General features: G+C 72.6%; 197 protein-coding genes, 5 tRNA genes, 1 pseudogene and 2 riboswitches (2 of these 205 cut by a window edge). Of the genes and pseudogenes, 94 read left to right on the top strand and 109 right to left on the bottom strand.

Going from position 1 to position 226,622, the window contains the following annotated elements; genetic code table 11:
* Positions 1 to 412, bottom strand: partial view of a DUF4188 domain-containing protein gene (locus ACQY0Z_RS22075; RefSeq protein ID WP_439812703.1) — the 5' portion only. Its footprint begins 149 nt before the window's first position; 412 of the gene's 561 nt are visible here — the first part of the coding sequence; it begins with the start codon at positions 410 to 412; its stop codon lies beyond the left edge, outside the window.
* Positions 413 to 499: 87 nt separating this feature from the next.
* On the opposite strand from ACQY0Z_RS22075, the gene ACQY0Z_RS22070 reads away from it, so the two are divergent.
* Positions 500 to 1,144 (top strand): MerR family transcriptional regulator, encoded by a 645-nt coding sequence (locus tag ACQY0Z_RS22070; protein WP_254586436.1) that lies wholly within the window; start codon positions 500 to 502, stop codon positions 1,142 to 1,144.
* A gap of 47 nt (positions 1,145 to 1,191) precedes the next feature.
* Here the strand turns inward: ACQY0Z_RS22070 and ACQY0Z_RS22065 are convergent.
* The 9 genes from ACQY0Z_RS22065 to ACQY0Z_RS22025 form a co-directional block, all read right to left on the bottom strand.
* Positions 1,192 to 1,264 (bottom strand) — tRNA-Glu (locus ACQY0Z_RS22065).
* A gap of 27 nt (positions 1,265 to 1,291) precedes the next feature.
* A tRNA-Gln gene (locus tag ACQY0Z_RS22060) sits at positions 1,292 to 1,363 on the bottom strand.
* Between the two features lie 21 nt (positions 1,364 to 1,384).
* Positions 1,385 to 1,457 (bottom strand) — tRNA-Glu (locus tag ACQY0Z_RS22055).
* Between the two features lie 62 nt (positions 1,458 to 1,519).
* Positions 1,520 to 1,592, bottom strand: a tRNA-Glu gene (locus tag ACQY0Z_RS22050).
* 39 nt (positions 1,593 to 1,631) lie between these two features.
* Positions 1,632 to 1,703 (bottom strand) — tRNA-Gln (locus tag ACQY0Z_RS22045).
* Between the two features lie 91 nt (positions 1,704 to 1,794).
* Positions 1,795 to 2,526: an HAD family hydrolase gene (locus ACQY0Z_RS22040; RefSeq protein WP_254586435.1), complete on the bottom strand. Its 732-nt coding sequence runs from the start codon at positions 2,524 to 2,526 to the stop codon at positions 1,795 to 1,797.
* 97 nt (positions 2,527 to 2,623) lie between these two features.
* Positions 2,624 to 4,108, bottom strand: coding sequence for a glutamate--tRNA ligase (gene gltX / locus ACQY0Z_RS22035; RefSeq protein ID WP_189903361.1), 1,485 nt, complete (start codon positions 4,106 to 4,108; stop codon positions 2,624 to 2,626).
* Positions 4,101 to 4,877, bottom strand: coding sequence for a fumarylacetoacetate hydrolase family protein (locus ACQY0Z_RS22030; protein WP_189903359.1), 777 nt, complete (start codon positions 4,875 to 4,877; stop codon positions 4,101 to 4,103). The genes gltX and ACQY0Z_RS22030 overlap by 8 nt, the downstream gene beginning before the upstream one ends.
* A 173-nt stretch (positions 4,878 to 5,050) precedes the next feature.
* Positions 5,051 to 5,239 (bottom strand): hypothetical protein, encoded by a 189-nt coding sequence (locus ACQY0Z_RS22025; RefSeq protein ID WP_254586446.1) that lies wholly within the window; start codon positions 5,237 to 5,239, stop codon positions 5,051 to 5,053.
* A 606-nt stretch (positions 5,240 to 5,845) separates the two neighbouring features.
* On the opposite strand from ACQY0Z_RS22025, the gene ACQY0Z_RS22020 reads away from it, so the two are divergent.
* From ACQY0Z_RS22020 to ACQY0Z_RS21985, 8 genes are all read left to right on the top strand, one after another.
* Positions 5,846 to 9,493 (top strand): sensor histidine kinase, encoded by a 3,648-nt coding sequence (locus tag ACQY0Z_RS22020; protein ID WP_381728655.1) that lies wholly within the window; start codon positions 5,846 to 5,848, stop codon positions 9,491 to 9,493.
* A gap of 9 nt (positions 9,494 to 9,502) precedes the next feature.
* Positions 9,503 to 9,916 (top strand): roadblock/LC7 domain-containing protein, encoded by a 414-nt coding sequence (locus tag ACQY0Z_RS22015; protein ID WP_030216565.1) that lies wholly within the window; start codon positions 9,503 to 9,505, stop codon positions 9,914 to 9,916.
* A 111-nt stretch (positions 9,917 to 10,027) separates the two neighbouring features.
* On the top strand, positions 10,028 to 10,423 hold the full coding sequence (locus ACQY0Z_RS22010) for a DUF742 domain-containing protein (RefSeq protein WP_189903355.1): 396 nt from the start codon (positions 10,028 to 10,030) through the stop codon (positions 10,421 to 10,423).
* The gene (locus tag ACQY0Z_RS22005; RefSeq protein WP_026243584.1) at positions 10,404 to 10,994 is read left to right on the top strand and encodes a GTP-binding protein; all 591 of its coding nucleotides are present in this window, start codon (positions 10,404 to 10,406) and stop codon (positions 10,992 to 10,994) included. Before ACQY0Z_RS22010 ends, ACQY0Z_RS22005 begins: the two co-directional genes overlap by 20 nt.
* A 376-nt stretch (positions 10,995 to 11,370) precedes the next feature.
* A complete protein-coding gene (locus ACQY0Z_RS22000; protein WP_439812702.1) occupies positions 11,371 to 14,676 on the top strand; it encodes a sensor histidine kinase in 3,306 nt (1,101 codons plus the stop codon).
* Positions 14,677 to 14,686: 10 nt separating this feature from the next.
* Complete coding sequence (locus ACQY0Z_RS21995) at positions 14,687 to 15,100, top strand: roadblock/LC7 domain-containing protein (protein ID WP_004983065.1); 414 nt, start codon at positions 14,687 to 14,689, stop codon at positions 15,098 to 15,100.
* A 94-nt stretch (positions 15,101 to 15,194) separates the two neighbouring features.
* Complete coding sequence (locus ACQY0Z_RS21990; protein ID WP_189903351.1) at positions 15,195 to 15,767, top strand: DUF742 domain-containing protein; 573 nt, start codon at positions 15,195 to 15,197, stop codon at positions 15,765 to 15,767.
* Entirely contained in the window at positions 15,748 to 16,329 is a 582-nt protein-coding gene (locus tag ACQY0Z_RS21985; RefSeq protein WP_254586432.1) for a GTP-binding protein, read from the top strand. The genes ACQY0Z_RS21990 and ACQY0Z_RS21985 overlap by 20 nt, the downstream gene beginning before the upstream one ends.
* 502 nt (positions 16,330 to 16,831) lie before the next feature.
* Here ACQY0Z_RS21985 and ACQY0Z_RS21980 read toward each other — a convergent pair.
* From ACQY0Z_RS21980 to ACQY0Z_RS21970, 3 genes are all read right to left on the bottom strand, one after another.
* The gene (locus ACQY0Z_RS21980) at positions 16,832 to 17,023 is read right to left on the bottom strand and encodes an acyl-CoA carboxylase subunit epsilon (protein ID WP_254588789.1); all 192 of its coding nucleotides are present in this window, start codon (positions 17,021 to 17,023) and stop codon (positions 16,832 to 16,834) included.
* Between the two features lie 15 nt (positions 17,024 to 17,038).
* Complete coding sequence (locus ACQY0Z_RS21975; RefSeq protein ID WP_439812701.1) at positions 17,039 to 18,622, bottom strand: acyl-CoA carboxylase subunit beta; 1,584 nt, start codon at positions 18,620 to 18,622, stop codon at positions 17,039 to 17,041.
* Between the two features lie 362 nt (positions 18,623 to 18,984).
* A complete protein-coding gene (locus tag ACQY0Z_RS21970) occupies positions 18,985 to 19,824 on the bottom strand; it encodes an SDR family NAD(P)-dependent oxidoreductase (protein WP_189904578.1) in 840 nt (279 codons plus the stop codon).
* A 289-nt stretch (positions 19,825 to 20,113) separates the two neighbouring features.
* On the opposite strand from ACQY0Z_RS21970, the gene hpnR reads away from it, so the two are divergent.
* Both hpnR and ACQY0Z_RS21960 read left to right on the top strand, forming a co-directional pair.
* Positions 20,114 to 21,613, top strand: a complete 1,500-nt coding sequence (gene hpnR, locus ACQY0Z_RS21965) for a hopanoid C-3 methylase HpnR (protein WP_189904576.1) — start codon at positions 20,114 to 20,116, stop codon at positions 21,611 to 21,613.
* Positions 21,614 to 21,818: 205 nt separating this feature from the next.
* The gene (locus tag ACQY0Z_RS21960) at positions 21,819 to 22,421 is read left to right on the top strand and encodes a YceI family protein (RefSeq protein ID WP_189904574.1); all 603 of its coding nucleotides are present in this window, start codon (positions 21,819 to 21,821) and stop codon (positions 22,419 to 22,421) included.
* 81 nt (positions 22,422 to 22,502) lie between these two features.
* On the opposite strand, the gene ACQY0Z_RS21955 is transcribed toward ACQY0Z_RS21960, so the two are convergent.
* The 6 genes from ACQY0Z_RS21955 to ureA form a co-directional block, all read right to left on the bottom strand.
* Positions 22,503 to 23,855, bottom strand: a complete 1,353-nt coding sequence (locus ACQY0Z_RS21955; protein WP_254585908.1) for a hypothetical protein — start codon at positions 23,853 to 23,855, stop codon at positions 22,503 to 22,505.
* 87 nt (positions 23,856 to 23,942) lie between these two features.
* On the bottom strand, positions 23,943 to 25,544 hold the full coding sequence (gene cimA / locus ACQY0Z_RS21950; protein WP_189904571.1) for a citramalate synthase: 1,602 nt from the start codon (positions 25,542 to 25,544) through the stop codon (positions 23,943 to 23,945).
* A 341-nt stretch (positions 25,545 to 25,885) separates the two neighbouring features.
* Positions 25,886 to 26,488, bottom strand: a complete 603-nt coding sequence (locus ACQY0Z_RS21945) for a TetR/AcrR family transcriptional regulator (RefSeq protein ID WP_439812700.1) — start codon at positions 26,486 to 26,488, stop codon at positions 25,886 to 25,888.
* Positions 26,489 to 26,547: 59 nt separating this feature from the next.
* Positions 26,548 to 27,597, bottom strand: coding sequence for an agmatine deiminase family protein (locus tag ACQY0Z_RS21940; protein WP_439812699.1), 1,050 nt, complete (start codon positions 27,595 to 27,597; stop codon positions 26,548 to 26,550).
* Positions 27,598 to 27,605: 8 nt separating this feature from the next.
* The gene (locus tag ACQY0Z_RS21935) at positions 27,606 to 29,318 is read right to left on the bottom strand and encodes an urease subunit alpha (protein ID WP_439812698.1); all 1,713 of its coding nucleotides are present in this window, start codon (positions 29,316 to 29,318) and stop codon (positions 27,606 to 27,608) included.
* The gene (ureA, locus tag ACQY0Z_RS21930; RefSeq protein ID WP_347226695.1) at positions 29,315 to 30,037 is read right to left on the bottom strand and encodes an urease subunit gamma; all 723 of its coding nucleotides are present in this window, start codon (positions 30,035 to 30,037) and stop codon (positions 29,315 to 29,317) included. Before ureA ends, ACQY0Z_RS21935 begins: the two co-directional genes overlap by 4 nt.
* Positions 30,038 to 30,190: 153 nt before the next feature.
* Here ureA and ACQY0Z_RS21925 point away from each other — a divergent pair, with 153 nt between their 5' ends.
* Entirely contained in the window at positions 30,191 to 31,624 is a 1,434-nt protein-coding gene (locus ACQY0Z_RS21925) for a cytosine permease (RefSeq protein ID WP_189904560.1), read from the top strand.
* A 54-nt stretch (positions 31,625 to 31,678) separates the two neighbouring features.
* On the opposite strand, the gene ACQY0Z_RS21920 is transcribed toward ACQY0Z_RS21925, so the two are convergent.
* From ACQY0Z_RS21920 to ACQY0Z_RS21910, 3 genes are all read right to left on the bottom strand, one after another.
* The gene (locus ACQY0Z_RS21920; protein WP_189904558.1) at positions 31,679 to 32,767 is read right to left on the bottom strand and encodes a branched-chain amino acid aminotransferase; all 1,089 of its coding nucleotides are present in this window, start codon (positions 32,765 to 32,767) and stop codon (positions 31,679 to 31,681) included.
* Positions 32,768 to 33,019: 252 nt separating this feature from the next.
* Entirely contained in the window at positions 33,020 to 34,063 is a 1,044-nt protein-coding gene (locus ACQY0Z_RS21915; protein ID WP_189904557.1) for a 3-isopropylmalate dehydrogenase, read from the bottom strand.
* A gap of 89 nt (positions 34,064 to 34,152) precedes the next feature.
* Positions 34,153 to 34,284 (bottom strand): hypothetical protein, encoded by a 132-nt coding sequence (locus tag ACQY0Z_RS21910; RefSeq protein WP_093768038.1) that lies wholly within the window; start codon positions 34,282 to 34,284, stop codon positions 34,153 to 34,155.
* Between the two features lie 337 nt (positions 34,285 to 34,621).
* On the opposite strand from ACQY0Z_RS21910, the gene ACQY0Z_RS21905 reads away from it, so the two are divergent.
* On the top strand, positions 34,622 to 34,828 hold the full coding sequence (locus ACQY0Z_RS21905) for a DUF5988 family protein (RefSeq protein ID WP_019524405.1): 207 nt from the start codon (positions 34,622 to 34,624) through the stop codon (positions 34,826 to 34,828).
* A 69-nt stretch (positions 34,829 to 34,897) separates the two neighbouring features.
* Here ACQY0Z_RS21905 and pruA read toward each other — a convergent pair whose 3' ends face one another.
* On the bottom strand, positions 34,898 to 36,529 hold the full coding sequence (gene pruA, locus ACQY0Z_RS21900; protein WP_347226694.1) for an L-glutamate gamma-semialdehyde dehydrogenase: 1,632 nt from the start codon (positions 36,527 to 36,529) through the stop codon (positions 34,898 to 34,900).
* A gap of 35 nt (positions 36,530 to 36,564) precedes the next feature.
* Positions 36,565 to 37,491 (bottom strand): proline dehydrogenase family protein, encoded by a 927-nt coding sequence (locus tag ACQY0Z_RS21895; RefSeq protein WP_189904552.1) that lies wholly within the window; start codon positions 37,489 to 37,491, stop codon positions 36,565 to 36,567.
* Between the two features lie 138 nt (positions 37,492 to 37,629).
* On the opposite strand from ACQY0Z_RS21895, the gene ACQY0Z_RS21890 reads away from it, so the two are divergent.
* Entirely contained in the window at positions 37,630 to 38,868 is a 1,239-nt protein-coding gene (locus tag ACQY0Z_RS21890; protein WP_347226699.1) for a helix-turn-helix domain-containing protein, read from the top strand.
* Here ACQY0Z_RS21890 and ACQY0Z_RS21885 read toward each other — a convergent pair.
* Entirely contained in the window at positions 38,849 to 39,460 is a 612-nt protein-coding gene (locus tag ACQY0Z_RS21885) for a TetR/AcrR family transcriptional regulator (RefSeq protein WP_189904548.1), read from the bottom strand. The two genes, ACQY0Z_RS21890 and ACQY0Z_RS21885, sit on opposite strands and share 20 nt — an antisense overlap.
* Positions 39,461 to 39,544: 84 nt before the next feature.
* Here ACQY0Z_RS21885 and ACQY0Z_RS21880 point away from each other — a divergent pair, with 84 nt between their 5' ends.
* Positions 39,545 to 41,089 carry an MFS transporter gene (locus tag ACQY0Z_RS21880; protein ID WP_439812697.1) on the top strand — a complete coding sequence of 515 codons (1,545 nt, stop codon included), beginning with the start codon at positions 39,545 to 39,547 and terminating at the stop codon, positions 41,087 to 41,089.
* A 59-nt stretch (positions 41,090 to 41,148) separates the two neighbouring features.
* Here the strand turns inward: ACQY0Z_RS21880 and serA are convergent, their stop codons facing one another.
* From serA to ACQY0Z_RS21850, 6 genes are all read right to left on the bottom strand, one after another.
* Positions 41,149 to 42,738, bottom strand: a complete 1,590-nt coding sequence (gene serA / locus ACQY0Z_RS21875) for a phosphoglycerate dehydrogenase (protein WP_019524399.1) — start codon at positions 42,736 to 42,738, stop codon at positions 41,149 to 41,151.
* A 267-nt stretch (positions 42,739 to 43,005) separates the two neighbouring features.
* On the bottom strand, positions 43,006 to 44,004 hold the full coding sequence (ilvC, locus tag ACQY0Z_RS21870) for a ketol-acid reductoisomerase (protein WP_189904543.1): 999 nt from the start codon (positions 44,002 to 44,004) through the stop codon (positions 43,006 to 43,008).
* A 117-nt stretch (positions 44,005 to 44,121) separates the two neighbouring features.
* Positions 44,122 to 44,646 carry an acetolactate synthase small subunit gene (ilvN, locus tag ACQY0Z_RS21865; RefSeq protein WP_019524397.1) on the bottom strand — a complete coding sequence of 175 codons (525 nt, stop codon included), beginning with the start codon at positions 44,644 to 44,646 and terminating at the stop codon, positions 44,122 to 44,124.
* Positions 44,647 to 44,667: 21 nt separating this feature from the next.
* Positions 44,668 to 46,518: an acetolactate synthase large subunit gene (locus ACQY0Z_RS21860; protein ID WP_347226693.1), complete on the bottom strand. Its 1,851-nt coding sequence runs from the start codon at positions 46,516 to 46,518 to the stop codon at positions 44,668 to 44,670.
* Between the two features lie 231 nt (positions 46,519 to 46,749).
* Positions 46,750 to 49,728, bottom strand: coding sequence for a putative bifunctional diguanylate cyclase/phosphodiesterase (locus ACQY0Z_RS21855; RefSeq protein ID WP_439812696.1), 2,979 nt, complete (start codon positions 49,726 to 49,728; stop codon positions 46,750 to 46,752).
* Positions 49,729 to 50,130: 402 nt separating this feature from the next.
* A complete protein-coding gene (locus tag ACQY0Z_RS21850) occupies positions 50,131 to 51,081 on the bottom strand; it encodes an NAD(P)-dependent oxidoreductase (protein WP_106959509.1) in 951 nt (316 codons plus the stop codon).
* A gap of 74 nt (positions 51,082 to 51,155) precedes the next feature.
* On the opposite strand from ACQY0Z_RS21850, the gene ACQY0Z_RS21845 reads away from it, so the two are divergent.
* Positions 51,156 to 52,154, top strand: a complete 999-nt coding sequence (locus ACQY0Z_RS21845; RefSeq protein ID WP_439812695.1) for an aldo/keto reductase — start codon at positions 51,156 to 51,158, stop codon at positions 52,152 to 52,154.
* 122 nt (positions 52,155 to 52,276) lie between these two features.
* The gene (locus tag ACQY0Z_RS21840; RefSeq protein WP_381731040.1) at positions 52,277 to 53,419 is read left to right on the top strand and encodes a PQQ-dependent sugar dehydrogenase; all 1,143 of its coding nucleotides are present in this window, start codon (positions 52,277 to 52,279) and stop codon (positions 53,417 to 53,419) included.
* Here the strand turns inward: ACQY0Z_RS21840 and ACQY0Z_RS21835 are convergent.
* The 7 genes from ACQY0Z_RS21835 to ACQY0Z_RS21805 form a co-directional block, all read right to left on the bottom strand.
* Entirely contained in the window at positions 53,412 to 53,687 is a 276-nt protein-coding gene (locus ACQY0Z_RS21835) for a DUF6191 domain-containing protein (protein WP_439812694.1), read from the bottom strand. The genes ACQY0Z_RS21840 and ACQY0Z_RS21835 overlap by 8 nt on opposite strands.
* A gap of 43 nt (positions 53,688 to 53,730) precedes the next feature.
* Positions 53,731 to 56,832 (bottom strand): helix-turn-helix transcriptional regulator, encoded by a 3,102-nt coding sequence (locus tag ACQY0Z_RS21830; protein ID WP_189904586.1) that lies wholly within the window; start codon positions 56,830 to 56,832, stop codon positions 53,731 to 53,733.
* Positions 56,833 to 56,981: 149 nt separating this feature from the next.
* Positions 56,982 to 57,161 (bottom strand): hypothetical protein, encoded by a 180-nt coding sequence (locus ACQY0Z_RS21825; protein ID WP_189904533.1) that lies wholly within the window; start codon positions 57,159 to 57,161, stop codon positions 56,982 to 56,984.
* Between the two features lie 170 nt (positions 57,162 to 57,331).
* Positions 57,332 to 57,919 carry a hypothetical protein gene (locus ACQY0Z_RS21820; RefSeq protein ID WP_439812693.1) on the bottom strand — a complete coding sequence of 196 codons (588 nt, stop codon included), beginning with the start codon at positions 57,917 to 57,919 and terminating at the stop codon, positions 57,332 to 57,334.
* Positions 57,920 to 57,966: 47 nt separating this feature from the next.
* Positions 57,967 to 58,536 (bottom strand): GNAT family N-acetyltransferase, encoded by a 570-nt coding sequence (locus ACQY0Z_RS21815; RefSeq protein ID WP_189904529.1) that lies wholly within the window; start codon positions 58,534 to 58,536, stop codon positions 57,967 to 57,969.
* Complete coding sequence (locus ACQY0Z_RS21810; RefSeq protein WP_439812692.1) at positions 58,514 to 60,763, bottom strand: MMPL family transporter; 2,250 nt, start codon at positions 60,761 to 60,763, stop codon at positions 58,514 to 58,516. Before ACQY0Z_RS21810 ends, ACQY0Z_RS21815 begins: the two co-directional genes overlap by 23 nt.
* A 192-nt stretch (positions 60,764 to 60,955) precedes the next feature.
* Positions 60,956 to 61,345 carry a hypothetical protein gene (locus tag ACQY0Z_RS21805; protein ID WP_254585894.1) on the bottom strand — a complete coding sequence of 130 codons (390 nt, stop codon included), beginning with the start codon at positions 61,343 to 61,345 and terminating at the stop codon, positions 60,956 to 60,958.
* A 187-nt stretch (positions 61,346 to 61,532) separates the two neighbouring features.
* Between ACQY0Z_RS21805 and ACQY0Z_RS21800 the strand changes: the two genes are divergently transcribed.
* A complete protein-coding gene (locus tag ACQY0Z_RS21800; RefSeq protein WP_189904523.1) occupies positions 61,533 to 62,336 on the top strand; it encodes an SAM-dependent methyltransferase in 804 nt (267 codons plus the stop codon).
* 67 nt (positions 62,337 to 62,403) lie between these two features.
* On the opposite strand, the gene gatB is transcribed toward ACQY0Z_RS21800, so the two are convergent.
* The 9 genes from gatB to ACQY0Z_RS21755 all read right to left on the bottom strand — a co-directional run bounded on the left by gatB (position 62,404) and on the right by ACQY0Z_RS21755 (position 73,268).
* On the bottom strand, positions 62,404 to 63,915 hold the full coding sequence (gene gatB / locus ACQY0Z_RS21795) for an Asp-tRNA(Asn)/Glu-tRNA(Gln) amidotransferase subunit GatB (protein ID WP_189904521.1): 1,512 nt from the start codon (positions 63,913 to 63,915) through the stop codon (positions 62,404 to 62,406).
* 16 nt (positions 63,916 to 63,931) lie between these two features.
* Positions 63,932 to 64,171, bottom strand: coding sequence for a hypothetical protein (locus tag ACQY0Z_RS21790; RefSeq protein WP_189904519.1), 240 nt, complete (start codon positions 64,169 to 64,171; stop codon positions 63,932 to 63,934).
* Positions 64,168 to 65,664, bottom strand: a complete 1,497-nt coding sequence (gatA, locus tag ACQY0Z_RS21785) for an Asp-tRNA(Asn)/Glu-tRNA(Gln) amidotransferase subunit GatA (RefSeq protein ID WP_254585893.1) — start codon at positions 65,662 to 65,664, stop codon at positions 64,168 to 64,170. The genes ACQY0Z_RS21790 and gatA overlap by 4 nt, the downstream gene beginning before the upstream one ends.
* A gap of 6 nt (positions 65,665 to 65,670) precedes the next feature.
* On the bottom strand, positions 65,671 to 65,967 hold the full coding sequence (gatC, locus tag ACQY0Z_RS21780; protein WP_006130840.1) for an Asp-tRNA(Asn)/Glu-tRNA(Gln) amidotransferase subunit GatC: 297 nt from the start codon (positions 65,965 to 65,967) through the stop codon (positions 65,671 to 65,673).
* A gap of 158 nt (positions 65,968 to 66,125) precedes the next feature.
* Positions 66,126 to 68,378: a putative bifunctional diguanylate cyclase/phosphodiesterase gene (locus ACQY0Z_RS21775; RefSeq protein WP_189904515.1), complete on the bottom strand. Its 2,253-nt coding sequence runs from the start codon at positions 68,376 to 68,378 to the stop codon at positions 66,126 to 66,128.
* Between the two features lie 260 nt (positions 68,379 to 68,638).
* Positions 68,639 to 70,834: an NAD-dependent DNA ligase LigA gene (gene ligA / locus ACQY0Z_RS21770; RefSeq protein WP_439812691.1), complete on the bottom strand. Its 2,196-nt coding sequence runs from the start codon at positions 70,832 to 70,834 to the stop codon at positions 68,639 to 68,641.
* 14 nt (positions 70,835 to 70,848) lie between these two features.
* Positions 70,849 to 71,850 (bottom strand): methionine synthase, encoded by a 1,002-nt coding sequence (locus ACQY0Z_RS21765; protein ID WP_439812690.1) that lies wholly within the window; start codon positions 71,848 to 71,850, stop codon positions 70,849 to 70,851.
* Between the two features lie 161 nt (positions 71,851 to 72,011).
* Positions 72,012 to 72,701 (bottom strand): SDR family oxidoreductase, encoded by a 690-nt coding sequence (locus ACQY0Z_RS21760; protein ID WP_439812689.1) that lies wholly within the window; start codon positions 72,699 to 72,701, stop codon positions 72,012 to 72,014.
* Positions 72,702 to 72,728: 27 nt separating this feature from the next.
* On the bottom strand, positions 72,729 to 73,268 hold the full coding sequence (locus ACQY0Z_RS21755; protein ID WP_189904508.1) for a TIGR00730 family Rossman fold protein: 540 nt from the start codon (positions 73,266 to 73,268) through the stop codon (positions 72,729 to 72,731).
* A 77-nt stretch (positions 73,269 to 73,345) separates the two neighbouring features.
* Between ACQY0Z_RS21755 and ACQY0Z_RS21750 the strand changes: the two genes are divergently transcribed.
* Both ACQY0Z_RS21750 and ACQY0Z_RS21745 read left to right on the top strand, forming a co-directional pair.
* Positions 73,346 to 73,669 (top strand): DUF427 domain-containing protein, encoded by a 324-nt coding sequence (locus ACQY0Z_RS21750; protein ID WP_189904506.1) that lies wholly within the window; start codon positions 73,346 to 73,348, stop codon positions 73,667 to 73,669.
* Positions 73,670 to 73,750: 81 nt separating this feature from the next.
* On the top strand, positions 73,751 to 74,530 hold the full coding sequence (locus tag ACQY0Z_RS21745) for an alpha/beta fold hydrolase (protein WP_381731033.1): 780 nt from the start codon (positions 73,751 to 73,753) through the stop codon (positions 74,528 to 74,530).
* A 46-nt stretch (positions 74,531 to 74,576) separates the two neighbouring features.
* Here the strand turns inward: ACQY0Z_RS21745 and mnmA are convergent, their stop codons facing one another.
* On the bottom strand, positions 74,577 to 75,707 hold the full coding sequence (gene mnmA / locus ACQY0Z_RS21740) for a tRNA 2-thiouridine(34) synthase MnmA (protein ID WP_347226449.1): 1,131 nt from the start codon (positions 75,705 to 75,707) through the stop codon (positions 74,577 to 74,579).
* A gap of 60 nt (positions 75,708 to 75,767) precedes the next feature.
* On the opposite strand from mnmA, the gene ACQY0Z_RS21735 reads away from it, so the two are divergent.
* Entirely contained in the window at positions 75,768 to 76,490 is a 723-nt protein-coding gene (locus tag ACQY0Z_RS21735) for an N-acetylmuramoyl-L-alanine amidase (protein ID WP_189904500.1), read from the top strand.
* Between the two features lie 22 nt (positions 76,491 to 76,512).
* Here ACQY0Z_RS21735 and ACQY0Z_RS21730 read toward each other — a convergent pair whose 3' ends face one another.
* From ACQY0Z_RS21730 to ACQY0Z_RS21720, 3 genes are all read right to left on the bottom strand, one after another.
* Positions 76,513 to 77,682: a cysteine desulfurase family protein gene (locus ACQY0Z_RS21730; RefSeq protein ID WP_189904498.1), complete on the bottom strand. Its 1,170-nt coding sequence runs from the start codon at positions 77,680 to 77,682 to the stop codon at positions 76,513 to 76,515.
* 93 nt (positions 77,683 to 77,775) lie between these two features.
* Positions 77,776 to 78,042 (bottom strand): DUF4190 domain-containing protein, encoded by a 267-nt coding sequence (locus ACQY0Z_RS21725; protein ID WP_189904496.1) that lies wholly within the window; start codon positions 78,040 to 78,042, stop codon positions 77,776 to 77,778.
* A gap of 58 nt (positions 78,043 to 78,100) precedes the next feature.
* Positions 78,101 to 78,268, bottom strand: a complete 168-nt coding sequence (locus ACQY0Z_RS21720) for a hypothetical protein (protein ID WP_189904494.1) — start codon at positions 78,266 to 78,268, stop codon at positions 78,101 to 78,103.
* Between the two features lie 110 nt (positions 78,269 to 78,378).
* Here ACQY0Z_RS21720 and ACQY0Z_RS21715 point away from each other — a divergent pair, with 110 nt between their 5' ends.
* Complete coding sequence (locus tag ACQY0Z_RS21715; protein ID WP_189904492.1) at positions 78,379 to 79,029, top strand: TetR family transcriptional regulator; 651 nt, start codon at positions 78,379 to 78,381, stop codon at positions 79,027 to 79,029.
* A 73-nt stretch (positions 79,030 to 79,102) separates the two neighbouring features.
* Here the strand turns inward: ACQY0Z_RS21715 and ACQY0Z_RS21710 are convergent, their stop codons facing one another.
* The 10 genes from ACQY0Z_RS21710 to ACQY0Z_RS21665 form a co-directional block, all read right to left on the bottom strand.
* Entirely contained in the window at positions 79,103 to 79,963 is an 861-nt protein-coding gene (locus tag ACQY0Z_RS21710; RefSeq protein ID WP_381727937.1) for a thioesterase family protein, read from the bottom strand.
* A gap of 42 nt (positions 79,964 to 80,005) precedes the next feature.
* Complete coding sequence (locus ACQY0Z_RS21705; protein ID WP_189904488.1) at positions 80,006 to 80,665, bottom strand: TRIC cation channel family protein; 660 nt, start codon at positions 80,663 to 80,665, stop codon at positions 80,006 to 80,008.
* Positions 80,666 to 80,734: 69 nt separating this feature from the next.
* Positions 80,735 to 82,120: an oligopeptide/dipeptide ABC transporter ATP-binding protein gene (locus ACQY0Z_RS21700; protein ID WP_439812688.1), complete on the bottom strand. Its 1,386-nt coding sequence runs from the start codon at positions 82,118 to 82,120 to the stop codon at positions 80,735 to 80,737.
* Positions 82,117 to 83,118, bottom strand: coding sequence for an ABC transporter ATP-binding protein (locus ACQY0Z_RS21695; protein WP_189904484.1), 1,002 nt, complete (start codon positions 83,116 to 83,118; stop codon positions 82,117 to 82,119). The genes ACQY0Z_RS21700 and ACQY0Z_RS21695 overlap by 4 nt, the downstream gene beginning before the upstream one ends.
* Positions 83,119 to 83,124: 6 nt before the next feature.
* Entirely contained in the window at positions 83,125 to 84,084 is a 960-nt protein-coding gene (locus tag ACQY0Z_RS21690) for an ABC transporter permease (RefSeq protein ID WP_189904482.1), read from the bottom strand.
* Between the two features lies 1 nt (position 84,085).
* Complete coding sequence (locus tag ACQY0Z_RS21685; RefSeq protein WP_189904480.1) at positions 84,086 to 85,090, bottom strand: ABC transporter permease; 1,005 nt, start codon at positions 85,088 to 85,090, stop codon at positions 84,086 to 84,088.
* A gap of 107 nt (positions 85,091 to 85,197) precedes the next feature.
* Entirely contained in the window at positions 85,198 to 86,868 is a 1,671-nt protein-coding gene (locus ACQY0Z_RS21680) for an ABC transporter substrate-binding protein (RefSeq protein ID WP_189904478.1), read from the bottom strand.
* 434 nt (positions 86,869 to 87,302) lie between these two features.
* On the bottom strand, positions 87,303 to 88,085 hold the full coding sequence (locus tag ACQY0Z_RS21675) for an enhanced serine sensitivity protein SseB C-terminal domain-containing protein (RefSeq protein WP_347226448.1): 783 nt from the start codon (positions 88,083 to 88,085) through the stop codon (positions 87,303 to 87,305).
* A 96-nt stretch (positions 88,086 to 88,181) separates the two neighbouring features.
* Positions 88,182 to 88,958 (bottom strand): enhanced serine sensitivity protein SseB, encoded by a 777-nt coding sequence (locus tag ACQY0Z_RS21670; protein WP_439812687.1) that lies wholly within the window; start codon positions 88,956 to 88,958, stop codon positions 88,182 to 88,184.
* Between the two features lie 430 nt (positions 88,959 to 89,388).
* On the bottom strand, positions 89,389 to 90,057 hold the full coding sequence (locus ACQY0Z_RS21665; protein ID WP_347226446.1) for an AAA family ATPase: 669 nt from the start codon (positions 90,055 to 90,057) through the stop codon (positions 89,389 to 89,391).
* 222 nt (positions 90,058 to 90,279) lie between these two features.
* Positions 90,280 to 90,379: riboswitch (glycine riboswitch) on the top strand.
* A riboswitch (glycine riboswitch) is annotated at positions 90,380 to 90,503 on the top strand.
* 34 nt (positions 90,504 to 90,537) lie between these two features.
* Between ACQY0Z_RS21665 and gcvT the strand changes: the two genes are divergently transcribed.
* The 5 genes from gcvT to ACQY0Z_RS21640 all read left to right on the top strand — a co-directional run bounded on the left by gcvT (position 90,538) and on the right by ACQY0Z_RS21640 (position 95,639).
* On the top strand, positions 90,538 to 91,656 hold the full coding sequence (gene gcvT, locus ACQY0Z_RS21660) for a glycine cleavage system aminomethyltransferase GcvT (protein ID WP_189904472.1): 1,119 nt from the start codon (positions 90,538 to 90,540) through the stop codon (positions 91,654 to 91,656).
* Positions 91,657 to 91,779: 123 nt separating this feature from the next.
* Positions 91,780 to 92,157 carry a glycine cleavage system protein GcvH gene (gcvH, locus tag ACQY0Z_RS21655; RefSeq protein WP_254586515.1) on the top strand — a complete coding sequence of 126 codons (378 nt, stop codon included), beginning with the start codon at positions 91,780 to 91,782 and terminating at the stop codon, positions 92,155 to 92,157.
* A 14-nt stretch (positions 92,158 to 92,171) separates the two neighbouring features.
* The gene (gene glyA, locus ACQY0Z_RS21650) at positions 92,172 to 93,431 is read left to right on the top strand and encodes a serine hydroxymethyltransferase (RefSeq protein ID WP_189904467.1); all 1,260 of its coding nucleotides are present in this window, start codon (positions 92,172 to 92,174) and stop codon (positions 93,429 to 93,431) included.
* Between the two features lie 166 nt (positions 93,432 to 93,597).
* Entirely contained in the window at positions 93,598 to 94,965 is a 1,368-nt protein-coding gene (locus tag ACQY0Z_RS21645; protein ID WP_189904465.1) for an L-serine ammonia-lyase, read from the top strand.
* A 116-nt stretch (positions 94,966 to 95,081) separates the two neighbouring features.
* Positions 95,082 to 95,639, top strand: coding sequence for a glycoside hydrolase family 25 protein (locus tag ACQY0Z_RS21640; RefSeq protein WP_439812686.1), 558 nt, complete (start codon positions 95,082 to 95,084; stop codon positions 95,637 to 95,639).
* Positions 95,640 to 95,655: 16 nt separating this feature from the next.
* Here ACQY0Z_RS21640 and ACQY0Z_RS21635 read toward each other — a convergent pair whose 3' ends face one another.
* The 7 genes from ACQY0Z_RS21635 to ACQY0Z_RS21605 form a co-directional block, all read right to left on the bottom strand.
* Positions 95,656 to 96,408 carry an NADPH-dependent F420 reductase gene (locus ACQY0Z_RS21635; RefSeq protein WP_275980952.1) on the bottom strand — a complete coding sequence of 251 codons (753 nt, stop codon included), beginning with the start codon at positions 96,406 to 96,408 and terminating at the stop codon, positions 95,656 to 95,658.
* A gap of 87 nt (positions 96,409 to 96,495) precedes the next feature.
* Positions 96,496 to 96,708 carry an EF-hand domain-containing protein gene (locus ACQY0Z_RS21630; protein WP_189904459.1) on the bottom strand — a complete coding sequence of 71 codons (213 nt, stop codon included), beginning with the start codon at positions 96,706 to 96,708 and terminating at the stop codon, positions 96,496 to 96,498.
* Between the two features lie 43 nt (positions 96,709 to 96,751).
* Positions 96,752 to 97,666 (bottom strand): MerR family transcriptional regulator, encoded by a 915-nt coding sequence (locus ACQY0Z_RS21625; protein WP_439812685.1) that lies wholly within the window; start codon positions 97,664 to 97,666, stop codon positions 96,752 to 96,754.
* Between the two features lie 49 nt (positions 97,667 to 97,715).
* Complete coding sequence (locus tag ACQY0Z_RS21620; protein WP_189904456.1) at positions 97,716 to 98,324, bottom strand: ATP-binding protein; 609 nt, start codon at positions 98,322 to 98,324, stop codon at positions 97,716 to 97,718.
* Between the two features lie 179 nt (positions 98,325 to 98,503).
* On the bottom strand, positions 98,504 to 99,271 hold the full coding sequence (locus tag ACQY0Z_RS21615; protein WP_439812684.1) for an enoyl-CoA hydratase/isomerase family protein: 768 nt from the start codon (positions 99,269 to 99,271) through the stop codon (positions 98,504 to 98,506).
* 114 nt (positions 99,272 to 99,385) lie between these two features.
* Positions 99,386 to 100,627: a L,D-transpeptidase gene (locus tag ACQY0Z_RS21610; RefSeq protein ID WP_254586520.1), complete on the bottom strand. Its 1,242-nt coding sequence runs from the start codon at positions 100,625 to 100,627 to the stop codon at positions 99,386 to 99,388.
* Between the two features lie 152 nt (positions 100,628 to 100,779).
* On the bottom strand, positions 100,780 to 102,006 hold the full coding sequence (locus ACQY0Z_RS21605) for an Ig-like domain-containing protein (protein WP_189904451.1): 1,227 nt from the start codon (positions 102,004 to 102,006) through the stop codon (positions 100,780 to 100,782).
* A 186-nt stretch (positions 102,007 to 102,192) separates the two neighbouring features.
* On the opposite strand from ACQY0Z_RS21605, the gene glgX reads away from it, so the two are divergent.
* Entirely contained in the window at positions 102,193 to 104,445 is a 2,253-nt protein-coding gene (glgX, locus tag ACQY0Z_RS21600) for a glycogen debranching protein GlgX (RefSeq protein WP_254586521.1), read from the top strand.
* Between the two features lie 24 nt (positions 104,446 to 104,469).
* Here the strand turns inward: glgX and ACQY0Z_RS21595 are convergent, their stop codons facing one another.
* From ACQY0Z_RS21595 to ACQY0Z_RS21580, 4 genes are read right to left on the bottom strand one after another with little or no spacing between them, the layout of a single operon-like run.
* Positions 104,470 to 105,159 carry a response regulator gene (locus ACQY0Z_RS21595; protein ID WP_439811641.1) on the bottom strand — a complete coding sequence of 230 codons (690 nt, stop codon included), beginning with the start codon at positions 105,157 to 105,159 and terminating at the stop codon, positions 104,470 to 104,472.
* The gene (locus ACQY0Z_RS21590) at positions 105,149 to 106,405 is read right to left on the bottom strand and encodes a sensor histidine kinase (RefSeq protein WP_439811642.1); all 1,257 of its coding nucleotides are present in this window, start codon (positions 106,403 to 106,405) and stop codon (positions 105,149 to 105,151) included. The genes ACQY0Z_RS21595 and ACQY0Z_RS21590 overlap by 11 nt, the downstream gene beginning before the upstream one ends.
* 26 nt (positions 106,406 to 106,431) lie before the next feature.
* Positions 106,432 to 107,181 carry an ABC transporter permease gene (locus tag ACQY0Z_RS21585; protein WP_439811643.1) on the bottom strand — a complete coding sequence of 250 codons (750 nt, stop codon included), beginning with the start codon at positions 107,179 to 107,181 and terminating at the stop codon, positions 106,432 to 106,434.
* Positions 107,178 to 108,080: an ATP-binding cassette domain-containing protein gene (locus ACQY0Z_RS21580; RefSeq protein WP_439811644.1), complete on the bottom strand. Its 903-nt coding sequence runs from the start codon at positions 108,078 to 108,080 to the stop codon at positions 107,178 to 107,180. Before ACQY0Z_RS21580 ends, ACQY0Z_RS21585 begins: the two co-directional genes overlap by 4 nt.
* 220 nt (positions 108,081 to 108,300) lie before the next feature.
* Here ACQY0Z_RS21580 and ACQY0Z_RS21575 point away from each other — a divergent pair, with 220 nt between their 5' ends.
* The 8 genes from ACQY0Z_RS21575 to ACQY0Z_RS21540 all read left to right on the top strand — a co-directional run bounded on the left by ACQY0Z_RS21575 (position 108,301) and on the right by ACQY0Z_RS21540 (position 121,369).
* Positions 108,301 to 110,088 (top strand): ABC transporter ATP-binding protein, encoded by a 1,788-nt coding sequence (locus ACQY0Z_RS21575; protein WP_439811645.1) that lies wholly within the window; start codon positions 108,301 to 108,303, stop codon positions 110,086 to 110,088.
* The gene (locus ACQY0Z_RS21570) at positions 110,085 to 111,941 is read left to right on the top strand and encodes an ABC transporter ATP-binding protein (RefSeq protein ID WP_189904439.1); all 1,857 of its coding nucleotides are present in this window, start codon (positions 110,085 to 110,087) and stop codon (positions 111,939 to 111,941) included. The genes ACQY0Z_RS21575 and ACQY0Z_RS21570 overlap by 4 nt, the downstream gene beginning before the upstream one ends.
* Positions 111,942 to 112,007: 66 nt before the next feature.
* Positions 112,008 to 112,892, top strand: coding sequence for a fructosamine kinase family protein (locus ACQY0Z_RS21565; protein ID WP_189904437.1), 885 nt, complete (start codon positions 112,008 to 112,010; stop codon positions 112,890 to 112,892).
* Positions 112,893 to 112,944: 52 nt separating this feature from the next.
* The gene (locus tag ACQY0Z_RS21560) at positions 112,945 to 114,711 is read left to right on the top strand and encodes an ABC transporter ATP-binding protein (protein ID WP_254586525.1); all 1,767 of its coding nucleotides are present in this window, start codon (positions 112,945 to 112,947) and stop codon (positions 114,709 to 114,711) included.
* The gene (locus ACQY0Z_RS21555; RefSeq protein ID WP_381731428.1) at positions 114,708 to 116,474 is read left to right on the top strand and encodes an ABC transporter ATP-binding protein; all 1,767 of its coding nucleotides are present in this window, start codon (positions 114,708 to 114,710) and stop codon (positions 116,472 to 116,474) included. Before ACQY0Z_RS21560 ends, ACQY0Z_RS21555 begins: the two co-directional genes overlap by 4 nt.
* 298 nt (positions 116,475 to 116,772) lie before the next feature.
* Complete coding sequence (locus tag ACQY0Z_RS21550; protein WP_254586526.1) at positions 116,773 to 118,818, top strand: M4 family metallopeptidase; 2,046 nt, start codon at positions 116,773 to 116,775, stop codon at positions 118,816 to 118,818.
* A gap of 285 nt (positions 118,819 to 119,103) precedes the next feature.
* Positions 119,104 to 120,756: a M4 family metallopeptidase gene (locus tag ACQY0Z_RS21545; RefSeq protein ID WP_254586527.1), complete on the top strand. Its 1,653-nt coding sequence runs from the start codon at positions 119,104 to 119,106 to the stop codon at positions 120,754 to 120,756.
* Positions 120,757 to 120,847: 91 nt separating this feature from the next.
* Positions 120,848 to 121,369: a DUF1990 domain-containing protein gene (locus ACQY0Z_RS21540; protein WP_189904427.1), complete on the top strand. Its 522-nt coding sequence runs from the start codon at positions 120,848 to 120,850 to the stop codon at positions 121,367 to 121,369.
* A gap of 446 nt (positions 121,370 to 121,815) precedes the next feature.
* On the opposite strand, the gene ACQY0Z_RS21535 is transcribed toward ACQY0Z_RS21540, so the two are convergent.
* Positions 121,816 to 124,434 (bottom strand): glycosyltransferase family 1 protein, encoded by a 2,619-nt coding sequence (locus ACQY0Z_RS21535; protein WP_254586528.1) that lies wholly within the window; start codon positions 124,432 to 124,434, stop codon positions 121,816 to 121,818.
* Between the two features lie 760 nt (positions 124,435 to 125,194).
* Between ACQY0Z_RS21535 and ACQY0Z_RS21530 the strand changes: the two genes are divergently transcribed.
* The 7 genes from ACQY0Z_RS21530 to ACQY0Z_RS21500 all read left to right on the top strand — a co-directional run bounded on the left by ACQY0Z_RS21530 (position 125,195) and on the right by ACQY0Z_RS21500 (position 136,073).
* A complete protein-coding gene (locus ACQY0Z_RS21530; protein WP_439811646.1) occupies positions 125,195 to 127,381 on the top strand; it encodes an alpha-1,4-glucan--maltose-1-phosphate maltosyltransferase in 2,187 nt (728 codons plus the stop codon).
* The gene (gene treS / locus ACQY0Z_RS21525; RefSeq protein WP_439812683.1) at positions 127,378 to 129,096 is read left to right on the top strand and encodes a maltose alpha-D-glucosyltransferase; all 1,719 of its coding nucleotides are present in this window, start codon (positions 127,378 to 127,380) and stop codon (positions 129,094 to 129,096) included. The genes ACQY0Z_RS21530 and treS overlap by 4 nt, the downstream gene beginning before the upstream one ends.
* A 28-nt stretch (positions 129,097 to 129,124) precedes the next feature.
* Positions 129,125 to 130,483 carry a maltokinase N-terminal cap-like domain-containing protein gene (locus ACQY0Z_RS21520; protein ID WP_439812682.1) on the top strand — a complete coding sequence of 453 codons (1,359 nt, stop codon included), beginning with the start codon at positions 129,125 to 129,127 and terminating at the stop codon, positions 130,481 to 130,483.
* A 4-nt stretch (positions 130,484 to 130,487) separates the two neighbouring features.
* Positions 130,488 to 132,713, top strand: coding sequence for a 1,4-alpha-glucan branching enzyme (gene glgB, locus ACQY0Z_RS21515; protein ID WP_381726712.1), 2,226 nt, complete (start codon positions 130,488 to 130,490; stop codon positions 132,711 to 132,713).
* A 130-nt stretch (positions 132,714 to 132,843) separates the two neighbouring features.
* On the top strand, positions 132,844 to 133,932 hold the full coding sequence (locus ACQY0Z_RS21510; protein ID WP_189901865.1) for a glutamate--cysteine ligase 2: 1,089 nt from the start codon (positions 132,844 to 132,846) through the stop codon (positions 133,930 to 133,932).
* Between the two features lie 301 nt (positions 133,933 to 134,233).
* Positions 134,234 to 135,691 (top strand): aldehyde dehydrogenase family protein, encoded by a 1,458-nt coding sequence (locus ACQY0Z_RS21505; RefSeq protein ID WP_439812681.1) that lies wholly within the window; start codon positions 134,234 to 134,236, stop codon positions 135,689 to 135,691.
* 85 nt (positions 135,692 to 135,776) lie between these two features.
* Positions 135,777 to 136,073, top strand: a complete 297-nt coding sequence (locus ACQY0Z_RS21500) for a hypothetical protein (RefSeq protein ID WP_198427675.1) — start codon at positions 135,777 to 135,779, stop codon at positions 136,071 to 136,073.
* Between the two features lie 126 nt (positions 136,074 to 136,199).
* Here the strand turns inward: ACQY0Z_RS21500 and ACQY0Z_RS21495 are convergent, their stop codons facing one another.
* Entirely contained in the window at positions 136,200 to 136,916 is a 717-nt protein-coding gene (locus tag ACQY0Z_RS21495; protein ID WP_189901868.1) for an SDR family oxidoreductase, read from the bottom strand.
* A 76-nt stretch (positions 136,917 to 136,992) separates the two neighbouring features.
* On the opposite strand from ACQY0Z_RS21495, the gene ACQY0Z_RS21490 reads away from it, so the two are divergent.
* Both ACQY0Z_RS21490 and ACQY0Z_RS21485 read left to right on the top strand, forming a co-directional pair.
* Entirely contained in the window at positions 136,993 to 137,808 is an 816-nt protein-coding gene (locus ACQY0Z_RS21490; RefSeq protein ID WP_439812680.1) for a helix-turn-helix transcriptional regulator, read from the top strand.
* A 168-nt stretch (positions 137,809 to 137,976) separates the two neighbouring features.
* Positions 137,977 to 140,742, top strand: coding sequence for a helix-turn-helix transcriptional regulator (locus tag ACQY0Z_RS21485; protein WP_189901870.1), 2,766 nt, complete (start codon positions 137,977 to 137,979; stop codon positions 140,740 to 140,742).
* 119 nt (positions 140,743 to 140,861) lie between these two features.
* Here ACQY0Z_RS21485 and ACQY0Z_RS21480 read toward each other — a convergent pair whose 3' ends face one another.
* Complete coding sequence (locus tag ACQY0Z_RS21480) at positions 140,862 to 141,098, bottom strand: DUF6480 family protein (protein WP_019527404.1); 237 nt, start codon at positions 141,096 to 141,098, stop codon at positions 140,862 to 140,864.
* 128 nt (positions 141,099 to 141,226) lie between these two features.
* Between ACQY0Z_RS21480 and ACQY0Z_RS21475 the strand changes: the two genes are divergently transcribed.
* Positions 141,227 to 143,125 (top strand): AMP-dependent synthetase/ligase, encoded by a 1,899-nt coding sequence (locus ACQY0Z_RS21475; protein ID WP_439812679.1) that lies wholly within the window; start codon positions 141,227 to 141,229, stop codon positions 143,123 to 143,125.
* A gap of 146 nt (positions 143,126 to 143,271) precedes the next feature.
* Positions 143,272 to 143,706 carry an ATP-binding protein gene (locus ACQY0Z_RS21470; protein ID WP_019527402.1) on the top strand — a complete coding sequence of 145 codons (435 nt, stop codon included), beginning with the start codon at positions 143,272 to 143,274 and terminating at the stop codon, positions 143,704 to 143,706.
* 29 nt (positions 143,707 to 143,735) lie between these two features.
* On the opposite strand, the gene ACQY0Z_RS21465 is transcribed toward ACQY0Z_RS21470, so the two are convergent.
* A complete protein-coding gene (locus ACQY0Z_RS21465) occupies positions 143,736 to 144,107 on the bottom strand; it encodes a PRC-barrel domain containing protein (protein WP_189901874.1) in 372 nt (123 codons plus the stop codon).
* A gap of 366 nt (positions 144,108 to 144,473) precedes the next feature.
* On the opposite strand from ACQY0Z_RS21465, the gene ACQY0Z_RS21460 reads away from it, so the two are divergent.
* The 10 genes from ACQY0Z_RS21460 to ACQY0Z_RS21415 all read left to right on the top strand — a co-directional run bounded on the left by ACQY0Z_RS21460 (position 144,474) and on the right by ACQY0Z_RS21415 (position 159,798).
* The gene (locus tag ACQY0Z_RS21460; RefSeq protein WP_347226336.1) at positions 144,474 to 148,478 is read left to right on the top strand and encodes a HAMP domain-containing protein; all 4,005 of its coding nucleotides are present in this window, start codon (positions 144,474 to 144,476) and stop codon (positions 148,476 to 148,478) included.
* 38 nt (positions 148,479 to 148,516) lie between these two features.
* Entirely contained in the window at positions 148,517 to 150,895 is a 2,379-nt protein-coding gene (locus ACQY0Z_RS21455) for a SpoIIE family protein phosphatase (RefSeq protein ID WP_254585573.1), read from the top strand.
* Between the two features lie 102 nt (positions 150,896 to 150,997).
* The gene (locus tag ACQY0Z_RS21450; RefSeq protein WP_026244112.1) at positions 150,998 to 151,390 is read left to right on the top strand and encodes an STAS domain-containing protein; all 393 of its coding nucleotides are present in this window, start codon (positions 150,998 to 151,000) and stop codon (positions 151,388 to 151,390) included.
* A 73-nt stretch (positions 151,391 to 151,463) separates the two neighbouring features.
* A complete protein-coding gene (locus ACQY0Z_RS21445) occupies positions 151,464 to 152,363 on the top strand; it encodes an STAS domain-containing protein (RefSeq protein ID WP_189901880.1) in 900 nt (299 codons plus the stop codon).
* A complete protein-coding gene (locus ACQY0Z_RS21440) occupies positions 152,360 to 152,773 on the top strand; it encodes an STAS domain-containing protein (RefSeq protein ID WP_189901882.1) in 414 nt (137 codons plus the stop codon). Before ACQY0Z_RS21445 ends, ACQY0Z_RS21440 begins: the two co-directional genes overlap by 4 nt.
* Positions 152,773 to 153,216 (top strand): anti-sigma regulatory factor, encoded by a 444-nt coding sequence (locus tag ACQY0Z_RS21435; RefSeq protein ID WP_381726707.1) that lies wholly within the window; start codon positions 152,773 to 152,775, stop codon positions 153,214 to 153,216. Before ACQY0Z_RS21440 ends, ACQY0Z_RS21435 begins: the two co-directional genes overlap by 1 nt.
* The gene (locus ACQY0Z_RS21430) at positions 153,216 to 154,283 is read left to right on the top strand and encodes a SpoIIE family protein phosphatase (protein WP_439812678.1); all 1,068 of its coding nucleotides are present in this window, start codon (positions 153,216 to 153,218) and stop codon (positions 154,281 to 154,283) included. The genes ACQY0Z_RS21435 and ACQY0Z_RS21430 overlap by 1 nt, the downstream gene beginning before the upstream one ends.
* Positions 154,280 to 156,001, top strand: a complete 1,722-nt coding sequence (locus ACQY0Z_RS21425; protein WP_189901888.1) for a PP2C family protein-serine/threonine phosphatase — start codon at positions 154,280 to 154,282, stop codon at positions 155,999 to 156,001. The genes ACQY0Z_RS21430 and ACQY0Z_RS21425 overlap by 4 nt, the downstream gene beginning before the upstream one ends.
* 130 nt (positions 156,002 to 156,131) lie before the next feature.
* Entirely contained in the window at positions 156,132 to 157,505 is a 1,374-nt protein-coding gene (locus ACQY0Z_RS21420; RefSeq protein WP_189902153.1) for an FAD-dependent oxidoreductase, read from the top strand.
* 61 nt (positions 157,506 to 157,566) lie between these two features.
* Positions 157,567 to 159,798 (top strand): FUSC family protein, encoded by a 2,232-nt coding sequence (locus ACQY0Z_RS21415; RefSeq protein WP_189901890.1) that lies wholly within the window; start codon positions 157,567 to 157,569, stop codon positions 159,796 to 159,798.
* Positions 159,799 to 160,420: 622 nt separating this feature from the next.
* Here ACQY0Z_RS21415 and ACQY0Z_RS21410 read toward each other — a convergent pair.
* The 4 genes from ACQY0Z_RS21410 to ACQY0Z_RS21395 form a co-directional block, all read right to left on the bottom strand.
* A complete protein-coding gene (locus ACQY0Z_RS21410; RefSeq protein ID WP_189901891.1) occupies positions 160,421 to 160,852 on the bottom strand; it encodes a hypothetical protein in 432 nt (143 codons plus the stop codon).
* Between the two features lie 28 nt (positions 160,853 to 160,880).
* On the bottom strand, positions 160,881 to 161,105 hold the full coding sequence (locus tag ACQY0Z_RS21405) for a DUF5133 domain-containing protein (protein WP_189901893.1): 225 nt from the start codon (positions 161,103 to 161,105) through the stop codon (positions 160,881 to 160,883).
* A 47-nt stretch (positions 161,106 to 161,152) separates the two neighbouring features.
* On the bottom strand, positions 161,153 to 162,007 hold the full coding sequence (locus tag ACQY0Z_RS21400) for a SigB/SigF/SigG family RNA polymerase sigma factor (protein ID WP_189901895.1): 855 nt from the start codon (positions 162,005 to 162,007) through the stop codon (positions 161,153 to 161,155).
* 224 nt (positions 162,008 to 162,231) lie between these two features.
* Positions 162,232 to 162,675 (bottom strand): ATP-binding protein, encoded by a 444-nt coding sequence (locus tag ACQY0Z_RS21395; protein ID WP_189901897.1) that lies wholly within the window; start codon positions 162,673 to 162,675, stop codon positions 162,232 to 162,234.
* A gap of 146 nt (positions 162,676 to 162,821) precedes the next feature.
* Between ACQY0Z_RS21395 and ACQY0Z_RS21390 the strand changes: the two genes are divergently transcribed.
* The 3 genes from ACQY0Z_RS21390 to ACQY0Z_RS21380 all read left to right on the top strand — a co-directional run bounded on the left by ACQY0Z_RS21390 (position 162,822) and on the right by ACQY0Z_RS21380 (position 165,367).
* Positions 162,822 to 163,052: a hypothetical protein gene (locus ACQY0Z_RS21390; protein WP_189901899.1), complete on the top strand. Its 231-nt coding sequence runs from the start codon at positions 162,822 to 162,824 to the stop codon at positions 163,050 to 163,052.
* Positions 163,053 to 163,111: 59 nt separating this feature from the next.
* Positions 163,112 to 164,578, top strand: coding sequence for an aminotransferase class I/II-fold pyridoxal phosphate-dependent enzyme (locus tag ACQY0Z_RS21385; RefSeq protein WP_254585555.1), 1,467 nt, complete (start codon positions 163,112 to 163,114; stop codon positions 164,576 to 164,578).
* 333 nt (positions 164,579 to 164,911) lie between these two features.
* Positions 164,912 to 165,367: a cyclic nucleotide-binding domain-containing protein gene (locus tag ACQY0Z_RS21380; RefSeq protein ID WP_189901903.1), complete on the top strand. Its 456-nt coding sequence runs from the start codon at positions 164,912 to 164,914 to the stop codon at positions 165,365 to 165,367.
* Positions 165,368 to 165,440: 73 nt separating this feature from the next.
* Here the strand turns inward: ACQY0Z_RS21380 and ACQY0Z_RS21375 are convergent, their stop codons facing one another.
* Positions 165,441 to 166,739 carry an MFS transporter gene (locus ACQY0Z_RS21375; RefSeq protein ID WP_189901905.1) on the bottom strand — a complete coding sequence of 433 codons (1,299 nt, stop codon included), beginning with the start codon at positions 166,737 to 166,739 and terminating at the stop codon, positions 165,441 to 165,443.
* 71 nt (positions 166,740 to 166,810) lie between these two features.
* Positions 166,811 to 167,434, bottom strand: coding sequence for a LysE/ArgO family amino acid transporter (locus ACQY0Z_RS21370; protein WP_439812677.1), 624 nt, complete (start codon positions 167,432 to 167,434; stop codon positions 166,811 to 166,813).
* Positions 167,435 to 167,504: 70 nt separating this feature from the next.
* Between ACQY0Z_RS21370 and ACQY0Z_RS21365 the strand changes: the two genes are divergently transcribed.
* A complete protein-coding gene (locus tag ACQY0Z_RS21365; protein WP_189902155.1) occupies positions 167,505 to 168,401 on the top strand; it encodes a LysR family transcriptional regulator ArgP in 897 nt (298 codons plus the stop codon).
* On the opposite strand, the gene ACQY0Z_RS21360 is transcribed toward ACQY0Z_RS21365, so the two are convergent.
* Positions 168,367 to 169,104, bottom strand: a complete 738-nt coding sequence (locus ACQY0Z_RS21360; RefSeq protein WP_439812676.1) for a TetR/AcrR family transcriptional regulator — start codon at positions 169,102 to 169,104, stop codon at positions 168,367 to 168,369. The two genes, ACQY0Z_RS21365 and ACQY0Z_RS21360, sit on opposite strands and share 35 nt — an antisense overlap.
* Positions 169,105 to 169,249: 145 nt before the next feature.
* On the opposite strand from ACQY0Z_RS21360, the gene ACQY0Z_RS21355 reads away from it, so the two are divergent.
* A complete protein-coding gene (locus ACQY0Z_RS21355) occupies positions 169,250 to 170,470 on the top strand; it encodes a saccharopine dehydrogenase family protein (protein WP_254585558.1) in 1,221 nt (406 codons plus the stop codon).
* A 107-nt stretch (positions 170,471 to 170,577) separates the two neighbouring features.
* Positions 170,578 to 170,835 (top strand): WhiB family transcriptional regulator, encoded by a 258-nt coding sequence (locus tag ACQY0Z_RS21350; RefSeq protein ID WP_189901913.1) that lies wholly within the window; start codon positions 170,578 to 170,580, stop codon positions 170,833 to 170,835.
* A 77-nt stretch (positions 170,836 to 170,912) separates the two neighbouring features.
* Here ACQY0Z_RS21350 and ACQY0Z_RS21345 read toward each other — a convergent pair whose 3' ends face one another.
* Positions 170,913 to 171,362, bottom strand: coding sequence for a DUF6098 family protein (locus tag ACQY0Z_RS21345; RefSeq protein WP_439812675.1), 450 nt, complete (start codon positions 171,360 to 171,362; stop codon positions 170,913 to 170,915).
* Between the two features lie 137 nt (positions 171,363 to 171,499).
* Between ACQY0Z_RS21345 and ACQY0Z_RS21340 the strand changes: the two genes are divergently transcribed.
* The gene (locus ACQY0Z_RS21340; RefSeq protein ID WP_439812674.1) at positions 171,500 to 171,850 is read left to right on the top strand and encodes a DUF488 domain-containing protein; all 351 of its coding nucleotides are present in this window, start codon (positions 171,500 to 171,502) and stop codon (positions 171,848 to 171,850) included.
* A 10-nt stretch (positions 171,851 to 171,860) separates the two neighbouring features.
* Here the strand turns inward: ACQY0Z_RS21340 and ACQY0Z_RS21335 are convergent, their stop codons facing one another.
* Together ACQY0Z_RS21335 and ACQY0Z_RS21330 are read right to left on the bottom strand one after the other, a co-directional pair.
* Positions 171,861 to 173,534 carry an FAD-binding dehydrogenase gene (locus ACQY0Z_RS21335; RefSeq protein WP_347226332.1) on the bottom strand — a complete coding sequence of 558 codons (1,674 nt, stop codon included), beginning with the start codon at positions 173,532 to 173,534 and terminating at the stop codon, positions 171,861 to 171,863.
* A gap of 46 nt (positions 173,535 to 173,580) precedes the next feature.
* The gene (locus tag ACQY0Z_RS21330; RefSeq protein WP_254585561.1) at positions 173,581 to 174,186 is read right to left on the bottom strand and encodes a TetR/AcrR family transcriptional regulator; all 606 of its coding nucleotides are present in this window, start codon (positions 174,184 to 174,186) and stop codon (positions 173,581 to 173,583) included.
* Positions 174,187 to 174,323: 137 nt separating this feature from the next.
* Between ACQY0Z_RS21330 and ACQY0Z_RS21325 the strand changes: the two genes are divergently transcribed.
* The 4 genes from ACQY0Z_RS21325 to ACQY0Z_RS21310 all read left to right on the top strand — a co-directional run bounded on the left by ACQY0Z_RS21325 (position 174,324) and on the right by ACQY0Z_RS21310 (position 178,377).
* Positions 174,324 to 174,962: an alpha-ketoglutarate-dependent dioxygenase AlkB gene (locus ACQY0Z_RS21325; protein ID WP_189901921.1), complete on the top strand. Its 639-nt coding sequence runs from the start codon at positions 174,324 to 174,326 to the stop codon at positions 174,960 to 174,962.
* A gap of 91 nt (positions 174,963 to 175,053) precedes the next feature.
* Entirely contained in the window at positions 175,054 to 176,271 is a 1,218-nt protein-coding gene (locus tag ACQY0Z_RS21320; RefSeq protein ID WP_189901924.1) for an acyltransferase family protein, read from the top strand.
* A 53-nt stretch (positions 176,272 to 176,324) separates the two neighbouring features.
* Positions 176,325 to 177,080, top strand: a complete 756-nt coding sequence (locus tag ACQY0Z_RS21315) for an MBL fold metallo-hydrolase (RefSeq protein ID WP_254585563.1) — start codon at positions 176,325 to 176,327, stop codon at positions 177,078 to 177,080.
* A gap of 64 nt (positions 177,081 to 177,144) precedes the next feature.
* The gene (locus ACQY0Z_RS21310; protein WP_019526760.1) at positions 177,145 to 178,377 is read left to right on the top strand and encodes a DUF4032 domain-containing protein; all 1,233 of its coding nucleotides are present in this window, start codon (positions 177,145 to 177,147) and stop codon (positions 178,375 to 178,377) included.
* Between the two features lie 16 nt (positions 178,378 to 178,393).
* Here ACQY0Z_RS21310 and ACQY0Z_RS21305 read toward each other — a convergent pair whose 3' ends face one another.
* The gene (locus tag ACQY0Z_RS21305) at positions 178,394 to 179,266 is read right to left on the bottom strand and encodes a universal stress protein (RefSeq protein ID WP_189901928.1); all 873 of its coding nucleotides are present in this window, start codon (positions 179,264 to 179,266) and stop codon (positions 178,394 to 178,396) included.
* Positions 179,267 to 179,509: 243 nt separating this feature from the next.
* Here ACQY0Z_RS21305 and ACQY0Z_RS21300 point away from each other — a divergent pair, with 243 nt between their 5' ends.
* The 7 genes from ACQY0Z_RS21300 (at position 179,510) to ACQY0Z_RS21270 (ending at position 187,956) form a co-directional block, all read left to right on the top strand.
* The gene (locus ACQY0Z_RS21300; protein ID WP_439812673.1) at positions 179,510 to 181,186 is read left to right on the top strand and encodes an FAD-dependent oxidoreductase; all 1,677 of its coding nucleotides are present in this window, start codon (positions 179,510 to 179,512) and stop codon (positions 181,184 to 181,186) included.
* A gap of 11 nt (positions 181,187 to 181,197) precedes the next feature.
* A complete protein-coding gene (locus ACQY0Z_RS21295) occupies positions 181,198 to 182,643 on the top strand; it encodes an ATP-binding protein (RefSeq protein ID WP_189902159.1) in 1,446 nt (481 codons plus the stop codon).
* On the top strand, positions 182,640 to 182,993 hold the full coding sequence (locus ACQY0Z_RS21290) for a UBP-type zinc finger domain-containing protein (protein ID WP_439812672.1): 354 nt from the start codon (positions 182,640 to 182,642) through the stop codon (positions 182,991 to 182,993). The genes ACQY0Z_RS21295 and ACQY0Z_RS21290 overlap by 4 nt, the downstream gene beginning before the upstream one ends.
* A gap of 96 nt (positions 182,994 to 183,089) precedes the next feature.
* Positions 183,090 to 184,469 carry a CAP domain-containing protein gene (locus ACQY0Z_RS21285; RefSeq protein ID WP_439813373.1) on the top strand — a complete coding sequence of 460 codons (1,380 nt, stop codon included), beginning with the start codon at positions 183,090 to 183,092 and terminating at the stop codon, positions 184,467 to 184,469.
* A gap of 38 nt (positions 184,470 to 184,507) precedes the next feature.
* Positions 184,508 to 185,185 carry an AIM24 family protein gene (locus ACQY0Z_RS21280; protein ID WP_189901934.1) on the top strand — a complete coding sequence of 226 codons (678 nt, stop codon included), beginning with the start codon at positions 184,508 to 184,510 and terminating at the stop codon, positions 185,183 to 185,185.
* Between the two features lie 79 nt (positions 185,186 to 185,264).
* Entirely contained in the window at positions 185,265 to 186,224 is a 960-nt protein-coding gene (locus tag ACQY0Z_RS21275; RefSeq protein ID WP_439812671.1) for a threonine/serine dehydratase, read from the top strand.
* A gap of 118 nt (positions 186,225 to 186,342) precedes the next feature.
* Positions 186,343 to 187,956 (top strand): serine/threonine protein kinase, encoded by a 1,614-nt coding sequence (locus ACQY0Z_RS21270; protein ID WP_254585566.1) that lies wholly within the window; start codon positions 186,343 to 186,345, stop codon positions 187,954 to 187,956.
* On the opposite strand, the gene ACQY0Z_RS21265 is transcribed toward ACQY0Z_RS21270, so the two are convergent.
* A complete protein-coding gene (locus ACQY0Z_RS21265) occupies positions 187,957 to 189,393 on the bottom strand; it encodes a serine hydrolase domain-containing protein (RefSeq protein WP_189901940.1) in 1,437 nt (478 codons plus the stop codon).
* 72 nt (positions 189,394 to 189,465) lie between these two features.
* On the opposite strand from ACQY0Z_RS21265, the gene ACQY0Z_RS21260 reads away from it, so the two are divergent.
* Positions 189,466 to 190,437, top strand: a complete 972-nt coding sequence (locus ACQY0Z_RS21260) for an LLM class F420-dependent oxidoreductase (RefSeq protein WP_189901942.1) — start codon at positions 189,466 to 189,468, stop codon at positions 190,435 to 190,437.
* A 103-nt stretch (positions 190,438 to 190,540) separates the two neighbouring features.
* On the top strand, positions 190,541 to 190,966 hold the full coding sequence (locus ACQY0Z_RS21255; RefSeq protein ID WP_189901944.1) for an SsgA family sporulation/cell division regulator: 426 nt from the start codon (positions 190,541 to 190,543) through the stop codon (positions 190,964 to 190,966).
* Between the two features lie 13 nt (positions 190,967 to 190,979).
* Here ACQY0Z_RS21255 and ACQY0Z_RS21250 read toward each other — a convergent pair whose 3' ends face one another.
* A complete protein-coding gene (locus tag ACQY0Z_RS21250; protein ID WP_189901946.1) occupies positions 190,980 to 191,477 on the bottom strand; it encodes a DUF6328 family protein in 498 nt (165 codons plus the stop codon).
* A gap of 139 nt (positions 191,478 to 191,616) precedes the next feature.
* Between ACQY0Z_RS21250 and ACQY0Z_RS21245 the strand changes: the two genes are divergently transcribed.
* Positions 191,617 to 191,958: a hypothetical protein gene (locus ACQY0Z_RS21245; RefSeq protein ID WP_189901948.1), complete on the top strand. Its 342-nt coding sequence runs from the start codon at positions 191,617 to 191,619 to the stop codon at positions 191,956 to 191,958.
* Positions 191,959 to 191,968: 10 nt separating this feature from the next.
* Here the strand turns inward: ACQY0Z_RS21245 and ACQY0Z_RS21240 are convergent, their stop codons facing one another.
* The 4 genes from ACQY0Z_RS21240 to ACQY0Z_RS21225 form a co-directional block, all read right to left on the bottom strand.
* Positions 191,969 to 192,952 carry an aldo/keto reductase gene (locus ACQY0Z_RS21240; RefSeq protein WP_254585570.1) on the bottom strand — a complete coding sequence of 328 codons (984 nt, stop codon included), beginning with the start codon at positions 192,950 to 192,952 and terminating at the stop codon, positions 191,969 to 191,971.
* Positions 192,953 to 193,014: 62 nt separating this feature from the next.
* On the bottom strand, positions 193,015 to 193,722 hold the full coding sequence (locus tag ACQY0Z_RS21235) for an RNase H family protein (protein WP_189901952.1): 708 nt from the start codon (positions 193,720 to 193,722) through the stop codon (positions 193,015 to 193,017).
* A gap of 30 nt (positions 193,723 to 193,752) precedes the next feature.
* On the bottom strand, positions 193,753 to 194,547 hold the full coding sequence (locus ACQY0Z_RS21230) for a VOC family protein (protein WP_189901954.1): 795 nt from the start codon (positions 194,545 to 194,547) through the stop codon (positions 193,753 to 193,755).
* Between the two features lie 385 nt (positions 194,548 to 194,932).
* Positions 194,933 to 195,418: a VOC family protein gene (locus ACQY0Z_RS21225; protein WP_189901956.1), complete on the bottom strand. Its 486-nt coding sequence runs from the start codon at positions 195,416 to 195,418 to the stop codon at positions 194,933 to 194,935.
* A 212-nt stretch (positions 195,419 to 195,630) separates the two neighbouring features.
* On the opposite strand from ACQY0Z_RS21225, the gene ACQY0Z_RS21220 reads away from it, so the two are divergent.
* Together ACQY0Z_RS21220 and ACQY0Z_RS21215 are read left to right on the top strand one after the other, a co-directional pair.
* Positions 195,631 to 196,284, top strand: coding sequence for an ATP-dependent Clp protease proteolytic subunit (locus ACQY0Z_RS21220; RefSeq protein WP_189901958.1), 654 nt, complete (start codon positions 195,631 to 195,633; stop codon positions 196,282 to 196,284).
* On the top strand, positions 196,284 to 196,886 hold the full coding sequence (locus tag ACQY0Z_RS21215) for a ClpP family protease (protein ID WP_189901960.1): 603 nt from the start codon (positions 196,284 to 196,286) through the stop codon (positions 196,884 to 196,886). The genes ACQY0Z_RS21220 and ACQY0Z_RS21215 overlap by 1 nt, the downstream gene beginning before the upstream one ends.
* Before the next feature lie 31 nt (positions 196,887 to 196,917).
* Here ACQY0Z_RS21215 and ACQY0Z_RS21210 read toward each other — a convergent pair whose 3' ends face one another.
* Positions 196,918 to 197,361 (bottom strand): helix-turn-helix domain-containing protein, encoded by a 444-nt coding sequence (locus tag ACQY0Z_RS21210; RefSeq protein ID WP_189901962.1) that lies wholly within the window; start codon positions 197,359 to 197,361, stop codon positions 196,918 to 196,920.
* Between the two features lie 287 nt (positions 197,362 to 197,648).
* On the opposite strand from ACQY0Z_RS21210, the gene ACQY0Z_RS21205 reads away from it, so the two are divergent.
* Complete coding sequence (locus ACQY0Z_RS21205; RefSeq protein ID WP_189901964.1) at positions 197,649 to 198,536, top strand: SigB/SigF/SigG family RNA polymerase sigma factor; 888 nt, start codon at positions 197,649 to 197,651, stop codon at positions 198,534 to 198,536.
* A gap of 72 nt (positions 198,537 to 198,608) precedes the next feature.
* Here ACQY0Z_RS21205 and ACQY0Z_RS21200 read toward each other — a convergent pair whose 3' ends face one another.
* Complete coding sequence (locus tag ACQY0Z_RS21200; RefSeq protein WP_189901966.1) at positions 198,609 to 199,064, bottom strand: ATP-binding protein; 456 nt, start codon at positions 199,062 to 199,064, stop codon at positions 198,609 to 198,611.
* Between the two features lie 507 nt (positions 199,065 to 199,571).
* Between ACQY0Z_RS21200 and ACQY0Z_RS21195 the strand changes: the two genes are divergently transcribed.
* Positions 199,572 to 200,831, top strand: coding sequence for a streptophobe family protein (locus ACQY0Z_RS21195; protein WP_439812670.1), 1,260 nt, complete (start codon positions 199,572 to 199,574; stop codon positions 200,829 to 200,831).
* Positions 200,832 to 200,863: 32 nt separating this feature from the next.
* Here the strand turns inward: ACQY0Z_RS21195 and ACQY0Z_RS21190 are convergent, their stop codons facing one another.
* Positions 200,864 to 201,274 (bottom strand): hypothetical protein, encoded by a 411-nt coding sequence (locus ACQY0Z_RS21190; RefSeq protein WP_189901970.1) that lies wholly within the window; start codon positions 201,272 to 201,274, stop codon positions 200,864 to 200,866.
* Between the two features lie 298 nt (positions 201,275 to 201,572).
* A complete protein-coding gene (mgrA, locus tag ACQY0Z_RS21185; protein ID WP_275981075.1) occupies positions 201,573 to 202,565 on the bottom strand; it encodes an L-glyceraldehyde 3-phosphate reductase in 993 nt (330 codons plus the stop codon).
* Positions 202,566 to 202,704: 139 nt separating this feature from the next.
* On the opposite strand from mgrA, the gene ACQY0Z_RS21180 reads away from it, so the two are divergent.
* Together ACQY0Z_RS21180 and ACQY0Z_RS21175 are read left to right on the top strand one after the other, a co-directional pair.
* On the top strand, positions 202,705 to 203,601 hold the full coding sequence (locus tag ACQY0Z_RS21180; protein ID WP_189901974.1) for a LysR substrate-binding domain-containing protein: 897 nt from the start codon (positions 202,705 to 202,707) through the stop codon (positions 203,599 to 203,601).
* A gap of 14 nt (positions 203,602 to 203,615) precedes the next feature.
* Complete coding sequence (locus tag ACQY0Z_RS21175) at positions 203,616 to 204,131, top strand: mycothiol transferase (RefSeq protein ID WP_189901976.1); 516 nt, start codon at positions 203,616 to 203,618, stop codon at positions 204,129 to 204,131.
* On the opposite strand, the gene ACQY0Z_RS21170 is transcribed toward ACQY0Z_RS21175, so the two are convergent.
* From ACQY0Z_RS21170 to ACQY0Z_RS21155, 4 genes are all read right to left on the bottom strand, one after another.
* On the bottom strand, positions 204,113 to 205,297 hold the full coding sequence (locus ACQY0Z_RS21170) for an adenosine deaminase (RefSeq protein WP_439812669.1): 1,185 nt from the start codon (positions 205,295 to 205,297) through the stop codon (positions 204,113 to 204,115). The genes ACQY0Z_RS21175 and ACQY0Z_RS21170 overlap by 19 nt on opposite strands.
* Before the next feature lie 38 nt (positions 205,298 to 205,335).
* Positions 205,336 to 205,728: a VOC family protein gene (locus tag ACQY0Z_RS21165; protein ID WP_347226324.1), complete on the bottom strand. Its 393-nt coding sequence runs from the start codon at positions 205,726 to 205,728 to the stop codon at positions 205,336 to 205,338.
* Positions 205,729 to 205,829: 101 nt separating this feature from the next.
* On the bottom strand, positions 205,830 to 207,209 hold the full coding sequence (locus ACQY0Z_RS21160; protein ID WP_189901981.1) for a PI-PLC domain-containing protein: 1,380 nt from the start codon (positions 207,207 to 207,209) through the stop codon (positions 205,830 to 205,832).
* A gap of 96 nt (positions 207,210 to 207,305) precedes the next feature.
* The gene (locus ACQY0Z_RS21155) at positions 207,306 to 208,211 is read right to left on the bottom strand and encodes a glycoside hydrolase family 19 protein (protein ID WP_189901983.1); all 906 of its coding nucleotides are present in this window, start codon (positions 208,209 to 208,211) and stop codon (positions 207,306 to 207,308) included.
* A gap of 342 nt (positions 208,212 to 208,553) precedes the next feature.
* On the opposite strand from ACQY0Z_RS21155, the gene ACQY0Z_RS21150 reads away from it, so the two are divergent.
* On the top strand, positions 208,554 to 208,997 hold the full coding sequence (locus ACQY0Z_RS21150; protein WP_189901985.1) for an SPW repeat protein: 444 nt from the start codon (positions 208,554 to 208,556) through the stop codon (positions 208,995 to 208,997).
* Between the two features lie 121 nt (positions 208,998 to 209,118).
* Positions 209,119 to 209,376 (top strand): annotated as a pseudogene (locus ACQY0Z_RS21145) (GlsB/YeaQ/YmgE family stress response membrane protein); the annotation flags it as partial.
* Between the two features lie 33 nt (positions 209,377 to 209,409).
* Here the strand turns inward: ACQY0Z_RS21145 and ACQY0Z_RS21140 are convergent.
* On the bottom strand, positions 209,410 to 210,207 hold the full coding sequence (locus tag ACQY0Z_RS21140; RefSeq protein ID WP_439812668.1) for a GNAT family N-acetyltransferase: 798 nt from the start codon (positions 210,205 to 210,207) through the stop codon (positions 209,410 to 209,412).
* An 86-nt stretch (positions 210,208 to 210,293) separates the two neighbouring features.
* Here ACQY0Z_RS21140 and ACQY0Z_RS21135 point away from each other — a divergent pair, with 86 nt between their 5' ends.
* The gene (locus ACQY0Z_RS21135; protein ID WP_254586793.1) at positions 210,294 to 210,779 is read left to right on the top strand and encodes a nucleoside deaminase; all 486 of its coding nucleotides are present in this window, start codon (positions 210,294 to 210,296) and stop codon (positions 210,777 to 210,779) included.
* Between the two features lie 76 nt (positions 210,780 to 210,855).
* Here ACQY0Z_RS21135 and ACQY0Z_RS21130 read toward each other — a convergent pair whose 3' ends face one another.
* Positions 210,856 to 211,479 carry a chaplin gene (locus tag ACQY0Z_RS21130; protein WP_439812667.1) on the bottom strand — a complete coding sequence of 208 codons (624 nt, stop codon included), beginning with the start codon at positions 211,477 to 211,479 and terminating at the stop codon, positions 210,856 to 210,858.
* A gap of 300 nt (positions 211,480 to 211,779) precedes the next feature.
* On the opposite strand from ACQY0Z_RS21130, the gene ACQY0Z_RS21125 reads away from it, so the two are divergent.
* Positions 211,780 to 213,390: an alpha/beta hydrolase gene (locus ACQY0Z_RS21125; RefSeq protein ID WP_381730583.1), complete on the top strand. Its 1,611-nt coding sequence runs from the start codon at positions 211,780 to 211,782 to the stop codon at positions 213,388 to 213,390.
* Positions 213,391 to 213,405: 15 nt separating this feature from the next.
* Here ACQY0Z_RS21125 and ACQY0Z_RS21120 read toward each other — a convergent pair whose 3' ends face one another.
* Positions 213,406 to 213,804 carry a hypothetical protein gene (locus ACQY0Z_RS21120; protein ID WP_439812666.1) on the bottom strand — a complete coding sequence of 133 codons (399 nt, stop codon included), beginning with the start codon at positions 213,802 to 213,804 and terminating at the stop codon, positions 213,406 to 213,408.
* Between the two features lie 111 nt (positions 213,805 to 213,915).
* Here ACQY0Z_RS21120 and ACQY0Z_RS21115 point away from each other — a divergent pair, with 111 nt between their 5' ends.
* The gene (locus ACQY0Z_RS21115; RefSeq protein WP_189901996.1) at positions 213,916 to 215,010 is read left to right on the top strand and encodes a baeRF3 domain-containing protein; all 1,095 of its coding nucleotides are present in this window, start codon (positions 213,916 to 213,918) and stop codon (positions 215,008 to 215,010) included.
* Between the two features lie 318 nt (positions 215,011 to 215,328).
* A complete protein-coding gene (locus tag ACQY0Z_RS21110; RefSeq protein ID WP_254586790.1) occupies positions 215,329 to 216,753 on the top strand; it encodes a PP2C family protein-serine/threonine phosphatase in 1,425 nt (474 codons plus the stop codon).
* A 60-nt stretch (positions 216,754 to 216,813) separates the two neighbouring features.
* On the opposite strand, the gene ACQY0Z_RS21105 is transcribed toward ACQY0Z_RS21110, so the two are convergent.
* Positions 216,814 to 218,304, bottom strand: a complete 1,491-nt coding sequence (locus ACQY0Z_RS21105; RefSeq protein WP_381730581.1) for a DNA-binding protein NsdB — start codon at positions 218,302 to 218,304, stop codon at positions 216,814 to 216,816.
* Between the two features lie 235 nt (positions 218,305 to 218,539).
* Here ACQY0Z_RS21105 and ACQY0Z_RS21100 point away from each other — a divergent pair, with 235 nt between their 5' ends.
* Positions 218,540 to 219,676, top strand: a complete 1,137-nt coding sequence (locus ACQY0Z_RS21100; RefSeq protein ID WP_254586788.1) for an aminoglycoside phosphotransferase family protein — start codon at positions 218,540 to 218,542, stop codon at positions 219,674 to 219,676.
* Between the two features lie 309 nt (positions 219,677 to 219,985).
* Entirely contained in the window at positions 219,986 to 221,950 is a 1,965-nt protein-coding gene (locus ACQY0Z_RS21095; protein ID WP_254586787.1) for an N-acetylmuramoyl-L-alanine amidase, read from the top strand.
* Positions 221,951 to 222,028: 78 nt separating this feature from the next.
* Here the strand turns inward: ACQY0Z_RS21095 and ACQY0Z_RS21090 are convergent, their stop codons facing one another.
* From ACQY0Z_RS21090 to ACQY0Z_RS21080, 3 genes are all read right to left on the bottom strand, one after another.
* A complete protein-coding gene (locus ACQY0Z_RS21090; RefSeq protein ID WP_189902007.1) occupies positions 222,029 to 222,526 on the bottom strand; it encodes a hypothetical protein in 498 nt (165 codons plus the stop codon).
* 92 nt (positions 222,527 to 222,618) lie between these two features.
* Entirely contained in the window at positions 222,619 to 223,521 is a 903-nt protein-coding gene (locus tag ACQY0Z_RS21085; RefSeq protein WP_254586797.1) for a universal stress protein, read from the bottom strand.
* Positions 223,522 to 223,640: 119 nt separating this feature from the next.
* Positions 223,641 to 223,883, bottom strand: coding sequence for a DUF397 domain-containing protein (locus ACQY0Z_RS21080; protein WP_028960304.1), 243 nt, complete (start codon positions 223,881 to 223,883; stop codon positions 223,641 to 223,643).
* Between the two features lie 302 nt (positions 223,884 to 224,185).
* Between ACQY0Z_RS21080 and paaK the strand changes: the two genes are divergently transcribed.
* On the top strand, positions 224,186 to 225,487 hold the full coding sequence (gene paaK, locus ACQY0Z_RS21075) for a phenylacetate--CoA ligase PaaK (protein WP_347225762.1): 1,302 nt from the start codon (positions 224,186 to 224,188) through the stop codon (positions 225,485 to 225,487).
* A gap of 19 nt (positions 225,488 to 225,506) precedes the next feature.
* Here paaK and ACQY0Z_RS21070 read toward each other — a convergent pair whose 3' ends face one another.
* Positions 225,507 to 226,088, bottom strand: a complete 582-nt coding sequence (locus ACQY0Z_RS21070; protein WP_254586785.1) for a TetR/AcrR family transcriptional regulator — start codon at positions 226,086 to 226,088, stop codon at positions 225,507 to 225,509.
* A 193-nt stretch (positions 226,089 to 226,281) separates the two neighbouring features.
* Between ACQY0Z_RS21070 and ACQY0Z_RS21065 the strand changes: the two genes are divergently transcribed.
* Positions 226,282 to 226,622: the start of a serine hydrolase gene (locus ACQY0Z_RS21065; protein ID WP_439812665.1), read on the top strand. 1,438 nt of this gene lie beyond the right edge of the window; the window shows 341 of its 1,779 coding nt (coding positions 1-341); the start codon lies at positions 226,282 to 226,284; its stop codon lies off the right edge, out of view.

Below are 226,622 nucleotides of genomic sequence, written 5' to 3'. Positions count from 1 at the left end.
CCGGCATGTCGGCGTAGATCGCCTCGTAGTTGCCCTGCGGCACCACGTACGCCTCGTGCCAGAGCCCGACATGGCCCCGCACCCTGCCGGCGCGCTCCTTGCCGTTGACGAACGTCCACGCGCGGTGATGGACCGTGCCCGGGGCGTGCGCGTAGGCGTAGAGCTTCTCCTTGGACTCCCAGTACTGGACGACGTAGTAGGTCCGCGGGGAGGCCATGAGCAGGACGTGGCTGAGCAGTCCGCTCCCGGGGCGCCTGCCGAGCTCGCGCAGCATGCGCGGCATGGAGGCCAGTACGGGCAGCCAGTGGTGCACCGCCCAGAAGTGGTTGATACGCATCCCGATCAGCAGGACGACGACGTCGCCCTCCGCCGCCGCGGTGGTGCGCTCGGCGACCCCGAACCTGCGCCGCATGTCTCACTCCCGGATCCATAGGGTGGCCTGGACGGGTTCCCGGAGGAACTCTTGGATAGTCTCGCTATCCCATGAAAGGCGCAAGAGGTGCGGCTGGCTGAACTGAGCGAACGCAGCGGTGTGTCCACCGCGACGATCAAGTACTACCTGCGCGAAGGGCTGCTGCCGCCCGGCCGCCGCGTCAACGCGACGACGGCCGACTACGACGAGGAGCACTTGCGCCGGCTGCGGCTGGTGCGCGCGCTGATCCAGGTCGGCGGCATCCCGGTGGCCAGGGCCCGTGAGGTGCTGAGCCACATCGACGACGACTCCCTGGGCCGCACGATCCGCCTGGGCGCGGCGCTGTGGGCGCTGCCACAGGACCCGGAGCCGGACGAGGGGGACCCGGACGTGGTGGCGGCCCGCGCGGAGGTGGACCGGCTACTGGAGACGCTGGGCTGGGAGACCTCGCGGGAGCTGGCCACCCTCTCCCCCGTGCACCGCTCGCTGGTGGTGGCGGTCGCCACACTGCGGCGGCTCGGTTACCCGTGGGACGCGGAGCTGATGGCGCCGTACGCGCGGCTGATGCACCAGGTGGCGTCCCGGCAGCTCGACTTCATGGAGACGTACGACTCGCTGAAGGAGCAGGTGGAGGTGGCCGTGGCGTCCGCGGTGCTGTTCGAGCCGGTGCTGCGTGCGCTGCACCGGCTGGCGCAGGAGGAGGAGTCGGCCCGCCGGTACGGCATCGAGTGACGGACAGCACGAAAGCCCCCCACCGAGGTGGAGGGCTTTCGCCGGTGTACCCCCGACCGGATTCGAACCGGCGCTACCGCCTTGAGAGGGCGGCGTGCTAGGCCGCTACACAACGGGGGCGTGGATCACGCGTTTCCGCAGATCCTGCTGGTCTACCTGGACTCGAACCAAGACTAACTGAACCAGAATCAGTCGTGCTGCCAATTACACCATAGACCAATGATGGTTTAGACCAGTCAGTACCCCCGACCGGATTCGAACCGGCGCTACCGCCTTGAGAGGGCGGCGTGCTAGGCCGCTACACAACGGGGGCCCTAGCGATCCTGCATCGGGGACAGGGGGAGCTACCCTGGCTGTCCTCGCGGGAAGGATCTGTACCCCCGACCGGATTCGAACCGGCGCTACTGCCTTGAGAGGGCAGCGTGCTAGGCCGCTACACAACGGGGGCTTGCGGATGTGATCCGCGGGTGCAGATGAGCTCTGCGAGCTGGCCTACCTGGACTCGAACCAAGACTAACTGAACCAGAATCAGTCGTGCTGCCAATTACACCATAGGCCACTGGAACGCAAGCCCCGGAGGGGATCTCGTTCAAGTTCTACGCTTCGGGGCTCCGGCCTTCCGGCCCGCTCCCCGCGGCGCAGGAAGAACATTACCTGAAGGACGACGACGCTCCAAAACGAGTATCGCCGCGCAGCAGGGACGGCAGTTCGGCGAGGGACGCGATGCGGCGCGGACCGGCCGGGGGCTCCAGGGTGGCGTGGGCGTCGCAGCGGTCGATCCACACCGAGAGCAGCCCGGCCTCGGCGGCGCCCCGGCCGTCGATCTCCGGATGGTCCCCGACGTAGGCCACCTGTTCCGGGGGCAGCGCGAGAGCGTCGCAGGCGGCCAGGAAGGCGCCGGGCTCCGGCTTGGAGACGCCCAGCTCGGCGGCGCACAGGATCGCCTCGAAGCGGTCGTGCACGCCCAGCACCCGCAGCTTGCGGTCCTGCACATGCAGGCTGGAGTTGGAGAGCACGGCGTGCCGGTGGCTGCCGGCGAGGGCGTCCAGCACGGGCAGCACGTCCGGGAACAGGCTCCAGGCGGACTCGTAGTGGACCAGGTAGCGGTCGAACCAGTCGTCCGCCTCGGCGTCGGTCAGCTCACGCCCGAGGAACACCCGGGTGCGGTCGCGGCGCTGGGTCTCGAAGTCGACCTCGCCGGCGGCGAACCGCGCCCACTGCCGGTCGGTGATCTCCCGCCAGCGCGCCAGCGCCTCCTCGACGGAGCCGTACCCCGCGAGCAGCCCCTCGGTGACGAGATGGGCGCGCATGCCCTCACGGTCGGCGGAGGTGTAGTCGAACAGCGTGTCGTCGACGTCCCAGACCACGGCGCGGATGTCCATGCCACCGACGGTACCGGGACGGGCCGGAGGACACGGGGGAACGCGAAGGGGCGGCCCCGGAGATCTCCGGGGCCGCCCCTGAACAGCGGGTGCGAGGTCAGCCGGCGAGCCGCGCCAGGGCCGCGTCGATGCGGGCCAGGGACTTCTCCTTGCCCAGCACCTCGAGGGACTCGAAGAGCGGCAGGCCGACGGTGCGGCCGGTGACGGCGACGCGGACCGGCGCCTGGGCCTTGCCGAGCTTGAGGCCATGGGCCTCGCCGGCGGCCAGGACGGCCTCCTTCAGCGACTCTGCGGAGGTCCAGTCGGCGGCCTCCAGGTTCTCCCGGGCGGTGCGCAGCAGGGCGTCGGAGCCCTCCTTCATCGCCTTGTTCCAGGACGCCTCGTCGAAGACCGGCTCCGGCAGGAACAGGAAGTCGACGTTGTCGGTGATCTCCGACAGCACCTTCACCCGGGTCTGCGCGTGCGGCGCGATGGCCTGCCACTTGGCCTCGTCGAAGGCCTCCGGGGCCCAGGGGGCGTGGGGGGCCTGGAGCCAGGGGCGGCAGCGCTCGGCGAAGTCCTTCACGTCCAGCATGCGGATGTGGTCGGCGTTGATCGCCTCGCACTTCTTGAGGTCGAAGCGCGCCGGGTTGGGGTTGACGTCGGAGACGTCGAAGGCGGCGACCATCTCGTCGATCGTGAAGACGTCCTGGTCCGCGGAGAGCGACCAGCCGAGCAGCGAGAGGTAGTTGAGCAGGCCCTCGGGCAGGAAGCCGCGCTCGCGGTAGAGGTTGAGCGAGGACTGCGGGTCGCGCTTGGAGAGCTTCTTGTTGCCCTCGCCCATCACGTACGGCAGGTGGCCGAAGGCGGGGATCTCCTTGGCGACGCCCAGCTCGATCAGCGCCTTGTACAGCGCGATCTGGCGCGGGGTGGAGGAGAGCAGGTCCTCGCCGCGCAGGACGTGGGTGATCTCCATCAGGGCGTCGTCGACCGGGTTGACCAGCGTGTACAGCGGGGCGCCGTTGGCGCGCACGATGCCGTAGTCCGGCACGTTCTCCGGCTGGTAGGTGATCTCGCCGCGGACCAGGTCGGTGAAGGTGATCGCCTCGTCGGGCATCCGGAAGCGGACGATCGGCTCGCGGCCCTGCGCCTGGTACTGCTCGACCTGCGCGGCGGTGAGCTCGCGGCAGTGTCCGTCGTAGCCGGACGGCTTGCCGGCGGCGCGGGCGGCCTCGCGGCGGCTGTCCAGCTCCTCCTGGGAGCAGTAGCAGTGGTAGGCGTACCCGCCGTCGAGCAGCTTCCGTGCCACGTCGCGGTAGATGTCCATGCGCTGCGACTGGCGGTACGGCGCGTGCGGGCCGCCGACCTCGGGGCCCTCGTCCCAGTCGAAGCCCAGCCAGCGCATGGAGTCCAGCAGCTGGTTGTAGGACTCCTCGGAGTCGCGGGCCGCGTCGGTGTCCTCGATGCGGAAGACCAGGGTGCCGCCGTGGTGCTTGGCGAACGCCCAGTTGAACAGGGCGGTGCGGACCAGGCCCACGTGGGGGTTACCGGTGGGCGACGGGCAGAAACGGACGCGTACGGAGGAGCCGGATGCGCTAGCCACGCTTGACAACCTTGTTGGTGAGAGTGCCGATGCCTTCGATGGTGACGGCGACCTCGTCGCCGACGTGGAGGGGGCCGACCCCAGCCGGGGTGCCCGTGAGGATGACGTCGCCCGGGAGCAGCGTCATGGCCTCGGAGATGTTGACGATCAGGTCCTCGATCGAGTGGATCATCTCGCTGGTGCGGCCGAGCTGGCGCTGGCCGCCGTTGACGGTGAGCTGGATCGTCAGGTCGTGCGGGTCGAGGTCGGTCTCCACCCAGGGGCCGAGCGGGCAGGAGGTGTCGAAGCCCTTGGCCCGGGCCCACTGCTTCTCGCGCTTCTGGACGTCGCGCGCGGTGACGTCGTTGGCGCAGGTGTAGCCGAAGATCACGTCCTTGACGCGTTCGCGCGGGACCTCGCGGCAGAGCCGGCCGATGACCACGGCGAGCTCGGCCTCGTGGTGCACGTCCTGCGAGAAGGAGGGGTACTGGATCTCGTCGCCGGGGCCGACGACCGAGGTGGCGGGCTTGAAGAAGGCGAAGGGGGCGTCGGGCACCTCGTTGCCCATCTCCTTCGCGTGGTCCGCGTAGTTGCGCCCGAAGGCCACCACCTTGTTGGGGAGCACCGGGGGCAGCAGCCTGACCTTGCTCACCGGGACCTTGGTGCCGGAGAGTTCGAAGTCCGCGAACGGGATGCCCTTGATGATGTCCAGGACGAGCTCGTCCTGCTTCTCGCCCTCGACCGCGCCGAAGGCGACGTTCCCGTCGATGGAGAATCTGGCGATGCGCACGGGATGCTGGTCCCCTTGACTGAAGCGGCTGGAGTCTGACGCTCCAGGCTAACGCGCAGGGGTGCCGGCCCGGCGCACCGACGAGGGGCGCCCCACCTCGGCGGGTGGGGCGCCCCTTGTGGGCGCGCGGCGCGCGTTGAGCGTTTCGCGGCGGCCGCGCGTATGGACCGCTGTCAGTTCGCGGCGCCGGCCGTGACCGGGATGTCCATGAGGACGGTGCGCTTGGGGTTGGCTGTCTGGGCCGGGAGTTCGACGGGGTGCTCCTGCTGGACCGGCTTCTGCAGATCGCCGGCACCGTCGAGGTGCGCGAGCGTGGTGCGCCGCGGGTTGGCGATCTTGTGGAACATCGTCGTCGTCTTCACTGTTTACTTGACCCTGTCCTGTGCACGGGCGCCCGGAGGTCCGGGAAGAACCTCGGACGGGCGCGGGTTGTCAGTTCTGCCATCCCTGTAAAGCGTCAGGCTAAACATTCAATTCCCGGCCTCCCGGGGCCGGGTACGGTGATCTCGGTGTGAGTTTGCTCACGATACGTGTGACATTCCGGGCATCCGGGGCGCGCGCCACGGTTACCGGAATCGGACATTGACTCCCTGAAGCGACCATTCCGCTCCTGATCATGCCGACTGGGACACCGTCCCGCCCCCGCCGGTCAAGGCCGGTATGCCCGGAATGGGCGAGATCCCGCTCTACGGCTGGTGACCCGGCGGACACACGGTGTCACGTATGTCACGGGTAAGCACGCGGGCCTTGTTGGAGATCCTGCACTGTGCTGGAATCTCACGGACCGCCGCAGGGATCGAGCCGGCGCACAGGGGGCGCGACCACGCGCCGAGTGGCGGTGAAGATGGGGGAACCGGCGCCGGACAATCACGACCACCACGGGGGCGTATTCAGGGCGCCCCTATGACGCCGACACCGTGCCTCGCCGTTCACGCGGAGGGGCGCCTGGTTCAGAGGTTGCGACGCTAGTGCAGGGACGTTTCAAGAGGGATGGCAGCGCTTCGGCGGAGCCGGAGCCGCAGGGCGGGACTGGCCCCAAGGCCGTCAGCTCCTCGCCCCAGCACGCCCAGAGCCAGGGCCCGACCCAGCCCGGTGGCAACGGCGGCGAACGCCCCGGCGCGCCGTCCGCACCCCCGGCCACCCCGTCGGCCGCCCCCGCCGGCCCGACCGGCCCGGGTTCGCGAATAGCCCTGCGCAACTGGCGGATCTCGACCCGTCTGGTGTCGCTGCTCGCGCTGCCGGTGGTCGCGGCCACCTCGCTCGGCGCGCTGCGTATCCAGCAGTCGATGGACGACATCCAGCAGCTCGACAACATGAAGCTGCTGACGGACATGACCAAGCAGGCCACCGAGCTGGCGCACGCGCTCCAGGAGGAGCGCGACCAGTCGGCCGGTCCGCTCGCCCACGGCGGCAAGGGCACGGACTTCTCGGTCAAGGGCTACCGCGAGAAGACCGACCGCGCGATGTCGAACTTCCTCGACAGCTCCGAGGAGATCGACGCGGCGAGCAAGGACGGCAACCTCAAGGGCGTCCGCGACAACCTCGTCCAACTGGCCGGCGACCTGAGCGAGCTCGCCAAGATCCGCAACACGGCGTTCCAGCAGGAGAACAACTCCACGCAGACCGTCGAGGGCTACCACCGCCTGATCGAGAACCTGATCGACCTCTCGCAGGACATGGCGGAGGCGACCAGCAACCCCGACATGATCCAGCGCACGCGTGCCCTGTCGTCGTTCTCCTCCGCCAAGGAGTACGCGTCGGTCCAGCGCGCCGTGCTCGCCGCGGCGCTCCCCGCGAGCAACACCACCAAGGGCGACATCGCCGAGAACGACCGGCTCTACGCGCAGTCCGCGCTGGAGAGCCAGAAGTCCGAGCTGCGCGCCTTCCGGAGCATCTACGGCGAGGAGTCCGCCGCCGAGCTGCTGCTGCCCATCGAAGAGGGCAACCCCACGATCAAGGCGACCGACGAGTACGCGGGCCGCGCGGTGGCCTCGGAGTTCGGTCTGCAGTCGGTGGGCGCGCGTTCCTACCGTGACTGGCTGGACGACAGCTCCACCAAGATCCAGCAGATGAAGAACATCGAGCTCAGACTGCTCGAGGAGATGGAACAGAAGGCCCGGGAGCTGCGGAACGCCACCGAGCGCGACGCGATCATCTCCGGTGCGCTGATCCTCCTCGTGCTCGGTGTGTCGCTGGTCGGCGCCTTCGTCGTGGCCCGGTCCATGATCCGGTCGCTGCGCCGCCTGGAGGAGACCGCGACCAAGGTCGCCCAGGAACGCCTGCCCGACCTGGTCAAGCAGCTCTCCGAGTCGGACCCGCAGGACGTCGACACCACCGTCGAGTCGGTCGGTGTGCACTCCCGGGACGAGATCGGCCGTGTGGCCGCGGCGTTCGACGACGTGCACCGCGAGGCGGTCCGCCTCGCCGCCGAGCAGGCCCTCCTGCGGGGCAACGTCAACGCGATGTTCACCAACCTCTCGCGCCGCTCCCAGGGTCTGATCCAGCGCCAGCTGTCGCTGATCTCCGAGCTCGAGTCCCGCGAGGCCGACCCGGACCAGCTGTCCTCGCTGTTCAAGCTGGACCACCTCGCGACCCGCATGCGCCGTAACGGTGAGAACCTCCTCGTCCTCGCGGGTGAGGAGCCCGGCCGCCGGTGGACCCGTCCGGTCCCGCTCGTCGACGTGCTCCGCGCCGCCGCGTCCGAGGTGGAGCAGTACGAGCGCATCGAACTGGCCGCCGTGCCGTCCACCGAGGTGGCCGGCCGCGTCGTCAACGACCTCGTGCACCTCCTCGCCGAGCTGCTCGAGAACGCGACCTCGTTCTCCTCCCCCCAGACCAAGGTCAAGGTCACCGGTCACGCGCTGCCCGACGGCCGTGTGCTGATCGAGATCCACGACACCGGTATCGGTCTGTCCCCCGAGGACCTCGCGGCGATCAACGAGCGGCTCGCCTCGCCACCCACCGTGGACGTCTCCGTCTCCCGCCGCATGGGTCTGTTCGTGGTCGGCCGTCTGTCGCAGCGCCACGGCATCCGCATCCAGCTCCGCCCGTCCGACTCCGGCGGTACGACCGCGCTGGTCATGCTGCCCGTCGACGTCGCCCAGGGCGGCAAGAAGCCGCAGGGCAAGCCCGGTCAGCCGGGTGGCGCGAGCGGTCCCGCCGCCGCGCAGGCCGCCGCGGGCGCCGCCGCCGCGCGGCGTTCCGCCGGGGCCGGCCCGTCCGGCGGCGGTTCGCTCGGCGCCGGCGCCACCGGCGGGCGTCTCGGGGCCGGTCAGGGCCCGCGGGCCGCGCTGCCCGGGCGGGACGGCTCGGGCCGTCCCGGCGGCCGGGGTCCGCAGGGCGGTCCCCCGGCGGGCAATCAGACCTCTTCGCTCTTCGACCAGGGCGCTCCCTCCGCTCCCCCGCAGGGCCGTCCCGCTCCGGCGGGCGCCGGCGCCGGCTTCGCGCAGCAGGGCCCGGGCGCCCCGCAGGCCGCGCCCGGGAACCAGGGCCAGGTGCCGCCGCAGCGGGGCAACGCCCCCGAGCGCGGCCGCCGTCCCCAGCTCCCGCCGCGTGGCAACGACCGTCCGGAGCTGCCGGGCGGCGACCAGCAGCGCACGCCGAGCTGGGGCGACGAGACCGCCCGCCCGCCGGCGCCCCGCCCCTCGGTGGACGCCCCGCGCGGCCACGACGAGCCGGACGTCTCCCGCACGGCCGCGATGCCGCGCTTCGACGACCGTCAGGGCCCCGGGGCGACAGCGGAGATCCCCCGGTTCGACGAGCAGCAGCACGCTCCCGGCCAGGACACCGGCCAGTACGGCCGCCCCGGCGCCAACGGGGCTCAGAACTCGGGCCAGTTCGTCCGCGGTGACATCTTCGGCGCCCCGCAGGGCGGCCGCCACGGCGCGCAGAACCCGGCCTCCACGGGCCAGTTCCCCGCCCCGCAGGGCTACGGCAACGGAAACGGCACGGGCCAGTACCCGGCCCAGGGCCAGAACAACGGCTCGACCGGCCAGTACGCGCTGCCCGCCCGTCCGGGCTCCGACCCGTCGGGCACGGGCCAGTTCGAGCGTCCGCAGGTGAACGGCGGGGCTCCCGTCCCGCCGCGTCCGCAGGCCCCGCAGCAGCCGCAGCGCCAGCCGTCCGACCAGTGGGCGCTGCCCCCGGCCACCGGCCCGGGCGACGGCCGCACCCCGCTGTACGACACGCTGGAGACCAACTGGTTCCGCGGCGGCCAGGGCGGTGGGCAGGAGCAGGGCAACGGCTCCGCGCCGGCCGCCCCGCAGCAGCCCCAGCAGCAGTCCCCTCAGCCGCAGAGCCCCACGGGTTCGCAGCGGTCCAATGCCGCCTGGCGCAGCTCGCCCAACGACGAGCTCGTCAAGCAGGCCGAACGCGTCCGCAAGCCGGCCGCGGGCGGCGTCACCACCTCCGGCCTGCCGCGCCGGGTGCCCAAGGCGAACCTCGTCCCGGGCACGGCTCAGCAGCAGAACCACCAGAGCGGTCCTCAGGTCTCGCGCGCCCCCGATGACGTGCGCGGCCGGCTGACCAATCTCCGTCGGGGTATCGCACAGGGTCGTCAGGCCGGGTCCGCACAGACCGGCAGCTTCCCGCGGCCCACTCACCAGCAGGAGCGTTAGTTGAGCCCGATGAGCCAGGCGGCACAGAACCTCAACTGGTTGATCACCAACTTCGTGGACAACACCCCTGGGGTGTCCCACACCGTCGTCGTGTCCGCCGACGGTCTCCTCCTGGCGCTCTCCGAGGGCTTTCCGCGTGACCGCGCGGACCAGCTCGCGGCCGTCGCCTCGGGGCTGACCTCCCTGACGGCCGGCGCCTCTCGGATCTTCGAAGGCGGCAGCGTCGCTCAGACGGTCGTGGAAATGGAGCGGGGGTTCCTCTTCCTCATGTCCGTCTCCGACGGCTCGTCCCTCGCGGTGCTCGCGCACCCCGAGTGCGACATCGGCCTCGTCGGCTACGAGATGGCGCTCCTGGTCGACCGCGCGGGGGCGGTCCTCACCCCGGACCTGCGCGCCGAACTACAGGGAAGTCTGCTCCACTGAACGGCCCCGGCACCACCCGTCTCACCAAATCACCGTCCGGCCGCCACAATTCCCCCCACCGGCCCCAGAAAACAGCTTGACTGACCACTTGCTGTCCCGCCCGGAGGATTCATGACCCCGCCCACCGCCTCTCATGATCCGTACGCGGAGCCGTACGAGGACGAGGGCGACCAGCCGCTGGTGCGTCCGTACGCGATGACCGGCGGCCGGACCAGGCCGCGTTATCAGCTGGCCATCGAGGCACTGATCAGTACGACGGCCGACCCGGCAGTGCTCATGGGGCTCCTTCCCGAGCACCAGCGCATCTGCCACCTGTGCCGAGAGGTGAAGTCGGTAGCCGAGGTCTCGGCACTGCTCAACATGCCGCTGGGGGTCGCCCGGATCCTGGTGGCGGACCTGGCGGAGGCGGGACTCGTCGCCGTGCACCAGCCGGGCGGCGACGAGGCGACAGGCGCCCCGGACGTGACACTGCTCGAAAGGGTGCTCAGTGGACTTCGCAAGCTCTAGCGGCGGGACGGTCTCCGAGAGAAGTGCGACCACCTCGGCGAAGATCGTGGTGGCGGGTGGCTTCGGCGTGGGCAAGACCACGTTCGTCGGCGCCGTCTCGGAGATCAACCCGCTGCGCACGGAGGCCGTCATGACGTCCGCCTCGGCGGGCATCGACGACCTCACCCACACCGGGGACAAGACCACCACCACGGTGGCCATGGACTTCGGCCGCATCACGCTGGACCAGGACCTGATCCTGTACCTGTTCGGCACCCCCGGGCAGGACCGCTTCTGGTTCATGTGGGACGACCTGGTCCGCGGCGCCATCGGCGCCGTCGTCCTGGTCGACACCCGCCGTCTCGCCGACTGCTTCCCCGCCGTCGACTACTTCGAGAACAGCGGACTGCCCTTCGTCATCGCCCTCAACGGCTTCGACGGACAGCAGCCGTACTCCCCGGAGGAAGTGCGCGAGGCCCTGCAGATCGGGCCCGACGCCCCCATCATCACCACGGACGCCCGCCACCGCGCGGACGCCAAGAGTGCGCTGATCACTCTGGTCGAGCACGCCCTCATGGCGCGACTCCGGTAGAGGCAACTCGAAAGCGGCATACTGCGGTTGTCGTAGATGTACCGGCGCCGGCTGTGTCCTTTGACACGGCCGGCCCCGGTGTTCATAACGTTTCGGCAGAGGAATCGGGTGAGGCCGACACGCGACGCGGTCGCGCGGTATCGCTGTGCGCACGAAGACCTCGCCATTTGGCGCTCCTCGCTCTTTATGACCGTTTTATCTGGGGCTTACATCACTCGGGACCCCCCGCTTTCCATGTTTGGAAGAGCGCTGGTCGGCATGCTGGAATGCCTGAACTGCCCATGGGTCAAAGACGTACTCAGTAGTCGATGGCATGCCGGGCTCTGAGACACTGCGGCACGACGAAGGTGCCGACCGCCGAGAGGTTGTTGGTCGAGTGAGGCGAAGCAAGAACAGTCCCGAGCCGTCGGCCCGGGGCAACTTCACGCCGCCGCCGCGCACAGCGGCGCCCGCCCCCGTGCCCGGTCCCGAGCCGAAGGCCGCGCCCGCACAGAGCGGAGGACGTATGTCCCCGCGGAACTGGCGCGTGGCCACGAGGCTCAACGCGATCCTGCTCATACCCGTGCTGGTCGGCCTCGTCATGGGCGGCTTCCAGGTGAAGAGCTCGATCGACACGTGGACCGAGGCGCAGGACGCCGAGAACACCGCCCGCCTGGTGCGGGCCTCCCTCACGTACGCCAACGCTCTCTACAACGAGCGTGACGTCAGCGCCGTGCCGCTGCTGAGCGGCAAGGGCGAGGACGACCCTGACGTCTCCAAGGCGCGTGAGGCGACCGACAAGGCCGCCGACGCCTTCGACGAGGCCGCGCAGGACGCGCCGGACAAGCCGGGTCTGCAGCGCCGCCTCCAGCTCGTCCGCGAGGCCGAGCCGAAGCTCTCCGCGCTGCGCGCCGCCGCGTACACCTCCAAGCTCAAGGGCGTGGAGACGGAGGAGGGCTACGTCGCCGTCGCCCACCCCCTGATGGAGATCGCCAACGAGCTCGGTCTCGGCACCGGCAACGTCACAAGCTACGGCCGTACGGTCTACGCGATCTCGCTGACCAAGGCCGCCCTGTCACTCCAGCGCTCCATCGGCATGCACCTGCTGGTGAAGCCGGGCCCGACCGACAGCCAGCTCGCCAGCCAGCGCGTGGCCTTCCTGTCGTACGCCTACCTCGAGGGCATCGCCCTCGACGAGTACAAGGGCGGCGGCACCGAGGCGGACAACACCAAGCTGGAAGAGGTCGCCGCGCGCATCCAGGCCGAGGGCGCCGCCATGGCGAAGGCCGCCGCGCAGAACGACCCGGACTACGTCCCGCCGCCGGCCAAGCCGGAGACGATGATCTCCGAGCTGGGCCGCCTGTCCACCACGGACGAGTCCGCCCGCAAGGACCTCGCCGCCAAGGGCATCACGCCCGAGAACTGGTGGGCGATGAACACCCTCAAGTTCGACGGCTACCGCGAGATCGAGTCCGACCTCGCCGACACCGCCGTGAACGAGGCCTCTCAGATCGCCTCCGACGCCCAGCGGGACGCCTTCATCACCGGCGCCGCGGTCGTCCTCGCGCTGCTCGCCGCGTTCATCCTGGCCGGCATGGTGGCCCGCCAGATGAGCCAGTCGATGCGCCAGCTGCGCAACGCCGCCTTCGGCATCGCCGAGCAGCGTCTGCCGATGCTGGTCGACCAGCTCTCCCGGACCGACCCGGGCCGGGTGGACACCAAGGTCGCGCCCATCCCGATCAACTCCACGGATGAGATCGGCGAGGTCGCCCGAGCCTTCGACCAGGTCCACCGCGAGGCCGTCCGGCTCGCCGCCGAGCAGGCCCTGCTGCGGGGCAACATCAACGCGATCTTCACCAACCTGTCGCGCCGCAACCAGTCGCTGATCGAGGGCCAGCTGACCCTGATCACCGACCTGGAGAACAACGAGGCCGACCCGGACCAGCTGGAGAACCTCTTCAAGCTGGACCACCTCGCGACCCGTATGCGCCGCAACGGCGAGAACCTCCTGGTCCTCGCCGGCGAGGAGCCGGGCCGCCGCTGGGACCAGCCGGTCCCGCTGGTCGACGTGCTGCGCGCCGCCTCCTCCGAGGTGGAGCAGTACGAGCGCATCGAGCTGTCCGGGGTGCCGGACGCCGAGATCCACGGCCGCGCGGTCACCGACCTCGTGCACCTGCTCGCCGAGCTGCTGGAGAACGCCACCACGTTCTCCTCGCCGCAGACGAAGGTGCGCGTCACCGCGACCCGTCTGCCCGACGGCCGCATCATGATCGAGATCCACGACAAGGGCATCGGCCTCACCGCCGAGGACTTCGCGGACATCAACCACAAGCTGGCCAACCCGCCGACCGTGGACGCCGCGATCTCGCAGCGCATGGGTCTGTTCGTGGTCGGCCGGCTGTCCGACCGGCACGGCATCCGCGTCCAGCTCCGCCCCTCGGGCGAGCAGGCCGGCACCACCTCGCTGGTCATGCTGCCGGACGCCATCACCCACGGCGGTGGCGGCGAGGCGGCCCCGGTCCAGGACGAGTTCACGGTCTCGCAGATCATCCCGGAGCAGAACTTCCAGGGTGAGAGCTTCGGCCAGCCGATGCGCACCGCCGCGGAGCTGGGCTTCGACGACAGCCGCTACTCGGACGTCCCCGACGACATCCGTGAGCTGGACCCGGTCGGCCGGTCCCTGTTGCGCGAGGAGCGGCGTGCGGCCCTGGAGGCCCAGTCGCAGCCGGAGCAGGGCGAGTTGACCGCCGGGAACGCCCAGGACGGCGGCGAGCAGGGCGGCTACCGCGACGAGTTCGCCGGTCAGCAGCAGGGCTACGACGACGGCCAGGGCGGCTACGGCAACGGCCAGGGCTACGACGCCCAGGGCTACGACAACGGCTACCAGGACCAGCAGCAGGGCGGCGGGTACGACCAGCAGGCGTACGACGACGGCCGGCAGGGCGGCTACGACGACCAGCAGCAGCAGTCGTACGGCGAGGGCTACTACGCGCCGAACGGCAACCTGCCGCAGAACGACGCCTTCCAGCAGAACGGCGGCTACCAGAACGGCTCCTACGCCGGTTCCGGCCGCAACGGCCAGGCCCCCGCGGGTGCCACGGGCTCGTTCCCGGGCTTCGGCGAGCGGCGCCAGGAGGACGACTGGCCGCAGCACGACGGCTACCGCAACGACTACCAGGACCAGTACCCTGCACAGGCCCCGGAGGGGGAATCCTCGCAGGCCGCTGACGCGCGGGAGCCGGACAGCGTAGGCTTCGACCGTCCGGGACCGGCTCCTTCGGAGGCTCACGCGCTGACCGATGCCGGGCTTCCGCGCCGCGGGTCCTCCGCGAACGGCGCGGGTGGCACGGGCGGCTCGGGACGCGGCAGCCAGGAGCAGCCGGCCAGCACTCCGGAGAGCAACGGCGACAGCGGCTGGCGCTCGGCGAACGACGAGCGCTGGCAGCAGGCCTCGGCTCTCCGGAAGCCCAAGGCGGGCGGAGTGACCTCCTCCGGCCTGCCGCGGAGGGTCCCGAAGGCCAACCTGGTCGAGGGAGCCGCCGAAACGACCCCCCAGGGGGGCCCACAGGTCTCCCGAGCCCCGGAGGACGTCCGGGGCAGGCTGAGCAACCTGCGGCGCGGTGTCCAACGAGGCCGTACCGCAGGCAGTGAAACGAACGGCCAGGGCTTCGGTCCTGACAGCACCTACAACCAGGAGCGTTAGTGTGAGCCCGATGAGCCAGGCGGCACAGAACCTGAACTGGTTGATCACCAACTTCGTGGACAACACCCCGGGGGTGTCCCACACGGTGGTGGTCTCCGCCGACGGACTCCTTCTGGCGATGTCCGAAGGCTTCCCCCGCGACCGCGCCGACCAGCTCGCGGCCGTCGCCTCCGGTCTGACCTCACTCACCGCCGGCGCCTCTCGGATCTTCGAGGGCGGCAGCGTGAATCAGACGGTTGTGGAGATGGAGCGGGGGTTCCTCTTCATCATGTCCATTTCCGACGGTTCGTCGCTCGCGGTTCTCGCACATCCCGAGGCGGACATCGGTCTCATTGGTTACGAGATGGCCCTTCTGGTCGACCGAGCGGGTACGGTCCTCACGCCGGACCTTCGAGCGGAGCTCCAGGGGAGCCTTCTCAACTGACAAGCGGACGGTGCGATATGGCGTCCCGGGGCCGTAAGGTTTCGGGACGCGGCTCCACAGAGATGGGTGCCAGGCACAGTCGGAGGAGGAGAAAGTGGCAACACCCCCAGACGGTTCATCGGCGGGCAACTGGTCGTACGGCCCTGCCCAGGGTCAGAACGACGGTTCCCAGAACCGGTACGGTTACCCCTCCACGCCGCAGCACGGCCAGCCGTACGCGCCCCAGGGCCCCGGCCCCTCGCCGTACGACCAGCCGCAGAGCCCGCGCATCCAGCCCGTGCAGCCGCAGCGCCGCGCACCCGAGGCGTCGCCCGCCGGGGCGTCGAACAACCCCCTGGTGCGCCCGTACGCGATGACGGGCGGCCGCACCAGGCCGCGGTACCAGCTCGCCATCGAGGCGCTGGTGCACACCACCGCGCAGCCGCACCAGATGCAGGGCCAGCTGCCCGAGCATCAGCGGATCTGCAACCTCTGCCGGGAAATCAAGTCGGTGGCCGAGGTCTCGGCCCTGCTGACCATCCCTCTCGGCGTGGCCAGGATCCTCGTCGCCGACTTGGCGGAGGCGGGACTGGTCGCCATCCATCAGCCCGGCGGCGACGAGAACGCCGGCGGCCAGCCAGACGTGACACTGCTCGAAAGGGTGCTCAGTGGACTTCGCAAGCTCTAGCGGCGGTCCTTCCCGCTCCACCACCTCGGCGAAGATCGTGGTGGCGGGTGGCTTCGGCGTGGGCAAGACCACGTTCGTCGGGGCCGTTTCGGAGATCAACCCGCTGCGCACGGAGGCCGTCATGACGTCTGCTTCGGCAGGCATCGACGACCTCACCCACACCGGGGACAAGACGACCACGACGGTCGCCATGGACTTCGGCCGTATCACCCTGGACCAGGACCTGATCCTGTACCTGTTCGGCACGCCCGGCCAGGACCGCTTCTGGTTCATGTGGGACGACCTGGTCCGCGGCGCGATCGGCGCGGTCGTGCTCGTCGACACGCGGCGGCTCGCGGACTGCTTCCCCGCGGTCGACTACTTCGAGAACAGCGGACTGCCCTTCGTCATCGCGCTGAACGGCTTCGACGGGCAGCAGCCGTACTCCCCGGAGGAAGTGCGCGAGGCGCTGCAGATCGGGCCCGACGCCCCCATCATCACGACGGACGCGCGGCATCGGGCGGACGCGAAGTCGACGCTCATCACGCTGGTGGAGCATGCGCTGATGGCGCGCCTGCGCTAGCCGCTTTCCACGTGAGAACAGCCCCCGTGCCTTTTGGCACGGGGGCTGTTTCCGTGGGTACGGCGGTGCGACGCCGGGTGCGGGTAGTCGCTGGCCGATCGCGCAGTTCCCCGCGCCCCTGCTGAACTGCGGGCAGTCGTGCCGCTCGGGGCGGCACGGGTGGGCGCAGGCGGCACCTCGTCAGCGCCGAGCGGCGCGACACCCCCGACGGCCACCGGGGTGCCGGGCAGTGTTCGTCGCCGAGTGCGGCCCGGCGGGGGCTGGTCGCGCAGTTCCCCGCGCCCCTGCTGAACTGCGGGCAGTCGTGCCGCTCGGGGCGGCACGGGTGGGCGCAGGCGGCACCTCGTCAGCGCCGAGCGGCGCGACACCCCCGACGGCCACCGGGGTGCCGGGCAGTGTTCGTCGCCGAGTGCGGCCCGGCGGGGGCTGGTCGCGCAGTTCCCCGCGCCCCTTGAGGGGGTTGCAGAAGGGCCCCTCCTGGAGAGGAGGGGCCCTTCTGGGGTCAGCGCCAGCTGTGGGGGGCTCGGAAGCCTGGTTCGCGTTCCAGGCGGCGCCAGCCGGCCCGGGGGCGGCCCCGGTGGGCCGGCGTTGCGGCGGGCGCGTTGGCGGCGCGGGCCATCAGGATCGCCGCGATCGCCGCGACCTCCTCCGGCTCGGCATGCCCCTTCTCCACACGGATGTCAGGTGTCGTCATCGTCGGTTCTCCCAGTTACTGGGGCGGGTTGCCGTGCTTGCGCGACGGCAGGTCGGCGTGCTTGGTCTGCAGCATCGCCAGCGAACGGATCAGCACCTCACGGGTGGCGGCCGGGTCGATCACGTCGTCGACCAGCCCCCGCTCGGCGGCGTAGTAGGGGTGCATCAGCTCGGACTTGTACTCCTTGACCATCCGCGCCCGCATCGCCTCGGGGTCCTCGGCCTCGGCGATCTGCCGGCGGAAGATCACGTTCGCCGCGCCCTCCGCGCCCATCACCGCGATCTCGTTCGTCGGCCACGCGTACGTCAGGTCGGCGCCGATGGACTGGCTGTCCATCACGATGTACGCACCGCCGTACGCCTTGCGCAGGATCAGCGAGATCCGCGGCACCGTGGCGTTGCAGTACGCGTACAGCAGCTTCGCGCCGTGACGGATGATGCCGCCGTGCTCCTGGTCCACACCCGGCAGGAAGCCGGGCACGTCCAGGAAGGTCAGGATCGGGATGTTGAACGCGTCGCACATCTGCACGAAACGGGCGGCCTTCTCGCTGGCCTCGATGTCCAGCACACCCGCCAGCGCCTGCGGCTGGTTGGCGACGATCCCCACGACCTGGCCGTCCATCCGCGCCAGCGCACAGATGATGTTCCGCGCCCACCGCTCGTGGACCTCGAGGAACTCGCCGTCGTCGACGATCTCCTCGATCACCTTCGCCATGTCGTACGGCCGGTTGCCGTCCGCCGGAACCAGGTCCAGCAGCACCTCGCTGCGCCGGTCCGCGGCGTCGGAGCAGTCCACCCGCGGCGGGTTCTCCCGGTTGTTCTGCGGCAGCAGGGACAGCAGGTAGCGCACCTCGGCGATGCAGGTCTCCTCGTCGTCGTACGCGAAGTGACACACACCGGACGTCTCGGCGTGCACGTCCGCGCCGCCCAGGCCGTTCTGGGTGATCTCCTCACCCGTGACCGCCTTGACCACGTCCGGACCCGTGATGAACATCTGCGAGGTCTCCCGCACCATGAACACGAAGTCCGTCAGCGCCGGACTGTAGGCCGCACCGCCCGCGCACGGGCCCAGCATCACCGAGATCTGCGGGATCACGCCCGACGCCTTGGTGTTGCGCTGGAAGATGCCCCCGTACCCCGCGAGCGCCGACACCCCCTCCTGGATCCGCGCGCCCGCACCGTCGTTCAGCGACACCAGCGGCGCCCCCGCCGCGATGGCCATGTCCATGATCTTGTGGATCTTCGTGGCATGCGCCTCGCCCAGCGCGCCGCCGAAGATACGGAAGTCGTGGGCGTAGACGAACACCGTCCGCCCCTCCACCGTCCCCCAGCCCGTGATCACACCGTCGGTGTACGGCTTCCTCTCCTCCAGACCGAAGCCGGTGGCCCGGTGCCGGCGCAACTGCTCGACCTCACGGAAGGAACCCGCGTCCAGCAGCAGTTCGATGCGCTCCCGCGCGGTCAGCTTGCCCTTGGCGTGCTGCGCCTGGGTCGCCTTCTCGCTCGGGCCGGCCAATGCCTGCGCACGGATCTCGTGCAGTTCGGCCACGCGTCCGCGCGCGTCGGTCGGCTCACCCGGCGCCTCATCCAAAACGGTCATGTAGTGACCTTACGAAGCCCGCCGGTGATTGCGAGCCGTCGACTCCTCACAGTCTCCGGGGTGTTTTCCTGGTAGCACTGAACAGAACCAGGGGGCTGCGCAGGCGTTCCGACTGCTCAGAGGCCCTGCGGCTTGTGGGGGTCGCACAAAGCTCAGCGGCTGAGAGCCGCCTCACACACGCGGGTCGCGCATGCCTCTGCCGGAGTGACGCGCGGCCGCGGCCGGGGTCCGGTGGCCGGAAATCTCAAGGGGCCCGGCGCCTCCCGTACGGGGTGAACCCAGCCAAGTTCCAGGGGTTCGCCCGTTCGGGTCGGGTCGCTCACGCAGAGCGTAGCGGTACGCCCTGAGAGCCCCGTACGCGCTCAGCCGAAGCGGTCCAGCAGCTTCCGGTAGAGCCCCGGAGTCAGGGCGCGCACGCGGGCCGGGAGCGTCAGCCATGACGGGATGTACGTGTCGTCCCGCGACTCGCTCACCGCGTCCCAGACCGCCGCCGCGACCCGGCCGGCCGACGTGGGGCGGGGGTGGGAGCGGTGGTAGGGACGGCCCCGGCGGGCGAAGAAGCCCGTCTCGACGGGGCCGGGCACGACAAGGGTGACGCCGACGCCGGTGTCGCGCAGTTCCTGCCGGAGCGCCTCGGCGAACACGGCGAGGCCCGCCTTGGCGGCGGAGTACACCGCCTCCTCGCGGACGCCCACCGCGCCCGCCACCGACCCGACGAGCACCACCCGGCCGCTCCCGGCCGCCACCATCGCGGGCAGCACCTCGCGCACCAGGTGGATCGTGGCGTTGAGGTCGAGGAAGAGCACCCGGTCGATGTCGGTGTGCGGCATGGCCAGGAAGGGGCCCGCCCAGCCGATGCCCGCCCCGGCGACCAGCAGGTCGATCCGTCCGGCCTCCCGCAGCGCGGCCTCGGCCAGCATCTTCGCCCCGTCGGGGGCGGCGAGGTCGGCGGGCAGCAGGACCGCGGAGGTGCCGGACGCGGTCTCCTCGAGACGCCGTCGGTCGCGGCCGCTGAGCAGCAGGTGCCAGCCGCCGGCGGCGAAGCGCCGGGCGGTGGCCGCGCCGATGCCCGAGGACGCGCCGGTGACGAGGGCGACGCGGCGGTCCGTGCGGGGCGGGGGCTGTTCGACCGCCGCGGCCGCGGCGGAGGCGGCGGGGTCCGCCGGGGGGTCGTAGGTGGAATCGGAGCCGGTGGTGGTCACGAGTACGGTCTCCCATGCGCTGTCGCTGCGGGCCTCGGCATCCAGGACACCCCCGGTCCGGGGGACCTCGCCAGCGCAGCGGCCCGTTCGCGGCAGCCCCGGCGGCGGCCCTCCGGGTGGACCGCACCGGTATTCGCGGGGTGGCGGAGGCCGGTGCGGCGCGCCGCGCAACCACTCCTGCGTGCCGCCGGGTGGGCCATGCGGGCGTATGGGCAGTACGCGACCGGGCGCGGCGGGTTACGAAAGGGACGTCCCGCCCTGTTCCCGGCACCGCGACGAGGTCCCCCTGATGCGCCTGCTGCTCGTCCACCCCAGCGCCCTGATGTATTCCGAGATCTTCCTCCGGCTCGAACCCCTGGGGCTGGAGCGGGTCGCCGGCGCCGCCCGCGAGGCGGGCCACGAGGTGAGGGTGGTCGACCTCCAGGTGCTGAGCGTGCGCACACTGCGCGACGAGGTGCGGTCGTTCCGCCCGGAGGCGCTCGGCATCTCGCTGAACTACCTGGCGAACATCCCGGAGGCGATCCGGCTGGCGGAGCGGGTGAAGGAGGAACTGCCGGACTGCTTCGTGTTCCTCGGCGGGCACAGCGTCTCGTTCGTCGCCGAGGAGGTCGTCGAGCAGGCGAAGGGCGCCGTCGACGCCGTGGTCCGGGGCGAGGGCGAGCCCGCCGTCGGCCCGCTGCTGGAGGCGGTGCGGGACGGCGGCGTGGAGGGGGTGCCGGGTGTCGTCACGGCGTCGGGGCGCGGCCCCGCCCCGCTGATGCTGCACAGCATCGACGAGCCCCTGCCGGCCCGGGACCTGATGCGCGGCCGGCGCCGGTACTTCATCGGCGAGCTGGACCCGTGCGCGTCGATCGAGTTCACCCGCGGCTGCCCCTGGGACTGTTCGTTCTGCTCCGCGTGGACGTTCTACGGCCGCAGCTACCGCAAGGCGTCCCCGGAGGCGGCGGCGGACGACCTGGCGGCGATCCGCGAGCCGAACGTGTTCATCGTGGACGACGTGGCCTTCATCCGGCCGGAGCACGGCAACGCCATCGCCGCGGAGGTGGAGCGGCGGCGCATCCGCAAGCAGTACTACCTGGAGACCCGCTCGGACGTGCTGCTGCGCCACCCCGAGGTGTTCGAGCGCTGGGCGCGGCTGGGGCTGCGGTACATGTTCCTCGGCATGGAGGCGATCGACGCGGAGGGGCTCGACCTGTACCGGAAGCGGGTCAGCCCCGACGAGAACCTGAAGGCGCTGGAGACGGCCCGGCGGATGGGCATCCGGGTCGCCATCAACCTGATCGTGGACCCGGCCTGGGACGAGGAGCGCTTCCGGGTGGTGCGGGAGTTCGCGATGGCGGTGCCGGAGATCGTGCACTTCACGGTGATGACGCCGTACCCGGGCACGGAGATCTGGCACACCGAGTCGCGCCGGCTCACCACCCGGGACTACCGGCTGTTCGACATCCAGCACGCGGTGGTGCCCACCACGCTGCCGCTGGACCGCTTCTACGAGGAGCTGGTGCGCACCCAGGCGGTCATCAACCGCAAGCACCTGGGGCTGCGCACGGCGTTCGGGGCGGCGCGGGTGCTGGCGAGGAACCTGGCGCACGGGCAGACGAACTTCGCCCGGATGCTGTGGAAGTTCAACCAGGTCTACAACCCGCGCCGGCAGCTCGCCGACCACGCGCGTCCGGTGCGGCACGAGCTGCCGCTCCCCCAGCGGCTCGACGTGGGCGACCGGCGCCAGCTGTACATCCACACCCGCGGCGCCACCCAGGGCGCCCCGGCCCGCCGGCTTCCGGACTAGGCCGGACCGCGCCTCGCCCGGGCGCCCACAGCCCGGCCGCTCAGGGCCCGACCGCTCGTTCCCACTCGTTCGAGCGAACGGATCGCGACACCTTCCCGGAAGATGTTGAAGATTGAAGGGAATGGGTCTACGGTGGGCCGTGTTGAGTTAGTTGAACATTCAACGGGATCATCCCGTCCTCATCCCCGTCCCCAGGAGGAACACCATGGGTCTCTTCGGCCGCAAGGACGACGACAAGACCGCCACCGACTCCGCGGTGAGCCCGGACCTGGCAGCGCTGACCGGCGACTACGAGCTGGACCCCGCGCACACCACGATCGGCTTCGTCGCCCGCCACGCGATGGTCACCAACGTCAAGGGCCACTTCAAGGAGTTCTCCGGTCAGCTGCACCTCGACGGCGCCGACCCGAGCAAGTCCACGGCCTCCATCGACGTGGTGATGAACAGCATCGACACGGGCAACGCCGACCGCGACAACCATCTGCGGAGCGCGGACTTCTTCAAGACCGACGAGTTCCCGACCATGACCTTCCGCTCCACCAAGGCGGAGGCCCTGGGCGGCGACCGGTACCGCATCACCGGTGATCTGACGATCCTCGGCACCACCCGCCCGATCACCATCGACCTGGAGTTCAACGGCGCCGCGAAGGACCCGTTCGGCAACGAGCGCGTCGGCTTCGAGGGCAAGGCCGAGATCTCACGCTCCGAGTGGGGTCTGACCTGGAACGCGGCCCTCGAGACGGGCGGCATGCTGGTGTCCGACAAGATCAAGCTGGTCTTCGACATCTCGGCGATCCGCAAGTCCTGACGCCGTCCCGCAACCCGAGCGCGCCCGCTCCTCCCGCTACGGGAGGGCGGGCGCTCGGCGTGTCCGGGGCGCGCGTCCGGGTCAGAAGCCTCCGCCGAAGTCCCCGCCGCCTCCGAAGCCGCCGCCCCCGCCGAAGTCGCCTCCGCCGAACCCGCCGCCGAAGTCACCGGAGTCGAAGTCCGCGCCGGAGACGTCACCGCCCTCGTGCCCGCCGAAGTCGCCGTACCCGGAGCCGTAGTCCGACGCGTAGCCGGGGCCGGACATCATGCTGCCGAGCAGGGTGCCGACCAGCAGGCCGGGCAGCAGCCCGCCGCCGAAGTAGCCGCCGGCCCAGGGGCCGTACGCCGGTCCCGCCTCCCAGTAGGGGCGGCGGCCGTACTCGGTGTCGACCTCGCGGACCGCGGGGTCGCGGCCCTCGGCCAGCCGGGCCTGGTCGGCCGCGCACACCGGCACCTCGCGCTCCGTCCCGCCGGGCGGGGTCCACCGGGCGTCGGCGACGGAGGGGCCGTGGCGCGGGTCGAAGAAGCACGGCGGGCGGCGCTCCGGCACCGGCCTGCCCTCTCGGCGGGCGGCCAGCGAGGCGAGCGCGAACCGGCCGTCCTCCAGGGCCTCGGTCACCGCCCGGACGTCCTCCGGTTTGCGGGCCGCCGCCATGGACGACTTGGCCCGCTCGTAGGCGTCGAGGGCCCGTTCGTAGTCCGCGCGCATCGCGTCGTCCGCGCCGGGCTCGCCCGGGTGGAAGTCGAGGCGGTCCAGTTCCTCGCCGAACGCGGTGATGTCCTCGTCGACCACGACGCGCAGCTTCTCCAGGGCGGCCGCCTGCTCCTCCTCGTGACGGCGCCTGCGGCGGCGGGTCACCGCGTACGCGCCGGCGCCGCCGGCCGCCACCAGCGCGCCGACCGTGATCAGCCCGCCGACGGGCACGTCGCCGGAGCCGTCGCTCCAGGAGTTCGGCGCGCCGCCGCCGATGCTGCGGATCGCGGTGTCGACGAAGTCGTTGAGCTGGGCCTTGGCGTCCCCGGCGGACTGCACGGACCCGACCAGGTTGGACACGCCCTGCCGGCTGAGCACGCTGCTGTCGGCGCGGGCGTCGAACCGGTCGCCGAGGCGGACGCCGTACAGGCCGGTGACGCCCGTCTCGGTGCGCAGGTCGCGGAAGAGGTTCTGGGTGGGGAAGTCGGCCGGGAGGACGGCGACGAAGATGGGTTTGTCGGCGTCCTCGATCTTGTCGGCGAGGGCCTCGGCGTCGGACTCCGAGAGGATGTCCCGGGCGTCGGGATCGACGTAGACGGGGTTCTCACGCAGGTTCTGGGCGACGGTGGAGACGTCCGTGGCCGCGTGCGCCCCCGGCGCGCCGGCCAGGAGGACCGCCAGCAGGGCGGCCACCGGCACGATCAGCAGATGTACGAGGGTGCGCAGCGGTGCGGCCTTCATACCTTCGAAGCTACCCGAATACGGCACGAAACGGGCATCCGGACCGGTGGACGATCCCGCCGCCCGCCGGTCCGGAGGCCCGGAAGCTCAGACGGGCTCCACCCCGGCGCGCAGCAGGCCGTAGGCATAGGCGTCCTCGAGGGCCTGCCAGGAGGCGGCGATGACGTTCTCCGCGACGCCGACGGTCGACCACTCCCCCGCGCCGTCGGAGGTGGAGATGAGCACCCGGGTCGTGGACTGGGTGCCGTGCTTGCCCTCCAGGATGCGGACCTTGTAGTCGACCAGCTCCAGCTTGGCGAGCTGCGGGTAGATCCTCTCCAGGGCGACGCGCAGGGCGCGGTCGAGGGCGTTGACGGGGCCGTTGCCCTCGGCGGTGGCGACGATGCGCTCGCCCTTGGCCCACAGCTTCACGGTGGCCTCGTTGGCGTGGGTGCCGTCGGGGCGGTCCTCGACGATCGCGCGCCAGGACTCGACCTCGAAGTAGGTCAGCGGCCGGCCCTCGACCTCGGTGCGCAGCAGCAGCTCGAAGGAGGCGTCGGCGGCCTCGTAGGTGTAGCCCTTGAGCTCGCGCTCCTTGACCCGCTCGACCACCCGGCCGACCAGTTCGCGGTCGCCCCCGAGGTCGATGCCGAGCTCCTTGCCCTTGAGCTCGATGGAGGCGCGGCCGGCCATGTCGGAGACCAGCATCCGCATGGTGTTGCCGACCTGCTCGGGGTCGATGTGCTGGTAGAGGTCCGGGTCGACCTTGATCGCGGAGGCGTGGAGTCCGGCCTTGTGCGCGAAGGCGGAGACGCCGACGTAGGGCTGGTGGGTGGAGGGGGTGAGGTTGACGACTTCGGCGATGGCGTGGGAGATGCGGGTCATCTCGCGCAGCCGGCCGTCGGGGAGGACCTTCTTGCCGTACTTCAGCTCCAGGGCCGCGACGACGGGGAACAGGTTGGCGTTGCCGACGCGCTCGCCGTAGCCGTTGGCGGTGCACTGGACGTGGGTGGCGCCCGCGTCGACGGCGGCGAGGGTGTTGGCGACCGCGCAGCCGGTGTCGTCCTGGGCGTGGATGCCGAGCCGGGCGCCGGTGTCGGCGAGGACGGTGGAGACCACGGCCTGGATCTGCGCGGGGAGCATGCCGCCGTTGGTGTCGCAGAGGATCACCACGTCGGCGCCGGCCTCGGAGGCCGTGCGGACGACGGACTTGGCGTAGGCGGGGTCGGCACGGTAGCCGTCGAAGAAGTGCTCGCAGTCGACGAAGACGCGGCGGCCCTGGGAGCGGAGGTAGGAGACGGTGTCGCGGACCATCTCCAGGTTCTCGTCGAGGGTGGTGCGCAGGGCGAGCTCGACGTGCCGGTCGTGGGACTTGGCGACCAGCGTGATCACCGGGGCGCCGGAGTCGAGGAGCGCCTTGACCTGGGGGTCCTGCTCGGCGGTGGTGCCGGCGCGGCGGGTCGCGCCGAAGGCGACCAGCTGGGCGTTGCGGAACTCGATCTCCTGCTGGGCGCGGGCGAAGAACTCGGTGTCGCGGGGGTTCGCGCCGGGCCAGCCGCCCTCGATGAAGCCCACGCCGAACTCGTCCAGGTGCCGTGCGATGGCCAGCTTGTCGGCGACCGTGAGGTTGATGCCCTCGCGCTGGGCGCCGTCGCGCAGGGTGGTGTCGAAGACGTGGAACGAGTCGTCGGGCTCGCTGGTTGCGGTCATGGTCTGAAGGCTCCTGTACTGGATCTCGGTCTACCGGAATGACCGGTTCCACCGTTCCCCCATGGTCCCTCGCGCCCGGTTCCCGGCTGCAGGTGGGCCGAGAAACAGAAAAACCCCTCGCGGGTGCGAGAGGTCTGCGCGCGGGTCGAGGACGACGGTGTCCGCCCGTACGGTGTCGTACGTGCGGTCACTGCGGACCGGCGCGCCTGCTGCCAATAATCGTGGCGAACGAGAGCACGGGGGGATTTTGGCACAACCCGCCCTCCCGCTCACCGTCCGTCTCAGGATGCGGGCGTTCGGCGCGGCGTGGTGAGACGCGAGGCGGTGCTTCCCGGCCGGGCTCAGGCGCCCGCGGCCAGCGTCTCGTCGAGGAACTCCCGTACGTGGCCGAGGACCTGGGTCCTGCCGGTGCCGCGCAGGCCGATCGCCACATGGATGGCGAGACCGTCGAGCAGGGCGCGCAGCCGGACGGCGTAACGGTCGGCGTCCACCGGGCGGAACTCGCCGCGGGAGACGCCCTCGGCGAGCAGCGCCACCAGGTCGCGGTGCCAGGCGCCCTCGATGGCGGCCTGCCGGTCGCGCGCCTCGGGCTCCGCGTTCTGTGAGCGGTTCCACACCTCCAGCCACAGCGTCCAGTGCGGGTCGCGGTGCCCGTCGGGCACGTACAGCTCCACGTAGCCGTCGAGGCGTTCGCGGGCGGTGCCGGGCCGCGCGAGCAGCCGTGCCCGCTCCGCGCCGAGCCGCCCCTCGCTCCACTCCAGGGTGCGCAGCAGCAGCTCGTCCTTGGACCCGAAGTAGTAGAGCAGGTGCCCGCTGCTCATCCCGACCTCCAGCCCGAGCGCCGCCATGGTGAGCTTCTCCAGCCCGCGCTCGGCGATCATCGCCATGGCGGCGGCGAGCACGTCCTCACGCGGGGGCGCGGGGGTACGACGGCGGCGGGTCACCGGGCGGCCTCCCGGGCGGACCGGGGCGTATGGGGGAGCAGTACGTTCACCCGTACGTTCTACCGGACCGCCGTGCGCGGCTGCTGCTGGGTGATGCAGTGGATGCCGCCCCCGGCCGTGAAGATCGGGCGGGCGTCGACCTGGGTGACCGTGCGGGTGGGGAAGAGGCGGCGGAAGAGGGCGGCGGCCTCCTTGTCGCGGGGGTCGTCGAAGGCGCAGAGGACCACGCCGCCGTTGCACAGGTAGTGGTTGATGTAGGAGTGGTCGGCCCAGTGGCCGTCGGCCTCCAGCCTGGTGGGGGCGGGGACCGGGACGACCTCCAGGGGGCGGCCGCGGGCGTCGGTCGCGGAGCGGAGGATGCCGATGACCTCCTCGGTCACCTCGTGGTCGGGGTGGGCCGGGTCGGGCTGGTGGTGGGCGACGACCACGCCGGGCCGGGCGAACGCGGCGACGATGTCGACATGGCCCAGGGTGCCGAAGCCGTACGGCGGATAGTCGGCGGTGAGGCCGCGAGGCAGCCAGACCGCCTTACGGGTGCCGAGGTGGGCGTGGATCTCCGCCTCGACCTCCTCCCGGGTCCGGCCGGGGTTGCGTTCGGGGCCGAGCTGGACGGTCTCGGTGAGCAGGACGGTCCCCTCGCCGTCGACGTGGATCCCGCCGCCCTCGTTGACGAGGTCCGTGCGGTACGTCCGCGCCCCGGCGAGGTCAGCCACGTGCGCGGCGATCTTCGCGTCGTGCTCCCAGCGGGCCCACTCCTGGGCGCCCCAGCCGTTGAACGTCCAGTCCACGGCGGCCAGCCGGCCCGCGGAGTCGGTGAGGAAGGTCGGTCCGATGTCCCGCATCCACGCGTCGTCCAGGTCCCGCTCGACGGTGTCGACGCCGGGCCCGAGCAGCTCGCGCGCGTGCGCCGACTGGCCCGGGCCGCACACCACGGTGACCGGCTCGAAGCGGCGCACGGCGCGGGCGACCTGGGCCCAGGCGGTGCGGGCGGCGGCGAGGGCTTCGGGGTCGGCGAAGGTGGGGTTGGGGCCGGGCCAGGCCATCCAGGTGCGCTCGTGCGGGGTCCACTCGGCGGGCATGCGGAAACCGTCGGCGGCGGGCGTGTTCATCCGGGTCCTCAGAGGAAGTAGAGGCGGTTCAGGGAGACCGAGTCGGCGGGCCGGGAGCGCAGCGGCTCCCCGTCGAGGGTGACCAGACCCGTGCGGGGGTCGACGTCGACGGCGCCGGTACGGGAGTTGTGCAGCAGGTCGGCGGGCCCGATGCCGCGGGTGCCGCGCACGGCGACGCGGCGGCGCCGGGTGGGCATCGTGTCGTGGCCCCGCTCGACGGCGGCGCGGGCCACGAAGGCGACCGACAGCTCGGCGGGTGTGGCGCCGTACGCCCCGAACTGCGGCCCGAGCACGAGGGGTTCGCAGGTGTCGGTGGCCGCGTTGGGGTCGCCGGTGACGCCGTACGCGGGGAAGCCGGCCTTGAGCACGAGCTGCGGCTTGGCGCCGAAGAACTCCGGGCGCCACAGCACGATGTCGGCGAGCTTGCCCACCTCGAGGGAGCCGACCTCGTGGGCGAGGCCGTGCGCGATCGCCGGGTTGACGGTGAGTTTGGCGATGTAGCGCAGCACCCGCTCGTTGTCGTCGTCGCCGTCCGCGCCCAGCTCCGCCTTCATCTTCCCGGCCATGGCGAACGTACGGCGGACGGTCTCCCCGGCGCGGCCCATGCCCTGCGCGTCGGAGGAGGTGATGCCGATGGCCCCGAGGTCGTGCAGGACGTCCTCGGCGCCCATGGTCCCGGCCCGGATCCGGTCGCGGGCCATGGCGGCGTCGCCCGGCAGGTCGGGCTTGAGGTCGTGGACGGAGACGATCATGCCGTGGTGCTCGGCGACCGCGTCCCGGCCGAAGGGAAGCGTGGGGTTGGTGGAGGAGCCGATGACGTTCGGCACGCCCGCCATCTTCAGCACGTCGGGGACATGGCCCCCGCCGCAGCCCTCGATGTGGAAGGCGTGGATGGTGCGGCCCTCCAGCACGCGCAGGGTGTCCTCCACCGACAGGCACTCGTTCAGGCCGTCGCTGTGCAGGGCCACCTGCACGTCGTGCTCCTCGGCGACCCTGAGCGCGGTGTCCAGGGCGCGGGTGTGGGCGCCCATGTCCTCGTGCACCTTGAAGCCGCACGCGCCGCCCTCGGCGAGCGCCTCGGTCAGCGGGGATTCGTGGGAGGACGAACCCCGGCCGAGGAAGCCGATGTTGACGGGCCAGGCGTCGAAGGCGGAGAACGCGTGGCGCAGCGCCCAGGGCGAGTTGACGCCGACGCCCCACACCGGGCCGAACTCCTGCCCGATGATCGTGGTCACCCCGGAGGCGAGGGACGCCTCCATCACGCGGGGCGACAGGAGATGGACGTGGGTGTCGACGGCGCCGGCGGTGGCGATGAGCCCTTCGCCGGAGACGATCGTGGTTCCGGTGCCGACGACGACGTCCACGCCGTCGAGGGTGTCGGGGTTGCCGGCGCGCCCAATCGCGCTGATCCGCCCTTCCCGGATGCCGACGGACACCTTGCGGATGCCGAGCACGGCGTCGATCACCACCACGTTGCTGATGACGACGTCACAGGTCTCGCGGACGGAAGCGGCCTTGAGGTGCAGTCCGTCGCGGGCGGTCTTGCCGAACCCGGCGAGGAACTCGTCGCCGTACCGCTGGGCGTCGGACTCCACGCGGATCACCAGGCCCGAGTCGCCGAGGCGGAGCCGGTCGCCGGCGCGGGGGCCGTGGGTGGCGGCGTAGGCGTGCGGGTCGAGGCCGTCGTACTCGCCGGTCCCGCGGCCGAGGGTGCGGCTCATCGCGTCGCTCCTTCCGGGGCGCCGGGGCGGTCGTCGTCAGACGTGCCGGTGCCGAGGTAGCCGCAGGCCGCCGCGCGGCGCAGCGCCTCGTCCTTGGCGCCCGGCGCGTCCAGCGGGCCGTCGACGAGTCCGGCGAAGCCGACGGCGACGCGGTCCCCGCAGATCGGCACGAGACCGACCCGCCGGGTCTCACCGGGTGCGAAGCGGACGGACGAGCCGGCGGGCACCGCGAGCCGCATGCCGTAGGCGTCCGCGCGGGGGAAGTCCAGGCGGGGGTTGGCCTCGAAGAAGTGGAAGTGGGAGGTGACCGAGACGGGCACGGTGGCCGTGTTGGTGACGGTCACCGTGGCGACCGGCGCGGGATCGCTGTGCGCGGGGCCGGGCAGCAGGGCGCCCGGGGCGTCGTCGCCCAGCCCGCCGCCGATCGGGTCGGTGACGACGGCCAGCCGGGAGCCGTCGTCGAAGACCGCCTCCACATGCACCTCGGTGACCACGTCCGCCACCCCGGGCAGCACGTCGTCCGGGCCGAGCACGGACCGGGCCCGCCCGACGGCCTCCGCCAGGCGCGCGCCGTCCCGGGCGGCCTCGCAGACGGTGTCGGCGATCAGGGCCGTCGCCTCGGGCACGTTCAGCCTGAGTCCCCGAGCGCGCCGGGCCCGGGCCAGCTCGGCCGCGCCGAAGAGCAGCAGCCGGTCGCGTTCCGTCGGGGTCAGTCTCACGCCGTGAACACCTCCTTGCCTTCCCTCACCCCACGATTAGAGCATCACTCTAAACCTGAGCATCGAGGAACGGAACCATTGACGTAGGCGACCGAAGAAGCCACATTGAACGTCACTCAAAACCATCGGTGCACCGTTGAAGGAGACCTGCCCATGCCGAGGGAACTGCGCGGAGTCGACACCATCCCCGAGGCGGAACGCACCAGCGGCCCGCGGGACCTCGTCTCGATCCTGCTGGGCTCCAACCTCTGCCTGGGCGTGATCGTCTTCGGCTGGCTGCCGCCGTCCTTCGGCCTGGACTGGTGGTCGTCGGTCACCTCGGTGGTGGCGGGCACCGTCGTCGGCACGCTGTTCACGGCGCCGCTGGCCCTGGTGTCGCTGCGCACCGCGACCAACCTGTCCACCTCGTCCGGCGCGCAGTTCGGCGTGCGGGGGCGGCTGGTGGGGTCGGTCGTGGGGCTGCTGCTGGCGCTCGGGTACACCGCGCTGACCGTGTGGATCGGCGGCGACGTGATGGTGGGCGTGCTGGGCCGGCTGTTCGGCCTCCCGGCCGACGGGACGGCGTACACCGTGGTCTACGCGCTGCTCGCGGCGGCGACGGTGGCGGGCGCGGTGTACGGCTACCGGGTGCTGCTCGCGATGTCCCGGGTGCTGGCGTTCGGCATGACGGCGCTGCTGGTGCTGGGCGTGTTCGCGTACGCGCCGCACTTCACCACCGAGGCGCTGCCGGAGACGGGCGGCTATCTGCTGGACGGGTACTGGCCCACCTGGCTGCTGGCCGCGGTGGCCGCCGGGCTGTCCGGGCCGATCGCCTTCATCACCCTGCTCGGCGACTACACCCGCTACATCTCCCCCGCCCGCTTCTCCTCCCGGCGCGTGCTGCGGGCGACCTGGCTGGGGCTGATGCTGGGCCTGCTGGTGCCGCAGCTGTTCGGCACGTTCACGGCGTACGCGGCCCGCGCCGCCCTCGACTACGCCGGGCCGCTGGTCGACGCCGCTCCCGGCTGGTACCTGATCCCGCTGCTGCTGGCCGCGTCCGCGGGGTCGGTGGGGAACGCGGGGCTGATGCTGTACTCGATGGGGCTGGACCTGGACGCGATCCTGCCGCGCGCGTCCCGCACGACGGCGACCTACGTCGTCGCGGTCGTCGCCACGGTCTGCGTCTTCGCCGGCCACCACCTCTCGACCGCGCAGGACGCGATGACGTCGTTCGTGCTGCTGCTCACGGCCGTGGGCACACCGTGGGCGGTGATCACCCTGATCGGCTCGGTCCGCTGCCGGGGCGTCTACGACGCGGACGCCCTCCAGGTCTTCAACCGCCGCGCGCGGGGCGGGGCGTACTGGTACACGGCCGGCTGGAACATCCCGGCGACGGCGTCCTGGGCCCTCGGCTCGGCCGTCGGCCTCCTGGCCGTCTCCCTCCCCACGTACGAGGGGCCGCTGGTCGCCCTGACGGGAGGGGTGGACGCGAGTTTCCTGCTGTCGGGCGCGGTGGGCGGAGCGGCCTACGTGCTGGCGACGGGCCGCACCGGGAAGGACAAGGCGGCCGTGACCCCCGTACGGGCGCCGGAGGAGGAGCGGGTCTAGCGGCGCCGCGTACGGACGAAGGGCCGGGGCCTGATGCCCCGGCCCCTTTCCGCGTCAGGCCAGCTTGTGCATCCAGCCGTGCTTGTCCTCCGCGGTGCCGCGCTGGATGTCGAGGAGGGCCTGGCGCAGGCGGAGGGTGACCTCTCCCGGCTCGCCGCCGCTCTGCTGCCACTCGCCGGTCGCGCGCTTCACCGTGCCGACGGGCGTGATCACGGCCGCGGTGCCGCAGGCGAAGACCTCGGTCAGCGTGCCGTTCTCCGAGTCGCGCTGCCACTGCTCGACCGAGACGCGCTCCTCGACCGCCTCGTAGCCGAGGTCGCGGGCGACGCCCAGCAGGGAGTCACGGGTGACGCCCTCCAGGATGGACCCGGTGAGGGCCGGCGTGACGATCTTGTCCCCGTACACGAAGTACAGGTTCATGCCGCCCAGCTCCTCGACCCACTTGTGCTCGACGGCGTCGAGGTAGCAGACCTGGTCGCAGCCCTTGGCGGCCGCCTCCGCCTGCGCGAGCAGGGAGGCCGCGTAGTTGCCGCCGGTCTTGGCGTCGCCCATGCCGCCGGGGACGGCGCGGACACGGTCCTCGGAGACCCAGATGGAGACCGGCTTCACGCCGCCCGGGAAGTAGGCGCCGGCCGGGGAGGCGATCACCAGGAACAGGTACTCGTTGGCGGGCTTCACGCCCAGCCCGACCTCGGTCGCGATCATGAAGGGGCGCAGGTAGAGGGACTCCTCGCCGCCGTGCGCGGGCACCCACGCCTGGTCCTGGGTGACCAGGGCGTCGCACGCCTCGAGGAACGTCTCGACCGGCAGCTCCGGCATGGCGAGACGGCGGGCGGACCGCTGGAACCGCTCGGCGTTCTTCTCGGGGCGGAACGTGGCGACGGACCCGTCGGGCTGCCGGTAGGCCTTGAGGCCCTCGAAGATCTCCTGCGCGTAGTGCAGCACCGTCGTCGCCGGGTCGAGGGAGATCGGCGCGTACGGGACGAGCTGGCCGTCGTGCCACCCGCGGCCCTCGGTCCACTTGATCGTCACCATGTGGTCGGTGAAGTGGCGGCCGAAGCCGGGGTTGGCCAGGATCGCTTCGCGTTCCGCGGCGGAGAGCGGGTGGGCCGAGGGCTTGAGCTCGATCGTGGGCGTCGTCATGAGTGGTTGTCCTTCACCGGTTGTAGTGACGGGCCGCGCACACGCCCGTACGGCCTGTGGCCAGTACTAGGACGTCCGAGCATTCCCTCAATCCGCGGCTCCGCGTTCGATTATCGCCCGGCGGAGGCAGCGGAAGAAACAGGGTGAATGCGGCCCGGTGGTCGTTGGCACATCACCCGGCGGGACACACGTCGAAGCCGCCGGGTGCGGATGCGACCCGGCGGCTTCGAGTGTGTCGAGGTGGGCGCCGGGTCAGCCGGCTACTCGTGCGGCGAGGGCGTCGCCGATGTCCGAGGTGCTGCGGGCGGGCAGGCCGCCGCGCTCCGCGAGGTCGGCGGAGACGGCGTCCTCGATGCGGGCGGCCTCGGCGTCGTGGCCGAGGTGGCGCAGCAGGAGGGCGACGGACAGGACGGTGGCGGTGGGGTCCGCCTTGCCCTGTCCGGCGATGTCCGGGGCCGAGCCGTGCACGGGCTCGAACATGGACGGGAACTCGCGGCTCGGGTTGATGTTGCCGGAGGCCGCGACGCCGATGCCGCCGGAGACGGCCGCGGCGAGGTCGGTGATGATGTCGCCGAAGAGGTTGTCGGTGACGATCACGTCGAACCGGCCGGGGTCGGTGACCAGGTAGATGGTCGCGGCGTCGACGTGGATGTAGTCGGTGGTGACGTCCGGGTACTCCGCGGCCACCTTGTTGAAGATGTTCGTCCACAGGTGGCCGGCGAAGGTCAGCACGTTGTTCTTGTGGACCAGCGTCAGCTTCTTGCGCGGGCGGGCCTGGGCGCGGGCGAAGGCGTCGCGGACCACGCGCTCGACGCCGAAGGCCGTGTTGACGGAGACCTCGGTGGCGACCTCGTGCTCGGTGCCCTTGCGGATGGTGCCGCCGTTGCCCGTGTAGGGGCCCTCGGTGCCCTCGCGGACGACCACGAAGTCGATCTCGGGCTGTCCGGCGAGCGGCGTGGCGACGCCCGGCAGGAGCTTCGACGGGCGCAGGTTGACGTGGTGGTCGAAGGCGAAGCGGAGCTTCAGCAGGAAGCCCCGCTCGAGGACGCCGGACGGGACGCCCGGGTCGCCGATGGCGCCGAGCAGGATCGCGTCGTGCTGCTTGAGCGCGTCGAGGTCGGCGTCGGTGAGGGTCTCACCCGTGGCGTGGTAGCGACGGGCGCCGAAGTCGTACTCCTTGGTCTCCAGCTTCACATCCTGCGGAAGGACGGCGGAGAGGACCTTCAGGCCTTCGGCCACGACCTCCTGGCCGATGCCGTCACCGGGGATCACTGCGAGATTGATGCTGCGAGACATGCGGGCACCCTACTCCTCGTCCCACGGGATGACATGGGGCGTCCGGCATACGGACGCCTCGGGCGTGTCAGGGGCCGGCCGGCGACGGCTCAGTGGCCGGTCGAACCGCCGTTGTCGCGGCGGTCGAGGGCGCGCTGCAGGGCGGCGGCGGCGTTCTTGCGGTCGCTCTCGGCACTGCGGACGGAGCGGCGGACGCGGCGGCGGGCGGTCGTCTCGGGCATGACGGATCGACTCCTTCGGAAAAGACGCGCGGACTCGACAAATGCGCGGAGGGTCACGAGACGCCGGAAGGGGCGGGGAGCCGTGGCCGCAGGGGTCGCCTGCACGGGGCCTGCTCACAACCGCCGTTCGCTGGATGGAGCGATGCGTTCGGCTCCTACAAAAGTAAGGGCGGCGGCCGCATCTGTCTGCACAATTACTTGGGCTTCCTACTATCTGAGACGGCGGCACCCCCATCACCCCGCTGACCTGTGCTTTCTTCGATGTGGGCTCGGCCACTCGGCTGATCCCGGCCCCCGGCGGGCGACTGCCCCGGGCGGGAGGGGAACGGTCACCGGCATGAACGACACGGCGAAGGTGTTCCTCGAAGGCGGGCCGGACGATCTGCCCGAGCGGATCGTCCCGGCCCCCGACCCGGGCCCCGATGTGAAGATCGAGCTGCGCAACGGCTACGAGCACTTCCGGCCGACCTCACGTCAGGCGGACACCCCTGAGGGGCGGCTTCCGGTGTACGAGTGGTGGGAGCGGACGGAGATGCCGGGCTGACCCAGGACAGCGCGAAGGGGCCGGGCGCGTGGTGCGCCCGGCCCCTCCCACGTCACCTCACACGGGACGTCAGCCCATGTGCGGGTACGTGTAGTCGGTCGGCGGGACCAGCGTCTCCTTGATGGCGCGGGTCAGCGTCCAGCGCATCAGGTTCTGCGGGGCGCCGGCCTTGTCGTTGGTGCCGGAGGCACGGCCGCCGCCGAACGGCTGCTGGCCGACCACGGCGCCGGTCGACTTGTCGTTGATGTAGAAGTTGCCGGCCGCGTAGCGCAGCTTCTCCATCGTGTACGCCGCCGCGGCGCGGTCGCCCGCGATGACCGAGCCGGTGAGGGCGTAGTCGGACACCGACTCCATCTGGGTCAGCATCTCGTCGTACTTGTCGTCCTCGTAGACGTGCACGGCGAGGATCGGGCCGAAGTACTCGGTGCGGAACACCTCGTTCTCCGGGTCGCTGCACTCGATCACGGTCGGGCGGACGAACCAGCCGACCGAGTCGTCGTAGCTGCCGCCGGCGACGATCGTGCAGGCCGGGTCCTCCTTGGCGCGGTCGATGGCGGCCTTGTTCTTGGCGAAGGACCGCTCGTCGATGACGGCGCCGATGAAGTTGGACAGGTCGGTGACGTCACCCATCTTGATGCCGTCCACCTCGGCCGCGAACTCCTCCTTGAAGCCGGAGTTCCAGATCGAGGCCGGGATGTACGCGCGCGAGGTGGCCGAGCACTTCTGGCCCTGGTACTCGAAGGCGCCGCGGGTCAGCGCGGTCTTCAGCACGGCGCGGTCGGCGCTCGGGTGGGCGACGACGAAGTCCTTGCCGCCGGTCTCGCCGACCAGACGCGGATACGAGCGGTACTTCTCGATGTTGGCGCCGACCGTCTTCCACAGGTACTGGAAGGTCTTGGTGGAGCCGGTGAAGTGGATGCCCGCGAGGTCGCGGTGCTCGAGGGCGACCTTGGAGACCTCGATGCCGTCGCCGGTGACGAGGTTGATGACGCCCTTGGGCAGCCCGGCCTCCTCCAGCAGCTGCATGAGCAGCACGGCGGCGTGGGTCTGGGTCGGGGACGGCTTCCACACCACGACGTTGCCCATCAGCGCGGGCGCCGTCGGCAGGTTGGCCGCGATGGCGCTGAAGTTGAAGGGCGTGATCGCGTAGACGAAGCCCTCGAGCGGCCGGTGGTCCAGGCGGTTCCACACGCCCGGGGAGTTGGCCGGGGGCTGCTCGGCGAGGATCTGCCGGGCGTAGTGGACGTTGAAGCGCCAGAAGTCGACCAGCTCGCAGGGGCTGTCGATCTCCGCCTGCTGGGCCGTCTTGGACTGGCCGAGCATGGTGGAGGCGGCGATGGTCTCGCGCCACGGTCCGGCCAGCAGCTCGGCGGCGCGCAGGATGATCGCCGCGCGGTCGTCGAAGGCCATCGCGCGCCAGGCGGGGGCGGCGGCGAGAGCCGCGTCGATGGCGTCCTGCGCGTCCTGCCGGGTGGCGTTGGCGTAGGTGCCGAGGCGGGCCTTGTGGTTGTGCGGCTGCACGACGTCGAAGCGCTCGCCGCCGCCCATCCGCTTGACGCCGCCGATGGTGCAGGGCAGCTCGACGGGGTTGTCGGCCAGCTCCTTGAGCTTGGCCTCGAGACGGGCCCGCTCGGGGCTGCCGGGGGCGTAGCCGTGCACCGGCTCGTTGACGGGGGTGGGGACCTGGGTCACAGCGTCCATGGGTTCCGTAACTCCTTATCTAGAGCGGTGTGGTGTCAGCCCTTGGTGATCATGCTGCGGGCGAAGAACCGGAGGTTGGCCGGCTTCTCCGCCAGGCGCCGCATGAAGTAGCCGTACCAGTCGGTGCCGTAGGCCGTGTAGACGCGCATGCGGTGTCCCTCCGCGGCGAGGCGGTGGTGCTCCTCGCTGCGGATGCCGTAGAGCATCTGGAACTCGTACTCGTCGAGCTTGCGTCCGGCGGTGCGGGCCAGTTCCTGGGCGATGGCGATCAGACGCGGGTCGTGGGACCCGATCATCGGGTAGCCCTCGCCCTCCATCAGCGTCCGCAGGATGCGCACGTACGCCTTGTCGATCTCGTGCTTCTGCTGGTAGGCGACCTCGGCGGGCTCCTTGTAGGCGCCCTTCACCAACCGTACGCGACTGCCCGCGGCGGCGAGGCGGCGCGCGTCCTCCTCGGTGCGGAAGAGGTAGGCCTGGATGACGCAGCCGGTCTGCGGGAAGTCCTTCCGCAGCTCCTCGTGGATGGCGAACATCGAGTCGAGGGTGGTGTGGTCCTCCGCGTCCAGGGTGACCGTGGTGCCGATCTCGGCGGCGGCCTCGACGACCGGGCGGACGTTCGCGAGGGCCAGCTCGTGGCCGCCGGGGAGCGCTTGGCCGAACATCGACAGCTTCACCGACATCTCGGCGCGCTCGCCGAGCTCCAGCGGCTTCAGCCGGTCGATCAGCTCCAGGTAGGCGTCGCGGGCCGCCTCGGCCTGCTCCGGGGTGGTGATGTCCTCGCCGACGACGTCCATCGTCAGTTCGAGGCCGTTGTCGGTGAGCTCCCGCACGATCGGCAGGATCTCGTCCACGGTCTCACCGGGGATGAAGCGGTCGACGACCTGCTTGGTCACCGGGGCCGCCGAGATCAGGCGTCGCATCCGGTCGCTGCGCGACGCGGCGAGAATCACGGGACCCAGCACGGGGCACCTCCACAAGCTGCGAGAGGCCGCCACCCGACGGTTCGGGGACGGCACGGAGAACCACCGTGAAACCTAAGGATGACCCTGATCCTGGGCCATCGACAGACGTCACGCATCCCTGGGCGAGATCTCAGACAGATGTATGAAGAGCGCCGGTTCTTGCGGCAGAATGCCCGGGTGACGTCGGAATACAGGGACGACTACCAGGAGCTGGTGGACGAGATCTCGGAGCTCCTCGGCGCTCCGGCGACCCTGGAGAACCGCGACTTCGAGCTGATCGCCTTCGGCGCGTACGACAGCGAGGGCGACCTCGACCCGTCGGCGCTGGACCCGGTGCGGGCCCGCTCGATCCTGACCCGGCGCTCCACACCCGCCGTCCGCGCCTGGTTCGAGGGGTTCGGCATCACCCGCGCGACCGGCCCGGTCCACATCCCGCGCACCCCGGAGGCGGGCGTGCACCGGGGGCGTGTCTGTCTTCCCGTACGCCATCGCGGGGTGGCCCTCGGCTATGTGTGGCTGCTGGAGGACGAGCCCGGGCCCACGGCGGAGCAGCTCGAGGCCGCCATGCGGGTGACGGTGCGGATCGGCGCGCTGCTCGCGGACGAGGCGCAGCACGGCGCGGACCTCACCCGGGAGCTGCGGGCGGTGCTCACGGCGGAGCGGGGCTGGCAGCGGGACATGGCGGTGGCCGAGCTGCGTACCGCGCTCGGCCCGCGCGCGGAGGGCCTGCACACGGTGGTCTGTGTCGCGCCCTGGCCGTCCGCCGACCCCGACGACGCGCCCTCGGTGCGCACGGTGCCGGGGGCGACCGCGCTGTGCACGCTGCCGTGGGGCGCGACGGCCGTGTCCCTCGCGCTGCTGCTGCGGCTGCGCTCCGCCGACGTGCTGACGCCGGCGACGACGGCGGCCGGGCGGCTGCTGGAGCGGGCCCGGGACGGCGGGGCGGCGGGCCGGTCCGGGCCTCCCCCGGCGGCAGCGGGGATCGCCGCGCCCCGCACGGGTCTGGCCGATCTGGGCACGGCCTGGGACGAGGCGTCGGCGTCGGCGCGTGCCGCGCTGGCCGAGCCGCGTCTCGGGCCGGTGGCCCGCTGGGCGTCGATCGGCCCGTACCGTCTGCTGACCGCGCTGTCCCCCGGCGCCGCCCACGACCCCGCCGTCAGCCCGCTGCTCTCCCCCGCGCACACGGAACTGGCCCGCACCGCCGAGGTGTACCTGGACTGCGCGGGCCAGGCCGGGCGCACGGCGGCGGAGCTGGGCGTGCACCGGCAGACGCTGTACTACCGGCTGTCGCGGATCGAGCGGCTCACCGGCCTGGACCTGGACGACGGCGAGGACCGCCTGCTGCTGCACATGGCGCTCAAGGCGCACCGCCTGTAGACGCGCCGTCCTCGGCGGCCGTGGCTGCCTCGACCACCTGGCGCAGGCCGGCGGTGAGCCGTTCGGCGTCGGGGGCGCTGCCCGGGTCGAAGGTCCACTGGGCGATCAGGCCGGTCATCAGGGTCACGTAGAACGCGCCGAGGGTGTCGGCGGTCGCGTCGGAGACGTCCTCCTCGCGGCCGCCCATCAGCAGCGGCACCAGTCCGCGGCCGGCCTCGCGCTGGGCCGCCGCGAGATGGGCGCGCACCTCCGGCAGCCGGTCGCCCATGGCGAGCACCTCCATGCTGAGCCGCCACACCGAGCCGGGGTCCTTCATGGTGGCGATGATGTTCGCCCACACCCGCTCGAACCGCTCCAGCGAGCCCGGCGCGGACTCGTCCACGGAGCCGTCGCCCTCGAAGGCGCCGCCCATGCCCTCGACGAGGGAGACGTAGGCCTGCGCGAGCAGCGCGTCCTTGGAGCCGTAGTGGTAGCCGATCGACGCGAGGTTGGTGCCCGACTCCTTGACGATGTCGCGCGCCGTGGTGCGGACGAACCCCTTGGCGAGCAGGCAGCGCTTGGCCCCTTCGAGCAGATCCTCACGGTGTCCCATGGCCGCAGCCTACCCGGCCCTCCATACGGCCGTCTTATACAAGTGTTCTAGACACCCGTATAAGACGTGCGTACAGTCGGCGTCATGACACCGAACCCGAACCGGGCCGGCCGCCGTGAGTGGACCGCGCTCGTCGTCCTGATGCTTCCGCTGCTGCTGGTCTCGATGGACGTCTCCGTCCTCTACTTCGCCGTCCCCGAGATCAGCGCAGACCTGGAGCCGACCGGCACCCAGCAGCTGTGGATCTTCGACATCTACGGCTTCGTGCTGGCCGGCCTGCTGATGACCATGGGCGCGCTCGGCGACCGCGTCGGCCGCCGCCGGCTGCTGCTGTGCGGCGCGGCCGCCTTCGGCGCGGCCTCCCTGCTCGCGGCCTATGCGCAGTCCGCCGAGACGCTGATCGCGGCCCGCGCCGTCCTCGGCATCGGCGGCGCGACCCTGATGCCGTCGACGATGGCGCTGGTCCGCACGATGTTCACCGACTCCGGGCAGCGCGCGAAGGCGATCGGGCTGTGGTCCGGCGTGATGACGGGCGGCATCGCGCTCGGCTCGGTGATGAGCGGGCTGCTCGTGGAGCACTTCTGGTGGGGCTCGGTCTTCCTGGTCAACCTGCCCGCGATGGCGCTGCTGCTGGTCCTCGGCCCGCTGCTGCTGCCGGAGTCGAGGGACCCCTCCCCCGGCCGCTTCGACTGGCCGAGCGTCCCGCTGTCCATGGCCGCCGTACTCCCCGTGGTCTACGGCCTGAAGGAACTGCCCTCCGAGGGCTGGAACGTCCGCTACGTCGTGTCGATCACCGTCGGTCTGCTGTTCGCCGCGCTGTTCGTGCACCGGCAGCGCACCGCGCGCTCCCCGATGATCCCGCCCGCCCTGTTCCGGGGGCACGGCTTCAGTCCCGCGCTCGCCCTCAACACCCTGTCGGCGCTGGGAATGATGGGCTCCGCGATCTTCACCACGCAGTATCTGCAGTCGGTGCTCGACAGGAGCGCGCTGGAGGCCGCGCTGTGGAGCCTGCTGCCGTCGGTGCTCATCGGCGTCGCCGCCCCGGTCGCGGCGACGCTCGTGCAGCGCGGGGCCGAGCGGGCGCACGTCGTCACCGCCGGGTTCGTCATCTCCGCCTGCGGCTACGGAGTGCTGGCCCTGGCCGGCACGGACTCCCTGTGGCTGGTGCTGGCGGCGTGCGGGGTGATGGCCGCGGGCATCGTCGTCGTGATGTCCCTGCTCACCGACCTGGCACTCAGTTCGGCGCCCATGGACCGGGCGGGCTCGGCGTCGTCCCTGCTGGAGACCGGCACCGAGTTCGGCGGCGCCCTGGGCATGGCCGCCCTCGGGTCGATCGGCGCGGCCGTCTACCGGCATGCGATGCCGGACACCGCGCCCCAGCCGGCGCGGGAGACCCTCGGCGGGGCACTCGCCGTCGCCGCCGAGCTGCCGGGGCGCGCGGGGGACGCCCTGGCCGCGGCGGCACGCGAGGCGTTCACCGAGGGAATGCGGGGCGCTGCGATCGCCGGGGCGCTGCTGCTCCTGGTCGCGGCGGGAATCGCGGTGGCCGGGCTGCGGAACGTCCGCGTACGTCCGGACACGGAAAACGCCGGACAGGCTGAGAATCTCAGCCCGTCCGGCGTCCGATGACGAGCCCGTTCAGCGCGAACGGGGATCCGGGGGCGCCTCCCCCGGAGTCTCGAACCGGATCAGACCAGGTTCACGGACCGCGCGGAGGTCGCGCCGATCTCCGCGGCCAGCTCACCCAGCACCGACGTGGACACCGTGTCGTCGACGGTCAGCACGGCGAGCGCCTCGCCGCCGACCGTCGCGCGGGCGACCTGCATGCCGGCGATGTTGATGCCGGCCTCGCCGAGGATGCGGCCGACGGTGCCGACGACACCCGGACGGTCCTCGTAGCGCAGGACGACCATGTGGTCGGCGAGGGCCAGGTCGACGTCGTATTCGCCGACCGCCACGATCTTCTGGACGTGCTTGGGGCCGGCCAGCGTGCCGGAGACCGAGATCTCCTCGCCGTCGGCCAGCGTGCCGCGCACGGTGACCACGTTGCGGTGGTCGGCCGACTCCGAGCTGGTGGTCAGCCGCACCTCGACGCCGCGCTCCTGCGCGAACAGCGGGGCGTTGACGTAGGAGACGGTCTCGTCGACGACGTCCTCGAAGACACCCTTGAGGGCGGACAGCTCCAGCACCTTCACGTCGTGCTGGGTGATCTCGCCGTACACCTCGACGTCGAGGCGGACCGCGACCTCGCCCGCGAGCGCGGTGAAGATACGGCCGAGGCGCTCGGCGAGCGGCAGGCCCGGCTTGACGTCCTCGGCGATGACGCCGCCCTGGACGTTCACCGCGTCGGGGACCAGCTCACCGGCGAGGGCGAGGCGCACCGAGCGGGCGACGGCGATGCCGGCCTTCTCCTGGGCCTCGTCCGTGGAGGCGCCGAGGTGCGGGGTGCAGACGACCTGGTCGAACTCGAAGAGCGGGGAGTCGGTGCACGGCTCCTTCGCGTACACGTCGAGGCCGGCGCCGGCGACGCGCCCCTCCTTGAGCGCCGAGTACAGCGCCTCCTCGTCGACGATGCCGCCGCGCGCGGCGTTGATCACGCGCACGGTCGGCTTGACCTTGCGCAGCGCCTCGTCGCCGATCAGGCCCAGCGTCTCGGGGGTCTTCGGCAGGTGGACGGTGATGAAGTCGGAGACCTCGAGCAGCTCGTCCAGCGACAGCACCTTGACGCCCATCTGCGCGGCCCGCGCGGGCTGCACATAGGGGTCGTAGGCGACGACCTTCATGCCGAAGGCGGACATGCGCTGCGCGACGAGGGCGCCGATCCGCCCCAGACCCACGACACCGAGGGTCTTCTCGGCGAGCTCGACGCCCGTGTACTTGCTCCGCTTCCACTCGCCGTTCTTCAGCGCGGCGTTGGCCTGCGGGATGTTGCGCGCGGTGGCGAGGATGAGACCGCAGGCCAGTTCGGCGGCGGTCACGATGTTCGAGGTGGGGGCGTTGACGACCATCACGCCGGCCTTGGTGGCGGCGGAGACGTCGACGTTGTCGAGGCCGACGCCGGCTCGTGCGACGACCTTCAGCTTGTTCGCGGCGGCGATCGCCTCGGCGTCGACCTTGGTGGCCGAGCGGATGAGGATCGCGTCCACGTCGGCGATGGCGGGGAGCAGTTCGGCTCGGTCCGCGCCGTTGCAGTGCCGGATCTCGAAGTCCGGGCCGAGTGCGTCGACGGTGGCGGGCGACAGCTCTTCAGCGATGAGTACGACGGGTTTCGAGCTCACGTGAGTCCTCACAAGTCCCAATGCGGACGGCCGTCCCGACGGCCGCAGGCGGTGAAGAAGTGCTAGCCGCGTGGAAGACGCACGACGCTGTGGGCCTGACGCGTATGTAGTGCAGCAGTGTAGTGGCGCCGAGGGCGTCGTCTTACGCCGCTTCGGAAGGATCACCCGTCCGTGGCGGACGGGATGGACAACGCCGTACCACCGACGTTACCCCGGGTTCTCCCGAAGGGCCGGGGCGTGACGCCCCGGCCCTCAGGACGGTTCGGCTCAGGCCTCCTCGTCGACCCAGCTCATCAGCTTGCGCAGCTGCTTGCCGGTGGTCTCCAGGAGGTGCTCGGAGTCCTGCTTCTTGTACTCCTCGTACTTCTTCAGGCCGCCGTGGTACTCGTCCATCCAGGTCTGGGCGAAGGTGCCGTCCTGGATCTCGGCGAGGACCTTCTTCATCTCGGCCTTGGTGGCGTCGGTGATGATCCGCGGGCCGGTGACGTAGTCGCCCCACTCGGCGGTCTCCGAGATCGACCAGCGCATCTTCTCCAGGCCGCCCTCGTACATGAGGTCCACGATGAGCTTCAGCTCGTGCAGGCACTCGAAGTAGGCGATCTCCGGCTGGTAGCCGGCCTCGGTCAGCGTCTCGAAGCCCGCCTTGACCAGCGCGGCGGTGCCGCCGCAGAGGACGGCCTGCTCACCGAACAGGTCGGTCTCGGTCTCCTCGGTGAAGGTGGTCTTGATGACACCGGCGCGGGTGCCGCCGATGCCCTTCGCGTACGACAGGGCCAGCGCGAAGGCGTTGCCCGTGGCGTCCTGCTCGACGGCCGCGATGCAGGGGACGCCGCGGCCCTCCTCGTACTGACGGCGCACCAGGTGGCCCGGGCCCTTGGGGGCGACCATGCAGACGTCCACGCCGGCCGGGGGCTTGATGAAGCCGAAGCGGATGTTGAAGCCGTGGCCGAAGAACAGCGCGTCGCCGTCCTTCAGGTTCGGGGCGATGGACTCCTCGTAGACCTGGCCCTGGATCGGGTCCGGGACGAGGATCATGATGACGTCGGCCTCGGCGGCGGCCTCGGACGGGGTCACCACGCGCAGGCCCTGCTCCTCGGCCTTGGCCTTGGACTTGGAGCCCTCGTGCAGACCGACGCGCACGTCGACGCCGGAGTCGCGCAGCGACAGGGCGTGGGCGTGGCCCTGGCTGCCGTACCCGATGACCGCGACCTTGCGGCCCTGGATGATGGACAGGTCGGCGTCGGCGTCGTAGAACAGCTCGGCCACTGGGTTCTCTCCTTGTGTGCAGGTGTTGCGTCCCACCGTATGACGGTGAGGGAGGGGGAAGGTTGGGGGTCTCGCGATACGGGCGGCCGGCCGTGTCCCGGCCGCCCGTCCGGTGTCTCAGGCCGACCGGTCCAAGGCGCGCAGCGACCGGTCCGTGATCGAACGGGCACCGCGTCCGATCGCGATGGTGCCGGACTGGACCAGCTCCTTGATGCCGAACGGCTCGAGCATCCGGAGCATGGCGGACAGCTTGTCGCTGCTCCCGGTGGCCTCGATGGTCACGGCCTCCGGGGAGACGTCGACGGTCTTGGCGCGGAACAGCTGGACGATCTCGACGATCTGGGAGCGCGTCTCGTTGTCGGCGCGCACCTTCACCAGAACGAGTTCGCGCTGGACGGCCTGCCCGGGTTCGAGCTCGACGATCTTCAGCACGTTGACGAGCTTGTTGAGCTGCTTGGTGACCTGCTCCAGCGGGAACTCGTCGACGCTCACCACGATGGTGATGCGGGAGATGTCGGGGTGCTCGGTGACGCCCACGGCGAGCGAGTCGATGTTGAAGCCGCGGCGGGAGAACAGGGCGGCGATCCGGGCCAGGATGCCGGGCGTGTTCTCCACCAGGACGGAGAGCGTGTGCTTGGACATGATCTCTTCGGTCTCTCTCGCTCAGTCGTCTTCGTTGTCGCCGAAGTCGGGGCGCACGTCCCGGGCGGCCATGATCTCGTCGTTGGAGGTTCCGGCGGCGACCATCGGCCAGACCATCGCGTCCTCGTGGACGATGAAGTCCACGACGACCGGGCGGTCGTTGACCGAGTTCGCCTCCTCGATGACCTTGTCGAGGTCCGCGGGGTCCTCGCAGCGGATCGCGTAGCAGCCCATGGCCTCCGACAGCTTCACGAAGTCGGGGACGCGGGTGCCCCTCGCCTCCGGGTTGACGTCGTCGGGACCGGAGTGCAGGACCGTGTTGGAGTACCGCTGGTTGTAGAACAGCGTCTGCCACTGGCGGACCATCCCGAGGGCGCCGTTGTTGATGACGGCGACCTTGATCGGGATGTTGTTCAGGGCGCAGGTGGTGAGCTCCTGGTTGGTCATCTGGAAGCAGCCGTCGCCGTCGATCGCCCAGACCGCGCGGTCGGGCGCGCCGGCCTTGGCGCCCATGGCGGCCGGGACCGCGTAGCCCATCGTCCCGGCGCCGCCGGAGTTCAGCCAGGTGGCGGGCTTGTCGTACTGGATGAAGTGCGCGGCCCACATCTGGTGCTGGCCGACGCCCGCCGCGAAGATCGTGCCCTCGGGGGCGAGCTGTCCGATGCGCTCGATGACCTGCTGCGGGGAGAGCGAGCCGTCCGTGGGCTGGTCGTAGCCCAGCGGGTAGGTGTCGCGCCAGCGATTCAGGTCCTTCCACCAGGCGCTGTAGTCGCCGCGGTGGCCCTCGGCGTGCTCCTTCTGGACGGCCTGGATGAGGTCGGCGAGGACCTCGCGGGCGTCACCGACGATCGGCACGTCGGCGGCGCGGTTCTTGCCGATCTCCGCCGGGTCGATGTCGGCGTGGACGATCTTGGCGTACGGGGCGAAGCTGTCCAGCTTGCCGGTGACGCGGTCGTCGAAGCGGGCTCCGAGGGCGACGATCAGGTCGGCCTTCTGCAGCGCGGTGACGGCGGAGACCGAACCGTGCATGCCCGGCATTCCCACGTGCAGCGGGTGGCTGTCGGGGAACGCGCCGAGCGCCATCAGGGTGGTGGTGACGGGCGCTCCGGTGAGCTCGGCGAGGACCTTCAGCTCGGCGGTGGCCCGGGCCTTGATGACCCCGCCGCCGACGTAGAGGACCGGTCGCTTCGCGGAGGTGATGAGCTTGGCGGCCTCGCGGATCTGCTTGGCGTGCGGCTTGGTGACGGGCCGGTAGCCGGGCAGGTCCATGACGGGCGGCCAGGTGAAGGTGGTCTTCGCCTGGAGGGCGTCCTTGGCGATGTCGACCAGCACCGGGCCGGGGCGGCCGGTGGAGGCGATGTGGAACGCCTGGGCGATGACCCGCGGGATGTCCTCGGCCTTGGTGACCAGGAAGTTGTGCTTGGTGATCGGCATGGTGATGCCGACGATGTCCGCCTCCTGGAAGGCGTCCGTGCCGATCGCCTTGGAGGCGACCTGGCCGGTGATCGCCACCAGCGGGACGGAGTCCATGTGGGCGTCGGCGATGGGCGTCACCAGGTTGGTGGCGCCGGGACCCGAGGTCGCCATGCAGACGCCCACCTTGCCGGTGGCCTGCGCGTAACCCGTGGCCGCGTGACCCGCGCCCTGCTCGTGCCGCACCAGGACGTGGCGCACTCGCGTGGAGTCCATCAGCGGGTCGTACGCCGGAAGGATCGCACCGCCGGGAATGCCGAATACGGTGTCGGCGCCGACCTCCTCGAGAGAGCGGATGAGGGACTGCGCGCCCGTGACGTGCTCGACGGGGGCGGACTGCTGTCCTCCGGAACGGGGCCGCGGCTGCGGGTGATGGGCCCCGGTGGCCTGCTCGGTCATCGGCATTCTCTTCTCGATGCTGAGGGTTTTTGCGAAGTTCGTGCGGGTTACGCGTGCTGCTCGGCAGGTGCCTGTGCAACAAAAAACCCCTCGTGCCGTAAGGCAAGCGAGGGGAGCGCGCCGGGTGGTGGGTCGCTGAGCTTTCGTCGCTCAGCGTCAGCCGACGCGCTTTCCAAGTACGAGAATTCGGGTGCGCATGGCACTGACCCTCCCCCCGGCGCACACTCACTGTCAAGTGGGTGGGACGGGAGTCTCATTATGTGAGCGGAGTGTCGTAGCGCTTTTGAGCACCGCCGTCACCCCCGTGGAGTACACGGGGGAACCGCCTCCGCCGGCCAGCACCGGCTCGGCCGGGGCGTGCGGCACCGGGTAGCGCACGGCGGCCAGCGCCCGGCGCAGCCGGTACTCGTCGAGCGGCCCCGAGAAGGCCAGTCCCTGCCCGTGGGTGCAGCCCATCGCGCGCAGCGCCTCGGCCTGCTCGGGCAGGTCCACGCCGTCGGCCACGGTCTGCAGTCCGAGGTCGGCGGCGATCCGCAGCAGCCCATGGGTGATCTTGTAGAGCCGCGCGGACTCCGCCACGCCGTCGACCAGGCTGCGGTCGAGCTTCAGCATGTCGACGGGCAGCCGTCGGAGTGCCGTGATCGCCGCGCGTCCGCTGCCGAAGCCGTCCAGGGAGATCCGTACGCCGAGCCGCTTGAGCACGGTGAGCCGCCGCTCCAGCTCGTCGAGGGACACCCGGGGGTCGGTGTCGGCCAGCTCCACGATCAGTGAGCCGGACGGCAGACCGTGCCGGGTGAGCAGCGCCTCGACCGAACCGAGGGGCAGCGAGCGGTCCAGCAGCCGGCGCGCGCTCAGCCGTACGGCGACGGGTACGGGCAGGCCCGTGGCGTGCCGTTCGGCGGCCTGCTCGACGGCCTCCTCCAGCACCCAGCGGCCCAGCTCGGCGGTCTTCTCGCTGTCCTCGGCGACGCGCAGGAACTCCGCGGGCGTGAACAGCACGCCCTGGGAGGAGCGCCAGCGCGCCTGGGCGCACACCGACGTGATCCGGCCGTCCGCCAGGCACACCACGGGCTGGTGCAGCAGGGCGAACTCGCCGTGGTGCAGCGCCGCGCGCAGCCGGGTGGCCAGCTCCGCCTTGCGGACGACGTCCTGCTGCATGTGCGGCTTGTACAGCTCGACGCGGCCCTTGCCGGCGGCCTTCGCCCGGTACATCGCGAGGTCGGCGTTGCGCAGCAGCTCGCCCGCGCCGATGCCCGGTTCGGCGAAGGCGACGCCGATGGAGGCGTTGACGCGGACATCGTTGCCGTCGATGAGGTAGGGCTGGGAGAGCGTGACTCTGAGCCGGTCGGCCAGTTCGAGGATGTGCCGCTCGCGCGCGTCCCGGTCGCGTACGCCGTCGCCGACGATGAGCGCCGCGAACTCGTCGCCGCCGAGCCGGGAGGCGGTGTCGCCCTTGCGGACGGCGTCCTGAAGTCTGCGGGCGGCCTGCACGAGCAGTTCGTCCCCGGCCTGGTGGCCGATGGTGTCGTTGACGCCCTTGAAGCCGTCGAGGTCGATGAAGAGCACCGCCGTGCCGCGCAGGGCGGCGCCCCGGTCCGAGGCGCGGCGGCCGGAGAGGGCCTGCTGCACGCGCCGGGTGAACAGGGCGCGGTTGGGCAGGTCGGTCAGCGGGTCGTGCTCCGCGTTGTGCTGGAGCTGGGCCTGGAGGCGGACGCGCTCGGTGACGTCACGGCTGTTGAAGATGAGGCCGCCGTGGTGCCGGTTGACGGTGGACTCCACGTTGAGCCAGCCCCCGTCGCCGGAGCGGAACCGGCACTCGATGCGCGTGGTGGGCTCCTCCACCGGGTCGGCGGCGAGGAACCGCCGTACCTCGTGCACCACGCAGCCGAGGTCCTCGGGGTGGATCAGGGAGGCCAGTTCGGTGCCGACGAGGTCCTCCGCCTGGCGGCCGTAGACCCCGGCGGCGGCCGGGGAGACGTAGCGCAGGACGCCGCTGGGGGCTGCGATCATGATGACGTCGCTGGAGCCCTGCACCAGGGAGCGGAAGTGGTTCTCCGCCTGGGCGAGTTCCTGGGTCAGGGTGATGTTGTCGAGGAGCATGATGCCCTGGCGCACGACGAGCGCGAGCGCCACGGTGCCCCCGGTGATCAGCACGACCCGGTCGACGCTGCGGCCGTTGAGGACGTTGTAGAGGATCCCCAGGGTGCACACGGCCGCCGCCAGGTACGGGGTGAGCGCGGCGAGGGAGCCGGCGATGGGCCGGGAGAGCTGGTACCGGCCGGGTGGTGGGGCGTGCTGGTGGTCGGGGGCGGTGCGCCGCCCGGGCAGGTGCTCGCGGACCACGCGGGTGGACGTCTCGCGCTCCGGTGCGCCGCGCCGGGGTGCGGTCCAGGGGGCGTAGGCCAGCAGCAGCGACCCGGCGAACCAGCCCGCGTCGAGCAGCTGCCCGGAGTGGTAGCCGGCGTGCAGCAGCGGGGAGGTGAACAGGGCGTCGCACATCACGGTGAGCGCGAGCGCCCCGATCGCGGTGTTCACCGCCGAGCGGTTGACCGAGGAGCGCCGGAAGTGCAGCGCGAGGACCATGCTGACGAGGGCGATGTCGAGCAGCGGGTACGCCAGGGACAGCGCGGTGTGCGCGACGCTCGGTCCCTCGGCCTTGGCGGCCTGGGCGAGGGCGAGGCTCCACGCCAGGGTGAGCAGCGAGCCGCCGATCAGCCAGGCGTCGAGGCCGAGGCACACCCAACCGGCCTTGGTCACGGGCCGTTTGGCGAGCACCAGCAGGCCGACGATGGCGGGCGGCGCGAAGCAGAGGAAGAACAGATCGGCGTAGCTGGGGCTCGGCACGTCCTGGCGCAGCACGACCTCGTACCAGCCCCAGACCAGGTTGCCCAGGGACGCCATGGCCGAGGAGAGACCGAACAGCATCCAGGCGGGCCGGTACCGGGTGCGGCGGCTGCGGGCGTAGACCACGCAGGACACGGCGGCGGCCGCGGCGGCGGCGCTCAGCCCGAAGTCCCCCATGACCAGGGCGAGTCGCTCCGACCCCCAGCCGAACGCGGCGCCGACGGCGTAGGCGCCGCAGACCAGGACGAGGACCAGCTGGGCCGCGGGGCCGGGGCGGCGGCCGGCGCCCGCCGCGGGCAGCAGGGTCCGCGGGGCGGACGCGGGACGCAGCGCACCGTCGAGGGTGGGGGTCGGCGGCGCGCTCACCGGTCCCTCCCGGTCCGCGCCGCCTCCGCGCTCCAAGGGCCCCGGTGGGCCTGGGACCGGGTCCGCCGGCTCGTCTGCCGGGGTGGGTGGTGAGGGCCGGCGCCGTCGGTCCGTCCGCCGCGCCGGATGTGCTGACCGTGTCTGTGCGTGTCCGCGTGCCGGTGTCGCCGCCGACGCATCCGCCGCGTCGGATCGGTGGTCGTCTGGCCGTGCATCGCCCGTCGCCCCCCTCACAGTCTCCGTGTCGCTCCCCCGCGCCGTTGGTCGGCAGCGCGCAGCCCCTGTCGGGACGATACACCAGTATCGTCACTCAGGGACATAGGTCCTCTACGCTCCGTGACGATCAACGGTTCGCCGAGTACCCACCGCTCCCGGGGAGTCGCGGACGGTACTCGAAGCGGACTACGCGTCTTCCGTTCCCGTCACCAGGATCACGTTCCCGAGCTCCTCGTGGTTCACGTATCGGCGCAACTGGTCGCGCAGCAGGCGCTTCGCGCGGGGGAGGAACGCGGACGTGGGTCCGCCGACGTGCGGGGTGATCAGGACGCCGGGCGCCCGCCACAACGGGTGGTCGGCGGGCAGGGGTTCGGGGTCGGTGACGTCGAGGGCCGCGGTGATGCGGCCGCTCTCCACCTCGGTGAGCAGGGCCTTGGTGTCGACCACCGGTCCGCGGGCGACGTTGACGAGCAGGGCGCCGTCCTTCATCCGGGCCAGGAAGGCGGCGTCCACGAGGTGCCGGGTGCCCTCGGTGAGCGGGGTGGACAGGACGACGACGTCCGCTTCCGGGAGCAGGGAGGGAAGTTCGGTGAGCGGATGCACCGGCCCGCGCTCCGTTGTGCGCGCGGAGCGCGCGACGCGCGCCACCCGCGCGAGCTCGAACGGGACGAGCCGGTCCTCGATGGCCGCGCCGATCGAGCCGTGGCCGACGATGAGCACGGTCCGGTCGGCGAGCGCCGGCCGGAAGCCACCCTGCCACTCGCCCCGGTCCTGGGCGCGCACGAAGTCGGGGATGCCGCGCAGGGAGGCGAGGATCAGGGTGAGCGTGAGCTCCGCCGTGCTGGCCTCGTGCACCCCGCGCGCGTTGCACAGCCGCACGCCCTGAGGGAGGTCCTTCAGGCCGGGCTGCACATGGTCGATGCCGGCCGACAGCGTCTGCACCACGCGTACGGACCGCATCCGGGGCAGCGGACGCAGGCACACCTCGGCGGGCTTCATGTACGGCACGACGTAGACGTCGCACTCCTCCGGGTCGGTGGGGTAGGTCTCACCGCCGTCCCAGAAGTGGTAGCGCGGCCCCTCGGGGAGTCCGTCGATCTCGTCCGGGGGGATGGGAAGCCACACGTCAGGAGTCATGCCACGGAGGCTAGTTCAGGCCGCCGGGACGGCAGAGGTTAGGTTGGGGGCCGGAGAGGGAGGGTCACGAGCAGGTGGAGCGCAGGACGATCGGCGCGGCGGCGCTCTCGGTGGGCGCGGTGGGTCTCGGATGCATGCCGATGAGCTGGGCCTACAGCACGTCCAGGCAGCGCGGCGAGGAGTCGCTGAGGGCGGTGCACCGGGCGCTGGACGCGGGCTCGTCCCTGCTCGACACCGCCGACATGTACGGCCCGTTCACCAACGAGCTGCTGCTCGGGCGGGTGTTGAAGGAGCGGCGGGCCGACGCCTTCGTGTCGACGAAGGTCGGACTGCTGGTGGGCGACCAGCACATCGTGGCCAACGGCCGCCCCGGTTACGTGAAGCGGGCCTGCGACGCGTCCCTGCGGCGGCTGCAGACCGATGTGATCGACCTCTACCAGCTGCACCGCGCCGACCCGGAGGTCCCGGTCGAGGAGACCTGGGGCGCGATGGCGGAGCTGGTGCGCGCGGGCAAGGTGCGGGCGCTGGGTCTGTGCGCGGTCGGGGCGCGCTCGTCGCGGCGGCCGGGGGCGCGACTGCACGACGCGACGATCCGGCAGCTGGAGCGGGTGCAGCAGGTGTTCCCGGTGAGCGCGGTGCAGGCGGAGCTGTCGGTGTGGTCGCCGGAGGCGCTGGAGACGCTGCTGCCCTGGTGCGAGGCGCGGGGCGTGGGCTTCCTGGCGGCGATGCCGCTGGGCAACGGCTTCCTGACCGGGACCCTGACGCCGGGCGAGGGGTTCGAGGCGGACGACCTGCGCGCCCGGCACCCGCGGTTCACGGCCGAGATGATGGCGGCGAACCAGCCGATCGTGGCGGGTCTGCGCCGGGTGGCGCGCCGGCACGGGGAGCACGTCACCCCGGCGCAGGTCGCCCTGGCCTGGGTGCTGAGCCGCGGCCGGCACGTGGTCCCGGTGCCGGGCGCCAAGCGGGAGCGCTGGGTGACGGAGAACGCGGCGGCGGCCGGGCTGCGGCTGACCGGTGAGGACCTCGCGGAGATCGCGGGCCTGCCGTCGGCCCAGGGGTCGTGGGACTGAGGTCCCGCCCCCGCGGTGCCGCGAGGTTCGGGGCCGGCGAAGCGGGAACCTGGGAGGCCCGAGCGGTGTATGACAGACAGAACCCGCCGCGTCGAAGGGACGAGATCGTGCAACGACGAGCCGTGCCGGCCGTGCTGGCCGCCGCCGCGCTCCTGCTGGCCGCCGGCTGCTCCTCCGACGACGGAGCGCCGCCGGAGAAGGACGCAGCCGCCTCCTCGGCCGCCGCGGCCCCCACCTCCCCGTCCGGGAAGGCGGAGGAGACCCCGCCCGCGAAGGGCTCGGTGTCGGTGGTCCGTACGGTGGCGACGGGGCTGGACAGTCCCTGGGGTCTGGCCCCGGTCGGGGACGGCGACCTCTTGGTGTCCTCGCGCGACGAGGCCACGATCACCCGGATCGACGGGGAGACGGGGAAGAAGACCGAGCTGGGCGAGGTGCCCGGGGTGGCGCCCGAGGGCGAGGGGGGCCTGCTGGGCATCGCCCTCTCCCCCGACTTCGCCTCGGATCACATGATCTACGCGTACTTCACCTCGGCCTCCGACAACCGCATCGTGCGGATGCTCTACAACGAGCGGAAGCCGGCGGGCGAGCAGCTCGGCGCGCCCGACACGGTGTTCCGGGGCATCCCCAAGGGCGTGATCCACAACGGCGGCCGGATCGCCTTCGGCCCGGACCGCATGCTCTACGCGGGCACGGGCGAGACCGGCGACACGGGGCTGGCCCAGGACAAGGAGTCCCTCGGCGGCAAGATCCTGCGGATGACCCCGGACGGCGAGCCGGCCCCGGGCAACCCGTTCCCCGACTCCCCCGTGTACTCGTACGGGCACCGCAATGTGCAGGGCCTGGCCTGGGACCGTGAACAGCGGCTGTTCGCGTCGGAGTTCGGGCAGCAGACCTGGGACGAGCTGAACGCCGTCGCGCCGGGCGACAACTACGGCTGGCCGGAGGCCGAGGGCCACGCGGACGAGGGCGGCTTCCACAACCCGGTCGCCCAGTGGAGCACGGACGACGCCTCGCCCAGCGGCATCGCGTACGCCGAGGGGTCCGTCTGGATGGCGGGGCTGCAGGGCGAGCGGTTGTGGCGCATACCCCTGAAGGGCACGGAGGCCTCCGCGAAGCCGCAGGCGTTCCTGGAGGGGGAGTACGGCCGGCTGCGCACGGTGGTCGCGGCGGGCGGCGACCGGCTGTGGCTGGTGACGAGCAACACGGACGGCCGGGGCGACCCGCAGCCGGAGGACGACCGGGTGCTGGAGCTGAGGGTCAGCTAGCGGGCGCCTCGGCGGAGGCGCCCGGGGTGTCGCCGGTGCCGTCGGTGGCGTCCGGGGTGCCGTCGGTGGCGTCCGGGGCGTCGTCTCCGTCCGCCTCCTCGTCCGCCGGGGCCGGGCGGCGGACGGTGACCTTCCCGGAGGCGAGGTCTATCGGCCCGCGTCCGGGGTCGGCGTCGCCGACGTCCTCACGGGTCAGCGCCAGTCGCTTCTGCTCGTCCTGGGTGTGCTTGCGCCCGGGGGAGAACAGTTCCTCGAAGGCGTTGAACATCGTTCCCCTTTCGCCGGACCCCGAGTACCGGACCGCTGGTGACCTACACCGATTGTCGCGCGGTGGCGAGATTTCCGGATCCGTCCGCGAATCCGTCCGGGAACAGGCCCAGGCGGTGGGCCACCGCCGCCGCCTCGCCGCGGCCGGAGACACCCAGCTTGGCGAGGATGTTCGACACATGGACGCTGGCCGTCTTCGGCGAGATGAACAGCTCCTCGGCGATCCGCCGGTTGGTGTGCCCGGCCGCCACCAGGCGCAGTACGTCCCGCTCCCTGCTGGTCAGGCCGAGTGCCTCGGCCGGGTCGGCGGGGGCCGGGGCCGGCTCCTCGCGCGGGGCGGGCGTCAGCGCCAGGCGTCCGCGCCGGGCCAGCAGCGCGGCGTCCCGGGCCAGCGGGGCCGCGCCCAGGTGGGAGGCGACGGCGGCGACCAGGCGCAGCAGCTCGGCGGCGCGGGCCCGCTCGTCCTCGCCCCCGCCGGCGGCCAGCAGGGCCTCGGCGAGCCGGAGGCGGACGCAGGCGAGGTCGTGGGGCCGGCCCAGAGGTTCCAGCGCGGCGACGGCCTCGGACCAGGCGGCCGGCTCGCTTCGGCCCTCGGCGCGCAGCAGTTCGGCGCGCAGCCACTGGTCATGGGCCTCCCACAGGGGCACGCCGGTGGCGAGGTTCCTCGCCGCCTGGCGGATCCGGTCGAGGACCTCGGGACGGCCCGGTTCGGTGGCGGGGTCGCCGTAGCGGTCGGCCTCGCCGGTGGTGGCCGCGAGCAGCAGGGGCCAGGCGTAGCGCTGGGTGCCGGGCGGGAAGCCCGCGTCGAGCGCGGCGAAGAGTTCGGCGCGCGCCTCCTCCGGGCGGCCCTCGGCGGCGGCGACGCGCAGGGCGACCCACTTCATCGGCAGGGCGTACTGGGGCATCGGGTCGTGGGTGCCGAAGTGGGCGCGGGCCTCGGCGAGGCAGCGGGCCGCCTCGGCGGTGTCGCCCCGCAGGTACGCGAGATGGGCCAGACGCACGGAGCCGCCGGCGCGCGGCTTGGCGCTCTGCTCGATCCGCTGGGCGCCCGCCGCGGCGCGGGCGGCGTCCTCCCAGCGCCCGACGGACAGCAGGGACTCGGCGAGGTTGCCCCACACCCAGGCCTCGGAGTCCAGCAGTCCGAGCCGCCGGGTGACCTCCACGCCCTCCTCCAGGAGCCGTACGGCGTCCTCGGAGCGGCCTATGCCCTCCAGCACGGAGGGCAGGTTGACGAAGGCCCGGGCCAGCACCATGTCGACGCCCAGTTCGGTCGCCCGCCGCTTGACCTCGTACATCTCGGCGAGCCCGGCCTCGATGTCGCCGGCGTCGACCATGAGGCCGCCGAGGGTGAGCCGGGCGTTGAGCTCGATGTCGTGCGCGCCGACCATGCGGGCGTACTCGACGGCGCGTTCCGCGTCGGCCATGGCGTCGGGGCCTGGTTCGTGCAGCATCGACCAGCCGGCGACGGCGGAGAGCACCTCGGCGTGCACCTCGGAGGGCGGCAGTCCGCGCACCAGTTCCTGGGCGGTGCCCAGTTCCTCCCAGCCGTCGCCGCGGGCGAGGGCCTGGGTGAGTCGGGAGCGCTGCACCCAGAACCAGGCGGCGCGCAGCGGGTCGGGGTCCTCGTCGAGGAGGCGCAGCGCCCGTCTGGTGAGCTTTAGGGAGCGTTCGCGTTCGCCGCAGAGACGGCCGGCGACGGCGGCCTCGGCGAGGAGGTCGAGATAGCGCAGCGGCCGGGTGGCGGTGTCGTCGTCGCAGGGGTCGCAGCCGGGCGGCGGGGGCGGGTAGGCCTCGGCCTGGTCGAGCGGCCGCAGTCCGGCGCGCACGGTGTCGGGGACCGCGTCCCACAGCTCCATCGCGCGTTCCAGCAGGCGGAGTTGCTCGGCGTAGGCGTGACGCCGGCGGGCGACGACGGAGGCGTCGAGGACGGCGGGCAGGGCCTTGGCGGCGTCGTGGGCGTGGTACCAGTAGCTGGCCAGCCGGGTGGGCCGCTCGTCGGCGGGAACCAGCGCGGGGTCGGCCTCCAGGGCCTCGGCGAAGCGGCGGTTGAGCCGGGAGCGTTCGCCGGGGAGCAGGTCGTCGCTGACGGCCTCGCGGACCAGGGAGTGCCGGAAGCGGTAGCCGTCACGGTCGGGGGCGGGCGTGAGGATGCCGGCGTTGACGGCGGCGCGCAGGGCCTCGATGAGGTCGTCCTCGCCGAGTCCGGCGACGGCGGCGAGCAGGCGGTCCTCGACGGTGGAGCCGCCCTCGGCGACGATCCGGACGACCCGCTGGGCGCTCTCCGGCAGGTTCTCCACCCTGACCAGGAGCAGGTCGCGCAGGGAGTCGGTGAGGCCGGTGCGGCAACCCTCGTCGGCGGCGACGGCGAGTTCCTCGACGAAGAAGGCGTTGCCGTCGGAGCGTTCGAAGATGTCGTCGACGCGATCGGGGTCGGGTTCGCGGGCCAGGATGCCGGCGATCTGCCGGTGCACCTCCGCACGGCTGAAGCGGCCCAGTTCGACGCGGTGGACGGTGCGCAGCCGGTCGAGTTCGGCGAGGAGGGGGCGCAGCGGGTGGCGGCGGTGGATGTCGTCGGAGCGGTAGGTGGCGAGGACGACGAGGCGGCCGGTGCGCAGGGTGCGGAAGAGATAGGCGAGCAGATGGCGGGTGGAGGCGTCGGCCCAGTGCAGGTCCTCCAGGACGAGGACGACGGTGTGCTCGGCGGCGACCCGTTCCAGCAGCCGGGCGGTGAGCTCGAAGAGGCGGGCCATGCCCTGTTCGTCGCGGCGGGCCTCGCGGGCGGCGGCGACGGCGAGTTCGGGCAGCAGCCGGGCCAGTTCCTCCTCCTGCCCGTCGGCGGCGGCCGCGAGCTGGTCGGGCAGTTCGCGGCGGAGCTGGCGCAGGGCGGTGGAGAAGGGGGCGAAGGGCAGGCCGTCGGCGCCGATCTCCACGCATCCGCCGAGGGCGACGACCCCGCCCCGGTCGCGGACGGCGGCGGCGAACTCCTCCACCAGGCGGGTCTTGCCCACCCCGGCCTCGCCGCCGACCAGCAGCGCCTGCGGTTCACCGGCGCCGGCCCGGGTGAACGCGTCGACCAGGGTGGCGAGTTCGCCGGTGCGGCCGACGAACACGGGACTCACGGACTTGGTCTCCACGCCCCCGAGCATCGCACGCGCCCACGGCGACGGCGCAGCGGTTTTCGTCTCACGGCGCATCGGCACGGCGCTCCCCTCCCTCTGACCCCTGGCGCCGGCGGTGTGCGCGGCGACGACGGGGCGGCGGCCGCTTCCCCGCGGCCGCCGCCCCTGGACGGTGCTCATGCGGTCCGGGCGAACCAGGACCGGCGCCGGGTATGGCTCTCGGGCTCGGCGCCGCGTGCGGCGGTTCCCCGACGGGCGGCGCGGCGGACCCGTACCGCCTCGCGGGCCCGGCGCTCCGCCTCGGCGCGGCGGACCAGCTCGTCGTGGCGGAGCCGGTGCAGCTCGAACTCGAACATCGTGGATTCCCCCTCGGATCCGGTGTCGGCATCGCGTTCTGCGATGCCTCCACCTTCGTCTCCAAGGCGGGCGGGCCGCATCGGGAGAGTTCCGTATCTTCGCGGGCGGTGACGCCTTAGAAGTCGAGCGCCTTACGGAGCCGGCACCTAAGAGGGTGCCTAGGACCTCCTCAGGAGGCCGCGGGCGGGCCCAGCAGCACACCCGTGTACTTGAGCACCGCGAGCAGCAGTCCGATCACCCCGAGGGTGACGCCGGCCCAGGCGACGGACTTGATCCACGGGGTCTGCACGGCGCGGCCGGGCGCTCCGAACGCGGGCCGGACCAGGACGACCACGCCGGTGATCAGCGCGACGAGGGCGAACAGACCGCCCCACAGGGCGGTGGTGTCCCACGCGTCGCCGTAGACCTCCTTGATCTGGGTGGCGACGCTCGCGTCGGCGGCGGTGCGCAGCTGGCCCACCAGGGTCTCGCGGGCGGCGGCCACGGTGCCGGGCCAGCCGCCGGTGAGGGAGACCAGGCCGAGCGCCGCGGAGACGACCGCCGCCGCGCCCTGTCCGGCCCCGGAGGATGCCGCGGCCGGCCCGGTTTCCTTCTCGGCGGCGGCTTCCCCATCAGCCGCGGGCGCTTCCTCGTGCCGGGCGACGGCCTCTTCCGGCCGCTCCTCCGTCCGCGCCGCCGTCTGCTCGTCGGGGTCCACGGCGGTCGCGGTCGTGGTCGCGGTTCCGGTTTCGGTCTCGTCCTCAGTCTTCTCAGCCATGTCCCGCACCGTACGGAGACCGTCTGAGATTCCGCTTAACGCCCGGATCAGCGGTCTTCGGGCTGGGTGGCGCGGGCGCGCCACTCGGGGGCGAGCAGGGACCAGACCTCCAGGTCGTGCCGTACGCCGTTGTGGAGGTTGGCCTCGCGGCGTACGCCGTCGCGGGTCATGCCGAGCCGGCGGGCGACGGCGACGCTGGCGGCGTTGCCTGACGCGGCGACCCATTCGACGCGGTGGATGCCGCGCTCCTCGACGGCCCAGTCGATCAGCACGCGCATGGCGCGGGTGACCAGCCCGTGCCCGGTGCCGGCGGGCTCCAGCCAGCAGCCCAGTTCGCAGGTGCCGGCCGCCGCGTCGAAGTTCAGGGTGAGGACCCCGCCGACCAGCGTGCCGTCGAGCCACAGCCCGTGCACCCAGGCCGTGTCGGCGGCGCGCAGGTCGGCGTACCGCTGGAGCGCCGCCCGCGCGCTGTCCAGGTCGGTGGCATTGGAGCCGAAGGGGACGAAGCGGTTGATGAACGCGCGGCCCCGGTCCAGGTGGGCGAGGAACTCCTCTGCGTGCCAGATCTCCAGGGGGCGCATCTCGGCGCCGTCGTCACCCAGTCGTATCGCGTACATCCCGCTGCCGCTCCTCCTCCGCGAGCACGTCCGCGACCTCGGCGTCCGTGACGGCGGCCAGCCTCTCATGGGCGGCACGGCACTCGGGCGGCTCGATGCTGATCCGGGGCAGGATCCGGTCCAGCCACTTCGGGAGCCACCAGTTGGCGCCGCCGAGGAGGTGCATCAGCGCGGGCACGAGCAGGGTGCGCAGCACGAAGGCGTCGAGGGCGACGGCCGCGGCGAGGGCGATGCCGAACATGGCGATCACTCGGTCGCCGCTGAGCACGAAGGCGAGGAAGACCGAGATCATGATGACGGCGGCGGAGTTGATCACGCGGCTGGTCTCGGCGAGGCCCACGCGCACGGCCCGCCGGTTGTCGCCGGTCTCCAGCCATTCCTCGTACATCCGGCTCACCAGGAAGACCTGGTAGTCCATGGACAGGCCGAAGAGCACCGACACCATGATCACGGGCAGGAAGGGTTCGATGGGGCCCGCGCTGCCGAGGCCGAGCAGGTCGCTCCCCCAGCCCCACTGGAAGATCATGACGACCACGCCGAACGCGCCGGCGACCGCGGCCACGTTCATCGCGGCGGCCTTCAGCGGGATGCCGATGGAGCGGAAGGCGAGGAGCAGCAGCAGACAGCCCAGGCCGATCACGACCCCGACGAACAGGGGCAGCTTCTCGACGATGACGGAGGCGAAGTCGTCGTAGCCGGCGGTCACGCCGCCGACGTGCACGTCGAGCGAGGTGCCCGACTCGGCGCGCGGCAGCACGTCCTCACGCAGCCGGTCCACCAGGTCGCTGGTCTGCTTCGACTGCGGGGACGACTCCGGTACGACGGTGAGGAAGGCGGTGTCGCCGCCCTGGTTGTAGGTCACCGGGGACACCGAGGCGACGTCCTCGGTGGTGCGCAGCGTGGAGCCCAGGTTGTCCAGGGCGAGCTTGTCCTGGGCGCCGTCGACCTCGGTGACGAGGGTGAGCGGGCCGTTCACGCCGGGCCCGAAGCCGTCGGCGATCAGGTCGTAGGCCTGGCGGGTGGTGGAGGTCTTCGGGTCGTTGCCCTGGTCGGAGGTGCCCAGGTGGAGCGAGAAGGTGGGCAGCGCGAGGACGGCCATCACGACGACGGCGACCGCGCCGAGCAGTTTGGGGTGGCGCTCCACGAACGCCGACCAGCGGGCGGCGAACCCGGTGGGCATCTCCGGTTCCGGCCCGTGCTCGGCGAGGCGGCGCCGCTCGCGGCGGCTGAGGGCGCGGGTGCCGATCAGCGACAGCAGGGCGGGCAGCAGGGTGACGGAGGCGGCGACGGTGAGCACCACGGTGAGCGAGGCGGCCACGGCGACGCCGTTGAGGAAGTTCAGGCGCAGGATCAGCATGCCCAGCAGGGCTATGCAGACGGTCGCGCCCGCGAACACGACCGCCCGGCCGGTGGTGGCGACGGCATTGGTCGCGGCCTCAGTGACGCTCAGGCCGCGTTTCAGTCCGCGCCGGTGCCGGGTGACGATGAACAGCGCGTAGTCGATGCCCACGCCCAGCCCGATCAGCAGGCCGAGCATCGGCGCGAAGTCCGCCACGGTCATCACATGGCCGAGCAGCACGATGCCCGCGTAGGCGGTGCCCACGCTCACCAGCGCGGTGGCGATGGGCAGCAGGGAGGCGGCGAGGGACCCGAAGGCGAGGAACAGCACGACGGCGGCGACGGCCACGCCGACGATCTCGGCGGTGTGCCCGCCGGACGACTCGCTCAGCTCGACGGCGCTGCCGCCCAGTTCGACGGCCAGCCCGTCGGTCTCGGCGGCCTTCGCCGTCTTGACCACGGCCTCGGCCTCACCGCTGGTGATGTCCTTGCCGGAGTGCTCGAAGGTCACGGTGGCGTACGCGGTACGGCCGTCGGCGCTGATGCGTCCGGCGCCGCCCTCGTCGCCGTACGGGCCGGTCACGGAAGCGACGCCGGGCAGGTCCTCGAGCCGGTCGAGGGTGCGGGTCATGGTCTGCTCGACGCCGCTGTCCCGGACGGTGCCGGAGGTCGTGTGCCAGACCACGCTGTCGCTGTCGCCCCCCAGCGAGGGGAAACCTTCCTTCAGCAGTTCGGTGGCGCGCCCCGATTCGGTGCCGGGCACCTTGTAGTCGTTCGAGTAGGCGGAGCCGGCGACGAAGGCGCCCGCCGCGATCCCGACCAGGGCGAGGAGCCACAGCAGAACGGTGACCAGACGGCGCTGAACGCACCAACGTGCTAGGGCTGCCACAGGCGTGCTCCCGGTATGGCTCGGGGTGGATCTTCGAGCGGACAACGGCGGCGAAAGGCCGGTCGGTCCGCAAAGAACGCATGAGCAATGCCCTGCCACTGTTACAGGCGAAAATGATCGTTTGTCGCCTTCGTGGACTAACTCACATTTCTTCTCCGCTGCCGGTCACAGGGGGTTCGCGGGCCGCTCGTCTCAGTCGAACTGGTCGCCCAGCGCCATGATCATGACCCCCGCGACGGCGGCCCACAGCGACCTGCGGGTGCGTCCGCGCGCGCCCAGCACCGACGCGAGAGCACAGACGGCCGCCCCGCAGGCGTAGGCGACGGGGACGAGGGCCGGGGCGGTGCCGGAGGCGCGGAGCAGCGCGGCGGCCGTTCCGGCGAGGGCGAGCACGGCGCCGGTGCCGACGGCGGCCCAGCGGGCACGGCGGGCCTGTTCGGCGAGGAGGTCTTCGTCCTCGGCTTCGGGGAGGTCCTCAGGAAGGCCTTCGGGGGCGTCCTCCACGGTCTCCGGGGCGTCCCCCTCCCGCTCCGGGGAGGTCTGAGTGTCCGGGGGCAGGTCGGAGTCAGGGCGTCCACTCATGGCGCCGGAGCGTAGCGCCTCACCTCAGGAAACCTGGATGCGGGTCCACCCCGACGGCTGTTAGCGTCCGTCGGTCCGACACTCCGCGGCAGTGCGCCGCCGGCCGAAGCAGGTGCTTTGATGCTTGTCCGTCCGACCTCCGACGCGACCCCTTCCCCCTTCACGGCCTCAAGGAGCCCGTTCACCGATGTCGGACATCACACCGAACACCCCGCACGACGACCTCGCTAGCCGGCTGACCCTGCCCCGCTACCCCCGCAGCGCCGCCTACGATCCGCAGTGGGCCGTCGACAACCAGATGGGCCCGCACGCGCTGTGGCTGCTGGAGTGGCTGGCCCCCGCCCTCGGCCTGGACACCCTGCGCCCCGGCGCCCGGGTGCTCGACCTGGGCTGCGGCCGCGCCATGACGTCGGTCTTCCTCGCCCGGGAGTACGACCTCCAGGTCACCGCCGCCGACCTGTGGATCGCACCGGACGAGAACGCCCGCCGGATCGCCGAGGCGGGCGTCGCCGACCGCGTCCAGCCCGTCCTGGCGGAGGCGCACGACCTGCCCTTCGGGGAGGGGACGTTCGACGCGATCGTCTCCGTGGACGCGTACCAGTACTTCGGCACCGACGACCTGTACCTGCCGACGCTGACCCGGCTGCTGAGGCCGGGCGGGCGGATCGGGGTCGTCGTCCCGTCCCTGGCCGAGGAGGTCGAGGGCAGCGAACCGCCGGAGCATCTGCGGCCCTTCTGGGAGCCCGCGTTCTGGTGCTTCCACAGCCCCGCCTGGTGGCGCCGCCACTGGACGCGCAGCGGGGCGGTGGACGTCCTGGCGGCCGACCGGCTGGAGGACGGCTGGCGGGAGTGGCTGCTGTGGAGCGAGGTCGTCGCCGAGCACCACACCGACGCGTTCCACCGGCGGATGGGCCGGGAGAACGCGCGGCTGGTGCGCGCCGACCAGGGCCGCACGCTGGGCTTCACCCGCGTGGTGGGCCGCCGCCGCTGACCCGGCCGGACACACGGGAAGGGGGCGCACCCGTCGGGTGCGCCCCCTTCCCTCGTGCCGTACGGGCTCAGCCCTCGACGCCGAGCTTCTGAAGGATCAGCTCCTTCACCCGGGCCGCGTCCGCCTGGCCGCGCGTGGCCTTCATGACCGCGCCGACCAGCGCGCCGGCCGCGGCGACCTTGCCGCCGCGGATCTTGTCCGCGACGGCCGGGTTGCCGGCGATCGCCTCGTCGACGGCGGCGGTGAGCGCGCCCTCGTCGGAGACGACCTTCAGACCGCGCTTCTCGACGACCTCGTCCGGGGTGCCCTCACCGGCGAGGACGCCCTCGATGACCTGGCGGGCCAGCTTGTCGTTCAGGTCGCCCTTGGCCACCAGCTCGGTGACGCGGGCCACCTGCGCCGGGGTGATCGCCAGCTCGTCCAGCGCCTTGCCGGACTCGTTGGCGCTGCGGGCCAGCTCGCCCATCCACCACTTGCGGGCGGAGGCCGCGTCGGCGCCGGCGTCGATCGTCGCGACGATCAGGTCCAGCGCACCGGCGTTGAGGATGGCCTGCATGTCGGTGGCGGAGATACCCCACTCCTCGCGGAGCCGGTTGCGGCGCACCAGCGGCAGCTCGGGCAGGCCCGCGCGCAGCTCCTCGACCCACTCGCGGGCCGGGGCGACCGGCACCAGGTCCGGCTCGGGGAAGTAGCGGTAGTCCTCGGCCTCCTCCTTCACACGGCCCGAGGTCGTGGACCCCGTGTCCTCGTGGAAGTGCCGGGTCTCCTGCACGATCGTGCCGCCGGACGACAGCACGGCCGCGTGGCGCTGGATCTCGAAGCGGGCGGCGCGCTCGACGGAGCGCAGCGAGTTGACGTTCTTCGTCTCGCTGCGGGTGCCGAACGTGTCGGCGCCCTTCGGCATCAGCGACAGGTTGACGTCGCAGCGCATCTGGCCCATCTCCATGCGGGCCTCGGACACGCCGAGCGCACGGATCAGCTCGCGCAGCTCACGGACGTACGCCTTCGCCACCTCGGGGGCGCGCTCGCCGGCGCCCACGATCGGCTTGGTGACGATCTCGATGAGCGGGATGCCGGCGCGGTTGTAGTCCAGCAGGGAGTGGGACGCGCCGTGGATACGGCCGGTGGCGCCGCCGACGTGCGTCGACTTGCCGGTGTCCTCCTCCATGTGGGCGCGCTCGATCTCCACGCGGAAGACCTCGCCGTCCTCCAGTTGCACGTCGAGGTAGCCGTCGAAGGCGATGGGCTCGTCGTACTGGGAGGTCTGGAAGTTCTTCGGCATGTCCGGATAGAAGTAGTTCTTCCGGGCGAAGCGGCACCACTCGGCGATCTCGCAGTTCAGCGCGAGGCCGATCTTGATCGCGGACTCGACGCCGGTCGCGTTGACGACCGGGAGCGCGCCGGGCAGGCCGAGGCAGACCGGGCAGGTCTGGGTGTTCGGGTCGGCGCCGAGCGCGGTCGAGCAGCCGCAGAACATCTTGGTCTTGGTGCCGAGTTCGACATGGACCTCAAGGCCCATGACGGGGTCGTACGACGCGAGTGCGTCCTCGTACGACACCAGGTCGGTCGTGGTGGTCACGGTGAAAACTTCCCTCTCAGCCCAGCAGGACGTCGTCGTCGCCCAGCCGCTTCAGCTCGCGGTAGAGGATGGCGAGGCCGGTGACGATCGCGGCGGCGGACACGGTGGCGTCGATCAGGACCAGGGTGTCCTTCTCCGCGCGCGCCTTCCTCAGCCGCTTGGCGACGCCGACCGCGCCGAACGCGGTGGCGGCCATGGACAGGTACGTACCGGACCGGGACTTCTTGAAGCCCTTGGCCTTGGTCAGTGCACTCACAGCGACGGAGCCTCCTCGAGCAGCGGGTGGCCCCACTTTTCCACGAAGGCGGCCTCGACGGCGGCACCCACCTTGTAGAGGCGGTCGTCCTTCATGACCGGGGCGATGATCTGCAGCCCGACCGGCAGGTTGTCCTCCGGCGCGAGGCCGCAGGGCAGCGACATGGCGGCGTTGCCCGCCAGGTTGGTCGGGATGGTGCACAGGTCCGCGAGGTACATCGCCATCGGGTCGTCGGCGCGCTCGCCGATCGGGAAGGCGGTGGTCGGGGTCGTCGGGGAGACGATCACGTCGACCTGCTCGAAGGCCTTGTCGAAGTCCCGCTTGATGAGCGTGCGGACCTTCTGGGCGCTGCCGTAGTACGCGTCGTAGTAGCCGGAGCTGAGCGCGTACGTGCCGAGCATGATGCGGCGCTTGACCTCGTCGCCGAAGCCGGCCTCGCGGGTCAGCGAGGTGACCTCCTCGGCGGAGTGCGTGCCGTCGTCGCCGACGCGCACGCCGTAGCGCAGGCCGTCGAAGCGGGCGAGGTTGGAGGAGCACTCGGAGGGCGCGATCAGGTAGTACGCGGAGAGCGCCAGGTCGAAGGACGGGCAGTCCAGCTCGACGATCTCGGCGCCCAGCTCCTTGAGGAGCTCGACCGACTCGTCGAAGCGCTGGACGACGCCGGCCTGGTAGCCCTCGCCGCGGAACTGCTTGACGACGCCGACGCGCATGCCCTGGACGCTGCCGTTGCGGGCGGCCTCCACCACCGGCGGGACCGGCTCGTCGATGGAGGTGGAGTCCATCGGGTCGTGCCCGGCGATCACCTCGTGCAGCAGGGCCGCGTCCAGGACCGTGCGGGCGCAGGGGCCGCCCTGGTCGAGGGAGGAGGAGAACGCCACCATGCCGTACCGGGACACCGCGCCGTACGTCGGCTTCACGCCGACCGTGCCGGTGACGGCGGCCGGCTGGCGGATGGAGCCGCCGGTGTCGGTGCCGATGGCGAGCGGCGCCATGTGCGCGGCGAGCGCGGCGGAGGAGCCGCCGCCGGAGCCGCCGGGGATGCGGGTGAGGTCCCACGGGTTGCCGGTCGGGCCGTAGGCGCTGTTCTCGGTGGAGGACCCCATGGCGAACTCGTCCATGTTGGTCTTGCCGAGGATGACCACGTCGGCGGCCTTGAGTCGCTTGGTGAGCGTCGCGTCGTACGGCGGGATCCAGCCCTCGAGGATCTTGGAGCCGACGGTGGTCGGGATGCCCTCGGTGGTGAAGATGTCCTTCAGCGCGAGAGGCACGCCGGCGAGCGGGCCGAGCTTCTCGCCGCGCTCGCGCTTGGCGTCGACGGCGCGGGCCTGCGCGAGGGCGCCCTCACGGTCGACGTGCAGGAAGGCGTGCACCTTCTCGTCGACGGCCTCGATCCGGGCCAGGTGGGCCTCGGTGACCTCGACCGCGGTGAGCTCGCCGGAGGCGATCTTCGCTGCGGTCTCGGCCGCGGTGAGCTTGATGATGTGATCGCTCATGGCGGTTTACTCCTCCCCCAGGATCTGCGGCACCTTGAAACGCTGCTGCTCCTGGGCCGGGGCGCCGGAGAGCGCCTGCTCGGGGGTGAGCGAGGGACGGACCTCGTCCGCGCGCATGACGTTCGTCAGCGGGAGCGGGTGGGAGGTCGGCGGTACGTCTTGGTCGGCGACCTCGCTGACGCGGGCGACCGCGCCGATGATGTCGTCGAGCTGGCCCGCGAAGTGGTCGAGCTCTTCGGGCTTCAGCTCCAGACGCGCCAGCCGGGCGAGGTGGGCGACCTCCTCGCGCGTGATGCCAGGCATGCAGCGATCCTCTGGGGTGAGTGTGTGTGGTTTGGGACCAATCCTATGGGGCGGGCGCCCCTGCCCGTGAAACCCGTCGCCCCGCAAGGGGCGCGGGGAACTGCGCGACCGGCCAGGCGGACCCGCACCCGAGGCACGGCGCGTGTCCCGTACGGAGGTCAGTCCTCCGCCGTACCCGTGGCCGCGGGCAACGCCGCGGCGGGCCGCTGCCACCCCCGGGACCCCCGCGCCAGCAGCCACGCCGTGGTTTCGTCCGGCGGCATCGCGGCGGCGACCAGCCACCCCTGCACCGCGTCGCACCGCAGGTCCCGCAGCCGCTCCCACGTCTCGTCGTCCTCGACGCCCTCGGCGACGACGAGCAGCCCCAGCGAGTGGGCCAGGTCGATCGTGCAGCGCACGATCTCCGCGTCCTCGGTGTCGACGGCCAGCCGGGCCACGAACGAGCGGTCGATCTTCAGCTCGCTCACCGGCAGCCGCCGCAGGTGCACCAGCGAGGAGTAGCCGGTGCCGAAGTCGTCGAGGGACATCTTCACGCCGTGCCCGGTGAGCGCGTTGAGGGTGTCGGCGGCCCGCGTGGGGTCCTCGAGCAGCACGTGCTCGGTGATCTCCAGCTGGAGCGCTCCCGCGGGCACCCCGTGCCGGGCCAGCCGGGCTGCGACGGAGCCGGCGAAGCCGGGGCTGTGGACGTCGCGCGGCGAGACGTTGACGGCGACGGGCACGAACAGGCCCTGGGAGCGCCACTCGGCGACCTGTCCGAGCGCGGTCTCCAGCACGTACTCGGTGAGCTGGGGCATCAGCCCCGACGACTCGGCTATGGCTATGAACTCGTCCGGGGGGACCCGCCCGCGCTCCGGGTGCACCCACCGCACCAGCGCCTCGAGGCCGGCGACCTGGCCGTCGAAGCGGACCTTCGGCTGGTAGTGCAGCTCCACCTCGTGCGCGTCGAGGGCGCGCCGCAGGTCGCCCAGCAGCCCGAGCCGGTCGGGGGTGTTGGAGTCCCGCTTGGACTCGTACGCCTCCACGCCCGTGCGGTCCCGCTTCGCCTGGTACATCGCCACGTCCGCGCGCCGCAGCAGCCCCTCGGCGTCGGAGGCGTGGTCCGGGAAGACGGCGACTCCCGCGCTCGCCTCCAGGACGAGGGTGAGCCCGTCGAGGTCGAGAGGGGAGCTGAGGGCCGCGACGAGTCCGCGGGCGGCGCGGGTCGCGGACGTGGTGGAGTCCGCCGCGGGCAGTAACACGGCGAACTCGTCGCCGCCCAGCCGCGCGGCCTCCGCCCCGCGCGGCAGGGCCGCTCTCAGCCGGTCGGCGATCTGCAGCAGCAGCCGGTCGCCGGCGAGATGGCCGAGGGTGTCGTTGACCGACCGGAAGCGGTCGAGGTCGATGAGCATGAGGGCGGCACGGGACCCGGCACGCTCGGCGTCGTCGAGCGCGGTCCAGATGCGCTCCTGGAGCCACTGCCGGTTGGGCAGTCCGGTCAGCGGGTCGCGCAGCTGCTCCTCGGCCCGCGCGCGGGCTATCCACAGGGTGGAGTCGAGGGCGATCAGCGGGATGGCGAACAGCGGCAGCAGCACGGGCTTGGCGTCGGCGACCACGCACACCAGCGGGGCGATGCCGAGCAGGGCGACCGCGACGAGCCCCTGGCGGACCAGGGCGGTGCGGGCGACGGTGGGCAGGCCCGAGCGCGGGGTGTGCAGGTACCACAGCAGGGTGCGGGTGACCGCGAGATAGGCGGCGGCGACGAGGACCACGCCGGGACCGGTGTAGAGGGTCCAGGTGTCGGGCGTGGACGGCGACTCGACGGACGGCACGGTGCCGAACGCGGCCAGGACGAGCGCTCCGGCGCCGATGCCGAGCAGGTCGACCGCGCCGTGCAGCACGCCCTGCCGCCAGCGGCCCCGGCGGGCTATGCCGACCAGCACGACGACGGTGAGGCTGACCATGCCGGCCGGGACCCAGCCGTAGAGCAGCAGCACGGCGAGGGTGAGGGCCGCGCCGGAGCCGGTGCCGCCCCACCAGCGGGAGCGCCCGAGCATCACGAGGTGGCCGACGATGATGCCGGTGAGCACGGCCAGCGACCAGCCGACCGTGCCGGACGGGAAGAGGGCGTGCCCGCCGGTGAAGGCGCGCAGGAAGCCGGCTCCGAGGACGAAGCCGGCCGCCGCGACGACCGCGGTGGGCAACGCGGGCCAGGACGGGTGCCGTTCGGTCTCCGTCGCGGGCTCCCCGATGCCGTGCCCGCCGGCCGGGCGTGCCGCGCCCGCGTCGCGTGCGTCCGCGGCGCACGACCCGGTGCGCCCCCGCGCGTCCGGTCGCTCCGCGGGCCGCCCGTCCTCACGGCCGCGCCGCCGGACGACCGCCAGGCGGCGCAGGCGCAGCCGTGAGCCCGGGGCGGCGCTCTCGGTCGGTTCCATTCCCGTCCCTCTCACAGCCGGCGGTGCCCACGCCACGCGGCCCGATGCCCGACATCCCTCGGCGGCTCCGCCGTGGAAAGCCCTTCCCCGGACCCGTCACGGGTACGGGGGTTGCCCCGACCGCAACTGGGCACGGCAGGCGCACATCTCAACAGTAGGCCGCGAAAGGCCTGTACGGGCACCGGTCGCCGACGGTTGCCCGAATGCGCCCCAGCCACCCGTATGCATCTGGTATGCGCCTATCGGGTGGGCTTCAACCGCTACTCCTCGGCCGAAAGGGCGGCTTCGGCCGCGGCGTCGGGTCCCCGCTCCAACAGCACCTGGAAACCGTCCTCGTTCAGAACCGGAACTTTCAACTGCACTGCTTTGTCATACTTCGACCCGGGGTTGTCGCCCACGACGACGAACGACGTCTTCTTGGAGACCGATCCGGTCACCTTGGCGCCCCGGTTCTGCAGGGCCTCTTTCGCGCCATCCCGGGTGAAGTTCTCCAGTGTCCCGGTCACCACGACCGTTAGTCCTTCGAGCGGACGCGGGCCCTCGTCCTCGCCCGAGCGCTCGTCCTCCATGCGGACTCCGGCCGCCTTCCACTTGCGGATGATCTCCCGGTGCCAGTCCACGGCGAACCATTCCTTGAGGGAGGCGGCGATGGTCGGGCCGACGCCCTCGGTGGCGGACAGCTCCTCCTCGGTGGCCTGCTCGATGCGGTCCATGGAGCGGAACTCGCGGGCCAGCGCCTCCGCCGCGACCGGTCCGACATGACGGATCGACAGGGCGGTGAGCACCCGGGCCAGCGGGCGGTCCTTGGCGGCCTCGATGTTCCTCAGCATCGCCAGGGCGTTCTTCTTCGGCTCGCCCTGCTGGTTGGCGAAGACGGTGACGACCTTCTCCTCGCCGGTCTTCGGGTCCCGCTTGGGCAGTCCGCTGTCCTGGTCGAGGACGTACGCCTTGATGGGGAGCAACTGCTCGACGGTGAGGTCGAACAGGTCGCCCTCGTCCTTCAGCGGCGGCTCCTCGGGCTCCAGCGGGCTGGTGAGGGCGGTGGCGGCGACGTACCCGAAGTGCTCGATGTCCAGCGCCTTGCGGCCGGCCAGGTAGAACAGCCGCTCGCGCAACTGGGCGGGGCAGGTGCGGGCGTTGGGGCAGCGCAGGTCGACGTCCCCCTCCTTCATCGGCCGGAGCGGCGTGCCGCACTCGGGGCACTCGGACGGCATCACGAACTCCCGCTCGCTGCCGTCCCGCAGGTCGGCCACCGGGCCGAGGATCTCCGGGATGACGTCGCCGGCCTTGCGCAGCACCACCGTGTCGCCGATCAGGACGCCCTTGGCCTTCACCACGTCCTGGTTGTGCAGCGTGGCGAACTCGACCTCCGAGCCGGCCACGGTCACCGGCTCGACCTGCGCGTACGGCGTGACACGGCCGGTGCGGCCGACGCCCACGCGGATGTTCACCAGCTTGGTGTTGACCTCCTCCGGCGCGTACTTGTACGCGATGGCCCAGCGCGGGGCGCGCGAGGTGGTGCCGAGGCGGCCCTGGAGGGGGATCTCGTCGAGCTTGACGACGACGCCGTCGATCTCGTGCTCCACGGAGTGGCGGTTCTCGCCGTAGTAGGCGATGAACTCCCGCACGCCCTCCAGGTCGTCGACCACCCGGTTGTGCGGGGAGGTCGGCAGGCCCCACTCCTTCAGCAGTTCGTAGGCCTGGGAGAGCCGGGTCAGGCCCTTGTAGCCCTCGAGCACGCCGATGCCGTGCACCACCATGTGCAGCGGGCGTGAGGCGGTGACCCGCGGGTCCTTCTGGCGCAGCGAACCGGCCGCCGCGTTGCGCGGGTTGGCGAACGGCTTCTCGCCGGCCTCCACCAGGCGGGCGTTGAGCTCCTGGAACTTCTCCATCGGGAAGTAGACCTCGCCGCGGACCTCCACGACGTCGGGCACCTTGTCGCCCTTGAGGCGGTCCGGGATCTCGGCGATGGTGCGGACGTTGGGCGTGATGTCCTCACCGGTGCGGCCGTCGCCGCGGGTCGCCGCGCGGACCAGCCGGCCGCGCTCGTAGGTGAGGTTGACCGCCAGGCCGTCGATCTTCAGCTCGCACAGGAAGTGGTAGGTCTGGTCGCCCAGTTCGCGGTGGATGCGGTCGGCCCAGGCGGCGAGGTCCTCGTCGTTGAACGTGTTGTCCAGGGACAGCATCCGGGAGCGGTGCTCGACGGAGGTGAACTCCGTCTCGTAGGACCCGGCGACCTTCTGGGTCGGCGACTCCGGCGTGCGCAGCTCCGGGTAGCGCTCCTCCAGCTGCTCCAGCTCACGCAGCAGGCGGTCGAACTCCGCGTCGCTGATGACGGGCGCGTCCTTCACGTAGTACCGGAAGCGGTGCTCCTCGATCTGCTCGGCGAGCGTGGCGTGCTTCTCCCGCGCTTCCGCGGGCACGCTCGTCGTCTCCGCTTGCTTGTCGCCGGCCACCGTGTGTCCTCCCGTTACTCAGGGTTGTCCGCGAGGGATCTCGCCGCCCGGACGCAGTGGGCGTACGCCGATCGCGCGTACCCCGGGGATGCCCCCGCGAGTCCGCACGCCGGGGTGATCGTGACCGCCTCCGGGAGAAGTCCCGGCCGCAGCCCCAGCCTGCGCCAGAGCGTCCTGACACCCATGACGCTACCGGCAGGGTCCGACAATGGGGCGTCCGTGCCCGGCACGACACCGGCGAAGAGCCGGGTGCCGTCCTCGACGGCTTCTCCGATCGCCTCGTCGTCACGCTCGGTGAGGAGGGAGAAATCGAACGAGATGCCCGCCACGCCCGCCCGGCGCAGCAGGGCGAACGGGACGTCCGGGGCGCACGAGTGGACCACGACCGGCCCGCCGTCGTGCACGCCGACCACGTCGCGCAGGGTGCCCTCGACGACCTGACGGTCGACGGCGCGGTGGGTGCGGTAGCCGCTGGCGGTCTTCACCTGACCGCGCAGGACGGCGGTGAGGGACGGTTCGTCGAGCTGGAGGACGAGCCGCGCGCCGGGGACGCGGCGGCGCACCTCGTCGAGGTGCAGGCGCAGGCCCTCGGCGAGGGAGGCGGCGAGGTCGCGGCAGGCGCCGGGGTCGGAGAGGGCGGCCTCCCCGTTCTTCAGCTCCAGGGACGCGGCGAGGGTCCAGGGGCCGACCGCCTGGACCTTGAGGAGCCCTTCGTAGCCCTGTGCGAACTCCTCCAGCGCGTCCAGGTCCTCGCGGAGCCAGGAGCGGGCGCGGCGGGTGTCCCGGCCCGGCCGGTCGCCGATCCGCCAGCCGCTGGGCTCCACGCGCGCGTAGAGCTCGACGAGGAGGCCCGCGGTGCGGCCGATCATGTCGGCGCCGGGGCCTCGGGCGGGGAGTTCGGGGAGGTGGGGGAAGTCCTCGAAGCTGCCTGTTGCCGCCTTGGCGGCTTCTCTGGCGTCTGTGCCGGGGAGGGAGCCGATGCCCGTGGCGGGGGCGAAGCGAAGGGTGTCGTTCACACGGGAAGCGTACGCAGTGCGGGGCGGGGGGTTTTCGCCCCCGCCGCCCCTTCCCGCCCCGTCCCCGGGGGGCTGCGCCCCCCCCGGACCCCCCTTCGGCCCTGGCGGGTCTCGTCCTCAAGCGCCGGACGGGCTGGAGGGTGCCGGTCGGGCTGTAAGAATCAGGCGCCCGGGCGGACCGTCAGGTCGTTCACTTCCGCGTCCCTCGGGAGGTCCAGGGACATGAGGATCGTCGTCGCCACCGATTCCGGGTCGATCCACTTCTGCGGGTCGTAGTCCTTGCCCTCCTGCTGGTGGACCTTCTCCTGCATGGGGCTCGCCGTGCGGCCGGGGTAGACCGAGGTGACGCGGACGCCGTTGGCGTGCTCCTCGTGGCGGAGGGAGTCGGCGAGGGCCTTCAGGCCGTGCTTGGAGGCCGCGTAGGCGGACCAGTCGGCGTGGGCGGCGAGGCCGGCGCCGGAGTTGACGAAGATCACGTGGCCTCGGCTCGCGCGGAGCTGGGGCAGGAAGTGGCGGGTCAGTTCGGCGGGGGCGACGAGGTTGACGTTGAGCTGGTGGCGCCAGCTCTTCGGGGTGAGGTCGCCGACGGGGCCGAGGTCGACGACGCCGGCGATGTGCAGCAGCGAGTCGACCCGGTCGGGCAGCGACTGGTGGGAGAACGCCCAGCTGAGCCGGTCGGGGTCGGCCAGGTCGCCGACCAGGGTGCGGGCACCGGGGAACTCGGCGGCCAGCTCCTTCGCGCGGCCGGCGTCGCGCGCGTGGAGCACGAGGTCGTCCCCGCGCGCGTGCAGGCGGCGCGCGACGGCCGCGCCGATGCCGGAGCCGGCTCCGGTGATCACATGTGTAGCCATGACCGCCATGCTCGCATCACCGCGCGGTCAGGCGACGCCCAGGCTCTCCTCAAGGTAGGCCAGCGCGCCCACCGGCTCCTCGGCGAAGAAGACCAGCTCGGCCAGCGGGCGGGGCAGGAAGCCCTCGTCCTCCATGCGGCGGAACTGCTCCTTCAGGCCGTCGTAGAAGCCCGCGGTGTTGAGCAGCACCACCGGCTTGTCGGTGTGGCCGTGCTTCTTCAGCTCCAGGATCTCGGTCGCCTCGTCGAGGGTGCCGGTGCCGCCGACCATGATCACGACGGCGTCGGCCTTCTCGAGGAGCAGCCTCTTGCGCTCGGCGAGGTCCTTGGCGATCACCATCTCGTCGACCCCGTCGCGGGCCGTCGCGGCGAGGAACTCCACCGAGACGCCCAGGAGCCGGCCGCCCGCCTCCTCCGCCCCGTCCGCGACGACCTTCATCAGGCCTACGTCCGAGCCGCCCCAGACCAGGGTGTGCCCGCCCTTGCCGAGCAGGCGCGCGAACTCCCGCGCGGGGCGTGTGTAGCGGTCGTCGAGGTCGGCGGCGGAGAGGAAGACACAGATGTTCACGGGCGTCAGCCTACGCCCGGGAAGAAGGCGGCTCCGAGGGACGCTGTAGGGGTGGACCGAACGACGAGGAGGACGCCGTGACCACAGGCCATCGGATCACCGTCGAGCCCGGCGGCCGGCGCGTGCGCGTGGTGCGCGACGGACGCGTGCTGGCGGAGAGCGACCGGGCGCTGGTGCTGCACGAGACGGGCTGCCCCGCGCGCTGGTACATCCCGCCGGAGGACGTGCGGCTCGATCTGCTGACGCCGTCGGCGACGCACACGTACTGCCCCTTCAAGGGGACCGCGTCCTACTGGTCGCTTCCGGACGCCCCCGACCTGGTGTGGTCGTACCCAAACCCGAAGCCGGCGGTGGCGCCGATCAAGGACCACCTGTGCTTCTACGACACGGAAGTGGACTGACCGGGGCGCACGGAGTGTGATCGGCGGACGCGCCGCCCGCCTCACCGACGATTTCCGCACCGTGCGGCAGTCTGGTGAGACATGGACCAGAACATCTCCTCGCGCGACGGCACCTCCCTCGCCTACGAGAGCGCCGGCCGCGGCGCCACGATCGTCCTCGTCAGCGGCGCGATGTCGACGGGCGCCACGGTGGCGCCGCTGGCCGCCCCGCTCTCCGAACGGTTCCGGGTGGTGGTCTACGACCGCCGGGGCCGCGGCGCGAGCGGTGACACACCGCCGTACACGGTGGAGCGGGAGGTGGAGGACCTCGCGGCGCTGATCGAGGCGACGGGCGGCGAGGCGGGGCTGTACGGGGTCTCCTCGGGCGGCGCGCTGGCCCTGCGGGCGGCGGCGAGCGGGCTGCCGGTGCGCCGGGTCGCGGTGTACGAGACGCCGTACGCGATGTCGGAGGAGCATCTGGCGGAGCGCGCCCGGTACACGGAACGTCTGACGGCGGCCCTGGAGGAGGGGCGGCGGGGCGACGCGGTGGAGCTCTTCCTCCAGCTCACCGGGCTGGACGACGGGGTGATCCGGAGCGCGCGGCAGTCGCCGATGTGGGCGGGCATGGAGGCGCTGGCGCCCAGTCTGGCGTACGACGACGCCGTGATGGGCGACGGGAGCGTGCCGCGGGAGATGCTGGCGAGGATCGAGGTGCCGGTGCTGTCCATCGCGGGCGACGCGAGCCCGGTCTGGATGCGTCAGGCGGCCAAGACGATCGCGGAGTCGGTCCCCCGGGGCACGTACCGCACCCTCGAGGGACAGACCCACATGGCCGAACCGGACGTCCTGGCACCGGTGCTGGCGGAGTTCTTCTCGCGGTGATCCCGCAGGTTCCGGGGATCCCGGGGACCGGCCTGGGCGGGGCCGGTCAGGCCACGTCCGCCGTCGCCCGCTCCGTGGAGGCGATGGTCGCCGAGCCCACCACGCGCGTGCCGTCGTAGAGGACGACCGCCTGGCCGGGGGCGACGCCGCGGACCGGCTCGGCGAAGCGCACGCGCAGCTCCTCGCCGACGAGTTCGGCGGTCACCGGCGTCTCGTCGCCGTGGGCGCGGAGCTGGGCCGTGTACGTGCCGGGACCGGTCGGGGCGGAGCCGCACCAGCGGGGGCGGATCGCGGTGAGGGCGCCGACGTCGAGGGAGGCGGCGGGGCCGACGGTGACGGTGTTGTCCACCGGGGAGATGTCGAGGACGTAGCGCGGCTTGCCGTCGGGGGCGGGGGTGCCGATGCGCAGGCCCTTGCGCTGGCCGATGGTGAAGCCGTACGCGCCCTCGTGCGTGCCGATCTTGGCGCCGGTCTCGTCGACGATGTCGCCCTCGGCCTTGCCGAGCCGCCTGGCGAGGAAGCCCTGGGTGTCGCCGTCGGCGATGAAGCAGATGTCGTGCGAGTCGGGCTTCTTGGCGACGGCGAGTCCGCGGCGCTCCGCCTCCGCGCGGATCTCCTCCTTGGTGGTGACCGTGTCGCCGAGCGGGAACATGGCGTGGGCGAGCTGGCGGTCGTCGAGCACGCCGAGGACGTAGCTCTGGTCCTTGGCCATGTCGGAGGCGCGGTGCAGCTCGCGGGTGCCGTCCTCGCGGAGGATCACCTTCGCGTAGTGGCCGGTGCAGACGGCGTCGAAGCCGAGCGCGAGCGCCTTGTCGAGCAGCGCGGCGAACTTGATCTTCTCGTTGCAGCGCAGGCACGGGTTGGGGGTGCGGCCGGCCTCGTACTCGGAGACGAAGTCCTCGACGACGTCCTCGCGGAAGCGGTCGGCGAGGTCCCACACGTAGAACGGGATGCCGATGACGTCGGCGGCGCGGCGGGCGTCGCGGGAGTCCTCGATGGTGCAGCAGCCCCGCGCGCCCGTGCGGAAGGATTGAGGGTTCGCGGAGAGCGCGAGGTGGACGCCGGTCACGTCGTGACCCGCTTCGGCGGCGCGGGCGGCGGCGACGGCGGAGTCGACGCCTCCGGACATGGCGGCCAGGACGCGGAGGGGGCGGGTGCGCTGCGGGGTGTCAGTCATAGCCCCTCCAGGGTACGGGGGCGCGGGAACCACGGCCGCCGGATATGCGTTCACGATCACATGGGGGCCAAGGGAGCATCCGAGGACGGGGACCGGCGGATCGGGCGGCGCGCGCTGATCGTGGGCGGGCTGGCGGCAGCGGCGGGCACGGCGGCGCTGGCGCGCGACGAGCTGGCGCGGCTGTGGTGGCGGCTGCCCGGGATCGACAAGCCGCGCAAGCCGGGCGAGGTCGACTTCGCGGGCGCCCGCTGGGTGGCGGCCTCCGACGCCAACTGGCGGGGCGCGGACCGGCCGGACGACTTCCACGTCGACATGGTGGTCGTGCATGTCACGCAGGGCAGCCTGGACAGCGCGGTGAAGGCGTTCCAGAACCCGGGCCACAAGGCGGCGGCGCACTACATCGTCGGCAAGGACGGCCGGATCACGCAGATGATCCGCGAGCTGGACGTGGCCTACCACGCGGGCAACCGGGACTACAACGAGCGCAGCATCGGCATCGAGCACGAGGGCTTCGTGGACCGCCCGGAGGACTTCACGGACGAGATGTACGCGGCCTCGGCCCGCCTGACGGCCCGGATATGCGCCCGCTACGGCATACCGGTGGACCGGAAGCACATCATCGGCCACGTCGAGGTCCCGGGCACGGACCACACGGACCCGGGCCCCCACTGGGACTGGGACCGCTATCTGAAGCTGGTCCGCCGCGCGGGCACGGCCGTGACGGAGGAGAAACGATCGGCCGCCCCGGCGGGGGGTTCGGGGAGCCCCACGCCGGGTTCCTAGGCGCCCGGGACCCGCGCGCCTCTCAGCTCAGGCCCGCCGCCCGGGCTCGTTCCACCGCCGGGCCGATGGCCTTGGCGAGGGCCTCCACGTCGGCGTCCGTCGACGTGTGCCCGAGGGAGAAGCGGAGGGTGCCTCGGGCGAGGTCGGGGTCGGTGCCGGTGGCGAGGAGGACGTGGCTGGGCTGGGCGACGCCGGCGGTGCAGGCGGAGCCGGTGGAGCACTCGATGCCCTGGGCGTCGAGGAGGAGCAGCAGGGAGTCGCCCTCGCAGCCGGGGAACGTGAAGTGGGCGTTGGCCGGGAGGCGGCCGCCGGGGGCGGGGTCGCCGCCCAGGATGGCATCGGGGACGGCTTCGAGGACCGCGGCGACCAGGTCGTCGCGGAGGCGTCCGATCTCCAGGGCGAACCGCTCCCGCTCCTCGGCGGCGATCCGTCCGGCGACGGCGAAGGAGGCGATCGCCGGCACGTCCAGGGTGCCGGAGCGGACGTGCCGCTCCTGGCCACCGCCGTGCAGCACGGGCACCGGGGTGTGCTCGCGGCCCAGGACCAGGGCGCCGATGCCGTACGGGCCGCCGATCTTGTGCCCGGAGACGGTCATCGCGGCGAGCCCGGACGCGGCGAAGTCCACCGGGACCTGGCCGAAGGCCTGGACCGCGTCGGAGTGCAGGGGGATGCCGAACTCGGCGGCGACGGCGGCGAGTTCCGCGACCGGCAGGATCGTCCCGATCTCGTTGTTGGCCCACATCACGGTGGCGAGGGCGACGTCGTCGGGGTTGCGGGCTACGGCCTCGCGCAGGGTGTCGGGGTGGACCCGGCCGTGCGCGTCGACGGGGAGGTACTCGACGGTGGCGCCCTCGTGCGTGGCGAGCCAGTCGACGGCGTCGAGGACGGCGTGGTGTTCGACGGGGCTGGCGAGGACCCGGGTGCGGGCCGGGTCGGCGTCGCGTCGGGACCAGTACAGGCCCTTCACGGCGAGGTTGTCGGCCTCCGTGCCGCCGGAGGTGAAGACGATCTCGCTGGGGCGGGCGCCGAGGGCTTCGGCGAGGGTCTCGCGGGCCTCCTCGACGGTGCGCCGGGCGCGGCGGCCGGCCGCGTGCAGGGAGGAGGCGTTGCCGGTGACGCCCAGGTGCGCGGTGAGCGCCTCGACCGCCTCGGGCAGCATCGGGGTGGTCGCGGCGTGGTCGAGGTAAGCCATGGTGGGGCCGATTCTACGGGGTCCGGTGCATGACCCACGGATTCCGGTCGCCGGGAGGTGCCCCCCGTACGGCGGGTGCGGCGGTCCCGCCCGTCAGAAGCTCCAGGAGACCGTGCCGTCCGCCTGCATGAACGCGGCGAGGACGACGAGGTCGGCGATGCCGAGACCCAGGCCGAGGAGGGCGCGGCCGCGGCGGGCGGTGCCGCGCAGCAGGGCGACGGACGCCAGCACGATGGCGCTGGGGCCGAGGAAGACGTTGAGGACGAGCAGGCCGAGCAGGCCCAGGACGAACGACGCGACGGCCATGCCGTCGGTGTCGCGGATCCCGGTGCGGCGGCCGGCCGGTGCGGTGAGCTGCATGGTGATCGACTCCTGCGGTCGGAAGGCGGTCGGTGGGCGGTCGGTCGGGCCGTGCGGGTCAGTGCGCCGAGGTGCCGCGGTCGCGGCCGCGGAGCTCGCGCAGGGCGAAGACGCCCAGCCAGACGGCGATGACGGCGCCGGCGGCGACGGAGAAGGTGAGCGGCGCGTGCGCGACGGCGCCGAGGACGACGCCCATCAGCAGCAGCGCGGCGACGAGGAACAGCATGTGGATCCCCCAAGTTGGGTGAACGATTGTAGTAACACTTGTTCACTGACTTCCCAGTCTAGCGCCGCTCTCACTTTTCAATGTGGGAGAACAGTTGTTAACTGCATGGCATGAGTCACACGTCCGGCATCCGGCAGGCCCAGAAGCAGAAGACCCGGCAGGCGCTCCTCGACGCGGCGCTCGAACTGCTGGAGGGCCAGAGCCTGAGCAGTCTGGGCCTGCGTGAGGTCACGCGTGCCGTCGGGATCGCCCCGACCGCGTTCTACCGGCATTTCCGGTCGGTCGAGGACCTGGGCGTGGCGCTGGTCGAGGAGGCGCTGGGCAGCCTGCACCCGATGATCCGGACCACGGTGACCCCGGCGGGCGAGGGCGAGGAACGCATCGCGCGCGCCATCGAGCTGATCGCCCGTCATGTGGACGCGTACCCGGCCCATGTGAGGTTCATCGCCCGGGAGCGGCACGGCGGGGTGCGTCCGGTCCGTGAGGCGATACAGGAGCAGTTGGCCCGGTTCACGGCGGAGGTCGGGGAGGCGCTGGCCGGGGACGCGGAGTCGGCGGGCTGGAGCGAGGAGGACCTGCTGATGCTGGCCCAGCTCTACGTGGACCAGATGCTGATCACTGCCTCGCTCTTCCTGGAGGCGCCGGCGAGTTCGCCCGAGGAGCGGGAGCGGGTGTCGAAGGTGGCGGCGCGTCAGCTGCGGCTGATCCATGTGGGGCGGCAGCACTGGCTCGACGGGACGGACACGGCCGGAGGACGGTGACACGACGAAGGGGCGGTACGGGGTCGCAGGTGACCCCGTACCGCCCCTTCACCGGCAGTTCGGCGCCGGTGGTTCAGCTCAGCCGCACACGCGCCAGCTGGCGGGACTGCGCGACAAGACGGTCTGCGCTGTCCCAGACCTCGGCGTCCTCCTCGAGGAAGCCGCCCGCGAGGTTGCGGGTGGTGATCGACACGCGCAGCGGACCCGGCGCCGGGCGGCAGCGCACGTGGACGGTCAGCTCGACCGTGGGCACCCAGCCGGTGAGGCCCATCTCGAAGGCGGTCGGCGGCAGCGCGTCCACCGCGAGCAGCAGCGCGAGCGGGTCGGGGTCCCGGCCGTCGGCGAGACCGAACCAGGCGCGCATCTCACCCTTGCCGGACGGCTTTCCGAGGGCCCAGCCGAGGGTCGAGGGGTCGAGCTTCAGCATCAGCCGGCCGGCGATCTCGGAGCTTCCGTCGACCGGGGCGGGTCCGTCCTCGGGGCCGAAGCACTGGTCCATCGGCGGCAGCGCGGGCGGTACGGCCGTCGTGCGGACGTCGTCGGGGAGGGCGTCCAGGTCGCCGTAGGAGGCGAGGACGCGGATGCGCTCGACCTCGTCGCCCTGCTCGTCGAGCTGGAAGAGGGACGCCTGGCCGGTGGAGAGGGTGCGTCCGGCGCGGACGGTCTCGGTGCGGACGACCGCCGGGCCGGGCTGGGAGGCCGTCAGGTAGTGCGCGGTGACCGAGAACGGGTCGGAGTGCGGCAGCGCGTCCGCGAGCGCGCGGCCCAGAACGGCCAGCAGATATCCGCCGTTGACGGCGTTGATGATCGTCCAGCCGGCGGAGAGGTCGATGTCGTAGACACCGGGTTCCCGCGCGGTGAGCGCGGTGTCGCGGTCGAACTCACTGTCACCGATGACGGCCCTGGTGGCCTGGGCGGAGGCTGCTTCTGGCATGGATGAACAGTACAAGAAGATAATACTAAGCGGTAGCTTTGCTCACTCCCCCTCCGTGACCGTCGAACGGCGGTGCCAGGCGCGGGGCGCACGCCAGTGGTAGCGCATCGCCAGCAGCCGCAGCACGAAGGTGGTGACGGCGGCGGTGGTGCTGGTGACCGGGTTCAGCGCGTCGAAGCGCAGGCAGAGGGCGACCATGGCGGCGCCGACGATCGCGGGCACCGCGTACAGGTCGCGGTCCCAGCGCAGCAGCGACGGCACCTCGTTGGCGAGCACGTCCCGCAGCACACCGCCGCCGACCGCCGTGGCCAGGCCCAGGCAGGCGGACGCGGTGAGGCCGAGCCCGTAGTCGTACGCCTTGGTCGTGCCGACGACGCAGAAGAGGCCGAGGCCCGCCGCGTCGAAGACGTTGACCGCGGACTGGATGCGCTCGACGTGCGGGTGCAGGAAGAAGACGAGGACGGTGGCCAGCAGCGGGGTGACGAAGTACCCCAGATCCGTGAAGGCGGCGGGCGGGACGGCGCCGATGATCAGGTCGCGGAAGAGACCGCCGCCGAGGGCGGTGATCTCGGACAGCACGGCGATCCCGAACACGTCGAAGTTTTTCCGGACGGCCAGCAGACCGCCGGAGATGGCGAACACGAAGATGCCGATCAGATCGAGCGTGTGCAGGACGGACGGGCTGAACAGTTGCTGAAGCACTTGCACATTGTGGCGTAGAAAGATGCCCCCGCCTTGCAAAGTAAGGCGGGGGCATCTTTCGGGTGTCGATCAGACAGCCTTCTCGGGCTCCTCGGAAGCCTCGGGCGCGTCGGAGGCCTCGGCCTCGGCGGGCGCGTCGTCGGCCTCGGCGGGCTTCTCCGCCCGCGCCGGCTTCCCGGCCTCGACGGACTTCTCGCCCTCCGCGGCCTCGGCAGCCTTCTCGGCCTCGGCAGGCTTCTCGGCCCCCTCCGCCTTCGCAGGCTTCTCCGCCTTCTCCGCCTTCACAGGCTTCTCCGCCTGCGCGGACTTCTCGGCCTCGGCAGGCTTCTCCGTCTTCGCAGGCTTCTCCGCCTTCGAGATCTTCTCCGCCTGGGCGGGAATCTTCGCCGGGGTGTCGGTCTCCGGGTTGTCGTCGACGCCCTCGCGGGTCGCCGAGACCACCTCGCCCTTGGTCAACGTGAGCTTCCCGGACGCGATGTCCTCCGCGTAGTGGCACGCCACCCGGTGGCCGCCGCCGACGTCCCGCAGCTGGGGACGCTCGGTCGCGCAGCGCTCGGCCTGGGCCCACGGGCAGCGGGTGTGGAACCGGCAGCCGGTCGGCGGGTTGGCCGGCGAGGGCAGGTCACCGGTGAGCAGGATCCGCTCGCGCTTGTCCTCCACCTCCGGGTCCGGCACCGGCACGGCCGACATCAGGGCCTTGGTGTACGGGTGCTTCGGCTCGGCGTAGAGCGCGTCGCTCGGCGCCTCCTCGACCAGCGAGCCCAGGTACATCACACCGATCGTGTCGGAGATGTGCCGGACCACCGCGAGGTCGTGCGCGATCACCACGTAGGTCAGGCCGAGTTCCTCCTGCAGCTCCTCCAGCAGGTTGATGACCTGGGCCTGGACCGACACGTCGAGCGCGGAGACCGGCTCGTCGCAGATGATCACGTCCGGTTCGAGGACGAGGGCGCGGGCGATGCCGATGCGCTGCCGCTGGCCGCCGGAGAACTCGTGCGGGTAGCGGGCGAGCGCGTTGGAGGGCAGGCCGACCTTGTCGAGGATGGCCTTGATCTTCTCGCGCCGCTCCTCCTGGTCCTTGCCGATGCCGTGGGCGATCATGCCCTCGGACAGGATCGACTCGATGTTCTGCCGCGGGTTGAGCGAGCCCAGCGGGTCCTGGAAGACCATCTGGAGCCGGCGCCGGAAGCGGCGCATCTCCTCGCCGGGCAGCTTCGCCAGGTCGGTGCCGTCGAGGACGACGGAGCCCTCGGTGATGTCCACCAGCCGCAGCACGGACCGCCCGAGGGTGGTCTTGCCGCAGCCGGACTCGCCGACCAGACCGTAGGTCTCGCCGGCCTCCACCTTCAGGGAGACCCCGTCCACGGCGTACACGTGGCCGACCGTCCGGTCGAACAGGAGGCCCTTCTTGATGGGGAAGTGGACCTTGACGCCGTCCAGTTCGAGCAGGCTCATGCGGGGACCTCCTCGGCCTTCGCGTCGTCGAGTACGGGGTTGACGCACCGCACCTGGTGACCGGCCGCGCGGGGCTCGCCGAGCTCCGGGGTGCCGGTCAGGCAGCCCATCTCGTACCGGTCGCAGCGGGGCGCGAAGGCGCAGCCGTCGGCCCAGGCGATGCGGTCGTTGATCGAGCCGCGGATGGGGTTGAGCGGCTCGCCCCGTGGCGCGTCGAGCCGCGGGATGGAGCCCAGCAGTCCGTGCGCGTACGGGTGGGTGGGGTGGGCGAACAGCTCGCGGCGCCCGGCGGACTCCACGACCTTGCCCGCGTAGAGGACGTTGACCTGGTCGCAGAGGCCGGCGACCACGCCGAGGTCGTGGGTGATCATCAGCAGGGCGGTGCCCTCCTGGTCCACGAGCTCCTTGAGCAGCTCCAGGATCTGCGCCTGGATCGTCACGTCGAGCGCCGTGGTGGGCTCGTCGGCGATGAGCAGACGCGGGGCGCAGGCCACCGCCATGGCGATCAGAGCGCGCTGGCGCATGCCGCCGGACAGCTGGTGCGGGTACTCCTTGAGCCGCCGGGTGGGGTCGGGGATGCCGACCCGGTCCAGCAGGTGCGCGGCCTCCTTGCGGGCGGCCTCGCCCTTCATCCCGCGGTGGCGCTCCAGGATCTCGGTGACCTGCACGCCGATCGGGACGACCGGGTTCAGCGAGGACAGCGGGTCCTGGAAGATCATCGCCATCTCGCTGCCGCGCAGGTCGCGGCGGGCGGACGGGCTCATCGTGAACAGGTCCGTGCCGTCGAACTCGGCACGGCCGCCGATGGTGAGACCCTTCGCGGGCAGCAGGCCCATCAGGGCCAGGGAGGTGACGGACTTGCCGCAGCCGGACTCGCCGACCAGGCCCACGACCTGGCCCTGGTCGACCTCGAAGGAGATGCCGTCGACCGCCCGGGACTCCTTGCGGCCGCGGCCGCCGAAGGTGACGGTCAGTTCGTCGACAGTGAGCAGAGACATGGTGGTTCAGCCCCTCAGCTTCGGGTCGAGGGCTTCCCGCATGGCCTCGCCGAGGAGGGTGAAGCCGAGGGCGGTGATGATGATGCCGACGGCGGGGTAGACCGCCATCGCGGGGGCGTAGCTGAAGAAGCGCTGCGCCTGGGCGAGCATGACGCCCCACTCGGGGATCGCCGGGTCGGGGTTGCCGAGGCCCAGGTAGGACAGGGCGGCGGCCTCGATGATCGCGGTGGCCAGGGAGAGCGTGGCCTGCACGATCACCGGGCTCAGCGAGTTGGGCAGGATCTGCGAGAGCACGATGCGCCGCTTGCGCACGCCCAGGGACTGCGCCGCGAGGACGTAGTCCGCGTTGCCCTGCGCCAGCATCGAGCCGCGCAGCAGACGGGCGAACACCGGCACCTGGACCACACCCACCGCGATCATCACGGTGGTCAGCGACTGACCCATGACGGCGGCGATGGACACGGCCAGCAGCAGCGAGGGCAGCGCCAGCATCATGTCGATGAAACGCATGATGACGGAGTCGATACGCCGTCCGGTGTCGCCGCCGAGGGTGGCCGCGGCGCCGGAGACGATGCCGATCACGAAGCCGGCGACCAGGCCGATCAGCGTGGCGACGATACCGACGAGCAGGGTCTGCCGGGCGCCGACGAGCATCCGGGAGAACAGGTCGCGGCCGAGGTGGTCGAGGCCGAACCAGTTGCCGTCGCGGGCGCCGACGAACTTGCCCTGGTTGGGGAAGACCTCGCCGCGCCAGGTCTGCGCGCTCGGCGAGTACGGCGCCAGGAACGGGCCGACGACGGCGATGAGCACGAACAGGACGATGATGACGGCGCCGACGATCGCCATCTTGCTGGACTTCAGCCGGCGGAAGGCCTCCCGCCAGAGGCTGGCACCGGTGCTGGTCTCGCTGACGGCCGTCAGTTCCGCGAGACGCTGGATCTTCTCGGACTTGGTGGCGACAGCCATGTCAGTGCACCCGCACTCTCGGGTCGATGATGCTGTACGCCAGGTCCACCAGCAGGTTGATCAGGACGTACACCATCGCGATGAACATGATGAACCCGACGAGCACCGGGTAGTCACGGCCGTCGATCGACGTCTTGATGAAGTTGCCGATGCCGTTGAAGGAGAACACGGACTCGGTGAGGACGGCTCCGGAGAGCAGGGAGCCGGTGAGCAGACCGACCGACGTGATCACGGGCAGCAGGGCGTTGCGCAGCACGTGACGGCCGCGGACGACGCTGCGCTTGAGGCCCTTGGCCTGGGCGGTGCGCACGTAGTCCTCGTCCTGCACCTCGAGCACGCTGGCGCGGGTCATGCGCACGATGACCGCGAGCGGGATGGAGGCGAGGGTGACGGCAGGCAGGATCAGGTGGTGGATCGCGTTCCACGAGGCGTCGAACTCACCGGTGAGCACACCGTCAAGGACGGCGAAGCCGGTGACCTCGGTGGCGTTGATGCCGGTGTCGAGGCGTCCGTAGCTGGGGAAGAAGCCCAGCTTCACGGCGAGGACTTCCTTGAGGATCAGGCCCAGGAAGAAGACGGGGATGCAGATGCCCACGAGCGAGCCGGAGACGGCGCTGACGTCGAGCCAGCCGCCGCGCTTGCGGGCGGCGAGGTAACCGAGGGGGATGCCGATCGCCACGGCGATGAGCATGGCCAGCAGGGACAGCTCCACCGTCGCCGGGAACCGGAGGAAGAACTCGTCCGTGACGGGCTGACCGGTCTGGACGGAGGTTCCCAGGTCGCCTTCGAAGATGCGCTTGAGGAAGCGCCAGTACTGGACGTAAATGGGCTGGTCCAGCCCGAGCGCACGGTTGATGCGCGCCACTTCGGCCTCGGTGGCCCTCTCCCCCAGGATCGCTGAGGCGGGTCCACCGGGCAGCCGGTCGAGCCACAGGAAGAGCAGAACCGACAGGCCGAGCAGCGTGGGTATGAGCTGGAGCAGTCTTCGTACGACGAGACGCAGCACCCCGCTTGCCCCTTTCTTGCGTGTTGTCTTACATGAACGGACCCGCCCGGCCGCCGAGTTGCGACGGCCGGGCGGACCCCCCCGTTATCGATTTCCTGCCGGTGTGCCTACTTGAAGGAGGCCTCGGAGAAGACTTCCTGCGTCAGCGGCGAGACCTTCGGCGGGTTGACGTTCTTGCCGAAGGCGATGGCCGGCGGGGACGACGAGATCGGGACGCCGGGCAGGTAGTCCATGATGACCTCGTTGGCCTTCTCGTAGGCCGCGGTGCGCTCGTCGGCCTTGCCCATCTTCGAGCCGGCGTTCACCGCGTCGAAGACCTTCTTGTCCTTGAAGCCCCACTGCTTGTCGTACCCGGCGAACCAGGTGCCGATGAAGTTGTAGCCGTCGTTGAAGTCACCGGTCCAGCCGAGCATGTGCAGGGCGCAGGAGCCGGCCTCGGTGGCGTCCAGGTAGTCCGGGGCCCACTTCATGGCCTTCGGCTTGACCGTGATGCCGGACTTCTCGAGGTCGGCCTTCATCAGCTCGAACAGGTCCTGCGGGGCAGGCATGTACGGGCGGGTGACCTCGGTCGGGTAGCAGAACTCGATGGTCAGGTTCTGGGCGCCGGCCTTCTTCAGCAGCTGCTTGGCCTTGGCGGGGTCGTACGGGTACTTCGTGACGTTCTTGGAGTAGCCCGCGATCGTGTCCGGCATGAACTGGTCGGCCACCTTGCCGCCCTCGGGCAGCTGGGTCTTGACCAGGTTCTCCTTGTCGATCGACTGCGCGATCGCCTGGCGGACTTCCTTCTTCTTCAGGGCCGGGTTCGCCGACTGGCTCATGCCCACGTAGAAGAGGTTGAAGACGCCACGGGTCGGGACGACGTAGCCCTGGTCCTCGAGGGTCTTGACGTCGGCCGGGGCGACGAGGTCGTAGCCGTCGATGTCACCGGCCTGGAGCGCCTGGCGGCGGCCCTCCTCGGTGTCGATCGTGCGGAAGACCAGGTTCTTGATCTTGGCCTTCTCGCCCCAGTAGTCGTCGAAGCGCTCGAGGGTGACTTCCTTGTTGCCCTTGTTCCACTTGACGATCTTGTACGGGCCGGTGCCGGCGACCGTGCCGGCCTCCTGGCTGTACTTGGGGTACGTGATGGCGTCGCCCTTGGCGGTCGCCTCCTGCTTCTCGTACTCCTTGATCGCCTTCGGCGAGTGGATGGCGAGGGCGTTCAGCGAGAAGCCGCCGGGGAGGTTCGCGGAGGGCTGCTTGACCTCGATGACGGCGGTGTTCTCGTCCTTCGCGGTGCAGCTCTTGTAGTTCGCCTCGGGCGTCTCCGGGTCCTCGTTCTTCGCGAACCCGCCCATGATGGTCTGCCAGTAGTAGGAGACCGCGCTCGACTGGTAGGTGCCCTTCCAGTTGAACCAGTGGTCGTAGTTGGCGCAGACCGCGGCGGCGTTGAACGCCTCGCCGTCGTGGAACTTCACGCCCTTGCGGAGGTTGAAGGTCCAGACGGTGCCGGCGTCGTTGCTCGACCAGGTCTCGGCGAGGCCGCCGACCAGCTTGGTGCCGCCCGACTCGTGCTCGAGGAGGGCCTCGAACGCCTGGCGGGTCACGCGGAAGGTCTCACCGTCGCTCGCGAGGGCAGGGTCCAGGGATCCCGGGTCGCCCGCACCGGCGAACACGAAGGTGTCCTTCTTGCCGCCGCTCTCGTTGTCGCTGTCCCGCTCGCTGGCGCAGCCCGTGGCGATCAGGCCGACCGCGACCGCGGCCGTGATCGCCCGAGCGGCTCGGGTCTTGAATATGCGCATACTGGGGCCACTCCGGGTCCGCTATGTGGATGCATCTTGACCGGCCGAACACTACAGACGTTCGCAGTGAGTCAGGAACAGTCCGGATAGCGGTGATACCTACCTGAGATCTGAACAGTCGACATACGGGACTGTTCCGGCATCTTCGCGCGATGATTTAACACCCCGGACACGAATGACACCCCGGCAAGTGCCGTCCACGAGGCCCGGGATGGGCGTGAAGGCGCGGTGAAACCGCAGGTGACAGGGGGTCAGCGCGAGGTTGCTGATCGCAATCGACGGAATCTGACGGAATCCGAGCGGGGGACGGGTCGGGACAGGAGCCGCAGCGCCGCCCATTGTCCACATGCTGGACATGAGTGACGCTGCGTCACCATGCGTGAGGCCCCCGGCGGCGGGGCAGCCGCGCCGGGAGCCTCGGGAAGACGTACCGGTCAGAGGCGGTGCGCGGGCGGATAGCCGTAGCCCGCGGCGGGGGCCGGGGCGTGCGCCTCACGGTCGTAGAACGGACGCCCGTTGACGCGCAGCCACATCGCCACCGGGTCGTGCTCGTCGGACATGGCGACCGTGGAGACGGGCAGTCCGTCGGGCACGGCGGGCAGCGACTGCCGCATCATCTGCCGTACCGACTCCACGGCGGGCGGCGAGGTGTCGTACACGTCCAGGCCGATGGCGAGGTACGGCGCGCCCAGCGCGGGCTGCACCCAGGCGCGGCGCAGCGCGCGCACGGCCGGGGTGCGGTGGGCGTTCTGCGCGAGGAGGGCGTAGAACTGCGGGATCTCGATGGCCGGTTCGGACAGGCGCAGCGGACCGGCGGGCTGCTGGTCGAGTCCGCCGGCGATGCGGCGCAGGTCGAGCCAGGGGATGCCGACGCCGCCGCCGGGCGCGTGCGGGTTGAGCCAGAGGCCGTAGCGGTCCGGGTAGAGCGCGCGGGCCACCTCGAGCCCGTCGACCACCTCGTACGAACGGTTCCAGCCGCTGGCGGACAGCTCCTGGGCGGAGGTCACGCAGGGCGCGTAGCCGTGGCCGTCGACCTCCATGGTCCCGTACTGGGCGTCGGGCGAGCCGGCCTGGCCCTGCCAGAGCAGCATCCAGACCCTGCCGGACGAGGGGGTGGCGAGGGCGCGCAGCAAGGCCTCGTAGGCGTCGTAACGCCCGGGCGTCACCTGGCGCAGCATGTGCTCGACCTGTCCGGCCGCCGCGGTGCCAGCGCTCACTTGTATCGCCCCTCCGTACAACACCCTGCCGGCCAATGCCCCTAGCTTAAGCCGACGGTCTCCGGCGGTCTGCGGTCAGTGCGCGGAAGGTGCGCGTCAGGCGCGCTGGTAGAAGGGGCGGACCTTGGCGCGCAGCCAGTCGCCGACCGGGTCCTGGGCGACGTCGAGGACGACGAGGTTGACCGGCCAGCGGGCGGGGCTGCGGCCCAGCGCGCGGCCGAGGGCGTCCAGCGGCAGCGCGCGCGGGTCGCCCTCCCAGTGCAGCAGCTCCACGCCGACGAACAGCACGGGGTCGGCCGTCTCGATGGCGGCCAGGCAGCGGCGGGCCGTCGCCACCACCCCGATGGCGTCGAACTCCTGCGAGGCGGCGGCGAGGAAGTCCACCGGGTCGTCCTGCCAGTCCGGTTCGAACAGCCGGACGCGGCCGCCGCCCGCCGGGCCCTCCAGCGGGGAGCGTCCGGCGCGGCACAGCTCGGCCACCGCGGGCGGCGGCAGCGGGACGGCGACCGTGCCGCCCGGGTTGACCACGATGCCGGCCTGCGGGGGCAGTCCGCGGGCGAACTCCACGGCGGGCGCCATGGTGCAGCCCATGTGGGAGCCGACGACCTGGCGGAACTGCTCCTCGGAGCTGAAGACCGGCACGTAGGCCTGGCCGTCCAGTTCCATGGTGGGCAGGTCGAGGGGGCCGCTGTGCGGGCCGCCGCCCTTGGGCAGGGGTACCCAGAGGAAGCTGCGGCCGAGGACCTCGACGATGCGGGCTCCCGCCGAGGGGACGCCGAGGGAGGCGGAGAGCGCCTCCTCCAGTTCGTTGCCGGGCCACCCGCCGTGCGGGTGGAAGTGCGTCCGGTCCGGGATGTCCGCCGGGAAGTCCATCTGTCGCCCACCGTCTGCCTGATGCCACTGCTTGCCGGAAAGGCTAGCCGGTCAGCGGCGGCGGCGGCCCCGCGCGGGGCCGCCGCCGGCCGGTCATCCGGTTCCACCGCCCCGGCACAGGGCGCACGCCGACCCGACAACCGGTACGCCGCCCCGGCACAGGGCGTGCCGATCGGTCAACCGGTGAAGCCGACCCCGCACAGGGCGCACACCGACCCGACAACCGGTACGCCGCCCCGGCACAGGCGCGCGCCGACCCGACAACCGGTGTCGCCCATCCGGCACCGAACACACGCCGACCGGTCAACCGGTGAAGGCCGACCTGGCACAGGGCGTGCCGACCGGTCGACCGGTGAAGCCGACCCCGCACAGGGCGTGCACCGACCCGACAGCCGGTGAAGCCGGCCCGGCCAGGGCGTGCGCCGACCCGTCAACCGGTGAAGCCGATGCGGCGCAGCGTGTTCGCGGCGTCCCGGTCGACGAGTACCGCCGAGGCGCAGCCCTCCGGGACCCGGCCGGACTCCACCGCGTCCAGCAGCCGGGCGCACGCGGTGCGGTGGCGGCGGAAGGCGTAGCGCGAGACGCCCCGGCCCCGCTCCAACTGCCCGGCCAGGGCCTCCTCCGGCGGGACGTCGAGGAGCAGCAGGTGCAGCGCGGCCCCGCGGCGGCGGGCCTCGCGGGCCAGCCAGCGCCGTACCCAGGTCTGGGTGCCGCAGTCGTGCACGACGACCGGCCGGCCGGAGCGCAGCACACGGCGCAGTCCCGCGTAGTGGGCGAGCCGGACCAGCGGCCGGTAGACCGCGTACGGCAGCAGGCGGGGCATGCGGCTGTCCCAGCGGTCGCGGGCGTCCTGGGAGTCGACGCGGTCGTCGTGCACCGCGCGCCGCATCAGCGTGGACTTGCCGCTGCCGGGCAGGCCGGTGACGACGACGAGGTCGCGGGGGCCGAAGAGCAGGGCGCGCGGACTGCGTCCCGCGCGGGCGCGCAGGTCCTGGACGAGGGGGGCGGGCGCCGCGTCGCGGGCGCCGTCGGCCCGGTGCGCGTGCTGCCGCGGCAGCGCGACGCCTGTGGTGCCGGCGTACGCCGTGGGCCTGTTCACCGTGGTCGTCCTCCCCTGGGGCCGGATATGGAGGTCCGATCCCCGCCGCGTGTAAAGAGAAGGTAATGCCAGGTCGCTCTCGGTTGCGTACTCATTCCGACACAGGCCTGTCACAGCTCCCTGTGACCGAGCCTGCACGAGCCGTGCACCCCCGGCAAGGCCCCCCTGCCGGTGTCCCACGATGCGTGCAATGATGAGCGCGCCAACTGCATACCGGCCGTTTGAATCCGCGCGGGAGAGTCCCCGGCACCTGTGCCGCCGGGGCGCCGAAGGAGCAAGTCCCTCCCTTGAATCTCTCAGGCACCGTTACCGCGCGGGCGAGGCACATCTGAAAAGCGGGCCGCCGTCGCAGTGCTCCGGCGACCCCACCCAAGGTGCAAGTCCTGACCTCCGTGACACGGGTGGTCATGGCGAACCTCTCAGGTTCCGATGACAGATGGGGAGGAACGACCTCGCCGTCATGCCTTGGGAGACCGACCGATGAGCAGTACCGACCCCCGCCGCACCGCGCTCGATGCCCTGCATCGGTCGCTCGGCGCGACGATGACCGACTTCGCCGGCTGGGACATGCCCCTTCGCTACGGCTCCGAGCGCGACGAGCACAACGCCGTGCGCACGAAGGCCGGCCTCTTCGACCTCTCGCACATGGGTGAGATCACGGTCACCGGCCCGCAGGCCGCCGCCCTCCTCGACCACGCGCTGGTGGGCAACATCTCGGGCGTGAAGCCGGGCCGCGCCCGCTACACGATGATCTGCCGTGAGGACGGCGGCATCCTGGACGACCTGATCGTCTACCGCCTGGGCGAGACCGAGTACATGGTCGTGGCCAACGCCTCCAACGCCCAGGTGGTGCTGGACGCGCTGACCGAGCGGGCCGCGGGCTTCGACGCCGAGGTGCGCGACGACCGCGACGCCTACGCGCTGCTGGCCGTGCAGGGCCCCGAGTCCCCGGCGATCCTGAAGAGCCTGACCGACGCCGACCTGGACGGCCTGAAGTACTACGCCGGCCTGCCGGGCACCGTGGCCGGGGTCCCCGCGCTGATCGCCCGCACCGGCTACACCGGCGAGGACGGCTTCGAGCTGTTCGTGAAGCCGGAGCACGCCGTGGAGCTGTGGCAGGCGCTGACCAAGGCGGGCGAGGGCCACGGCCTGGTCCCGTGCGGTCTGTCCTGCCGGGACACGCTCCGCCTGGAGGCGGGCATGCCGCTGTACGGCAACGAGCTGAGCACCTCCCTCACGCCCTTCGACGCCGGTCTGGGCCGGGTGGTGAAGTTCGAGAAGGAGGGCGACTTCGTGGGCCGCGCCGCCCTCGCCGAGGCCGCCGGGCACGCCGAGAAGAACCCGCCGCGCGTCCTGGTCGGCCTGGTCGCCCACGGCCGCCGGGTGCCGCGCGCCGGGTACGCCGTGGTCGCCGGCGGCGAGAAGATCGGCGAGGTCACCTCCGGCGCCCCCTCCCCCACCCTGGGGAAGCCGATCGCCATGGCCTACGTCGACGCCGCCCACGCGGAGCCGGGCACCGAGGGCGTCGGTGTGGACATCCGCGGCAGCCACGAGCCGTACGACGTCGTGGCGCTGCCGTTCTACAAGCGGCAGAAGTGACACCGTCGTAGCCGGCCCCCGGGCGGCTTCCGCGCGTCCGCGGCACGGGGTTCCCACCCGTCCGGCCGCTTCGCGTGCCCTCCCCGTCATCAGCAGTTTCCCGCGTACAGGAGAATTCAGGCCATGAGCAACCCCCAGCAGCTGCGCTACAGCAAGGAGCACGAGTGGCTGTCGGCCGCCGAGGACGGCGTGTCGACGGTCGGCATCACGGAGCACGCGGCCAACGCGCTCGGCGACGTGGTCTTCGTCCAGCTCCCCGAGGTCGGTGACACGGTGACCGCGGGCGAGACCTGCGGCGAGCTGGAGTCCACCAAGTCCGTCAGCGACCTGTACTCCCCCGTCTCCGGCGAGGTCACCGAGGTCAACGAGGACGTGGTGAACGACCCGGCGCTGGTGAACTCGGCCCCCTTCGAGGGCGGCTGGCTGTTCAAGGTGCGGGTCACCGACGAGCCGGCCGACCTGCTGTCCGCCGCCGAGTACGACGCGTTCGTCGCGGGCTGAGGAGCCAGAGCCGTATGTCGCTTCTGAACACGCCGCTGCACGAGCTCGACCCGGCGGTGGCCGCCGCCGTCGACGCCGAGCTGCACCGGCAGCAGTCCACCCTCGAGATGATCGCCTCGGAGAACTTCGCCCCGGTCGCGGTCATGGAGGCCCAGGGCTCGGTCCTCACCAACAAGTACGCCGAGGGCTACCCCGGCCGCCGCTACTACGGCGGCTGCGAGCACGTCGACGTGATCGAGCAGATCGCCATCGACCGGGTGAAGGAGCTGTTCGGCGCCGAGCACGCCAACGTCCAGCCGCACTCGGGCGCCCAGGCCAACGCGGCCGCGATGTTCGCGCTGCTGAAGCCGGGCGACACGATCATGGGTCTGAACCTCGCGCACGGCGGGCACCTCACCCACGGCATGAAGATCAACTTCTCCGGCAAGCTCTACAACGTGGTCGCGTACCACGTGGGCGACGACGGCCAGGTCGACATGGCCGAGGTCGAGCGTCTCGCCAAGGAGAACAAGCCGAAGCTGATCGTCGCCGGCTGGTCGGCGTACCCGCGTCAGCTGGACTTCGCCGCGTTCCGCCGGATCGCGGACGAGGTCGGCGCGTACCTCATGGTCGACATGGCGCACTTCGCCGGTCTGGTCGCCGCGGGCCTGCACCCGAACCCGGTGCCGCACGCCCACGTCGTCACGACCACCACGCACAAGACCCTCGGCGGTCCGCGCGGCGGTGTGATCCTGTCCACGGCCGAGCTGGCCAAGAAGATCAACTCCGCCGTGTTCCCGGGCCAGCAGGGCGGTCCGCTGGAGCACGTGGTCGCCGCCAAGGCGGTCGCGTTCAAGGTCGCCGCGAGCGAGGACTTCAAGGAGCGGCAGCGCCGCACCCTGGAGGGCGCCCGCATCCTGGCCGAGCGTCTGGTGCGGGACGACGTGAAGGCCGTGGGCGTGGACGTGCTGTCCGGCGGCACGGACGTGCACCTCGTCCTGGTGGACCTGCGGAACTCGGAGCTGGACGGCCAGCAGGCCGAGGACCGGCTGCACGAGGTCGGGATCACCGTCAACCGGAACGCGATCCCGAACGACCCGCGCCCGCCGATGGTCACCTCGGGTCTGCGGATCGGCACGCCCGCCCTCGCCACCCGCGGCTTCACGGCCGAGGACTTCGCCGAGGTCGCGGACGTGATCGCGGAGGCGCTGAAGCCGTCGTACGACGCCGAGGCGCTCCGGGACCGGGTCACGGCGCTGGCCGCGAAGCACCCGTTGTACCCCGGTCTGCGGTAATTCCGTCCCCTTTTTTCACGGACGTACGGGGCATCGCGCACACTGGGTCGGTGGGCGCGGTGCCCCGCACCATGCGGCGCATGAACGATTCATCACCCCCTCCGGCCCACTGAACCGCCCTTCCCCGGTGGACAGCGTCGTCCGCCGAACCCTGAGGAGTCCTCCCGTGGCCATCTCGGTCTTCGACCTGTTCTCGATCGGTATCGGCCCGTCCAGCTCGCACACGGTCGGCCCCATGCGGGCGGCCCGGATGTTCGCCCGGCGGCTGCGCAACGAGGACCTCCTGGACTCCGTCGCCTCGGTGCGCGCGGAGCTGTACGGCTCGCTGGGCGCCACCGGGCACGGCCACGGCACGCCCAAGGCGGTGCTGCTGGGCCTGGAGGGCGACTCGCCGCGCACGGTGGACGTGGAGTCGGCCGACGAGCGCGTGGAGAAGATCAAGGACGGCGGGCGGCTGCGGCTGCTCGGCGAGCACGAGATCGGCTTCTCCTTCGACGACGACCTGGTGCTGCACCGCCGCAAGGCGCTCCCCTACCACGCCAACGGCATGACGCTGTGGGCGTACGACTCCTCCGGTACGGAGCTGCTGGCCAAGACGTACTACTCGGTGGGCGGCGGTTTCGTCGTCGACGAGGACGCGGTGGGCGCGGACCGGATCAAACTCGACGACACCGTGCTGAAGTACCCCTTCCGCACCGGTGACGAGCTGCTGCGGCTCACCAAGGAGACCGGGCTGTCGATCTCCGCGCTGATGCTGGAGAACGAGCGCGCCTGGCGGACCGAGGAGGAGATCCGCGAGGGCCTGCTGGAGATCTGGCGCGTGATGCGGGCCTGCGTGGAGCGGGGCATGTCCCGCGAGGGCATCCTGCCGGGCGGGCTGAAGGTCCGCCGCCGCGCCGCGACCACCGCCCGCAAGCTGCGCTCCGAGGGCGACCCGCTGGCGCTCGCGATGGAGTGGATCACCCTCTACGCGATGGCGGTGAACGAGGAGAACGCGGCCGGCGGCCGGGTCGTCACCGCCCCGACGAACGGCGCGGCCGGCATCATCCCGGCCGTCCTGCACTACTACATGAACTTCGTGCCGGGTGCCGACGAGGAGGGCGTGGTGCGCTTCCTGCTCGCGGCGGGCGCCATCGGCATGCTCTTCAAGGAAAACGCGTCCATCTCCGGCGCGGAGGTCGGCTGCCAGGGCGAGGTGGGGTCCGCCTGCTCGATGGCGGCGGGCGCGCTGGCGGAGGTGCTGGGCGGCAGCCCCGAGCAGGTGGAGAACGCCGCCGAGATCGGCATGGAGCACAACCTGGGCCTGACCTGCGACCCGGTCGGCGGCCTGGTGCAGATCCCGTGCATCGAGCGCAACGGCATGGCCGCCGTGAAGGCGGTGACGGCCGCGCGGATGGCGATGCGCGGCGACGGCTCGCACAAGGTGTCCCTGGACAAGGTCATCAAGACCATGAAGGAGACCGGCGCGGACATGTCGGTGAAGTACAAGGAGACCGCGCGGGGCGGTCTCGCGGTGAACATCATCGAGTGCTGAACCGGTCGCCGGCTCGGGTGCCGACACGGCCGCGCTGAACAGGGCTTTGCGTCAAGCAGGTTGAAACGGGGAACCATCAATTCCCGTCCCCCACCGCACCACACGGGAGAACCTGCATGCTGCGTGGCATCGACATCAGTTCCCACCAGTCCTCCTCGTACGACACGGACGGCCTTTCCTTCGTCTTCGTCAAAGCGACGGAAGGCCGTTCGTACGTGAATCCGAAATTGGCCGCCCAGACGAAGAGGGGGCGGGACGCCGGTCTGGTGGTCGGGTTCTACCACTTCCTCTGGCCGGGGAATCTCACCGAACAGGCCGAGCACTTCGTCTCCAAGGCCCCCGAGCGGCGGGGCGACATCCTCGCGGTGGACTGGGAGACGACCGGGGGCGGCTCGCACGCGAGCAATTCCGAGAAGGACCGCTTCATCCGCAAGGTGAAGGAACTCCGCCCCCACCACAAGGTGATCCTTTACTGCAACCGTCATTTCTGGTTGACCTACGACACCACCTCCTACCCGGGCGACGGCCTCTGGATCGCCGACTACGCGGCGGCCGCCGGGAAACCGCGTATTCAGGCGGACTGGCGTTTCCACCAGTACACCGACGACCCGCTGGACAAGAACGTGGCGGACTTCTCCAGCGAGTCGGCGCTCCGGGAGTGGGCGGGGGCCTGAGCGGCCCGGGCCTGTCCTAGCCGCGGAACTCCTCCGGGCGTTCCGGGGACGCCTCGGCGAGGGCACGGGTGACGGCTTCTACGCCGCCGCGCAGGCCGTAGACCGGGGTGCCGGGCTGCTGGCGCCAGGAGTCGTCGAGGCCGCCCGCGTCGACGGTGTCGAAGCCCAGTTCCTCGATCAGGGCGCGGACCTTGCGCTTGGCGGCCTCGTCGTCGCCGGCGACCGGGAGGGCCATGCGCCCGGGGTCGCCCGCGGGGCGGTGGCGGTCCAGGATGTCCTGGGCGTAGGTACCGTTGAACGCCTTGATCACGGGGTGCCCGATCTGGCGCTCGGTCCAGCGGCTCTCGGTGAGGCCCTCGTCCTCGATGCCGGCGATCCTGCCGTCGCGCTGCGGGTAGTAGTTGCCGGTGTCGATGACGGCCAGGCCCTCGGCGGCCTCGTCGAACAGCCCGGAGGGCAGGTCCGGCACGGCCTTGAGGGGTACGGCGACGACGGCGATCTCCGCGCCGCGCGCGGCCTCCTCGACCCTCACCGGGGTCGCGCCGGTCTCGTCGGCCAGTTCCTTCAGGGTGTGCGGCCCGCGGGAGTTGGCGACGGACACGTCGTGGCCGAGGGCCGTGAGCCGCCGCGTGAGGTTTCCGCCGATGTTGCCCGCGCCGATGATGCCGATCTTCATGTCTGCTCGCCTCGCCCTTTCCGGGGGTCGATGTCGCCGGGGTTTCCGGGGAAACCCCAATGATCGGCACAACCCCGGGGACGGGCGGACCATTCCGGGCGCTGTCGCCCGTACGGCCCCCCGCACGGCGTACGCGCGGATTCCCGGCGCCGGTACTCCGGCGCCGGGGAATGTCCGGTGCTACTTGTCCAGGTGGATCCAGAACTCGTCGAAGGACAGCAGCTTGTCGCCGTCCAGGTCGCGCGACGTGATGATGGCCTCGGCGACCGCCTCGGTGACGTTCCAGTCGCCGCCCTGGGCCAGCGCGGTCTTGAACTCGGCAGCGGTGATGAACCCGTCCCCGTTCGTGTCGATCCGCTCGAACTGCTTGCGTGCTTCCTCGATGTCCGCCACCGGTTCGCCCCTCTTTTTCGTGCTGGTACTGACGCGGGCAAGATTATCCGGCGGCGCGCGCCTCCAGTGCGGCGACCACCCACCCGAACTCCTCGGCGTGGGCGGACGGCCGCTCCCATCCGTTCACCACGGCGGACAGTTCGCGGTAGCGGTTGAGGCGCGGGTCGGCCACCGCCGCGAGGCGCTTCAGCACGGCGGCCGGGTCGGCGTCGCCGATCAGCTCGCGCAGCACGGCCTCGGCGCGGGGCGTGCCCGGCTCGACGCCGTCGCGCAGGGCCTCGCCGGCGCTGCGGATCAGGCGGCTCATGAACCACAGGGAGCTGCCGCTGGGCACCTCAGGGTCCCGGTCCGCGGCGTTGAACTCGATCATCCTGCGCATGACGGCCCGGAACCCCGGGTCCTGGATCAGTTCGACGAGTTCCACCCAGGCGTCCACCTGCTCGGGCGTGGGGTCGTCGGGCAGGTCGGCCGCGGCGAACCGGAGGCGCCGGCGGATGTCGGGGTCCGCGGTGTCGAGTCCCTGGAAGATCTCGGCGGTGAAGTCGTCGAGGATGCGGGCGCGTTCGGCGGCGGACAGTCGGGCCAGTCGGTTCATCAGGGTCGTCTCCTCGGCGGTCGAGCCTCGTCGGGCCACGGTCGACAGCACCGCGCGGGTCATCTTCAGCGACCGGATCCGCGCGTCCAGCGCCGCCACATGCGCGGCGGCGACCCGGGCGACCGTGGTCTCTCCTGTGACGACCCGGCGTACGTCGTCGAGGCCGAGGCCCAGTTCGCGCAGTGTGCGGATGAGCTCCAGGCGGGCGGCGGAGCCGGCGTCGTAGAGCCGGTAGCCGCCGGAGGACCGGGCCACGGGCGGCAGGGCGCCCTCGTCGGACCAGTAGCGGATGGTGCGCACGGACAGGCCGGTGGCGCGGGCGAGCGCCCCGATGGTGAGGAGCCCGGTGCCGTCGTGGGTCATGTCGGGGAGTGTGGGCCTTCCAGCGGGTGGAGACTCAAGCGCGCACGGGTCAGCGGTCCGCCACCCGCATCTCGAACCAGGTGGTCTTGCCGTGGGAGAGGAGGTCGACGCCCCAGCGGTCGGCGAGTTTGTCGACGAGGAACAGGCCGCGGCCGCTGATGTCCGTCTCCTGCACCGGCATCAGACAGGGCAGGGCGCGGGACGGGTCGCGGACCTCGACGCGGATCCAGCCCCGGCGGTGCCGCATGCGCAGTCCGAAGGCGCGGGCGCCGGTGTGGCGTACGGCGTTGCCGACGAGTTCCGAGACGAGCAGTACCGCGTCCTCGGTGAGCTTCGGGGTGAGGCCCCAGCGGCGCAGGATGACGATCTGGACCAGCCGGCGGGCCACGGCGGCGGACTCGGGGAGGGACGGGAGCGGAACTTCGCCCTCCGTGGGGTCGCCGTGCACCTCCAGCGCGTGCACGGCACGTTCGTCCTCGACCGTCGGCGACCAGCGTGACGCGATGGCGCGTCCGTCTCCCCGCGGCTGTTCCATGCCCTCCAGCCCCGCCATGACCCCATGATGGCGGGGCTCCGGCACGGCCGGGGCCGTTCCGAGGGAATACGCCCCCCGTGCGCCCCCGTCCACTCCTGGTCCTCCGGCATGTGCCACAGGCATGCCGATGCCTCCGAAAGCCTGCGCGACCTGCGAAAACGACTCATGCTCGGGCAATCGACGGGCCCCCTCCACGGAAACGGCTTAAGGGTGCGTTAAGGCTCCCATAATGCGTACCGCCGAGGGGGCCGGATCAGACATGACGTCAACTGCAAGCCCTTTGCGGGGATTTCAACTGCTCGTCACAGGAACTTCGCCTTGCCGGGGCCCTCCTCGACGAAGCTGCGCATGCCCCGCTCGCGGTCCTCGGTGGCGAACAGGCCGGCGAACCAGTTGCGCTCGACCGTGAGCCCGGTGTCGATGTCCGTCTCCAGGCCGGCGTCGACCGACTCCTTGGCCGCCCGCAGCGCGAGCGCGGGGCCCTGGGCGAGCTTCGCCGCCCAGGCGTGCGCCTGGGCGTAGACCTCGTCGGCGGGGACCACGCGGTCCACCAGGCCGAGGGCGAGTGCCTCGTCGGCCTTCACCTGGCGGCCGGTGAAGATGAGGTCCTTGGCCTTGGACGGGCCGACGAGCCGGGCGAGCCGCTGGGTGCCGCCCGCGCCCGGGATCAGGCCGAGCAGGATCTCCGGCTGGCCGAGCTTGGCGTTCTCCCCGGCGATCCGGTAGTCGGCGCACAGGGCGAGCTCGCAGCCCCCGCCGAGCGCGTAGCCGGTGACGGCGGCCACGACGGGCTTGGGAATGCGGGCGACGGCCGTGAAGGAGTCCTGGAGGGCGCGGGCGCGCAGGACCATCGCGGTGTGGTCCATGGCCTGCATCTCCTTGATGTCCGCGCCCGCCGCGAACACCTTCTCGCCGCCGTAGATCACCACGGCGCGCACGTCCTCGCGGCGCGTGGCCTCCTCGGCGAGCTCCTTCAGACGGTCCTGCGTGGCGACGTCCAGCGCGTTCATGGGCGGGCGGTCCAGGCGCAGCGTGCCGACGCCCTCGGCGACTTCGAGATGTACGGTCATGCCAGCAGGTTAACGGCCACTAACGGTCCGCGCTCCGGTGCCGTGGCTCACATCCCACAGGCGCCTACGGCCCCGGTGCGGACACCGGGGCCGTAGACGGGACGAACGGAGGCGCTACGCCTTCCACTTCTCCCAGGACATGTTCCAGCCGTTGAGGCCGTTGTCGGGCGCGATGACCGCGTCGTCGCTGTTCTTGACCTCGACGACGTCGCCGATCAGCGAGTTGTCGAAGAACCAGGCCGCCGGGGCCTTCTTGTCCCAGCCGCCCTTCACGTCGCGCAGGCCGACGCAGCCGTGGCTGGCGTTGCGGTTGCCGAAGGCGTCGCCGCCCCAGTAGTTGCCGTGGATGAAGGTGCCGGAGGTGGACAGGCGCATGGCGTGCGGGACGTCCTTGATGTCGTACTCGCCGCCGTAGCCGACCGTCTCGCCGTTCATCCGGGTGACCGTCAGCTTCTCGCTGATGACCATCTTGCCGTTCCAGGTCTCGTAGCCCGGGGCGCCGGTGGTGACCTTGATCTTCTTGATCACCTTGCCGTCGCGGATCACCTTCATGGTGTGCTTCTTGGCGTCGACCACGGAGATCTGACTGCGGCCGATGGTGAAGGAGACCTTCTTGGACTGCTCGCCGTAGACGCCGTCGCGGCCCTCGACGCCGTCGAGGTTCAGCTCGACGGTGACCTTGGTGCCGGCCTTCCAGTACGTCTGCGGGCGGAAGTCCAGGCGGTCGTTGCCGAACCAGTGGCCCTCGACCTCGACGGCCGGCACGGTGGTGATGCGGACGGCCTTCTCGACGTCGTCGGGCTTGGTGATGCCCCGGGTGAAGTTGAGGGAGAAGGGCATCCCGACGCCGACGGTGGAGCCGTCCTCGGGGGTGAAGTGCCCGATGAACGTCTCCTTGGGCGTCAGGGTGGTGAAGCGGGAGTCCTGCGTGGTGGTGCGGCCCTCGGCGTCCTTCGCGACGGCGTGCACCGTGTAGGTGGTGGAGGCGGCGAGGTGGGTGGACGGCGTCCAGCTGGCGCCGTCCTCGGATATCGCGCCCTCGACGGCCTTGCCCTTCTCGTTCTTGACGACGACCTCGGTGAGCTTGCCCTGGGCGGCGGTCACCTTCAGCTCACCGCTGGTCTCGACCGACTTGGCGCCGTTGCGCGGGGCGATCGCCACCCGGGCCTCCGACTGCGTGCTGCGCGCCGCCGTGGAGTCCTGGCCCTGGCCCTTGCCGTCGCCCGGGCCGGACCCCGGCTCCGATCCCCCGCCGCAGGCGGTGACCGCCAGCATCACCCCGAGTGCCAGCGCCGCCAGCTTCCTGCCGCCGCGCCGCGCGCCCACCGACGCCCCCGATATCGGCCCCACGTTCACTTGTTTCTCCCCTCGGCGGGTCTGGCCGGACCCGGCCCCCCAGCGCGCCTGTCGCGCACACGGCGAATGGTAACCACAGGCCAGGAGCCTGGGAGGCGGAGGTTTTGTCACCGTTCCGTTCCAAGTTCAACGGCCCGGCCGAGGGGGTGTCGTCAGCTCCGGTTCACCGCGCTGCCGGCCTTCCACTCCTTCCAGTTCATGTTCCAGCCGCCGAGCCCGTTGTCCGGTGCGACGGTGCGGTCCTCGCTGTTGACGACCTCGACGACGTCGCCGATCAGACTGCGGTCGAAGAACCAGCCCGCGGGGGTGTCCGGGCTGCCGCCCTTCACGTCGCGCAGGCCGACGCAGCCGTGGCTGACGTTCTCGCTGCCGAACACCTCGGGACCGGCCCAGTAGTTGCCGTGCAGGAAGGTGCCGGAGCTGGTCAGCCGGATGGCGTGCGGGACGTCGGGGATGTCGTACTCGCCGCCGAAGCCGACCGTGCGGCTGTTCATGCGGGTGACCTCGAGCATCTCGGTGATCACCATCTTGCCGTTGTACGTGGGGGTCTTCGCCGCGCCCGCCGTGACCGGCACGGTGGCGAGCAGCTCCCCGTCCCGCCGTACCCGCATGGTGTGGGCGGAGGCGTCGACCACGGACACCTGGCTGCGGCCGACGGTGAAGGTGAAGGTGCGGCGCTGGAGGCCGTAGACGCCGGACGCGCCCTCGACGTCGCGCAGGTTCAGGTCGACGGTGACCTCCGTGCCGGGCTTCCAGTACTCCTCGGGGCGGAAGTCCAGGCGGGTGTCGCCGAACCAGTGGGGGCGGATCTCGACGGCGGGCTCCGCCGTGACCTCGACCGCGCGTTCCACGGCGGCGCGGCGGGTGATCTTCCGGTTGAACTCCAGGGAGACGATCATCCCGGTGCCGACGGTGGAGCGGTCCTCGGGGGCGACGTAGCCGATGAAGCGTTCCTCCGGGACGTGTGTGGTGAACGTGGTGTGCCGGGCGGAGCGGCGTCCCGAGCCGTCCACGGCGACCGCGTCGACGGTGTACTTCGCGGCGAGCGCCAGCCGTTCGTCGTCGGGCCTCCAGGTGCGCCCGTCCTCGGAGATCCGGCCCGGGACCGGTGTCTCGCGCGCGTCCTGCGACACGACCGCCTTCACCGACTCCAGCCGGCCCTCGGCCACCCGCACCCGCAGCGGCTCGCCGGGGCGTACGCCCTTGCTGCCGTCGCGCGGGGACACCTGGACGACCTCCCCGCGCCCCGGCGGCCCGAAGGCCCCCGGGAGGGGACCCTCCGGGCCGCACCCGGCGGTCGCGGTCAGCAGTCCTGCCCATGTCACTACGACGGCCAGCGCGGCCCTCGCGCGCCGTGCGCGCCCAGTTACGTGCCTCACGCGGTACCCAACGACGGGCCTCGCCTCCGGGAAACGACCGTGCCGCCCCTCGGGGAAACGTGAGTGCGAGGCGCGCTCTGGGCAGAACTGTGGGAGGACGACGCACCGGGGAGCCGCGGCCGGAGCCGCACGGGCCGTGGCTCACCTGTCCGCCGTCGTCCCCCACGAGCCGCGGGAGGCTGACAGGTGTCCAGCGCAGCCGAGCAGGAGGCGGTGGCCGGAGAGCGGGCCACCGGGGACGGGCGCCCGGCCGTCGTCGTGAACGGCGCGCGGCCGGCGCGGCCCGTGCCCACGGTGCCCGTCCGGCCGGGCCGGCCGACGCCGCTGGGCGCCCGGTTCCGCACCGGCCCGGACGGGGTGGCGGGGACCAACTTCGCGCTGTGGGCGGGCGGGGCGGAGGGCGTGGAGCTGTGCCTGTTCGACGAGCACGGCAGGGAGAGCAGGGCCCCGCTGACCGAGCTGACGCACGGCATCTGGCACGGCTTCGTGCCGGGGGTGATGCCGGGGCAGCGGTACGGCTACCGGGTGCACGGCCGCTGGGACCCGTGGACGGGCGGGCGCTGGAACCCGGCGAAGCTGCTGCTCGACCCGTACGCGCGTGCCGTGGACGGGGACTTCACGCTGCCGCCCGAGGTGTACGGGCACGTGCGGGACTGGCCGGAGCAGCATGTCGCGGACACCGTGCGCGACGACCGGGACTCGGCGCCGTACGTGCCGAAGGGGGTCGTCGTCCACGATGACGACGACTGGGCGGACGACCGGAGGCCGAAGACGCCGTGGGCCGACTCGGTCATCTACGAGCTGCACGTCCGCGGCTTCACCATGCGCCACCCCGGCATCCCCGAGGAGCTGCGCGGCACCTACGCCGGCCTCGCGCACCCCGCGGCGATCGAGCACCTGGTGAGGCTGGGCGTGACGGCGGTCGAGCTGCTGCCGGTGCACCAGTTCGCGCACGAGGACCATCTGCTGCGCCGGGGCCTGCGCAACTACTGGGGCTACAACTCCATCGGCTACTTCGCCCCGCACGCCGCCTACGCGGCCTCCGGGACGGCCGGGCAGCAGGTCGGCGAGTTCAAGCGGATGGTGCGCGCGCTGCACGCGGCCGGCATCGAGGTGATCCTCGACGTCGTCTACAACCACACCGCCGAGGCCGGCGAGCTGGGCCCCACGCTGTCCCTGAAGGGCATCGACAACCGCGGCTACTACCGCCTCCAGCCGGACGCCCGCCGGTACGCCGACTACACCGGCTGCGGCAACACCCTGCACGTGGTGCAGCCGCACGTGCTGCGGCTGATCACCGACTCGCTGCGGTACTGGGTGACGGAGATGGGCGTCGACGGCTTCCGCTTCGACCTGGCGGCGGCGCTGGCCCGCTCCATGCACGACGTCGACATGCTCTCGCCGTTCCTCGCGGTGATCGCGCAGGACCCGGTGCTGCGCCGGGTGAAGCTCATCGCCGAGCCGTGGGACGTGGGCTCGGGCGGCTACCAGGTGGGCGCCTTCCCGCCCCTGTGGACGGAGTGGAACGACCGCTACCGGGACGCCGTACGGGACTTCTGGCGCCACGCGCTGCCGGACGTGCGGGAGATGGGCTACCGGCTGTCCGGCTCCAGCGACCTGTACGCCTGGGGCGGGCGGCGGCCGTACGCCTCGGTCAACTTCGTCACCGCGCACGACGGTTTCACCCTGCGCGACCTGGTGTCGTACGACCGCAAGCACAACGAGGCCAACGGGGAGGGCAACCGCGACGGCACGGACGACAACCGGTCCTGGAACTGCGGCGCGGAGGGCGGGACGGACGACCCGGACGTGCGCGCCCTGCGGCGGCGGCAGCTGCGGAACCTGCTGACCACGCTGCTGCTGTCGACGGGCGTGCCGATGCTGGTGGCGGGCGACGAGATGGGCCGCACCCAGCGCGGCAACAACAACGCCTACTGCCAGGACAACGACATCGGCTGGGTGGACTGGAGCCTGCGCGACGACCCGGAGTGGCGGCCCCTGTTCGAGCTGACCTCGCGGCTGATCGCGCTGCGCCATGGGCACCCGGTGCTGCGCCGCCGCTCCTTCTTCTCCGGCCGGGCGCACTCCGCGGACGGGCTGCGCGACCTGGCCTGGTTCACCCCGCACGGCCGGGAGATGACCGAGGACGACTGGTACGCGCCGGCCGCCACGCTCGGCATGTACCTCTCCGGGCGGGACATTCCGGGGCGTGACGAGCAGGGCGCGCCGGTGCTCGACGACAGCTTCCTGGCGGTCCTGCACGCGGGCGCGGACCCCGTGGACTTCGTCCTGCCGGGGCCTCCGTGGGCCGAGCGGTACGAGGTGGTCGTCGACACGTCACGGGAGGAACAGGACCGCGCGCCGGGCGTGGTGCACCGGGCGGGGGCGCCGGTGACCGTGGCGGGGCGGTCGGTGGTGCTGCTGCGGGTGCTGCGCTGACGTCCGGCGTGCGCCGGTCCGTGGTCAGCGGTCCGCAGGACGCGGTCGGCCCAGGATGCCCCGGTCGTACGCCGTCGCCACCGCCGCGGCCCGGTCCTTGGCGCCCAGCTTGGCGAAGATGTGCGTCAGATGCGTCTTCACCGTGGCCTCGCTGATGAACAGCTCGCGGGCGATCTCCCGGTTGGAGGTGCCCTTGGCGACCAGCGCCAGCACCTCCCGCTCCCGCGCGGACAGCGGCTCCGTGTCCGGGGTGCGGGGCGCGCGGACGGCGGACACCAGCCGGGAGGCGACGGCCGGGGACAGCACGGAATGCCCCTCGGCCGCGGCGCGGACGGCCGCGAACAGCTCCTCGCGCGGGGCGTCCTTGAGCAGATAGCCGGTCGCGCCCGCCTCGATCGCGGGCAGCGTGTCGGAGTCGGTGTCGTACGTGGTGAGCACCAGCACCCGGGCGCGGGCGCCCCGGCGGGTCAGCTCCCGGATGGCCTCCACGCCGCCCGTGCCGGGCATGCGCAGGTCCATGAGGATCACGTCGGGGTCGAGCTCCTCCGCCCGCCGGAGCGCCGCCGCGCCGTCGGCCGCCTCGCCCAGCACGCGGAAGCCGGGCGCGGACTCGAACATGCCGCGCAGGCCGTCCCGGACGACCGGGTGGTCGTCGACGACCAGCAGGGTGATCACGGGCTCGGCGGCCTCGTCGGGCACGGTGTCACGGATCATGGCGGACCAACGGTACGCGAGCCGAGACCGCCGTGCCGCCGCCCGGCTCGGACTCGACCGTGAGGGACCCGGCGACGCGTTCGGCGCGGGCCCTCATGCCGTCGAGGCCGAAGCCGCCGGCGGAGGTGCGCGCGGGGACGGCGAGCGGGTCGAAGCCCCGCCCGTCGTCGCGGACGTCGAGGCTGACCTCGTCACCCATGTAGGAGAGGGTGACGCCGGCGCGGGAGGCCCCCGCGTGGCGCGCGGTGTTGGCAAGGGCCTCCTGGGCGATGCGCAGCAGCGTGGCCGCCATCTCGTCGTGCAGCTTCTCGACGGTCCCGGTGACGGTGAACCCGGCCTTCACCCCGTTGCGTTCGGCCCACTCGGCGACGGTCCTGCGCAGCGCGCCGGGCAGGCCGCCCTCGGCCAGGGCGACCGGGGCGAGGTTGTGCACGGAGCGGCGGGCCTCGCCGAGGCTCTCGCGGGCCAGGGTGAGGGCCCGTTCCAGACGGCCGCGTCCGGCGGCCGGGTCGGGGGTGTTCACGGCGACCTGGAGCTGGGCGATGATGCCGGTCAGGCCCTGGGCCAGGGTGTCGTGGATCTCGGCGGCGAGCCTGCGGCGCTCGTCGGCGACCCCGGCCTCCCGTGCCTGGACGAGCAGTTGGGAGTGCAGGGCGGCGTTCTCGTCGAGGGCCCGCTGCAACGCGGTGTTGGTGCGCTCGAGTTCGGCGATGGTGGCCAGGCGGGCCCGGCCGCGGTCCTCCTCCAGGTCGGCGAAGTGTCCGAAGAGCAGGACCAGGATGCCGTTGGCGGCCAGCAGGGCACCGAACAGCGTCCAGCCGAGCCCGTCGTGCGGCGGCAGTCCGCCGGACTGGGAGCCGGCCAAGGTCACGGCGGTGGCGCACAGGCCCGCCTTGCGCAGCGCACGCGGCAGCAGGCGCTCGGTGCTGAAGTAGCCGATGACGGCGTAGAAGGCGAACAGCGGGTTCAGCCAGGTCAGGGCGAAGCCGAGGGCCCAGCGCAGGACGTACTGCCGGATGCCCGCCGCGGACGGTCCGGGAGGCCGGGTGCGTGAGCGCACGCCCCACCACAGCTCCACGGCGACGGCCCCGGCGGTGAGGGCGCCGGCGGTCCGCCGTTCGCCGGTGCTCATGCCCAGGGCGTCGGCGCTCGCCCAGGCCAGCACGGCGCCCAGCACCAGCAGTCCGTAGGGGCCCCAGCGGTCGAACACCGCCCAGCGGTCCTCGAGTCGGGCCGATTCCGTCATCGCACCAGTGTCCGGCACCGCCGCCCTCACTCCCAGCGGAACCGGCGCACCGCGCCGGCCGTGAGCAGCACCGCCCAGCCGGCCGTCACCGCGAGGTGCGCCGCGCCCGGCCAGTGGCCCGCCGAGGCCGCGTCGAGCGCCCGGGCGGCCGCGCCGAACGGGGTCCAGCCGACGATGTCCGCCATCAGGTCGGGCATGGCCTCGACGGGGAGCCACACGCCCGCGGTGAACATGGCCGGGAACAGCGCGGCGGAGCCGGCCGCGGCGGCGATCTTCGCGGTGCGGGCGAGGGCGCTGAGCAGCGCGCCGAAGGCGAGGGAGGCGGCCAGGGCGAGCAGCAGCGCCAGGAGGTGGCCGAACGGCTGCTTCGGCAGGGCGACCCCGAAGGCGAGCCGTCCTACGGCGAGGGTGAGCAGCGCGGAGACGAGGGAGGCGGCTCCGAGCACCGTCATCTGCGCGGCGAGCAGGGCGGAGGGGCGGACCGGTGTGGTGGACATGCGGCGCAGGATGCCGGTCTCGCGGTAGCCGGTGAGGGTGGGCGGCATGCCCTGGAGTCCGCCGATGATCAGCCCGAGGAGGAGGGTGACCGGCACGTAGGCGTCGACGGGGCGCAGTCCGCCGATGGCGGGGTCGGCCTCCCGGAAGGAGGGGATGGAGCCGAGGACCGCCAGCAGCAGGGTCGGGAACAGCATGATCCAGAAGATGCCGGCGGGGTCGCGCCGGAAGAGACGGAACTCGGTGCGCAGCACCGCCGTGTCGACGAGTCCGGTGCTCATGCGGGGCTCTCCGTGAGGTCCAGGAAGGCGTCGTCCAGGGTGGCGTCGGTGACGCGAAGCTGGTGGGCGGTGACGCGGGAGCGGGCGAGGAGGGTGAGGACGGCGTTCACGGTGTCGTCGGTGCCGGACAGGGTGATCCGGCCGTCCTTGCGGGTGACCGAGGCGAGCCCGGGCAGCGCGTTGACGTCGGCGTCGTCGAGCGGGGCGGACGGGGTGAAGCTGATGACGGTGGCCCCGGCCGAGCGGCGGACGAGTCCCGCCGGGGTGTCGAGGGCGGCGACGCGTCCCTGGTCGATGACGGCGATGCGGTCGCAGAGGCGCTGGGCCTCCTCCATGAAGTGGGTGACGAGGAGGACGGTGACGCCGCCGGCGCGGACGTCCTCGATGAGTTCCCAGGTGTCGCGCCGGGCGCGCGGGTCGAGCCCTGTGGTCAGCTCGTCCAGCACCACGATCCTCGGGTTGCCGATCAGGGCCAGCGCGATGAACAGGCGCTGCTTCTGGCCGCCGGACAGCTTCGCGAACCGGGTGGCCAGCTTCGGGGTGAGGCCGAGCCGTTCGGCGAGGGGCCGCCAGTCGGCGGGGCGGGTGTGGAAGGAGGCGTAGAGCTCCAGGGCCTCGCGGACGGTCAGCTTGGGCTGGAGTTCGCTCTGCTGGAGCTGCGCGCCGAGGACGCGGGTGACCTCGTCGTGGTCGGTGACGGGGTCGAGCCCGGCGACCCGGACCCGGCCGGCGTCGGGGACGCGGAGGCCTTCCACGCACTCCACGGTGGTGGTCTTGCCGGCGCCGTTGGGGCCGAGGACCCCGAAGATCTCGCCCTCGTCGACGGAGAAGGACACCCCGTCGACGGCGGTCCTGCCCCCGTAGGCCTTGCGCAGGTCGATGACGTCGATGACGGACATGCTGGTCAGTGTCGGGGTGGACGGGGCGCGCGGACATCGGCCGTCGCGCTCGGCCTCGCATCGTCCGATCGGCCGATGGAGTGGTACGACTCCCGGGCCGTACAAGGGCGTTCGTCCAGGTACGGGTGGTCCGGGGCGGCGGTCGTAGGACTCGCGGACGAGGCGGACCGGGCCGGAATTCGGTGGGCAGCGTCAGTGGCGAACCGTACTCTCACTGCTGATGCCCACTACACCTTCTCCCGGGGAACCCCGCTCCACCGTGCGGACGCTGCTGCGGCTGTGGCCGTACGTGCGTCCCGTGCGGGCGCGCCTGTTCACCGCCGCGTTCATCGCCGTCCTGGCGTCCTGCATCGGGCTGGTCATCCCGCTGGTGCTCAAGTGGATGGTCGACGGCCCGATCGCCGACCGGGACCCGGCGGGAGTGTGGCTCGGCGCGCTGTACCTGCTGCTGCTCGGGCTCGCCGAGGCGCTGCTGTTCGGGTTCCGGCGCTGGCTGGTGGCGCGGCCGCTGTCGCACGTCGAGGCGGAGATGCGGGCCGACCTGTACCGGCATCTGCAGCGGCTGCCGATCGCCTTCCACGACCGCTGGGCCTCGGGCCAGCTGCTGTCCCGGGCCACCACGGACCTCGGGCTGCTGCGGATGTTCCTCGCGTTCCCGCTGACCTTCCTGCTGGTCAACGGGGTGACGATCCTGGTCGGCGTGATCATCATGCTGGTCCAGGACTGGACGCTGGGGCTGGTCATCCTGGTGCCGGCGGTGCCCGTGCTGATCACCTGCGTGGTGTTCGAGAAGCAGTACTCGCGGGCGGCGCGGCAGGCGCAGGACCAGGTGGGCGATCTGACGACCGTGGTCGAGGAGAGCGTGCTCGGCATCCGGATCATCAAGGGGTTCGGCCGGCACCGCAGCCAGGCGCGGGCGTTCCGGGAGCTGTCGGGGAAGCTGCGGGGCACCGAACTGCACAAGGCGCGGCTGCTGGCCACGATCCTCGGCATCATCGTGACCCTGCCCGAACTGGCCATCGGGGCCGCTCTGGTGCTGGGCGCCGTGCAGGTGGCGGACGGCGAGCTGTCGGCGGGCACCCTGGTGGCGTTCCTGTCGACGGCGCTGGCGCTGCGCTGGCCGGTGGACTCCATCGGCTTCCTGCTGGCGATGAGCCAGGAGGCGGCGACGGCCACCGAGCGGTACTTCGAGGTGATGGACTCCGAGCCGGAGCCGGGCGCCACGGCGTCCCCGGCGAAGGACGGCGGCTTCCGGGAGGGCGGGCTGCGGTTCGAGAACGTCACCTTCCGCTACCCGGACGCGCCCGAGGGCTCCCCGCCCGTGCTGGACCGCGTCGACCTGCACATCCGGCCCGGCGAGTCGCTGGCGCTGGTCGGGGCGACCGGCAGCGGCAAGACCACGCTGACCGCGCTGGTGCCCCGGCTCCACGAGGTCACCGAGGGGCGCATCACCCTCGACGGGCGGGACATCGGGGACATGTCCCGGGAGGAGCTGCGCTCCCGGGTCGCCGTCGCCTTCGAGGAGCCCACGCTGTTCTCCGCGACCGTCGGCGAGAACGTCCTGATGGGCGGCGGCAGCGACGAGGAGGACCTGGACCGCGCCCTGGCCGTCGCCCAGGCCGACTTCGCGCACGCCCTGCCGCAGGGCACCGCCACCCAGGTCGGCGAGCAGGGCCTGAGCCTGTCCGGCGGGCAGCGGCAGCGGCTCGCACTGGCCCGCGCGGTCGTGGGGCGCCCCGACTTCCTGGTGCTGGACGATCCGCTGTCCGCGCTGGACGTGCACACCGAGGCCGCGGTCGAGGCCGCGCTGCGCCGGGTGCTCGCCGACACCACGGCGCTGATCGTGGCGCACCGCCCGTCCACCGTGCTGCTCGCCGACCGGGTGGCGCTGCTGTCCGGCGGACGGATCACGGCGGTCGGCACCCATCACGAACTGCTGCGCGGCAATGCCGAGTACGCGCACCTCATGTCGGGCGACCCGGCGGAGGAACGGGAGGAGCACCGATGACGGCGGCCACGACCGCACCGGTCCGCGACGAGGACGACGACCGGTCGCCGGAGCAGAGCGGCGGCGACCCCTTCGACCGGGACGTGCTGCCCACTCCCCCGGGCGCCACCGGGGCGCTGCTGCGTTCCCTGCTCGCGCCGATGCGCGGCCGGGTCGCGGTCGTCGTGCTGTTCCTGCTGCTCGGGCAGGCCGCCGTGCAGGCGGGCCCGCTGCTGGTGGCGTACGCGATCGACCACGCGGTGCCCGCGTTCCGCGACAGCGACCACGGGCCGCTGTTCGCGGTGGCGGTGGGCTATCTGCTGTGCGCGTCGGCGGCCGGGGTGCTGCAGTACGCGTTCATCACCGCTTCGGCGCGGGTCAGCCAGGACGTGCTGCTGGATCTGCGCGGCCGGATCTTCCGGCACGCGCAGGCGCTGAGCGTGGACTTCCACGAGCGCTACACCTCCGGCCGGCTGATCTCCCGCTCCACCACCGACGTCGAGGCGCTGCGGGAGCTGCTGGAGGAGGGCCTGCAGGAACTGGTGATGACCATCCTGTCCGCCGTGTACATCTCGGTGCTGCTGCTCTGGCTGGACCTGGGGCTGGGCGCGGTGGCGGTGGCGTCGTTCGTGCCGCTGTACCTGCTGGTGCGGTCCTACCAGCGGCGGGCGCAGCGGGTGTACCGGAAGCGGTCGACGGCGATCGCCGCGGTGATCGTGAAGTTCGTCGAGACGATGAACGGCATCCGCCCGGTGCGCGCCTTCCGCCGCGAGGCGGCCAACGACGCGGACTTCGCGGTGCTGAACCGGCGGCACGAGAAGACCAACGGCGACGCGCTCCTGGAGATGGCCCGGTACGTCGTCGGCTCCCGGATCACCGCCAACACCACGGTCGCGCTGATCGTGCTGTGGGGCGCCTACCGGGTGGCCGGCGACACGCTGGCGCTCGGTGTGCTGGCGGCGGCCGTGCTGTATCTGCGGCGGCTGTACGACCCGATCGACCGGCTCGGCATGTTCCTCAACTCCTACCAGTCGGCGGCGGCCTCGCTGGAGAAGATCGCCGGGCTGCTGGCGCAGACCCCGTCCGTGCCGGAGCCGGCGGCGCCCCGTGAGCTGCCGGAGCGGCGCTCGGGACTGCCCGGGCGGGAGGTGGTCTTCGACGACGTGCGGTTCGCGTACCGCACCGGCGGCGAGGTGCTGCCCCGCTTCGGCCTCACCCTGCCGGCCGGGCAGACCGTCGCGGTCGTCGGCTCCACGGGCGCCGGCAAGTCGACGCTGGCGAAGCTGCTCGCCCGGTTCTACGACCCCAGCGACGGACGGGTGCTGCTCGACGGGGTGGACCTCCGCGATGTGACGGGTCGGGATCTGCGGCGCGAGGTGGTGATGGTGACGCAGGAGGCGTTCCTGTTCTCCGGGACGATCGCCGAGAACATCGCGATCGGCCGTCCGGAGGCCACCCGCGAGGAGATCGAGCAGGCGGCCAGGGAGATCGGCGCGCACGACTTCATCGCCGCGCTGCCCGACGGCTACGACACCGACGTCCGCAAGCGCGGCGGCCGTATCTCGGCGGGCCAGCGGCAGTTGGTGGCGTTCGCGCGGGCGCTTCTCGCGGACCCGGCGGTGCTGATCCTCGACGAGGCGACCAGCTCGCTGGACATCCCCGGCGAGCGGGCGGTGCAGCGGGCGATGGCGACGGTGCTGAAGGGCCGTACGGCGGTGGTCATCGCGCACCGGCTGTCCACCGTGGAGATCGCGGACCGGGTGCTGGTGATGGAGCACGGGCGGATCGTGGAGGACGGCACCCCGGACGAACTCATCGGCGGCACCGGCCGGTTCGCGGATCTGCACCGGGCCTGGCGGGACAGCCTCGCCTGACTGCCGCCGCCGTCGCGGGCCCGCTCCCGGGGGCGCGCCGGGGGACCGACCGAGAGGAGCACACCCATGACGGAGGCGACGCCGCTGCTGCTCGCGCGGCTGCACGCGGCCGGGCTCATGGACGTCGGCGCGGTCGAGCCGGCCGCCGGGGGTCTCGCCGCGACCGCCGGGCTGGCCCGCCGCGCGGACGGCACCGAGCTGTTCGTGAAGGCGTTCGGCGAGCCGCCGGCGGACGACGCCTTCGCGGCGGAGGCGGAGGGGCTGGCCGTGCTGCGCGAGGCGGGCGGTGTCGTCACGCCGGACGTGGTGCTCGCGGAGCGGGACCTGCTCGTGCTGTCGGTGCTGCGTCCCCGGCCGGACACGAAGGCGTTCTGGGAGGAGTGCGCGCACGCGTTCGCCCGGCTGCACACCACCACGCGTCACGACCGGTTCGGCTGGCACCGGGACAACTGGCTGGGCCGCCGCCGTCAGGTCAACACCTGGACCGACGACGGGTTCGAGTTCTTCGCCCGGCACCGGCTGCTGCGCTGGCTGGAGGAGCCCCGGGTACGCGAGGCGCTGGACGCCGCCGACCGCCGGGCGCTGGAGCGGCTGTGCGACCGGCTGCCCGAGCTGCTGCCGGAGCGGCCCGCCTGTCTGACGCACGGGGACCTGTGGGCGCAGAACGTGATGGCCGCGTCCGACGGCCGGCCCGCGCTGATCGACCCGGCCGTGTCGTACACCTGGGCCGAGGTGGACCTCGCCCACTTGTGGACGACCGCGCCGCCGCCCGAGGCGCGGGTGTTCTTCGAGCGGTACGCGGAGCTGACCGGTCTCGACGCCGGCTGGCGCGAGCGGATGCCGGTTCTCCAGCTGCGGCAGCACCTGGCGGTGATCGCCCAGTTCGAGCCGGACTGGGGCGCCGCCGAGCACGTACGGGCCACGCTCGCGCCGTTCCGGACGCGGCCGTGAGACGACCGACGAGACACGCCGGCCGCCCGGCCGCGGGGGGAGGACAGCGCACGTGATCGACGCCTACGGGGATCCCGGCACGCCCGACGGGCGCGGCGGGGCCCGCTATCTGTGGTGGCTGGTGCGCAGGCAGCCGGGGCGCTGCGCGGCGGGGGCGGTGTACGGCAGCGTGTGGATGGTGCTGCTGGCGTCCACGCCGTACCTGATGTCCCGGGCGGTGGACGACGGCCTGGCGAGGGGCGACCTGACGGCGCTGGCCGGCTGGGCCGCCGTCCTGGTCGGGGTGACCGCCTGCAACGCCTGGCTGAGCATGATGCGGCACCGCACGATGACGAAGGTGCGGATGGACGCCAACTTCCGCACGGTGAAGGTGGTCGTCGGGCACACCGTGCGGCTGGGCGCGGCGCTGGACCGGCGGGCGGCGGCCGGGGAGGTCGTCACGATCGGCGTCGGCGACGTGCAGGTGATCGCCCAGTCGCTCACCGCCGTGGGGCCGGGGTTCGGCGCGGTGGTGGCGTACGCGGCGGTGGCGGGGCTGCTGCTGACGGTGTCTCCGCTGCTGGCCGTGGTGGTGCTGCTGGGGGTGCCGGTGATCGGGCTCGTGATGGGGCCGCTGGCCGGGCGGCTGCAGGGCGCGGAGACGGAGTACCGGGAGCGGCAGGGCGTGCTGACCGCGCGGATCGGGGATCTCGCGGGCGGGCTGCGGGTGCTGAGCGGGCTCGGCGGGAAGGGGCTGGTCGCGGACGCGTTCCGCCGCGACTCGGGGCGGCTGCGGGAGCAGGGGTACCGGGTGGGGGCGGTGACCAGCTGGATGCAGGCGCTGGCCGCGGGTCTGCCGACGCTGTTCCTCGCGGTGGTGACGTGGATCGCGGCACGGCAGGCCGCGCAGGGAACCATCACCGTCGGCGAACTGGTGGCGGTGTACGGGTACGTGACCGTCCTGGTGTGGCCGGTGATGTTCCTGATCGAGTGCGGCTACTACCTCAGCCGGGGCGTGGTCGCGGCCGGGCGGGTGGCGGCCCTGCTGCGGATCCAGCCGCCGCCGGACGCGGCCACCGCCGAACCGCCGGCCGAGCCGTCCACGCTGGAGGACCCGGAGTCCGGGGTGCGGGTCCTGCCGGGCCGGCTGACCGCGCTGGTGTGCGCCCGGCCCGCCGACGCGGCGGCCGTGGTGGACCGGCTGGGCCGGTACACGCCGTCCGGCGTCACCTGGGGCGGGGTACGGCTGGACGAGGTCGCGCTCGCCCGGGTGCGGGAGCGGATCCTGGTCGCCGAGCCGGAGGCCGCGCTGTTCGCGGGCCCGCTGCGGGAGATTGTCGCGGGCCGGGGCGGGGCGTCCGACGCGGAGGTGCTGGGCGCGCTGCGGGCGGCGGCCGCCGACGACGTGGTGCGCGGACTGCCGGACGGCCTCGACTCGGTGGTGTCCGCGCAGGGCCGCAGCCTGTCGGGCGGTCAGCGGCAGCGGGTCCGGCTGGCGCGGGCGTTGCTCGCCGGCCCGGAGGTGCTGCTGGCGGTGGAGCCGACGTCGGCGCTGGACGCGCACACCGAGGCCCTGGTCGCCGACCGGCTGCGCGCGGCGCGGGAGGGCCGTACGACGGTGGTGGTCACCACGTCACCGCTGGTCCTGGACCGGGCAGACCGGGTGCTGTTCCTGGCCGACGGCAAGGTCGCGGCGAGCGGCGCGCACCGTGAACTGCTGGACGGGGAGCCGGAGTACCGGCGGCTGGTGGCAAGGGAAGTGGAGCAGGGTGTGGCGGAACCGACGGGTGTACGCGCGTCGGACGTCGTGCCGGGCACTCCCGAGGAGGTGGCCCGATGAGCGGGGAGCGGCTGCCCGTGGCGGAACCGGCCGATGTGCGGCGGGCCGCCGGGGAGTTGGTGCGGGCCGACGGGCGGGCCTTCGCGGGCGTGCTGGCGCTGAACGGCGCCGCCGCCCTGGCCGGTCTGGCCGGGCCGTGGCTGCTCGGGCGGATCGTCGACGAGGTGCGGGCGGGCGCCGGCACCTCGGTCGTGGACCGGCTGGCCCCGGTCATCCTGGCGTGCGCGGTGGCGCAGCTGCTGCTGTCCCGCTGGGCGCGGTACGTGGGGCACCGGTTCGGCGAGCGGACGCTGGCCCGCGTCCGGGAGCGGTTCGTGGACCGGGTGCTGGCGCTGCCGTCCGCCGTGGTGGAGCGGGCCGGCACCGGTGATCTGACGACGCGGGGCACGGCGGACGTGACCGCCGTGGGCACCACGCTGCGGGACGCCGGTCCCTCGCTGCTGGTCAACCTGGTGCAGTCGCTGTTCGTGATGGTCGCGATCCTGGTCGTGGACCCGCTGCTGGGCGCGCTGGGGCTGCTGTGCCTCACCCCGATCTGGCTGGTGCTGCGCTGGTACCTGCGGCGGGCCCGGGACGCGTATCTCGCCGAGGGCGCGGCCAACTCGGACGTGGCGGAGGTCGTCGCGTCGACGGCGGCGGGCGCCCGCACGGTGGAGGCGTTCCGGATGGAGGAGCGGCGGATCCGGGCGAGCCGGGAGGCGCTGGAGACGTCCCGCCGCACCCGTATGCGCACGCTGTTCCTGCGCTCGGTGTTCCTCCCGGTGATCGAGCTGACGTACATGGTGCCGGTGGCGGGGGTGCTGCTGTGCGGCGGATGGCTGCACGCGCGGGACGCGGTGAGCCTGGGCGCGGTGGTGGCCACCTCGCTGTACCTGCTGCAGCTGAGCGGTCCGCTGGACGAGGTGCTGATGCGCCTGGAGCAACTCCAGTCCAGCGGCGCCTCGTTCGCGCGGGTGGAGGGGCTGGCGCGGGCGCCGCGCGCGGCCGGGCGCAGCGACGCCCCGGACCCGGCGGACGACCGCATCGACGTGACCGGGGTGCGCTACGCGTACGACGGGGGCGGCGAGGTGCTGCGCGGGGTGGACCTGACGCTGACGCCGGGCGAACGGCTCGCGGTGGTGGGTCCTTCGGGCGCGGGCAAGACCACGCTGAGCCGGCTGCTGGCGGGGGTGGACGCGCCCGTCGCCGGGAGCGTGACCGTGGGCGGGGTGCCGGTGGCGTCGCTGGACCCGGAGCGGCTGCGCCGACAGGTGGTGCTGGTGACCCAGGAGCACCATGTCTTCCTGGGGTCGGTCCGGGACAACCTGCGGATCGCCGCACCGGACGCCGGGGACGAGGAACTGTGGGCGGCGCTGGCGGTGGTGGGCGCGGACGGCTGGGTACGGGAGCTGCCGCGCGGCCTGGACACCGAGCTGGGCGAGGGCGGCCACCCCACCGACGGCCCCCAGGCGCAGCAACTCGCCCTGGCGCGCGTGGTGCTGGCCGACCCGCACACGCTGGTCCTCGACGAGGCGACGGCCCTGCTCGACCCGGCGACCGCCCGCCACGCGGAGCGCGCGCTGGCCGCCGTCCTCGAGGGCCGCACGGTCGTCGCCGTCGCCCACCGCCTGCACACCGCGCACGACGCGGACCGGGTGGCGGTCATGGAGGACGGCCGCCTCTCCGAACTGGGCACGCACGACGCATTGGTGGCGGCGGACGGGGTGTACGCGGCGCTGTGGAGGTCGTGGCACGGGGACGGGCGGGGGCACGACAGGGCGTAGGGCTCGGCGCACGGGTGTGGCACTCGACGCCCCACGTCCTTCCCGCGGCCGTCCGCATAACGGGCGCCCCCTCCCGGACACCGAACGGAAACCGGCCAAATTCCTGACGCGCTCCTGACAGAAACCGCGATCCCCTGCCACTCTTCCCACGGCCGCTTCACAGCAACCCCACAGCCTCGGCTGCCCGTTGTGCGGCGGCCACTGCTCAGGCACAGCACTTCCGTTCTGCCCGGCCGGCTGACCCGCCGGCCGGTCTCCCCAGGCCGCGCACCCCGCGGCCCCGCAGAAGGAGTCAGCGTTGAGAAGCAGGACGTCCCATAGACGCACCCCCCGTACCGCGCAGCGCCGCGTCGCCGCCGTCGCCCTGGCCGGCGTGGCCGCGCTGATCGCCACGGCCGTGCAGTCCGGCGCCGCCACCGCCGCCCCCGACACGCGGCCCCGGACCGCGAGCGCCGCCGCGCCCGGCTCGGAGTCGGTCAGGCTCACCCCCGCCCAGCGTGCCGCGCTGATGCGCCAGGCGGACTCCGTCAAGGCCGGGACCGCGAAGGACATCGGTCTGGGCGCCAAGGAGAAGCTCGTCGTCCGTGACGTCCTCAAGGACCGCGACGGCACCGTGCACGTGCGCTACGAGCGCACCTACGACGGCCTGCCCGTCCTCGGCGGCGACCTGATCGTGCAGGGTGACACCGCCGGCGAGGCGGACAAGGTCGTGAAGGCGACGCGGAAGCCGGTGAAGCCCGCGACCACCGCCGCGAAGGTGCCGGCGGCGAAGGCCGAGGCGCAGGCCCTGTCCACCGCGAAGGCCGAGAAGGCCGAGGGCGCGGACGTCGACCGGGCCCCGCGCAAGGTGATCTGGGCGGCGAGCGGCACGCCGGTCGTGGCGTACGAGACGGTCGTGGGCGGTCTCCAGCACGACGGCACCCCGCAGGAGCTGCACGTCGTCACCGACGCCACCACCGGCGAGAAGCTGTACGAGTGGCAGGCCGTGCAGAACGGCACCGGCCACACCGTCTACAGCGGCACCGTCGACCTGACGACCACCCAGTCGGGCTCGACGTACAACCTCACCGACGGCGCGCGCGGCGGGCACAGGACGTACAACCTGAACCGGGGCACCTCCGGCACCGGGACGCTGTTCTCCGGCTCCGACGACGTCTGGGGCAACGGCAGCCCCTCCAACCTGGAGTCGGCCGCCGCCGACGCCCACTACGGGGCGGCGCTGACCTGGGACTACTACAAGAACGTGCACGGCCGCAGCGGCATCCGCGGGGACGGCGTCGGCGCCTACTCCCGCGTGCACTACGGCAACAACTACGTCAACGCCTTCTGGTCGGACAGCTGCTTCTGCATGACCTACGGCGACGGCTCCGGCAACGTCAATCCGCTCACGTCGATCGACGTGGCCGCGCACGAGATGACCCACGGCCTCACCTCGAACACCGCGGGCCTGATCTACAGCGGCGAGTCCGGCGGCCTCAACGAGGCGACCAGCGACATCTTCGGCTCCACCGTCGAGTTCTACGCCAACAACTCCTCCGACGTCGGTGACTACCTCATCGGCGAGGAGATCGACATCAACGGCGACGGCACGCCGCTGCGTTACATGGACAAGCCGAGCAAGGACGGCCGCTCCAAGGACTCCTGGTACTCCGGCATCGGCTCGATCGACGTGCACTACTCGTCCGGCGTGGCGAACCACTTCTTCTACCTGCTGAGCGAGGGCAGCGGTACGAAGACCATCAACGGCGTCACCTACGACTCCCCCACCTCCGACGGCCTGCCGGTCACCGGCATCGGCCGCGCCAAGGCGGAGAAGATCTGGTTCCGCGCGCTCACCACGAAGTTCACCTCGACCACGAACTACGCGGCGGCCCGTACCGGCACGCTCGCGGCGACCGGTGAGCTGTACGGCACGGACAGCGCCGAGTACAAGGCGGTCCAGGACGCCTGGGCGGCCGTCAACGTCGGCACCCGTTCCGGCGGTCCCGGGGGCGGCGGCACCACCTTCGAGTCGACCGCCGACGTGGCGATCCCGGACGCCGGCGCCGCGGTGACCTCCTCGATCACCGTCACCGGCCGCACCGGCAACGCGCCGAGCAACCTCCAGGTCGCGGTGGACATCGTGCACACCTGGAGCGGTGACCTGGTCGTCGACCTGGTCGCCCCGGACGGCACCTCGTACCGGCTGCGCAACCGCACCGGCGGTTCCTCGGACAACATCAACGAGACGTACACGGTCAACGCCTCGTCGGAGACGGCCAACGGCACCTGGCAGCTGCGGGTGCAGGATGCGGCCCGCTACGACACCGGCTACATCAACGGCTGGAGCCTGACCTTCCCGTAGACGGGCCCCGTCCCACGGCCCCTTCGCGGCGCCGTTCCGGGTGGTTCACACCGCCCGGGGCGGCGCCACTTTTTGCCGATCCCATACGCGCCGCGGGTTGCGCCTTTGCCGAGGTCACGCGGGTTCACACGCACGCAACACACGGCCGGACAGCGGTTTTCGGCCAACATCATCAGACCCTCATGACATGTACGCGACGCAGATGTCACTCTTCCCTCGCTCGGTGCACCACCCGGACGGCCCCCAACCGTCCGGCACCCCCACTCACCCCCCAAGGAGCTTCGAGTGACTCCCCTCTACGCGCGTCGCCGCCGTACGGCCCTCGCCGCCGCCACCGCCGTCGTGGCCGGCGCCCTGCTCACCACCGGCCTGGCCACCGGCACCGCGACCGCCGACTCCGCCCCCGCCGGCAAGCCGGTCCTGGGCGGCGCCCCCGTGCTGCTCTCCGCCTCCGCGCGCACCTCCCTCATCCAGGAGCAGCAGGCCACGGCCTCCGAGACGGCCGACGCGATAGGCCTCGGCGCCAAGGAGAAGCTGATCGTCAAGGACGTCGTCAAGGACGTCGACGGCACGGTCCACACCCGCTACGAGCGCACCTACGCCGGGCTGCCCGTCCTCGGCGGCGACCTGGTCGTGCACGAGCCGGCGGGCGGCGCCAGAACCGTCACCAAGGCCGTGAGGACCTCCGTCGCGGTCGCCTCCGTGACGCCGAAGGTCGCCGCGGGCAAGGCCGAGGCGCAGGCGCTCGCCGCCGCCGAGAAGGCCGGCTCGGAGCGCACCGGCGCCGACTCCGCGCCCCGCAAGGTGATCTGGGCCGCCGGGGGCACGCCCGTCCTCGCCTACGAGACCGTCGTCGGCGGCCTCCAGGAGGACGGCACCCCGAACGAGCTGCACGTCGTCACCGACGCCACCACCGGCGAGAAGCTGCACGAGTGGCAGGCCGTGCACACCGGCACCGGCAAGAGCCTCTACTCCGGCACGGTCACCCTCGGCACCTACAAGTCCGGTTCGACGTACCAGCTGTACGACACCTCGCGCGGCGGTCACAAGACGTACAACCTGGCGCGCGGCACCTCCGGCACCGGCACGCTGTTCACCGACGCGGACGACACCTGGGGCACCGGCGCCGCCTCCAGCTCCTCCAGCGACCAGACGGCGGCCGTGGACGCGGCCTACGGGGCCCAGGTCACCTGGGACTTCTACAAGAACACCTTCGGCCGCAGCGGCATCCGCAACGACGGCAAGGCCGCGTACTCCCGCGTCCACTACGGCAGCAACTACGTCAACGCCTTCTGGCAGGACAGCTGCTTCTGCATGACCTACGGCGACGGCTCGGGCAACACCCACCCGCTGACCTCGCTGGACGTCGCCGGCCACGAGATGAGCCACGGCGTCACCTCCGTCACCGCGGGCCTCAACTACAGCGGCGAGTCCGGCGGCCTCAACGAGGCGACCAGCGACATCTTCGGCACGGGCGCGGAGTTCTACGCGGCGAACTCCACCGACCAGGGTGACTACCTCATCGGCGAGAAGATCAACATCAACGGGGACGGCACGCCGCTGCGGTACATGGACAAGCCGAGCAAGGACGGCGCGTCCAAGGACTACTGGTCCTCCAGCCTCGGCTCGGTCGACGTGCACTACTCCTCGGGCCCGGCGAACCACTTCTTCTTCCTGCTCGCCGAGGGCAGCGGCGCGAGGACGATCAACGGCGTGAGCTACAACTCGCCGACGTACGACGGCTCCACCGTCACCGGCATCGGCCGCGCCAAGGCGCTGCAGATCTGGTACAAGGCGCTGACCACGTACTTCACGTCGACGACCAACTACAAGGCGGCCCGTACGGGCACCCTGAACGCGGCGTCCGCGCTGTACGGCGCGAGCAGCGCGGAGTACAAGGCGGTCGACGCGGCCTGGAAGGCGGTCAACGTCAGCTGAGGCTGACTCTTCCCGGTGCTGTGCGGCACCCGGAGCGTTCGGCTCCGGGTGCCGCCGGTGTGTTCGGGGGCACCGCCTAGGCTTGGGTCCCATGTCTGCGGCGGACTTCACCTACGACCACGTCGGCGCGAGCCGGGATCCCGACTACTGCCCTCCGGGGTTCCATCATCTGAGGGAGCGGACGCGGCTCGGCGAGGGGGAGCAGGTGTTCCGCCAGGCGGTGGACGCGCTGTTCGGATTTGAGATGCACCGGGAGATGGGCGTCGGCATCGACGCCTCGGCGGAGCGGGCGGCGGTGGACGTCGACGTCACCGTCAGCCTGGCGGGGCTGGTGAAGGCGCCGTGCCGGGTGGTGTGGGCGGCGGAGGAGTACCGCGAGGCGGGGTGGGCGTACGGGACGCTGTCCGGGCATCCGGAAAGCGGTGAGGAGGCGTTCGTGGTGCACCGGACCGGGGACGGGACGGTGTGGCTCACGGTCTCGGCGTTCAGCCGCCCGGCGAGCTGGTACGCGCGGGCTGGTGGCCCGGCCACCCGATCCCTCCAGCACGCGTACGCCCGCCGGGCGGGCAAGACACTGCGGCGCCTGGCGACGCGGGGCGTGCAGGACGCGTAGCCGCAGCCTGGGGGGGACCCCCGCCGCCTGCGGGCAGTCGTGCCGCTTGGGGCGGCACGGGTGGGCGCAGGCGGCACCTCGTCAGCGCCGAGCCGCGCAACGCCCCCCACGGCCACCGGGGTGCCGGGTACTGTGCATCGCCGGGTGCGGCCCGGCGGGGGCCGGTCGCGCAGTTCCCCGCGCCCCTTCGGGGCGCCCCCCGTCTGCGCCCGAGGTGCGCGACACCCCCCGACGGCCACCACGGTGCCGGGCACCGTCGTATGCCGGGTGCAGCCCGGCGGGGGCCGGTCGCGCAGTTCCCCGCGCCCCTTCGGGGCGCCCCCCGCCTGCGCCCGAGGTGCGCGACACCCCCCGACGGCCACCACGGTGCCGGGCACCGTCGTATGCCGGGTGCAGCCCCGCGGGGGCTGATCGCGCAGTTCCCCGCGCCCCTTCGGGGCGTCCACTCACCGCATCAATAAGCCCGCCGCCTCCGCGACGTCCTCCGGTGGCACCGCCACCAACCCCAGCTCCGCCCCGGACGCCAACAGCCGGTGACTCGGCAGCACCCGCACCGTGTAGCCGAACGGCCCCGTCCGGTCGAGGGACAGCGGGCCCTCGTAGACCCACTCACCCCCCGCCCCGGGCGACCCCACCGGCTTCAACGGGACGGTAGCCGCATCCGTGATGCGATCCTCCTCGTCCACCCGCCCCGCGACGGCCTGCACCTCCACGTCCTCCGGCCGCAGGCTGCCCAGCCCCACCCGCACCCGGAGGGCCAGCGTGCTGCCCAGTTCCGCGGTGGCGGAGGCGACGGAGGTCTCGACGTGGTCGACGGTGACCCCGTGCCACGCCCCCCGCACCACCGCCTTCCACTCGGCGAGCTCCCGCGCGGCGTCCGCGTTCATCGCCCGGTGGGCGTGCGCGGCCGGCGTGTACAGCCGCTCCACGTACTCCCGCACCATGCGCCCGGCCAGCACCTTCGGCCCGAGCAGGCTCAGCGTCCGCCGGACCATCTCGATCCACCGGTCCGGCAGCCCGCTGCGCCCCCGCTCGTAGAAGGTGCGGGTGACGCGCTGCTCCAGCAGGTCGTACAGCGCCGCGGCCTCTATGTCGTCGCGCCGGTCCGGGTCGGTCCCGGCGCCGTCCGCCGTGGGGATGGACCAGCCGAAGTCGGGCTGGAACCACTCGTCCCACCAGCCGTCCAGGACGGACAGGTTGAGCCCGCCGTTGAGCGCGGCCTTCATGCCGCTGGTGCCGCACGCCTCCAGCGGCCGCAGCGGGTTGTTCAGCCAGATGTCGCAGCCGGGGTACAGCTTCTGCGCCATCGCCATGCCGTAGTCGGGCAGGAACACGATCCGGTGCCGCACCCGCGGGTCGTCGGTGAAGCGGACCAGCTCCTGGATGAGCCGCTTGCCGCCGTCGTCCGCCGGGTGCGCCTTGCCCGCGACCACGATCTGCACCGGCCGGTCGGGATGCAGCAGCAGGTCCATCAGCCGGTCCCGGTCGCGCAACATCAGCGTCAGCCGCTTGTACGACGGGACGCGCCGGGCGAAGCCGATGGTGAGGACGTCCGGGTCGAGGACGCCGTCGATCCAGCCCAGTTCGGCGGTCCCGGCGCCGCGCTGCCGCCAGGAGGCCCGCAGCCGCTCCCGCACCTCCAGCACCAGCAGCTCGCGCAGCGACCGGCGCAGCTCCCAGATGTCCTGGTCGGGGATGTCGGCGACGGAGTCCCAGCGGTCGGAGTCGCCGATGCTGAGCGCCTCCTCCGCGCGCTGGGTGCCGATCTGCCGGGCGCCGAGCCGGTACACCTCGGGGGCGACCCAGGTGGGCGCGTGCACCCCGTTGGTGACGGAGGTGATGGGCACCTCCTCGGGGTCGAACCCGGGCCACAGTCCGGCGAACATCTCCCGGCTGACCTGGCCGTGGAGGAGGGAGACGCCGTTGGCCCGCTGGGCGAGGCGCAGGCCCATCACGGCCATGTTGAACAGGTTGGGTTCGCCGCCCGGGTAGGTCTCCATGCCGAGCCGCAGGATGCGGTCGACCTCCAGGTTCGGCAGCTCGGCGTGCGGGCCGAAGTGCCGGGCGACCAGTTCCCGGTCGAAGCGGTCGATGCCGGCCGGCACGGGGGTGTGCGTGGTGAACACGGTCCCGGCGCGGACCGCCTCCAGGGCGGCGTCGAAGTCGAGCCCCTCGGCGCGCAGTTCCGCCATCCGCTCCAGGCCGAGGAACCCGGCGTGCCCCTCGTTGGTGTGGAACACCTCGGGCGCCGCGTGCCCGGTGAGCCCGCAGTACGTGCGGACGGCGCGGACACCTCCTATGCCGAGGAGCATCTCCTGGAGGAGCCGGTGCTCGCTGCCGCCGCCGTAGAGCCGGTCGGTCACCCCGCGCTCGATGAGGTCGTTCTCCTCGATGTCGGAGTCGAGCAGGAGCAGCGGGATCCTGCCCACCTGGGCGATCCAGATGCGGGCGCGCAGGGAGCGGTCGCCGGGCAGGGCGAGGGTGATCTGGGCGGGGGTGCCGTCGGACTCCTTGAGCTGGTCGAGGGGCAGCTCGTGCGGGTCGAGGACGGGGTAGTGCTCCTGCTGCCAGCCGTCCCGGGACAGGGACTGGCGGAAGTAGCCGTGCCGGTAGAGCAGGCCGACGCCGATCAGCGGGGCGCCGAGGTCGCTTGCGGCCTTGAGGTGGTCGCCGGCGAGGATGCCGAGCCCGCCGGAGTACTGCGGCAGGGCGGCGGTGATGCCGAACTCGGGGGAGAAGTAGGCGACGGCGGCGGGCAGCCGGCCGCTCTGCCGCTGGTACCAGCGGTCGCCGGTCATGTAGGTGTCCAGGTCGTCCGCGACCGCAGCGAGGCGGTCGAGGAAGTCGCGGTCGCCGGCCAGCTCGGAGAGCCGCTCGGTCGGCACGCTGCCCAGCAGACGCATGGGGTCGCCGCCGGCCGCGGCCCAGCGTTCGGGGTCGACGGAGCGGAACAGGTCACGGGTGCCGGCGTGCCAGGACCAGCGCAGATTGCGGGCCAGATCGCTCAGCGGCCGGAGGGGTTCGGGGAGCACGGGTCGGACGGTGAATCGACGGATAGCCTTCACAAGCCACCTCGGCGCGTTCGTGAGAGACGCGGTGTGCGTCCGGGTATCGCAGCCGACAGTACCGGCGCGGACACCGTCCGCGGGGGAAGCCGGGGGACACGGGTACCTCGCCTGCCCTGTCCAAACGATTCACCGCACAGTGGACATGGCCGATTCCGGCCCCATGTGCGGTCTTGTCGTACTTCACCCCGCGCGTCGCGCCGCCGCTCCGCGAGGCGCGTCCTGCCGTGCGGACCGGGCCGGTCGCCGGGCAGGGCAAGAAACCGGCCGTTTCCGCCGGCCGACGCGCTCCCACCCAGGTCACCTCCGGTGTTCGGGCCCCGCGCACCCCTTCCGTCCCGCGTGTCCCACCGGTCACGTACCGCCGTCGGCGCACGGCGCGGGCGTGTCGCCGTGCGCCGGACGGGCGACGGCCGGGGCGGGCGGGGAAGCCGCTGGTCACCGGGCGGTGCGGGCGTCGCACCCACGGCGCGTGACCCCGTACTCGGTGGCGCCCGCGTGCGCCGGGCGGCCATGCGCGCTCCCAAGCACCCGCCACCGGTGGGAACGCACCCAGCACGGGCGTGCTCCGGACCCGACGGGCGCCCGGAGGGCCCGGCCGGTCTTGTGTGTCGACATACGCGTGAGTAGTTAACAAAGGGCCGGATTGCCCACCCGAACGGTGTGGGAAGGCTCCTGCGGGTACACCCCACTGAGACCCCGCAGGACCCACCTCCCCACAGTCATCCGCCCACCCTCGTTGACGCGGACAGGAGCGGTCATGCCCGCCAAGCACCACTCGTCATCCCCCTCGCCGTCGGGCGCCAAGGCGTCCGGCGCCAAGGCGTCCGCCCGCCCCGACACCGCGCCGGCGCGCGGGCGCCCCTCCCGCACGAAACCCGCCCCGTCCGGCACGAGCGCGCCCGCGTCACCCGCGCCCCCCGAGACCTCCGTGGGACGCATCCCCGTGCTGGACGTCCGGCCGCTGGTGCGGCAGGGGCGCCGGCCCGCGAAGGCGGTGGTGGGCGAGTCGTTCCAGGTGACGGCGACGGTGTTCCGGGAGGGGCACGACGCGGTGGCGGCCAACGTGATGCTGCGCGATCCGCAGGGAAATCCGGGTCCGTTCACGCCGATGCGGGAGCTGGCGCCCGGCACCGACCGGTGGGGCGCGACCGTCACCCCGACGGCCACGGGCCTGTGGACGTACACCGTGGAGGGGTGGGGCGACCCGGTCACCACCTGGCGGCACCACGCGCAGATCAAGATCCCGGCGGGCATCGACACCGAGGTGGTGCTGGAGGAGGGCGCCCGGCTCCACGAGCGGGCGGCGGATCAGGTGCCCGGGTCCGGCGACCGGAAGGTGCTGCGCGCGGCCGTGGAGGCTCTGCGCGACACGGAACGCCCGGCGGCGGCCCGGCTGGCGGAGGCGCTGACGCCGGAGGTGGACGCGGTGCTGGCGAAGCATCCGCTGCGGGAGCTGGTCACCAGCAGCGAGCCGCTCCCCCTGCTCGTCGAGCGCGAACGCGCCCTGTACGGCTCCTGGTACGAGTTCTTCCCCCGCTCGGAGGGCACGCCCGAGCAGCCGCACGGCACCTTCGACACCGCCGCGCGCCGGCTCCCGGCGATCGCGGCGATGGGCTTCGACGTGGTCTACCTGCCGCCCATCCACCCGATCGGCACGACCTTCCGCAAGGGCCCGAACAACTCCCTGGACGCGGGTCCGGACGACGTGGGCGTGCCGTGGGCGATCGGCTCCCCCGAGGGCGGCCACGACGCCGTGCACCCGCGGCTGGGCACGCTGGAGGACTTCAGGCGGTTCGTGGCCCGCGCCCGTGACCTGGGCATGGAGGTCGCCCTCGACTTCGCCCTCCAGTGCTCGCCGGACCACCCCTGGGTGCACAAGCACCCGGAGTGGTTCCACCACCGCCCCGACGGCTCCATCGCGTATGCGGAGAACCCGCCGAAGAAGTACCAGGACATCTACCCCATCGCCTTCGACGCCGACATGGACGGCCTGGTCGCCGAGACCTGCCGGATCCTGCGGCACTGGATGGACACCGGCGTGCGGATCTTCCGCGTCGACAACCCGCACACCAAGCCCGTCGTGTTCTGGGAACGCGTCATCGCCGACATCAACGGCACCGACCCGGACGTCATCTTCCTGGCGGAGGCCTTCACCCGCCCGGCGATGATGCACACCCTCGCCCAGATCGGCTTCCAGCAGTCCTACACGTACTTCACCTGGCGCAACACCAAGCAGGAGCTGACGGAGTACCTCACCGAACTGACGGGGGAGGCCGCCTCCTACATGCGGCCCAACTTCTTCGCCAACACCCCCGACATCCTGCACGCCTACCTCCAGCACGGCGGCCGGCCCGCCTTCGAGGTCCGCGCCGTCCTCGCCGCCACCCTCTCCCCCACGTGGGGCATCTACAGCGGCTACGAACTGTGCGAGAACACCCCGCTGCGCGAGGGCGGCGAGGAATACCTCGACAGCGAGAAGTACCAGCTCAAACCCCGCGACTGGGAAGCCGCCGAACGCGAGGGCCGCACCATCACCCCCCTCGTCACCCGCCTCAACACCATCCGCCGCGAGAACCCGGCCCTGCGGCAGCTGCGCGACCTCCACTTCCACCAGGCGGACAAGGAGGAGGTCATCGCCTACTCGAAGCGGCGGGACGGCAACACGGTGCTCGTGGTCGCCAATCTAGATCCCCGGCACACCCAGGAGGCGACGGTCTCGTTGGACATGCCGCAACTCGGCCTGGACTGGCACGAGTCGGTGCCGGTGCGCGACGAGCTCACCGGCGAGACCTATCAATGGGGCAGTGCCAACTATGTGCGTCTCGGTCCGGGCGGGGCACATGTACTCGTCGTCGGCGGGCGGTCCGGTGACGGGCCTCCCGGGACGCACAGCACGGTTCTGCGACCGTCCACCCCGCAGATCGGAGGGTCATCCGCCACATGAGCGTCAACGAACCCGTCCCGGACACCTTCGAAGACACCCCCGCCAAGGACCGGGACCCCGACTGGTTCAAACGCGCCGTCTTCTACGAGGTCCTCGTCCGCTCCTTCCAGGACAGCAACGGGGACGGCATCGGTGACCTGAAGGGTCTGACCGCCAAGCTGGACTATCTGCAGTGGCTCGGCGTCGACTGCCTGTGGCTGCCGCCGTTCTTCAAGTCGCCGCTCAGGGACGGCGGTTACGACGTCGCCGACTACACCGCCGTGCTTCCCGAGTTCGGCGACCTCGCCGACTTCGTGGAGTTCGTCGACTCCGCCCATCAGCGCGGCATGCGCGTGATCATCGACTTCGTCATGAACCACACCAGCGACCAGCACCCGTGGTTCCAGGAGTCCAGGCGCGACCCCGACGGTCCGTACGGCGACTACTACGTGTGGGCCGACGACGACAAGCAGTTCCAGGACGCCCGGATCATCTTCGTCGACACCGAGGCCTCCAACTGGACGTACGACCCCGTACGCAAGCAGTACTACTGGCACCGCTTCTTCTCGCACCAGCCGGACCTGAACTACGAGAACCCGGCCGTGCAGGAGGAGATGATCTCCGCGCTGAAGTTCTGGCTCGACCTCGGCATCGACGGGTTCCGGCTGGACGCGGTGCCGTACCTGTACCAGCGGGAGGGCACCAACTGCGAGAACCTGCCGGAGACGCACGCGTTCCTGAAGCGGGTCCGCAAGGAGATCGACACCCAGTACCCGGACACCGTGCTCCTCGCCGAGGCCAACCAGTGGCCCGAGGACGTCGTCGACTACTTCGGCGACTACGCCGCCGGCGGCGACGAATGCCACATGGCGTTCCACTTCCCGGTGATGCCCCGCATCTTCATGGCGGTGCGCCGCGAGTCGCGCTACCCGGTCTCCGAGATCCTCGCCAAGACCCCCGCCATCCCGTCGGGCTGTCAGTGGGGCATCTTCCTGCGCAACCACGACGAGCTGACCCTGGAGATGGTCACCGACGAGGAACGCGACTACATGTGGGCCGAGTACGCGAAGGACCCCCGCATGCGCGCCAACATCGGCATCCGGCGGCGTCTCGCCCCCCTCCTCGACAACGACCGCGACCAGATCGAACTCTTCACCGCCCTGCTGCTCTCGCTCCCCGGGTCGCCGATCATCTACTACGGCGACGGGATCGGCAAGGGCGACAACATCTGGCTCGGCGACCGCGACGCCGTCCGCACGCCGATGCAGTGGACCCCGGACCGCAACGCCGGCTTCTCCTCCGCCGACCCGGGCCGCCTCTACCTCCCCACGATCATGGACCCCGTCTACGGCTACCAGGTCACCAACGTCGAAGCGTCCATGGCCTCGCCGTCGTCGCTGCTCCACTGGACCCGGCGCATGATCGAGATCCGCAAGCAGAACCCGGCGTTCGGCCTCGGCTCCTACACCGAGCTTCCCTCCTCCAACCCCGCAGTCCTCGCCTTCCTCCGCGAGTACGAGGACGACCTGGTCCTGTGCGTCAACAACTTCTCCCGCTTCTCCCAGCCCACCGAGCTCGACCTGCGCGAGTTCGACGGCCGGCACCCGGTGGAGCTGTTCGGCGGGGTGCGCTTCCCGGCCATCGGCGAACTGCCGTACCTGCTGACCCTCGGGGGCCACGGCTTCTACTGGTTCCGGCTCACCAGAGTCGCATCCCGCATCGGCCGACGACTGTGAGCGTGTGCCGGCGAGAGGAGGCGTCACGATGACGAAGACCGCATTCCTGCGCCCGCGGAGCGCGCCCGCCGAGTCCCTGGAGTCGCTCGCCGGGCTGCTGCGCGAGTGGCTGCCGTTGCAGCGCTGGTTCGCGGGCAAGGACCGTCCCGTCACCGATCTCGGTGTGCTGTCCACGACCGAGCTGTTCCCGGGCTGTCTGCACGTGCTGGTGCACGCCGCGCACGGCGGGGTGCCCGCGCCCGGGGGCACCACCCCCGCCGGCGACTGCTACCAGCTGCTGCTCGGGGTACGCGAGCGGCCCTCGCCCCGCCTGGGCAAGGCGCTCATCGGCACCGTACGGGACGGCCTGCTCGCCGGACTGACGGTCTACGACGCCCTCCAGGACCCGCGCGCCGCCCAGCTGCTGCTCGAACGGCTGCGCCGGCCGGGCACCGCCGGCCCGCTGCACTTCGAGGGCGACCCCGCCCAGGAGGTCCCCGCGGGACTGGTGCCGCGCGTGCTCAACGCCGAGCAGTCCAACTCCTCGCTGGTGTACGGCGACGAGTACATCCTGAAGGTCTTCCGGCGCATCCAGCCCGGCGTCAACCCCGACCTGGAGGTCCCCGGGGCGCTGGCCCGGCAGGGCTGCCACCGGGTGCCCGCGCCGGTCGCCTGGCTGCGCACCACGCACCCGTTCAAGGCGACGCTCGGCGTGCTCCAGCCGTATCTGCGCAACGCCGCCGACGGCTGGACGCTGGCCCTCGACGCGCTCGCCTCGGGGGACGACTTCACCGCGCAGGCGCACGCCCTGGGCCGCGCCACGGCCGACGTGCACCTGGCGCTGTCCTCCGCGTTCCCCGTCGGCGAGCCCGGCGAGAACGGGCGGACGGCGGCGGCGATGACCGAGCGGCTGACCGCCGCCGCGCACGCCGTGCCCGCGCTCCAGCCGTACGTGCCGGGGCTGCGGAGCGCCTTCGCCGCGCTCGCCACCTGCGACGCCGGACCGCCCGCCCAGCGCATCCACGGCGACCTGCACCTCGGCCAGGTGCTGCGGGCGGGACGCGAGTGGTTCGTGATCGACTTCGAAGGCGAGCCGTCCCGGCCGCTCTCCGAACGGCGCAGCGCCCACTCCCCCGTGCGGGACATCGCCGGGATGCTGCGCTCCTTCGACTATGCCGCCCGGCAGCGCCGTCCCTGGCGCCCGGAGTGGGCGCGGCGCTGCCGCGAGGCCTACTGCGCGGGCTACGCGGCCCGTGCCGGCTGGGACCCGCGCAAGAAGCACGGCCTGCTCCGCGCCTATGAGACGGACCGGGCCGTGTACGAGGTGCTGTACGAGGCCCGGCACCGACCCGACTGGCTGCCCGTACCGATGGCGGCGATCGAGCGCCTCGCCGTGAGAGGAGACTGAAGCCGTGGCCCTGCACGAAACGCCGCTGCCCGGATCGGCCGGGTCCGCCCCGTCCGCCGCCGCCGAAGGGGCGGCCGCACCCGCCCTCGACCCGCACGACCGGGGACGCCTGCTCGCGGGCGCCCACCACGACCCGCACGCCCTCCTCGGCGCCCACCCGGTGCCCGGGGGCGTCGCCTTCCGGGCGCTGCGCCCCTTCGCCCGCGAGGTGAGCGTGGTCGTCGACGGCGCCCGCACCCCGCTGGTGTCCGAGGGCGACGGTCTGTTCTCCTCCGTCCTGCCGCTGGACGGGATCCCCGAGTACACCCTCGCGGTGGCGTACGGGGACGACGCGCCGGTGGAGACGCACGACCCGTACCGGTTCCTGCCCGCGCTCGGCGACTTCGACCTGCACCTGATCCGCGAGGGCCGGCACGAGGAGCTGTGGACGGCGCTCGGCGCGCACCCCATGACCCATCAGGGCGTGGCCGGCACCCGCTTCACCGTGTGGGCGCCCAACGCGCTCGGGGTGCGGCTGGCCGCGGACTTCACGTACTGGGACGGGACGGCGTTCCCGATGCGGTCGCTCGGTTCGTCCGGGGTGTGGGAGCTGTTCCTGCCGGGCGTCGGCGAGGGCACCCGCTACAAGTTCGAGATCCACTCGCGCCACGGCCACCGGTTCCTGAAGGCGGACCCGATGGCCCGCCGCACCGAGGCGCCGCCGAACACGGCGTCGGTGGTCACCGCCTCGCACCACGAGTGGGGCGACGCGGAGTGGATGGCGCGGCGCGGGGACACGCCGGTGCACGAGGCGCCGTTCTCGGTGTACGAGGTGCACCTGCCGTCCTGGCGTCCGGGGCTCGGCTACCGCGAGCTGGCGGAGGTGCTGCCCGCGTACGTCACGGACATGGGGTTCACCCATGTCGAGCTGATGCCGGTCGCCGAGCACCCGTACGGGCCGTCCTGGGGCTACCAGGTCACCGGCTTCTACGCGCCGACCGCGCGGCTCGGCACGCCGGACGACTTCAAGTACCTGGTCGACGCCCTGCACCGGGCCGGCATCGGCGTGATCATGGACTGGGTGCCGGCCCACTTCCCGCGCGACGACTGGGCGCTGGCCCGGTTCGACGGGGAGCCGCTGTACGAGCCCGGCGACTCGCGGCGCGCCGACCACCCGGACTGGGGGACGTTCACCTTCGACTACGCCCGCACCGAGGTGCGCAACTTCCTGGTCGCGAACGCCGTGTACTGGTGCCAGGAGTTCCACATCGACGGGCTGCGGGTCGACGCGGTCGCCTCCATGCTCTACCTCGACTACTCGCGTGAGGACGGCGGCTGGGAGCCGAACATGTACGGCGGCCGGGAGGACCTGGCCGCGATGGCGTTCCTCCAGGAGATGAACGCCACCGTGTACCGGCGCTGCCCCGGCGTGGTGACCATCGCCGAGGAGTCCACGGCGTGGGGCGGGGTGACCCGGCCCACCGACACCGGCGGGCTCGGGTTCGGGCTGAAGTGGAACATGGGCTGGATGCACGACTCGCTGGAGTACGTCTCCCACGAGCCGGTGCACCGCAAGTACCACCACCACGAGATGACCTTCGCGATGGTGTACGCCTACAGCGAGAACTACGTGCTGCCGATCTCCCACGACGAGGTGGTCCACGGCAAGCAGGCGCTGGTGTCGAAGATGCCGGGCGACTGGTGGCAGCGGCGGGCCGACGTCCGCGCGTACCTGGGCTTCATGTGGGCCCACCCCGGCAAACAACTGCTCTTCATGGGGCAGGAGTTCGCGCAGGGCGCGGAGTGGTCCGAGGAGGCGGGCCCCGAGTGGTGGCTGCTGGACGAGGACTACCACTCGGCGGGCGACCACCGCGGGGTGCAGGACCTGGTGCGCGACCTCAACGCGCACTACCGGCGGCTTCCGTCGCTGTGGCAGCGCGACACCGACCCGTCCGGCTTCCGCTGGGTCGCGGTGGACGCGGCCGACGACAACGTCTTCGCGTTCGTGCGGTACGACGCGGAGGGGCGGCCGCTGCTCGCGGTGTCGAACTTCTCCCCCGTGGTCCGGCACGACTACCGGCTCGCGGTCGGTGACGACGTGGTCGCCTGGGAGGAGATCCTCAACACCGACGCCGCCCGCTACGGCGGCGGCGACGTGGTGAACCCGGACCCGGTCAAGCCCGAGGACGGGCACGTCCGGCTCACCCTGCCCCCGCTCGCGACGGTCTGGCTGGCGCCCACGCCGCTGTAGCGTCCGCGCTCCGGCGCTCGGCAGCCCTCAGCCGGCGACACCAGGTGTTCCGCGTCCCGCGCGGGGCATGCGGGTCGTACGGCCGAGGGCTGCTCGGCGTCTACGCGGCAGGCAGAAGGGCGAGCATCAGGTGCGCACCGTGGGAGTGGAGGAGGAACTCCTCCTGGTCGATCCGGAGACAGGCGAACCGCGGGCGATGTCCGCGGCGGTGCTCGCCCGTGCCGAGCGGGAGGACGCGGGTCAGGACGTCTTCGAGAAGGAACTGCACGAGCAGATGGTGGAGTTCGCGACTCATCCGGAGTCGTCGATGGAGCGCCTGCTCGCGGAGATAGCCCGCTGCCGCAAGGAGGCGGCGGGACACGCCGAGGAGATCGGCTGCACGGTCGCCGCGCTGGCCACGTCTCCGCTGCCGGTCAGCCCGGCGGTCGGCGTCAACGAGCGGTACCGGTGGATGGAGAAGCAGTACGGGATCGCGACGCGTGAGCAGCTCGTCATGGGCTGTCACGTGCACGTGTCGGTGGAGTCCGACGAGGAGGGCGTGGCCGTCCTCGACCGGCTGCGGCCGTGGCTGGCGGTGCTGACCGCGCTGAGCGCGAACTCGCCGTTCTGGCAGGGCAAGGACTCGGGGTACGCCAGCTACCGCAGCCGGGTGTGGCAGCGGTGGCCTTCGGCGGGGCCGACCGAGCTGTTCGAGTCGCCGGAGCGGTACCACCGTCGGGTCGCGGACATGGTGTCGACCGGGGCGATCCTCGACGAGGGGATGATCTACTTCGACGCCCGTCTTTCCGAGCGGTACCCGACGGTGGAGGTACGGGTTTCGGACGTCGCGCTGCACGCGGAGACGGCGGGGCTGATCGCCACGCTGACGCGGGCGCTGGTGGAGACGGCGGCGCGGGAGTGGCGGGAGGGCCGGGAGCCGGTCGACCCGGGCGTCTCCCTGCTGCGGCTGTCCGCCTGGCAGGCGGCGCGGTCCGGTCTGACCGGGGAGCTGCTGCATCCGGAGACGATGCGGAGGATGCCCGCCGAGGCGGTCGTCCGTTCGCTGCTGGACCACGTCGCCGATGCCCTTGCCGACCATGGCGACGTGGATCGCGCCCGCGAGGGGTGCGAGCGGCTGCTGCGGGACGGGAACGGGGCGATGGTGCAGCGGGCGCTGCTGGAGCGGACGGAGAGTTTGCGGGACGTCGTGACGGAGTGCGTGCGGCATACGCAGGCGTAGGTGGGCGCGGTCCGTCCGTGCGGGTGCGTGGGGAGTGCGCGCGCAGTTCCCCGGGCCCCTATGGGGCGCCTCCGGGGCGCGGTCCGTGCGGGTGCGTGGGGGTTGCGCGCGCAGTTCCCCACGCCTCTTCGGGGCGCTCGGGCTGAGCGCGTCCGGCACCCTCCCAGGGTCAGTACTGACGCTGGGAGGCCGGCGGGCGGATGTCAGTCAGGTGACGGAGGCTGTCGGTACGGGGGCCGAGCCATTCTCGTGGAGACATCGAAACCGCCCGGTACCCGGGCGAGACCACGAGGAGCGGACCATGACCACCATCGCGCGGCACTGGATCAACGGACGGTGGACCGGCTCCGGCTCGGTTCTGCAGTCGATCAACCCGGCCGACGGCACCGTCGTCGGCTCGTTCTACGACGGTGGCGAGGCGGAGGCCTCGGCCGCCGTGGACGCCGCCGCCACCGCGTTCGAGACCACCGAGTGGGCCCGCACTCCCTCCCTTCGGTCGACCGCGCTCAGCCGGCTGGCCGACGCCCTCAAGGCCCGGACACCCGAGGTCGCGGCCATGCTGTCCCGGGAGAACGGCAAGCTGCTGGGCGAGACCACGTGGGAGGTCAGCGGCGCGGTCGGGTGGCTGCGGTACGCGGCGGCGTCCGCACGTACCCAGAACGCCGGGCGCGCCGCCGAGACGGCACCCGGCCAGTACACCCACTCGGTGCCCGAGCCGCTCGGTGTCGCCGGGATCATTTCTCCCTGGAACTCCCCCGTCATGCTGACCGTGCGGGCGCTGGGCCCGGCGCTGGCCGCCGGCTGCACCGTCGTGGTCAAGCTTCCGGCTCAGACGGCGCTGACCAATGAGCTTTTCGCGCAGGTCCTGGCCTCGGTCCCGGAGATCCCTGCGGGCGTGGTCAGCGTGTTCACCGAGTCCGGCAACACCGGGGCCCCGTTCCTGGTCTCCTCGGACAAGGTCGCCGTGATCAACTACACCGGCAGTACGCCGGTCGGGCGCCGTATCGCGGCCGCGGCCTCCACCACGCTCAAGCGGGTCGGTCTGGAACTGGGCGGCAAGGCGCCGATGGTGGTCCTTCCCGACGCCGATCTGGACCTGGTGATCCCGACCGTCGTGCAGTCGCTGGTGCTGATGAACGGGCAGTTCTGCTGCACCGGTTCCCGTGTACTGGTTCACCGGGACATCGCCGACCAGGTGCGCACCCGCCTCACCGACGCCCTCGCGCAGGTGCGGCTCGGCTCGGGCGACGACGAGAAGGCCCAGCTCGGCCCGGTGATCGACCGGGCGTCCGCCCAGCGGGTGGACGCGATCGTCGAGGAGGCCGCCTCGTACGGCACGGTGCTGCTGCGCGGCGGTGCGGTCACCGACGGCCCGCTGGCCGCCGGGGCGTTCTACCGGCCGAGCCTGGTCGAGGTGGACCGCACCGACGTCCGGATCGTGCAGGAGGAGGTCTTCGGCCCGGTCCAGACGTTCGAGATCTTCGACGACGAGGACGACGCCGTGACCAAGGCGAACGCCACCATCTACGGCCTGGCCGCCTCGGTGTTCAGCTCGGACTCGATGAAGGCCCGCCGGATCGCCCGGCGCATCCGCACCGGCACGGTGTGGATCAACACCTGGGGAGCCGTCAGCGAGGATTTCGAGGAGGGCGGCGTCAAGGGAAGCGGTTACGGCTACCTGTGCGGCCCGCGAGCGATCGAGGAGTTCCAGGCCCTCAAGGTGTACGTGGAGCAGGACCACACCCGGTCCGCCCACTGATCGGATCGTCGCCCGGCCCGGCGCCCACCTGGGCGCCGGGCAGCCCGTCGTGCACGGTACGCAGCATTGTGATGTGGAGTGGTCCATGAACGAGAGACCTGTTTCCCCCCTCCGGGAGCAGAGCCGCGACGCGGTCGCGGACGCCGAAGCCCGGAGCGGTCCCACCGTTCCGGCCGCCGTCCGGCGTGGGAAGCTGTGGCTCCTCACCGTGTGCGGCATCTATCCCACCATCGTCCTGCTGGGCCTGGCCACGGACCCTGTTCTGGGGGATCTGTACCTGCCGGTGCGACTCGCCGTACTCGTCCCGGCGGCGGCAGCGGCGATGGTCTGGCAGATCAATCCCCGGCTGCAGCGGCGTTTCGGAGCCTGGCTCACCAGATGACCAGCAGCCCGGCTCCGCCCCCGGTGCGCTCCGCGGCGCCCGCACACCACAGAGGGAAGGGCGAGGAAGGCACCGCGGTGGCAGTTCCGTGACGCCCCCTCGCCCCCGCCGGGACCTGGCGGCTCGTCACCAGGGCACGGGGGTCCCGTCCCAGGAGAAGAAGCCTCCGGTGGGGCCGTCGTCCGGCAGCAGGGCCAGACGGAGGGCGCCTTGTGCGGCCTCCGCCGGGTCGCCGCCGGCAGCGGCGGCCCCGGGAGTGAGATCAGTGGCCCGCAGACCGGGAGCGAGCGCGTTGACCTTGAAGCCGTCGTCGGCCAGCGTCTGGGCGTACAGGACGGTCAGGGCGTTGAGGGCGGCCTTGGACGAACGGTAGGCGGCGGCGCCGCCGCTTCCCGGGGTGAACTGGGGATTGGGATGCGTGCTCCAGGTCAGCGACGCGGTGCCACTGGAGATGTTGACGACACGCGGGCGCGGCGACCGGCGCAGGGCGGGCAGGAAGGCATTGGTCACCGCCACCACGCCGAACACATTGGTCTCGTACGTGCGCCGGAACTCCTCGACGCCGGTGCCGGCCGGCGGGGCGAGTGACACCGAGACGCCGGCGTTGTTGACCAGCACGTCCAAGCGGTCCACCTGAGCCGCGGCCTGTGCGATGCCGTCCGGATCACTCACGTCGAGGACGAGCGGGCGGGCCCCGGCGCCGATCTCCTCGACGGCCCGCTGCCCGCGCCCGGGGTCGCGGGAACCCACGTACACGGTGAGGCCCTCGGCGGCGAGGAGCCGCGCAATATGCTTGCCGATGCCCTTGTTTGCACCGGTGACCAGTGCTGTGCGTTCGTTCATGGCAGCCACACTTCCCCGGTCGCAGGCGTCCGGCCAGGGACAGTCCGTACCAGGCAGTGGGAGGGCAGGAGGCGGTATGGCACGGCAGGAACTGGCCCAGTACCTGCGGGGACGCCGGGCGGCCCTGCGGCCGCACGAGATCGGCCTGCCGGAGACGGGCACCGCCCGCCGCACACCGGGCCTGCGCCGCGAAGAGGTGGCGGAGCTCGCCCACATGTCGGTCGACTACTACACCCGGCTGGAACAGGCCCGGGGACCGCGGCCGTCGGCCCGGATCCTGGACGCGCTGGCCCGCGCGCTGCGCCTCACGCCGGCCGAACGCAGCCACCTGTTCCGCCTGGCGGGTTCGAGCGCGCCGCCCGGCACCACCGCCGTGCGCCGGGTGCGCCCGCACGTGGCCCGGATGCTGGACAGGCTGCCGGAGACCGGTGCCGTCGTCACCGACGCGGCGTACCACGTCGTCGCGTGGAACCCCCTGGCCCGGGCACTGCTGGGCGGTGACCTCGCAGACGGGACGCCGAACCTGGCCCGCCGCCGCTTCCTCGGCCGGGGGCGGACGTACGAAAGCTCCGGCTCCGAGGAATTCGGACACATCGCGGTGGCGCGGCTGCGCCGGGCCGCCGACCGTTACCCGCACGACCCGCGGCTGGCCGCTCTGCTGGCCGAACTGCACGACGGCAGCGAGGAGTTCCGGCAGATCTGGCAGACCCGTCCGGTCCACGCCCCCGGGCACCGCAGCAAGACCCTGGAGCATCCGGAGGCCGGCGCTCTGCGGTTGAACTGCGACGTCCTGCTCGTGCCCGAGGACGACCAGGAGGTCGTCCTGACCACGGCCGACCCCGGATCGCCCGCCGCACGGGCCCTGCGCAGCCTGGCCGGGCAAGCGCCCTGATCCGCCCGGCTCCCGGACCGTCCGGCCACGCGTGCGTCGAGCAGGAGCTGCGGGTGTCGGCGCAGCGGACGGCTTCCGGCTCCGTTTGCCGGCGGGTGCGATACTTCCTGGTCGAGTGCGTGGCTGGTGGTTCGACTGCCTCGCGAGGTACGGCGAGGGACGCGGCGGATGTGGGCGAAGTCAGGGACAGGCACGGGCGTCGGCCCGACCGGGCTGGTCGGCCGGGAGGGCGAACTCGCCGAGCTCGCGGCGTTCCTGGAGACGGCCGGGACGGACGGAGCCGTCCTGCTGCTCACCGGTGATCCGGGCGTGGGGAAGACGGCACTCCTGGACGCGACCGCCGAGCTGGCGGCGGCGAAGGGGATGCGGGTCGTCCGCGGGAGCGGTGTCGAGTACGAGACGGACATCAGCTTCGCGGGGCTCCATCAGCTCGTCGGCTCGCTGCCGGACGTGTTCGGCCGTCTGCCGCGTGCCGTGCGGGAGGCCCTCGAGGTCGCCCTCGGTCTCGGCGCCGGTCCCGCGCCGAGCCGGATCGCCGTCCTGAACGCGGCACTGTCCCTGTTCGACGAGGCCGCGAAGGAGCGGCCGTTGCTCCTCGTGGTCGACGACCTCCATGTCGTCGACCAGGCGAGCCAGGCCGCGGTGGGTTTCGTCGCCAGACGACTGGGGGGCCGCCGCATCGGGCTGCTCGGAGCGCAGCGGGCGGAGTCCGGCGCGTCCTTCCCGTCCACCGGTCTGCCGGAGCGCGCGATCGCGCCGCTGGACGACGCGGACGCCCTGCGGCTGCTGTCCCGACGCTTCGCCCACCTCCCCCGCCGGGTTCTTTCGACCGTGGCGCACGAGGCGCAGGGAAACCCCCTGGCGCTCCTCGAGTTCGCCGGGTCCACCGGGGCGTCCGGCGGCCGACCCGGCCGAGGGGCGGGACGGGCGAGCGGCCCGGGGCGGGATGTGCGCGCCCTGTACGGCGCCCGCGTCGGACGACTGCCGCGGGAAACGCGCGAGATCCTGCTGCTCGCGGCTCTCGAGGGCTCCGGCGACATCGGCGTTCTCGAGGCGGCCGGCGGGCCGGGCAGCCTCGATGAACTCGCTCCCGCGGAGCGTGACCACCTGATCATGGTCACGGAGAACGGCCGCGCGGTGCGCTTCAGGCATCCGCTGGTCAGGTCCGCGGTGGTCGACGGTTCCACCGGCGAGCAGCGGCGCGGCGCCCACCGCCGGCTGGCCGACGCGCTGGCCGGCCAGCCCGAGCGGCACGGTGATCACCTCGCCAGAGCCACGACGGCCCCCGACGAGGCGGTCGCCGCCGTCGTGGAGTCGGCGGCCCGGAGCAGCCTGCGGCGCGGTGACGCCGACGGCGCGATAGCGAGACTGCGGCGCGCGGCCGAGCTGAGCCCCGACCGCGCGGACCGCAGACGCCGCCTGTCGCAGGCCGCCTATGCCGCCGCCTGGGTGGCGGGGCATCTGGAGGTCAGCCACGAGATCATGCGTGAGGTCACGGGCGGTCCGGCCGCACGGTCGCTCTCGGCGGCGGCGACGGCCGGCTTCCTCCTGCTCGTCACGGAAGGCGACGCCGACACCGCCCACGCGCTGCTGACGGAGGCGGTCGGGCAGGCGCCGGTGGCGCCCGGTCCGCCGTCGGGTGAGCTGGAGACCGCGCTGTTCACTCTCACCCTCGCCAGCCAGTACTCGGGCCGGCCGGAGCACTGGGAGCCTCTGGTCGACGTGCTCGCCCGGTTCCCCGAGGCGACGCCCGCCGCCGCGGCATCGCTGGGGCGCGTCCACCACGACCTCGGTTCCGTCACCGACGGCATGCTGCGCCGCCTGGACGAGGAGATCGCGCGGCTGAGGGACCAGAGCGACGCCGACGTGGTCGTCCGCACCGCCCTGACCGCCTCGTACCTCGACCGGCTTCCGGGGTGCCGCGAGGCCCTGTCCCGGGTCATACGCGACGGCGGCGCGGTGGGATCGAGCATGCCGGCCCTGATGTTCGTCGCCCTGGACGACCTGTACAGCGGCCGGTGGCAGGCGTCGGCCGGCGCCGCGGACGAGCTCATCGCCCTGTCCGAGGAGACGGGGTATCACCTCTTCTCCCAGGTGGGGCACTACGTCGCCGCGATGGCCGCGGCCCAGCTCGGCGCCCTCGACGCGTGCCGGGAACACTGCGAGGCCGTCTGGGGGTGGTCGGGTCCCAGGGGCCTGAGGCGGCTGGAGAACTGCGCCCACCAGGCGGCGGCCCGGGCGGCACTCGGCGCCGCCGACTTCGAGACGGCGTTCCGGCACGCCACGGCGATCTGCGCCCCGGGTGTGCTGCCGCCGTTCAACCCCGAGGCCGTGTGGTCCGCGCCGGACCTCGTCGAGGCCGCCGTACGCACCGGGCGGCACGCCGAGGCGCGACGGCACGCGGACGCGCTGCGCGACGCCGGTGTCGGTCACCTCTCGTCGCGGTTCGCGCTGAGCGCGGCCACGGTCACGGCGATGACATCGGCTGCCGAGGACAGGGGCCGGTGCTTCGAGGAGGCGCTCGGACTGCCGGGCGTCGAGCAGTGGCCCTTCGAGGCCGGCCGGGCTCGTCTGGCGTACGGCGAAGCGCTTCGCCGGCAAGGACGCAACCGTGACGCCCGGGTGCAACTGGCTGCCGCCCGCGGCCTCTTCGAGGAACTCGGGGCCCGTTCGTGGGAAGCCCGGGCCGCGGCGGAGCTCCGCGCCACCGGCATGACGCGGACCGGCCGGGGCAAGGCCGGTGAGGCCCTCACCCCGCAGGAGCTGGAGGTCGCGAGGCTGGCGGCGACGGGGCTGTCCAACCCGCAGATCGCGTCGCGTCTGTTCCTTTCGCCGCGGACCGTGTCGTCGCATCTCTACCGTGTGTTCCCGAAGCTCGGAATCACGTCGCGGGCCGAACTCCGCAACGCTCTGGAGGCGCTGCCTCCCGCGTAGCGCCGTACGGCGTTCGTGCGGGTGCGTGGGGGCTTCTCGCGCAGTTCCCCGCGCCCCTCCAGGGCACACGTGACCCGCCGCCGGCCTCGTGGGGCCGGTGACCAGGGTGGCCGGGTCCCTTACAGGAGCAGGATGATCGCGTAAACCAGGAAGAACGCCGCGATGAAGGCGACCACGGCGAGGATCGCGGTCAGGGGGCCCTTGGACCAGCCCTTGGCGGGGTTGTGGTCCAGTTCGTACGGGCCCGCCTCGGGCATGCTGCTCTCCGCGGGCGGGGTCTCGCCCGGGGGGACGCCGCCACCTGCCTCGAGGCCGGTGGTGCGGTCCGGATCGGGATCGGGATTGACGTAGGTCATGGGGACCGGGTCCCCCGAAAGCGGCCCAGTCATCAGTGCGGACACACTTGACGTGATCCCGGCCCAGGGCCCGCCCGGCTGGACTACATTCATGCACCGTCACCCCCCGTCACCATGAGGAGCAGTGCATGCGCGACCTCGCTCTCGCTCCGCCGTACGCCTCGCCCCTGACCGGCGGCCTCGCCGACAGCCTGTTCGCGAGGGCGGCCGAGAGCCCGACCATGCCGGTGCTGGCCCGCCGCACCGGGGCCTCCGCCACCTGGGAGGAGGTCAGCGCCGTCGAGTTCCGCGACGAGGTGGTCGATCTCGCCAAGGGCCTGATCGCGTCCGGCATCCAGCCGGGCACCCGCGTCGCGATCATGGCGCGCACCCGCTACGAGTGGACCGTCCTGTGCCACGCCCTGTGGACGGTGGGCGCCGAGGTCGTGCCGGTCTACCCCACCTCCTCGCGGGAGCAGGTCGAGTGGATCCTGCGCGACGCCGGCTGTGTGGCCGTGCTGGTCGAGGACGAGCAGAGCGTGATGACCGTGGGCTCGGTGTGCGCCCAGCTGCCCCGGCTGCGGCACGTGTGGCAGCTCGACGCGGGCGCGCTGGACCAGCTGGTGGCGCGCGGCGAGGCCATCCCGGCGGCGACGGTCGACTCGCTGCGGCGGATCGTGCTGCCGGACACGACGGCCGTGGTGGCGTACACCTCCGGCACCTCGGGGCACGCCATGGGCTGCGCCCTCAGCCACCGCGGGCTGGCGTTCATCTGCGACACGCTGCTGGCGGGCTGGGGGCATGTCGCGGCGCCGCCCGGCGAGCAGGGGTCCGTGCTGGCGTTCCTGCCGTTCTCGCACGTGTACGGGCTGATGATCCAGAGTCTGTGCATCCGCGGCGGCCTGCTGATGGGCCACGAGCCGGACCTGGGCGCCGACGCGCTGTCGACGTCGCTGCGGTCGTTCCGTCCCACGTATCTGTACGCGGTGCCGTCCTTGCTGGAGAAGATCTACAAGAACTTCCTGCGGGCCTCGCAGTTGTCGGGGCGCGGGGCGCTGTTCGAGCGGGCCGCCGGCACCGCGCGTGACTTCGCGGCGGCGACGGAGCGGCAGCGCCTCGGACGCGGGTCCGGGCCCGGCTTCGACCTGCGGATGCAGCACGCCCTGTACGAGCGGACCGTGTACCGCAAGCTGCGGGCGACGCTCGGCGGCCGGGTGCTGCGGGCCACGTCCGGCGGCTCCCCGCTCTCCCGCGACCTGTCCCTCTTCTACGAGGGCATCGGCATCTACGTGCACGACGGCTACGGCCTCACCGAGACCAGCGGCGGCATCACCATGCAGCCGTACGGCAGGGAGAAGTCGGGGACGGTCGGGCAGCCGCTGCCGGGCACCGCGATCAAGGTGGCCGAGGACGGGGAGATCCTGGTGCGCGGGCCGTCGGTGTTCCAGGGGTACATCGGCGAACCGGCCGCGACCCGGGCGGCCCTGCGGGGCGGGTGGCTGGCCACGGGCGACCTGGGCCGGCTGGACGGCGAGGGCTACCTGACGATCACGGGCCGCAAGAAGGACATCATCGTCACCAGCAGCGGCAAGAGCGTGGCCCCGGCCGCCCTGGAGCAGCGGCTGCGGATGCACCCCCTCGTCCACCAGGCCGTGGTGGTGGGCGACAACCGGCCGTGCGTGGGCGCCCTGATCACGCTGGACCCGGAGTTCCTGGCGGACTGGCGGGCGGCCCTGTCGCTGCAGGGCGACGCCCCGGCGCGGGAGGCGCGGGAGGAGAACGCGCTGCGGGAGGAGATCGGGCGGGCGGTCGCCGCCGCCAACAGCAGCGTGTCCAGGTCGGAGTCGATCCGGGTGTTCCGTGTGCTGCCGGAGCCGTTCGACGTGTCCAACGGACTGCTGACGCCGTCGATGAAGCTGCGCCGGGACGAGATCGTGCGCCGCTACGCCCTGGAGATCGACGCGATGTACCAGTCCCGCACGCGCCCGGCGCGCCCCCCGGTGCGCACCGACGCGTCGGTGTGGGACGAGGACAACGTGTTCCGCTGATCATGCGCGCCACGGGGTGCGGGGTTTGTCACCCCGCACCGTCGGGCAGGCGGGCGCGTAGGCTCCGCCCGCACGGGAACCCAACGATCGGGGAACGCAACAGCAGCGACGACCGCCCCGGCGACGACCGGGGCCTGGAAGGCGACATGGCACCCGAGTCGCGTAGGGACAGGACACTGGCCGGCGAGGAGATCACGAGCCGCATCGCCAGCTTCCCGGGGGAGCTGCACGATGTGACGGACGCACGTCTGGTCGCGGAGGAATTCCTCTTCGACCTGGCCCGCGCGTCGGCGCCGTCGGCGCCGGAGCACTGGGACGACATACTCCTGGTGGTCACGGAACTGGCCGCCAACGCGGTGCAGTACGCCCCCGGACCGTTCGAGCTGCGGCTGCGCCGCACGTTCGACGGGGTGCATGTGGTGATGCACGACACCAGCACCACCGAGCCGGCCCCGCGCCCGTTCCATCCGCACAGCGGCGGGGGCGGCATCGGATGGCATCTGATCCACACGCTCTGCGACCAGGTGAGCGTCGTGACGCATGGGCAGGGGAAGGACATCCACGTCTTCCTGCCCTGGTGAACCCGGCGGCGGGGCGGCAGGCCCCGCGTTCATCCGGCGGGCCGCTCCTCGCGGGGCAGCTCGCTGTAGTAGTAGCCGACGGCGGTGAGGTAGACCCGGTCCATGGTCTCGCTGTCGGTGCGGAAGCGCGGCGCGGCCTTCAGCTCGGCCCGGGTGCAGGACACCGTCAGCTTCCGCCCCTCGGTGTCGACCGAGGTGATCACCCCGACGGGGACCAGGAGACTGCGGCCGAACACCCACACACCCGTGTCCACGACGAGGTGCGGCATGCCGTGGTGGGCGGCCTGGCGGTCGACGTGGCCGGCGGTGCCGTCGCGCGCGACGACGGTGTAGCCCGTGAGGTCCGCTTCCCGGGCGTGGCCGACGCCCGGCGCGTACGACCAGATGCTGTCGGTGGGCACTGCTTCCGGCCTCCCCGGGGTACGACTGCTCGCCATGAACTGCTCCCCCTTCGCACGAGCGGGGCCGGAACTCCGCCCCCCTCCACCCGAGCGGATACCCGTCCGGCGGGCACACATTCGAACGGCGCCCGCCGAATGCGGCCGGCCCGGCCGGGCGAACGTCCGAGCGGACGTGAAACCGCATCAGGTACCCCGGTTTCCCGGGAACATGCACGCCGGAAAACGTGATTCTCAACCGGCCCGGAAAGCCCCCCTCCTGCTTTGTCGCGCGCCCGCGTACTGGGTTAATCTGCGGCGTATTTCTCGCCGCGCGACTCCGCTGATCTGCGGAAATGCGCACTGAATGGGGCCGGAACGAGGGTGCGCATGACCAGGGGAAGCACCGAGGGGACCGACACGGTGCCGGGGGACAAGGAGCTGCGACAGCTCCTCGCGGGACTGACGGCCGTACGGGACGGGGACTTCGGTACCCGCCTGCCCGGGGACGCCGACGGGCTCATGGGGGACATCGCCAAGGTCTTCAACGGGATGGTGGACCAGCTGTCGCTGTTCACCTCCGAAGTCACCCGTGTCGCACGCGAGGTGGGCACGGAGGGGACGCTCGGCGGACAGGCGCAGGTGCCGGGGGTCTCGGGCACCTGGGCGGACCTCACCGACTCGGTGAACGCGATGGCGGGCAACCTCACGGCGCAGGTGCGCAACGTGGCGCAGGTGACGACGGCGGTGGCGAAGGGCGACCTGTCGCAGAAGATCACCGTCGACGCCCGCGGCGAGATCCTCGAACTCAAGAACACCATCAACACGATGGTCGACCAGCTCTCCGCCTTCGCCGACGAGGTCACCCGCGTCGCCCGCGAGGTCGGCACCGAGGGACGCCTCGGCGGGCAGGCGGACGTTCAGGGTGTACGGGGCACCTGGCGGGACCTGACCGACTCGGTGAACTTCATGGCCGGCAACCTCACCGGCCAGGTGCGCAACATCGCGCTGGTGGCCACGGCGGTCGCGGAGGGCGACCTGTCGCAGAAGATCACCGTCGACGCCCGCGGCGAGATCCTCGAACTCAAGAACACCATCAACACGATGGTCGACCAGCTCTCCGCCTTCGCCGACGAGGTCACCCGCGTCGCCCGCGAGGTCGGCACCGAGGGGCGTCTCGGCGGACAGGCGCAGGTGCGGGGGGTGTCGGGCACCTGGAAGGACCTCACGGACAACGTCAACGTGATGGCGTCCAACCTGACCGGTCAGGTGCGCTCCATCGCCCAGGTCGCCTCCGCGGTCGGCCGGGGCGACCTGTCGCAGCGGATCCGGGTCGAGGCGGCGGGCGAGGTCGCGGCGCTCGCGGACGTCATCAACACGATGGTGGACACGCTGTCCGCGTTCGCCGACGAGGTCACCCGCGTCGCCCGCGAGGTCGGCACCGAGGGACGCCTGGGCGGGCAGGCGCATGTGCCGGGTGTCGCCGGCACATGGAAGGACCTCACCGACAACGTCAACTCGATGGCCAACAACCTCACCGGCCAGGTGCGCAACATCGCGCTGGTGACGACCGCGGTGGCCCGGGGCGACCTGTCGAAGAAGATCGACGTCGACGCGCGCGGCGAGATCCTGGAGCTGAAGACGACCATCAACACGATGGTCGACCAGCTCTCCGCCTTCGCCCAGGAGGTCACCCGCGTCGCCCGCGAGGTCGGCACCGAGGGGCGTCTCGGCGGGCAGGCGGAGGTCGAGGGCGTCTCCGGCACCTGGAAGCGGCTCACGGAGAACGTCAACGAGCTGGCCGGGAACCTCACCCGGCAGGTCCGCGCGATCGCCGAGGTGACCAGCGCGGTCGCCGAGGGCGACCTGACCCGCTCGGTGAACGTGGAGGCGTCCGGCGAGGTCGCCGAGCTCAAGGACAACATCAACGCGATGGTGGAGTCCCTGCGCGAGACCACCCGGGCCAACCAGGAGCAGGACTGGCTCAAGACCAACCTGGCCCGGGTGTCCGGGCTGATGCAGGGTCACCGCGACCTGCCCGTGGTCGCGGAGCTCATCATGGACGAGCTGGTGCCGCTGGTGTCCGCCCAGTACGGGGCGTTCTACCTCGCGGAGGACGGCGAGGACGGCCCCGAGCTGCGTCTCGTCGGCTCCTACGGCTACCCGGACGACAGCGGGCGGCCGACGCGCATCGCCTTCGGCAGGACGCTGGTCGGTCAGGCCGCGCGCAGCCGGCGCACCATCCTGGTGGACCAGCTTCCGCCGGACTACGTCACCATCTCCTCCGGGCTCGGACAGGTGGTGCCGACCGCGCTGGTGCTGCTGCCGATCGTGGTCGAGGGCCAGGTGCTCGGCGTGATCGAGCTGGCGTCGGTGACCCCGTTCACCCAGATCCACCAGGACTTCCTGGCGCAGCTGATGGAGACCATCGGCGTCAACGTCAACACCATCGTGGCGAACGCCCGCACCGACGAGCTGCTGGTGGAGTCGCAGCGGCTCACCGCCGAACTGCAGGAGCGGTCCGCGGAGTTGCAGACCCAGCAGGAGGAACTCCAGCGCTCCAACGCCGAACTGGAGGACAAGGCGGCGCTGCTGGCCTCGCAGAACCGGGACATCGAGGCGAAGAACCTGCAGATCGAGCAGGCCCGGCAGGAACTCGAGGCGCGGGCGCAGCAGCTGTCGCTCGCCTCGAAGTACAAGTCGGAGTTCCTGGCGAACATGAGCCACGAGCTGCGCACCCCGCTCAACAGCCTGCTGATCCTGGCCCAGTTGCTCGCCCAGAACCCCTCGCGCAACCTCTCCCCCAAGCAGGTGGAGTACGCGCAGATCATCCACTCGGCGGGCTCGGACCTGCTGCAGCTGATCAACGACATCCTCGACCTGTCGAAGGTCGAGGCGGGCAAGATGGACGTCAGCCCCGAGCGGGTGGAGCTGCGCCGTCTCGTCGAGTACGTCGAGGCGACGTTCCGGCCGATGACCATGCAGAAGAGCCTGGACTTCACGATCACCACCGCGCCGGGCGCGCCCGCGGACCTGCTCACCGACGACTCGCGGCTGCGTCAGGTGCTGCGCAACCTGCTGTCCAACGCGGTGAAGTTCACCGAGCGCGGCCAGGTGGAGCTGCGGATCGAGCCGGCCCCGGACGACGAGGTGCCGCAGGAGGTGCTGCGGGGCGGCCCCGTGGTCGCCTTCCGGGTGCGGGACACGGGCGTGGGCATCCCGGAGCAGCACCTGGAGTCGATCTTCGGCGCCTTCCAGCAGGCCGACGGCACCACCAGCCGCAAGTACGGCGGCACGGGCCTGGGTCTGTCCATCACGCGGGAGATCGCGCACCTGCTGGGCGGCGCGGTCACCGTGGACAGCGTCGCGGGCCAGGGCTCCACGTTCACGCTGTTCCTGCCCGTCGCCCGGCCCGACTTCGAGCAGCAGCTGCGGCCCGCGCCCGCCGTGGAGGGGGAGCCGGCCGGGGACGAGTTGCCGGAGGCCGCGTCCGGCCGGACGCCCGCGATCGAGGCGGCCCCCGCCCAGCACGGCCGGCGTCCGCGCCGTCTGCTGGTGGTGGAGGAGCGGCCCCGGGGTCTGCTCACCCTGGTCGCGGAGAGCGTGGTGCAGGACGTCGCGCACACCGGCGGCGGCTCCCGTCCGGCGGTCGACATCATCACCGCCGTCGGCGCCCAGGAGGCGGCCGGCGCGCTGGCCGCCGATCCCTGCCACTGCGTGGTGCTGGAGCTGGGCATGGCGGAGGCGGAGGTGACCCGCTTCCTGGAGGCGCTGCGCGGCGACTCCGCGCTGGCGAGCGTGCCCGTCCTGGTGCACAGCGGACACCGCGCCGACGCCGGGGTGGAGGCGGCCCTGCGCGACCGTGCCTCGGGCACGGCGCTGGAGTTCCTGTCCAGCCTGGACGAGCTGCGGGAGCGGATCGCGCTGCATCTGTCGGCGGAGGAGCCCGGCGACGTGCTGTCGCTGGTGCGGCCGGACGAGGCGCAGCGGACCGCGCCGGAGGCGGTGGTGGACGGCTCGTTCGCGGGCCGGACCGTGCTGGTCGTCGACGACGACGCGCGCAACCTCTTCGCGCTCAGCGGCATCCTGGAGCTGCACGGCTTCCGGGTGCTGCACGCCGAGGACGGCCGCAAGGGCATCGAGAGACTGGTGGACCACCCCGAGGTGGCACTGGTCCTGATGGACGTGATGATGCCCGAGCTGGACGGGTACGCCGCCACGGCCGAGATCCGGTCGATGCCGCAGTACGCCGACCTGCCGATCATCGCGGTCACCGCGAAGGCGATGCCCGGGGACCGGGAGAAGAGCCTCGCGTCGGGCGCCAGCGACTACGTCACCAAGCCGGTCGACAGCCGTGAGCTGATCGCCTGCGTGCGCCGCTGGCTGCCGGCATGAGCGTCCACGGGCACCCGGGCGGGCCGCCGCCCGAGGAGATGGAACTGCTGAGCACCCCGGCGGGTCCGGCCGGGGTGGCCGCCGACTCCCCCGTGGGCCGGCTCGCGGCGACGGTGGACCGGCTGAGCCGTGAGGTGCGGGCCGCGCAGGCGGAGGCCGAGGGGCGGGCGCTGATCGAGCTCGCCAAGGGCATCCTCGTGGAGCGCCTCGGGTGCGGTCCCGCGCAGGCGGCGCGGCAGCTCGCGGAGCTGACCGGGCAGGCAGGGACGACCCAGCTGGAGTTCGCCGTCGAGGTGATCAACCAGGCCGCCCGCGACCGGATGTCCGAGGTGACGCACGCCTTCCTGGCCGCCACCCGGGCGGCCGCCGAGGCGGAGGCGGAGGGGGACCCTGCGGCCGTACGGCTGCGGGCGGCGGAGAGCGGGGCGCTCGCCGCCGACGACACCCAGGCGGTGGCGGAGTCGCTGCTGGAGCAGGCGCTGCGTCCGCTGGGCGCGGTCGCCGTGGCGATCTGGGCGGCGGGCGCCGACGGGTCGCTGACCCTGGCCGGCAGCGCCGGCTTCTCCCCCGCCGAGGCGGCGCGCTGGTACTACGTGCCGCCGGACGTGGCGACGGTCGCGCGATGCGGTCTGGCAGAGCGTGAGGGGCTGTGGATCGAGTCGCTGTCGGAGCGGGGACTGCCCAGCGTGGGCCGGCACCACCACCCCGACGGCGGCCGCGCGGCCGTGCCCGCCGGGACCGGCGGGCGGGTGTACGGCGTGCTGGAGATCGTCTGGCCGGCGCCGCTGCCCCCGCAGCGGCCGCAGATAGTGCGTCAGGTGGAGGCGCTGGCGGAGCTGTGCGCGCACACCCTGGAGACGTACACGGCGCCGGGCGGCCCCGCCCGGCCGGAGCGGGCGCTGCCGGACGCGGCGGAGCTGATGGACCTGGCGGACGGGCTGTACGACCCGGCCCTGGTGCTCGTGCCGCACCTGGACGCGTCGGGCAACCTGCTCGACTTCCGCATCCAGCACGTCAACAGCCGCTTCCTGGACCCGGCGGGCCGGCCGCGCGGCATGGTCAGCGGGGCGCTGCTGCTGGAGGCGTACCCGATGGCCGCCGGGGAGAGCGAGCTGTTCCAGCGGATCGAGCGGGTCTACGCCACGGGTGAGCCGTTCCGGGCCCGGCGGATGCATCTGACCGCGCTGGTGGACCAGGTGCCGCTGTCGGCGGTCGCGGACATCAGCGTCAGCCGGCACGGCTCGGGGATCCTGTTCATCTGGCGGATCGAGGACGAGACGGCCCGGCTGGCGAGCCTGCTGCAGCACGCGCAGCGGCTCGGCCGGATCGGCGGGTTCGAGGAGAACCTGCTCACCGGGGAGATCACCTGGAACGGGCAGCTGTTCGACCTCTACGGGCGTCCGGAGACCAGTCCCCCGGTGCCGCTGGAGGACCTGCCGGCGTACGCCCACCCGGACGACGCGGTCGCCATCGGCCGTTTCCTGCGCACGCTGCTGCACCACCGGCGCCCGGCCTCGGCCGCGTTCCGGCTGCAGCGGCCCGACGGGGTGACCCGGCACATCCGGGTGGTCGCCGAGCCGGTGCTGGACACCGACGGGCGGCTGCTCACCGTACGGGGCGCCTACCAGGACATCTCGTCGCAGCACTGGACGGAGGTGGCGCTGGCCGCGACCCGCGACCAGCTGGCCCACACCGAGCAGCACGCCAGCGAGCGGGACCGGCTGGCGCTGCAGCTGCAGCGTGCGATCATGCCGCCCGCGCAGGCCCCGCTGCAGATGCCCGACCTGGACGTGGCCGTGCGCTACCGGCCGGCCGAGGCGGAGCAGCTGGTCGGCGGCGACTGGTACGACGCGGTGGTGCTGCCGTCGCGTCTGGTGCTGCTGTGCGTGGGCGACGTCGCGGGGCACGGCATCGAGGCGGCGACCAGCATGGTCGTGCTGCGCAACGCGCTGCGCGGCCTCGCCGTCACCGGCGCGGGGCCAGGGCAGCTGCTGTCGTGGCTGAACATGGTCGTGCACCATCTCACCGGCGGGGTCACGGCCACCGCCGTGTGCGGTCTGTACGACCCGGCCACCCGCACCCTGCGGTGGGCGCGGGCGGGTCATCTGCCGCCGGTGCTGGTGCGCGGCTCGGAGGCGGCCCCGCTGCCGCCGGTGCGCGGTCTGCTGCTGGGCGCCGTCCCCGAGGCGCGCTACGAGGAGGGCGAGGTGCAGCTCGCCGCGGACGACAACCTGCTGATGTACACGGACGGTCTGATCGAGCGCCGCGACCGCTCGGTGGAGGAGTCGCTGACGCACCTCCTCACCACCGCGGCGAAGGCCCCGGGCACGCTCGACCAGCGGCTCGACCGGCTGCTCACGTACAGCAGGTCGGACACCGACGACGACACGTGCATCGTGGGGATCAGGGTGGGGTAGGTCACGCGGACGGCCGATCCGGCGGGGGCAGGCATGAGGGGGCGATTCGGGGGTACGCGCGGCTGCGCGACGAAGAGCTTGATCACCTTGTTGGAGGTACTCGTGCCCATTGCCCAGGACCCATTGTCCGTCGAGGTGACACTTCCTCGTGAGGACGTGGCCCTCGTGACCGTCGAGGGCTACTTGGACGTCGACACCGCGACCGAGTTCCAGCACCATCTGGCGAACCAGCTGCACCACGGCCGCCGGCACTTCCTGCTGGACCTGTCGGCGGTGCCGTTCATGGACTCCTCCGGCATGAACATCATCCTGCGCGTCTACCAGGAGGCGCGGGAGCTGCCGGGGAGCGTGCACATCATCTCGCCCACCCCCGCGGTGCGCCGGATCCTCGATCTGACGGGCGTCAGCATCACCGTGCCCGTGTCGGAGAGCGTCGACGAGGCGCTGGAGCGCGTCGACCACCCGCAGGCGGCCCCGGCCGAGCCCGAGGCCTGAGCGGGACCGCCCCGCCCGCCCGGCCCCGTCACGGGTCCGGGCGCTTTGTGACGACGAGGAGGAGAGCAGACAGGTGCCGGAGCACGAAGCGGACGCGACCCAGGTGAGCCCCGCCCGGGAGGTCGGGGAGTTCCTGCGGCGGCGACGGGAGCAGATCGCCCAGCGATGGGCCGACGAGCCCCTGTTCCGTACGGTGTTCACCGTCTCGCGCGACGAGGCGGTGGACGCGGGCCGGGTGATCGTGGACGCGCTGGCCCAGGTGGCCGACGCGCAGCGGATCGAGGACCCGGACGCCGCGGGGTTCACCGGGGTGCGCGAGCAGCTCGCCCGGATGGGGGCGGCCCGCTCCCGCGCGGGGTTGTCCACCACCCAGGTCTCCAGCGAGCTGGCCGCGCTGCTGCCGCCGGTGGAGAACCTCCTGGTGGCCGATCTGGCCCAGGAGGACCCCGAGCGGCGGCGGGAGTGCGCGACCGCGCTGAGCGTGCTGATGGGCACGCTGCGGCTGGTCACCATGCAGACCGCGCTCAGCGAGAACCAGGCCCTGATCGACCGGCAGCGGCTCCAGCTGCTGGAGGTGGCGACACCGGTGATCAAGCTGTGGGACGGGATCGTGGCGGTCCCGCTGATCGGGACGCTGGACAGCGCCCGCAGCCAGGTGGTGATGGAGACGCTGCTGAACGCGGTCGTCGACCAGCACGCCCGGTTCGCGATCCTCGACATCACAGGGGTGCCGACGGTCGACTCGCTGGTCGCGCAGCACCTGATGAAGACGGTCGCCGCCGCCCGGCTGATGGGCGCCGAGTGCGTCGTCTCCGGCATCCGCCCGGCGATCGCGCAGACCATCGTCCACCTCGGCCTCGACCTCGGCACGGTCAAGACCCGCGCGAGCCTCGCCGACGCGCTCGGGTACTGCCTGAACGAGCTGGGCGCGAACATCGTGAACGCCCCGGCCGAGGGTGCGGTCCTGCGGTGAGCGAACACTTCGCCCGTCCGGCCGCGGGCCATGTGCCGGTGCTGCGGCTCGGGGACGTCCTGCTGGTCACCCTCCAGGGCGATCTGCACGACGGCATGGCGTCCCAGCTTCAGCAGGACCTGGCCGAGACGATCGTCGCCAGCCGGGTCACCGGGGTGGTGATCGACATCTCCGGCGTGGAGATCGTCGACTCCTTCCTCGGCCGGGTGCTGGCCGAGACGGCGGCGCAGACCGAGCTGCTGGCCGCGCGGACCGTGGTGGCGGGCATGCGTCCCGCGGTCGCCATCACGCTGGTGGAGCTGGGCCTGACGTTCCCGGAGCTGCGTACGGCCCTGAACACGGAGGCGGCTCTGGCGCTGCTGTCGCAGCCCGTCGTGGCGAACCGGCGCGGCGGCGAGGGGAGACCGTGATGGACACCGCCGCGGATGTGGAGGCGCGGCTGCCCATCCGGTCGGACATGGACCTCGCGTGGGTGCGTCAGCACGTGCGGCAGGCCGCCACCCGCGTCGGCTTCGGTCTGGTGGACCAGACGAAGCTGGTGACGGCCGCCAGCGAGCTGGCCCGCAACACGCTGGTGCACGGCGGGGGCGGCGTGCTGGAGACGACACGCGTCACCGCCGCCGACGGCACGCCCGGGCTGCGGCTGACCTTCTCGGACGAGGGCCCCGGCATCCCGGACCTCGACCGGGCCCTCAGCGACGGCTACACCTCGGGCGACGGACTGGGCATGGGTCTGGGCGGGTCGCGGCGCCTGGTGCACGACTTCGAGGTGGACAGCACCCCGGGTGCGGGCACCACCGTGCGGGTCACCTCCTGGGTGTCCCGGCCGGTCCGGCCGCGCGGGGGCGTGTGATGCCGCGCGTGTGGCATGTGCCGGTGCACGACGCGACCCGGGTGCGCGACGTCAGGGTGGCGGCCGAGGAGGCCGCGGGCCGCGCCGGGCTGGACGAGCAGCGCCGGGCCGCGTGCTCGCTGGTGGCCACCGAACTGGCGACCAACCTGCTGAAGCACGCGAAGGCGGGCGAGGTGGTCGTCGACGTGGTCGACCCCGCCGTGCTGCCGGAGGGACGGCCAGGACGGGCCGTGCAGATCACCGCCCTCGACCACGGACCGGGCATCGCCGACGTGGCCGGGGCGTTCGAGGACGGGTTCACCACCGGCGGCTCGCTCGGCGCGGGCCTCGGGACGTGCCGGCGGATCGCCGACGCGTTCGGCCTGCACAGCGTGGTGGGCCGGGGCACGGTCGCGGTGGCCCGGGTCGGGCCCGCCACGGCGGGGCTCGTGCCCGAGGAGGACCCGTCGCGCTCCCTCGGGGTGCGCGCGGGCGGGATCAACGTGCCGTTCGCGGGCGCGGAGCTGTCCGGGGACGCCTGGTCGTGGGTGCGGTCCGGCGACCGGGTGACGCTGATGCTGGCGGACGGCCTCGGGCACGGCGCGGAGGCCGCCCGCGCCTCCGACGCCGCCATGGAGGAGCTGCGGCACTGCGCCCGGCTGCCGCCCTCCGAGCTGCTCCAGCGGCTGCACACAGCGCTGTCCGGGACCCGCGGTGCGGCGGTCGCCGCGGTCCAGCTGGACACCTGGACCGGACGGCTGCGCTTCGCGGGCATCGGCAACGTGACCGCGCGGCTGCGGGACGGCGGACGCTGGCGGACGCTGCTGTCCCGGCCGGGGATCGTCGGCGCGCACCGGCCGCGCACGGTGCGCGAGGACGAGGTGGCCTGGACCCCGGAGAGCCTGCTGATTCTGCACACGGACGGGCTGTCGTCGCGCTGGACGCCGCCCGCGGACACCGGCGTGCCCCCGGCCGACCCGGCCGTGACGGCCGCCGTGGCGGTCCGCGACGCGGGCAGCGCGGCCCGTCCGGTACGGGACGACACCGCCGTGGCCGTGCTCGCCAACGTCCCGGAGGCTTCTTCATGACGCGTGCCTGGCGCATCGCGACCGTCACCGACGCGGCCCGCGCCCGGATCTCCGTGGCGCGTCTGGCCGCCGCGTGCGGGGTGCCCACCGTGACCCGGACCCGGCTGGCCGCCGCGCTGAGCGGGCAGCTGCGGCAGTGCCTCACCAAGGGCGGCACATGGCTGCTGACCGTGGAAAGCAGCGAGGGGACCGGGGGCGGTCCCGGCGAGCTGCACGTGGTGCTCGTCCCGGCCCCGGACGGCGCCGCCGGGGAGCGCACCCCGTGGACGACGTCCGTGCCCTGCCCCGACCCCGGCCGGCTGTCCGACCCGTGCCCGGTGCCGGAGGAGACGGCCGCGCTGTCCGAGGGGCTGCTCGGGGCCGACGAGGACACCTCGCTGGTGCTGGAGGAGCTGGCCGCGCAGGAGGATCTGGTCGCCTTCCACCGGGAGGAGCTGCACCAGACCAACCAGGGCGTCCTGGCGCTGCACGCCGAGCTCGACGCGGCGGGCAGGGCGCAGCGGGAGGCGTTCGCCGCGGAACGCCGGGCGCGTACCGAGGCGGAGAACGCGCGGCGGCGGCTGACGTTCCTCGCGGACGCCAGCGCGGCGCTGACCGCGTCGCTGAACCACGACGAGATCCTGCGGCGGCTGCCGGAGCTGCTGGTGCCGCGGTACGCCGACGGCGTCGACGTCTGGCTGTTCGACCACGAGGACGGCCGCCCGCTGCCCGCCGACCATCCGGGCGCGGCGGTGCAGGCGGCCCGCACCGGGCGCCCGCAGTACGCCGCCGACCATCCCGGCAACCTGCCGGGCGTGGAGGACCGGCCGCCGTCCGCGCTGGCCCCGGACCGGCCGCTGCTGTGCGTGCCGCTGCTGACGCCGCGCCGGGCTCCGCTGGGCGTGCTGACGCTGTCGCCGCAGGGCGAGCGGTGGGACCCGGACGACGCGGTGATGCTGATCGAGCTGGCCCGGCGGGCCGGGATCGCCCTGGACAACGCGCGCCGGTTCGAACACAACCGGGACATCGCGGAGACGCTGCAGCGGGCCCTGCTGACGGAGCTGCCGTCGGCCCCGGGCGTGGGGCTGGCCGCGCGCTATCTGCCCGCCACGCACGGGCTGAACATCGGCGGCGACTGGTACGACGCGTTCCTGCAGCGGGACGGCAGCCTGGTCACCGTCATCGGCGACGTGACCGGGCACGGGCTGCACGCGGCGGTGATGATGAGCCAGCTGCGCACCGCGCTGCGCGCCTACGCCGTGGACGGCGACAGCCCCGGACGGCTGCTGACCCGGCTGCACGGCTATCTGCGCCATCTCCAGCCGGACCTGTTCGCGACGGCCGTCATCGCCCGCTTCCACCCGGACGACCGCACCCTCACCTGGGCCGCGGCGGGCCATCCGCCGCCGGTACTGAGGCTGCCGGACGGCGAGGTGCGCACGCTGGACGCCAAGCCGGGCGCGATGCTCGGCATACCGCTGAGCCAGGACATCCCCGACCACACCGAGCGGCTGGCGCCCGGCTCGACGCTGGCCCTTTACACCGACGGCCTGGTGGAGCGGCGCTCCCAGGGCATCGACCCGGGCATCGAGCGCCTCGGCTCGGCCCTCGCCTCGTTCGACCGCGCGGAGCTGGACACAGACCTGGAGGACGCGGCGGACCGCGTGCTGCAGCCCCTTCTCAGCGACTCGGAGCGCGACGACGACGTGTGCCTGCTGCTCTGTCACCTGCGGGGCTGAGGACGGGGCGGGTCCCCCGGCGCGACGGTTCCCGGTGCGGTCCGGGGCCGGGGCGGGCATCGTGGAGCTGAACAGGGGCACGCGTCAGGCATCGACGTTCGAGGCGGACCGCCTGAAGCCGCACGAAGGGATGGACATCGTGACACGACCCAGGATCCTCGTGGTGGGCGCCGGTTTCGCCGGTGTGGAGTGCGTGCGGCGGCTGGAGCGCAGGCTCACTCCGGGCGAGGCGGAGCTGACGCTGGTGACGCCGATGTCCTACCAGCTGTATCTGCCGCTGCTCCCCCAGGTCGCCTCCGGAGTGCTGACCCCCCAGTCGATCGCGATCTCCCTGCGGCGCAGCGAGAAGTACCGGACCCGGATCATCCCGGGTGGCGCGATCGGCGTGGACCTGCGGGCGAAGGTGTGCGTCATCCGCACCATCGCCGGGGAGACCGTCGACGAGCCGTACGACTACATCGTGCTGGCGCCCGGCAGCGTCACCCGCACCTTCGACATCCCGGGCCTGACGGACCACGCCTTCGGGCTGAAGTCGCTGGCCGAGGCCGCCTATCTGCGCGACCACGTGATCTCCCAGCTGGACCTGGCGGACGCCTGCAGCGACCCGGCGGAGCGCGCCTCGCGGCTGCAGTTCGTGGTGGTCGGCGGCGGCTACGCCGGCACCGAGACCGCGGCCTGCCTCCAGCGGCTGACGCACGCCGCCGTCGAGCGCTACCCGCGCCTCGACCCCGGCCTGATCAAGTGGCACCTGATCGACATCGCGCCCAAGCTGATGCCCGAGCTGGGCGAGAAGCTGGGGCGCAGCGCGCAGGAGATCCTCACCCGGCGCGGCATCGAGATCTCGCTGGGCGTGTCCATCGCCAAGGCGGGCGCCGAGGAGGTCACCTTCACCGACGGCCGGGTGGTGCCCACGCGCACGCTGATCTGGACGGCGGGCGTGGTGGCCAGCCCGCTGATCGGCACGCTCGACGCGGAGACCGTACGGGGCCGGCTCGCGGTGAACGCGGACATGCGGCTGCCGGGGTACGACGGGGTGTTCGCGCTCGGCGACTCGGCCGCGGTGCCGGACCTGGCCAAGGGCGACGACGCAGTGTGCCCGCCGACCGCTCAGCACGCGCTGCGGCAGGGCCGGCACGTCGCGGAGAACGTCATCGCCTCCTTGCGGGGCAGGCAGACCCGGCCGTACATGCACCAGGACCTGGGGCTCGTGGTGGACCTCGGCGGCAAGGACGCGGTGTCCAAGCCGCTCGGGTACGAGCTGCACGGCCTGCCCGCCCAGGTGGTGGCCCGCGGCTACCACTGGTCGGCGCTGCGCACCGGGGTGGCCAAGACCCGTGTGATGACCAACTGGCTGCTCAACGCGGTCGCCGGCGACGACTTCGTCCGCACCGGCTTCCAGGCGCACCGGCCGGGCAACCTGCGCGACTTCGAGTACCTGGACGCCTACCTGACACCGGAGCAGGTGCGGGCGCACGTCGAGGAAGCGGGCCGGGCGGCTCGGTGACCCGGCACACGGAGGCCGGGACGACGGACGAAGCGGTGACGACGGGGGAGCGTGCGCGGGCGTGAGGGCGGCGGTACGGCGGTCGGGCACACGGCTGCGCGACCACCTGGCGGCGTCCGACCCCGGGCTGCTGCGGCTGACCGCCGGGCTGCGCACGGTGGGGGCGATCGCGCTGACCCTGGCCGTGCTGGCCCCGACCGGCGCGGACATCACCCATCTGGTGGCGGGCGCGATGACGTCGATGGCCGCCACCTTCGCCGTCCGGGAGCGGAAGCGCGGGGCGCAGGCGGTCACGCTGGCGCTGGGGCTGCCGGTGGCGCTGGCGTCGGTGTCGGCGGGCGCGCTGCTGAGCGAACGGGTGGTCGTCGGGGACGTCTTCGCCGTCCTGCTGATCTTCTGCGCGGTGTACGGCCGGCGGTTCGGCGACCGTGGGATGACGCTGGGGCTGATCGGCTTCCAGATGTACTTCGTGTCCCTGTTCGTGGGCGCGAAGCCCGATCAGCTTCCCGCGCTGTGGGCGGTGACGACGGTCGGGTTCGCCTGCAGCGCCCTGGTGCGGTTCGCCGTCGTGCCGGTGACGCCGACCGGGCTGCTGGCGCGGCTGCGGCAGGCGTTCCGCGTGCGGCTGGCGCGGCTGGTGTCGGCGCACATCGCGCTGCTGGACGCGGGGCCGGACGAGGTCGACAAGGCGCTGGAGGAGGTGCGGGAGCGCACCGCCCGGCTGCACGAGACGGCGCTGATGATCCAGAGCCGGCTGGAGGAGGGCACCCCCGACGAGCCGACCGCGCGCCTGGTGCAGCGGCGCGTCGCCGACGCGGAGATCGCCGCCGAGCGGCTGGGACTGCTGCTGCTGTCGGCCCGTAGTGCCGAGCGGGCGGACACCCTGACGCTGCATCTGCCCGGCGCGCCCGCGCCGGAGGTGGGGCGGCTGCCCGGCCCCGAGGAGGCGACCGCGCTGCTCCGCCGCGATCTGCGGGCGCTGCGCGCGCTGGTGCTGCGGAGGGACACGTCCGGAGCGGGCGTGGCCCAGGTGCGCAACCGGCTGCTCGGCTACCGGGACGAGGAGAACCTCCCGGCCGCCTCCGCGCCGGTGCGGGACGTGTTCCGGGGCATCGGCGAGGCGGCCCGCGCGGTGATGGGGCTGCGGATCGCCCTGGACGGGCCGCAGGACGAGTCGGACGACAGTCCCGCGACGGCCAGGTCGCGGGAGGAGCTGGACGCCGAGGACGCCGCGATCGACGCCGAGGAGGCGGAGGAGGCCGAGGAGCCGAAGGGGCTGCAGCGGCCCACCACGCGGGCGGCCGTGCAGGTGGCCGTCGGCTCGACGCTGGCCATCGTCGGCGGGGAGCTGCTGTCCACGGACCGCTGGTACTGGGCGGTGCTGACCTGCTGGATCGTCTTCATCAACACCGCGTCCACCGGGGAGATCCTGGTCAAGGGCTACCGGCGGCTGCTCGGCACGGTGTTCGGGGTGGTCGCCGGGATCCTGCTGGCCGGTCTGGTCGGCGGGAACACGGTGCTGGCGTTCGTGCTGGTGCTGGTGCTGATCTTCGCCATGTTCTACACGGCGCCTCTGTCGTACACCCTGATGTCGTTCTTCGTCACGGCGATGCTGGGGCTGCTGTACACCCTGCTGCACACCTACAGCTGGGAGGTGCTGGTGCTGCGGGTGGAGGAGACGGCGCTGGGCGCGGTGTGCGGGGTGGTCGCGGCGGCGCTGGTGCTGCCGGTGCGGACCGATCGGCGCACCAACGAGCTGCTCGTGACGGTGCTGGAGCGGCTGTCGGACGTCACCGAGGCCGCCGTGACGCAGCTGAGCGGCGGGCCGGCGGACGAGCTGCTGGACAAGGCGCGGGAGCTGGACCAGGCGCTGGGCGACCTGCGGTCGGCCACCAAGCCGCTGACGCACCCGGTGACGCCGCTGCGGGCACGGCGCACCACCGCGCGGTACGTGGTGGCGCTGCTGGAGACCTGCGCGTACCACGCGCGCTCGCTGGCCGCGACGGCGGAACTGCTGCCGACGCACCCGTCCATCGCTGCGGACCCCCGCCTGCGGGGTGCGGCGGGCCGCACGGTCCGCAACATCCGCACGATCGCGGCCCGTGTCGCCGACGACGAGGTCACGGCTCCCGTCGAGACGGGCCCGAGCATCGCGTCGCTCCTGGCCGACGACGACGCGTCCCGCTACGGCCGCATCACCGGGCGCGTCCTGCGCCATCTGGAACGCCTGGACGAGGCGGTGGTGGGGTTGGCGCGGCCGCTGGACGTTCCGGTGAAGGCACCGGAACACTGAGATTCCGCCCATGAGCTCGGGTCGCGCCGGGCGGGGCGGGTGCGGCGGAGTGGGTGCCGGTCGCGCAGTTCCCGCGCCCCCGTCGTGGCTGAGCCCCCCAGGGCGGCTGCGGCGATGTGGGGGCTGGTCGCGCAGTTCCCCGCGCCCCTGGGGAACTGGGCCTCCGGTGAGATCCTGAGCACAGCCGCGGCTACAGGGGCGCGGCGGAGTGGGGGCCGGTCGCGCAGTTCCCGCGCCCCCGTCGTGGCTGAGCCCCCCAGGGCGGCTGCGGCGATGTGGGGGCTGGTCGCGCAGTTCCCCGCGCCCCTGGGGAACTGGGCCTCCGGTGAGATCCTGAGCACAGCCGCGGCTACAGGGGCGCGGCGGCGTGGGGGCCGGTCGCGCAGTTCTCGCGCCCCCGTCGTGGCTGAGCCCCCGGGGCGGGTGCGGCCCCGGGGGGGGTGTTCGCGCAGTTCCCCGCGCCCCTGGGGAACTGGGCCTCCGGTGAGATCCTGAGCACAGCCGCGGCTACAGGGGTGCGGCGGCGTGGGGGCCGGTCGCGCAGTTCCCCGCACCCCTGGACGTGCGCCGGGGCCCCGGTCCGTGGATCCGGGGCCCCGGCGGTGAGGGGGAGGGAGGGGGTTCAGAAGTCCGTGGGGAGGCCGCTGGCCTCGGCGATGCCTCGTAGTTCCTCGTTCTGGCGGTGGCGGTCGCGGATGATGCCGGCGATCTCGCCCAGCCGGGAGGGATCCGCCGCGGTCTCCGCGTCGGTGACCACCCGCACCGGCCCGCTGTCGTCGTCGACGTCGAGCTCGACCACCTCGTTGTCCAGGCGGCCGGTGACCGCCGTGGCGATGACCAGGGCGGCCTCGTCGCGGACCTCCTGGGGCAGTTCCTCGTCCCCGCCGTCCAGCGCGAGGTCGAGGCCCGAGAGGCGGTGCTCGTCGATGGCCTCGAGGACCGGCTCCACCAGACGGAGCAGAAGCCGGTAGTCCTCCGTGTCCATCCGCACCCGCAGCAGGTCGAGATACACGTCCACGGGGCGGTTCTCCGGGGTGAACTCGGATTCGCTCATGGGCCTCGGGTTCCCTTCCTGCGTCGGGTCACACGGCGGCCGGTGCGGCCGCCGCAGTGTCGCGTCCGTCCTGCGTCAGCCAGGCGCGCGCCGTGGCGAGCGCCCTGCCCACGTCCCGGGTACCGGTCGTCACGCACAGGGTGTAGGCCAGGTCGGCGATCCGCGACTCGGGGGCAGCGGTCGCGGGGGTCGCCGTCAGGGTCTCGTACTCCTCGACGAGGCGGCGCAGCTCGGCGGGGTGGGGCTTCAGCATGGGACTCGCTTTCCTTGGCGGACGGTGCGGGGGGTCACGGGTGAAGCTCAGGCGGTGGGGCGGCCGCCGCCGCGGGCCGAGCGCTGGCCCAGCACGTCGGCCCGCACACGCGCGCAGCTGCGGCTGATCAGGCGGGAGACGTGCATCTGGGAGATGCCCAGCCGGTCGGCGATCCGGCTCTGGGTCATGTCCTCGAAGAAGCGCATGTAGAGGATGGCCCGCTCCCGCTCCGGCAGGCGCCGCAGCCCCTCCTTGGCCGACTCGCGGTCGACCACCACGTCGTAGGAGGAGTCGGAGGCGCCGAGGGTGTCGGCGAGGCTGTAGCCGTCGTCGTCGGAGGAGAGTTCGGCGTCCAGGGACAGGGTGCTGAAGCTCTCCAGCGCCTCCATGCCGGCGGACACCTCCTCCTCGGTCAGCCCGGTGTGCGCGGCGATGTCCGCGACGGACGGCTCGGGGCTGCCGGGGTTCTGGGTGAGCTCGCGGCGGGCGACGCGCACCTTGTTGCGCAGCTCCTGGATCCGGCGGGGCACGCGCAGCGCCCACATGCGGTCGCGGAAGTGCCGCTTGACCTCGCCGGTGATGGTGGGGACGGCGTAGCTCTCGAAGGCCCCGCGGCTCGGGTCGAACCGGTCGATGGCCTTGACCAGGCCGAGGGCCGCGACCTGGCGCAGGTCCTCGATGGACTCGCCGCGGTCGCGGAAGCGGCCGGCGATCCGGTGGGCCATGGGCAGCCAGGCGGTGACGAGTTCGTCGCGGACGGCGTCCCGCTCGGGTCCGTCCTCGAGGGTCGCCAGCCGGGCGAAGAGCGTCGTGGTGTCGGGGGCGTCGTCGTGCCGCCGACGGGTCGTGGCGGCGGTCGTTCCGGAGGAGCCGGGACGTGGTGCGGACGATTCAATGAGCATGCGGTTCAGCTCCCGAACGGTGGTTTCAGGGATCTACCGCGGGGTGGTCGTCGCGGGACGCACGGAGGAATCCGAGTCCCGGAGCGGTCGTACCACTCCCGTCGGCGCGCCTCCGGTCCGAAGCACGAACCTCCGATTGCCCCCGGTCCGGTAGAACAAACTCCACTTCTTCGCGGAAATTGCCGCGGAGTGCGCCGGGGGCCCGGGCAGGCGCCCGGGGCGGGTCAGACCAGGGAGACGAGGGCGGTGATCCGCTTGCCGCCGGCGGGCAGGTCGGACACCCGGACGTCGCGGGCCAGCCGGCACACGATGGGCCAGCCGTGGCCGCCGGGGCGGCGCCGGCCCTGGTCGTCGACGGCGGGCACGGCGACGGGCAGGGCGTCGCTGCGGTCGCTGACGGACAGCAGCACGCCGGGGCCGTCCACGTCGACCTCGAACCCGGTGACTCCCCCGCCGTGCAGGATCGCGTTGGTGGTGAGTTCGGAGGCGACGAGCAGCGCGTCGGCCAGCGCCTCGGTGTCGCAGGGCGTGCGGGTGGTGAGGCAGCGTTCGGTCACCGCCCGCAGCACGGCCTCGCGCACCTCGGCGGGCCGGGACGGGCACGGCTGCCCGGCGGGCCGGTCGCCGGGCGGCCGGACATCGGGTTCGGTGAGGTGCTCCTCGCTCATGGGGTGACTCCCTGGGTCGGGGACGGCGGTAGGTGGTTTTGCCTCGGACCTCCCTTTTCGGCTCACCTGTCACGGTTCCGGCAAACCTCCCGGGCCGTTTCCCGCCTGCCCCGTGATCGCACGCCCACCGCGGGTACCCGGGGCGCATGACCGATGTGGTGGACTCGGACGAACTGCTGCGGCGCATCCAGCGGGCGCGGGCCTGCGCGGCACAGGAGGAGCGGGCCTGGCGGGCCCGGGGCGAGCGGCTGGGCCGGGAGGGTCCGGGGGACGCCGCGGAGGCGCGGGACGCCGAGATCCGCACGGTGGCCTACGGGGTGGTGCTGAGGGTGCTGGACGAGATCCTCACGCCGGGCAAGCACGCGGCACCGGGCTGACCGGGCCGCCTCGAAGGGCGCGTGGATTGGCGACGGAGGCTTCGGGCACCCGGTCACGCATGACTGCCGATCACCACCGGGCACCGGTCCTGGAAGCGCTGGAGGAGTACCACCGCAGCGGACGGCTGGGGTTCACGCCCCCGGGCCACAAGCAGGCGCGGGGAGCGGATCCGGCGGTGCGCGAGATCCTCGGGGACGCCGTCTTCCTCGGCGACGTGCTGGCGACGGGCGGCCTGGACGACCGGCTGACCCGGGGCCGGGTGCTGCAGTCGGCGCAGAAGCTGATGGCCGACGCGGTGCACGCCGACCACACCTTCTTCAGCACGTGCGGCAGCTCCCTGTCGGTGAAGGCGGCGATGCTGTCGGTCGCGGGCCCGCACGAGAAGCTGCTGATCGGCCGGGACGCCCACAAGTCGGTGGTGTCGGGGCTGATCCTGTCCGGTGTCGAACCGGTGTGGGTGGAGCCGCGGTGGGACGCGGAACGGCATGTGGCGCACCCGCCGTCGGCCGCGGAGTTCGAGGCTGCCTTCGACGCGCATCCGGACGCGCGGGGCGCCCTGGTGACCAGTCCGACGCCGTACGGCGCGGCGGCGGCGCTGCGGGACATCGCCGAGGTGTGCCACCGGCGCTCGCGCCCGCTGATCGTGGACGAGGCGTGGGGCGCGCATCTGCCGTTCCATCCGGAGCTGCCGTCGTGGGCGATGGACGCGGGCGCGGACATCTGCGTGACCAGCATCCACAAGATGGGCAGCGGGCTGGAGCAGGGCTCGGTGTTCCATCTGCAGGGGGACCTGGTGCCGCCGGCGCTGCTGGGCACGCGCGCCGATCTGCTCGGCACGACCAGCCCCTCGGTGCTGATCTTCGCGGGTCTGGACGGCTGGCGTCGGCAGATGGCGCTGCGCGGCGAGGAGCTGATGGGGTCGGCCCTGGAGCTGGCGGGCGAGGTGCGGGCGGCGATCGAGGAGATCGACGGGATGCACGTGGACGGCCGCGACGACTACTGCGGGCCGGGTCTCGCCGACGACTTCGACCCGCTGCCGTGCGTGATCGACATCCAGGACCTGGGCATCACCGGCTACCGGGCGGCGGACTGGCTGCGCGAGCACCGCGCGGTCGACGCCCACCTGGTCGACCACCGCCGGATCGGCGCGCAGATCACGCACGGGGACGACCGGGAGACCGCCGGGGAGCTGCTGTCGGCGCTGCGCGAGCTGGGGCGGGCGGCGCCCGGGCTGCGCGGGGGTCCTCAGGTCGCGGTGCCGGAGCCGGGCGAGCTGCGGATGGAGCAGGCGATGCTGCCGCGGGACGCGTTCTTCGGGGCGGCCGAGGACGTGCCGGTGGAGAAGGCCGAGGGACGGGTCGCCGCGGAGATGATCACTCCGTACCCGCCGGGGATCCCGGCGGTGCTGCCGGGCGAGCGGCTGAGCGAGCCGGTGCTGCGCTACCTGCGGACGGGGCTGGAGGCGGGGATGTACCTGCCGGATCCGACGGACCCGGACCTGGAGACGGTGCGGGTCGTGGCATAGGGACCGTGCGGGTCGTGGCGTAGGGACCGTGCGGGTCGTGGCGTAGCGACCGTGCGGGTCGCCGCGTACGCCCCCGATTACGCGAACATCCCGTGAATGGTTTATCGTTCACTCATACGTGGTGACGGAGTCGACCAGACTCCTCCGGACACCACCGTTTACCGCCCTGGCTGGCTTCCCCCGTCCAGCCAGGGCTTTTTCATGCCTCGACCCGGCCCGGCCGCAGGTTTCCGGACCCGTTCCCTCCGCCGAGGTGCCCCGAACGGCGGCACAGGCTGAAATGAGTAGGGAGGGAAAGCACCCGGACCGCATCCCGGCGAGGAGCCCCGTCCCATGACCAAAGCGATCAAACTGCTGACCGCCCTCCCCCACCACCAGCGCGAGCGCCTGATGACGCTGGCCCGTGAGGTGTACTTCCCGGAGGACACCCGCATCTTCGAGTCCGGAGGGCACGCCGACCGCTTCTGGGTCATACGCTCCGGCGCCGTCTCCCTGGACCAGCGGCTGAACGAGGTGCAGCGGGTCACCGTCGCCGGGCTCGGCGCCGGCGACCTGCTGGGCTGGTCCTGGCTGTTCCCCCCGTACGAATGGGACTTCGGCGCGCTGGCGTTCAGCCCGGTCCGCGCCTACGAGTTCGACGCGGCGACCGTGCTCCGGCTGTGCGAGGCGGACACCGCGCTCGGGCTGTCGCTGGTCCGCTGTGTCGCCGAGGTGCTGGCGCACCGCCTGGAGATGACGCGTGGCCAGCTGATGGAGCAGTACGCGATGCGGCGCGGCTTCGTGGTGTAGCGGCGGTCGGACGTCGTGCTGCGGCGGCCGGACGTCGTGCTGCGGCGGCCGGACGTCGTGCTGCGGCGGCCGGTCAGACCCGGTAGCGGCGCAGCGCCGGCATCGCGGCGGCCAGCGCCAGCATCACCACGACGACCAGGATGCCGCCGCCCGTGACGGCCGCGCGGGGGCCGAAGGCGGACCCGGCGGTGCCGTGCAGCACGTCCGCCAGGCGGGGGCCTCCGGCCACGACGACGGTGAAGACGCCCTGCATGCGGCCGCGCATCTCGTCGGTCGCGGCGGACAGCAGGATCGCCCCGCGGAACACCATGGACACCATGTCCGCGACCCCGGCGAGGGCGAGGAAGGCGACCGCGAACCACAGGCTGCCGCTGAGCCCGAACCCGGCGATCGCCAGCCCCCACACCACGACCGAGCCGATCACCATCCAGCCGTGCCGGCGCGCCCGGGAGAACGTGCCGGAGAACAGTCCGCCCAGCACCGCGCCGACCGGGATCGCGGCGAACAGCAGGCCCAGCGCGAAGCCCTCCCCGTAGGGGGCGTACGTCTCGGAGGCGAGCTGCGGGAACAGGGCGCGGGGCATGCCGAGGACCATGGCGACGATGTCGGCGAGGAACGACAGCAGCAGCACCGCGTGCCCGGAGATGTAGCGGAAGCCCTCCAGGACGCCGCGCAGTCCGGCGCTCCCGGCCTTGGCGGCGGTGAGCGGCGGCAGGGCGGGCAGCCGGTACACCGCCCAGACGGTGACGCACAGCGCGAGGGCGTCGATCAGATACAGCTCGGCCAGCCCGATCACGGGGATCAGGGCGCCGGCGAGCAGCGGTCCGGCGATCTGGCCGGTCTGCATCACGGTGGAGCCGAGGGCGTTGGCGGCGGGCAGTTCGTCCGCCGGGACCAGGCGGGCGATGGAGGCGCTGCGGGCGGGCGCGTTCAGCCCCCAGAAGGCCTGCTGGAGGGCGAGCAGCAGCATCAGCGTCCAGACGGACTCCAGGCCGATGAAGGCCTGGACCCAGAACAGCAGCGACGTGACCGCGATGCCGGTGTTGGTGAGCAGCAGCAGTTTGCGGCGGTCCATGCTGTCGGCGATCGCGCCGCCCCACAGGGCGAACACGATCAGCGGCAGCAGTCCGGCGAGGCTCGCGGTGCCGACCCAGGCGGAGGAGCCGGTGATGTCGTAGATCTGCTTGGGCACCGCGACGGCGGTGAGCTGGCTGCCGACCGCGGTGACCACGGTGGAGGCCCACAGGCGGCGGTAGGCGGGGCGGCGCAGCGGGCGGGTGTCCATGGCGAACCGGCGCCAGCCGCGCGGTCCGCCCTTCTCCTGCTCGGCGTCCGGTGTGCGGGGCTCGGTACTGCTCTCGCTGGTGTCCACGACCGTCCTGGTTGGTGCTTACATCCACTTGGCCGGGACTCACTATGGCAGGCCGCCGGGGCGGCGCGTCCTCAGGCTCCCGCGATCAGCGTCACACCGAGGACGATCATGGTGGCGGCCACCAGGGCGTCCAGCACCCGCCAGGCGGCGGGGCGGGCCAGGAAACGGCCGAGCAGCCGCGCGCCGAAGCCGAGCGCGGCGAACCAGCAGAGGCTGGCCAGCACGGCCCCGACGCCGAAGGTCCAGCGCGCCGGGCCGTGGTCGGCGGCGACCGAGCCGACGAGGAACACCGTGTCCAGGTAGACGTGCGGGTTGAGCCAGGTCAGGGCGAGACAGGTGAGCACGGCCCGGCGCCGCGACCCGGCCGCCACCGCCCCGCCCTCCACCTCGAGGCCCGTGCCGGCCGGGCGGACCACCCTGCGCGCGGCCAGGGCGCCGTAGCCGAGCAGGAAGAGGCCGCCGATCCAGCCCACCACCGTCAGCGCCGCCGGCCACGCCACCACCACCGCCCCGACTCCGCCCACGCCGAGCGCGATGAGGACGGCGTCCGACAGGGCGCAGATGCCGACGACGGCGAGCACCGCGTCCCTGCGGATCCCCTGGCGCAGCACGAAGGCGTTCTGCGCGCCGATGGCGACGATGAGGGACAGTCCGGTGCCGAAACCGGCGAAGGCGGGGGCGAAAGCGCTGGGCATGGCGTCGACGTTAGGCCGGACGGCCCTGTTCAGTACAGCTAATGATTCTTACGTACTCTTAGCCGATGTGATGGAGGACCTTCCGCTGGACCAGGTACGGACGCTGCTCGCGGTGGTCGACGAGGGGACGTTCGACGCGGCGGCCGCCGCGTTGCACGTGACGCCCTCGGCGGTCAGTCAGCGGGTCAAGGCGCTGGAGCAGCGCACCGGGAGGGTGCTGCTGTCGCGCACCCGTCCGGTGCGGCCCACCGAGTCCGGTGAGGTGCTGGTGCGGCTGGCGCGGCAGGTGGCCCGGCTGGAGCGGGACGCGTACGCGGAGCTGGGGCTGAGCGGCGCCGGGGAGCCGACGCGGGTGTCGATCGCGGTGAACGCGGACTCGCTCGCCACCTGGTTCCTGGACGCGCTGGTCCGGCTGCCGGCCCGGTCCCGGCTCTGCTTCGAGCTGCGCCGGGAGGACGAGTCGCACACGGCGGCGCTGCTGCGCGAGGGGACGGTGATGGCCGCGGTGACCTCCTCCCCCGACCCGGTGCCGGGCTGCTCGGTGCGGCGCCTGGGGACGATGCGCTATCTGCCGGTGGCGCACCCGGAGTTCGCGGCGGAACTGCTGGCGGATCCGCTGGAGGAGTCGGTGGCGGCGGCGCCGGTGGTGGTGTTCGACCGGCGGGACGACTTCCAGGACGGGTTCGTGCGCCGGCTGACCGGAGGCCGCACGGGGGCGGGCACCTCGCGCCACTACGTGCCGACGTCGGAGGGGTTCGCCGAGGCGGTGGCGGCGGGGCTCGGCTGGGGCATGGTGCCGGAGGCGCAGGCGGTGCCGCTGCTGGAGGCGGGCCGGGTCGTGGTGTTCGCGCCGGGACGCGAGGCCGACGCGGCCCTGTACTGGCAGCAGTGGAAGCTGGACTCCCCCGCCCTCGCGGCGGTCGCCGACGCGGTCACGGAGACGGCGGCCCGGGCGCTGCATCCTTGACGCCGAGTTCTGCGAGCTCCCGTTCCGCGCTCGACAGCAGCATGTCCAGCGCCGTCGGGTAGGCGCTCTCGACCATCCGGGCGGCGAGCAGCGGGGCGGTCTCGGCGATGCGCGGATGGGTGGCGGCGGGCAGCCGGGCGTAGGTCGAGCGCCACATGTCCTCGTCGGCCCGCCGGGCCGCGTCGGGCAGCGCCAGGGAGGCGGCGTCGAGAGCGGCGAACGCCAGCGTGGTGTCGATGAAGGCCTGGTAGACGCGGACGGTGTCGGCGGGCGGAAAGCCGGCGGTGCGCAGCACGTCCAGGACCGCTTCGTCGGCGGCGAGTTCGTTGGCCCGGCCGGACACCCGGCTCGCGGTGAGGACGGCCGCCTGCGGGTGGGAGACGTAGGCGGCGTGGATGCGCAGGCCCAGGGCGCGCAGGTCGTGGCGCCAACGCCCGGTACGGCGCCAGCCGTCCAGCGCCTGGCCGATCAGCGCGTCTCCGATGGCGAGGGTCAGGTCGTCCATGCCGCGGAAGTACCGGTAGAGCGTGCTCGGGTCGCAGTCGAGGGCGAGTCCGAGGCGGCGGGCGGTCAGGCCCGCGCTGCCGTGCTCCCGCAGCATCCGCAGCGCGGTCTCCACGATCAGCCGCTCCGAGAGAACGACCCCGCTCCTGGTCGGCCTGCGGCGCCTGCGCCGCTCCTCGGGCACCACACGTTTGGCCATCGCCCCTCCTCGCTCCCGGCCCTCCCGGATCCTTATGCCAACGCCATTGACCTTACGTCCCGGCCCGGCGTTTCATCACGTCAGGGGCCCCGCAGAACATTCCGGATCCACGCGGATCCATGAGGACGAAAGGGAGTGCTCCGTCATGCGCGTACTGCTGGTGGGAGCGGGCGGTGTGGGGACCGCCGTCACCCGGATCGCGGCCCGGCGGCCGTTCTTCGAGCTGATGGTGGTGGCCGACTACGACCCGGCCCGGGCCGAGGCGGCGGTGACGGCGCTCGGCGCGGACGGCGACCGGTTCCGTGCCGAGCGGGTCGACGCCGGCGACGAGGCGCAGGTGACGGCGCTGCTGGAGCGGCACGGCTGCGACGTGCTGCTCAACGCCACCGACCCGCGGTTCGTGATGCCGCTGTTCCGCGCGGCGCGGGCCGGCGGCGCCACGTACCTCGACATGGCGATGTCCCTGTCCCGCCCGCACGGCGAGCGGCCGTACGAGGAGTGCGGTGTGAAGCTGGGCGACGAGCAGTTCGCGCAGGGCGCCGAGTGGGAGGCGGCCGGGCTGCTCGCGCTGGTCGGCATGGGCGTGGAGCCGGGTCTGTCGGACGTGTTCGCCCGGTACGCGGCCGACGAACTCTTCGACGAGATCGAGGAGATCGGCGTCCGCGACGGCGCGAACCTCACGGTGGACGGCTACGACTTCGCGCCGTCGTTCAGCATCTGGACGACCATCGAGGAATGCCTCAACCCGCCCGTGGTGTACGAGAAGGACCGCGGCTGGTACACCACCGAACCCTTCAGCGAGCCCGAGGTGTTCGACTTCCCCGAGGGCATCGGCCCGGTGGAGTGCGTGAACGTGGAGCACGAGGAGGTGCTGCTGGTGCCCCGCCGGGTGGACGCCCGCAGGGTCACCTTCAAGTACGGCCTGGGCCGCGAGTTCACCGACACGCTCCGCACGCTGCACCTGCTGGGCCTGGACCGCACCGAGCCGGTGACCGTGCCTGGACCCGACGGCCCCGTGAAGGTGTCCCCGCGGGACGTCGTCGCCGCCTGTCTGCCCGACCCGGCGACCCTCGGCGACCGCATGCACGGCAAGACCTGTGCGGGCACCTGGGTGCGCGGCACGAAGGACGGGGCGCCGCGCGAGGTGTACCTGTACCACGTGGTCGACAACCAGTGGTCGATGAGCGAGTACGGCTGCCAGGCGGTGGTGTGGCAGACCGCCGTCAACCCGGTCGTCGCGCTGGAGCTGCTGGCGACCGGCGCCTGGTCGGGGGCGGGCGTGCTCGGCCCGGAGGCGTTTCCGGCCGGTCCGTTCCTGGACCTCCTCACCGCGTACGGCTCGCCGTGGGGGCTGCGTGAGCAGTGACCGTTTCCACGCGGATCGCGCTGTTTCAGCGTGACTTGACAGGTCACCCGAAAGTCAGCAAGGCATCCGAAAGGGTGCGGACCTACTTCGGACGCAGGTGACTTTCGATGGACAACTGGCGGCACAGCGCGGCCTGCCGGACCGAGGACCCCGAGCTGTTCTTCCCGATCGGCACTTCCGGTCCTGCCCTGTTGCAGACCGAGCAGGCCAAGGCGGTCTGCCGTCGCTGCCCCGTGCGGGAGCAGTGTCTGGAGTGGGCGCTGGAGACCGGGCAGTCCATCGGCGTGTGGGGCGGCACGAGCGAGACGGAACGCCGCGCGCTCAAGCGGCGCATCGCGGCCCGCCGTTCGTCGGGCAGGGCCTGACGGACACGGCGGACGGTGTGCGGGCGTGACGGCGAGGGCGCGACCCGCGCGCGGCCCCCGGGCGGGCGGCCCGGCGGTCAGCGCGTGGCACGGCGGAGTGGCCCCCAGGGATTCTCCTGGCGGGCCACTTCCCTGTGCGCCTCCTCGATCACCTCGTCGGCGAGCCGGCACAGCGGGCGCACATCGGTGACCAGCGGCTCGTTGTCCGGGCCGCGCCCCGTCTCGCGGCCCTTGAGCACCCAGGGCCGGATGTCCGCGCCCTTCTCGCGCGGCAGATGCTCGTAGTCGTACAGCCGCCGCGCCACCCACAGCTCCGGGGAGCGGTCCTGCCACCACTCCTCGACGTCGAGCGGGTTCGCGCACAGGCCGGGCATGGCCACGCCGGTGAGGTCGTCGATGCTGGACACCGCGTGCAGGTCGACCGCGGGTCCCCTGGACCAGCGGACGTACAGTCCCCGCTCGTCCTCCACGAGCGCGGTGAGCTCGGCGAGCGTGCCGACGACCGGCAGGTCGTCCGTGGCCTCCATCCGTCAACTCCGGCGTCAGGGTTCCAGGCGGACGGAGTACCCGGTCCCCGCGGGGACGATGCGGGCGCCCCGCCCGTCGTGCCCGGTCCCGGGCGTCGCAGTAGGCTCGCAGCGATTCCGGCGGAAGGGGCCTCACCATGAGCGTGCGCGTGCGGCGTGTGTACGAACCGCCCGAGCCCGACGACGGGGTGCGGGTGCTGGTCGACCGGCTGTGGCCGCGCGGCCTGGCGAAGGACGCGGCCCGGGTCGACGAGTGGCCGAAGGGGCTGACCCCGTCCACGGAGCTGCGCCGCTGGTACCACGCCGACGAGGGCAGCTTCGACGAGTTCCGCGAGCGCTACGAGGCCGAACTGGCCGCCCCCGAGGCGGCGGAGCTGCTGGAGCGGGTGCGGGAGCTGGCCGGGAAGGGCGCGGTGACCCTGCGGACCGCCTCCAGGCAGCCGGAACGCAGTCACGCGGAGGTGCTGGCCCGGCTGCTCTCGGAGTGAGCGGACCGCCCTACGCCGTCTGCGCGGCCGCCGCCCTGCCCGCCGCGCGGCCCGAGAAGAGGCAGCCGCCGAGGAAGGTGCCCTCCAGCGCGTTGTAGCCGTGGACGCCTCCGCCCCCGAAGCCCGCGACCTCGCCGGCCGCGTACAGCCCCTCGACCGGGCTGCCGTCGGCGCGCAGCGCGCGGGAGTCCAGGTCGGTCTGGATGCCGCCGAGCGTCTTGCGGGTGAGGATGTGCAGCTTGACGCCGATCAGCGGGCCCGCGGCCGGGTCGAGGATGCGGTGCGGTGCGGCGACCCGGCCGAGGCGGTCACCGATGTAGCGGCGGGCGTTGCGGATGCCCTGCACCTGGGCGTCCTTGCTGTAGCCGTTGGCGAGCTGCAGGTCGCGCGCCTCGATCTGGCGCCGGACGAGGGCCGCGTCGAGCAGCGGCTCGTCGGTGAGGGCGTTCATCTTCTCGACGAGCTCCTCGACGGTGGCGGCGGTGACGAAGTCCGCGCCGTTGCGCAGGAAGGCGTCCACCGGGCCGGGCGCGCCCTTGCCGAGGACGCGTTCGCGCAGGAACCCGGCGCGGTCCTTGGCGGTGATGTCCGGGTTCTGCTCGGAGCCGGAGAGCGCGAACTCCTTCTCGATGATCTTCTGCGTGAGGACGAACCAGGAGTGGTCGTACGGGGCGATGTCCTCGGTGGTGCGCAGGTGCTTGAGCGTGCCGAGGGTGTCGTAGCCGGGCAGGCAGGGCTCGGGCAGGCGGCGGCCGAGGGCGTCGAACCACATGGAGGACGGGCCGGGCAGGATGCGGATGCCGTGGCCGGGCCAGATCGGGTCCCAGTTCCGGATGCCTTCGGTGTAGTGCCACATGCGGTCGCGGTTGACCAGCCGCACGCCCGCGCGGGCGCTGATGTCGAGCATCCGCCCGTCGACGTAGGCGGGGACGCCGGTGACCATCTCGCGCGGCGGGGTGCCCAGCCGCTCGGGCCAGTACTTCCGGACGATGTCGTGGTCCGCGCCGATGCCGCCGCTGGTGACGACCACGGCCTGCGCGGTCAGCTCGAACTCGCCGATCGCCTCACGGCTGGAGGCCACCCCGCGCGGTGCGTCGTCCTCGGCGAGGACGGTGCCGCGCACCCCGCGGGCGGCGCCGTCCTCCAGGACCAGCTCGTCGACGCGGTGGCGGTGGTAGAAGGTCAGCAGCCCGTCCCGCGCGGCCTCGCGGGCGTACCGGGTGAAGGGGGCGACGACGCCGGTGCCGGTGCCCCAGGCGATGTGGAAGCGGGGCACGGAGTTGCCGTGGCCGCCGGCCCGCAGGTCGCCGCGCTCGGCCCAGCCGACGGTGGGCAGGAAGGTGATGCCGTGGCCGTCGAGCCAGGACCGCTTCTCCCCCGCCGCCCACTCGACGTAGGCGCGCGCCCAGCGCCGCGCCCAGGAGTCCTCGTCGTCGGTGCGGTCGAAGGCGGCGCTGCCCTGCCAGTCGTTCCAGGCGAGCTCGAAGGAGTCCTTGATGCCGAGGCGGCGCTGCTCGGGCGACCCCACCAGGAACAGCCCGCCGAACGACCAGTAGGCCTGGCCGCCGAGGCTGGCGGCGTTCTCCTGGTCGACGAGGGCGACCCTGCGGCCCTTGCTGGTCAGTTCGTGGGCCGCGACGAGGCCCGCGAGGCCCGCTCCGACGACGATGACGTCGGCATCCATGGCGACCGTCCCTTCCTTGTCCTCCCGGAGACTTCGTCCGGGGTCTTCAACCGGTGAGCAGCGCGGTGAGCAGTTGTTTGAGCCAAGTCCGGGCGCGTTCGGTGTCCCGGTCCAGCAGCAGTTGGGCGGTGACGCCGTCGTAGGCGGCGATCACGGCGTGCGCGGCGCCCTCGGCGTCGCCGAGCACGGCGGGCAGCGCGGTGTGGCCGCGGGCCCGCTCCAGCCGGTCGGCGACGGCCCGCCGCAGCCGCGCCCGGTGGTCGAGGAGCATGTCCGCCACGCCGGGGTCGCGGGCGGCGTGCACCAGGAAGTCGGTCTTCACCAGCAGCCAGTCGCGGTCCAGCAGCAGCACCTCGGTGACCCGGTCGACGGCGGCGGCCACGTCGAGGTCGGGCCCGTCGGAGGCGAGGGCGCCGGCCACCTGCTCGGCGATCAGGTCGGCGCGCTGGGCGTAGAGCGCGAAGAACAGCTCGTCCAGGCCGGCGAAGTTGGAGTAGAAGGCGCCGCGCGTGTAGCCGGCGGCCTCGCAGATCTCCTCGATGGAGACGTGCCCGAAGCCCTTGGCGGCGAAGACGGTGAAGGCCGCGTCGAGCAGCTGGGCGCGGGTGCGCAGCCGGCGCGCGGTGACGCGCCCGGTCCCGGCGTCCGCCATGCCCTCCCCCTCCGCCCCGCGTTCGATACGGGAACGTATCCGATACACCGCTGTATCGAACAGCCCCCGGAACAGGGCGATCGACCGCCAGGAGATCGTTCTAGAACGTATTTTCGATTAGGGGTACGCTGGTCCCCATGAGCACGCACCACCTCCCGGCGCTCCAGGGCTCGCTCTTCGACCAGGACGACGAGCTGCGCCTCGGCCCGCTCGACGGCGTGCGCCGTACCGAACTCGGCCGGGGCGCCTGGATCGACCTGCTCCCCGGCTGGCTGCACGGCTCCGACGCGCTCTTCGACCATCTGGCCTCCGAGGTCCCCTGGCGGGCCGAGCGGCGCCAGATGTACGACCAGGTCGTCTCCGTGCCCCGGCTGCTCGCGTACTACGGCGCCGGCGCCCCGCTCCCCCACCCCGTCCTCACCGAGGCCCGCGACGCGCTCAGCGTCCACTACGCGGAGGAGCTGGGCGAGCCGTTCGCCACGGCCGGGCTCTGCTACTACCGCGACGGCCGGGACAGCGTCGCCTGGCACGGCGACCGCATCGGCCGGGGCGCCCGCGAGGACACCATGGTCGCCATCCTGTCGGTGGGATCGCCCCGTGACCTGCTGCTGCGGCCCATGGGCGGCGGCGAGACCGTGCGCCGGCCGCTGGGCCACGGCGACCTGGTGGTGATGGGCGGCTCCTGCCAGCGCACCTGGGAGCACTGCGTGCCGAAGAGCGCCAAGGCCGCCGGGCCGCGCATCAGCATCCAGTTCCGCCCGCGCGGGGTGAACTGACCGCCACCCGCCCCGTCCGGAACCGTGGCGGAAGCCTGTCCTCCTCCGGCGGGCCTCCCCCACACTGGGTCCACCCGGGCGGGGAGGAGCGATGGGCGCGGACACGGGGCCGCCGGGCGCGGGGCCCGGCCGGCGCGGCGAACTGGACGTGCTGCGCGGCCTCGTCGTGGTCGGCCTGGTCTTCTTCCACAGCGCCCTGGTGTTCTCCCCCGACGACGACTTCTACGTGAAGGACGCGACGACGACGGACGCCGTCACCGTGCTCGCCGGGTTCGGGGTGGTGTGGGCGATGCCCATGCTGTTCCTCGTCGCAGGGCTCGGCGCCCGGCACTCGGTCCGCCGCCGTGGCCCCGCCCGGTTCGCCCGGGAGCGGCTGCTGCGCCTGGGCGTCCCGCTGGTGGTCGGCACGGTCGTGCTGTGCCCGCTCCCCCAGTGGCTGCGGCTGCGCGCCGCCGACCCCGCGTACGACGAGCCGTACCCGACCTTCTGGGGGCGGTTCCTGAGCGTGCAGCCGGATCCAGCGGACTTCCCGTTCGTCCTGGAGGGCGAGCACTTCGAGACCGGGCACCTGTGGTTCGTCGTGCTGCTGCTCGCCTTCTGCCTGCTGCTCGCGCCGTTCGCCACGGCCCTGACCGGGCGGGCGGACCGCGCGGCCGAGGCCGTCCGGCGCAGGCCCGCGCTGCTTCTGCTGCCCGCGCTGCCGCTCGCCGCCGTGAACGCCCTGCTCGGCATGGAGGAGGACTACGCGGGCTGGAACCGCTGGGCCTACCTGCTGTTCTTCGCGTACGGCTTCCTCCTCGCGGACGACGAGCGGGTGCGGGTGCCGACGCGGCGCGCGGCGGTGCGGGCGGGCGTGGCCGGGGTGGTGCTGTTCGCCGGGACCGCGCCCGGCTTCGTCGCGGGCGACGACCCGTTCACCGCGTGGACCCCGGCCGCGCTGGCCACCCGCGCGCTGTTCGGGGCGGCCGGGTGGTGCTGGGTGCTGGCGATCCTCGGCCTGCTGGACCGTCGCCCCCGCTTCCGGCGGGGGATGCCGCCGTTCCTGGCGTATCCGGCCGTGGCCGCCCTCCCGTTGTACGTCCTGCACCAGCCGGTGGTGGTCGCCTACGCCTACGGTGTCGTCGGGTGGTCCGCGCCGGCGGGGGTGAAGTACGCGGTGATCGTGGCGGCCTCGCTGGTGACGGTGGTGCTGCTGTACGAACTCGGGGTGCGGCGGTGGGCGGTGACGCGGTGGCTGTTCGGGATGCGCCCCGCGCCCCGCGCGACGGCACGCCCGAAGGACGGACCACCGACCCCATCCGCCCCCTGATCTGCTTTCCTGTGCTCGTTCGACCGGGACGGGGCACGACACGCGAGGCGGCCATGAAGGCAACGGTGCGGCAGGTGGCGGACGGCACCTATCTGGTGCACGGCACGAGCACGAACTGGGTGATCCTGGCCGAGGGGGACGCCGTCACCCTGATCGACACCGGTTACCCCGGCGACCGCGCGGGGCTGCTCGGCTCGCTCGCGGAGGTGGGCGCGGCGCCGGAGGCGGTGGCGGCCGTGCTGATCACGCACGCGCACAACGACCACCTGGGCTCGGCCGAGTTCCTCAGCGTCGCCTACGGCACCCCGGTCCACACCCACAAGGAGGAAGTACCGCACGCGCGGCGGGATTTCCTGCACCAGGTGACCGTGGGGCGGGTGCTGCGCAACGGCTGGCGTCCCGGTGTGCTGCCGTGGGCCGCGCATGCCCTGCGCGCCGGCGGCACCGCGAACGTGGCGGTCACTTCTCCCCAGCCGTTCCCGGTGTCCGGCGAGGGCGAGCCGCTGGACCTGCCGGGCCGGCCCGTACCCGTGCACACGCCCGGCCACACCGCCGGGCACTCCGCCTTCCACCTGCCGCAGGTCGGGGCGGTGGTGTCCGGGGACGCCCTGGTCAGCGGGCACGCCGTGTCCCGTGTGCAGGGCCCGCAGATGCTGACCGACATGTTCCATCGCGAGCGGGTCCGCGCCGTACGCTCGCTGGACGTGCTGGCGGAGCTGGACGGCAACCTGCTGCTCCCCGGGCACGGCCCGGTCCACCGGGGTTCCGTGCGGGACGCCGCCCTGCTGGCCCGGGAGCGCGCGCAATAGGCTGAGGTGACGATCACCTTCGAGCCTTCGGGACGATCACACTCGAGACGAGGACACCGCCGCCATGGCACTGCAGATCAACGCCACCAACCCGGAGCACCCCGCGCTCCTGTTGGAACTGCCGTGGCACCTTCCGCTGGAGGAATGGCCCGACGAGTACCTGGTGCCGCTGCCGCGCGGCATCTCCCGGCACGTCGTGCGCTACGCCCGCGCGGGCGACGAGGTGGTCGCGGTGAAAGAGCTGGCCCAGCGTCCCGCGCTGCGCGAGTACGAGCTGTTGCGCGACCTGGACCGGCTCGGCATCCCCGCGGTGGACCCGCTCGCCGTGGTGACCGGCCGTACCGACCCGGAGGGGGAGCCGCTGGAGAGCGTGCTCATCACCCGGCACCTCCGCGGGTCCATGCCGTACCGGTCGATGTTCGAGACGACGATGCGGCCGGCCACCATGCACCGGCTGATGGACGCGCTCGCCGTGCTGCTGGTGCGGCTGCACCTGGCGGGCTTCGCGTGGGGCGACTGCTCGCTGTCCAACACGCTGTTCCGGCGCGACGCGGGCGCCTTCGCCGCCTACCTCGTGGACGCCGAGACCGGCGAGCTGCACCCCGAACTGACGCGCGGACAGCGGGAGTACGACCTGGACCTGGCGCGGGTCAACATCAGCGGCGAGCTGCTCGACCTGGAGGCGTCCGGCGCGCTGCACCCCTCCGTCGACCCGATCGACTTCGGCACCGAGATCTGCGCCCGCTACGAGGAGCTGTGGAAGGAGCTGACCCGCACCTCGGTGTACCCGGCGGGCAAGCACCACCACATCGAGCGCCGTATCCGCCGCCTGAACGAACTCGGCTTCGACGTGGCGGAGATGCAGATCGAGCACGCCTCCAACGGCGACACGGTCACCTTCGTGCCGAAGGTCGTGGACGCCGGGCACCATCAGCGCCAGCTGCTGCGGCTGACCGGTCTGGACACCGAGGAGAACCAGGCCAGGCGGCTGCTGAACGACCTGGAGAGCTGGATGGCCACCCAGGACGACTACGCCCCGGGCGACCCCCTCGGCGCCCGTCCCGAGGTGCTCGCCCACCGCTGGGTGCGCGAGGTGTTCCGGCCCACCGTGCGGTCCGTGCCGCCGGAGCTGCGCGGGCAGATGGACCCCGCGCAGATCTACCACGAGCTGCTGGAGCACCGCTGGTACCTGTCCGAGCGGGCCCAGCACGACATCGGTCTGGAGACCGCCGTCGAGGACTACATCCAGCGGGTGCTGCCGAAGCGGCGGGAGCCGCTGCGGCCCACGGAGGAGTAGCCGGGCCCGCCCCGGGTCAGGCGGGCGGGACGACCGCCACCGGGCAGTCCGCGTGGTGCAGCACGCCTCCCGCCACCGAGCCGATGCGTGCGCCCACGGCGGAGCGGCGGGCGCGGCGGCCGACGACCATCAGCTGGGCCGTGCCCGACACCGACAGCAGGACCTGGCCCGCGCTGCCCATCTCCACGTGCTCCACGACGTGCACGTCCGGGTAGCGCTCCCGCCACGGCGCGAGCGCGGCCGCCAGGTTCTTCCGCTCGAACGGCTCGAGCCCGCCGGCCTCGTCGAGGAGCTGGAGGGAGGAGGGGCTGTAGGCGAACACCGGCGGCAGGGTCCAGGCGCGCACGGCACGCACGGTCGCGCCGCGCCGGGCGGCGGTCTCGAAGGCGAAGCCGAGCGCGGCGGCGCTGTCCTCCGGGTCGCCCTCCTGACCGACGACGATCTCGTGCCCGGCCACCTCGTCGGAGGCCTTGTCACCGGCCCGGACGAACACCACGGGGCGCGCGGCGTCCACGATCACCTGCTGGCCGACCGAGCCCACCAGGAAGCCCATGAGCCGCCCGTGCCCGCGCGAGCCGAGCACCAGCATCTCGGCGTCGGCCGCGGCGGCGGTCAGGGTCTCCACGGCGTCGCCCTCCGGCACGTCCGTGGTGACGTCCAGGCCGCTGTGGCGTTCCCGGACGGTGCGGACCGCCTCCTCGGCGGCCTCCCGCACCCACCGCTCCTGGGCGGCCCTGTCACCGGTGTCCAGCGCGTCGTGCGCCTGGAACCGCCAGGCGTGCACGACCCGGAGGGGCAGGTCCCGGCGGACCGCCTCCCGGGCCGCCCAGGCCAGCGCGGCGAGGCTCTCCTCGCTGCCGTCGATCCCTGCCGTGATCGGCCGCGTCATGCCGTTCCTCCCGGAGTCGTGTTCCTGCGCGTCCAGTCTTCCCTACCGGGCCGCCGCCCCCGCACCGCGGTCACCACGGTCACCGGGTGCGGCGTCCCGCACGCCCGCCTTCCCGCGCGGACCCCGCGCACGCCCGCGCGCCCGGCGGCGACCGCACCTACGATGGGCAGCGGGCCGGTGCGCAGGCCGTGACGGGAATCTCGGCCCGCCGCGCCGGGGATCCGACCACGCTGTGGGGGACGCATGGCACAGCCCGCCGACGCCGCCCGGACCGTCATCATGACCGTGGACGACGACCCGGGTGTCTCCCGCGCCGTGGCCCGGGACCTCAGGCGGCGCTACGGGGCGTCGTACCGGATCGTGCGCGCCGAGTCCGGCGAGTCCGCGCTGGAGGCGCTGCGCGAACTGAAGCTGCGCGGCGACCTGGTGGCGGCGATCCTCGCCGACTACCGGATGCCGCGGATGAACGGCATCGAGTTCCTGGAGCGCGCCATGGACGTGCACCCGGGGGCCCGCCGGGTGCTGCTCACCGCGTACGCGGACACCGGCGCCGCCATCGACGCGATCAACGTGGTCGACCTCGACCACTATCTGCTCAAGCCGTGGGACCCGCCCGAGGAGAAGCTGTACCCGGTGGTGGACGACCTGCTGGAGGCGTGGAAGCGCAGCGACCACCGGCCCGTGCCCAGCACCAAGGTGGTCGGGCACCGCTGGTCGGCGCGCTCCTCCGACGTGCGGGAGTTCCTCGCCCGCAACCAGGTGCCCTACCGCTGGTACTCCTGCGACGAGCCCGAGGGACGGCGGCTGCTGGCGGCGGCGGACGAGGACGGGATGCGGCTGCCGCTGGTGATCACCCCGGACGGGACGCCGCTGGTGCAGCCGGAGCCCGCCGACCTGGCCGCGCACGTGGGTCTCGCCACCACGCCGGCGTCCGACTTCTACGACCTGGTGGTGATCGGCGGCGGTCCCGCAGGGCTCGGCGCGGCCGTGTACGGGGCGTCGGAGGGGCTGCGCACGGTGCTGGTGGAGCGGTCGGCGACCGGCGGGCAGGCGGGGCAGAGCTCGCGGATCGAGAACTACCTGGGCTTCCCCGACGGGGTGTCGGGGGCGCAGCTCACCGAGCGGGCCCGGCGGCAGGCCACCCGGTTCGGCGCGGAGATCCTCACCGCGCGGGAGGTGACAGGCCTGGACGTGGGCGGCGCGGCCCGGGTGGTGCGGTTCTCCGACGGGTCGCAGGTCGCCGCGCACAGCGTGATCCTGGCGACCGGGGTGTCCTACCGGCGGCTCGCGGCGCCGGGCTGCGACGAACTGGGCGGCTGCGGCGTCTACTACGGCTCCTCCCTCACCGAGGCGCCCGCCTGCCAGGGCCAGGACGTGTACATCGTGGGCGGCGCCAACTCGGCCGGGCAGGCGGCGATGTACCTGTCCCGGTTCGCCAAACAGGTGACGCTGCTGGTGCGCGGCCCGGACCTGTCCGCGTCGATGTCGTACTACCTGATCGAGCAGATCGGCCGGGTGCCGAACATCGCGGCGCGGTGCGGCACGGTCGTCGAGGAGGCGCACGGCGACGGCCATCTGGAGCGGCTGACGCTGCGCGAGACGGACAGCGGTCAGACCGACGTGGTGGACGCGCAGTGGCTGTTCGTGTTCATCGGGGCCGCCCCGCTGACCGACTGGCTGGACGGCACCGTGCTGCGCGACGGGCGCGGCTTCATCCTGGCCGGGCCCGACCTGACCGCCGACGGGCGCCCGCCGGACGGCTGGGAGCTGGACCGGCCGCCGTACCACCTGGAGACCAACGTGCCCGGCGTGTTCGTCGCGGGCGACGCGCGCGCGGAGTCCGCCAAGCGGGTCGCCTCCGCCGTCGGAGAGGGAGCCATGGCCGTGATGCTCGTCCACCGATACCTGGAGCAGTCGTGAGCGCGCAGCCGATGGAGTGCCTGCCGGACGAGATCGGCTCCCTGTTCCTGTTCGAGAAGCTCACCCCCGAGCAGCTCGGGCGGCTGTGCGAGGCCGGCCGGGTGGAGCGGTACGAGCCCGGCACCGTGTACGCCGAGGGCGACCCGGCCACCTGCTTCTACGTGATGGTGGAGGGCACGGTCGTGCTGTCCCGGCGGGTCGGCGGGGACGACGTGGAGGTCACCCGCACCTCGCAGCGCGGGGTGTACGCGGGGGCGATGCAGGCGTACCTCGGCGACCGGGTGCCGCAGGTCTACAACAACTCGCTGCGGGTGACGGAACCGACGCGGTTCTTCGTGCTGCCGGCGGACACGTTCGCGGACATCATGCGGGACTGGTTCCCGATGGCGGTGCATCTGCTGGAGGGGCTGTTCTTCGGGGTGAAGAGCACCCAGCAGGCGGTCGGTCAGCGGGAGCGGCTCCTCGCCCTGGGCTCGCTGTCCGCGGGGCTCACCCACGAGCTCAACAACCCGGCCGCGGCGGCCGTGCGGGCGACGGCGACGCTGCGCGAGCGGGTGGGGAAGATGCGCCGCAAGCTGCGGATCATCTCCGAGGGCGCCTACGACCGGGAGACGCTGGCGGGGCTGATCGAGATCCAGGAGCGCACGGCCGAGCGGGTCGCGAAGGCCCCGGTGCTCAGCCCGCTGGAGGCGTCCGACCGGGAGGACCTCCTGGCCGACTGGCTGGACGACCACGGCGTGGAGGAGGGCTGGCGGATCGCCCCCACCTTCGTGCAGGCCGGGCTGGACACGGACTGGCTGGAGCAGGTGGCCGCGGCCGTGGACGAGGAGACGCTGCCGAGCGCGGTCGGCTGGCTCAACTACACCGTGGAGACCGAGCTGCTCATGGACGAGATCCAGGACAGCGCGGCCCGCGTCTCCCATCTGGTCGACGCCGCCAAGCAGTACTCGCAGCTCGACCGCGCCCCCTTCCAGGTCGCCGACGTGCACGAACTCCTCGACTCCACCCTGCTGATGCTGTCCGGGAAGCTGGGCCGGGGCATCCGGGTGGTCAAGGACTACGACCGCACCCTGCCTCGCGTCCCGGCGTACCCGGCGGAGCTGAACCAGGTGTGGACCAACCTCGTCGACAACGCGGTCGCGGCGATGCGCGAGACGGACGGGGAGGGCACGCTGACCGTGCGCACGGCGCGGGAGAACGACCGGCTGCTGGTGGAGTTCGGCGACACCGGACCCGGCATCCCGGCGGAGATCCGCGACCGGGTGTTCGACCCGTTCTTCACCACCAAGCCCGTGGGCGAGGGCACCGGGCTGGGCCTGGACATCTCCTGGCGGATCGTGGTCAACAAGCACCACGGCAGCCTCCGGTTCGACTCCGAGCCGGGCGACACCCGCTTCCAGGTGCTCCTGCCGCTCACCGCTCCCGCCTCCGACCATCCACAGGAGGAGCCCGTATGACCACCGAACACGCCATCGACCCCAGCGTGCCCCCCTCGGGCGCGGGCTGCGCCGACTGCGACGCCGTGGGCGGCTGGTGGTTCCATCTGCGGCGGTGCGCGCAGTGCGGCAACATCGGCTGCTGCGACAGCTCGCCCGGACAGCACGCCACCGCCCACTTCCGGGCCACCGGACACCCGGTGGTGCGCAGTTACGAACCGGGCGAGGACTGGTTCTGGAACTACGCCACCAACGAGCTGTACGAGTCGGGTCCGCCCCTCGCGCCGCCGGTCAGCCACCCGGTTGACCAGCCCGTCCCCGGCCCCGCGGGCCGGGTCCCCGCCGACTGGGCGCGCGCCCTGCGCCGCTGAGCCGCGGCGCCCCGCCGGCCCGGGAACCCGGGGGCATCGCCCGTCGTTGTCCGGACACCCCCACACATGTCGGACGACGGCGAACAGGGCGGTGCCATGAGCGAGTTGGTCCCCGGCGGCAACATCCCGCTCCCGGGCGGCACGGTGACGGTCCGGGTGCCGGGGCCGTTCGACGTGTCCGCGCTGATCACGGACGACGGCCGGAAGGTGGCCGGGGACGCCGACTTCGTCTTCTACAACCAGCCCTCCGCGCCCGGCGCGCGCCTCGGCGGCGACACGCTCGTCGTCGATCCGGCGGCGCTGCGCGCGGGCGCCACCCGGGTCACGGTCGCCGTCAGCCCCGAGGAGCCCGGCACCCCGCTCAGCGCCCTGCCCGCCCCCGTCCTGGAGGTCGCCGGCCCCGGCGGGCGCGCCCTGGCCCGCTTCCGCCCGCCGCGCCCCGACCGGGAGACGGTGCTGCTGCTCGCGGAGATCTACCGGCGCGGGGACGGCTGGAAGCTGCGCGCCCTCGGGCAGGGGTACGCGGACGGACTGGCCGGTCTCGCCCGGGACTTCGGCGTCGACGTGGAGGACGACGAGGGCGCGGTGTCCACCCGTACCGCCCCGGTCGTCACCGGCAGGGCGCCGGTGAGTCCCGCCACGGTGGGCCGGCCCGCCCCCCGCGCGCATCCGGTGGTGCCGCCGCGTCCTGCGGCCCCGCCGTCCGCCGGGGACGACTTCCTGGCCCTGGTCAACTCCGCGCGCCGGACGGCCGGTTCGCCGCCGGTGTCGCACGACGGGCGGCTGGCGGAGGCGGCCCGGCAGCACGCGCGGGCGATGGCGCGCGGCGGGCGGCTCGGCGTGGAGGGCCCGGACGGCGTCTCCGTGCACCAGCGGGTGGTCTCCGCCGGCTATCCGTATCTCACCGTCGGGGAGCACCTGGTGTCCGGGCCGCTCTCCGTGGACCGGTTCGTGGGCCACTGCCTGCGGCACGAGGCGGCCCGGCGCACGGTGTGCGACCCGGCGTTCACGCACGCCGCCGTGGCCTCCTGCGAGGGCGCCGGGGACACGTACTGGACGGCGCTGTGGGCGCGTCCGCTCACCCCGGAGGGCCTGGACCGCACGGCGGCGGAGGTCGTGGAGCTGACCAACCGGGAGCGCGCGCGGGCCGGCCTTCCGCCGCTGTCCCGTGACCCGCTGCTGACGACGGCCGCGCAGGCGCACAGCGCCGACATGGTGGCCCGCGACTTCTACGCGCACACCGCGCCGGACGGCGGCAGACCCTGGGACCGGGCCGCCGCCGCGGGCTCCCGGTGCCGCACGGTCGGCGAGAACATCGCGTGCGGGCAGCGGTCGGCGGCCGAGGTGGTGCGCGGCTGGATGAACAGCCCCGGCCACCGGGCGAACATCCTCAAGCCGGAGTTCACACGCATCGGCGTCGGCTTCGCGGGCGGCGGCCGGGCGGGCACGTACTGGACGCAGTTGTTCGGCGGTTGACACCCGCTCCCCCTGCCGCGCGGGAAAGGATGGCCCCCATGATGGGTGACCTGTTTTCCAGTGAGCACATGGTGCGGCCGGCCACGGCCCCGGGCATGACGGTGGAGAACGCCAAGTGCCTGCGCTACACCGTCGACGGCGAGATGCTCGCCCGCCAGGGCGCGATGGTCGCCTACCGCGGCGACCTCCGGTTCGAGCGCAAGGGCCAGGGCGTGGGCGGCATGCTCAAGCGCGCGGTGACCGGGGAGGGGCTGCCGCTGATGGCCGTGCGCGGGCAGGGCGAGGCGTGGTTCGCGCAGGAGGCGCAGAACTGCTTCGTCGTCGAGATCGGCCCCGGCGACGAGTTCACCGTCAACGGCCGCAACGTGCTGTGCTTCGACGCCACGCTGTCCTACCGCATCTCCACCGTGAAGGGCGCCGGCGTCACCGGCGGCGGCCTCTTCAACAGCGTGTTCACCGGGCACGGCAAGCTCGGCCTGGTCTGCGAGGGCAGCCCCCTGGTGATCCCGGTGACGCCGGAGAGCCCGGTGTACGTGGACACGGACGCGGTCGTCGGCTGGACGGCCGGCCTGTCCACCTCGCTGCACCGCTCGCAGTCTCTGGGCTCGATGCTGCGCGGCGGCTCCGGCGAGGCCGTGCAGCTGGTGCTGCAGGGGCAGGGGCACGTCGTGGTGCGGCCCAGCGAGGCGCCGCCGCACAAGGCGCAGCAGCGCTGAACCTCGTTGACCCCGGCCGCCCGCCGGGTGAGGCTGGGGCACGGCGCGGATCACGCCCCGCGCCGGAAAGGTGACAGTCGTGATCGAGATCGCCGACATCGAGACCGCCGCCGAGCGGATCGCCGGGCACGTGGTGCGCACCCCCACCGTGCCGAGCCCCGGCCTTTCGGCACTGCTCGGGGTGCCGGTGACGGCCAAGCTGGAGCTGCTGCAGCACACCGGGTCGTTCAAGGTACGCGGCGCGGCGGCGAAGCTGCTGGCGCTGAGCGAGTCGGAGCGGGCCGCCGGGGTGGTCGCGGTGAGCGGCGGCAACCACGGCATCGCGCTGGCGGTGACGGCCGCCGCGCTCGATGTGAAGGCGACCGTGGTGATGCCGCGTTCGGCGCCGGTGCGGGCCGTGGAGATCGCGCGGGCGTCGGGCGCCACCGTGCGGGTGACGGACGACATGGCCGGGGCGTTCGCCCTCACCTCCGAGCTGCGGGAGGAGGGCCTGACCCTGGTGCACCCCTTCGACGACCCGGTGGTGATCGCCGGTCAGGGCACGGTGGGTCTCGAGTTCGCCGAGGACGCCGGTGAGCTGACCGACGTGCTGGTGAGCATCGGCGGCGGGGGCCTGATCGCGGGGGTCGCCGCGGCGCTGCGCGCCCGGCGGCCGGGGGTGCGGGTGTGGGGCGTGGAGACCGAGGGGGCGCAGGCGATGTCCGAGGCGCTGGCGGCGGGAGGCCCGGTGCCGGTCGCGCTCTCCTCGATCGTCTCCACGCTCAGCGCGCCCGCCGTGTCCCAGCTGACGTACGACCATGTCGCGGAGCTGGTCACGGAGGTGCTGGTGGTGCCGGACCGGGAGGCGGTGCAGGGGTCGCTGGATCTCGCCGACCACGCGAAGGTGTGGGCGGAGCCGGCCGCGGGCTGTCTGCTCCCGGCCGCCCGCCGGGTGCTGGAGCGGGTCGGCGACGACGCCCGTCTGGGGCTGGTGGTGTGCGGCGGGAACGCCACCACCACCGACATGATGGCGTGGACGGACCACTTCTCCCTGCGCTGAACCTCATGCCGTGTGAACGGCGTCGCGCCCGGCGTTGAACGCTCCGGCCCCTCTCCTCCGTATCAGGGGGGACGGAAGTCAGCGGTTCGACGAGGGATCACCGGACGAGGGATCACCAATGGGCTGGGCGCACGCCTCCACCGACCGGCCGGTCGCAGGACGCTACCGGCTGGTCGAGATCACGCACCGCGAGACCAACCGGGTCAGCTGGTACGCCGACGACCTGCGGACGGGGCGCCCGTGCCTGGCCACCCGGACCGAGTTGCCGGCGGACGCCGTGGAGGGCGTCCGCCGCGCCCCCTCCGGCATCCTGCGGACCACCGAGAACGTGGCGCGGCTCTGCCCGGACCGGATCGCGGACGTCGTCGACGCGGTCGTCGAGGGCGGCTGCCTGTGGACGGTCACCGCCTGGATCGACGGCACCCCGCTGGACGAAGTCCTGCTCCAGCGGGGCACGTTCGCGCCCGTGCGGGCGGCGCGCGTCGCCCTGGACCTGCTCGACGTGCTGGACGCGGCGCACGCGGAGGCCGTCACCCACGGCGAGCTGAGCCCCGGTCAGCTCCATCTGCGCGAGTCCGGCCCGGTGATCGTCTCCGGCTACGGGGTGGCCGGCACGACGTCGGCGCCCCGGCTCACCGCGCCGTCGTACGCGGCGCCGGAGCAGGCGCGCAACGAGCAGGTCGGGCCCGCCGCCGATCTGTGGGCACTGGGGGCGATCCTCTACACGATGCTGGAGGGACGCCCGCCGTTCCGGGACCGGGGCAGGGTCGTGGCCACGCTGCGCGGGGTGGAGCGGCTTCCGCTGCGTCCGCCGCTGCGCTGCGGGCCGCTCACCCAGCTCGTCACGGGGCTGCTGCGGAAGGAGCCCCGGGAGCGCCCGGGCCGCCAGGTGGTGCGGGACATGCTCACCCGGGTCCTGAGCGAGGCTCCCGGCGCCGGTCCTGAGCCCGGAGAGGCGTACGCGCCGGCCGGGCCGGGGTGGAAGCGGAAGAGCGTGCTGGTCGGCACGCCCCTCGCGGTGCTGGCGGTGACGGCGGCCGTGGTCGCGGCGACGACGGGGCTGCCCGGCGGCGAGGACCGGGCGGACGCCGGCCCCACGGCGTCGGCGTCCGCGTCCGCCGGAGGGACCGGGGCGGCGGACACGGCTCCGCGCGTCCCGCCGTCGGCCGGCGCCGCCCCGCCGCCGTCGAAGGCACCCTCGTCTCCCCCGTCCTCCTCCCCGTCCGGGTCCGCCTCGCCGTCCCCGTCCGGCCCCGGCGCCCTGCCCGCGGGCTTCCGCGCCTACCGGGCGCCGGAGGGGTTCTCCGTCGCGCTGCCCGAGGGCTGGGAGCGGCAGCGGACCTCCCGCGCGACCGAGCTGTCGTACCGGGTCACGTTCGGCGCCGACGACGACCCGCGCACCCTCGCGGTCACCTACAGCGAGCGCGTCGGTCCCGACCCGGTCGCGGTGTGGCGGGACACGGTGGAGCCGGGCCTCTCACGCGCCGACGCCTATCAGCGGATCGGTGTCATCGAGGCCACGACGTACCAGGGCCGTGAGGCCGCCGACATGGAGTGGATCACCACCGACGACGGCGCCCGGGTGCGCACCTTCGGCCGCGGCTTCCTGCTCGGCGACGGCCGGGGTTTCTCCCTGCGCTGGACCACCCCGGCCGCCGACTGGGCGAGCGCCGACAGCCAGAAGGCCCTGCGCACCGTTCTGCGGACCTTCCGGCCCGGTACGGCGAGCTGACTAGCCGCGCGGCGCCCGCAGCGCGCGCAGCGGCCAGGGGATCAGCGGTGTGGTGAGCCAGTGGGCGCGGAAGACGCGGTCGGTGAGGGAGCAGGTGACGCGCAGGCGGTGCGGGGTCTCCAGGAAGGCGATGTCGACGGTGAGCGTGTCGGGTCCGTCCCAGCCGCCGGTGACCGCGACCGGCACCGCGCCCTCGGTGACGGTCCAGTCCGTGCCGTTCCAGCGGGCCGCCAGCCGGTGGCCGGCCTCGTCGAGGGTCAGCGTCCAGCCGCCGGCGTCGTCCGCCGTGAGCTCGGCGGCGCTCAGCTTCGGCTGCTCGGCGCAGAGCCCGCCCTCCGGGGTGAAGGACGCCCCGGCCCACTCGCCGGACGCCGGCGCGGGGGCGCCGTCCGTCGACGGCAGGGCGAGGCGCTCCAGGCGCTCACGCAGGGCCGCGTCCTCGGCGTCGCGCCCGGTCAGCGGGGCGTCGCCGAAGGCGGGCAGCAGGTGCCGCCAGACCAGTTCGAGGTAGCGCTGCATCTCCACGGTCGCGGACGTCGCGGCGATCACCGCGTCGTGCTCGGGCAGCACCAGGCAGAACTGGCCGTAGGCGCCGTCGCCGCGGAAGCCGTGCCGGCCCCGCCAGAACTGGTAGCCGTAGCCCTGGTCCCAGTCGGATCGGTCGTCGCGGCCCATGGCGCCTGCGGTGTCGATGTGGGCGCGGGTGGCGCGCCCGACCCAGCCCTCGGGCAGCAGCCGCTCGCCCTGCCAGACGCCGTCGTTGAGGTACAGCAGGCCGAACTTCGCTATCGCGTCGAGGGTGGTGTGCAGTCCGGCGAAGCCGATCTCGCGTCCGGCGCGGTCGCGGGACCACAGGGTCTCGCCGATGCCCAGCGGGTCGAACAGCCGCGGCCGCAGATACTCCGTGAGGGTCTGCCCGGTGACCCGCTGCACGATCGCGGCAAGCGTGTACGTGCAGGGCTGGTTGTAGGTGAACAGGGTGCCCGGGTCGCGCTGCGGCGGCTGGAGCAGGAAGCCGCGCACGGGTTCGGCCGGGTCGGCGCCGAACGCCTCGTCGACGGTCTCGTGGTCGTGCCCGCTGGCCATGGACGCCACGTGGCGCACCAGCATCGCCCGGCTGCGCGGGTCGGTGATGTCCGCGTCGAGCTCCGGGAAGTACGACAGCACGGTGGCGTCGAAGTCGATCAGGCCCTCCGCCTCGGCGAGTCCGGCGGCGGTCGAGGCGAAGCTCTTGCTGAGCGAGTACAGCAGATGGGGGCGCCCGGCGGTGTACGGCGCCCACGAGCCGGAGGCCACGACCTTGCCGTGGCGCACGACGGTCAGTCCGTGCGGTTCGATGTCCGGGTCGGCCTCGAGCGCGTCGAGGAAGGCGTGGACGCCGGACGCGTCGACGCCCTGGGTCGCGGGGGCTGCGGTCGGAAGGGCTCGCTGGGTCATGGGGGCATCCTGCCCGGGGCACCGGCGGGTGATCCACCGTTTTCGCCGGTCGCCGCGGGGGACCCGGACACCATGGTGCGAATCGGGTACACGATGATGACCGAGCAGGCCGGGCCGCGTGAGCTGGTGGAGCACGTGGTGCGCGCCGAGGAGGCGGGTTTCGACTTCTCGGTGACCTCGGACCACTACTTCCCGTGGCTGGAGGAGCAGGGCCACTCGCCGTACGCGTGGAGCGTGCTGGGCGCGGCCGCGCAGGCCACCTCGCGGATCCCGCTGATGACGTACGTGACGTGTCCGACGATGCGCTACCACCCGGCGGTGGTGGCGCAGAAGGCGGCGACGATGCAGTTGCTGTCGGGGGGCCGGTTCCGGCTGGGGCTGGGGTCGGGCGAGAATCTCAACGAGCACGTGGTGGGCGGCGGCTGGCCGCCGGTGGACGTGCGCCATCAGATGCTCGAGGAGGCGGTGGAGATCATCCGCGCCCTGTTCGGGGGCGGGCACGTCAACCACCGGGGCGAGCACTTCGACGTGGAGTCGGCCCGGCTGTGGGACCTGCCGGACCAGCCGCCGCCGATCGGCGTCGCGGTGTCCGGGAAGCGGTCGTGCGCGCTGGCGGGGCACCTGGCGGACCTGGTGATCGCCACCGAGCCGAAGCCGGAGCTGCTGGAGATGTTCGACCGGCACGGCGGCCAGGGGAAGCCGCGGGTGGGCCAGCTGCCGGTGTGCTACGACCCGGACCGTGACGCGGCGGTGGAGCGGGCGCACGCCCAGTTCCGCTGGTTCGGCAACGGCTGGAAGGTGAACGCCGAACTGCCCCACCCGGACTCCTTCGCGTCGGCGACCCAGTTCGTACGGCCCGACGACGTGGCCGCGTCCATCCCCTGCGGCAGCGACCCGGACGACTTCGTCGAGGCGATCCGCCCGTACGCGGAGGCCGGGTTCACGGAGATCGCCCTGGTGCAGATCGGCGGGGAGTCGCAGCCGGCGTACCTGGACTGGTCGGAGAGGACGCTGCTGCCGGCGCTGCGGAAGGCCTTCGGCTGACCCTCCGTGCGTGAGGTGTGACGGATTCACCCGGGAGGCTGAGCATCTTGCCGGGATCCGGGGTACTAGAGGGCTCTACGTCGGTACGTCCCGGAGGCCCCTCGTGAACTCGTTCGTGCACAAGACCCTGGTGGTGGAGCTCCAGGCGGGCGACACGGAGCGTTTTCCCGTGCTCGCCCACCTGAGCTACGACCCGTCGGACCCGTTCGCCGTCACGGTCGTCTTCACCCTCGACGGCCGGGTGCTGGCGCGCTGGCAGCTGGACCGGGAGATGGTCACCGAGGGGCTGAGCCGCCCGGTCGGCATCGGGGACGTACGGCTGAGCCCGCAGGCCCGCGGGGTGGGACGGGAGCTGCGGATGGAGTTCCTGGGCGAGGCGCGCGCCGACGGCGGCCGGCATCACGCGGTGGTGTTCGTCTGGGCGGAGGCCGTCGGGGAGTTCCTCACCGAGACGCACCGGATGGTGCCGCCGGGGTGCGAGGAGGTCCGGGTGGACGACTTCCTCGCGGACGTCCTCGCCAACAGCTAGCCCTGCGCGCGCGTCAGCGCGTGGTGTGGCGGTAGCGGGCCCAGACCGGCAGCCCGAACCAGCACAGCAGGTACCAGAACACCACCCCGGCCACCAGGTACGGCACGTAGTCGTCGTGGGTGGCCACGCGCAGGATGAGCAGCAGCGACGAGCTGGTGGTGACCAGCAGCAGCGCGAGGCCCAGCAGGGTGAGCCGGGAAGCCCACTGCACCGCCTGCGGTTTGATGCGCCGTCCGCTGACGAGCCGGTGCAGCGACACCGGGCCGATCAGCGCCCCGGTCGCGCAGGCGCCCAGCACCACTGTGACGATGTAGATGGTCTTGTCGGTGCCGGACAGGTCCTCGTAGGTCGGGGTGAACACGACCGTCAGCAGGAAACCGAACAGGATCTGCACGCCCATCTGCGCCACGCGGACCTCCTGGATGAGCTCGGTCCACATCCGGTCCGCCCGCTCCTCCTCGGACTCGTTCCGCCCCCGGCGCCTGCTCCCGCCCTGCTCCGTGTCCGGCACGGTGCCTCCTTCGATCGGGTCTCCCCCCTCGGTTTCCCCGCTTCCCCGGAAAAGACAGCCTCCTCGCGCCGCCTGTTTGGCGGGCCGGGGCACGGTTACACGGTCGGCGACACGACCAGGCCGGACGAAAGTGGGACATATGTCGGACACCCAGCTCACCGTGACACTCAGCGGCGGGAACGCCGACGACGCCCGGACGGTCGTCGGGGCGCTGGAAGGCACGTTCGGGCCGCCCGACGAGCGGCCCTCGGACACGGACGCGACCGTCCGCATGGCGACGTTCGGCGGCGAGGGTGAGGGCACGGGTGCGGGGCAGGACGGCGTCCGGCCCCTGTCGGAGCCGGTGACCGTCACCGTGCAGGGCACCCCGGAGGCGGTGCGCCGGGCGAGCGACGCGCTGTCGCGGGCGTTCACAACCCGCGACGAGGGCGCCGCCGCCGGCGACCAGGAGCAGGATCGTCAGCTCGTCCTGGAGTCCTGACGCACCTCGACTACCAGCGGCTCTCCACCTGCTCGCGGATCCGCCGGTCGTACAGGTCGGCGATCGCGGTGAGGGTGGCGTCGGACAGCTCCGGCAGCCGGGCGGCGGCCGCGTTGGCGCGGGCCTGCTCGGGCGAGCGGGCGCCGGGGATGACGGTGGTGACGCCGGGCTGCTGGACGATCCAGCGCAGCGCCAGCTGGGCGGGGGTGTGCCCCTCGGGGGCCAGCGCGGAGAACTCGGCGGCGGCCTCGACGCCGGTCGCCCAGTCCACACCGGAGAAGGTCTCGCCCTGGTCGAACGCCTCGCCGTGCCGGTTGAAGGTGCGGTGGTCGTTCTCCGGGAAGACGGTGTCCTTGGTGTACTTGCCGGACAGCAGGCCGGAGGCGAGCGGGACGCGGGCGATGACGCCGACGCCGGCCTCGCGCGCTGCGGGGAGCACCTCGCGCAGCGGCTTCATGCGGAACGGGTTGAGGATGATCTGCACACTGGCCACGCCCGGCCGGGCGATCGCGGTGAGCGCCTCGGCGCAGGTCTCCACGCTCACGCCGTAGGCGGCGATCCGCTCCTCCTCGACGAGGGTGTCGAGGGCGTCGAAGACCTCGTCGGTGGAGTAGACGGGGGTGGGCGGGCAGTGCAGCTGCACCAGGTCGACGCGGTCGACGCCCAGGTTGCGCCGGGAGCGGTCGTTCCAGGCGCGGAAGTTGTCGAGGACGTAGTTCTCGGGGATCTGGTCGACGCGGCGGCCCATCTTGGTGGCGACCAGCACATGCAGGTCGGGCCGTCCGCTCAGGAACGAGGCGATGGTCTGCTCGCTGCGTCCGTCGCCGTAGACGTCGGCGGTGTCGAAGAAGGTGACGCCGGACTCGGCGGCGGCCTCCAGCACCGTGAGGGCTTCCTTGTCGTCGACGTCGCCCCAGTCGGCGCCGAGCTGCCAGGTGCCGAGGCCGATCACGGAGGCGTGCTGTCCCGACCTGTCGAAAGTGCGCTCTTCCATGCCGGTCAGTCTGTCACCCGTCCCGGCCGGGCGTCCGGTGGCTCCCCGCGGGGCCGGCCGGCTCAGGCGCCGACGGCGGTCCTGCACTCGGGGTGGCCCCAGCCCTTGTCGTTCTTGGCGATGGGCTCGCCGGCCGCGTACGACCGCCCGCAGGGGCAGCGGCCGGGGAACTTCGCCTTGATGGTGCGGGAGGAACTCCCTGACTTCCGGACGGAGTTGGCGCCGCCGGAGGCGCGGCGGGAGGAACCGCCGGAGGACGGGCGCGGGACGGACGGCGGCGGCTCGGGCGAGCCCTGCGCGCTGCCCGCGTCCTGCTGGGCGGAGGCCGCCTGGCTGGCGGCGCGGTCGGCGAAGTCGTTGAGCCGGTCGCCGTCGACCTGGTGGGCGGGCACGTAGCGGAACTCGACGGAGCGGTCCTGGAGCAGGCCGTCGATGCGGACGACGAGCTCCTGGTTGGCGACGGGTTTCCCGGCGGCGGTGCGCCAGCCGTTGCGCTTCCAGCCGGGCAGCCAGGTGGTGACGGCCTTCATGGCGTACTGCGAGTCCATCCGCACCTCGAGCGGCACGCCGGGGTCGGTGGCCGCGAGGAGCCGCTCCAGGGCGGTGAGTTCGGCGACGTTGTTGGTGGCGGTGCCGAGGGCGCCGGCCTCCCAGCGCTCCGGGGTCCCGGAGCCGTCCGCGATCACCCAGGCCCAGCCGGCGGGTCCGGGGTTTCCCTTCGAGGCCCCGTCGCAGGCGGCCACCACACGTTCACGCATGCGACCGATCATGCCATGGCCGGGCGGGTGTCCCCGTTCCGCTCAGCCCACGGGGGCGGTGCCCGGCATCTCGCCCTCGGTGGTGGTGAGGTCGATGACCGAGAAGTTGGCGCCCTGCGGGTCGCCGACCGCCGCGAACCGGCCGAACGGCGAGTCCGTCGGCCCGAACCGCAGCACCCCGCCGCGTTCGGTCGCCCGGGCCACGGCCGCGTCGCAGTCGTCGACGGCGAAGTAGACGTTGATGTACGGCGGCACCTCGGGCGGGAAGTCGTCGGTCATCCGCATCCGGCCGAGGACGGGGCGCTCCCCCAGCTTGTGGACGCGGAAGTCCATTTCGCCCTCGAGCTGCTCGGAGCGGTAGCCGAAGACGGCGGGGAAGAACGCGTCGGACTTCTCCGGCTCGCGCGTGTACACCTCCGCCCAGCAGTACGCGCCCGGCGTCTCCGTCGTCTGGAAGCCCTCGTGGGTGCCGGCCTGCCACACCCCGAAGACGGCCCCTCCGGGGTCGCGGGCGAGACACATCGTGCCGAAGTCGGCGACCTGCATCGGCTCCATGAGCAGTTCGCCGCCGTTCTCGCGGATGCGGGCCGCGGTGGCCGAGGCGTCCTGGGCGGCGAGGTAGAGGCACCACTGGGAGGTGCCCGACTGGCCCGGCATGGGCGGCACGACGGCGGCCACCGCCTTGCCGTCGACGTATGCCTGCGTGTAGCCGCCGAACTCCGGCGCCGTCTCGCCGAACGTCCAGCCGAGGACGTGACCGTAGAAGTCCTTGGCCGCGTCGAGGTCGTCGAACACGGCGTCGGCCCAGCAGGGCGTTCCTTCGGATGGTGCGGCCATGGCTGCGGCCCTCCGCGTCACGGGTCGTCGGTCGTCCCCTCACGCTAGCCACGGCCGGGCGGCTCCGCGCGCCGGACGGGCCCCGGGGCTTGCCCGGCGTGGCCAGGAGGCGCAGCCGGCCGGCGGACCCGGTGTTCTCCTCCGCGCCGCTGATGACGGCCGAGGGACGCCAGGAACCGAGCCGGACACCTGGTGGCTCTCCCCCCGCTCCAGGCGGGTGTCGTAGGTGACGCCGATGCCCACGAGGCCGGCCAGTTCTTCCCCCGGAGGCCGGGGGCCCTGCGCTGCGCTGCGCTGCACCTGGCGTCCCGTCCGCTTCAGGCCCGGCGACGTGCCCGGCCGAGGGCGTGGAGGCGGGAGTCCGCGGTCACGCCCCTCGCCGGCCTCACGCCTCGCCCGCGTACGCCCTCTCCAGCTCCGCGAGGTCCAGCTTGCCCATCGTCATCATGGACTTCAGCGCGCGGTCGGCCTTCTCGCGGTCCGGGTCGCTGATCATCTGCGTGAGCCGCTTGGCGTTGACCTGCCAGGAGACGCCGAAGCGGTCCTTGAGCCAGCCGCAGGGGCCGTGCTCGCCGCCGCCCTCGACCAGCTTCTCCCAGTAGTGGTCGATCTCCGCCTGGTCGTCGCAGTCGAGCTGGAAGGAGATCGCCTCGTTGAAGGTGAACTCCGGTCCGCCGTTCAGGGCGACGAACTTCTGGCCGTTGGCCGTGAACTCCACGGTGAGGACGGAGCCCTCCTCGCCGGGGGTCGCGCCGGTGTTGCGGACCACCTCGCCGAGCTTGGAGTTGTCGAAGACGGAGACGTAGAACTGCGCCGCCTCCTCGGCCTGGCCGTCGAACCAGAGGCAGGTGGTGAATGCGTCGGTGTCCATGCGTACCTCCCGAGTGGGGCGTCCCTTGTGGGAACGCGGTCACCGGTGCAGACCGTCCGCGGCGGCGGAACTCATCGGTGGTCCCCTGCACCGCTCTGCCGTGGGCGAATCTGCCGCGGGCAGAGATTCCCCCGGCGGCGGGTCCGGCGCGCCGACAGTGGACGCACACGGCCGTCCGGCCGTGCTCCGACCAGTGACCCACGGGAGCGTCCATGTCACCACTCACCGCCGGCCCCGGACCGGCCCAGCCGCGGGCGGAGGACGGCGACACCCCGCCCACCCGCTTCGACGACCACCTCGCCGCCCAGCTGCTCGCGCAGCGGATCGTGGTGCTCGGCACCCAGGTCGACGAGGTGTCGGCGAACCGGGTGTGCGCGCAGCTGCTGCTCCTGTCCGCGGAGGACCCCCGCACCGACATCAGCCTGTACATCAACAGCCCCGGCGGCTCGGTGCACGCCGGGCTCGCCATCTACGACACGATGCGGCTGATCCCCAACGACGTCGCCACCCTGGCCATGGGCTTCGCGGCCAGCATGGGGCAGTTCCTGCTCTGCGTCGGCACGCCCGGCAAGCGCTACGCCCTGCCGAACGCGCGGATCATGATGCACCAGCCGTCGGGCGGCATCGGCGGGACCGCCGCCGACATCGAGATCCAGGCGGAGAACCTGGAGTTCACCAAGCGGACCATCGAGCGGATCACCGCCGAGCACACCGGCCAGACCCCGGAGACCGTCTCGCGGGACGGCGACCGGGACCGCTGGTTCACGGCCGAGCAGGCCCTCGCGTACGGAATGGTCGACCGGGTGCTGGATTCGCTGGACGATGTCCGTCCGGCGGCCACGAAACCGAGGATGGGGCTGCGCTGATGGGGACGTACACGATTCCGAACGTCGTCGAGCGCACCGCGCGCGGCGAGCGGTCCTACGACGTATTCAGCCGGCTGCTGGCCGAGCGGATCGTCTTCCTGGGCACGGAGATCGACGACGGCGTGGCCAACGTGGTCGTCGCGCAGCTGCTGCACCTGGAGTCGGAGGCGCCGGAGAGCGAGATCGCGGTGTACCTCAACTCCCCCGGCGGCTCGTACACCTCGCTCATGGCGATCTACGACACCATGACGTTCGTACGGGCCCCGATCTCCACGTTCTGCGTGGGGCAGGCGGCGTCGACGGCGGCGGTGCTGCTGGCCGGCGGGGATCCGGGGCGGCGGTTCGTGCTGGAGCACGCGCGGGTGCTGCTCGGCCAGCCGGCCTCCGGCGGGATGCAGGGCACGGCATCCGACCTGTCGCTGCGCGCGAAGGAGATGACGCGGATCCGGGCGCAGGTCGAGGAGGTGCTGGCCCGGCACACGCACCACGACGTGGCGACCCTGCGGGCGGACATGGACCGCGACAAGGTGTTCACCGCGCAGGAGGCCGTGGCGTACGGCCTGGCCGACGAGGTGCTGACCCGGCGGCCCGCCATGGTCTGAGCGGCCGCCGGGCACGTGGGACGCGTGCCGCTCAGGCGGCCAGGCAGAGCCCGCCGTTCCGTACGGAGCTGCTCCGCAGGGAGCCGGTGGGGGCGGCGGGCCGGCGCGAGGTGACCCGGACCAGCTCGGCGTGCGTGCGGGCGAGCAGGTCGGCGAGGCCCAGGCCGAGCGCCCCGGCGGCGGCCGCGAGGACCTCCGAGGAGGCCTCCTTGCGGCCGCGCTCCACCTCCGACAGATAGGGCATGGAGATCCGCGCCGCGTCGGCGACGTCCTTCAGGGTCCGCTCCTGGGCCTGCCGCTCCTTGCGCAGCACGTCGCCGACGAGGTGCCGCCACAACGGCTCTCTGGGCGCGGCGGCGGGCGGGGCCGGCGGGCCCGAGGAGGCCGGGCCGGGCCGCAGGGGAATGACGCGGGCTTGGTTCGGGGCGTGCTTCGGGGCTTCGTCCGGAGCTTTGCGCGGCGCGAGATCGGTCACGTCCCCAGCCTAGGAATCCCGCTCCCGCGGGCAAGGGAGCGGGATTCCGCCCTCAGAGAAGCCTCCGGTCAGGCGAAAAAACGGACGAATTTCCTCCGCCCTGATGGTGCCGCACCGCACCGCCGGCCGTACCATCGGACGACAGGCGTGACGGCCGGTGCGCACCGCGTCTCCCCGAGCGGTCCGCGCTTTGGCCACGGAGAAAATCGGCCGGCATAGGTCCGCGAAACTGGGGTAATCGAGTGCTCCAGTCTCGTGGCAGCCATGACGTTCGTGGGGAGAGGGCAATGAGGACCGCCGTGATCCGGTCGCAGGAGCGGACCGTCGACGGGCACACCGGGACCGGTACCGAGGGCGAGGACCTTCGCGACCCCGCCGATCCGCGCGCCGTCGCCCCCCGCGACGCACGCGAGCTCTCCCGGCAGTTCTTCCGCCGCCTCGCGGAGCTGGAGGAGGGCACGCGCGAGTACCAGTACGCGCGCAACACCCTCATCGAGATGAACATGTCCCTCGTGCGCTTCGCGGCCGGGCGGTTCCGCGGCCGGGGCGGCGACATGGACGACGTCGTGCAGACCGGCATGATCGGTCTCATCAAGGCCATCGACCGGTTCGAGCTGTCCCGCGAGGTCGAGTTCACCTCCTTCGCGCTGCCGTACATCGTGGGCGAGATCAAGCGCTTCTTCCGTGACACCACCTGGGCCGTGCACGTCCCGCGGCGGCTCCAGGAGCTGCGGGTGGAGCTGGCCAAGGCCCGCGAGGAGCTGTCGAGCCGGCTGGACCGCGAGCCGACCGTCGCCGAGCTGGCGACCCTGATGAACATCAGCGAGCAGCAGGTCGTCGAGGGGCAGATCGCCGCGAACGGCTACAACTCCTCCTCCCTGGACGCCGCGCTCACGGGTGACGGCCCGGAGCACGGCGAGGCGGTCCTCGCCGACTTCATCGGCGTCGAGGAGGAGCGGCTGGCCCTGGTGGAGGACTTCCACGCGCTGGCCCCGCTGATGGCCGAGCTGAGCGACCGGGACCGCGAGATCCTGCACATGCGGTTCGTCGAGGAGATCACGCAGGCGGAGATCGGCGAGCGGCTGGGGTGCTCGCAGATGCACGTGTCGCGGCTGATCAAGCGGATCATCGCGCGGCTGCGGGCGGGGATGCTCGGGGAGCTGGGCTGCGCCTGACGGCCGTGCCCGGGCACGCCGAAGGCGCCCCTGACGGTCCAGGGGCGCTGCAGTAAGAACCGATGCCGTTGTTCAGCCGCCGGCGAGGTCGATCACCGCGCGGACGCGTTTGCCCACCGGTACGCGCTCCACGCCGACGTCCCGCGCCAGCGCGCGCACGATCTCCAGCCCGTGGCGTCCGATCCGCTGCGGGTCGCGCGGGAAGACGCGGGGCAGGGTGCCGTTGCTGTCGTAGACGGCCACCGTGAGCGTGGTGTCCGTGCCCTCCAGCTCCAGGATGTACGGCCCGTCGCTGTGCCGGTCGGCGTTGGTGACCAGCTCGCTCACCACCAGCAGTACGGCTCCTTCCGCCTTCGCGTCGATCGTGGCGCACCACTCCGTCTTCAGCTGGTCGAGGAACTGCGCCGCGAAATGCCGCGACTCGGCGATGCAGCCCGGCTCGCCGGTGAAGTGTGCCGCCCGCCGGAGCGGTTCCACGGGCACGTCGAAACCAGTCGGTATCACTACCCCGTCCAAGCGATAGGTCATGCGTTTCCCTCTGCGACGCCGGGTCGGCCGGACGATCCGCACCGGTCCTGGTACCCCGAGTCCGGCGGGGCAGTCCCACTGATCGGGATTCGGCTTCCCCGTGAGGGGTGGGGGTATGCCTGCCGGGGCGCGCGGGCCCCTTTCAGCGCCCGCGCCGGAAACGCCCCTCAGGGGCGCGAGGAACGGCGCGACCAGCCCCGCAGGTACCGTCTGCGCCCTGAAGGGGCGCGGGGAACTGCGCGCCAGCCCCCGCCGGCCCGCACCCGGCGACGAACAGCCCCCGCCACCCCGGTGACCGTCGGGCGTGTCGCGCTACTCGCCGCTGACGAGGCACCGCCTGCGCCCACCCGTGCCGTCCAAGCGGCACGACTGCCCGCAGCCCGTGCGCCCTGAAGGGGCGCGGGGAACTGCGCGACCAGCCACGGACCGCCCGCACCCGCCGGAGGCGACCGCGCGGACGGACCCCGTCGGCGGGCGGCCCACGCCCCCGCTGCTTAGCGTGCACTCGTGAGTGCACACTCCCCTTCCCCTCCCCGCTCCCCCCTCCACGGCTGGGTCCCCGCCCTGGCCGCAGTGGTCGCTTCGCTCGCCGCCATGGCGGTGGTGGCCGCGCTGGGGATCTGGGCGGCCGGCGCCGCCGACCTCCCGGAGGGCGCCTTCGGCCCCGTACTCGCCGCCGTCATGGTCCTCGCCGTCGGCGGCACGGTACGGCTCGAAGGGGACGCCGGCGGCCTGGCCGGCACCGAGGGCGGCCTGACGGTGATCCCGCTGACCGTCACCCTCACCGGCGCCCTCCTCCTCGGGTGGTTCTTCCTGCGCCCGCTGAACCGCCGCACGGTGGTGGGCGCCCCCGCACTCGCGGGCTGGGCGGCACGCATCGCCGTGCTGTGGCTGCTCGCCGTCCTCGGTCTGGCCCTGGCCGCCCGCCGCACGTTCGAGGTGTCCCTCGGTGACGACCTGCTCGGCGACCTGGGAGAGCTGTTCGGGGTGAAGCCGACGGTCGGCTTCGCCGCCGACGTGCTGCCGACCGTGCTGATCGGCCTGGTCTGGCTCGCGGGCGTACTGGTCGTGGCGATCCTGGTGTCGCGCGGCGCCCCTCTGCCGCCCGAGCTCATGCGGTTCCAGGCGGGAGCGCGCCCCGCGGCCCGCGCCGCGCTGGGCGTGCTGCTCGCCGCCGTGGCCGTCGCGCTCGTCGTCGCACTCGTCGTGGCCGCCACAAGGGGACACGCGGCCGAGACGTTCGCCGTGATCCTGCTGGGCCTGCCCAACGTGGCCTGGCTGGGGCTGACCGTGGGGCTGGGCGCGACCTGGGAGGGCAGGGTGGAGGGGCCGTTCGGGCTGCCCATGCCGCGGGTGCTGGACGAGGTGCTGCGCACTCCGGACGTCTCGGAGCTCGACCTCGGGACGCTCGTCGACCACGACGGCGGCCGCTGGTGGTGGCTGCTGGTGGGCGCGGCGGTGCTGGTGGCGGGCGCGGCCTGCTACATGTCGGCCACCTCCCCCGCGCGGGTGCCGTCCTGGCAGCACGCCCTGCGGCTGGCGGCGGCGCTGGCCCTGGCGGTGCTGATGATCGGGCCGACGGCCCGGATCTCCGCGCGGATCGGCCTGTCGGTGCTCGGCATCGGCGACCTGGGCGAGGGCCTGACCGGGCAGGTGCTGCTGGAGCCGCGACTCTGGGGCGCGCTGGGCCTGGCCCTGCTGTGGGGCCTGGTGGCGGGCTTCACGGGCGCGTGGGCCGTCAAGGGCCTGCGGCGACGAAGGCGCTGAGGGGCTGAGACGGGCTGAGGTGCGGTCCGGTCTCAGGCGACCGGAACGCCGAGAACACGCGCGGCCCGCTGCATCCGCAGGGCGTCGACGGACTCGGCGAGGAGTTCGTACTCCGTGGTGTCGTCGCCGGTGGCGACCCGCACCATCCGTCCGGCGGCGAGCGCCTCGGCCACCTCCTCCTGCCGGTCGGCGTCGCCGCACCAGGTGCGCAGCACGGTGGGCACGTCGGTCACGTCGTCGGCGACGGGGACGAGCGCGCCCGGGGGTAAGTGCTCGGACTCGGGCTGCGGGTCGAGGCGCTCGGCGATCCACAGGGCACGGTCGCGCAGCCACCACAGGGCGAGCGCGAGGGTCGGGGCCCGGTAGGTGCCCAGCGGCACCCCGATGCGCCGGCCGTCGCAGACCCCGTACGCCGTCACGTGGCACAGGAATTCGTCGTGCACGTTCCCTCCCCCGCTGCGTGCTCGCCCGCCGGTTCCGGGCCGGCTGCCCGCTCCGTGGCTCGCGTGCTGTGCGTGAGGGCGCCGTCGCTCGGTGTGAAGCGCTCTCGTTGTCGAGTATGTTCACCGCTGAAACACTGTCACCATGTGTTTCCGGCCAGTCTCCTGGCATATGCGCGCCGCCTCCTGGCCGAAACGGCACGGGTGGGCGCATCACCCGAGGTGACCGGCTCTCCGGGGCACGAACGCACCGGCCGCCGCCCCCGCGACGGGGACGACGGCCGGTGACCGAACGCGGTTGCTACTGCTTGACGATCGCGTCGATCCGCGCCAGCTCCTCCTCCGAGAAGTCGAGGTTGCGCGTGGCGGCCACGCTGTCCTCCAGCTGCCGCGGGCTGCTCGCGCCGACCAGGGCGGAGGTGAGGCGGCCGCCGCGCAGCACCCAGGACAGGGCCATCTGCGCGAGGCTCTGGCCGCGCTCGGAGGCGATGCCGGCGAGCGCGCGCAGCCGGCCCACCAGCTCCTCGGTGAGGGCGTCCGTGTTGAGGAACGGGCTGTCGCTCGCGGCGCGGGAGTCCTCCGGGATGCCGTCCAGGTAGCGGGAGGTCAGCAGACCCTGCTCCAGCGGGGAGTAGGCGATGGACCCGACCTGGAGCTCGTCGAGGGCGTCCATCAGCCCCTCGTCCTCCGGGCGCCGGTCGAGCATCGAGTAGCGCGGCTGGTTGATCAGCAGCGGGGTGCCCAGCTCGCCCAGGATGCGGGCGGCCTCGCGGGTCTGCTCGGCGTTGTAGTTGGAGACGCCGACGTAGAGCGCCTTGCCCTGCTGCACCGCCGTGTGCAGGGCGCCCATCGTCTCCTCGAGCGGGGTGTCCGGGTCGAAGCGGTGCGAGTAGAAGATGTCGACGTGGTCCAGGCCCATGCGGCTGAGGCTCTGGTCCAGCGAGGACAGCAGGTACTTGCGCGAACCCCATTCGCCGTACGGGCCCGGCCACATCAGGTAGCCGGCCTTGGTGGAGATCACCAGCTCGTCCCGGTACCCCGCGAAGTCGGTCTTCAGGGCCTCGCCCAGGGCGGACTCGGCGGCGCCGGGCGGCGGTCCGTAGTTGTTGGCGAGGTCGAAGTGGGTGACGCCCAGGTCGAAGGCGCGGCGCAGGATGGCCCGCTGGGTCTCGGCCGGTCGGTCGGGACCGAAGTTGTGCCACAGGCCGAGCGAGAGCGCGGGGAGCTTCAGGCCGCTGCGTCCGGTGCGCCGGTAGGGCATGTCCGCGTAACGGTCGGGGTGTGCGGTGTACAACGCGACTCCAGAGGGGTTGGCACACGTCGTGAACATTCGTCGTGGCGGTTCGTCGGACCGCGCGTCCACTCTGTCGTGACCTGCGGGGAGTGGTCCAACAGAAGAATCCGATGAAATTCAGCGGCTACGCTTCTCAATCATGGAACTGCGCCATCTCCAGCACTTCGTGGCCGTCGCCGAGGACCAGCACTTCACCCGTGCGGCGGAACGGCTGATGGTCTCCCAGTCGGGCCTGTCGGCGTCCATCCGGGCGCTGGAGCGCGAGCTGCAGACGCCGCTGTTCGTACGGACCACCCGCAGGGTCACGCTCACCGAGGCGGGGCGGGCGCTGCTCGCGGAGGCCGAACGCATCCTGGCACAGGTGCGGGCCGCTCACGAGGCGGTGGCCGCGGTGCAGGGGGTGCTGCGCGGCACCCTCGCGGTGGGGACGGAGCAGTGCATCGCCGGGGTGGACGTGGCGAAGCTGCTCGCCGCGTTCCGCCGGCGCCACCCGGACGTGGAGATTCGGCTGCGGCAGTGGGGCTCGGCCGCGCTCGCCGAGGAGGTCGCGGCCGGACGGCTGGACCTCGCCTTCGCCTACCGCGTCGACGCCGACCCGGACCAGCTGCGCGTGGTGCCGCTGACCGGCGAGCCGGTGACGGTGCTGTGCCACCCGGACCACCGGCTGGCCCGCGCCGGGGCGCCGGTCACCCCGCGCGACCTGGCCGGCGAGGTGTTCGTCGACTTCCACCCCGACTGGGGGCCGCGCCGCGCCACCGACGCGGCGTTCGCGGTCGCGGGCGTACGGCGCATGGTGGCGCTGGAGGTGAACGACGTGCACAGCCTGCTCGACCTGGTCGACGAGAACCTCGGCGTGGCCGTGGTGCCGAGCCACTTCCGGCACAAGCGGCCCTCGCTCACCGCGCTCCCGCTGAAGGACACCGGCGAGGCCGCGTACGAGACGGTGGCGCTGGTGCCGTCGCCGCGCGCCACGAGTCCGGCGGCGCGGGCGCTGATGGAGCTGCTGGACACCGGGGCGCGTGACGCCGGAAGCTGAGCGAGTCTGGAGGCATGCATGCCAAGGACATCCTCATCGACGGCTACGGCCGCATCCGGGAAGAGGTCCACGCCGCCGTCGGGGGTCTCGGGCCCGACGAGCTCGCCGCCCGGCCCACGCCGGAGGCCAACAGCATCGCGTGGCTGGTGTGGCACCTCACCCGGATCCAGGACGACCACGTCGCGGACGCCTTCGGCCTGGAGCAGGTGTGGCTGGCCGACGGCTGGGAGAAGCGGTTCGGTCTCGGCCTGCCGCGCGGCGCCACGGGGTTCGGGCACACCCCGGCGCAGGTCGCCAAGGTGCGCGTCGACTCCCCCGACCTGCTGACCGGCTACCACGACGCCGTCCACGCACAGACCCTCGGCGTCCTGCGGACGCTCACCGCGAAGGACCTGGAACGCGTCGTCGACGAGAACTGGGACCCGCCGGTCACCCTGGGCGTGCGGCTGGTCAGCGTCCTGTCCGACGACCTCCAGCACGTCGGACAGGCCGCCTACGCCCGCGGGCTCCTTCAGAGCGCGGCGTCGTGACCTGACAGCACGGCGTCGTGACCTGACAGCACGGCGTCGTGACCTGACAGCACGGCGTCGTGACCTGACAGCACGGCGTCGTGACCTGACAGCACGGCGTCGTAACCCGGCAGGACGACCTCCTCGATCAGCGCGACGCGCTCGTCGTACGGCAGGAACGCGCTCTTCACCGCGTTCAGGGTGACCGTGCGCAGGTCCTCCGCCGTCCAGTCGGCCTGCTCGACCAGCAGGGTCATCTCGCGGGTCATGGTGGTGCCGGAGACCAGGCGGTTGTCGGTGTTGACGGTGACGCGGAAGCCGAGGTCCTTCAGCGGGGTGATCGGGTGCTCGGCGATCGAGGTGGCGGCGCCGGTCTGAAGGTTGGAGGTGGGGCACATCTCCAGCGCGATGCGGCGGTCGCGGACCCAGGAGGCGAGCCGGCCGAGCTTGCCGCCCGCGAGGTCCGGGATGTCCTCGGTGAGGCGCACGCCGTGACCGATGCGCTGGGCGCCGCACACCTGGACGGCCTGGTGGATGCTGGGCAGCCCGTGGGCCTCGCCGGCGTGGATGGTGAACGGCACGTTCTCGCGGCGCAGGTGCTCGAAGGCGGCGAGGTGGTCGGCGGCCGGGAAGCCGTCCTCGGCGCCGGCGATGTCGAATCCGACCACGCCGGCGTCCCGGAAGGCGACGGCCAGGTCGGCGGCCTCGCGGACCCGGTCGAACATCCGCATGCCGCACAGCAGCGTGCCGACCCGCACGGGCGTCCCGGCGGCGGCCGCCTTGGCCATGCCGGCGGCCAGACCCTCCTGGACGGTCTCCACGACCTCGGCCATGGTGAGCCCGCCGCGGGTGTTCAGCTCGGGGGCGTAGCGGACCTCGCCGTGGACGACGCCGTCGGCGGCGAGGTCGAGGACGTACTCCTCGGCGGTGCGCAGCAGGCCCTCGCGGGTCTGCATCACGGCGAGGGTGTGCTCGAAGGTGGCGATGTAGCGCACCAGGTCGCCGGAGTTGGCGGCCTCCACGTACCAGGCGGCGAGCTCGTCCGGGTCGGTGGTGGGCAACGCGTGGCCGACGCTCTCGGCGAGCTCCACCACCGTGGCCGGGCGCAGGCCGCCGTCGAGGTGGTCGTGCAGGACCGCCTTGGGGAGGCGGCGGATCGTGTCGGCGTCTATGCGTGTAGATGACATGGCGTGCGGTTCCTCGGCGTGGTGGGTCATGGCGTGGATCAGACGGCGGGCTGGAGCAGGTCCCAGCGGTTGCCGTAGAGGTCCTGGAAGACGGCGACCGAGCCGTACGGCTCGTGGCGCGGCTCCTCCAGGAAGGTCACCCCGGCGGCGGTCATACGGGCGTGGTCGCGGGCGAAGTCGTCGGTGTGCAGGAAGAAGCCCACGCGTCCGCCGGTCTGGTCGCCCACCCGGGCCCGCTGCTCCTCGTTCGCGGCGCGCGCCAGCAGCAGGGCCGCGCCGGTGTGCCCGGGTCCGGGCTCGACGACGACCCAGCGGCCGCCGCCCGGCCGGGGCGCGTCCTCGGCGAGCCGGAAGCCGAGGGCCTCGGTGTAGAAGCGGATCGCCTCGTCGTGGTCGTGGACGACGAGGGTGACCAGGGCAATGCGTCTCATCGTCACCTCTCGCAGGGGTTGACCGGAGAGGTTATACGTAAAACTACGAGGAACGCCAGTCCCGCACCGGCGACCGTGCCGGGGCGGGACCGCGTGGCGGCCTACGGGTAGGTGTAGGTGTTCAGCGCGTCGACGGCGGCCGCGGGATTGCCCAGGTCGTAGCGGTCGACGGCGAGGTAGGTGGGCTTCTTGCGGGCGGCCGGCTGGCAGAAGCGGCGGGCGCGGTCGGCGAGCTTGGCGTTGTCGGTGGTCGCGGTGGAGGCGACGGCGGCGTCCCGGAAGTGGTTCATGACGAAGAGGGGACGGAAGCCGGGCTCGGTGCGGGTGAGCGGGATCGTGGTGTTCGCGTCGTACCAGCGGCTGTAGCAGGACCAGTCGGAGGAGCCGACGCCCGGCCCCATGGACCAGTAGTTCTCGACGGTCCACTCCCGCTGGTACATCACGCCGAAGGTGTCGCGGGTCAGCCCGGCCGAGCGGTCGGCGTCCCTGCTGTGGTCGGTGAAGATCAGCAACCGGTGTCCGTCGGCGGCCAGTTCGCCCATCGTGGGCCAGCCGTTCTCGCGCACGCCGGTGCGGTCGGGACGGTAGAGCACGTCCGACAGCCCCTGGACGCGGTCGAGTTCGGCGCGCAGGACGCCGGGGTCGACGTAGTCCTCCAGGAAGACGGTGACGAATTCGTCCGGGTGGGCGCGCAGGAAGTCGGTGATCCGCTGGAGGTCGACCCACAGGGCGACGGGTCTGCGCACCAGGGTGCAGCTGTTGTGGCAGAGGATGGCGCCGTCGGGCGTCTGGTGGATGTCCAGCATGAACCCGCGTACTCCGTCTCGGAGTTGCTGTTCGATGCCACGGCTCTGGTTGGGGAAGAGGTCGACGAAGGGCGGGGCATGGCCGCCGTCGACGCCGTTCGCGTAGGCGTTGTGGGCGGTGAGGAACGTGGCCTGGTCCAGGGTGCGTTGCCGGCGCGGCGGCATCGGGCCGCCGGGCGCGTCGGTGGGGGTGAGGTACCAGGCGGTGAGGTCGCCGGCGCCGGTGCCGACGGCCAGCGGGGCGGGGTGGGTGGCGCCGGCGGGCTTGGGCACGACGGTGAGGCGCCGGTCGGTGCCGGGGGCGGCGAGCGCGTACCGGTCCGCGCCGAGCGGGGTGATCCGCCAGCGCGCGTCGGCCGCCGTGCAGGAGACGGTGCGGGCCTGGTCGCCGGCGCGGCCGAGGCAGACGCCGGGGCTGTCGGTGTTCTCCAGCAGGTGGTCGGCGCCGTCGGGGCGCAGGGTCCACTGCTGGCGGTCCTCGTCGCCGCGAGGGCGGTGCTGTTCGACGGTTCCGGAGGCGTCGGCGGCATTGAGGCCGGTGACGGCGCTCTGGACGTAGTACGCGCCGGGCGGCGGCACGGCGTCGGCGCCCGCGGCGGGCGCGGGTGTCACGGCCGCCGCAGCGAGGGCGGCGGCCGTGACGGCGGTGGCGAGCAGGGCGTGGGGGGTGCGCATGCGTTTCCCTTCGTCCGTCAGGGGCGGGCCGTACGCGAGGGCGGGGCCCGCCCCGGAGTTAGGTCAGGTGCATGACACCACGCCGTGCCGTTCGCGTCAGCAGTACAGGTTGCCGCCGGGGGTCGTCCCGAGGATCTGCGTGAACTGCTGGTACTTCGTCACCCGGCTCTGGACCTGCGCCGGGTTCCTGCCGTCGCACTCCAGGGAGCCGTTGATGCTGCGGATCGTCTGGCCGAAGCCCGCCCCGTTCACCATGGCGGCGTGGCCGGTCATGGTGCCCGGTCCTGACTGGGTGTTCCAGTACCAGAGGGCGGTCTTCCAGGCGACGGCCGCGTCGTTCTGCACCAGCCAGGGGTTGTTCAGCAGGTCGATGCCCAACGCGTCGCCCGCGGCCTTGTAGTTGAAGTTCCAGCTCAGCTGGATCGGGCCGCGGCCGTAGTAGGCTGCCTGGCCGGCCGGGCAGCCGTACGGCCGGCCCCAGTCGCAGTAGTGCGGGTAGTTGGCCTGGTTCTGCTCCACCACGTGCACCAGACCGCCGGTCTCGTGGCTGACGTTGGCGAGGAAGGCGGCGGCCTCCTGCTTCTTCACCGTGTCGCTGCCGGTGTTGGCGAAGCCGGGGTAGGCGCCGAGCGCGGCGGTGAGGCCGCTGTACGTGTAGAAGGGGTTCCGGTTCGGGAACATCTGGTTGAACTGCGCCTCGGTCACGACGAAGTTCCCGACGGGCGTCCCCGGCCCGTTGTCACAGGCGTAGGGCTCCCAGTACCAGGTGCTGATGGTCGGGTCGTAGCCCGGGTTGGCGTGCTCGGCGATGTACGCCTTGCCGTCGGTGTAACGGACGACCGCGCCGGCCTCGTACCACTGTCCGGCGGCCCAGGCGGGGTAGCTCGAACACGCGGCGGCGGCCGAGGCAGTGGTGGCTGTGGCGGCGGCGGGAAGCAGCATCGGTGCGCTTCCGGCGAGGACGAGGGCGGCGGTGACGGCGGCGATACGGCGTCTCGACAAGGGATCAACTCCTTCGCGGAACACGGCCGCTCCCGCGACGAGGACATGCCGGGGCGAGGCCTCGCCCGCACGCGCCGACGGGGCCGGTCACGGCGTGGGGGCGGCCGTGGTGGGGGTGTGGAGCACACTCAAGCGCTTTGGTCTGTACCAGTCAAGGGTCTGGACCAGTCAGGGTGGCGCGTACATGCCGTTGGACCCAAGGCCCCCTTCTCGGCCGCCAAGCTCGGCGACTCCGCCCACCACTACACATAAAGAAGAAATAAGAGCACAATGGGACTAACGCGGCGCTTACCGCATACCGCACCCAGACGCGGTCAGGCCTGCTAGTCAAAGGAGACGACCATGGCCAACGTCTCACACCAGCGTGGAGATCTCGCCAGCCATCCGGATGCACCGGAGATGCGGGCACGCTACGAGCGCGTCCTCGGCAGCCGCGACGTGGCGTTCGTGGACGGCCCGGTGTTCCTGCTCGGCCTCTACTGCGCCGTGTCACCGTGGATCCTCCACTACACGACGAGCCAGCCGCCGCTCGTGACGCACAACCTGATCGTCGGCATCGCGATCGGTCTGCTCGCCCTCGGTTTCACGGCGGCCCCCTCGCGCATGTACGGCCTCAGCGGAGCCATGTGCGCGCTGGGCATCTGGATGATCATCTCTCCATGGGTCGTGGGCACCGACCCCGACGCCGGGGTGATCTGGAACAACGTCGTCATCGGAGCCCTCACCGTGATCCTGGGCACCGCTTGCGCCGCCACGGCGGCCAGGGCGGCATCCAGGTCGTCGTAGGGGCCCACGACGAAACCCTCCCCCGGCCGGTCCGCGGAGTCTCGCGGACCGGCCCTTCTTGTGCGACTGCCGCCGCGGGCAGCGGGCAGACGCTCCTCAGCGGAGGAAGGGAAGGGGAGACATGGAGATCGACGGCATCATCAGCGCCCTGGTCATCGGCATCGTGATCGGCGTCCTGGGCCGCCTGGTCGTCCCGGGCCGCCAGCACATCGGCATCCTGTGGACGATCCTCGTCGGCATCGCCGCCGCCCTCATCGGCTCGGCCCTCGCGTCTGCCCTCGGCGTGGCGGACACCAAGGGCGTCGACTGGGTGGAGTGGCTGATCCAGATCGCCCTCGCGGCGGTGGGCGTGGCGGCCCTCACCCGTTCAAGAACCCAGCACGCGTGTCACCAACGTCCCCGGACAACACATCTAGAGGGCCGGTTCGTACACGTACGGTGTCGTCACCGTCAGCGGTGTGAAGCCCAGGCGTTGGAGGATCGGGCGGCTCTGGGGACCCGCGTCCACGTGGAGGACGCGGCAGCCGCTGGCCGCGGCGATGCGGGCGCGGTGGGTGACCAGGGCGCGGTAGATGCCTCGGCCCCGCCACTCCGGGACCGTGCCGCCGCCCCACAGGCCCGCGAAGCTCGTGCCGGGGGACAGTTCCATGCGGGCCGCGCTGACCGGGACGTCCCCGGCGAGGGCGAGGACGGCGGCCACCGTGTCCGGGGTGGTCGTCAGCGTGTCGAGGAGCCGGCGGCGGAGGCGGGACGCGTCGTCGCCGAAGGCGCGTTCGTGCACCGCGGCGACCTGGTCGACGCCGGCCTCGTCCGTCACCGGGACGACGCGGATGCCGTCGGGGACGGTCGTGGTCAGGGCGAGCGCGTCGGCCTCCGCCGCCATCAGCGTCTCGTCCGGCTCGGGGGTGAAGCCGTGCGCCAGCAGGCGGCTGCCCAGGTCCGCGGGCTCGTCGTGGGCATACAGCTTCCACTCGAAGGCGAGGCCCAAGGACGTGTAGTGCGCGATCTGGTCGGCGATCGCCTCGTCCGCCTCCTCCCCCGAGGCGAAGTCCGACCACACGACTCCGTTCCAGCCGTGGGCGGGGGCCGTGCGGCGTACGACCCTGCCGACGCGTTCGACCACGTCGTCGGGGCCGTCGGGGCGGGCGTCCCGGCGTATCTCGCGGTCGTAGAGGGTGAGCAGGGCGGCCGGTGCGGTGGTGGAGGGCATGGCGGGAGTGCATCATCCGCCGCCGCCGTGAGCAACGGGATTAGGGTGGCCGGCGATCACGCCGACGGAGGGACGGGACGACGACCATGGCCGTACGCGACGACGAACTGCCGTACCTGAGGCGCTGCGTGGAGCTCGCCGCCGAGGCGCTGGAGGCGGGCGACGAGCCGTTCGGGTCGGTGCTGGTGTCCGGGGACGGCACCGTGCTCGCCGAGGACCGCAACCGGGTGGCCTCCGGCGACCGCACCCGGCATCCCGAGTTCGAGCTGGCGCGCTGGGCGGCCTCGCACATGACGCCCGAGGAGCGCGCCGCGGCCACCGTCCACACCTCCGGCGAACACTGCCCCATGTGCGCCGCCGCCCACGCCTGGGTGGGCCTGGGCCGCATCGTGTACGTCGCCTCGTCCGAGCAGCTGACGTCCTGGCTGGCGGAGCTGGGCGTGCCCGAGCCTCCCGTACGGCCGCTGCCGGTGTCGGCCGTCGCGCCCGGCGTCACCGTGGACGGGCCGGTGCCCGAACTGACCGAGGACATCGCCGCCTTGCACCGGCGGTTCCACCGGCAGGGCGGCTGACGCGGCCCGCCCCCGGGTCCGGCCGGCGTGGCGGATCCGGGGGCGGTGGCATGGTTCGCGAAAGCGGTCGGACCGGTCAGACGCCGGCACGGAGCCGGGCGCGGCGGTACAGGGCGACTCCGCCCAGGAACATCGCGGCGCCGGTGGCGAGCACGGGGACGGTGTGGTCGGCGCCGGTCTCGGCGAGCGCGACCTGCTCGGCGGGGGCCGCCTCCTGGGGCGCCGGGGCGGGCAGGGTGTGGGCCGGCACGGTCCGCTCGGGCGCGGGCTCCGTGTGCTCACCGGATTCGTTGACGGAGCTGTTGTCCGTCGACGGGTTGCCGATGCCGACCACGTTCACGCTGTTCCCCGTCACGTTGACCGGCACGTGCACCGGGAGCTGTACGCCGTTGCCGGACAGCACGCCCGGCGAGCCGTGCGCGTCGCTCTCCGCGGACGCGCCGGACGTGTTCTTCGCGGAGTGCGACGCGTCCTCGTGCCGCACGTCCTCGTTGACGCAGGTGTTGCCCGCGGCGGGGTTGAGGAGGCCCACCACGTTCACCGTGTTCCCGCACACGTTCACCGGGACGTGCACCGGGAGCTGAACGCTGTTCCCGGACGCCACCCCGGGCGATCCGGCCGCGACGCCCTCCGCCCCGGAATCGGCGTACGCCGGCATCGCCACGGCCATCGCGCCGGACGCGGCGGCGACGGCGATCACACCGTTTCGGGTAACCCTTCGCATAGGTTCCCTGCCCTTCCAGACTTGGTCGCGAGCGTTCGCCCGCCACCGGATAGAACGCGGACGTGGCATCCGGGTTATGGCTCCTCCGTATGCCGCAGCCGGTTCACCCCATAGGGGGTCCCGGGGTTCGAACCCCCGGCAAAGCGCGTCGAACTCTCGGTGCCCGAACGCACGGACGCGGGGCCGGAAGAGGCGCCCTGCGGCCGACGGGCGGGCGCGGCGGGGCCCGCTTATGGTGGGCGAGGGCGCCGGTCAAGGGCGCCTTGGGAGGCTTCGATGCTGGGCCAGCTGTCCGAGCGACTCCGGGGCGGTCACCGCGCGAACGACGGGCTGCCGCCCTCCTTCCGGCGCGGCGCGGCGGCCGGAGCGGTCGGTCTCGTCCTGCTGGCGACGGGCCTGACGGCCACCGCGCGCGACGAGCCCGATCTCGGACGGTTCTACGACCAGAGGATCGAGTGGGCGGCCTGCGAGGGCACGGAGCTGCCGAAGGACCTCCAGTGCGGGACGCTCACCGTGCCGCTCGACTACGCCGACCCCGGCAAGGGCACCCTGGAACTCGCGCTCGCCCGCTACCGCGCGTCCTCCGACGACCCGCGCGGCTCGGTGGTGCTGAACTTCGGCGGTCCCGGCGGATCGGGAGTGCAAGGGCTGGCGTACGGCCGCAAGGACTTCCTCGGTCTGACCGACGACTACGACGTGGTGTCGTTCGACCCGCGGGGCGTGGGCCGTTCCTCCCCCGTGAGCTGCGGGACCGACGCCACCGTCCGGGCGCTGGAGGCGACCGACGGCGAGGAGATGGCCGATCCGCGCGACGCCCTGCGGCAGTTGCGCGAGGTGGCGGCCGAGTGCGAGAAGCACTCCGGCCCGGTCCTCGCGCACATGGGCACCGTGGACGTGGCACGCGACCTGGACGTGATGCGCCAGGCGCTCGGTGACAAGAAGCTCGACTACCTGGGGTTCTCCTACGGGACCCGGCTCGGCGCGGTGTACGCGGCCCGGTTCCCCGAGAAGGTGGGCCGCATGGCGCTGGACGGCGTGGACACGCTGACCGAGCCGCTGGCCGAACAGGGGCTGGCGAGCGCCCGGGGGCAGCAGACGGCGCTGGAGAACTTCCTCACCTGGTGCACCGAGGAGCTCGCCTGCCCGTTCGGTCAGGACGCGCGCGCCGCCCGTGAGCAGGCCGTGGACCTGGTGCGTTCCCTCGACGACACCCCGGTGCCGACCGACTTCGGCTACGAGTTCACGGGCCAGGACCTGGCGGGCGCGATCGCTCAGGGCCTCTACACCAAGGAGATGTGGCCGGTGCTGCAGCGGGCACTCGCCCAGCTGATGGAGGACGGCGACACCAGCGGCGTGGAGGCACTCGCGTTCGGCGGGACGGCCCCCGCCCCCGCACGCGAGGATCAGCCGCTCGCCGACGAGGAGGACGTCCCCCTGGACAACCTCCCGGCCGCGCTGATGGCGGTGAACTGCGCCGACGACCCCGACCGCCCCGGCGAGCAGCAACTCACCGAGGAGCTGGCCCGGTTGCGCGCCGCGTACGAGGAGGCCTCCCCGGTGTTCGGACCGTACCGGCTCGCGCAGGTGGTGCTGTGCCACGGCCGGCCGAAGGGAACCGACTACATCCGGGAGGAGGTCAAGAACCTCGACACCCCGAAGATGCTGCTGGTCGGCACCCGCGGCGACCCCGCCACCCCGTACCACTGGACGGAGCAGACGGCGAAGCGGCTGGGCCCGTCGGCCGTGGTGCTGGACAACCGCAACGAGGGACACACGGGCTACGGATCGTCCGAGTGCGTCCACCGCAAGGTCGACGACTTCCTGCTCTACGGCTCCCTCCCGCCGAGCGGCAGCTCCTGCGGCACGGAGGACGAGGACCGCATCTGACGCGGGCCTGCCCTTCTAGCCGGAGGCCTCCTCGGGAGCGTCCTCCTCCGCGTCCCCGTCCGGCCGCAGCGACCGGGCGGCCTCCTCCGCTTCCGGCACGGACACCGTGAGCCGCACGAACGGCGACGGCGGCCGGAGCTCCAGGACCACCACCGGGACGCCCGCCCGTACGGCGACGAAGTCGCGGCCCAGCACATGCTCCCGCTCCCCCACGCAGAACCGCCCCGGCCTGCAGCGTCCGACCACCGGCGTGCCGCGCATCGCGCGCCACCAGTCGGGCTCCACCCCGGCCGACGCGACCCACGCCCGCGGCACCCGGACCGCGCGGCGGCGGGCGAGCAGCGCCTCCCACCACGCCAGCCGGACCACGACGGTCCACCCGTCCGCGTCCCGCTCCACGACCAAGCGCGCCATCGGCGGTCACCTCCCCCACCAGCGTGCACCCGCGGCCCGCAGGACCGCCGCCCGCCCGGCGGCCGCCTTGCCCCGAATGCCCTACCGGGGATTCCGCCCTATGGTGCTGTCATGGAGCACGATCTGAGTCCCTCCGCCCTCGCCGAACTCCGCCGGCCGCGCCCCTACCCGGCGGTGTCGGTGCTGACGCCGACCCACCGCCGTGACCCGCTGAGCACCGAGGACGCGGTGCGGCTGCGCACCATGGTGGCCGAGGCGAAGAAGAAGCTGGAGTCCGATCCCGCGGTCCCCCGGGACCGGCGCGCCGACGTGGCGGCCCAGCTGGACCGGGCCCTGGCCGAGGTCGACCTCGCGCACGCCGAGGACGGGCTGGCCATCTTCGCCGCTCCGGGCGAGCACCAGGTGTGGTCGCTGGCGCGCAGCGTCCCGGAGCGCGTGGTGATCTCGGACAGCTTCCTGACCCGCCACCTGGTCTCCGCGCAGACGTCGGAGCGCCCGTTCTGGGTGCTGTCCGTCGCCGCCGACCGGGCCACGCTCTGGAGCGGCGGCCCGGACCGGATCGTCGAGGCACGCACGGACGACTTCCCTCTGATCCGCGAGGAGCCGAACTTCGACCCCGAGCGGCAGATGCGGGCCGGCGACCAGCCCAGCAACTACCGGGACGAGGACACCCGCCGCTTCCTGAAGGAGGCGGCCACCCGGCTCAACTCCCTGATGCGCGCCCATCCGCGGCCGCTCTACATCACCGGCGAGCCGGCGGCGCTGTCGCTGCTGTGCGAGTTCGGCGGCGCCTGCAAGGACGCCGTGCAGGTGCCGCGCGGCGGACTGGCGCACGGGACGCCGGAGATGGTGTGGCAGGCGGTGCGTCCGGTGCTCGAGGAGGAGGACCGCAGGCGGGCCGAGGAGGTGGCGCGGGAGCTGGAATCCGCGCGCAGCCGCAAGGAGTTCGCGGCCGGCGTCGACGAGCTGTGGCAGAGCGCCCGCGAGGGGCGGATCCGGCTGCTGGCCGTCGAGGAGAACTACCGGATCACGGTCCGCGACGACGGCGAGCATCTGATCGTCGCCGAGGACGGCGACCTCGACGCCCGCGAGGACATCGTGGACGAGATCGTCGAGCAGTGCCTGGAGACCGGTGCCGACGTGCGGTTCGTGCCGGACGGCGCGCTGGGCGACGCGCAGGGCATGGCGGCGGTGCTGCGCTACTGACGGCGACGGCGGGACGCGGGGCGCGGGACGGTCACCGCGTCCCGCCGTCGAACTGACACGCGAAACTCGAACGTAAGAGCGGGTCGTGACACGGCGCCTGACGGCCCTTCAGTTCACTTGCGTACCATGGAAGTTGGGGCATCCGGCGGGTGCCGCGTGACTACCTCGCGGTAACTCCGTGAAGACGGTGGCATATGCCAGCGGCACCACCTTATCGTGTGTTGCCAAATCCCTTACAGGCCGTGGCGGGCTGTGCGACAGTCGTAACGGTCCCTCCGCCCGCCCGAGGGCCGTACCGTCCCCGCATCGGAGTGCGTCATGCCGTCCCCTCTCTCCGCGGACCGCCCCGCCGCCCGGCCGCCGGGAGGCGGACCGGTCGACGCGCTGATCTCGCAGACCCGGCGGCTCAAGGGCGAGGTGGACGCCGTCCGCCGCGACACCCCGGCCGACGCGGGGGACCCCCGGGAGCGCTGGCGTCGCGCGCTGTACGACCTGGCGATGCACCAGCTCGACGACCTGGACGAGCACCTGGCGCAGCTGCGGGACGACCCGCCGGCCGCGCCCGACGCGCCCTCCGAGGAGTTACCCGCGCCGCCGGCCCCGCCCCGCGCCTCCCTGCTCAGCAGGGTCGGCAGCGCCGAGTGGGACCTCCTCACGGACGAGGTGAGCTGGTCGGGCGAGCTGTACCGGATCCTCGGCCGCGACCCGGCCGCTCCCCCGCTCACCCTCGACGAACTGCCCTCCCTCGTGTACGACGAGGACCGGCCGCGGCTGACCCGGATGGTCACCGGCTGCCTGGTCGACGGCCGGCCCATCGACGGTGAGTTCCGCGTGAGGCACGCGGCCGACGACATACGGACCGTGCACATGATGGGCGAACCGGTGCTCGGCGCCGACGGCAGCACCGTCTCCATGTGGGCGGTCCTGCGCGACGTCAGCGAACTGCGCCGCTGCCGAAGGACGGTGAGCGAGACCCGTGACTCGCTGCACCGGCACCGGCACGCCGCCGCGCGGACCGAGCACCGGCTCGCGGTCGAGCTGCAGGAGGCCGTGCTTCCGGCGTGGCACGGCTCCCTGCGGTTCCCGCGGCGCGGCCCGCGCGCCCTGGACGTGGCCGCCGCCCATCTGCCGCCCTCCGCGCAGGCGTCGGTCGGCGGCGACTGGTACGACGCGCTCGAACTGTCCGGCGACGCCACCCTGCTGGGCGTCGGCGAGCTCACCGGACACGGCGTGGGTGCCGCGTCCGGTGTGGCCATGCTGCTCGGCGCGGTCCGGGGCATGGCGCTGGCCGGCACCGCGCCCGGCCCGCTGCTCGACTGCCTGGACCGGCTGCTCGACACCACCGCCCAGCCGGCCCTGGCCGGAGCCGTCTGCCTGCGCTACCGGCACGACACCCGCACCGCGGTATGGGCGCGGGCCGGCCACCCCGCCCCGCTGCTCTACCGCGGAGACGCGGGGCGGGCGCTCGACGGACCGCAGGGCGCGCTGCTGGGCGCCGCCCCGGGCTCCGCGCACGGGCAGGCCGAGGAGACCCTCGAGGTCGGCGACCTGCTCCTGCTGCACACCGACGGTCTGGTGCCCGGGCACACCGGGTCGGCCGTCGTCCACCGGCTCCTCGCCCTGGCGCCCCGGTTCGCCGGGGGCCGTTCCGCCCAGGACTGCGTCCGGGAGGTCGTACGGGAGTTCGATGAAGGGGAGCGTACGGAGCACGCCTGTGTACTGGTGGCGCGCGTCGCCTCCTGACCGGGGCGCACGCGTGACAAGTAACCCTTACGAAGGCCCGGGTGGAGGGCCGCGTGGCTCTCAGGCCTTCGCGGTCCCGCCCTTGCCCCGGGGCTTGGGCAGCGCCAGCTCGATCTCCTCCCGCAGCTCCTGGATCCTCGGGTACGAGGCGTACTCGGCGGTCAGCCGGTACATCTGGCGCAGCCGGTCCCAGGTGCGGCGCGAGGAGTTCTGGCCCATCGACACCAGGGCGAGCCGCGCGAAGCGGTCGGCCTGCTCCGGGTCGTCGGCGATGAAGCACGCGGAGGCCATCGACAGGAAGTCGAAGATCTTCGACCGCTGCTGGGCGTCCACGCGCAGGGCCAGCGCCTTGTCCGCGTAGTGCTGGGCGTGGACGGCCGCGCCCGGCTCGAACTCCGCGAGCGTGCGGTAGGCGAGGGCCTGCATGCCGTACAGGTCCGCCTCGTTGAACAGCTGCATCCAGTTCGGCGGCGGCACGTCCCCCGTGTCGGAGACGAACAGGTCCTCCGCCTGGCCCAGGGTGCGGCGCATCGCCTGGCCCTTGCCCATGGACGCCTGCGCCCACGCCTCGATGGTGTGGAACATGGCGCGGGTGCGCGGCAGCACCTGCTCGCCCGAGCCGGACTGGGCGAGCTTCATCAGGTCCAGCGCCTCGTCGGGCCGGCCCAGGTGCACCATCTGGCGGGCCGCGCGGGACAGCGCCTCCCCGGCGCGCGGGCGGTCGCCGCCCTCGCGTGCCGCGTGGGCGGCGATGACGAAGTACTTCTGCGCCGTCGGCTCCATGCCGACGTCGTGCGACATCCAGCCGGCGAGGACGGCCAGGTTCGCGGCGACGCCCCACAGGCGCCGCTGGAGATGGGGCGGGTGGTGGTAGGCGAGCATGCCGCCCACCTCGTTGAGCTGTCCCACGACCGCCTTGCGCTGGAGCCCGCCGCCGCGGGCGGCGTCCCAGGCGCGGAACACCTCCACGGAGCGCTCGAGTTCCTCGATCTCCTGCGACCCGATGGGGGCGGCCTCGTAGCGGTCGAACCCGGCGGGCTCGGCGTTCAGGGGATCGTGCAGGCGGGGGGCGTCTGCGGTCAGGGCCGGATCGGTGTGCAGCCAGTCGTGCATGGCGCTGCTGAGTGCGGAGCCCGCGGTGAGGGCGGCGCCCGCACCCACCAGGCCGCGTCGGTTGAGCATGAGGTCCATTCCCGTGAATTCGGTGAGGACCTCGGCCGTCCGCTCGGGCGCCCACGGCATTCCGTCGGGATGTTCCTCACTCCCGGCGCGTGGCCGTTTCCCCGTACGCCCGTGCCGGACCAGACCGAGATCCTCGATGGTCACGACACGGCCGAGACGCTCGGTGAACAGAGCCGCCAGCACCCGCGGCACCGGATCGCGCGGGATCTCTCCCATGTCGATCCACCGCCGCACCCGGGAGGTGTCGGTCGCCAGCTGCGGATGGCCCATGGCCGCCGCCTGCCGGTTCACCAGCCTCGCGAGTTCGCCCTTGGACCAGCCGGCCAGGCCGAACAGGTCCGCGAGCCGGGTGTTGGGTTGTCCGCTCACGTCAAGCCCCCAGGTTCTCGGCTGAGTTGACAGTAGCCCGGTGGGAGGTGCCGGGCGACTATTCGCCAGGGTTCGCCAGGGTCCGCCAGATGGTGTGCCAGGGGGCCACGGGTGTCGAGTAGGAACGCGCCACCACGACCCCGTCGCCGCAGGGGCATTCCCCCAGGGTGCGGCCGGGCGGAGGGGTTGGGTGGTGCGCTGACGTCGCAGGCACACGAAGGGATCTGTATCACCCATGTACGCAGCATCGTCCTCCGTGTCCGCCCCGCCCCGGCCGTTGCGTCCGCGTCCGTCGGACAGCGGCCCCTACCTCGCCCCCGCGCGCCCGGCGACCCCCGTGCTCGGCGCGGGCAACGCACGGCGTCTCGCGGGACCGGGCACCCAGCCGCTCAGCGGAAGGCTCGACCTGTCCGGCGCACAGGGCGCGCAACTGCGCACGGCGCTCGCCTCGGTGCACCGCATCTGTCCGGAGTTCGCGCCGGTCCAGGTGCTGCGCCGCACCGGCCGGTCGGTCCTCCTGGTCGGCACGACGGGCCGCAGCACGGCGGTCGCCAAGTGCTTACTGGACCACTCCCCCGCGTGGAGCGAGCGCATCCGGCACGAAATAGCGGCTTACCGCTCGTTCGTCCGGCAGCGCCCGCCCGTACGGGCGCCCCGGCTGATCGCGGCGGACCCGGACAACTGCACGCTGGTCATCGAGCGCCTGCCCGGACGGGTGGCGGCGCTCCAGCGGCACCCGGTGGAGGCACCGCCCCGGGCGGACATCAGGGCGGCACTCGGCGCGATCTGCCGGCTCAACTCCTGGCGGCCGGCCGCCGGGACGTTCGACGCTCCGCTGGACTACGCGGCCCGCATCAACCGGTACCACGAACTGGGTCTGCTCACCGACCGGGACCTCGGGGACCTGCAGAAACTGCTGCACGGCATCGCCCTGGCGACGGGCCGGCAGGGCATGGGACAGTTCTGCCACGGCGACGCGCTGCTCTCCAACATCCTCATCTCACCGGCCGGTCCGGTGCTGGTGGACTGGGAGCACGCGGGCTGGTACCTGCCGGGCTACGACCTGGCGACGCTGTGGTCGGTGCTCGGGGACGCCCCGGCGGCCCGGCGCCAGATCAGCCAGATCGCCCAGTCGGCGGGCCCCGCCTCGCGCGACGCGTTCCTGGTGAACCTGATGCTCGTGCTCACCCGGGAGATCCGCTCCTACGAGACGGCCGTGCAGCGTTCGATGCAGGAGTCGGCCCCGGCGCCCGCGGGAGGCCAGCCGGGTGGCATGCCGTCCGGTGAGGAGCAGCGGCTGCTGCTGCGCCGGCTGCACGACGACTGCCAGTTGGCCAGGAAGGCCGTGCGCGCCGCGGTCGGCACCCGCTGAACCGCGCGGCGCGGCCGCCCCGCCGCCACCCCGTACGACTGCCCGCAGGCGACGACCGCCGCGGGCAGTCGGGCGTCCTGGGGCCGTCAGGCCGTCCGCGGGCAGGGACGGTATACGGCCATCGCGCGAGGCCCGGAAGGGCCGCCACCGGTGTAGACCGCTGACGCGCCGCAGGTCCGCCGGGGCCCGCCACGAAATCTCGCCACACCCCGATTGACGAGGGAATTCGCGCTCTCCTGGGCATGATTGACGGATCATCGGCCTGCCGGTACCACTGACGGGTCGCACGACCGTTCCCAGGAGGCTGCATTGCGAGATCTCGCCACCGAGCCCGGCCGTGCGGCCGGACCGTCCCGACGCGCCGTCCGGGGCGCCCTCGGCGCCCTGGCCGCCGCCGCGTTGACGCTGCCCCTGCTGGGCGTGGCGCCCGACCCGGCCCCGCCGGCCACCGCCCGGCTGCAACAGGCGTTCGCCGACGCGGCGGCCCGGTACGACGTCCCGCAGAGCGTGCTGCTGGGCGTCTCCTATCTGCAGTCCCGCTGGGACGCGCACGACGGCGCCCCGAGCGTCACCGGCGGCTACGGGCCCATGCACCTGACCGACGCCCGTACGGCGCTCGCCTCCGCCGGGCACCACGCGTCCGGCAGCGAGGACCCGCGCGGCGACGACGCCCGTCCGGCGCTGCGGCCCTCGGAGCTCGGACTGGACACGGAGGAACTGCCGGACCGGCTGACCACCCTGCCGAGGGCGGCCCGGCTGACCGGTCTGGACGCCGAGACGCTGCGCGAGGACCCGGCGGCGAACGTGGCGGGCGGGGCCGCCCTGCTGGCCGAGGCGCAGCGCCGGCTGGGCCGGCCCGCCGGCGACGACCCTGCCGACTGGTTCGGGGCGGTGGCGCTGTTCTCCGGCGCCGACGACCGCGCCTCGGCGACGGCGTACGCGAACGAGGTGTTCGCGGTGATCCGGAACGGCGAGGAGCGGGTCACGGACGCCGGGCAGCGGGTCGCCCTGGACGCGAGCCCAGGCCTGGCGCCCGACCCCTCGGCGCTGGAGCGCGCCGGGCTGCGCAAGGGCTCCGCGGACGGCACGGAGTGCCCGCGGACGGTGTCCTGCGAGTGGATCCCGGCGCCGTACGAGGAGTTCGGCGACGGCGACTACGGCAACCACGACCTGGGGAACCGGCCGGTCTCGCAGCGGATCCGGTACATCGTCGTGCACGACACGGAGGGCGCCTGGGAGGGCGTGCTCAACATGGTGCAGGACCCGACGTACGTGTCCTGGCAGTACAGCCTGCGCTCCACCGACGGGCACATCGCGCAGCACGTGAAGGCGAAGGACGTCGCCTGGCACGCGGGCAACTGGTACGTCAACGCGGCCTCGATCGGCCTGGAGCACGAGGGTTTCCTGACCGACCCGGACGCCTGGTACACGGAGGCCATGTACCGGTCCTCGGCCCGGCTGGTGAAGTACCTGTCGGACAAGCACGGCATCCCGCTGGACCGGCAGCACATCCTCGGCCACGACACGGTGCCGGGCACCACCACGGCCACCATCCCGGGCATGCACACCGACCCCGGCCCGTACTGGGACTGGCGGCACTACTTCGAGCTGCTCGGCGCCCCGCTCAAGGCGACGGGCGCGAGGAACGCCGGGGCCGTCACGATCCGGCCCGACTACGACACCCACCGGCCGGTGTTCACCGGCTGCGAGACCGCCGGTGAGCCCTGCGCCCCGCACGGGTCGAGCGCGGTGCGGCTGTACTCGGACCACGATGTGAACTCCCCGCTGATCAAGGACATCGGTCTCGGCTCCACGCCCACCACCGGGGTGAACGACCTGTCCTCGCGGGTGTCCACGGGCCAGCAGTACGCGGTGGCGGACCGCTGGGGCGACTGGACGGCGATCTGGTACCTCGGCCAGAAGGCCTGGTTCCAGAACCCGGCGAAGAACCCCACCGCCGTGCCGGCCAAGGCCAAGGTGATCACCCCGCGCGAGGGTCTGGACTCCGTCCCCGTGTACGGGCGCGCCTACCCCGAGGCGGCCGCCTATCCGGAGGGGGTGCCGGCGCAGGCCGTGTCGCCGCTGCCGTACAGGGTGCTCGCCGGGCAGCGGTACGTGACCGGCGGCAAGGTGCCGAGCGAGTACTACTACGCGGTGACCTTCGACCCGGCCTCGCACCAGGTGGTGCGCGGCGAGAACCAGTACTACGAGATCCAGTTCGGCCACCGCGTCGGCTTCGTGAAAGCGTCGGACGTGACGGTGGTGTCGTCGTAACGCGGGAGCGCGCACCGTACGACGGGCGCCCCCGGACCTGTGCGGTCCGGGGGCGCCCGTCGTCGTCCGTGGCGGGGGTCAGCCCTGCTGGAACAGCTCCGCCGGCAGCGGCTTGAGGAGGGCGTACAGGTCGTCGGTGATCGGGCGGTCCCAGGCGGCGATGGTCACCAGGACGTTGTCGCTGCGGTCGAACTGCACGCAGGAGATCCGGCTCTCGGAGAGCTTGACGCGGCGCACGATCAGCAGGTTGTCGCCCTGCATCACGGGCACGTCCTCCGTGGAGACGACGGTGACCTCCTCGTCGTTCTCCAGTGCCAGCAGCAGCTGGCCGACCTCGAAGGGCACCTCGCCCTCGGGGACGTCACGCGCCGGGGAGCCCTCGGGGAGGTTGCCGATGATCATCGCGGGGCCGCGGCCGCCGAACAGGTCGTAGCGCAGGAAGACGCCCTGGCAGGTTCCGTCGGGGGCGGGCAGCAGACCCGCGCCCAGGTTGCCGGGCCAGTCGCCCGGGTCCATGGCCAGTACGTCGAAATCGGGCCCGGCGGGTGTGGCACTGCGGCGGCGGAGGAACGACATGCCGCCATGGTACGTGGCCGAACCGCGGTTCGGACGGTCGGGCGGACGCCTCCTGACACCCTCCGGGCGCCCCGGGTCCTGCGGCTTCCGGCTCACTGCTCGGCGCGTGCGGGCGGGACGACCGCGACGGGGCTGTGCGCGTGGAGCAGGACCGCCTGGGTGACCGAGCCCATCATGCGCGCGGGCGCGAACAGCCGGCGGCGGTGGCGGCCCACCACGACCAGCGAGGCGTCCCGGGACTCGCCGACCAGGTGACCGGCGGCGTCCCCGGGCAGCACGACGACCTCGACGGGAACCTGCGGGTGCCGCTCCCGCCACGGGGCGAGCAGGCCCTCGGCGAGGGCACGCGTCTCGTGCTCCATGGCCTCCTGGTCGACCTGCGCGGGCGCCACCTCGCCGGGCAGCAGCATCGTCTGCAGCGGCCACGGATACGCGGTGACGACCCGCAGTCCGGCGCGGCGCAGGGAGGCCTCCGTGAAGGCGAACTCCAGCGTCGCCGTGTCGGGGCTTTCGGCGCTCGTCCCGACGGCCACGGGACCGTCCCGGTGCACGGGCGCCTCCTCCCCGCCGCCGCGGTCCGGGCGGGGCACCACGACGACCGGGCACGCGGCGTCCCGGGCGGCGGCCAGGGAGTTCGAGCCGAGCAGCAGGCTGGCGAAGCCGCCGCGGCCCCGCGAGCCGAGCACCAGCAGCCGGGCCGCCGTGCCGGTCTCGGGCAGCAGCGCGCCCGGCACGCCCTCGGTGACGACGTACTCGACGGACGGTGTGCCCCCCAGTTCGTCCACGCGGGCGCGGGCCTGCGCGATCACCGGGTCCTCGTCCGCGCCCGGCGGCCCCGCGCCCTGAGGTTCCTGCCGGGTGCGGGGCGGCTCCGGGCGGACGTGCAGCACGCGCAGGGTGGCCCCGTAGCGCCGGGCGGCGCCCAGGGCCCACTCCAGGGCGCGCAGTCCGTCCGGGGAACCGTCCACCGCGGCGACCACCGGCTGGTCGTCCATCTGCCTCGCCTCCGGATACGGCATCGGGTCCACGCCGTTCCCTTCGGACGGCGCGGCTCTCTGCTGACCACGTGTCCGGAAAAGCGGGCGGCACACGTCGCGGGGGCGGGTCGGTCAGGTCACGTCAGGTCGAAGTCGCCCTCCCGCGCGCCGGACACGAAGGCGCCCCACTCGGCGGGGGTGAAGATCAGGGAGGGGCTCTCCGGGCGGCCACTGTTGCGCATGGCGATGAAGCCCTCCACGAAGGCGATCTGGACGTCGCCCAGACCCTTGCTGCCGGACTGCCACTGTGCGTTGCTGAGGTCCAGCTCGGGCTTGTCCCAGCCCGTGAGCGGGCGCTGCTGGGTGGTGCTCTCGGCCACGTCCGTGCTCCTCCCTTTTGCCGTCGGCGGCCAGCCTAGCGAGGGGTTTGTCCTGCGGACAGGTCGCGGGAGGGGGATGTGGGGCGGCGGTCGCCGGTCGCGTCGCCGGGTGCGGGCCGATGGGGGCCGGTGGGGGCCGGTCGCGCAGTTCCCCGCGCCCCTGACGCGTCTCGACGGCACCTTCACCGAAAAGTGCAGGCCCAGCTCTTGCACCGGACGGTGGCCAGCTGCGTTACTGGGGCCCGAACGCTGACGACCGAATGATCGGTCGTCCGGAATGGGATGGTGAAGGGAAGGTCCTGATGACTCAGGCGGCGGACCTGCTGGACCCGGCGGAGCGGCTCGACCTCGACGGGTTGCGGGCCCTCCAGCTGGAGCGGCTGCGGAACTCCCTGCGGCACGCGTACGAGAACGTGCCGTTCTACAAGGAGTCCTTCGACAAGGCGGGCGTCCACCCGGACGACTGCCGTTCGCTGTCCGACCTGTCCCGCTTCCCCTTCACCACCAAGGCGGACCTGCGGGAGAACTACCCGTACGGGATGTTCGCAGTCCCGCGGGAGCGCATCCGCCGCCTGCACGCCTCCAGCGGCACCACCGGGCGCCCCACGGTCGTGGGCTACACGGAGAACGACCTGTCCATGTGGGCCGACATGGTCGCGCGGTCGCTGCGCGCGGCCGGCGGCAGGCCCGGCGACATCGCGCACATCGCGTACGGGTACGGCCTGTTCACGGGCGGCCTCGGCGCGCACTACGGCGCCGAGCGACTCGGCTGCACGGTGGTCCCCGCGTCCGGCGGGATGACGTCACGGCAGGTCACGCTGATCCAGGACCTGAAGCCGTCGATCATCATGGTGACTCCGTCCTACATGCTGACCCTGCTCGACGAGTTCGAGCGGCAGGGCGTCGACCCGCGCTCCACGTCGCTGCGGGTGGGCGTCTTCGGCGCCGAGCCGTGGACGGAGGACATGCGGCGTGAGATCGAGGAGCGGTTCGCGATCGACGCGGTGGACATATACGGGCTGTCCGAGGTGATCGGCCCGGGCGTCGCACAGGAGTGCGTGGAGACCAAGGACGGGCTGCACGTCTGGGAGGACCACTTCTTCCCTGAGGTCGTCGATCCGATCACCGGCGAGGTGCTGCCCGAGGGAGAGCGGGGCGAGCTGGTGTTCACCTCGCTGACCAAGGAGGCCATGCCGATCGTCCGCTACCGGACGCGGGACCTGACCCGGCTGCTGCCGGGCACGGCGCGGGTGTTCCGGCGGATGGAGAAGGTGACCGGGCGCAGCGACGACATGGTGATCCTGCGTGGGGTGAACCTCTTCCCCACGCAGATCGAGGAGATCGTGCTGCGCACCCCGGGCGTGGCGCCGCACTTCCAGCTGCGGCTGACGACGAGCGGCCGGATGGACGCGCTGACGGTGCGCGCGGAGGCCCGCCCGGACGCGGACGCGGCGACCCGTGAGGCGGCGGCGCGGTCGATCGTGCAGGCGGTGAAGGACGCCATCGGCGTCTCGGTGGATGCGGAGATCGTCGACCCGGAGTCGCTGGAGCGGTCGGTGGGCAAGATCCGGCGCATCGTGGACCTGCGGGAGCGGAAGGGCTGAGGCCCGTCGCCGGGCGGGGTCACCGCTCGTCGGTGACGATCCGTTCGACCGCGGCCGTCACCAGCCGGTCCCGCTCCTCGGGGGTGAACACGTCCGGCAGGGTGAGCTGTTCGACGATCAGCCAGTTCAGGGCGAGGTGGAGCAGCTTGACGGCCGTGGCGTCGCCGGGGAGGCCGGAGGCCTCGTGGTAGCGGACGTTGGCCTCGACGTCGGCCCGGACGCGCTCGGTGAGGACCGTGCGCAGTCCGGGCCGGCGGGTGGCCTCCAGCCGCAGTTCGAGCAGGGCCAGGTAGCCGGTGCGGAACGCGGCGATACGGCCCACGAGTTCACGCATGAGCACGGCGTACGTCTCCCGGTCCTTGCCCGCGGCGCGCTGCCGGGCGACGGTCTCCTCGTCGGGCTGGAGCCGCTCGTAGACCCGGGCGCCGGCCTGGGTGAGCAGGTCGTCGCGCGAGGAGAAGTAGTTCGACGCCGTTCCGAGGGGCACGGCGGCCTCGGTGTCCACGGCCCGGAAGGTCATCCCCCGCGCGCCGTCCCGCGCGAGCACCTCGATCGCCGCGTCCACCAACGCGGCCCGCCGCGCCTCGTTCCGTCGCACCACCGCGACCACTCCCCTGCTCGGACCACTCCGGCCAGAGTACTGCGGTTGGAGTGCTCGCTCCCCCACGGCCGCGCCCCCGTTGTCCACAGCCATTGACATCCGGCACCCCTGACAGGAAAGTTTCATCGGGCGCGGTGATCCCCGGAAGTTACTTTCAGAGGGCTCGGGGACAGGACTCGGGAGGGTGGACCGGATGGCGGACGCGAGAGGGCTGAGCAGACGTCAAGTGGGACTGGGGGCACTGGCGTTGGGGGGTGGGCTGGCGTTCGCGTCGCTGCCCGCGGATCCGGCCGCCGCGGCGGCGCCGTCCCGCGGGGAGAGCAGTCCCGCGCTGCGGCACGGGTCGGCGCGGGAGGCAGGGCTGCTGCCCGGGCCGCTGAAGCAACTCGTCACCGACGCCGAGGCGTTCCTCCAGCCGTCACCGCAACACCCCTGGTACGCGGGTGCCGTTCTGCTCGCCGGGCGTGGCCGGACGGTGGCGCTGCACAAGCCGATCGGCATGGCCGTGCGCTACCAGGCGTACGACGAGAAGAC

This window comes from Streptomyces sp. P9-2 (genome assembly GCF_051903975.1).
Taxonomy (GTDB): domain Bacteria; phylum Actinomycetota; class Actinomycetes; order Streptomycetales; family Streptomycetaceae; genus Streptomyces; species Streptomyces cellulosae.
This window is presented reverse-complemented; position numbering and strand designations above follow the sequence as displayed.

Coding starts and splice junctions, on each gene's coding strand:
- ACQY0Z_RS21220 (WP_189901958.1), top strand. CDS start 195,631: ATGTCACCACTCACCGCCGGCCCCGGACCGGCCCAGCCGCGGGCGGAG.
- ACQY0Z_RS21695 (WP_189904484.1), bottom strand. CDS start 83,118: ATGTCTCTGCTCACTGTCGACGAACTGACCGTCACCTTCGGCGGCCGC.
- ACQY0Z_RS21520 (WP_439812682.1), top strand. CDS start 129,125: ATGACGAAGACCGCATTCCTGCGCCCGCGGAGCGCGCCCGCCGAGTCC.
- ACQY0Z_RS21495 (WP_189901868.1), bottom strand. CDS start 136,916: ATGAACGAACGCACAGCACTGGTCACCGGTGCAAACAAGGGCATCGGC.
- ACQY0Z_RS21230 (WP_189901954.1), bottom strand. CDS start 194,547: ATGGCCGCACCATCCGAAGGAACGCCCTGCTGGGCCGACGCCGTGTTC.
- ACQY0Z_RS21315 (WP_254585563.1), top strand. CDS start 176,325: ATGAAGGCAACGGTGCGGCAGGTGGCGGACGGCACCTATCTGGTGCAC.
- mnmA (WP_347226449.1), bottom strand. CDS start 75,707: ATGACTGACACCCCGCAGCGCACCCGCCCCCTCCGCGTCCTGGCCGCC.
- ACQY0Z_RS21975 (WP_439812701.1), bottom strand. CDS start 18,622: ATGACCGTTTTGGATGAGGCGCCGGGTGAGCCGACCGACGCGCGCGGA.
- ACQY0Z_RS21625 (WP_439812685.1), bottom strand. CDS start 97,666: ATGACCCACGACGGCACCGGGCTCCTCACCATCGGGGCGCTCGCCCGC.
- ACQY0Z_RS21565 (WP_189904437.1), top strand. CDS start 112,008: ATGACGGAGGCGACGCCGCTGCTGCTCGCGCGGCTGCACGCGGCCGGG.
- ACQY0Z_RS21690 (WP_189904482.1), bottom strand. CDS start 84,084: ATGGCTGTCGCCACCAAGTCCGAGAAGATCCAGCGTCTCGCGGAACTG.
- ACQY0Z_RS21555 (WP_381731428.1), top strand. CDS start 114,708: ATGAGCGGGGAGCGGCTGCCCGTGGCGGAACCGGCCGATGTGCGGCGG.
- ACQY0Z_RS21170 (WP_439812669.1), bottom strand. CDS start 205,297: ATGTCATCTACACGCATAGACGCCGACACGATCCGCCGCCTCCCCAAG.
- ACQY0Z_RS21390 (WP_189901899.1), top strand. CDS start 162,822: ATGACCGATGTGGTGGACTCGGACGAACTGCTGCGGCGCATCCAGCGG.
- ACQY0Z_RS21570 (WP_189904439.1), top strand. CDS start 110,085: ATGACGGCGGCCACGACCGCACCGGTCCGCGACGAGGACGACGACCGG.
- ACQY0Z_RS21265 (WP_189901940.1), bottom strand. CDS start 189,393: ATGACCCAGCGAGCCCTTCCGACCGCAGCCCCCGCGACCCAGGGCGTC.
- ACQY0Z_RS21830 (WP_189904586.1), bottom strand. CDS start 56,832: ATGCTCGGGGGCGTGGAGACCAAGTCCGTGAGTCCCGTGTTCGTCGGC.
- ACQY0Z_RS21360 (WP_439812676.1), bottom strand. CDS start 169,104: ATGGCCAAACGTGTGGTGCCCGAGGAGCGGCGCAGGCGCCGCAGGCCG.
- ACQY0Z_RS21280 (WP_189901934.1), top strand. CDS start 184,508: ATGATGGGTGACCTGTTTTCCAGTGAGCACATGGTGCGGCCGGCCACG.
- cimA (WP_189904571.1), bottom strand. CDS start 25,544: ATGACCGCAACCAGCGAGCCCGACGACTCGTTCCACGTCTTCGACACC.
- ACQY0Z_RS21175 (WP_189901976.1), top strand. CDS start 203,616: ATGCATGCCAAGGACATCCTCATCGACGGCTACGGCCGCATCCGGGAA.
- ACQY0Z_RS21470 (WP_019527402.1), top strand. CDS start 143,272: ATGGCACCCGAGTCGCGTAGGGACAGGACACTGGCCGGCGAGGAGATC.
- ACQY0Z_RS21380 (WP_189901903.1), top strand. CDS start 164,912: ATGACCAAAGCGATCAAACTGCTGACCGCCCTCCCCCACCACCAGCGC.
- ACQY0Z_RS21395 (WP_189901897.1), bottom strand. CDS start 162,675: ATGAGCGAGGAGCACCTCACCGAACCCGATGTCCGGCCGCCCGGCGAC.
- ACQY0Z_RS21455 (WP_254585573.1), top strand. CDS start 148,517: ATGGAACTGCTGAGCACCCCGGCGGGTCCGGCCGGGGTGGCCGCCGAC.
- ACQY0Z_RS21425 (WP_189901888.1), top strand. CDS start 154,280: ATGACGCGTGCCTGGCGCATCGCGACCGTCACCGACGCGGCCCGCGCC.
- ACQY0Z_RS21860 (WP_347226693.1), bottom strand. CDS start 46,518: ATGACCGAGCAGGCCACCGGGGCCCATCACCCGCAGCCGCGGCCCCGT.
- ACQY0Z_RS21670 (WP_439812687.1), bottom strand. CDS start 88,958: ATGGACTTCCCGGCGGACATCCCGGACCGGACGCACTTCCACCCGCAC.
- ACQY0Z_RS21410 (WP_189901891.1), bottom strand. CDS start 160,852: ATGAGCGAATCCGAGTTCACCCCGGAGAACCGCCCCGTGGACGTGTAT.
- ACQY0Z_RS21505 (WP_439812681.1), top strand. CDS start 134,234: ATGACCACCATCGCGCGGCACTGGATCAACGGACGGTGGACCGGCTCC.
- ACQY0Z_RS21940 (WP_439812699.1), bottom strand. CDS start 27,597: ATGAACACGCCCGCCGCCGACGGTTTCCGCATGCCCGCCGAGTGGACC.
- ACQY0Z_RS21995 (WP_004983065.1), top strand. CDS start 14,687: ATGAGCCAGGCGGCACAGAACCTGAACTGGTTGATCACCAACTTCGTG.
- ACQY0Z_RS21800 (WP_189904523.1), top strand. CDS start 61,533: ATGTCGGACATCACACCGAACACCCCGCACGACGACCTCGCTAGCCGG.
- ACQY0Z_RS21680 (WP_189904478.1), bottom strand. CDS start 86,868: ATGCGCATATTCAAGACCCGAGCCGCTCGGGCGATCACGGCCGCGGTC.
- ACQY0Z_RS21160 (WP_189901981.1), bottom strand. CDS start 207,209: ATGCGCACCCCCCACGCCCTGCTCGCCACCGCCGTCACGGCCGCCGCC.
- ACQY0Z_RS21165 (WP_347226324.1), bottom strand. CDS start 205,728: ATGAGACGCATTGCCCTGGTCACCCTCGTCGTCCACGACCACGACGAG.
- ACQY0Z_RS21115 (WP_189901996.1), top strand. CDS start 213,916: ATGGAGCACGATCTGAGTCCCTCCGCCCTCGCCGAACTCCGCCGGCCG.
- ACQY0Z_RS21285 (WP_439813373.1), top strand. CDS start 183,090: ATGAGCGAGTTGGTCCCCGGCGGCAACATCCCGCTCCCGGGCGGCACG.
- ACQY0Z_RS21885 (WP_189904548.1), bottom strand. CDS start 39,460: ATGGGACACCGTGAGGATCTGCTCGAAGGGGCCAAGCGCTGCCTGCTC.
- ACQY0Z_RS21260 (WP_189901942.1), top strand. CDS start 189,466: ATGGTGCGAATCGGGTACACGATGATGACCGAGCAGGCCGGGCCGCGT.
- ACQY0Z_RS21960 (WP_189904574.1), top strand. CDS start 21,819: ATGGGTCTCTTCGGCCGCAAGGACGACGACAAGACCGCCACCGACTCC.
- ACQY0Z_RS21910 (WP_093768038.1), bottom strand. CDS start 34,284: ATGCCCGAGACGACCGCCCGCCGCCGCGTCCGCCGCTCCGTCCGCAGT.
- ACQY0Z_RS21245 (WP_189901948.1), top strand. CDS start 191,617: ATGTCGGACACCCAGCTCACCGTGACACTCAGCGGCGGGAACGCCGAC.
- ACQY0Z_RS21540 (WP_189904427.1), top strand. CDS start 120,848: ATGTCTGCGGCGGACTTCACCTACGACCACGTCGGCGCGAGCCGGGAT.
- ACQY0Z_RS21370 (WP_439812677.1), bottom strand. CDS start 167,434: ATGCCCAGCGCTTTCGCCCCCGCCTTCGCCGGTTTCGGCACCGGACTG.
- ACQY0Z_RS21340 (WP_439812674.1), top strand. CDS start 171,500: ATGAGCGTGCGCGTGCGGCGTGTGTACGAACCGCCCGAGCCCGACGAC.
- ACQY0Z_RS21635 (WP_275980952.1), bottom strand. CDS start 96,408: ATGGTCCGCCCGTCCCCGGGGTTGTGCCGATCATTGGGGTTTCCCCGG.
- ACQY0Z_RS21955 (WP_254585908.1), bottom strand. CDS start 23,855: ATGAAGGCCGCACCGCTGCGCACCCTCGTACATCTGCTGATCGTGCCG.
- ilvN (WP_019524397.1), bottom strand. CDS start 44,646: ATGTCCAAGCACACGCTCTCCGTCCTGGTGGAGAACACGCCCGGCATC.
- ACQY0Z_RS21890 (WP_347226699.1), top strand. CDS start 37,630: ATGTATGAAGAGCGCCGGTTCTTGCGGCAGAATGCCCGGGTGACGTCG.
- ACQY0Z_RS21345 (WP_439812675.1), bottom strand. CDS start 171,362: ATGGAGGCCACGGACGACCTGCCGGTCGTCGGCACGCTCGCCGAGCTC.
- ACQY0Z_RS21815 (WP_189904529.1), bottom strand. CDS start 58,536: ATGTACGCGATACGACTGGGTGACGACGGCGCCGAGATGCGCCCCCTG.
- ACQY0Z_RS21720 (WP_189904494.1), bottom strand. CDS start 78,268: ATGCTGTTCCTCGTCGCCGCGCTGCTGCTGATGGGCGTCGTCCTCGGC.
- ACQY0Z_RS21595 (WP_439811641.1), bottom strand. CDS start 105,159: ATGATCCGTGACACCGTGCCCGACGAGGCCGCCGAGCCCGTGATCACC.
- paaK (WP_347225762.1), top strand. CDS start 224,186: ATGACTCAGGCGGCGGACCTGCTGGACCCGGCGGAGCGGCTCGACCTC.
- ACQY0Z_RS21290 (WP_439812672.1), top strand. CDS start 182,640: ATGACCACCGAACACGCCATCGACCCCAGCGTGCCCCCCTCGGGCGCG.
- ACQY0Z_RS21590 (WP_439811642.1), bottom strand. CDS start 106,405: ATGACGGAATCGGCCCGACTCGAGGACCGCTGGGCGGTGTTCGACCGC.
- ACQY0Z_RS21615 (WP_439812684.1), bottom strand. CDS start 99,271: ATGACCGTACATCTCGAAGTCGCCGAGGGCGTCGGCACGCTGCGCCTG.
- ACQY0Z_RS21715 (WP_189904492.1), top strand. CDS start 78,379: ATGAGTCACACGTCCGGCATCCGGCAGGCCCAGAAGCAGAAGACCCGG.
- ACQY0Z_RS21850 (WP_106959509.1), bottom strand. CDS start 51,081: ATGACTCCTGACGTGTGGCTTCCCATCCCCCCGGACGAGATCGACGGA.
- ACQY0Z_RS21435 (WP_381726707.1), top strand. CDS start 152,773: ATGGACACCGCCGCGGATGTGGAGGCGCGGCTGCCCATCCGGTCGGAC.
- ACQY0Z_RS21350 (WP_189901913.1), top strand. CDS start 170,578: ATGGACAACTGGCGGCACAGCGCGGCCTGCCGGACCGAGGACCCCGAG.
- ACQY0Z_RS21090 (WP_189902007.1), bottom strand. CDS start 222,526: ATGTCGTTCCTCCGCCGCCGCAGTGCCACACCCGCCGGGCCCGATTTC.
- ACQY0Z_RS21135 (WP_254586793.1), top strand. CDS start 210,294: ATGGCCGTACGCGACGACGAACTGCCGTACCTGAGGCGCTGCGTGGAG.
- ACQY0Z_RS21475 (WP_439812679.1), top strand. CDS start 141,227: ATGCGCGACCTCGCTCTCGCTCCGCCGTACGCCTCGCCCCTGACCGGC.
- ACQY0Z_RS21270 (WP_254585566.1), top strand. CDS start 186,343: ATGGGCTGGGCGCACGCCTCCACCGACCGGCCGGTCGCAGGACGCTAC.
- ACQY0Z_RS21925 (WP_189904560.1), top strand. CDS start 30,191: ATGCCGAGGGAACTGCGCGGAGTCGACACCATCCCCGAGGCGGAACGC.
- hpnR (WP_189904576.1), top strand. CDS start 20,114: ATGCGCCTGCTGCTCGTCCACCCCAGCGCCCTGATGTATTCCGAGATC.
- ACQY0Z_RS21760 (WP_439812689.1), bottom strand. CDS start 72,701: ATGGCTACACATGTGATCACCGGAGCCGGCTCCGGCATCGGCGCGGCC.
- ACQY0Z_RS21920 (WP_189904558.1), bottom strand. CDS start 32,767: ATGACGACGCCCACGATCGAGCTCAAGCCCTCGGCCCACCCGCTCTCC.
- ACQY0Z_RS21365 (WP_189902155.1), top strand. CDS start 167,505: ATGGAGGACCTTCCGCTGGACCAGGTACGGACGCTGCTCGCGGTGGTC.
- ACQY0Z_RS22010 (WP_189903355.1), top strand. CDS start 10,028: ATGACCCCGCCCACCGCCTCTCATGATCCGTACGCGGAGCCGTACGAG.
- ACQY0Z_RS21110 (WP_254586790.1), top strand. CDS start 215,329: ATGCCGTCCCCTCTCTCCGCGGACCGCCCCGCCGCCCGGCCGCCGGGA.
- ACQY0Z_RS21300 (WP_439812673.1), top strand. CDS start 179,510: ATGGCACAGCCCGCCGACGCCGCCCGGACCGTCATCATGACCGTGGAC.
- ACQY0Z_RS21125 (WP_381730583.1), top strand. CDS start 211,780: ATGCTGGGCCAGCTGTCCGAGCGACTCCGGGGCGGTCACCGCGCGAAC.
- ACQY0Z_RS21915 (WP_189904557.1), bottom strand. CDS start 34,063: ATGTCTCGCAGCATCAATCTCGCAGTGATCCCCGGTGACGGCATCGGC.
- ACQY0Z_RS21725 (WP_189904496.1), bottom strand. CDS start 78,042: ATGCAGCTCACCGCACCGGCCGGCCGCCGCACCGGGATCCGCGACACC.
- ACQY0Z_RS21310 (WP_019526760.1), top strand. CDS start 177,145: ATGGCACTGCAGATCAACGCCACCAACCCGGAGCACCCCGCGCTCCTG.
- ACQY0Z_RS21335 (WP_347226332.1), bottom strand. CDS start 173,534: ATGGATGCCGACGTCATCGTCGTCGGAGCGGGCCTCGCGGGCCTCGTC.
- ACQY0Z_RS21405 (WP_189901893.1), bottom strand. CDS start 161,105: ATGCTGAAGCCCCACCCCGCCGAGCTGCGCCGCCTCGTCGAGGAGTAC.
- ACQY0Z_RS21330 (WP_254585561.1), bottom strand. CDS start 174,186: ATGGCGGACGCCGGGACCGGGCGCGTCACCGCGCGCCGGCTGCGCACC.
- ACQY0Z_RS21140 (WP_439812668.1), bottom strand. CDS start 210,207: ATGCCCTCCACCACCGCACCGGCCGCCCTGCTCACCCTCTACGACCGC.
- ACQY0Z_RS21320 (WP_189901924.1), top strand. CDS start 175,054: ATGGGCGCGGACACGGGGCCGCCGGGCGCGGGGCCCGGCCGGCGCGGC.
- ACQY0Z_RS21355 (WP_254585558.1), top strand. CDS start 169,250: ATGCGCGTACTGCTGGTGGGAGCGGGCGGTGTGGGGACCGCCGTCACC.
- ACQY0Z_RS21225 (WP_189901956.1), bottom strand. CDS start 195,418: ATGGACACCGACGCATTCACCACCTGCCTCTGGTTCGACGGCCAGGCC.
- ACQY0Z_RS21805 (WP_254585894.1), bottom strand. CDS start 61,345: ATGAGTGGACGCCCTGACTCCGACCTGCCCCCGGACACTCAGACCTCC.
- gatA (WP_254585893.1), bottom strand. CDS start 65,664: ATGAGCGATCACATCATCAAGCTCACCGCGGCCGAGACCGCAGCGAAG.
- ACQY0Z_RS21905 (WP_019524405.1), top strand. CDS start 34,622: ATGAACGACACGGCGAAGGTGTTCCTCGAAGGCGGGCCGGACGATCTG.
- ACQY0Z_RS21325 (WP_189901921.1), top strand. CDS start 174,324: ATGAGCACGCACCACCTCCCGGCGCTCCAGGGCTCGCTCTTCGACCAG.
- treS (WP_439812683.1), top strand. CDS start 127,378: ATGAGCGTCAACGAACCCGTCCCGGACACCTTCGAAGACACCCCCGCC.
- ACQY0Z_RS21820 (WP_439812693.1), bottom strand. CDS start 57,919: ATGGCTGAGAAGACTGAGGACGAGACCGAAACCGGAACCGCGACCACG.
- ACQY0Z_RS21935 (WP_439812698.1), bottom strand. CDS start 29,318: ATGAGCCGCACCCTCGGCCGCGGGACCGGCGAGTACGACGGCCTCGAC.
- ACQY0Z_RS21880 (WP_439812697.1), top strand. CDS start 39,545: ATGACACCGAACCCGAACCGGGCCGGCCGCCGTGAGTGGACCGCGCTC.
- ACQY0Z_RS21575 (WP_439811645.1), top strand. CDS start 108,301: ATGCCCACTACACCTTCTCCCGGGGAACCCCGCTCCACCGTGCGGACG.
- ACQY0Z_RS21305 (WP_189901928.1), bottom strand. CDS start 179,266: ATGACGCGGCCGATCACGGCAGGGATCGACGGCAGCGAGGAGAGCCTC.
- pruA (WP_347226694.1), bottom strand. CDS start 36,529: ATGGACGCTGTGACCCAGGTCCCCACCCCCGTCAACGAGCCGGTGCAC.
- gatC (WP_006130840.1), bottom strand. CDS start 65,967: ATGCCTGGCATCACGCGCGAGGAGGTCGCCCACCTCGCCCGGCTGGCG.
- ACQY0Z_RS21835 (WP_439812694.1), bottom strand. CDS start 53,687: ATGTTCAACGCCTTCGAGGAACTGTTCTCCCCCGGGCGCAAGCACACC.
- ACQY0Z_RS21585 (WP_439811643.1), bottom strand. CDS start 107,181: ATGAGCACCGGACTCGTCGACACGGCGGTGCTGCGCACCGAGTTCCGT.
- ACQY0Z_RS21200 (WP_189901966.1), bottom strand. CDS start 199,064: ATGACCTATCGCTTGGACGGGGTAGTGATACCGACTGGTTTCGACGTG.
- ACQY0Z_RS21295 (WP_189902159.1), top strand. CDS start 181,198: ATGGAGTGCCTGCCGGACGAGATCGGCTCCCTGTTCCTGTTCGAGAAG.
- gcvT (WP_189904472.1), top strand. CDS start 90,538: ATGAGCAGTACCGACCCCCGCCGCACCGCGCTCGATGCCCTGCATCGG.
- ACQY0Z_RS21100 (WP_254586788.1), top strand. CDS start 218,540: ATGTACGCAGCATCGTCCTCCGTGTCCGCCCCGCCCCGGCCGTTGCGT.
- ACQY0Z_RS21485 (WP_189901870.1), top strand. CDS start 137,977: ATGTGGGCGAAGTCAGGGACAGGCACGGGCGTCGGCCCGACCGGGCTG.
- ACQY0Z_RS21500 (WP_198427675.1), top strand. CDS start 135,777: ATGAACGAGAGACCTGTTTCCCCCCTCCGGGAGCAGAGCCGCGACGCG.
- ACQY0Z_RS21730 (WP_189904498.1), bottom strand. CDS start 77,682: ATGGCTTACCTCGACCACGCCGCGACCACCCCGATGCTGCCCGAGGCG.
- ACQY0Z_RS21180 (WP_189901974.1), top strand. CDS start 202,705: ATGGAACTGCGCCATCTCCAGCACTTCGTGGCCGTCGCCGAGGACCAG.
- ACQY0Z_RS21120 (WP_439812666.1), bottom strand. CDS start 213,804: ATGGCGCGCTTGGTCGTGGAGCGGGACGCGGACGGGTGGACCGTCGTG.
- ACQY0Z_RS21460 (WP_347226336.1), top strand. CDS start 144,474: ATGACCAGGGGAAGCACCGAGGGGACCGACACGGTGCCGGGGGACAAG.
- ACQY0Z_RS21215 (WP_189901960.1), top strand. CDS start 196,284: ATGGGGACGTACACGATTCCGAACGTCGTCGAGCGCACCGCGCGCGGC.
- ACQY0Z_RS21775 (WP_189904515.1), bottom strand. CDS start 68,378: ATGGAACCGACCGAGAGCGCCGCCCCGGGCTCACGGCTGCGCCTGCGC.
- ACQY0Z_RS21490 (WP_439812680.1), top strand. CDS start 136,993: ATGGCACGGCAGGAACTGGCCCAGTACCTGCGGGGACGCCGGGCGGCC.
- ACQY0Z_RS21240 (WP_254585570.1), bottom strand. CDS start 192,952: ATGGAAGAGCGCACTTTCGACAGGTCGGGACAGCACGCCTCCGTGATC.
- ACQY0Z_RS21640 (WP_439812686.1), top strand. CDS start 95,082: ATGCTGCGTGGCATCGACATCAGTTCCCACCAGTCCTCCTCGTACGAC.
- ACQY0Z_RS21430 (WP_439812678.1), top strand. CDS start 153,216: ATGCCGCGCGTGTGGCATGTGCCGGTGCACGACGCGACCCGGGTGCGC.
- ACQY0Z_RS21620 (WP_189904456.1), bottom strand. CDS start 98,324: ATGCCTGTGGCACATGCCGGAGGACCAGGAGTGGACGGGGGCGCACGG.
- ACQY0Z_RS21205 (WP_189901964.1), top strand. CDS start 197,649: ATGAGGACCGCCGTGATCCGGTCGCAGGAGCGGACCGTCGACGGGCAC.
- ACQY0Z_RS21710 (WP_381727937.1), bottom strand. CDS start 79,963: ATGCCAGAAGCAGCCTCCGCCCAGGCCACCAGGGCCGTCATCGGTGAC.
- gcvH (WP_254586515.1), top strand. CDS start 91,780: ATGAGCAACCCCCAGCAGCTGCGCTACAGCAAGGAGCACGAGTGGCTG.
- ACQY0Z_RS21530 (WP_439811646.1), top strand. CDS start 125,195: ATGCCCGCCAAGCACCACTCGTCATCCCCCTCGCCGTCGGGCGCCAAG.
- ACQY0Z_RS21085 (WP_254586797.1), bottom strand. CDS start 223,521: ATGGACGACCAGCCGGTGGTCGCCGCGGTGGACGGTTCCCCGGACGGA.
- ACQY0Z_RS21700 (WP_439812688.1), bottom strand. CDS start 82,120: ATGAGCCTGCTCGAACTGGACGGCGTCAAGGTCCACTTCCCCATCAAG.
- ACQY0Z_RS21735 (WP_189904500.1), top strand. CDS start 75,768: ATGGGGGCCAAGGGAGCATCCGAGGACGGGGACCGGCGGATCGGGCGG.
- ACQY0Z_RS21980 (WP_254588789.1), bottom strand. CDS start 17,023: ATGACGACACCTGACATCCGTGTGGAGAAGGGGCATGCCGAGCCGGAG.
- ACQY0Z_RS21745 (WP_381731033.1), top strand. CDS start 73,751: ATGGACCAGAACATCTCCTCGCGCGACGGCACCTCCCTCGCCTACGAG.
- ACQY0Z_RS21150 (WP_189901985.1), top strand. CDS start 208,554: ATGGCCAACGTCTCACACCAGCGTGGAGATCTCGCCAGCCATCCGGAT.
- ACQY0Z_RS22015 (WP_030216565.1), top strand. CDS start 9,503: ATGAGCCAGGCGGCACAGAACCTCAACTGGTTGATCACCAACTTCGTG.
- ACQY0Z_RS21825 (WP_189904533.1), bottom strand. CDS start 57,161: ATGTTCGAGTTCGAGCTGCACCGGCTCCGCCACGACGAGCTGGTCCGC.
- ACQY0Z_RS21420 (WP_189902153.1), top strand. CDS start 156,132: ATGGACATCGTGACACGACCCAGGATCCTCGTGGTGGGCGCCGGTTTC.
- ACQY0Z_RS22040 (WP_254586435.1), bottom strand. CDS start 2,526: ATGGACATCCGCGCCGTGGTCTGGGACGTCGACGACACGCTGTTCGAC.
- ACQY0Z_RS21385 (WP_254585555.1), top strand. CDS start 163,112: ATGACTGCCGATCACCACCGGGCACCGGTCCTGGAAGCGCTGGAGGAG.
- ACQY0Z_RS21235 (WP_189901952.1), bottom strand. CDS start 193,722: ATGATCGGTCGCATGCGTGAACGTGTGGTGGCCGCCTGCGACGGGGCC.
- glyA (WP_189904467.1), top strand. CDS start 92,172: ATGTCGCTTCTGAACACGCCGCTGCACGAGCTCGACCCGGCGGTGGCC.
- ACQY0Z_RS21480 (WP_019527404.1), bottom strand. CDS start 141,098: ATGACCTACGTCAATCCCGATCCCGATCCGGACCGCACCACCGGCCTC.
- ACQY0Z_RS21580 (WP_439811644.1), bottom strand. CDS start 108,080: ATGTCCGTCATCGACGTCATCGACCTGCGCAAGGCCTACGGGGGCAGG.
- ACQY0Z_RS21400 (WP_189901895.1), bottom strand. CDS start 162,007: ATGCTCATTGAATCGTCCGCACCACGTCCCGGCTCCTCCGGAACGACC.